Origin of the sequence: Bacillus sp. NPDC094106, from assembly GCF_044764345.1 — a bacterium.
Classification (GTDB): Bacteria; Bacillota; Bacilli; order Bacillales; family Bacillaceae_G; genus Bacillus_A.
In genome coordinates, this window is the sequence record NZ_JBIWHY010000006.1 from 1 (window position 1) to 209,910 (window position 209,910).

Sequence of the window (209,910 nt, forward strand, 5' to 3'; positions counted from 1 at the left end):
TAACACAAAATAACCTTTTTATGTAAAAAATTATTTACCCAAAAATGTTAATGAAAAGGATGTTGTGCATCGCACAACCGAAATTCATCCCCCCCCTTACCATTGGGCTACGCCCTTCACATGCTCGAAGAGGGAGAATTCTTTCGGAAATCTGTTAAAATAATCACCTTTTGAAAGTTCATGTAGTTTTGTTATGCGAGTAGGATATACAAGGTCATCATCTCCTGCTAATTCATAATAATAAGCGTTGGATATATCCTCATATGTTAAAAAGGGAGTATTTTTGGCTATACAATATCTCCATTTATACAAAAATAGAACATAGACATTCATATTAATTCGCATAGATTTAAATCTCCTTCTTCGTAGAATGATGTAATCATATTATAAATAGATATTTTTGTAAAAAAGAGGTTTTGCAGGAACACCCTCTCAAAATTCGATTCTTAAACCAACTAAATTTCTGTAAACAATATTTTCTGATAAGCAACTTAGTATTATATCAAAAAGGATTGAACAGGAGGTATTGAAAATGACTAAGACGGAATTAATTGAAATGCTACAGCATGATAATAGACCTATGGATGCAGAGGTTGAAGTATACCTTGAGTGTATTAATAATGACACAGATATATGGGGGAAAATTACTGGATTGAAGTATGATAAAAGGCTAAAATCTTTGCATCTCACAGGTGAATATGAAGAATAAATGATTAAAACACAAAGTTACTTTACTTAATAACTTTGTGTTTTTTTGTATGAATTTTATTTATTTCTTAACTGAGACAGTAACAATTGTATCGTTATGTGCCCCACCATGAGGTATCAAACGAATACGATTAATATGGAATAAATCTTTATTATTCATACCTCCACTGTTCCATCCAAACGAAATCGCTTTTCCTCCTACTCTTAGAATGCGAGCAATCTCTTTTTTCATATTGGACCAATAAGAGGCCCTTGTTAATGTACCTCCTTGTGTATCTAATCCAACTGATTCATAAGCTTCTTTAATTTGTCTTGCGGAGTAAGGTGGGTCGAACAATACCACATCTACTGATTCATCAGGAAATATTTTTAAAAATTCTAATGCATCCATATGATAATTGGTATCAAATTTTTCGTTCAAATCGTTTGTAATATGTCCCCATCTATTTTTATTTGCAAATGGGTCTATAACAAATCCACCTTGAATCTCTTCTTTTAATAATTCATAGACAGGCTTCATTTCGAAAGTGTTTTTATTTGGCATTGCCCATTTCCTATCTATTGTCTCTCCTTCTATTTGATATGGATAAGGCTCTATCCCTTCCCAAACAGCAAGTAAAGAGCTGAAGTCTGTAGATGTTGCAAGGAAAGAATTATTGGATTCCTCATGATAAAAATTCATGTCAATAAAATGTACATCACGAACAAAAGATTCTCCTGGAACTTGTATTTCAGTTCCATCCTCATCTATATCCCAATCAGATAGATATTCAGTTCCATTCTTTTCAACCTCTGACAAAGGGGTTTTTGTCATAAGACTTCCCCAATAATGGAATCCATATGACTTTCCTTCTTTCATTATCATTGTTGGAAAATACTCATCTTCTTCAAAAGCTAAATCATAATAGAAATATCCATTTAATTTTTCTTGAATTGTAAAAGGTAAACGTTTTGCAATACAATGTTGACCTTCATATTCAAACAATACATATCTTGTATTCAACATTCCTATAAGTCCTCCTAAATTCGTTATTATCATAACTCCTGTGTTATAAAGTCCTATTATTATATGAAGACATGCCTTTGTTCATAGCTCGAACATATTAAACACAAAAAAGATAAATAATTAATTATATTTTTAGTTATCTATGTATAGAATATAGCATCTAAAAAAGATAAATAAAACATTGAATAAATTAAATGAAAAAGAGGAGCGATTTAAAAATGAAATTACGAAACTTTGACGACTATACAAAATATGAGGGAGAAAGTATGAAAGAGAAAATTAGAAGAACAAAGCCTCATAAATCAGAAACAGAACAAGTAAAGGGTCGCAAATTGAATAAACGCAGAAAAGTCGCTAAGACTGAATGAAGCTTGATGACATATGTCCAAGCTTTTTTATTTTGGAAAGGAGATAAAGATTAATAGGATAATATCCCGTAGTGTCTTATTCATATAATATAACGATAAAAATGATAGAAAGAGGTGTTTTTTTATATGGATGAAATATTGACGAATGAAGATTTCATATTGAAACTTGCAGAAAACGCAAGTATTTCAGGAACAAACCGTTTAGGGAATACATTAGTTGTTGGTTCTAAAAATACAGGAAAAACAACAAAACTATTGCCTATAATGGCACAAAACGATATTAATAATAAAGAATGCGGTGCTACTTTCATTGTAGGTAGAAAAGACATTTCTTGTATGCTATATGGTATGGCAAAAAAAGCAAAAAGAAAAGTGGTATTTTTAAAACCAAGTATTGATGAAAATGCACACAAATTACTTTATTTTAAAAGTTATGAACATAACCGAATGAAAGAAATAATAGATTATGAAGAAGCGATTAGTAAGAAAATGATAGTGATTATTGATATGGAGTATGCTCAAAACGGAAATGATGGAATTCGTGCTACAGCAATGTTGTTATCGCAGTTGCAATTAAGTATGCAGGTGAATGAGGATTCGAAAGTTTCTCCTCACTTTATCTATATTGATGATGCACAATATTATTTACCGTATATCGAACTATTGTTAACCTGTGGGGACGATTATGGTATAGGTACTACTTTATTTATACAAAGTAAAAGCCAAATGATAGATGAAACAAGTGATTATACGAATATTTTACAACCAAACATAAATAACTTTATTTTTATGAATTCACTTGTGTATGAAGATTGTATATACTACCAGAAACAACAAGTGTACTTTACTCTTAAAGAGTTTGTAGGAAGGAAATACAATCAAATTATATGTGAAACAAAAACAGAAGAAGGTGAACGTTCTGTTACGATGGATGAGTTGAGTTTAATAAGTGAAACGGAAATAGAGGATTGTCTAAAAAACGGATTGAGTTATAAAAAGAAAATGGCAAAGAAAATGTTAGGACTAATAAAAGAACAAGAAATTAAAAACGCAATCAATACCCCTTCTATTCAAAAACCAATTGAGAAATCTATCACGAAAATTTATAAAGAACGAAATAAAAAGAAACACTTTGTAACTGAAGTGAGTTTTGAGGAAGAGGAGGAGCTATAGTCATTGACTATAATCAAGCTTGTTTTCTAAGTGGAACTCAGATACTATATACATAGTAGATAATCAACAAGGGAGAGAGATACATGAATTTGAAAAGTAAAAATGAATCCTTACATGATTTAAAATCTATTATTATGTTGTTCGTAAAAGGTGTAAAGACAGAATTATTTATAACAACAAAGGATAAATCATTATATCGTATTCACTCTTATAAATGGCAAGAGGACGGTATGTTGTGTCGAATAGGGGCTATGGAAGATGCTGAGGATGTATTAATAAAATATAGTGAAATACAAAGAATAGAAAATAAATTTGAGAAAAAAGTGTTTTATGAAGTAGCTGAATAAATAATCAATAAAAAACGACAGCGGTTAAATAACCTCATGTCGTTTTTTAAATTACTTTTTAAAGTCACTTTGCAATTTTTTAATTTGATTTGTTAAATCAATTATTTGAGAAAAATCAGATGTGTCAATATTTAACATGAATGAAGTGATAGATTCTATTCTTTCTAAAGGGATACTTGTATATTTAACACAAATAGTAGAATCTCCTCTTGTAGAAAGACCAGCCATTTCTAAAACCTTTTGGGGGTCAAGTGTAAAAAATGCACACAGTTTTTCTAAGATAGTAATAGATGGGTTTTTTCTACTACCATTTTCTAAACGATGTAAATAGGATGCACTTACTTCTATAGCTTTTCCTACTTTTTCTAAAGACAACCCTTTTTTTTCTCGTTCCATTTTTAAGAATTTTCCCAAATCATTACCTAAACTTTGTTTTTTATCTGTTAATTCGATAGACATGATTATTCCTCCCTATTAAATAATCTCTAAACCTATAGTATGTAAAAAGACCATTGAAAGTAATTCTTCTGAAATTTATACCTATGTAGCATACCTTTTTTTTATAAAGTTCTTATATTATATATTTTGAATGTGTGTAAGATAACACAATATGACCATAAAATAAAATCATGTGACCATATCATTTTATTTTTTTGAATAAAAAATAACCCTTAAACAAAAGGGTTATGTTAGTTCTATAATTTCTTCGAATAATACAGTTTCGTTTCTCATTACATGTTTCAAATCTTTGTGGTAGTGACCAAAATACCAATGAGAAAAATGTAAAGTTTCATAAAGAGACTCCAAGTATTTATTTAAGCAATCTGGCTTTGGACGGAATCCATATAGCCTGCATAGAATTTCTAATGTTACCGTTCTGCATGTATGTGTCAAAACATAATCTACTTTATAATTATATTTTTCTAAGTTAGTTATACCTTCATCCATTTCTGCATGAGAAGGAAGCTCTTCTTCCCACCAGTCAATACCATTCATTCTTCTGTATTTATCCGTTGATGATGCACCACCGAAAGTGAAAATTTTCTTGTTATTTATTGTAAATATCTGTCCACGCATTAGGTGAATAATGTTGTTGCTTAAAAAATGAACTTTTCCACCATTCCATGTCTTCACTTCATATTTATTTAGTAGTGTGTAGTTTTCATGGTTTCCATCTATAAATAAAGTTGTAAATGGTTTATTAATCAATTGTTGAAATAAGTCCTGTTCCTTTTCTGAGTTATTCCATGGAAAACCAAAATCCCCTACAACAATAACATAATCACTTTTTGTTAAGTAATCTATATCTAACAGTCGTTTTACATCTAAAATCCCGTGTATATCTCCAGTTATGAGAATTCTTGACATTTAAATCTCCTCCATGATATTATCATAAAGCTATCATTAACTATAGTCAATATGAAATGAAAGGAATGATGGTCGTGACTTCTTTAATTGGTTGGTTAACACCTGATGCTACATTGATTCCATGCGAGTATGGAGGTCATAAGTATTTTGCAGGAGAAGTTTTAGAGGAGCAACAGTGGAAAAAAGAGAAATATAAAAAGATGGGCGAATTAAGAGAATCTTATATGCCAGATGATGAATACTTGAATCGCTTCAAAAATTACATTCCGATTTCCAGGGGTTTTGTTGGTTTTGTTATTGATGAAAATCATACTTATCAAATTACAAAATCTCAAATTAAGTGGTTTGAAGATAATTACAACAATCTTGATAAAAGACAAAAAGAAGATGTTGATTTACTTTTTGAAGATAAGGAGCTATGGCCATCATGGAGCTGAAAAAGATAAAAAAGATAAAAAGTGTGATATATACATTATTTGCAGTTATTGCAATTTTTTCATTCTATAAAATCCATTCCATGAACAAGTCCATCGAAAAAGTAAACCATCCTGAAGGCAGTGAGTATACTGTTGTAAATAAAGAAATAGAGAAAAATGAAGAGCATTACAAGGTATTGGTTGATGAGTTTTTAACACCAGAAAATTTAAAAGCAGTTGCTGAAAATATTGTAAAAGATGAAAAGGAAGATAAAACAATTTTTATCAAAATGTTTTCTGATAAGGAATCCGTAAAGAAAGATAAAGTGATAGCAAAAGTAAAATATACAAAAAAAGATGGGTATCAAATCACAGACTATAAGGGGGAAGAATCAGATGAAGTGTAGGATTTGTGAAGTAGATGGGGCTTCTTCTTTATCAAATAACTGTGATAGGTGTAATTACGAATTAAATATTGGATATTCGGAAGAAGATATCAAAAATGTCAGAAGTGGGAAGCATAAATTAACTGATTATGATTATTTTGTGTCGTACTCGTATGTAAAAGGGAAGAGTCAGGGATTTGATAATGACCACATTAATTTGTTTGAACATCCGTCTGAAAAAGGAATACTTTGGATAAAAGAAATTCAAACAAGAATAAAAAACAAGTATAAGTATGATGATGTAAAAATCATTAGTTTTCAAAGATTTATAGATTATAGATAAGGAGTAAATAGATTATGGACGCTGTTGCTCATAAAAAAAAATAATAAACATACTAACGTTTATTGAATATCAAGTAGAATTACAAGGGAAGTACAACAATAAAGAAATTAGTGCTGAAGATGCTATGGAATTGACTGGAGAAATGTTTACACGTTTACACTTGAATTTTGGAGGAATAAACGCATCTAAACAAGAGAGGAGATAATGAAATGAATATTTACATAGGGAAAGGTAGATGTAATTTGTGTTTAAATAATAAGAAGGTAGTGAAGTTGGAGAACCCTACAGAAGTCAGGGGATTGTGCAGAAAGTGTTTAAAAGAACTTTCTGAGGATAAACGATTGAAATAACTATTAAGTAATACGTATCCATTTAAACCAGAAATGTTCGATTCAAGATAGCTAAATATAAAGATTTCGAGACACAGAGTAATTGTGAAATTGAATAGTAGAGGAGGAAATGCACATGAACGAAAAATATGAATTGCCTTTGATGGAAGCACTTGAAAGGTGTCTTAATGGAGAGGGTTTTATGCGTGGTGATGGATTCAAGAGGGGAATATATGTAAAGTTGCATGAAGGTATGCTTATTACCGTAGATGCAAATCAAATGCATAGTTATGTAGATACTTTTATTTTATCAACAACACTGCAAAGCCAAAAGTTTAAAATCTTTTCTGTAGCAAATGCAAAACAATTAGAAATGTAAATGAAATCTTTATTTAAAAGATTTAAATTTTATTAAGAAGGGCATTAAATTCTGAAAGGTGGTTGTTTTATGAGAAGACCTTTAGAACATCTAACTAACATGGAAATAGATAAAATGTACTGGGACACGGATGGCAGGATTAAAACTAAACCAGAGCGTTATTTGGTCTCGAATTTGCATTTTATAGGAGAGGACAGGAAATAATATGATGGTAGATGGTAGTTTAGCAATCGGTTTATATCTATTAGTTGGAGTTGCAATGCTTATATGGATAATTAAAACAGGTAGTTATAGTTGGGGTTCATTATTCTTATTTCCTGTTTTTGCGTTACTTATTGTTTTAGGGTGGTTTCCATTAATAATTAGAACTATTGTACAAGAGGAATTTAAAACGATTCAGAAGAGGAAAAGAAGGAAAAAAGCTGAATAAAAGAGTTATTTGATAGATTGGAAGATGCTAAAATTTGAAATTTGTACAGGTTACTCTAATAAGAAGTGTGCTTGTTGAGACATGTAAGGAACAGACGATTAGAATTGTACATTTATAAAGGTAATAATAAGGATTGTAAATAATTGAAAATGGAGATGATTATATGAGTAAAAACATCCAATGTCCAACATGTAAACAAGATTCAAATATGGATATGTGGGACAAAAAAACAAGGCAATTTTATGGTAAGGATGCTATGTCTATTAGATTAGTGAGTGAAGTAAGTTGGAGTGAACATGTATGTCCGAAATGCACATCACTTGCGTATAATAAAGAGTTACAATAAAGATAGGTTCCTGAATAAATCAGGTAACCTTTTTTAATGGTCTTATAGAATAAATAGTTTTTATTATATTATTTATTACGATTAATAATTTCACGTACCGTATTTTTAATATTTAATAAAAACAAAAGAGAAATAGGATAAAATAATAGAGGGAAGATTGTCAAAAAATAAAAGACCTAAAAAGGTCTTTTATAACAATATTTTTTCAAGAATTTCTTCTTTAGATAAACCATATTCAATTTGCAAATCAAATGCTTTTTTTAGCAAAATACTAAACTCTTTACCAGGTTTTAAACCTGCAAGAATCAAATCTTTTCCTGTAACAAGGGGAGAGATAGTTGATTTATTTTCATCTGTTTTTAGTTTTTCGATTTTTTCTTTAAACCATTTTTTTATTGTTGCATAGTCTTTTTCTTCCTCTGAAATCCCTCTACCTTTATGGTCAGCCTCTCCAAACAATACAATGTCTGTAATATCTGTAGCAACCATTAATCTACGCACAGCCTTGTCTGTTCCAAATGAAATTTGATTAGGTCTCATATGATGCTCTACCATGTTTAGAATCTTCTTAATCAATCGCTTATCATTTGTTAGTCGTTTTAAAAACTGTTTTGCAATAGACACACCTTCTTCAGCATGTCCACGAGTAGTAATGCTACCATCTTCGTGAATGACAGTCGTTATCGGTTTCCCCATATCGTGAGTAGGACCTAACAACATAAATGCAAGGGGATTAGTAGAAAGATGTTTTAACTTTGCTAATTCATCCGTCACCATTAATGTGTGTGCCCATACATCACCTTCAGGATGAAAAATTGGACTTTGAGGGCAATCAATTAAAGCGTGTAATTCAGGGAATAATTTTTTAATAATAAGCATTTCCCTCATGTATGAAAAGAAAATAGAAGGTTTTTCACTTTTTAATAATGCCTTTGAAAATTCTTCAAAAATTCTTTCTCGTGGCAGAGAAAAGCGAAATGTCTTACATAAATCAATTGTTTCTTCTGCAATCGTAAAATTAAATCTTGAAGCGAATTGACAAGCCCGAAATGCTCTTAATTCATCTTCAACAAATGTTTCCAGATTGATATGTTGAATAATACCTAATTCAATATCAATAATTCCATTAAAGTGGTCAATTATTTCGCCAGTCAAAACATCTTCCATGATAGCATTTACCGTAAAATCCCTTCGTTTTGAGGCTGTTAATGTATCCATAAATGGGTCAACGACAACAGAGAATCCTGTATGTCCATCAGCAGTCTTTTTTTCTGTACGAGGCATTGAAAAGTCTATATCAACACCATGGATTTTTAAAATACCGAAAGAGGCACCAATCTCATCTACATAACCAAATTTAGAGAGTATCTGTTGTAAAGTATCTGGTGTGATACCATAGATTTCTACGTCAATGTCTTTACTTATTTTATTCATAAACTTATCTCGAACATAGCCACCAACATAAAATGTTCTTCCACCATGATTTTTAATTTCTTTAGCAACTTTCAATAAAATCTGTTTTGAATCATTCGTTTTCATTATAAGAAACACTCCTTGTAATAATAAATTTCTTTTGAAATCCCTAATACTTTAAATCTACTTATTATAGGCAATAGAACTTAATTTATTTTTTGAGCTAAAAAAGAATTGCATATAATTCAGATAAAAAGGAGGTGATGCAATTGGATATTGATGTAACAGTAAAAAAGAACTTAATTAAAGGACTATATGTAGAGATTTTGACTTCTAATGAAGACACTGAACGAGGATATATCAAAGAAATCCTGTCCCAATCCAATAATAAGAAAGGCATTAGAGTGAAATTAACAAACGGAATAGAGGGAAGAGTACAATATGTATTTTCCAAGCATGAGATAAAAGCGGAAAACTTCAAATTTTACAACCTATTCTTTTTTCAACCTAATATCTATTCGTTATGGAATAAAAAGATGAGAACGTATGTAACCATTAATCGACTAAACCAAATCTATAAAAATTACGAACAAACAGCTTTTCTATTTACAACAAAAGAAAAAGCAAAAGGTCTGATAGCAGGAACAGAGTTAGATAATCCAGACATTCAAATCAAATCTATTAGTCGAAAAAAGCCCATTGTAGAAAGTTTTAATCATATTCAGGTAGATAAATTTTCTATTGATGGTGAACGAAAACTATCTTTTGAAAAAATGAAAGAATGGGAGAAGTACATCCGACAACAATGAAGCATATGCCACACTCTCAGAAATAGGGAGTGTTTTTTTACTCCTTAAAATTGATTGGTTTTTTAGAAATATTACATAAATATTACAAATTGTTAAGAGTTATTTACATAGGATTCTTTTCGTTGTTTTTAGTCAATAAAATTTATATCATAAACTATAGTAAATGGCAAATATTTAATTTTATATAAAAATTTTAAAGGAGATGATTATTGATGAGTAAGAGGAATAAAAAGGCGATTGCGGTAGCAACGTTGGTTACTGCATTGTCGTTCAATACATTACATGTATTTGCGAGTCCTGAAATCCAAGAAGCAGAAACAAAAGTTCAGAAACTGGATAATGATATCACTGAATCTATGACAAAACTCGAAGCGTTAAATAAAGATATAGAAAAATCTGAGGAGAACGTAGAAAAAGCAAAAGAAGATGTGAAACAAACGCAAGAGAAATTTGACCGCACAAAAGGAATTTCTAAAAATAGATTGAGTGCAATTCAACAAACAAATGCACATAAATTCAAGTATGTTAATGCACTTGTATCTTCAGAAGGAATTACTGATTTTATCAGCAAAGTATCTGCGATTCATACAATCGTAGAAGCGGATGTAGATATGATAGGTTCATTAAAGGAGAAAGAAACAGAACTAAATAAAAAGACATCAAATTTAGAAAAAGAAACAAACAAGCTGAAAGAAGATAAGAAAACAGCGGAAGAAGAAAAACAAAAAATCGAAGAATCTAAAGCAAAAGTAGAAGAAGAACTTCAAAAATTAAAAGTTGAAGAAGCTGAACGAGCACGTCAAGCAGAAATTGAAAGACAAAAAGCTGAAGAAGCGGTACGTCAAGCACAATTAGAAGCTCAAGCGAACTTACAAGAGCAAGGGCAATTTCGTATTAATGTTCAGTCTCCAACGATAGCAGGTATTCAAAATCATAGCAACAATTCACCTGCTATAACTCAAAAAGAAGGTACTGGAACATCTTCATCTTCTATTACAGTTCCTGCGTCTCCAGTATCAACAGATAAAGCACAAAACGTTATATCTGAAGCAAAAAAATTCCTTGGACTACCATATGTATGGGGAGGAACAACTCCAAGTGGTTTTGATTGCTCTGGATACATGCAATATATCTTTAAAAATGTTGCAGGAGTTCAATTACCAAGGGTTGCAAGAGACCAACAAAACGCAGGTGTAAGAATCCCTGTAAGTGAAGTGCAACCAGGAGATTTAATTTTTTGGGGGCAACCTGCTCATCACGTAGCGATGTATATTGGTAACAATGAATATATTCATGCTCCTCAAACAGGAGATGTAATTAAGATTTCTAAATTAAATCCAAGTGGTGTTACAAGTGCGACCAGAGTATTAAATTAATAGAAACATAAACTCTTTCATTACTTTACTATGTTTTACACATAGTCAGGTTGGGTAAAGATTTTCTAACAGAATTCTGAATTAGTAAAATCTCCAATCAGTATTTCAGTTTAGGAGCTTTAGCGATTGCTAAGGCTCTTTACCATTTATTAATCAACTATTAGACTGCAAAACACTTTGAATAGCAGTCTTTTTATTTGGATAAAACCAAATGTAATTATAAAACCTGCTACTAAAATCTAATATAAGGTATACCAAAAAAGGGGGTAATTAAATTGAAAAATCCAATGTTGAAAGATAAAGAAAGATTTCAGCAAACATCAAACAGTAATGAAGGAACCATGACGGTAGGAGGAACAGTAGTAAAAACTTTTATTTACTTAATTATGCTATTAGGAGCAAGTTTGTATTCCTTCTTACAAATAAAGAATGGAACGATGGGAGCGAAAACATCTATTGGTTTGCTTATAGGTATTTTGATTGCGAGTTTTATCGTTTCCCTGATAACGGCATCTGTTCCTAAAATAGCGTGGTTAACAGCACCTATTTACGCCACTTTAGAAGGGGTGTTAATTGGGTTTATATCTACAGTGATTGAACATAAGTATCCAGGGATTGTTTTACAAGCTGTATTAGCTACGGTAGCGGTTGTCATGGCGATGCTATTTTTATATGCAACTCGCATTGTAAAAGTAAACGAAAAGTTTTTAAATGTAGTAAAAGTGGCCACATTGTCTATATTAATTATTTACTTAATTGATATTATTCTTATGTTATGTGGTGTTATGATTCCGTTCTTACATGACAGCAGTCCATTAAGCATTGGTATCAGTTTAGTGATTATAGGTATTGCATCATTAAATATTCTTGCTGATTTTCATTTTATTGAAGATGGTGTAAATGCAAAAGCACCAAAATATATGGAAGCATACTTTGGATTCGCTTTATTAGTTTCTATCGTATGGTTATATCTTGAAATCCTTAAATGGTTAGAAAAGATTAGAAAATAAGCTATCGTTTATGATAGCTTATTTTTTTATTGAGGAGGACTGAAATATATGGAATGAAACGTAATGTATTTATTGACTATTGTCAAAATGTATTTTATGATTAATAGCAATAAATGAAGGGGTGGTGTTTATATGTATAATATGCAAATGCACAAAGAGTTAGCTTATCTAAGAGGTTATTTAAAAGGAAGAGGTTATCATTATGCTATTATCGCATTGAATTTAGCTGAAGAAATGCATAGTGGACAAAAGAGAAAAAGTGGGGAACCATATATTAGCCATCCTGTTCGTATAGCGAATGCAATCATCTCTTTAGGAATTGATGATGAAGAAATTATTGCAGGAGCATTGCTACATGATATTTTGGAGGATACCAAAGTTACAGCGAAAATGTTGTTAGAAAAATATCATCTTCCAGAAAGTATTGTTACTATTATTATTCGATTAACAAAGACAACTATTATTGAACAATCTGAAGTCCCTGCTAATTTAACCTCAGATGAGTATTATGCACAAATGAGAGTGTGTTTTAAAACGTGCTTAATCAAAATTGCAGATAGATGTCATAATGTTAGTACGATGTACTTTTTTGATAAAGAAAAAATCCAACACTATATCAAAGAAACAGAGGAATATGCATTACCACTTTGCAGTTATGTGAGTGATATGTGTCCGAAGTATTCAGACTATATTTATACAATGAAATACCAAATGGAAAGTATTTTAGAAACAATTAAAGCACTTGTTCTTGGATGTAGCGTAGATAATCTCGTTCATTCATAAATGAATTAAAAAAAGAAGAGTTCTTGTTATACACAAGGACTTTTTTATTGACTATAGTAGATGAAAAGTGTATGATAAGAATATATCTAATAGGTTAGATAAAACAAGAAGAAAAAACAACAGGTAATGGAAATGCGTTCAATTTGGTTGAACTATATCCTACACCTATACATGAAACCAAAAAACGAGGTGTTACTTTGCAACTTGACTTATTCAAAAACGAAATGGAGCCTGATAAGTTCCGTTATACAAATTCTATCTGGAATGAGTTAAGATTGAATACTTCTTGGAGTATTGGCTCAGTAGCATCTCTTATTGAAAAGGGAACCTTTCGAACGAAAGAAGAGTGGAAAGAATTTTATTTTCAGTCTGGTATTCAACGATTAGAGAAATTAAAGAGCATGAATTTAAGCGATACTCTAAAAAGAAAGGTTATCTTAATTCGACCTGATGGTGAGATTCCATATTCTGTAAAGCAACTAAATTACGAGTATGGAAGAACCAGAGAAAGTTTAGCTTTCAAGGGTGAAGTTCTCTATAACGAAATCGTAAATAGAGGAAATCCTTACGGGTTAACAAAAAGAGAATGCCAATATGCGGTGTTTTATCGAGTGATTGCTGAGAGTTGGAATGGCGTTGTTGTTAGAGAACGTCATACAATGGATGCACTGCAAGTAGAGCTAAAGAAACGAGGAGTTATTGTATCTTGTAAAAAAACATCAGGTCGTATTGATTATAAATACGAAGTAGATTATGAACTATTTGAAAATGATAGATTGATTTGTGGTATACAAGTAAAACCACCAAGTTATTTGAAAGATACTCCGTATTTAAAAGAGACAAAGGATGTAAATGAATACAAGAATAAGAAATACAAACAAGATTTCAAAGTAGATGTTTTTTATGTGTATTCAAAAACAAATGGTGAAATTGTAAATGATGAAATCATAGAGGAAATCATTTCGTATATTTCAGAAACGGCATCTACATGATTAAGAGAATGATAAGATTTGTTTTATTGATTTTGTTTGGTTTTGTTTGGTTTTGGATGTGTCACTGTTCCCTGTATCTCTTTATAACTAATAGTGGTTTTTGAGTTGCATGAAATATATCATACTTAATACAATGTGGCTACCGTATTAGGCATAGTAGTTATCATTCTACAATTATATGCTTTGACTTTATACAAAGGGGCTACAAGTCTTATTGTACTCCTTCAATTCTTAATTTTAATAGTGGTTGCAGAATGTATAACGGACTTTTGTCTACGCATGACAATTAGTGCATATACAGAATAGTGGAATATCATCATTCTTTCAGTTTTTGAAATAATATGCTTTAGCATTTCAATTATTGTTTGGAAGAAAATACTTCATTCTGCAAAAGGAATTAAATAATTTTTACATTTATATAATGAGAAATATTGAATCGTATAAAAGCGATTCTTTCATACAAATAAATTATGAGGTGATTCGAAATGGAAAATAAAATTGTTTTATCAAAAGAAATTGCTATGGAGATTGAAGATGTGAAAGAGTCTATGAAAGGGAAATCAACAGGTATTCATCAGATGGATGTATTAGCTGTAATGGCCGCTTTATTAACTCAGAATAAACCACATACAAAAGCGTGGTTAAATGAATCAAGCTATAATTATAAAGTTCTAACTGAAGCGTTAGTGAATGGGTTTGAAGTAGATGACAAAAAAGACGTAAAAGAAGAAGCATCCGAAATGGAAGCGGAGAAGGTAGCTATTGAGCTTATCTTTACTGGCAATAGTATTCAGGTTCAATTTAAGGGCAATCCAAATGACTATCAAAAAGCAATTCAAACGGTAGCTAAAAATGAGCAAATTTTACAGTTAATTGCATATGAAACTTTATCTAAACTTGGAAAAACAGAAGTAGAGCCAGATATTGAAACGACTGATGAAAAAGTATGTTGCATGGGTGCAGGTGCTTGTCCATTCGGTGGTGAGCAATTCTTAGCAAAAATGTTAGGATTACATCAATTACCTGAAGAACTGAAAGAAATGGAAGAATTTAAGGAACTTATTGAGGAAATCAAAGAGTTCCATGAATTCCTCAAAATGTTTGGTCACCCTTCTGGGGAACTTGGTTGTAAAGATGAGATTCCGAAAGGTGCATTCGAGGGAATGATTCCGTTTCTGCATATGATTCCTGATTCGTTTACTGCACCTGCGAATCCAGAAGGTATCTTTGCTACTATGGAGCGTATTAGTCAAGTCTTTATGGAATCTCAAATGGCTCAAACTGAAGAATGTATTGAATTAGAACATGGCGATGTATTGGCAGTTGCTATCAGAGGATATTTTGAAGATGTTCGATTTATCGTAGTAAAGGATGAAGTAACGGGTGGTATTCGATTAATCCCAACAAACTTAAACATTCCATTTCGTATTACAAAATTTTTCGAAAGCGAAAAAGATGTAATTGCATTACTTGAGGAACACCCTCAGGTTGTAGAGTGGGGTATCCTTGGTAATACAGATGATGCAAAGCCAGAAGTAGCTTAAATACAAAAAATAATGATAGAAAAAGCCTCTTTGTAGAAAGGGGCTTTTTTACAATTCAGGAGAGGTGTTGTGGATGAAGAAAAAAATATTAAAAGCAATAGGATATTTATTTGTCTTGATTTTGGTGTCTGTTTTAGTAGCAGGTGCATATATCAGGCATATAGGAAAAATAGAAAATGACAAAATGGTTGAAACTGTTGAAACTACAATTGATAATAATCAATTGTCAGAAGAAAACAAAGAGTTAGTGTCATGTGTACTGGACTCTTTTAATAAGGAAGAGTATCTATTAACTGACAATTCATTAGGGGTTATAGAAATTCCTAAGATGAAATTAAAAGTCACGATTGGAGAAGGCACAAATTTTGAAAAAGTAAAGCAAGTGATAGGTCATGTGAAAAACACAGCATTGCCTGGTCAAAAGGGAAATGTAGTGTTAGAAGGGGCTTCTGATTATGAATATAAACAGTTTTTTAAGGAACTTGAAAAATTAGATATAAAGGATGCGTTGAAAATTAATACCCTAAACGGGATATTCTTATACAAAATAACTGATAAACAAGCGATAGAATCTAAAAAACTCAATGAGTATACATCGAGTACGGATACATCAATTATTACATTAATCTCAAGCATTTCTCCTAATCAATATTTAGTTATCAGAGGAACGTTAATATAAGCCTTGCTTGTTTGTAGTAACTGTTATGATTGTAAAAATAGATAATTATAATAATATATTACGTTATTAATAAGGAGAGGAAGAGGTGAAATCATGGTATTTAAAACAAAACGTGGAATTCTATTAACTTCATTCATGATTTTTATTACGGTCTCAATAGGATTGGCTACAATAGCGATTCCCTTGAGTGATATTGCATCTCAACAAAATGAATTCATTGGTGGTAGTCTTTGGTTTCTAACAATTGGTCTGATGATTACATACCTATTAGCTAAAACATTTATTGAGATTAGATATATATTTGCAAAGAAGTATTTACTTGTAAAAAGTGGTTATTTTCGTTCCTATATTGCATATGAAGATATTGAGAAAGTGACAAAAACAAAAAATATCCTGGTAGGTTATCGGATTGCAGGTTCTTCTGATGCTATTGAGATTTTTTATAAATTGGCTCCATTTGGTAGTATAAAGATTTCTCCAAAAGAACAAGAGAAATTTGTAACAGAACTTAGAAAACGATGTCCAAATATGGTTGTAGATATTGATATTAAATAAAAGTGTTCCAAGCATCAAAATATGGTGCGTAACGCTTTTTATTTTGGTGTTAATTTATTTTTTTATGCAAAAAAGAATATAATAGACAGATTTATATAAAGAAGGTATTTAAAAAATACAGTCAAGAAGGATTAGCTATTTATTGAAAAGGAGAGGTTAAATCATGTATATTGATTCAGATGGAACAGGTTGGATGAATTTTAGCTATGTAGACCTTAATGGTATCCCTGTAAAGAAAACAAAAGAGGATTACCCTTATAGTTATGACCCGTATGTAGTATGGGAAAAGGATTATGTAGAAGGTAAAAGTAATACAGTCTATTCAGATAGACTATTACAGTGGGATTACAAGAAATTTGAAGAATGTTGCATGGATGTTTGGGGAAATCAAGGTCAAAGTTTCCATAATAGAACACCAGAAGATATAGAAAGCTTTCTAAGTAAATACTTTTGTAAGGAAGTGAAGTTAACTGCAATTATGGAATGTTGCAATGTTTCAAATGGATACCCAATTTGGATGTTTTACTATGAGACATTAGATAACGGCCTATAAATAAGTAAAAGGAGTATGACAATTCATGCTCCTTTTTATTATGCATTCCCTTTATATAATCCCATAAATAATCGAAGGCTTCTAAACTCAATGGTCTATTTTTGAAGTCAGGATTTGTTTCAACAAAATGTCTATTTATAAAACGGTCAAAGGACTTAGGGAATGTCCATTTATGATAATAAACATTTAAATGAAATTCTAAATCTGATTTTTCATAAATAAAATCATGTCGAAAAGTAATGGCAAAACTGTAAAATGTTTTCCTTTCCAATCATTTCATCTCCATTCATAAGTAAAAAGGAGAGAATTCATCTCTCCTTTAACTTGCAATCAATACATCAGAATGTTCATTGATAATAGTATCCAATTCTTCTTCTGATAGCGTTTCTTTTTCAATTAACGCTTTTGCAATTGCATCTAATAAATGACGATTCTGTTTAAGTAACTGAACAGTCTCTTCATAAAGTTGACTTGATAACTTAGTTGCACGTTCTAAAATATATTTTTCATCAACATGTAACACATCAAGGTTTAACATACCAATTTCTTCATCCATACCATAAGTAGAAATCATCTCTTTAATGTTTTTTGAAGCTTGTAAAATGTCATTATGTGCACCTGTCGTTACTTTCTGTTTATCATTAAATAATAAGTATTCTGCAACTCGACCACCATAAGCACGTTTAATATTATTCTTCATTTCTTCAATTGTAAATAATCCCATCTTAGAAGGAGTAAAGAATGTTACACCACCTGCTCCTGAAGTAGAAGATATAATGGTTACTTTAGGAACTGAGATGTCAGTTAATAATTTCGCTACAAGGGCATGACCCGCTTCGTGGTAAGCAACTAAACGAATTTCATCTTCTTTTCGTGTTACATCTTCATTTGCATGTCCTTTCATAATCACCTTAAATAAGGCTTTATCAATACACGCTATATCAATTGCTTCTTTATTATCCTGAATAGAAACGAGTACTGCTTCATTTAATAGTGATTTAATATCTGCACCACTAAATCCAATCGTTTGTTTTGCTAAACTACTAAAGGAAACATCATCTGCAAAAGTTTTTCCCTTTGCATGAATGTTAATAATAGCTTCTCTTTCTTGAGGATTTTGCGGTAATGGAATCATAACATGTTTATCAAAGCGTCCTGCTCGAATAAGAGCTCCATCCAATGATTCAATTCGGTTAGTAGTTGCAATTACTAAAACCCCACTTGAAGAAGAATAGCCATCCATTTCAGAAAGCAAAGCATTAACGGTTTGAATTCTTTCGGAATTTCGCTCTCCTTCACGATGACCGCCAATCGCATCCAATTCATCAATGAATACAACGCAAGGTGCATGTTCTTTTGCATTTTTGAATAAATCACGTACACGAGATGCACCAACCCCTACAAATTTTTCGAGAAAATCAGAACCTGAAATACTAAAGAATGGAACTTGTGCTTCATTTGCTATGGATTTTGCAATTAAAGTTTTCCCTGTTCCAGGTGGTCCATATAAAAGAACACCTTTTGGCATAATTGCCCCACGTTTAGAAAATTCATCAGGTTTTTGAAGCAACTTAATCAGTAACTCCAAATCTTTTTTAGCACCTGCATTCCCTGCAATATCCGCAAAAGAGACTTGTTGTTTTTCAGAAGAGGGATTAGATGCTTTTTCAGATTTCCCTATATTTGTTGTGATTTTTATTTGTTTAGAAATCAGATAAATGAAGAATCCAGAAACAATCAATGTAACTAATGAAGAGAAAATACTCTTTACATCAATAGGAGTATATTCTTCCACATCTACTCCTAACTCCAATAGGTCTTTTTTAAAGGTTTGATGTCGAGGATTTTGTGTTTGATATGTGTTCTTTGACTTATCTTCAAACCAAATAGTTCCAGTATCTTTTACAATGGTTACTTTTTTCACTTTATGTTCTTGCGACATTTTCGTGAAGGAAGTATATGAAATTTCTTTTGGTTTTTCTGTAAAAAATGGGTAAACCAAAGGGATTACAACTGCAAAGAAAAAGATTGAGAAGAAAATGATAGGTTTCTTCTTTATTTTTTTAAACTTAAATTTCTTCATGAAAAACCTCCTGTGTAACGTATTCAATTATGTATTTTCATTAATTAATATCATAACAAAATCATTAACTATAGTCAATATTATTGATGTGAAATAGGTAGTTTGTACAAATAAAAAAGCTCTGGAATTATCCAGAGCTAAAAGAAAGTTTTTTAAGTTCAATTTCTTTTTGTTTATCATCAATGACATGTGCATAAACATCCATTGTAATAGATTTTTTTGAATGTCCAAGGATAGACGAGAGAACAGGAATAGAAATATTATTTAAAACGCTATAGGATGCAAATGTATGTCTTAAATTATGTGGAGATATATGTTTTTCTAAAATCATAGATTCCTCAATAATCGTTCGAATAATGAGTCGAATCGTTTTTGTTGTGAGAGGAATATTTGGATTTCGTTCGTTTCGTGGTAGGAGATATCCTGAAAATATAGGATGATTCTCTCCCCAAATAGATAGCAGTGTAGTTTTATATAATTCATATTCATGAAACAAGTCTTCATGGATAGGAATTGTTCGATTTTTGTTTCCTTTTCCTTCTTCGACAGTGATAACACTTTCGGTAATGTTGATATGCTTCCATTTAAGATTTGTTAATTCTGACACCCGCATTCCAGAATAAAGAAGTGAGTAAAAAACAAAACGATTTCGAACTTGTTTTAGTTGTTTTTTTTGTGATGAAAAGCGAGAGTGTGTAATGGAACTTAAGTAGTTTTTCACTTTAGATAATTCTTCGGGATTTAATATATCTTTATTAGGATTCTTTTTATTTTTCATAGATTCTATTTTGTGTGAAAAATCTAAAGGGATGTGTTCCCATTTGTATAAAAATTTAATGTATTTCCGAAAGCAAGCTCTTTTTCGATTCATTGTAGAAATTTCATATTCTTTATCATCATCATACACTCGTAGGCTATTTATATAGGAAAGTAAAAAGCGTTCAAATTTTTTAAATTCAATGATAGGTGATTCATTTCTTTTCATAATAAAAAGTGAAAAACCTTGTAAATCAAATTGATATCCTTTTATTGTATTTGAAGAATATCGTAACCCATCTAAATAGAGAAGAAAATCTTCTATAGACTCTCCTATATGCAAAGAATTTACCATAATTTCACCTTCTTTAAAAATATGTTATCATAATCCATTCTTTTGCGTAAACATTTTAGTACTTCATTTTTAATTTTTAGATGCAGTTTTATATATACATATAGGTTTATGTTTCGGAGGGGTTTTAGATGAAACTTTATAGGTATTCTTTTGTATAGTAGGAATATTGTTTTTTACATATAATGGGGAGAAAATAATTAGGAGGTGCAGAAATGATTCGAGCAGATAACTTTAAGCGAAGTCTAAAAGATGAAGAGGGAATAGGTACAGATGCACAGGGAACAATGCCCTTTAATACAAGATTTAAAGAAATAGAAAAATTAGAAAAGAAAGAGGCCGAAAAAAATAAACAAAAGAAACCACCAATAGGACTAAAACGAAGGAAACTATCGTTTTTAAAAGAAGAAGTGCCTTTTTTACTTTTATGCATATTAAATGTTTTTGTATTATTCAAATCAATGGCAACAGGTAGGTTTTCGGAAATGTTTACAGCGATTTACCTGGTATTTATTACGTTGTTCTTCTATAATATATATCCGTTTAAATATACAAAAAATATAAATTTATTAACATGGAATGTAACTACAACTTTTTCTGCATTATGTAAGCATATATGTTATGGATTATATATAAGAGGGAGGAAGATTGTTATTTATTTTGGTATCTTTTTATTAATTTCAGAACTCATGATTCCTTTTATGACAAGCTTTTTATTTCTTATCATGTTGATTGGAAGTTTATTTCTTTTTGCACAAAGAGAAACACATGATTTATTTGTTTTATTAAGAGTTTTTGCCTTGTGTTCTATTGGAATACAAATTTTGAGAGTGATAATGATAGGTCATTTAGACCCTTTAGGCATTTTGATATGTATTGTTACGTATACTTTATCAGGTTGGTTCAAAGAAATGATGATTACAGAACCGCAGGTTACAAAGGAAAAAATGTAAGAAAAAAGAGGTAGTATACATATCTACCTCTTTTTCTATAAGGTTTGTCGGTTTTATGTGTTTTATGTGTGTTCTATGTGTATTTTGCATGTTTTTTATGTGTTTATTTGAAAAACGTCTTTTTAAAAGTAATAAATTTATATATAATAGACGTTGACCGTGATAAGATATTAGTCACAAGTCTTTTTGAAAGATGTAGAGATTTATCTTTTGTAAATTTTATGTAAAGATTTCATGTTTTTTGTGCATATCTGTCGATTCGTGTCGAAATATGAAGATTAAACCATTGACGATATTAAAGCTATTATATATAATATTGATGTTGTATTAATTGAAAAAATAGGATAGATTGTATAGCATATTGAGCAATAAAAAAAACACATAAGATTCATCGCCAAATAAAATCTCATGTGCAATATAACAATATACGAATTGATAAATAAAAATGTTATGCTATTTCAAAAAATAATGCATCAATTGAATTCTTGAATCCATCAAATTCCATTGGTGTATATTTTCCAGTAAGACTTGTGCTATACATCTGTTCTAAAATCTTTTTAAATTCTACAAATTTAATACTGATTCCAACTTCACCATCTACCTCTTCTTCTACAAAAGGAACGTCTTCTGCAAAGTGTTTATTCAGTGTTGATTCGGAACGAAATCTTTCTGGAAGTACAGGAATGAAAAGTTTGTCTACGATTTCTCCTTCTTCCAATACGTTGCGAACGGAAATCCCATCTACAATTAATTTATTCTCTACTGCGTTAACAAATTCACCCTCTGTAAGAATTAATGCTTTCATATGTTTTTGATTATTAGCTACCATAACGTAATTTCCACTCCCTGTATCTATTATATATGTATATTCAGATTACCCAGATGAAAGATAAGCTGTAACTTTCCGTTATTAATTATAACAAAATCTCGAATATAGTCAATGAATTTTTTGAAGCTTATTACATCTAAAAGTACCGTATTATGGTAAAAATAAGTAGAAAATATTGTTATATTAACTTCTTTGGATAAAGGGATGAATCTCTTTATCTTTTTCTGTATTTTCTAAAAAAACCATATCATATACTATAGACAACAAATATGTAAATATCACAGACACATTACAATTAACAAAGATTTTATTACTTACCAACAAGAACGTTCGTTCTTATTATACCAAACAAGTGTTCTTTTTTCAACATTTCATGGTCATTCGAACTCGCTTTTCTCTCCTGAAGATAAAATAAATATATTATCGAACATTTCGATTTAAATAGTTTTTTATGATAAATCTACTCATAATCAATTGAAATAATTGAAATTCGCAATTTCCCTTTTGAGATGTTATTAACATAACATCATTATTGTTAACTAACTTGCATTAGAAAAAGTTTACAAAAAACTCTTTCGTGCAGTTCTTCCATTCATACATGAAATACTGCCCACTCAGTTAAGAGTACGTATGTTTTATCAATACATTAATAGGAGAGAAGGTGCCTTTTCTCCTTTGTTTATTGTTTGAATATGCCACTTAGTTAAGAGCATCATGTTTTTTTCCTAACTGTATCTCCTGGTTTATCAAGGGTTAAAAGTTGCCACAGCGCATATGCTCCTTTGCAGTTAATTTGTAATCAAATACCTTTTTCATTTGTAATAATACTAAATTATATCTGCGACACGATGTATTTATTCACTAAAAAAGAAAAAATGTTCGATAATATATCATTATCGAACATTTTTGAATCCTATATATCCCATATACGAAAGAATATGTTGTATAATAAGTCCACCTACTCATTAAAGAGAAATGAAATAACAAAATCTATTTTAAAAAGATAAAAGTGAATGCTATTTATTTAGCTGAAGTATAATAGTAGGAATTTAAAAAAGTAGGTATTTTAGATAAATTGTTTTTTTAGTAAGAATATATAATGGAGGTAATATAAAATGAAAAGGATAATGTTAGATATTCAAGTTGGTGGAACAGTAGATTTAAATAGATATAATATAGAAGGGAAAAATATAAAAAGAATATGGAGTGTGTTTGATGAACAGATGATGTGGGATTCGTGTAAATTCAATCCTCTCACAGGAAAACCAGTTAAAAAATTAGAAGATTTACACTTAAAACATCATGAAGGTGTGTTTCTTGAAGATTATGTACATGATTATAAAATTTTAAAAGGAAATATTCTTCATTATTACACAAGAATTGCACAAAATGGGGAACAAATGAAGATTCTTATTGAGCTTAATGATAAGTAAATGAACAGTGGAGTCTTTTAGTAAAATTAATTCTATTTTAGTGTGTGCTGAATTTTTATTTACTGTATATAAGGAGAACTGATAAAAAATATTTATATTTAATAAAAAGTAAAAAAATAAAATTTATTTACTATAATGGAGGTATTTATTATGAAGGAAACATTTGTTATTGAAGTTGAAGTTGGTGCAGGTTTACCTTACATTGGAGATGAATTTCATATAAGTTCATTGGAGGACGGTGTGAAATATATAATGGAAGTACATGCGATAAAAAAATTGAGTTGGAATGAAAAGAAGGAATTGGTTGTAGAAGTAGAAGATATAAAAAGAGTAGAGGGTCCTCTATTTGAATGAAGGGGAAAATAATGAAGCATAACTGTTGTACATTTCTTATTCATAAAAAAGGAGAGAAACTATGAAACGTTATATCATTCAATTAGACAATCAATATGTAAAATGGATTAGTTGGATAGGGGGAATTACTCCTAATAACCCTTTTCTTACTGATTTTGATAGTGCAATGATAGTAAGTGAAGAATACCTGAACTGTAAAATTGAAAGAGCAGGGCTTTCAAGAAAAGAACTGATTAAACAAAAATATCCAGAGGTTAAGTTTGTTGAAGTGAAAGTAGTAATTGTAGGAGAAGAATAATAATTACATGTTAAACAAAATATATCTGATAGTCTTTGAAAAGCACCTGTATTAGGTGTTTTTTCTATGCTTATTTATGAATCTTCATTGATACATAACAATATAATGAATGGATTATATATGTAGGTATTTAAAAAAATAAAGTGTAAACAGGATAAAGGAGACGATTAATAATGACAAATTATAAAGGGATGACAAAGGCAGAAGAATTACGACATGAATATGAGAGTCATATGAAGTTTATTGAGGCGTTATGTAAAGATAAAGAGCTTATTAACGCTATTAGAATGACAGATGATAAACAGTACTTAGTCACTTTACAGAATGCGTATGAAGATGTTCAAGAAGGTAGAGGGATTTTTTGTGACACAGGAGATATTAACCGTTGTGTAAAAGCTTTAAAAGAGAGTAAATATGGTTGGATTGGAATGATGTGTGCTGAGGCCATCGGGCAAGCTAAATTTCAAAAGCAACCATATAGATATTTATTTACAGATAAAACAATAAATAATATTACGATTAAACAAGTGCAAAGGTTGAAGGAAAAATACATGGGAAGTAATAGTGTGTTTCCTATAGTTTGTGCTAATGGTATTCGTATTCTTGTTTTTAGTACGAAAGGAAATCATGAAAATTATAGAATGACAGTAGAAGGAAGAAAAAATCAGTATGGTGATATTTGGTATCAAATAGGTGAAGAAAAAATTTTCTCTTGGTCTGATAAATACGACAATATATAATATGGTTGTTGCAGAATTTAGAACGGATGAAAAAATAGCACAAGAGCAAACAGATTATTTTGATGGTTTATGTGATTATTGTTGCGGAAGAAAAGAAGATACAGGCAGATATACTCATCCGACAGATGTGTATAGAGAAAATGAATTGTTATAGAAGAAAATGATAGAGAAAAAAATAAAAAGCGAAGATTAATAATTAGACTAAAAGCACCTATTTTAGGTGTTTTTTTACTATGTAAAATAATTATGAGGTAAAAATATTTTATTTTTATAAAATATATTGACTATATAAAATAGGTAATTTACGATTAAATTTTACTTAGGAGGATGAAGTAATTGGAATTTCAAGATATTTGTAATAATACGAAATTAGTATTTAAAAAAGAAAGAAATCAGAAACGATTTCAATTAATGATTAAAGGGAATACTACAGATAATCAACCTGTATTCTTATTTGTTACAGAGGTTAAGTTAGTAAAAATTCGAAATGCAATACATAATTATTTCCGAAAAATGGATGGAGATAGTGTACACGTATATAGTGAATGTTGGAGGCTTCCCTATCAACAAGCCGAGATTTTTATGGAATTACATAGGAATGACCAGGTAATACAAATTAAAATAAGTAATCAGAGTGATGAAAATTATGGATTTGGAGTCGTGCGTTTGAATCGTACTGTTTCCAAAAAATTATTAGAAGAGATAGAATATATTGTAGGAAAGATAAAAGGACATCTTATATGATGTTCTTTTTTTGTTGACTATAGTTTTTATAAATGATAATTTGATATTAGTTAGATTTCAGTTGAAAGAGAAGAATGTTATGTACATAACTTAGGATGGACGATTTTATATACTAAAAATAAAAATGGAAATAATACGTTATTTCATGGATTAGAGGATAATTCAGAATAAATATCTCAAGAAAGATTATTAGGAGCCATTTATTTTGCTCTGCAATCAGGGCTTATTAAGGATATGAAACTTGAATTCGAATAAGCATTCATCAAATATCACATGATTAAACATTGAATTAGCTATCTAAAGTGTGTATTGTATGATTTAGAGATAATTTGGGAGGGAGTCAGGTGAGGTTTCAAGACGATTTAAATCACACAGCATTAATGATTGAAGAGCAGAAACAAAAAGGTAGTATAAAATTAAGTATGAAGAACTTGAATATGAATGAACGACCTATCTCTCTGTTAATCACGGAATTTAAAGTAAAAAAAATGAAAAAGATATTCTATAATTATTTACGGAAATTAAACGGAGCAAATATATCTGTTTTTAGTGAATATTGGAGTTTTCCTTCTAAGAAAACAGAGTTGCAATTATCTTTAAATGAGGAAAGCAAATGGATAGAAATTAAATTGTTAAAGAGGAACGAGGATACTCAGAGAAAAGCTAAATTCTTTCTAAATGAACAACAGTCCAAACAATTATTAGACGAATTTCATCAGAGTATTGAGGACCAGCAAGAAGAGGTGAAAGATGAATTAAGGAGAGAAACGAAAAAAGAAGTCGAAAAAGTAGTGAAGACAGTAGAGGCAGAACCAATAAGAAAAGAAAAGATAAAGACAGAATTCCGAACTGTCGAAAGAGTATTCCAGGATTCTTATAAGAAAACACTGTTAGAGGTCAACAAAGAAAAGGATAGGAATCGTATTGAATTTAAAATAACAGGTCAAACCTTTGATGAGCCCCCTATATCTTTGTGTATAACATTTACTAAGTTTTCTGCAATTCAGGAGATTTTAGTCAGCTACTTAAAGAAAATGAACGGTGAAGATATAAAAACGCATGGTCAATCATGGGAATTTGCAGGCCAACATAGTGTTTTTCTTGTAAACTTAGAAAGAGATAAGCCATTAGTAAGATTAGAAATTGAGTTTGATAATGTGAAAAAAGATAAATATAATCGAGGCCATATCTACTTATCTAAAAGGGATATTGAAGAAATTATTAATAAAACAGCACGTATTTTATCAGAATGAAGTATAAATTAGTTATCTATAATGTTTAGAACACTTAAAAACAGGTATTTATTAAAATTTATTAACGGAGGATGAAATAATGAAAATAGGCGATAAAGTATGGATATTTGATAACAGCATAAGAGTATATGAAGACGAAAATGGGAATAGGTCACATGGAACGAATTTTAGAGCGAAATTTGTGGAGCGATATATTGTGGGGGAGACGAGAGTTAGTTGGATTATTGGATATAGTCCTGGTACTTCACCAGATATAGGTATGAAGCTTAAAAAGAAAGACCGTACATTTTTTATTTCAGAGGAAGAAGTAAAACAGGCTTGTTGGGTTCATGAACATAGATATAAAATTAGAAACAAATTAGATTTCTGTAAAGATTATGAAAAGATAAAGCAGATTGCAGATATTTTAGATTATCAGGAATAGTAACAAAAGGACATCTTTATGGGATGTCCTTTTTATTTTGTGTTTTATTGAAAAAAGATAGGTACAATATAATTTGTTGACTATAGTTTATATAATATGTATGATTTGAATGTAATGACTAAAAATTAGGAGGTGTTAGTATGAATGCTTTTGGTTTTAGTGGGTGGCAATTGTTTTTAGGTGGGATTTCAGCAGGAATTCATAACGCTACTATATATATGAAAGCACCATTTAGAAAAATATTATGTAATAAGTACAAAAAGAAATATAATGATGAGTCAATTTTTGTGGATTTTTCGAAAGACATGAAAGATATCCATGTATGGAATAGGTTTTATAACCATGCAAGTTGTGGTCAAGGACTATTCTTATATCATTTACTACAGTCTTATCAAATGCAGGATATACCCGTTAAGTTAATTACAACAACAGAACAAATATCAGAGTATCTTTCATTTCATTATGATTATTCAGTCGTGAATATTAATGCTGAAACAACAAATGATTTGAATGGGAAAATGAATTACTTTATTGAGAGTGATGCTAATATTTTAAGTTTAAATACATCTTCATTAGCAAGGAAAAGCTTGCATAAAAAAACACTATTTCTTAGAACTATGTTTGAGAAAATAGCAAATATATCAGTAGAAGAAAATGTGATTTATTTAGTATGTTTATTGCATGTAGATAAAGAAGATAAAGCCTTGTTAGAAGATAGAAAAAATATTCGTTTAATTCATTTTCGACCAGAGACACAAATAAATAAAATAGATACTTTAAAACTCAACATCCATATTCCTCATATGGAGAGGGCTTATAAAAAATCTTATCTGGAACAGGTAAAAAGTACTTTCCCTAATGTTGCTGATTGGGTATATACAAAAGACTATTTTTCCTATCATCACTTTGTATTTAATAATGAGGGGAAAACAGGTTTTTATTTTATGGATTCAAAGAAAAGGAGAGATGAAAAATGACAAAAGATAATTCAGGATTATTAGCAAAAGGTTTATTGAATATACAAGCAGACCACATTATTCGTACTGCGAAGGAAGAATTAAATGCTCATGGAATAGGGAAATATTGTTCTTTTAATAGTGAAGGGTTACGAATCGTAGATTTAAATAAATCTCTTAAAGAAAACTTTATCTATAATGATTTAGTTATTTATACAGACGATAAAAGTTATTACATTGTTAAAAATAAGTATCTCTTATATCAGGGGTATCTCTTTTATCAAGGAATGATTGATAAAGAAGGTACTGAAAAAGAAATTATAAATGATATTTCTGAAACACAAGATTTTATGAACTATATGATACTTGTTGCCAATGAAGATAAAGAAGCCTTGGTAGAATTGATGAGTGATGTAGATTTTATGATGAAGTTAAATGAACAAATCCAATCCTGGGGATAAAGGATATAAAAAAGGACGGATAATGGTCACTATTGATTTGCTTACTTGAGGAGGTAAGGAATATGAATATCGGAGATAAAGTGTGGGTGTTAGAACCAATGTCATGGACGAATATGGATTATCCCATTAGAAAACGTTTTTCAGAAGCGTATATTATCGGTGAAACAAGAGTTAGTTGGATTGTGGGAAAAAGCATGAATGAAAATGCTAAAGAAATTATGAAATGTAAAAAGAAAAAGCCTACATTTTATACGAATGAAGAAATGGAAGGAAAATGTTGGCTGTATAAAAATAGGAAAAGAATTGGTCATAAAGTGGGTTTATGTGAGAATCATGATATTTTGAAAAGAATTGCAGAACTTATTAACTACAGCAATTAACTAAAGTTATGAAGATAACTTTTCAAAAGAATTATATTAGGGTTCCCCGCTCTAATTAACTCTTTCTTATTCTACTTCTATAGCATTTACTTAAATTAGTTTTAAAGAAAGAACAATGATTTTTTAAGTGGTATTGATTATAAATGCCACTTTTTATTTTATTGACTATAGTTAATAAAAATGATATATTTTATGGGAGTTATAGAGGTTGTTGTTTTATAAGGACATAGTGGGAGCTATTGCTTATCCACCTACTAAAACGTTGGTTTTCGTTATTAAGAAAAAATGAAAGGATGATTTAGATGACGTTCTTTATAGGAGGGATGGTATTTTGTACAATTTTTCTGATTGGATTAATTATTTTCACTATCCTTCGATGGGATGATTTTTATGGTGTAGAACTCATGCCATTTTTGATGTTTTTGTGTGTAATTTGTATAGGGCTTTGTTATCGAGGATATAAGATTTGCGAATTAGAGGATAACAGGGAAAATGTAATTGCAGGAAAGTTGGATATGAATAAATGGGACATTGATTTTAATCATTTAGCACCAACTGTTTATGCAACAACAAAAGGTGGCGAATATAAGTATGTGTTTAAAGAGGGCACAGCTCATCTAATCAATTGGGAAAAACAAGATGAATCAAAAGAACATAAGAATCCATCTGAAAAAGAACCAGTAAAAGATGATAAAAATAGTGATGAGAAAGTTAGAGAATTAATTGCGGGTAAATTACAAATAAAAACAGATGAGGTAGTAGTAACAAAAGATAAAAATAATCTATATACTGCAATCACTCCGTCAGGTAAATATATTGTGGAAACGGAAGAAAACACTGTAGCAATTAAGGCGATGGTGAAACAAGAGTAGAAAATATTTTAGAGGAGTGTGAAGTAAATAATGTTTATTCTTTTTGTTGTTTTATCAATCGTATGGTGCATTGGTGGGATTGTGTGGTATATCCAAGAAGAAGAAGCAATGATTTTAGTGATTGGAATATTGCTTGCCGTGATATTTGGTCTATTAGGTTTTGATAATTTTCAGGAGGATAGTCGTGAAACTGCAATCGCCAATAAGTTGGATATTCCAAAGTCGCAAATTGAATTCAAGAATATACTGGGAGAAACTACTGCAATTACAAAAGATAATACATATAAATTTACCTTCAAATCTTTTTCATCAGAAATTATTAAATACGAACCTGAGCAAGAAAATAAAGATAAAGATTCTGACAAAGGTAGAAAAAATAAAGACAATAAAGGCAATAAAGGCAATGAATCTAAAAAAAATGATGCAGAAACAGTAAGAAAATTAGTCTCAGAAAAGTTGCAATTAAATTTAGATGAAGTCGTAGTAACAAAAGACAAAAACAATCTATATACCGCAATTACTTCGTCAGGAAAATATGTGGTAGAGACAGAAGAAAATACTGTAGGAATTAAGGCTATGGTGAAGCAATCTTGATTTATAAAATAGTAGTTGTATGAGGAGACACATGTAAATGATGTGTCTTTTTTTATTTACTTCATTGACAATAGTCGATGAAAAGATATATGATTATGAAGTGTTCACATAAAAAAGGAGGTGAGTGTAATTGACTCTATTTACAAGATTATTTCGGAAAAATTATTCAAAAGAGAATTGTGAAAAAGATATACAGTTGCATAATCTTGTTTTTGGTCCCACGAGTGCAGGGAAGACAAGTTATAAAGTGCAGACTGATGCTGTAGCTTTTGCAAGAAAAAAAGAATCCAATGATACTAATTCAATGGATATAACAAATTCATTAAACCCATTAAATCCAATTCATACAACTGTTAATGATGATGATTTGATAAAAACAGGTGGTTCTTCTGACGTAGATACTTCCTGCATAAATGATTTTGGTGGAAGTGACTGTGGTAGTTGTACTGACTGATAGGGAGGAGAAGAAGTATGAGTAAAAATGTAAAACTGCTAACAAATTTTCATGATTATTATGACCATCATTTTGATGGAACAGGAGTGCCTTTTGTACGAAGAAATGATATGGGAATGAATCGTGTTGAAATGCTCAATTATTTATCTTCTAAAGGTATTAAAACGGTTCCTTATGGATATATCCATAAACTTGCAAAACAATATCCTCTGCATACAGAAGTGGTTGTGTATACAGATATTCATAAGCACCAAGGGAATGGAAAAGTCCGAATGACATTACAAGAGGCTTTAGATACATATCCAATAGATACTTTCTGTAGTTTGCTCTGCGGGAAATTGGGTGAAAGTTGGAGAGTTTTAACTGTTGGTCGTAAGAAGACTATCCTGGATTATCGTAGCCATAATGATTGGCGAAGCAACGTAGGAGATGTTCAGGTTGATATAGTGGATTGTTGGTCAAAAATGTATTCGTTTAATGGGATTTTAGACCCATATGAGTTTCCATTGGTGGCAATTGATTACGTAAAAGATGGTAATGAGTTATTAGCAGTGGATTTAAATGTTGCCCCTCAATTAAAAGGCACAGGGATAGAAGATATCGTAACTCCTAAAGAGATAGTTAAAGAGATGAAAAAATATATTGGAAGAGGAGTTGTGTAGTATGGAATTAGATAATCTATTTGTAGTAACAAAGAAATGGGCAGAGGATAATGACTGTTTAATAGATGACTACAATATAGATTTTGAAAGTGTAGCTAACATCCTAAACACGAATGAGTTCATTGTAGATTTGGATAGTTTTAAAAGAGAGTTAACAGTTGAAGAAATGAAAAAAACAATTCAAAAAGCAATTGATTATCTTTCTACAGCGAATGATGAGCCAAAAGTTGAGAAACCATGCCGATATAAGGTTCACTACCTATTAAATGGTGAGATTATTTAACGACGAAAGGGGTTATATCAATGGGATTAGGGATGATTATTTTTTTAAGCTTTAGTATTGCATTCATATCTGGTGCGTTGATGTTTTACTTTCTGTATAAGATTGTCTCGGATTCTTCTCCGTGTTGTTCAATGTATGTATATGCAGGTTTATATATATCTTTGGCTATTGCTTTTATAGCAGGAACATTTCCTCTTTTTGCTCTTGATATGGATGGAAAGAAAAATGTTCAAGATACCATTAAGAAAGAGCTGTCTCTTAATTCATCAGAATATGAAATTATAAATAAATCAAAAAATGCTTATGAAGTGGTGACAAAAGATAATAAATATGGATTGTACTTTAAAAGTGATGGAAAACTCTTGCGTATTGAAAGAAAGACTGATGGGGAATCCTTACGCAGTGAGAAAGATAAAAAGGATGCAACAGAAAACAATGTTACAAGAATCAATTAAAAATAAAATGAGTTTATATATATATATTCTTATAAGGAACGCAGGTGTTTAATGTGAGTGGAATAATTACATTTTTTTGTATTCTTGCTGGATTATTCTTGGCAGTAGTAGGAGTTGCCATATTTACTTCAGCAATGCAATTGGATGAAGGCTTTTATATGTTTGGAGGAATAATGGGGATGATTATCGGGGGGATTATGATGTCTTATCCGTTTATAAAGCATGATATAGAGTGGAATAAAAAAATCGATAAAGCGATTGTAGAAGAATTACATGTGGATGATTCTGAATATAAAATTGTAAATAGGGATAATGATATATATGAAGTAGCAACAAAAAATAATAGATACAAATTCTATTTTAAAACGAATGGAAAACTATTTAAGGTTGAAAAAATAAAGGATAGTGAATCATTACATAATAGCAAAGAAAATAAAGAAAAAACAAGTGTAGAGAAAACAGATGTTGTACCTGAAGTTCAAGAAGCAGTTGCTAACAAATTAGGTATTAAAAAAGATGAGGTCATTATTGATAAAGAGAAAGATAACCGTTATACAGCAACTACTCCGTTAGGTGTTTATTATGTGCAAACATCTGAAGGTGCAGTGAATGTGGAAGCTATGGTGAAGAAATTATAATTATTAATCATTATAATTTAATATTTAGTTTTAAAAGTTACTCAATGAGTAGAGGAGATGAGTCCTCTGATATTCATTGAGTATGTCGTAAAATGGTGAACTCGATATTTGTAGAAAGGGGAGATTTTAATGATGTCAAAAGTGTTTTTTTTGTTTAGCTTTTGCCACATTAGGTTTAGGTTTTTTATTAATAGCAATTAATGAGAATTCAAAAAGTGTAAAAGGATTTGTAGGAGTGTTATTTGGAATGGTACTTATGACAGGTTCTGCTCTTTATATTATATATGAAAAATTCGAAGCAGAAGTTAAACACTATGCATCAATTGAAAGTGTAATATCAAATGAAATACATATAAAGCCATCTGAATTTAAGTTAAGTAATATGAAAAACAATATTTATGAAGTAGCAACAAAAACGGCAACATATAAGGCATATTTCAATGAGAATGAAAAACTATTTAAACTGGATAAATTAAATTACGTTGAATCAATTTCTACTTCAGGATTAGATAGATATGTAAACAAGAAAGGTTCAAGTGAAAAGGAACAAGTAAAGTATTTAATTGCTCAAAAATTAGATATAAACCCTACTGAATTGGAAATGAATGAATTGGATTATAGTACATATGAAGTAGTAACAAAAACAGAAACCTATAAAGCCTATGTAAAAGAAGGTATGCTATTTAAACTCGATAAGGTTAACAATGTAGAAGCTGTAAAATAATTAATTAGGGGGGATAATGATGGATATTTTAATGAATTTAAGTAAAGAAACATTTTTATTATAGAATTGGTAGGAACAATTTTACTTGTTCTTTTAGGCATTATGTATTCAATTAAAGAGCAAAAGCCTGTTTTTATTTTATTAGTGGTTGTAATGATTGTTTTATCTTTTACATTAGTTACAGATTCAAACAAAACAATAAAAGAAAAACATAAGGCCATTCAAAGTTCGATTCAAAACGAATTAAATTTAGATAAATTTGATATTTCTCAAGATAATGAAGATAGAAATGTATATCATGTATACGCAAAAGAAGGTACATATGATGTTCGTTTTAAAAAAGGAACTTCGGAGATTTTGCGAGTAGATACTGTTGCGAATGAATCTTATAACAGACATAAATAGATAGGTCTGAATATTTTGTATAAAAGGGTTAATGAAAATGATACATGCAATTCAACACATGGATGAAAGAGATTTATACTTATTGAATGTTTCTAAAAAGGAAATTGATATAGCTTATAAAACCGATAGTGAAGGATACAAGAGGAGACTATTTTGTACAATTCAAACCAGGAATTTCTTCTATTCTTAAATTACAGTTAGTAAAAAATTGTAACTGTACATTAGATAAATAGAGTATTTACAAGGAGGGTAAAATAATGTGTACGATGACGATGGATGAATATCTGAACCTTATAACCATTCATATTTTTGATTATTATGATTTTCCGTTATTTTTTATTACTAAGACAAACAAAAATCAATACTATTTAAACTATTACGTAGAGGGAGTGAATGAATATACTGATAAATGGTTCTTTAGCGAAATTTCAAATGATGAGAGACTTCAATTGATTGAACAAAGAATCTCGTCATTAGAGTTGTTAAAAAGATTATTGAAAAATCAACGTTTATATTATCTTTTTGTCACTCATGCTGAAGGGTCTCAATTGAAATTTGAGCAGATAAATCAAGATAATCTTGACCCTGATGGTTTTCCAGAAAAAGAATATTTTGTGGAATATGATTTTGTGAGTCAACAAAAGTTGAATAGCCCATTTATAAACGGAATTTAAATGATAAATTCATCGTTTGCCTAATAAGATATCAAATAATACAAAAGAAAGAGGCGATATATATGGTTGTAAAACTATTAATTAATCAAGAAGAAACGATGGAACAAATTTATAAATTTAGTGATACTTATGGAATTGATGTTGAATTTGCAAGAAAGGGGCTTTTACTTTTCTATAAAACGGCATTATATATGATAGATAATGGAGATAGAAAAGGGAAAGATTATATTGTTGTAAGAGCTACTGACATTGCATTCGATGAGAGAGAAAGAGAAATCTTATTCAAGGTTAGATTTGGTAGTGGATTGTTCCCTTGGTATTACGGGGATGTTTCGGTAAATTATCGAAGTGAAAAAATGTTTACTCAAGTAGGAGATGAAGAAAAAAGAGTAGTTGATGTAGAGACATTAAATATTAGTGAATTAAAGAATTTCGAAAAGAATTTAAATTTATTAGAAGAATAATCAAAGTTTACAATAATTTTATTCTAAAACTAAAACAGATTAGATAAACAATACGTTGTAATTTTTGATGATGATGTAAGGACAACAAAAATTATACGAATTAGTGAATGCAAGAAGTTCACATAATAAAGATTATAGTAAATTAAGGAGGTTACGGAACGTTGTTAAGTTTATATTTTATGTTAAAAATTTCAGCGTGTATATTTTCTGTATTAACATTTATATTTATGTTTGGGGTACTTTTTTCTAAAAGCACAGGACCACTCTTATTCTTAGGTATTAGCATATTATGTTTTATGATATCTGCGATTGCTTTGATTGTTGAAAATGCAAAGTGTGAGAAGAACGCAATCGTAGAAATTTTACATTTAAAAAATGAAGATGAAATAGAGTCTATGGATTCTATTGGTCGTAGTAAAACATTTTATGAAGTAAAGACAAAAGAAGGCTCTTATCATGTAGTCTTCAAAGAAGGAGAACCTAAACCTATAATTAGCAAGGTAGAGAAGTTAGAAATTAAAAATTTAGAGAAAAATTGATAGTTCTAATACGGAAATAAAAAGAGGATGTACATCACATGCATCCTCTTTTTGGTGATTCGATAAGTCTAACAGCTCATAACAGTTTCTCATATTTAGAAGCCGAAAGTCAATCTTCTATAAAAAGTTTATTTGGTAAGGTTGATACTAATTGAACAATATCTTATCTGAAAAACTATTCAGTTTACATGAACCATACACTATTAATACAGCTAATATAAATCCGATTATTTTTACTGTCTAATAACACTTTTTATTTTGCACGATTATCCCCCAAAATACATTATAGAGTCAATATCTTTATAAATGCACTAATTAATATAGACAATCCTGCTCCACTTAGCACACCTGTTATAAATCGTAGAAAATGATTACTCATTCTCCATTTTTTCAGTTGAGTATATCCATCAATAAGCATAGGTATTTGTAATATAACACCAACATAAAAAGGTACTGAATAAACGAAAAATAGAGGGATGAATAAATGCCCTAAGAGTATAGCAAAACATCGTGTGCAAATAGGCATTTGTTTTCCTCTTATATGTAAACATCTTTCTTTTCTTCGATGACACGGTATTAATAAACAAGCCTTATATAAAAATATTGTAGGTTTCATCATGTTATACACCTTTCTTTTTGTTATAAACTACAGCAATCTGCATTCATGCATTCTACACCATCGCAATCTATTTCTAAAATCTGCATCTTACCACATTCAATATCAATACAGTCAAACCCATTTTTTTTATTCATATCACAATCTAAACAATCTCCAGGTATATTGTTAGCACAAATATCTCGTATTTCTTGAGTCATGTGTCGCTTATAGTAATATAGCGTACTGAAAAGAATAGACATAGCACCAATAACACCATAAATAATTCCAAATTTTACGTCATGCTTGTAAAACGAAATGCCTGATGCAATAACTAAACCTATATTGAAGGCATTCCAAAGAAAGAACATATAATCATCTCCTTTCGTAATTTCTTTTTATTATATGTATTGATTTAATTATAAAGCAAAATAATTGTATTGACTATAGTTTATGAATATGGTTTTATAATAGTATACAATTTAAATATAAGAATACATTGGAGGAATGAATCATGGCAATTCAATTACAAAAAGGACAAAAAGTAGACCTTACGAAAGGTAGAGCGAATCTAAAAAATGTAATGATTGGTTTAGGTTGGGATGTTAAGGAATATGATGGTGGTCATGATTTCGATTTAGACGCTTCTGCATTTTTATTAGCTGCAAACGGAAAATGTGCAAAAGACTTGGATTTCATTTTCTATAACAACTTACAATCAACGTGTGGTTCTGTTGTTCATTCAGGGGACAACCTAACAGGCGGTGGAGACGGTGATGATGAGCAATTAACCGTGCATTTAGATAAAGTACCTTCTAATGTAGATAAAATCGCATTTACTGTAACAATCTATGATGCAGTAAAACGTATGCAAAACTTTGGACAAGTAAAAAATGCTTTTGTCCGATTAGTGAATCAAGATACAGATGAAGAAATTTTTCGCTATGATTTAGGAGAGGACTTCTCAATTGAAACGGCTGTTGTGTTCTGTGAATTATACCGTCATAACGGTGAGTGGAAATTCAATGCTGTTGGAGCAGGTTTCCAAGGTGGCTTGGCCGCACTTGTGAAAGCATATGGTTTAGATGCTTAATAAATGAAATTAAAAAAGAGGGGGAGTTTGCTTCCTCTTTTTTTTATAGAATAAAATTCCACTTTTGGTAGAAAGGTTGATAGAAATGGGAGCGTTTTGTGGAGGAACAGTTATTGTAAATCAAACTGATAGAGTTGTTGTTTCAGGGAGTTCAGTTATTCCTTTTCATGAAGAAATGAATGGGCAAAATATAACAACGATAAACGGTAAATGTTATATAGATGGATTTGAATTAGTGAATGGGAAATGGAAGAAAACATTTAAAGCTTGGTGGCATAAAACATTTTAACGAAAGAAGGGAACAGGATGAAGTATCAAGCGAATTACATAAGAGAGTCTGTTGTGAAAGGTAAAGTTGTTAGGCGTTCGTTCTGGACGTTCTTAGAGGGAGATACACCAGAAGAAGCAGTAAACAAAATACCAAAAGAATATAAAGCAAAAGAGATTTATATGACACCTGTGAAAGAATAAACAATTTATAGATGTATATAGAAGAGAGGTTAACGATGCATAAGTATGTAGTAGTGTTTTATAACCGATTTGCAAATGAAATTCAAACTTACAAAGTAACCGCAGATAATGAGAGTGATGCAAAAGAAAAATTCCACGAAAGGTATCCCTCAAAAGCTTATGGTGATGAGTGTATTGAAACGATAGAAATAATTAGTAATGAGGATAAAAGATTAGAGCTGAATAATGAGGAGTTACAGTTAATTTTAGAAAAATGGTATTATGCATGGAATATGGAAGGAAACGTAAGGAAAGAGGATATTGAATTGTCCAATAAAATTAGGAATCATTTGAAAAACGAAGGAGTTTTACAATCCACACAAAAAACAATAAAACGGTGGTGAAGACATGCTAACAATCTTAACTGTTTTGACATTTTGTATTCTGCTTGGCATTGCTTTTTATGCAGATTGTGAATTAGGAAGATTAAGGGATGACATCAATCAATTAACAGGAAATACAAGTTCGGTTTCAGAGCATCTGATACGATTTGAAAAGTCGAAAAGGATATGATGCAGTTGGAGTTAAATAAATTGAAAAGCGTACTGAATGTAGATATGCAAATAATTGAAGTAAATCTAAAGAAGAATCCTTTTTATAAACAGCCTAATCAGGAATTGGTAACTGAAGTGCAAATTCACAAACATATTTCCAGTAAAATTCCTTATATTCCATTAACATCACTTAAATTAAGAAATACTGATTTGATAGCCAAAAGATAGACTTGTTTTTCTTGTTATAGAGCTCTTTAGAAAATTCTATGATAAGTAGATATTAGAAAGCAGGTATTTAATTTGAATTTATAAAAAGGGGCGGTATGTATTATGACAAAAGTAACAATCGAAATCACAAAGATACAAGAACAATTATTGAAAGAGTTTGTGAATAATCATTTTCCTGGTGCAGAAGCAAATCATGCAACAGGTAATCCGTATTTTGTAGTACAAAGAAAAGTGTATGAGACAATTCCATATGATAGTGAAATTGAATTTTTGTTTGAAGACACACCACTTGTATTTAAACTTAATGTGTATGGAAGCCAGTGGATAAAATCAGAAGTAGAGGCTGTGAAATCATGGTTTTCACTTATAGGTGAAATCGCACATATTGAAATTGAATCGTATGAAGAAATGCTTAACAATGAATATAAAAATCCATACGATGAGTTAATTACTGTAGAGAATTATCATGATTATTTCCGTGTGTTTGACGTTAAAATGCCAGAAATCGAATGGAGAAAAGAATCGTATGTCGATGTAGCAACATTCTTTATTGAACAAAAAGCAAAGGACTATATGAAGTATCAGGCACATAACTTGAATGAACCTCGTGTATTTACGAAAGGACCAGGTTATGCGAATGATGGTGATTTTATTCCATTTAGAAATTTACTGTTTTCTGTAGGGACTGAACTTGTAAAAGGAGAGAAAGAAAATGAGGATACAAGAGAAACCGAATAAGGTAGAAGACGATAAGTTAATTGTTGAAGTGCTAAAGGAAGTAAAAGAATTATATACAAAAGTATTAAATAGGAAGATTTCCGATGTTGAAGTCTTCATATTGAAATACATATCGTTACTTTGCAAGTCTAAGCCTGAACTGTTAGAAATTAAAGAAGTCTGCGATAGTTTAGTAAAGCAGTATCCAGAAGGATATGTGTATATAGATGAGTCATTATTTGATAAAGCAAGAGAATCTGTGAAGCCTGAGTTTAGAAGCTATTTTCCTTCAGGATGTTTTGAAGCTGAAATGGTTGTGTTTTATATATACAATGCATACATTAAACAGGCGTTTGATGAAATTAGAAGTTTAGATATAAAAAGGGTAGATAGATTTATACTTGATAAATTAGAAAGGCATATCCAGAATACATTAGTGGATGACCCAAATTTTAAGGGGGATAATCCTTACTACAAAAGACATTATCGTGAATTAGATAGGTCTAAGAAAATATCTTTAAAATGTTTAGACTCAGATTTTGATGCGTATATTGAATATTTCTCTGAAGAAGAACAGTAAGACTACTTTTTAGTAGTCTTTTTTTATTGACCATAAACAGAAGTTGTGAAGATAACTTAGTTAAATATATTTTCTCAAATAGAGACGTAGTTGTGTAATTAATGGATAGACTAATTTTGATACTTTTTATTACATTGACTATAGTTAATGAGTTTAGTATTATTTTATTAAAGATGAAGGAGGTGTTATTTTATGGACGATATGAGCAAGGCTTTTATAAAGATTGCAATTGGTATGGTTTTACTTATGCTGATGATTACATTTTTGGTGTATTTCTTTAAAAACAATGAACAGAAACACAATGAGTATATTTCGAAAATCCGAGCAGAAGTATCAGATAGTATTCATGTTCCTGAGTCAAAAATCATTCTGAAGAATAAAGGAACAAATGTATATCAAGCAGAAACTGAAAAAGGTATGTATTCTATTGAACTAAAAGACAACAATAGAGAACAACCAAAAATAGAGAGAATTGTAGAATTAAAAATCACCACGAAAGAAGCTTCTTAAAAATAGGAGAGATTCAGAATGAATACACTTACATTACTGTTGAGACAAAAATAATTATGGAAAGTAAAGAAGCCTATATAAATAAATGTATATAATCCTATATTGAGCATCTAATTAAAAAGGGTATGAGTGACAAAGGGAAATTAGTGTTTGGATTCAAAGATGTAAAGATAAAAGAAAAATAATTTTACTTTGAAAGGAAAATCATGAATGAGAGATAAAGATACTTGGATGGTCATTTTGGGACTGACTGTTTTAGTTTTAGGGATTTATACAATATTTTTTGTGTTCGCTTCTTTAGATGAAAAAAGAGAGATTTTTTTTAAAAATCAAGATTCCGCTATAATGACAATTCTTTCTAAAGAGTTAAGCATACCGCCAAAAGAAATCGTGCTAAAAAAAGATAATAATGAAAATGAAGAAAATGAATTCTATACAGCTACAACCTCAAAAGGTGTATACCAATTCAAAATTACTGATAAAAGCGAATGGGACGAAAGAATGAAAGGGATATCCAAGCCAGTTATAGAACATATGGCTCAAGTAAAAATGGGGTTCACAGATAAATAAAATCTATACATTAATATAAAATGATGAAGTAACATGAAGAGGTTTATTACCTTGAGTTTAGATATCTTTCTAATTTTCCTTATTTTTGATGGAGGTATTGTATTTTGCATTTATATGTCATACGAGCATAATACATACATTGATAAATATAACAAAGATAAAATTAAAGCAGTATCTAACAAGCTACATATTTCTGAAAATGAAGTAATCCTATTAGATGAAAAGAGTAGTTATTCGGTTTTTTTGCAAGCACATCAAAAGGTCAATTTCAATTCAAAATAGATATAAAAGGCGACAATCCTGTTATTACAGAAATGAATCGTGTAGAGAAAGTAGAAAGGAGTGATGATGTTGAGTAGTATTAATAAAGAAAATGATGAACAAGTAAATAACAAGGAATCCAATAATGATGATTTAACTAAAAAAGCATCTCAAGTATTTTTAGCATTGGTTCTTGTTTTTGGATTTATGGCTTCACTTTTCTGGGCGATTCACAGTCAACAACAACATTTAGTTAAAAGGTTGGATGACTCTGAGACAAAAAAAATACAAGTTGTTGCAAAAGAGCTTGGTGTAAAAGAAAAAGATGTTGTATTGGAAACAGGAGATTCAGAGCTTGTTTATACAGCTACTACTCCTAAGGGGGTGTACAAATTGAAAATCATACATGAAGAAGAACCAGTAATCAAGAATATGTCAGAAGTGAAATTATATCTAAAAGATGAAAAGAATGAGTAATAAAAAGAAGAGAGGTGAAAAAACTCTCTTTTTTTGTTTATTGCGAATTAAATTTTTAATTAGTTATGAATGGGAATGGTTACTCCTACAATATGAAGATGATATAAAACAGGTAATTTAAAAAATTTATTAAAAAGGTGGAAAAAACATGAATTATTTAAAACTTGCTTCTTTATTAAACGCTAAAGAAAAGAAGGATGTCGTGATACCAAGAGATTACGATAAAATCATCTTATCTGCTAACCAAATGGAGAAAGTCGAAAAGTGGTTTGAAAAGAATTATGATGCTGAAAAAGGTGGATTTCCTTTAGAAAAAGGTGTGATTGAACTTGAAGTAAAGATGGGAATCATAACGCAACAGACTTACATTATGTTTGACTTACATACAGATAAAGTACATTTCACTATCTATGATATGTATGGAGAAATAATGATAGAATTTAATTCTTTTATAAAAGGTGATGTGATGAAAAATGAAATTATTGACACTTATGATATAAGGGAGAGAATGTTAAAGGCTGAATTTCGTTCGAAACAAGATGGATTAATGTGGTATACACTTAATATATTTATGCAAGTTAGTTATTTCATGATGAACTTTATTGACGATACGGAAGTGGTTCGAGTGAGGAGCATTAACGGAGTTCATGAAAAGAACACTTCAAAAGGACGGGTTGTTAAAAATAGTAGAAAAATAGGGAGAAAGATTTATAGATTTCGTATTGATAATGACCTGCCTAAAAGAGAATATCATGCAAAGACAATGGCTTGGACAAGAAGGGCTCATTGGAGATATCTAAAAGATGGAAGAAAGGTATTTGTAAAGCAAACGACTGTAAAGAGAAGTCAAGATGCACAGGTAGAAGCAGGAGAATATAGATTATAATAAAATAAGGTATGAATATTGTAGACCTCTTTTTAAATAAAGGGGTCTTTTTTATGGATAATAAAGCATTTATTTATATTTATCTTATAGCGAAAGTATAATACTTAGAATATAACAAAGTAGGTATTTTTTATTAAATTTATTTATAAGGAGCGATTCAAATGGATTTTGAATTCAAAGCATTTCGTAAAGTAGTGGAAAATATTATTGAGCAACATAAAGGTTCTATATCAGATTTCTTCAGTAAAGAGAATGATATGATTCGAATTGAAAAAGAGAATTTCTTACCATTTGTGATTGAAAAGGTTCAAGATACGTTACTCGTTGGTTTTTATAGAAAACAAGGTGGCGACTGGATTTCCGACCCTGTATTTGTCTTTCATTTAATGAATGGATGTTGGCTTCCTATTCGATTAGAGCAATGGATAGGAGATACAATGTTAGGGCTTATGGAAGATGGCCAATACAAATGGAACAAGCGAGCGATGAAAAGTGCAAAATCTTTTGCTACAGATTGTTCAAAAGAATGGAAAGCGTATTTCTTAGAAAAAGAGTGTTAATGGCAAACTTCAATTAAACAGGTGTTTAAAAGTGAGAAAAAAGGAGCGGATAATCATGAAAAAGTTTGATAATTTAGCAACAACTTTAGTTTCAAAATGGCATGGCAAAGAGGTCGAAGAAATCGTTGTTAATAATGAGAACATGGATGAAATGAACCTTATTGCTTTAGTAAGCGAAGCTATTGAGGATAAAATAAAAGAAACATTAATAGGTGTAGATGAGGGGTATGTTTCCGAATTAATTGGTGAGAGTTTTGAAAACATAGACTATAGAGCTCTTATTGCGTATTACAAAGAATCATCATTATAAAAATCAGGTGGATAAACCAAGCAGATAAACATGCTTGGTTTTTTATATTTTTGCCATAAAAAATCTATAATAAATGGATTATAACAAAACAGGTATTTAAAGAAATTCATTATTGAGGAGTGTTTTATATGTGTAAAAAAGTAATTCGAGTAAATGGTGGATTATACGTTAAAAAAATGAGAAAGGGTTCATCATTTAGAAAAGCTATTTTATTCACATTGGATTTACAGGAAGCAAAAAATGTAGAAGAAAGAGATATTGAAGATTTGATTCCCTATCTAAATAAACATATAGGGGAAAATAAGTTTACATTTGAGTCAATACAAGTACAATTAGCGAATCAATCGATGTTCAAACCATCTGTCGTATATATTGAATTAAAATCAGGAGTAATCTTAGAAAATAAAGATTCTGAAGGGTTTAATTTAGGAACGGTTGTGGAGATAAAAAGACAATTGCAATCTACACAAACTTATCATTGTTATGTAGATGAGGTTACTACAGTAACTGTTCAATCAGTCGATGTAAAAAGAATATGGAGTGAAAAAGAGTGTGCTTAAGTACACTCTTTTTGTTGACTATAGTTTACGAAGTGTTAAAATACATAATTATGAGGAAGTGAGGGAATATAGATGGATTTTATCTGTATAGCAGGTGTTACCTTGCCTATTTGTATGCTTATTTCTTTTCTTTATACAAAAATTGTTCTTCACAAAGACATTCGTGATACTGCTCGATATCAATGGATTGCAATTGTACTAAGTGTAATCATATCTGTATTTATTATCGTGGGATACACGTTGTTTATAGAAATAAATCTTAATAAAGACAGGGAAAAAGTAACTCAACAAGCGATAAAGAAAATAACTATTGATGAAGTAAATAGTTTTGATATTAAGATAAAGAAAGATGCGAGAAACAAAGATAGATTTTCTGTTCCGTATGAAAATGAAATTTATAATATTTATTTTTATCCTGATACTGCTTCTATAAAAGAAATTATTAAGGAATCCGATAACGAGAATGTAGAAATGTAAAGGAGTTTTGTAATGAAAAGTATAATAAAAGGGAAAAAGAAGTTAGAAATGTGCGATGGGGAAATGAATTTCTCTATTTATGCTCATGTATTAGAAAAGTTCAGATGGGATTGGACGAATATATCCGTGGAATTAAATGATAATGTTATTGCTATTGGATATTTCGAAAATCGAAAGGTCGTCATTGAGAAGAAGATAAATTTTGTTGCCTCTCACTATGTAAAAGAAAAAGATTGGATGCAGGTAGATGAAGTATCTTTAAGGTTTCATCCTACTGATATTGTTCAATTATTAAGGTTATTGAAAGAAGAAATGGAAGAACCTATGAATCAAGTAGAAACTGCTAATGTTATTGAGTAATAATTATTTTTCGTTGTAAACACTATAATTCTATATAACAAGTGGATAGAGGAAGAGATACCTGGCTAAAAAATCTCATAGAGGTGTGGGAGACCTGGCAAAATAATTCCTGTGAGGTGTGAAGAACCTGGCGAAATAAACTTCTCCACTTGTATATCTCTAAATATTAGTACCCATTATTCATGTAGAGCTATAATTGTTATATATGAAGAGTTAACCCAAAAGACCTATTGAGGTCTTTTTTTGTTTTTGTTGACTATAGTTTATGAAAATAGTAATATTAAATTATCGGATTGACAATAGTAAATAAAAAGGCGGTGAATCATCATGAAATACATTATTAAAACAAGAGCGGAGCGGTTAAAATTCAAACAAACAGAGCTCTATTCTAAAATGAATAAACTAAGCCTATCCATAGGGTTGAACTCTATTTGGTCATTAGGAAATCTTATGAAACTTTGTAAAAAAAGCAAAGCGAACAATTTTTATGAATGGGAATCGTATTATTTCGCAAGTGGAAAGAAAAGAAATGGTTTAATCAAGCGTATGACACCAGAAAAACAAGAGTTCGTGAAGAAATATACGTTAGATGAAAAGGAATCAGAAGAACTCAAAAATGTTCTCTCCTACAAAGAACGAACTGTGAATTTTGAACACGGTCGAAAATTAGAAGAGATTTTTGAGATGGGTGAACTTCTGTATGAAGAAGCAACAAGACGAGGAAAAAAACATGTATCCATTAATGATTATGTAAACTTCATTTACATTTCTGTCATTGATGTCCCGTGGATGGGCTATTCTCGTGAAATAAATGCAATTTCAACATTGCATGAACGATTTAATTGGTTAAGATTTCAAAGGGCTCATGATAGTGAAGATGTTGAATTTGCGATTGATTATAAAATTTTTAGAGCGGATAAATTACTTGGAGCCATTCAAATTAAATCAGAAAAAGAACTCCTGCGTAGTCGAAAAGGAAAGAAATTCTATTCAGAAAACGTAAGAAGGGCAAAAGAAAAAAGCAAGGTATATTCTGATAAAAAGAATGTTCCAGTTCTATTTGTATATGCAGGAGAACATGGGAAAATTGCAAATAAAAATGTGATACGACAAATCTATAAATTAAGTGCCTAAAAAGCGGAGTGCAAATAGTGCTCTGCTTTTTATTGGGAACGAATACTTTGATACACAAGTGCTTATAGTATTCATTGGGGTTAAATAAAAAAAGGTGTTAATTGGTATTAACTGAAAGTGAGTGAGGCAACATGATTAGAATATATAGCAACGATATACCAAAAGAGTCAGTACATTTTTTCTTAACAAAAGCAAAAAAAGTATTAGGATTATCTGCATTTCACTTAATTTTTCTACCTTGTAATTATACAAGTTTTCATGTGGAGGAGATTGTAGGTATTGCAAACGCAAGAAAACAGCACATCCAGTATATGCTTAAAGAAGAGAAAACGGGTTTTGTATATAAAAATGTGATTGTATATGTAAAATCTAAATGGAATAAAGAAACACAATTAAGGCTATTAAAAGATTTGTATCTTACAAAAATGTGGAATAGTAAACGTTTCTTATCTGATAAAGATGTAAATGCGGTAGTAAATTACGTATATAAACATTATTTTAACGAAAAGCAGAATATGAAATTTTCAGCATGAAGGACTGTATTTCAATTTATTTTGGATTCAGTTCTTTTGTTTTGGAATAAATCAGGGATGATTTTCCTATGATAAAGCATGGTGTAAAAAGCCTACAAAATAGTTTTTCTTTTGAAAAGCATAGATATAGGATTCTATGATTAATGTTAATAGAAGAACAGCTCGACTACCTATGACATTAATTCTGTAAAACATGGCATACCAAAACAAATGTGTAGTGAGCAGATGAAGTCGATAATACGGGTGGTGACCCGTGAGACCCTTTAGTAAAAGGGTAACTCAAGAGAAGGTAGATGGATAAATTTATATTCATCTACCTTTTGTGTTTTATCCAGGGAAGTAAATCCCCTTTTTAGTGATAGAAGAAGCTATCAGGTCAATATCATCATCTGTTAGGCTATCAAGTTCTCCATATTGTGTTGCATCATTTCCTTTATAATATTTTGAAATGACTAATACTCCTGCGATACCAAGAGTATTGATAGGGAATCCTTTCATTCGGCCGTCTTCATCGCATAAACCAACAAAGCCATTTCCTAATGAAAATTGCTCTAAATAGCCACCTCCAATCAATGCTTTTATAGATTCTAAGTCATTCGAAACTTTCTTGATATGAGCTCTATCGCCATCTATTTGTATTAAACGTATTGTCTTGCTCATTGTATGTAAAAACTCCTCTCAGTCAGATTTAACTACAGTTAATATTATTATACATGAAAAAAGACATCCATATATGGATGTCTAATATTTAAACAATAGTTTTGTACGAATTCATATAGATTAATAATCATTAGTATAAGGGATTTTTTGTATTAACTAAGATTATTAGATGCTATCTCGAATGCTTTTCTTGCTTCTTCATTGTGAAGATTAGCCGTTTCACCTGCTCCAACTCGCAACAATTCTTCCGCAAAACGAACATCTTTGTCTTGCCACTTTGCACCAGTTATATGCAGATACCAGTGACATAATTCATGCAAAAGAACTTTTTCAAAATATGACTCTTCAATTAAAATCAAAAATTCGGACCTAAAAATAATAGATTCTGTTCCTGCATGATATGCGCCCAAATATACTGTTTCCAAAGATTCATCTGGGTTAAACACAATATTTGGTCGATTTCTTATACCCCAGTGTTTTGAAATAAGATAATCCATTTTATTTCTTACTGTTGAAGGGGGAATTGAACAGTGACTTCTTAATTCATTAACTTCTTCTTGTGTAGCAAGCCTGATATTTTCGTCTTGGAAAAACTCTACATCAAATATACGTTCATGCACTCCTAAAGAACCGAATAATGAGATGGTTTCATAATACTCTGCATCATCATCTTCGTATTTCCCTTTACGAATTACAAACATAATTGTTTTCGTAAATTCATCATCATAAGTATAGTAGTCCCCAATAATTATTGTCTTCATTATTAATTCTCTTCAACTTGTAATAGGATAGTCCTTTTCTGGAATGTTTCCATTTATTTAACAATATTTTTCGATAAATTTTCCTGGTGTGTTTTCATCATACAAGATTCAAATCTGTTTGAATTATATTTCTTATGTACATATTGAACATACTTTTTGTTATCAGAAACTTGGCGCTCCCCAATCTTATTACATTTGGGACAACGCAATAGTGACTTATTAGATAAAGTTCGTTTCCTTTTTGTATGGTCCACAATTAATGTTTCTTTTAACATAAATAATCCCACCTTTTTTATTCTTCAATGCTTGCTTACATTCCCTAATTTGTATAAGTCTTTTTATTATACTTCATTTGACATCTGATTATAAATCATTCGAAAACTCAATAAAATACAGTGGATATTTTATAAATTAGGTATATTTCATATTTATTAAAAAGGAGCGGTTTTACATGGCTGTATTTTATGGAGTTGAATTAGTAGCGGAATCAGGAGAAACTTATAAACTATTGCAGTTCAAAGATACATTTCCTGCGATTTTTACTGAAGAAGCAGTAGAGGAAGGCACGGCAAAAATGGATGTAAAAGATGCAAAAGAATTATTGGTTTTTGTTGGTGGTCGAGAAAAAATAGAAAAGAAATTATTGAACGAGATTTTGGATTTTGGTATATTGAACGGATTGGATGACTCGCCAAATTGTATTCAAATTCGAAAACTAAATATTTTAGAGTGTTCTACAAAAGGTGATAAACGTTTTACAGCTTTATGTGCAAAAGTTTCAGTACACGATACATTTGATACAATTGAAAACCACTATCAAAAGTCTAAGGTTTTTCAGGGTGAAGATGGCATATATTACACTTGTAAAAAATGGGAAGATGCAAAAGGGAAAAAACCTGTTGCTTGCAAAATTGGTAATGTTGTACTGCCGATAGGATATTTATCTATGTTTTATGAATTACTTTGGTATAAATATCTAAAAAGTAATGAGTATTTAATAGATGTATTAGCAAAATATGATGATTATCATGATATGTTCAAAAGTAAAAAATCTATGGTATGCCAAGCAGATACCATTCGAGAATATATGAAGGATGAAAATGATGAATGGTATCAGGAAGAAGAGCGTGGGAAAGCCTTACTTAAGAAGTGTAAGCCACTTGTTCGTGCGTTACATACAGGAGAAGGAATGAGTGAATTGGATGGTATTCATATTGAAATAAGATAATAGATTACTTGCTATGGTATACAAAATACATGATACTCTGTTAAAGTAAAAAGGTGGGGGGCTTCCTGCCTTTTACTATTTTTATAGAATAATCGTTTTTCTTATTTGTTATAATAAGTGAGTATATATAAATAGGTATTCAATTTTGAATGAGTTAAAAAGGAGATTGATGAATGATGAAAAAGCAATTTACAATGGATGAGAATATGGATAGATTACTGGATGCACTACATAAAACAAAGGAAGAACATGGATTAGATTTTCAGGGTGTTGGTGAAACCATTGCTGTGTCTAACAATTTAACAGGAAAAAGTTTTCTTGTTGATGTCTGGGGACATGATGAGTTATCAGATGTTAAAGATGGTGCTCGATGCAAAGCGATTTATGAAGTATTTAGAGATGCTGTTGAAAATCCATATGGTGTGGTAATTCAGCCAGAAAAGTTATTGTATAAAGCGAGTCAACCAAAACGTATGGTGGATTGGGTAGTTAGTCAATTAAAAGATAATCAAAACAGGGATTTAATCGTAAAGAAATTAGAAACGATTGATGAGGATTTAGAATTAAACTGTTACAACTCTTTAATTGAAAAATTATCAGTTGATGAGTTAAATAAGGTTCTTGAGCGTTTAGAAGAGGAATGGACAGATGTTGCAGTTGTTATGGAAAACAAAGCCTATATTGTTGAAATTAAAACTGTAGATAATGAAAAAGATTTGGATATTTTATTAGCAGATGTATATAAAAATAGATATGGAGTATCAGACGAAGACTTTGAAAATAAGTTTGGTATTTAATATTACCCATCATGAAAAGACTACATAATAATGTAGTCTTTTTGCGTTTGTGCAGGAATTATTCATGTTTTGTTATTTCCTTTGCTTTTCCTATTCCATTTATATAATATAAATATATAAATGGAAAGGAGTCATTTTCTGTGGATAATACAATACTTGAACAAATAAAGAAAGAACTGATTCAAACACTTGAACATTTAACTTTAGAATCTTTGGATGAACATAAAAAATTAACGAATAAGTATTTTGATTTATTGGAAGGATTAAAAGTAGTAGAGGAGACGAAAAAGAATTTACTTGCCTTGTATCCTGTTAATTATGAAAAAGAAAAAATAGATATTCTAACAGAAAATAATCAGATTGCATCAAAAACAGAAGAATTTGTAAAAAAAGACAAAAATGTTTTTGAGATGGGAAAAGAATCTTCAAAGCATAAACTTCAAACTCAAGTAGAAGTCACTCAAACTAAAATGTATTTGTTTGAAAGGAAAATTAGGGGCGGTTATGTTCCTGAAATAAATGGTTTTGTTCCTGAGAAAGTAATCAGAGACTTAGGTTTAAAGCATCATGATTATGTATATGCAATTGAAGATGGTTTTGCTAATGGAGAGATGAAGAAATATCACTATTCTTTAGCAAAACGAGCAGAAAGGTTTTTAGATAATAATCGTGTACAAGTCAACTTCTGTCCCGTAGAAAAAGATGGAAACATGTTAGTCGTTCGGAAAAGCTTACAAGATGGAAGAAATATAAAATTCAATGAAGTTCCCTATACAATACTGCTTAGTGAAGATGATGTTATAGATTTTCATTTAAAAGAAGATATGATAATAGATATTGCGTATCCTGCTGATAGACCAGAAATAGCAAAAGTAGTTTGGTCATATGATACAAGGGACAATGAACCTGAGGTCGAATTAGTATTCAAAAATAAAAAATCTACATATAAAAAAGACGAAAAAATAGCTGATGAAAATTCAATTATTATAGATGAAGAATCTTTAAAAGGAAAAAGGATTCTAATTGTGGGAAATGAACCTAAGAAATCAATTTATAAAGAAAGTATTGAGGAAAGGGGAGGAGAATTCCTTTGGGCTGATGCCAGAAGTCATATTACGATATTAGAACCACTCGTAAACAAATCTGATATGGTGATATACTTGTTGAAAGTAAGTAAACATGTAGCGATGAAGCAGATAAAGGCATTATGCAAAGAAAGAGACATCCCGTTCCTTACAACATTTAGTACAGGTAAAACAACAATTGTGAAAATGGCAGAAGAAACAGATGTTTAATAAATGGATATAAGATAAAGCCATCTGTCATGAGATGGCTTTTTATGTATACATGGTCTAAATTACTTGCCATTTGTAAATATAATTTCTCCATTCCCTCCTTGGATAACTTCAAATCCTGCATCTTTTAGTAATTTATCAAACTCTGCATCACTCATCTTAGAAAACATACTTTCAATTCTTTTCTCCATATCTTTTATACTCTCCATCTATATCATCTCCTTTGGAATTATTATGTAGATTTTCATCTTGTAATTCTATATAATATATTATATATAGTCAACAAAAAAGGAAAAGGAGAGATATATGATGAATCTTACTGCAATAGATTGGGAAGAGGAATTGAGAGATAAGCTTCTTTTTCAGCTACATATTCACTATAAATTTGAGAAAATAGAATTAAGAAGAAAAGGTACAAGAGATTTGTTTTGTTTATTCTATGAAGAATGGGAGAAAGAAAACAAATCTGTCAAAATAACAGAAGGTATTAAGATGTTTATTATAGCGATTAGCCAAAAAATAGGATGGATAGAAGAGATAGATAATGAATTGGTCTTGAAAATAAAAAGGGATGAAAAATATGAAAAAAATAAGTAAAACTGTTCAAAGAAAACTGTATAAGATGTATGCAGAAGCAGTTGAGCATTTAAAGAAATAAAGTATATAGGGTACATATAAAATATAACACCATATTTTTAAAATAATATAATTTTATGTTATATTTTATATGCGGAATTTAAAAAATTATATATATAATGAAACAAAATAAAAAATGATAGGATGCTATATCATAGCGTCTTTTTTCATAATAATTGGTGGATTTCTAAATAAAACAGGTATGAAAGATTAATTGTTAAAAGGGAGATAGTAGAAATGTTCACAAAAGCACAGCAAAAAATGATTGAAAATGGCGTGAGAAACTTAGAGATTTTTGGATATGTAGGAAAAGTAACGAAAGAAAATATTTTAACGAATCATGTTTTCTCTATGTATTTTGAGAAAGAATTAAATAAGTGTTTCGGTGAAGGGTTCGATGAAGATATTCGTGGGTTACTTGAGATTATCAACAATAATAGGCAAGTTGCCATATAGAGAATACAAAGATAGATTAAAAGAGGTATAAAGAATAATAACAATATCAGGGGTTTCTATACTGAATCAAGAAGAATACAAAGTTTAGAAAAGATGATAAAGTATTTAGGGATGATTAAAGCTACTATCAAATTTGACCATAGGTTTGTAGATAGCCAGTATGAAAAAATGTCAGAAGCGTTGATAAATATTTCTTCTGTCCATAGTTATGATTTTCGAAGAGATAATAACATGCTTTGGATTGAAAATGCAAAAGATGATTGTTATGAAGTAATTAGTTACTTCACAGAGAAAGAATTGTCATATTTAAAGAAGTATTTTAATTGTGAAGAAATTAAATGAAATAAAAAAGACTTCTCATTTACGAGAAGTCTTTTTTATTTTTTATTTACTATAGTCAATATTAAATTTGGTTGTTATACTAAAAGTAGGTATTTAGTAAGGGGAGGATGAATAAAAATGTTTAAAATTTTCGATGAAAATAATAATAAATTATATGAGGTCGAAGATTTTCTTAATAAGAATATGCCTTATCAAATTGGTTTAGATGGAAAAATCTATAAAACAACGGATTATTTCGAATTGACAGAAGTCCCATACGCAAAATTATTACATGTTTCTGAACGAAAAGATGAGACAGGTACTTTAATAACGGAAGGAGATGTTTTGCAGTTTCCGTTTGCACGAGGTCTTGTAATCTACAAGGACTCAAGTTTTTGGATTAAGTGGTTAGATTGGAATCAAAGATGCTGTTTCCCTGCTTATGATTCGTTAGGAATGGAACCTATATTACATACAACGGAATTAAATTCTCTCATTATTGATAGTGTTTACTTGAAAGAAGAGCGTTCTGGTGAAAAATCTTTAAAACAGGCAAAAATTCATGTAAAAACACCTCATGAGTATGAATTATTAACTCTCTTACTAATCCGTATGTCCAGTCTAAAAGATTTTGAAACACGAACAGAAGACTCGCAATTATGGAGAGAAGAATCAAGTGATATCAGTATTACAGTTTATGCAAAACTAACAGAAAAAGAATTCTTTAGGATTTCACAGAATTATGATTGTGAATGGATTTAACACCTTAAGTTATCTTCATAACTTTCAAAAGGGAGGGGCATATATGCGTTCACGATTGAATTATTTAAACCACATATTTTATATAGGGTGTCACAATACAAAAGAGCAATTAACACTTTCAATTGCAAGTACACGTCCTGCATGTCCTGATAATGTTCGCTCTTTATTTCCCAAAGACGGTTCGATTACATTTTCAAAAGAGGAAGTAAATATTAAAGAAGAAGTGGATTTATTTATCACGAAATTAGAGCCATTCGTTAATCTTTCGTTTCAAGAATTTTGTGAGATAGAAAAAGTGGTGAAATTATATAGAAACCATCATATTCGAATCTATTTTCATATAGCTGAAGTAGCAGACAAGTATATATATTTTATGTTCGACAAAATGAACAAACAACATAAGCTAAAGGATATTTTCTTTCATTTTCGGGATGATGATAAGAACAAATTTGGTGGAAGAGGTGGCGTGGATAGATACTCTTTTGCGGTTTGGTTGAAAAAACAAGATGTGAATCTTGCTGAGTATTTTACGGAGAAATTGAAACATATAAAGGATGAATGAGATATGTATGCTTATTTTTTAGGAGTCGATGACCATTTTTGTTTGCAATCGTTTGAAAACAGGAAGAAAGCAGAAAGGTGGGTGAGTAAACAACTACAGTTATATGAGATTTGCTATAAAGGTATGGTATTTGAATACAAGATTCTAACGAATAAAGAATTTATAAAAGAAATGGATAGATTAAAAGAATTTGAAAAAAGTATTAATATAAATACTTTTTCTTGTAGAAGGTTAGGGAATCAATTAAGAAAAACTGTAGAAGAAGAAAGGATGAAAAGACAATGAGCTCAGTACAAACACATTATATTATGATTGGGGCTAATATCGGATATGACAAATATGATGAGGTTGAATGGGAGAAATATGAGAAATACCAAGATAAACATCCTTCAAAAATAAAATATATAAGTGATGGGTGTTCGGGCAAATATTTTGTTATAGGTAAAGTTTTAGATTATGACCCAGAAGGATTTGAGGGTTTTTCATTATTTGAATATAATGAGACGTTATACATTGAAGATAAAAGGCAAATCAAAGAGCATGTAAAAGAAAATTTTGGAATGGATGTAGAGCCAACATTACTTATTTTCACACATTGGCACTAAAAAGGAGTAGAGATTATGAAATTTATTCCAAAATATTTAGCAGTAGCCTTAGGGTGTTCCTTTCTTTTATTCGGATGTAGTTCATCGGATAATAAAGTAGAAAAAGAAGTAAAACACCAAGAAAAAGAATCTGTTACTAAGCAAGGAATAAAGCCAGTTGAGGAATTAATATATAAACAAGTGGACAGTAGAGATGATGGTTATAAAGATTACTATTATAGAGTCTACTATAATCATGCAAATAAATGTGTAACCGAACAGCATATGGTACAAGGAGCATATGGCCCGATAATGACATCTAACTACTTATTAGATGGTGAGACAAAGCAACCTATGTGTGGGAAATCCCTTGAAGAAGCAAAGGCACTATTTCAAGCAAAAGAAAAATAAATGATTTGAATGAAGGATGAGTAGGTATGAATAAATATGTTGTGGTTGTTTACCCGAAAGATGATGACTGGCAAATTATAGATGTAGAAGCTAATTCAAAATTACATGCATCAATTAAAGCAGTAAATGAAGTTATTGGGTACGAAGTGTATAAAGAAAACAATGTTATCTTTAAGTCAATTGAAGAATTAAATGATGTTGTAGGAAGTTTAGGAATTATGCGTGTAGGAGAGGTTCTCTTAAGAGGTTAATCTTTAAGTTTTTAGATTGCCATGATTTTGAAATTTTACAGTAGGGTGAAAGTTAAAGACCTATAAAAAGAGCCGTTAATTACTTTTTCATGTAAAAAAAGCCCATAAAATAAAGGTTTGTGCATGAAAAATATGGTATAATAGAAGGGTAACTAAATCGAATTGTAGGGTGGTATTGGTTCACTCTTTTCTACTTTTTGTAGGAAGGAGGTGAGCGAATATGGATGAAATCTTCTTAGCGATTATTAAGGGTGTGTCCAGTGGTGTATCAAGAGCTGTCACGGAACATATCCTAAAAAAGCCTTCAGATAAAGAAGAAACCACCCTGCACAAATCGGAGAGTCAGGATGGTTCGAAAAAAGAAACAAATAATTAAATTATGAACCAAGCCACTTTGCAAGTAATTTGGTTACAAGAGCGGGAGTGTTGGAGCACTCTCGCTTTATTAGTATACGTTGTTTGTTCGAAATTATGAGGCTCATAAAAAGAAGCCTCAAATACATTATAACATAAGAAATATAATTTCAAACATTTATTTAGATGTCTACGGCACAAAAAAAGAACCGTACTCTATAATATTAAATAATAGTGAATTACGAAACCATTTTCTAACCTTTCATATTTTCAGCCATCACCTAAAATCTTTTCTTAAGTATTATTATTTTTCTAAAATGCCATACAAACGATTTACTGAAACTTTTTCTGTACTCCATCTACCTTTTATTTCTTCTCTTATTGCTTCAACTATCTCTGCTTGTTTAATAAGCCATTCAACTTGTTCTTCGGTCAAATTAATGTAAGGAGGATATGAAACAGAACCCAATTCAAAATCTTTTTTAACTTCTTCCAACATAATAACCGCACCTTCCTTTAATTCTCAATATTTATCTTTTATACATAATTAATTTTAGCATCAAATAATTAATTTAGTTAAAAATAGTCTATTTAAATTGCTAAAGCCATTGTTAATTGCTTGACTAATATTTACTTTTTTATATTCGTTCTTTTATATTTGATAAACCACACTTCAATGAAAAAGGAATAAGAAAGCCTTCTTCCAGTTCATCTTCATCCATAAAACGTGTAAACTCTGTTTTGTCAAATGTAACATTCATTTTATGCCAAAATGGAACAGCATCTGGAATAGATTCACCCCAAATTTCGGTAATTCCTTCTTGTTTTTTTAAATGGCTAATAATTTCTGTGCCATGTCCAACTCTCTCTTTCAAACATTTAATGTATTGAATATATACAGAACCATCTGTTTCAAACTCTGCTTCTCCATATGCAATCGGCACATCATTCTTAAAATATAAAATTCTATTTTCCATATAAGTCAATGATTTCAAAATGTCCCCAGACGTTTTTTCCTGCATGACGTTTAAATCCTGTGTATAAGTTATCATGTTCTACATCTCCTCATAATTCATTGATTTTCAATACCTGTTTTATAAATATCTACTTATCATATGGGAGAGAAGATGCATTTATAATAAAATAAAAAGCCCTAAATATTTTTTTAGGACTTCTTGTCTAAATTTATTAATTGCAGAACGTCTTCGAGGATTCTTCTTATCTTCTTCTGTTGCTCTGAAGGCAATGATTTTACTTTGTTAAATGTATTTAATAGTTCTTTTTCTAATTCGGAGGTGTCATCTTTGCTTGTATATTTACTATCTGAAATACCCATTATATAGTCTGCTGAAATACCTGATAACTTCGATATTTTCTCTACTGTTTCCCTGGAAGGTTTTCTTTGCCCATTTTCATATAAAGAAATCATAGATTTATTTATATGAATAATTTCCGACAAACCTCTTTGACTTAAGTCTAATATATCAACTCTAATTTCCCTAATTCTATTTCCAATTTTATTAGTATTCATTAGGTACATACTCCTTTTACTGTTAATATTTAGCAACTAATATGTATAACGATTCTTTTTATATCCCTTTATAAGAAATAAACTTCAATATTCTTTACTAAGAATACCATAATAAAAAGGCCTGGATAGTATCCAAGCCTAAAAATAACTTCGTATTGTCTTTAATACTTTTTCTAAATCATGCTCTTGTAGTTTACCGATTTTAAACAATAGTTCTTTGTAATGCACCGTATTTATTTTTGAGCATCTGACTACAGATGGTTTATCTAAACCTGCTTCTTCCCATTCTTCAAGAACTACATCAAATTCATTTCTGGGTTCTTGACTTGTAACAGTAGCAACTAATCGGTCCAATTCAACGACTATATTATCATTGCTAATAATTACAACAGGTCTTTTCTTTCCATTTAACTCCAAAAACCAAACTTCGCCACGTTTATTCTTCATCATTTTCTCCCCAAAGCATTTTTTCTTTTTCTTTTTCTAATTCTTCTTTGGGTGGTCTATTATCAAAATATTTATCAAATAGACTACCTAATAACTTTATCCGCTCGCTATTATTCATTTCTTCAATAGATTTCATAATTTCATCAGCAGTCTTTTTCATAATTTCACCTTCTCAAGGAATTGTTTTATAAATTATATCACATCCTTTTGTTTTAGAAGTGTAAAAAGATAAGATATAGACTTAACTAATTCCTTTTATATAATTCTTCAACGTGTCTGTTTATTTGTACCGTAACGTTCAAGTAATACACGTTCTGCATAAGCAGTAATATAATCTTCCTTTTCATACGATTTGAAGTCAACGGTTTGATTCGCCCATTCATTGTAAATAGGCTCAATAATGTTAACGAAACAGTCATAAAGGTCATCTGCTTCATATTTAATATTTCCTGCATCTCGTAAAGAAGTGGCAATTGCAGATACCTCACAAATTCTTGCTACTGCTTCTACTTCATACATTTTTTTAGTCATAATAAATCTCTCCTATTTATATCTCTTAATATAAGAACCAGTTTTTTAATACCAATATATTATAGTGAGTCTGTATCACTTGTATTCAGCACATTGAAAGGAATGAGTATATAAATAAAAGCCTAAGATAAATGAATAGAAGATAAAGTATAAAAAGTTCAAGGAGTGATGAAATGAATAATAAGTTATATACAGTGAAACAATCTATTTTTAAAAGATTATTCAAAATGGACAGGAATAAAAACCAAGAAAACCCAGTTTTATCAGGATTATTAGGGTTCTGTGTAGGAGATGCTTTGGGTGTTCCTGTTGAATTTCAATTAAGAGATGAAATAAACAAGATAACAACCATGACAGGCTATGGTACACACAATCAACCACCTGGCACCTGGTCAGATGATAGCTCTCTTACATTTTGTTTAGCAGAAAGCTTGATTCGTGGTTATGACTTGAATGATATCAAACAAAAAATGTGTGATTGGTATTATTATGGATATTGGAATGTAAATGATAAGTTGCCTTTTGATATTGGCCGAACAACCTTCAAGGCTCTTTCAAAGATAAAAGCAGGAATTAATTTATCTGAAGCAGGAGAGCAAAACGAAAAAGATAATGGGAATGGTTCTTTGATGAGAGTGTTACCGTTAGCTTATTACTTGAAGGAGAAAAAAACAAAAGATAAAATTCCGCTCATAGAAGAAGTATCTGGAATTACTCATGCCCATATACGTTCAAAGATTGCTTGCAGTATATATGTGGAGTTTGCTATACAACTATTAAATTATCATTCACCAATAATAGCATATGAAAAGATGAAAGAAGTCATTATCCCTTATTACAAAAACAAAGGGCATCAAGAAGAATTAAATCATTTTAAACGAATTTTAGAACATGATATTTCTACTTATCAGGAGCATGAGATAAAAAGCACAGGATATGTAGTAGATTCTTTAGAGGCTTGTTTATGGTCTTTTTTAACAACAACAACTTTTTCTGATGCTGTATTAAAGGCTGTAAATTTAGGAGAAGATACAGATACAATAGGAGCTTTAACAGGTGGCTTGGCAGGGATATATTACGGTGTAAATAGTATCCCTAAAAGGTGGGTTCGGACTATTAGCAGAAAATCGGATATATATGATTTATCTAATAGATTTTGTCAATCTTTGTTAAAAAATAAATGAGTTTTCAAAAGTGTAAAGAGCATAATGCTCTTTTTTAATTTATCTTAATTAATTTTTTAATGCAAAGTCCCAGAGAGTTGAATAACTCGACCAATTGAAATCTAAAATAAATGGAATATAGAAAATAGGTATTTTAAAAATTTATTTAACAGGGAGAGAATTAAAAATGGCTAAATATGAAGTTGTAGTAGAATTACAGGTAAAAGGATTAAGAAAAGAGAATGATGCTTATGGCTTAGTATCTTCTATGAATAATTGTGAGTTTTGCAATAAAAATGATGCATTTGATGGATTTTTACGTAACTTTTCTTATGATAAAAAAGAAAAAATAGGAACTTGTTTAGTTGAGTTTACAATCAATTCAAAAGAAGGTGGAGTTGATTCTGTTTTAGAAGAAATGACAAATTGTGAATATTGTCACAGCAATCATGAAATTACATTCGTCAAAAATAGTGTCAAAGAAATTCCTTACAGTTGTATTGATGAAATTTCAGAAGCATATCGAAAAGATTTCTATCAACCGCTTCAAGAACATCCAGGATATAAAACTATCTCAAAAGACCATGTGTTTGATGAAAATCAATCTGTTAAATGGAATCGAGAGGAAGTTGAGAGACAAAATGAGTTGTTAAAACAACGTAAAGAAGAATGGAAAGAAGAAAAAAGCAGATTAAATGCTAAGATGCAAAAGGATTGCATTCGAGTATTGAAAGAGGACTATAATCTAAATGACGCACAGGCTGATAAGCTATACTGGTATATATACCAAAGAGAACATTCATGTATGCATGACTTCTTTATTTATTTAGATGAGTTTGCTGAGGCTGTAAAAGAGATTATTGAATTAAGTTAAAAGGGGCGAAATTTCGCCTCTTTTTTCTTTTAAAGAATAAGCATCTGAATCGGATTCTATAATAGCAGTGAATATAAAAAACAGGTATTTCAATGAATCTAATCAAAAGGGAGAGAGTGTAATGAACGTAAACTCAAATGGATATTTAAACAAGGGTGTAGCATTTCAAGATGTTTTAAAGGCTATTAAAGAAAAATATGCTGAAGTTGTGAATGTTAGACGTTTTTCTTTTAAGCGAACAGGTGGTTTAATTAGCGTTAAGTATCAAGTGGAAGACCGAACATTTACTGGAGAAATGTACTTTAATGAAACCCATAATACGGATTTTGAACATACTAAAATAGATGGTCCACATTTATTTATTAGTATGAGAGGTTATGGAGCTCCAGATATCATTCATAGTATTGTGAAAGAATTTGGTGGTTGTTTCGCAGTACATGAACATAGGTTGCAAGATATCGTCAAGTATTAAGGTGAAAGATATAATAAATATTAATTAACATGAATCAATAAAAATAATATTTAACAGGATGGTGTAATAAATGAGTAAGTTATATTGGTATGCATACAGATTAAGGGGATGTGCCCCTGGTTGTCAGCCAAAAGGATTTGTGGATAGAAATGATGCCTATGGAAAATTTGGTTCCATTGCTTATGATAGACCATTAACAGAACAGGAAATAAGTGATTATGAACTGGATGAAATCACGGAAGGCAAACAAATGGGGATTCAATTAAATTGTTTGTTAAATAATGGCGATAAATCTATTTCAGAAGATGAAAAGGACGAATTTCTGAGTAAGCTTGGAGATTTGTTAGGTGCTTATGGATGGGATGTTAATGAAGACTTTATATGTGAGTTAGTGGAGTTAGAAGATTAAAGGTATTTAAATAAAAGGCTCCGTTATAAGAGATTGTTGGTTTTTCTATAAATCTCAAATTTGATATTAAATTTATATGTAGTAGACAAAATTTGCGAATTAGGAAAGGTGAAAAAATGAAAGTAAGTATAGGCTGTTCTGTTAAAGAATACTTTGTGGGCAAAGGAGATACGGTTATTGCTTCTTGGGCTGTTGAACAATTTGGTTTTAAAGAGGGGAATAAGTATGTAGTAAAGGACATTAGTCCGACGAAGAATTTAATAATAGAAAATGAAAATGGAGAAACGAACGAGTATGACACTGTATATTTCTCGCCGTGTTTTTAATACCGTTGACGAATAAATAGTGTGATAACCCAACATAAATAGAGTTGGGTTATTTTTTTATCAAATATCAACATTTTACTTTAACCGAGCCAAATAAAAAAGCTCGCTATCAATTATTGAGCTTTTTTTACATAGCCATATTTGATTCGCTATCTGTACTTAGATGAAAAGAAATTTCTCCTTTTGCTACTTTATCTAAGTGCCACCACCATTCCGATGAAGGTTCAGTAGATAAAGAAAAATCATAAACCTCCCTGATATGTTCTGACATTTTCTTTGCATTTTGAATTAAAAGCATATCGTAACTATACAATTGAATTCTTTCTTCATTTGTAAGTTCATGAATGATTTTTTTCAATGCACTTCTTGTGTGTAGCATGTTTAAGGATTCAAAAGGACTTACTTCAAAATCACTTACATCTAATCCGTAATTCTTAATTAATATGCTATTACTCACTTTTTAATACCTCCTTTGCTTTCCCTAAACATTCGTAGCCTTTTTCTTTTAATAGATAGTCATTATTTTCTCCACTTTATCATGATTCCCTCCTTTTTTATGATTCTTTTTATTCTATGGCAAAAGACGTTTATAGATGATTGAGAAGAATGCTTTATTGAATAGGTTTCTTGTTTTTTTCCTATGTTTTGTAACTCTTAATAATCAATTTATAGAGTGCATATAATAATTGAATTTATAAAACAGGTATTGAAATCAATTCAATTATTGGAGGGTCTAAAATGACATATAAACAAATAGAACTATTGAATCAATTAAACAATATATTATTGGCTTTAAATGAAGAGTGTCTGAATGATAATGAATTTAACAATCTACTTGCTGAAATGAATGGATTTAATTATTCAATAGACGAGTTAGTTTTGATAATTAAGCACTGCATTGAATCAAAAGGAAACCTTGCTAAATAGTAGCGGGGTTTTTTATTTTGTTGAAGATTGAAATAAATAGACATTTAGATACATATAATAAGCGAAACTATAAAACAGGTATTTAAAACAAATTCATTAATAGGAGGCTCATAAACATGGGTGTAACTACAACAGGTTTATTAAAAGAAAAAGAAAGTACAGCAAATGAATATGTGATTTACATGAATCAAGGGGTTTCTATAAAGGCAAATTCAGAAAAAGAGGCAATAGAAAAAGCGAAAACGGAATTTTTGAGAATGCTTCAAGGAACTGATACGGATTTTATGGAAATTGATGAAGTTAATTAAAAAATCAAAGTAAAGATTTGTTATAAACTCATTTTATTTTAAATAAATATAACAATATATTGGAGGAAAAGAAAATGACAACAGTTAAAAATACAATGGCAATCAATACAACAAAAGGTGAAATCTCAGCAATTGCAGTGAATGACGATGCGTATCCATCTATTAAAATCATGATTAATGGAGAGCTTGTTACCGTAGTTGAATTAGATTCAGATAACGATAATTTTAGAGTCCACAACTATCAAGGGAATGAAGACGAACCTATTGCAAGTTATGACTATAACCTAAAAAGTATCTTTGATTATCAAATTGTACAAGAGGAAATTGAGCGTATTCGTAGCTTAGAAGATGATGGTCGAGATATTGAAATGGATATTTATATTCTAAATCAAGGTCTATCTAAAGTTAATGAAATTATAAATGGTCAAAAGGAATCGGTTGTTATCAGTACAGATATGTGGGATGAATGTCATACTTCATTAGATAAAATTTTAGAATTTTTTAATCTAAGAGTTGTAGACGACTCAACATATTTTGATAATAAGCAGTTTTTAGTTGTGAAAAAATAAGGGTTTTAAAAGAGCGTATGGTTTATCCTTACGTTCTTTTTATTGAATATAGTTAAAAATATATTTATTATATATAAGTATAAGAAAATGAAGAGACTCACAGAAAAGGAACTGGTGATATTTATGGAAATCAATATGGAAAAACTCATGGCTGATGAATTTAAAAATGGAAACAAACTGTTATCCCTGCATCATTACGCTAAAGATGGGGATGAGGTAAAGTTAGAAATTAAAAAGGAGTGGTTACCTTACTTACATGACGAAGTAGACCTATTATCTCCTGAAAGCTTCCATGAACGACATCTTGTATATATGTATGTTCAAGAATTAATAGAGATGCTACCGAAGTTAAAAGAAGAAGGAGCGATGGAAAAACAATTGTTAATCGTTATAGAAACGCTTCTGTTAGCTTTAGACTATCTTACTCACGAACGTTTTGCTTATGCACCATTTACAAACGAGCATAGGGAAGAAATAAATAGCATTATAAAAGAATGTTTTGAACAAGAAAAGACAGCTACTTTTTCTAACGATGCAAATCGCCCTTCTTTATTGAAATCTAAAATAATTGAAGGAAAAGAGAAAGTTTACTGTTTAGATGAAAGAGAAGAAAAGAGAAGGTTGTATATGGCTGTGGTTTATACAAAACCTAAGGATTTACAAGACCGATTCAAACAAATTGCATTTTGGTTGGGTAATGTTAACCTTAAGCCAAATTCGGATAGGGTTACTTATCAAGAATCTATAGAAGGTAAAACCAATCATGATTTACATGTTGATTTATTGTTCTACCTCAATATGGTAAAACAAACGTTATCCTGGTTCATACACTCTTATTCATGGAGAAATAATGAATTAGCAGGATTTGATGAGATTGACATTATATCTAAATTAGGATTGAGATTTAGTTAATTGTATTTAAATACTATCAATATAGCGGAATAAGATAAATTGAATGGGAGAAGGTGTATAGTTTTTATACGCCTCTTTTTATTGACTGTAGTTAATAAAAAAGATATGATTTAATAAAAGATTAAATTTGAACTTCAGAGGTTTTAACACGTTTATATAGAAAGAAAGATTAAATACTTTATAGGGAGATATATTACATGGCCAAAAATAAATTTTACGCAGTTAAAAAGGGATTTGATAAACAAAAGAATGAAGTTGTTACAGATGTGATTTTAACTTCATGGGATGAAACAGCATCGTTGGTTCAAGGTGTTAATAAAAAATTACATGGTATTGCTTCTGAGTACAAAGGATTTCCTACAAGAGAAGAAGCAGAAGCCTTTCTTCAAGAAGATGAACCATACATACGAAAAAGTGATGATTCTTATCCGAAAGATGCTCTTCATTGTTATGTTGATGGTAGTTACAGTAAAGAAATCGAGAATTACTCATATGGATTGATTTGTGTAGAAGGTGAAAAAACAGTCGTTCATGTTGACAATGGCGTGGGAAGTAATAAAGATGAAATTGCTATGCAACAAATAGGTGGAGAATTACTTGGTACAATGAAGGCTCTTTTAGTAGCGAAAAAGAAAAAGGCTAAAAAGTTGGTCATCTTCTTTGATTATGAAGGTGTTGCTCTTCATGCTACTGGATATTGGAAAAGGGATAATAAATTTTCGGAGACCTATTATCAATGGATGCAAAAATTCTTTGCTGAAAATCCTGATATAGAGGTGACATTCTGTAAAGTAGATGCACATACTGGTGATGATTTTAATGAATTAGCAGATGGATTTGCTAAATTGGCGTTAAATATTAAACCTGATAGTAACTTCTATAAGTTAGTTAAAAAATATGGAATTTCGAAAGTTCTATAAATACATGTGAATCACTTAATAAAGGAGCGGTTTTCTAATGACTAAAGAAATTATGCAAATATGGAAAGATGAAATCAAAAAAGCTGAAGGGTATCCTCTATTAAAAAAAGCCATTCAAATTGCATATGAGGCTCATAAAGAACAAATGGATAAAGGAGGAAACCCATACATTTTACACCCTCTGCATGTGATGAATCAATTAGAAACGATTGATGAGAAGATTGTAGGTGTTTTACATGATACAAAAGAGGATGCAGGACTAACAGATGAATTTTTCCGTTCAGAAGGGTTCCCAGAAAGAATTATTCAAGGAATTGATTCTGTTACTCGTAGACCTGGTGAAACATATATGGAATTCATTAAACGCTCTTCAGAAGATGAACTTGGGCGTAAGGTGAAGAAAGAAGATATTTTGCACAATATGGATTTGTCTCGTATCTCTGTTATCACTGAAAAGCATATAAGCCTACAGAAGCGATACAAAAAGGGATTAGATTTCCTGAATCAAGCAGAGGGGGTGAAGTAGGGATGAAAAGACAAGAGGTTCTAATGGAAATGGTAAATCGTTATGATTCGTTATCGGATATTGAAAGGAAGTATTTAAATCATGCAGTAAATATTTACAGACCTCTTTTAAAAATCGAAAACGCTCAAAATACAAATGAATTGTTAGAGGATGAGTATTACAATTTACGTTCCTTAAATATTAAATTAGTAGAGAGCTATTTATTAAAAGAACTTCTTTGGAAATTTCTCAAACGAAAAGGGCTTTCAAAATCTATGTTATCTATGGAAGAACTATATTCGATGCTATATCAAGAATATGATGATGTGAAAGACTTGAAAAATGACAAGATTGAAGCTATTGAAGGAATTAAAAACTTGCTACAAGAGTTAGAAGAGCAAAAGAATAGAAATAATGAATCTAACGAAGAAAGCTGTGAAGAGAAATGTTAGTAGATTTAAAGGTATTAAAAAAGCGTCGGAATAAAATGAGAATTGGTAAGGGTATGTATTTAGCGAAATCAGGATTTGAATTTAATTTTCACTTTTTATTAGAAATTTGTGGTGTTCAAGTTATTGATAAGTATGAACCGATTGTAGATACAGAAGAACGGTATGTTAGTTGTAATGGTGTTTGCGATAACCCTCAACAAATTTTAGATTATATTCCTGAATTAGAAACGTCAAAAGAAAAATATGTAGTTGCTTTGACAAGGGTAAGAAAAGTGGACCAGTCTAAATGGGGTGGTTGGAGATGGTGTAAATGGGGAAAATACATCGGTACACAAACATCGACTGCCAATTATTTATATGATGAGGAACATATTGACGAAATATATTGCTATAGGATTTTTAAGGTGAAATAATCCTGGCGGAATAAGATAATTTAGAAAATAGCTTATCTAATGTAATTGTTACCATAATAGTGGCGGTTTCTATAAAATATTTTCTTTTACGAGGTTCATACTTATGCTTCCTACGTAGGTGCAGTGTGGGCTATTTATTTAAGATTCTCTTCTTGGATGTAGAAGACTATTCATGCTTACCGTGACATAGATAGGTATCTGATGGCACTCCTATAATAAGAATACACTAAAAAGGAGATAAATTATTTTTATCCCCTTTTTGTGTTTTGAATATGGCCTTACCAAACATCAGCGTGAGAATAATAAGTAACAGGCAATAAATCAGTTCCTTTTGTACCTGCAACAGCAAAGGTATTTTCTTGATTATGATTCATGAATGATTCTTGCTTGGGAGCAGGGAAGTCAGCGTGGGATGCTTGTTGTTTTCCTGGTAAAGAATTCATGCCAAACGACAAAACACCTACAGATACAATACCTAATAACACAATTTTAATTTTCTTCATTATTTTAACGCTCCTTTTTTATCCAATTCTTTTTTCGCCTCATGTGCTTTGTAAAAATAATGAGAAGCTTTTAGATGGTTATCAACGCTATAATACTTTACGGCTAACATTTCACTATATTCTTGTACATACTCCCACAGACTTTCTTTTTCAAAATAAGCTAATCCTGACTTTATTACTTCTTCTGTTTCTTCAATAGATGTTCCTGTATTTAATTCTCTTAATACAGCAAAATGCCATTTATATTCTTCATTCCCTAATCCATTGCAAATTAAGGTACCTTTTTCAATTAGTTCTTCAGCTATATTTCCTTCTTTTAGTTTGTAATATTCTCTTGCTTGTAAAAAAATAGCTTTAAAATGATTCGGTATCTTCTCCGACACTTCTGATAAATGACGAATAGCTAACTCTGATAAGTTTTGACTGGCATATAGCCAACCTAAATTATTACGAATCCGAAGAACCAACATGTCCTTATTTGCTTTTTGTAAAATATTTATGGCTGTATTATAGCTTTCTTCTGCTTGTTCAAATTGCTTTAAATGAACGCAAGAGGAGGCAAATGCATTTTCGCAAGATGCAATATTTAATTCATTCCCACTATGTTCTTCATAAATCTCTTTAGCTTTCCACGCGTTTTGTATGGCTAAAATGGACTGATTATTATGATGATAGAGTACAGAGATTCGATAATGGAATTCAGCTTTTTCTAATTTATCTGGTATATCTTTCAATCGTTTGTATGCCTCATCAAAATGTTTTTGAGCTTCTGGTACATTGAACAAGAATGTAGAATGAATCGCTTTAAATAAATGATAATAATAAGACAATAAATTATCTGAAGGAATTTCAAATTCATCAATTTTACTGAATGAATCCTTTGAAATATTGATACCATTTGTCAAAACCGCATGTCTAAATTCAAGTAAATGATAATAGAAAAGCAAATCAGCATTTGAATCAATATTTTTCATGCTGTTTTCTACTTCATTTTTTAATTTCGTAGCTAAATCCATATTTTGTTTCCTTATTTCTCTATACCATTCATCTAAGAGTTTTATTAGACTCTCATTGCTTAAAACCCCTGTATGCATAGAATCCCCTCTTCCTAAATATTGTAATTCAATCATAGCAACAAATAAAAGAGTGGTAAACTGAATGTTCTGGAAAATAATTTTCTCAACAAATATCTGACAATTAACACATACTAAAAAGGAGCAGATAATTATCTGTTCCTAATCTCAAGTTAGCTATTTAACAAGAAAAATCCAAAACTTAAAGTCAAACAACGTAAATTTTGGTAATAAATCTTTGAAATATAGAGATAATACAAGTGAAATAGTCAATATCACAAAAATCAAAATATGCCATTTGAATAAACTAAAACTATATCTCCATGAGGCTGTTATGTCTTCTTGTATAAAATCTATAAAGGTTTTTTTTGCAACAATTTGCAAAACTAAGCAACCCAATAAGAACGTAAGAAAAGTGACTTCTGTAAATAAGCACAAAAACACTTCATTTCCATTGATTAAAAATAGATTTAATATGATTATAGGTGGAACAAATGCTTTTGTAATTCTATTCATTACCTTTAACTCATTATTTAAAGAATGATGCCCCCATCTAACCTGTCTATCCATTTGAAAAATTTGATAGCTCATATTAATACTTATGAATAGACCGATTGAAAGTAAAATATATACATTCATTTGTATCCCTCCTTTACATCAAAATAAATTGAATTACCTGCCCCTCTAATGCCAACCATCCAAGCACTGCCCCTAAAACTATCGAAACACTTCCTTTTATGAGATAAGTTTTTTCCGAGGGATGCTGTATATCTTCCAGATTTCTTGTTAGTGCATAAAAAGTATATAGACCACAAAGCAATGAGACTGTAGTAAAAATAATCTTTACCATATAAAAACACTCCTTTTTCTTTCTTTTTTATCAATATAGTTCTTTCTTTTTATATGTATTCAATCATCTATGTCTATTTGTTTTTAGATATATTCAATCTACAATTCTTAAAAAAGCATCTTTATAACTATTACTATTCATTAAAACCAACGATTTATAAAAAATAAAAAGAAGCAGATAAATATCTGCTTCTAAATTAGCTGAGTAGGAATGCCCAAAATTTATCAAGTTGTTTGAAAAAACATAATGCGTCTGGCTTATGCTGAATTGAAAAAAGTATAAATAACATACCGCCATAGAGAGAATGCAATATAAATTTAAAGCTATCAAAAAATTCTTGTTCGCTGTCTTGAATATAAGGGAATTTCATCACCAGTTTTTGACTAAGTATTCCAAAAAGAATCATCAATACAAAAATTATAGGAATTGCAGTGATTGGATAAAACATCATGATTATAAATAAAGGAATTAAGCATATATATGTTATTTGTTTTTTTATAATAAAGATTGCAACTCCAGGGATTAAAAATGCAGGTATCATCTCAAATAGAACATTGAAAAAAATAAGCAAGACAAGTATAAAACAAATCTGTTTAAAATTTAATGTGCAAAAAGCCGACAAAACACTAAGCGAAGTAAAGAAAAGCATTTTTCGTTGTTTTGAACATTCCAAGTTTGTAATCAGCTCCATTTTATTTGTGATTGGATTTGGTTGAAAATCAATATTCTCTACCATATCTGCTTTAATTACGAATGAACAAATTAGAAAAATAGTTGATAATATCAATAAAATAGTAAAACTATTCATTACTTAAAACACCTCCTGTTAATAATGGAATTAAATAAAAATCTCATTTAAAAACACTCCTTTTTCTTTCTTTTTATCAATATAGTTCTCTCTTTTCATATCTATTCAATTATTTATATCTACTTGTTTTTAGATGTTCTGTTGATTGCATATAATGTCTGGAAGATAAAAAACAGGTATTTAATTGAATTAATTTTAGGAGGATATATAAATGAGTGTATTAATTAATATGTTGAGAAGAATGGTAGATAAGCATGATGAAAAGCATGGGCTAAGAAAAAGAGAAGTATTTGAATGTACGGGATTGGAAAGACGGAATGAAAGAAGAAGAGAGGCATTTCGCATTCCTTTAGAGGAAAGCCAATGTCCAGTCTTTCAAGATAATCGTTGCTGTGGCTCTTGTGATTTATCGCCTACTTGTGACTTCGCTACACATTGTCAATGTTTTGGGTATGAAAAGGGTGCTTTAGGTGGTACTGCGGAAGGATATTATATGAGAGATAATGATTTCTCTAAGTTTGGTCGAATTAAGAATGGAGAATTTGATTGGGACTTCTTTAAAATGAATAAAGCTAAATTCTCTTTAAAAGAGAAACCATTCGTTATTAGGGAAGTGGATGGAGAAAAGAAAGTATGTAAATATGTAAATTGGAATGAGGAAGAAAGAGCTTTTGTTTTACAGGTTTTAGGTAAGGATGAGATAATAGAGAAAGAATTAATTGTAGATGTGAAAGAACTCGAATATCCAATTAGCTATGAGACATTCGAATTTGCTAAGTATAAAATGGAGAACTTACATTATTAATAACAAAATAGAGAGTATACAGGATTATTCTGTATACTCTTTATATTTTTGAAAGGATGAAATAAAATGAAGCAAATTCCGAAAGAAGATGAGTTATTTACTGATTATGCATCAGCAATTTCTTTTCGATTAAACTTGATTGAAGCAAGAATTAAAACTGACAATCGTTTGAATTTTACAAATAACAATATAAAATCTGAAAAGTTTTTTGCAGGTTTGTTTAATTTGATTTACGGCTACAAGCTAAAGAATTTAAATAAGAAAATAAGAAATGCCCCTGGGATTGATTTGGGGGATAAAGAAAACAAAGTGTGCTATCAAGTAACTTCAACAAATGACAGGAAGAAAATTATTGAATCAGTAAAAAAATTCATATCATATGAATGGGAAAAAGACTATGATACACTAAATGTTTTTATCATTGGTACAAAGAAAAAATATCATGAATTTCAGGAATTCAATTTTGAATTTAATATAATTGATATACCAGAGATTAGAGAAGAAATAGATGAATTATCAATTGAAAGACAAGCGGAGATTTATAATTATGTAAAACTATATATTCCATTGCCAGATATAGATGATTTGTATCAAACGGTGAAATTAAAAAAGGGGAAATATTCAAAATTTTTAAAGGCATATTCCAGACCAGAATATAAGAAAACGGATAAGAAAACAATTAATCAGTTAGCTGAAGAATTAAGTGAATTTGATATTAGCACAAGAAGACTTATTTGTTCTATAATGAAGAAAACTATTAAAGTCGATGATGGTCTTTTCTTTAGATTATATGATGTGTCCAAAAATTTAAAGTGGACTTATGATGAATTAGTGAATGAACTAAATGGATTGAGAGATGAAAAATGGATTGAATCAGCATACGTGGAGGGTGAGATGGAAAAACTATTTGAAGTGTCGGATTCCGTATATTATGAAAGAGGTCTTATTTGCCTTTCTTACTATCGAAATGACGCTGAATGGTTAAGTTGTATACATACTTTTCTTAGGGATGAAAGTAAAAAGAAAAAACAGGAAAGTTTTGACGAACTTTTAAAAAGATTGATTTTGATGTTAGATTTTAGTGTGCTGAAATAAATGCAGGTGTAAAGGAGACTTATGAGTTTCCTTTTTTGTTTTTCTGGATAAAAATATAAGTATGGTAAAATGAAGATATATTAGTGAACGGAGTGATTAAAAAATGCCTATATTCAAGAGAACAGAAATTGCAGATGAAATCAAAAAGAAACTATCTATAATTCCGATAGAAATCAAATTCGATACAAAGAAAAATACTGTCACAGAAAATGTTAGAGCGGAAACATTTTTTTGTGGTTTACTTAATTTAATTTATGATTTGGAACTGATGAATTTAAATCATATAACTTTAAATACACCTGCAATTGATTTAGGAGACAGGAAAGTAGGGATTAGCTATCAAATCACTTCAACAAATACAAGAACGAAAATATTGGATTGTGTGGAGAAATTTAAAAGGCACAATTTAGATAAAGAGTACAATGTATTAAATGTACTCATCATTGGTGAAAAAAAGAAATACGAGCCTTTTCCCAATTATGATTCTTTTCGTTTACAAACAATAGATATTTATGATATTCAATCCATTATTGAATCATTATCTATAGAGAAACAAGAAGAAATTCTTCAGTTTATAAATAAAGAATTGATAATAGAAGATTATTCTCGTGAAGTTATGTTTAAAAAAGGACAGGATTATCAAGGATTTACAAATAGTTTACCGATGAATTCATTAGGGGATTATACAGAGAAATTAATTTCATGTATAGATGAATTTGGAGAAATGCTAAACCAATTCAATCCGAGAACAAGGGAGCTCATATATGCCATTTTATTGAATGCTACAATGGTTTCAAATAGGATTCATAAGTGGGACATTACTTTTTATTACAATGAAATACAGAACATTTTAGGATGGGATGACGAGCTTTTACTTACAAAATTAGACGTTTTACGAAGATATGATTTAATAAAGTTTCATATCATTGATAGTTCGTCTGAAATTTTAAGAAATAAATATGAAATGTACAAGTCAGGGATAAGGAACAATAAATATACAAAAGAATTATATGGTGAATTTATGGTTATTATGAGGGTTGACCATTTTGAACTTTTGGGAGAGGGCTTCTTACCTTCCATCGTAAGCTATCTAAAAAAGAAATCTAATAGAAAAGAAGACTATAAGCGACTGATTAGGAAATTGATTTTGGATTTAGACTTTACTGTTTTGAATTAAATAGTTGATAAAAGCATGTTATAAAACATGCTTTTTTTATTTGAACATGTTAACATTAACTATAGTCAATAAAAGAAGGTGTTAAAGTGATAAAGATTTTTTTTGATAAGAAAGAATACGAAGGAGCAGGGCGTATAGAACCTGTTTTATCAAGAACAATGGTGTTTAGATTTATTGAACCTAAGATAAATGATATAATACTGAAATTTTTTACATACGTCTCCGAAGAGTGGGGATTTCTTGAGAGCAGAGAAAAAAGGCATCCCGAATATACTATTAAATTCATTCAAGAATGTTATCTAAGGATGATGCCCTGGTTTTTAGATGAAGAGAGATTAGAATCCTTCATCGTAAAATATGAGGATGATTTTTATGTTTTATTGGCACAGTACATGATTTACCATTACAACCATCGTGAATTGGATTTTTTAACAGAAGAACAGCAAGTTTTTTTCATAGATATCGTACATAAGTTGAAGATGCATGAAGGTTTAAAGTTATCTTCATAACCTTGTTTATAAAGAAGATATAGGCAATATAAAAAGGGGGAAGTATACAATGAAGATGCTATATCTACTAATGAAAGAAATTATGATTGGAATAGAAGACTTTATTACTGAACGCTATTTAGTTTCATTCTATATTATGGGTTTTCTTTTATCTTATTCATGTGCATTCGTATTATTATCCATCGGATGGTGTGTATATGAATGGGTTATATTCGGACATTTAAACTAAAATCAAGAAGATACAGTTATCGCATTAAAATGGTCCTTCTTATTGATGTTACCGATTGCTGATTTATATTTAAGGAACTTGAACAAGAAATTGAAGAATATGTAAAAAATATTTTGTATAAATGGATATCCATTGAGATTAATAAATCATTGATTCAATTGATAATGCACACTTAACAAAGTATAATAAATATATGGTAGATAGCCACAGATTTTCCCAGGTGGTTCGTGGGTAAACTCCTTTGTTTGACATTACTCGTCTAATGTGCGAGCTTGCTATCATTGATTTTTTAAGCTAAAGTCTTGTTTCTCAAGAAGTATAATAGAACTCTTATATAAAAAGAAGCTATTGTAAATAACAGCTTCTTTTTTTGTTATAAATTTTTATAAAAACGTTCCATGTTCAAATCGCCTAAGATGAAACTGTTGAAAACAATCTCCAATGCTTTATCATTTGTACCTAATCTTTCAACCTCGAATCTAATCAAAGCGTCTTTTTTGACCAACTTCTTCATTTTTTCTGCATCAAATAATACCCCATCAAATCCACTTAATGTTTCATCGACATAATTAGCATCATAAAGTTCATCTCGTTTTGCAAAGCGATGAGCGTATTCTAATTTCTTATGAAATAGCTCAATATCTGCAATCAATCCTTCAATTACTACATTCCCTTGACTTTCTTTTCTTAATTTTTGTAATTGTTCCAATGTAAACATATAATTCTCTCCTTTAGATTCAATTTGTTAAAAATCCCATTTCTCTTAAAAACCTTATATTATAGTTCCTTTTAAAGAGGTTCATAATTATTTTATTTAGACATTTTATAAACATAATGATAATATTAAAATTAACTATAGTCAACAAAATAGAGAGGTGTTTTTGTGCTTTCAGAACAATTAAATAAATGCTATGAAGAAAATGAAGTGCTTCGAGATGAGTATCCACCGAACTTACTTATACCAATGTTAGAAGTGTATATTCAAAAAGAAATATATAGAGGATATAACAAGATTTGTCCAATTCGGTTTTCTAAATCAACGGGATTACCAGAAAAAGAATGTATTCGATTATTTTTAGGTTTATCAGATAATGAGGGATTGATTGACTTAAGGTTTCACGCACTTTGTCCCAATTGCAATAAAAAACAGCCTATAAATTTAGATTCAGATGAAGAGTTTAAAGAATCCCTACTTTGCAGGGATTGTATGAGAAAAATGAAGTTTAGTGAAGAAGATATTAAATGTATTTTTAACTTAAATGAAGAGTTATTTTTACATGAATCCAGTCAATTAAAGAATAAAGGGGAGATAAATTAATATGGTGATGTTAAAACAAGGAGAAAAGAAAATTATTACAGATTTTAAATATGTTAAATTTGGATATCAAGGGAGTATTGAGTGTGATGTAATTGAGGTTTATTCGGGAGTGGGTGCAAGATTCTTAAAAGAGATTAATGGTAATCTACAGGAAATCATGTTTATAGCTGGGAATGCAGATAAAGTTGAATTAGTGTCTATGCATAGAGGGGAAGAAATCGAATACGAACATTATTACATTCGAGTAGACTCTGTAAACATCTATGCGAAACTAATAGATGATACGGTAAGAGAAAGCTCCTTAAATGTTGGAGATAGAGTATTTCTTACAGATAAAAGTGATTTAGCATTTAACCTTATGATAGGTTTTGCTGAAAATCATCCGGATTTACCTAAGGTACTTCCTGATATTCAAAGAGACTTCGAATATGAAGTTACTGAGATTGTTAATGAGGATATTGTACTGGTTCAAAAAGGTGAAGAGAAAAAATATATGACTCGTAATAAAGTCACAACATTAGATGAAATAAAAGCAAATGCAAAGTTATTTAAAGAAAGACATAAATGATAGGAGAGAAGAAGAATATGTTTAATAAAAGAAATAAGAATGATATATCTTATGCTATGAAATATATAGAGGAAAGAGAAGCAAGAAAACGATTAGAAAGAGAAAAAGAAGAGCTTCAAAAAGAATTAGAACTACATAAAAATGATGCACTTGTTCAAAATGGATTTTATAAGATAAGTGAAGGGTGGACGCTGTTAGAAGGGTATATATGTGATGATGAAATCAAGGAAATAGAAATAATAGCAAGAATGAGGAGTTTTGATGCAGAAGAATGTTTTGCAGGGATTATATATGAAGTATCCGTATGGACTATCAATAATTCAAATGAAAAACATGAAGTATTTAGATTACCTGTTCATAAAATATATGATGGTTGCATTATTAGTCAATATGCTGTTAAAAAGAGATTAGCTTTTGTTGAGATGACATATGCTGTTGCAGAATTTATAAAGAAAAGGATAGAGGTAGAATATATGAGACGAAGGAAGTCAATTATCATTTCGATATCAGAAGAAAAAATTGATGACTTATTAAAAAGTAAATCAGATATTACAGTTAATAGATGAAGTGAATATGCTATTATCTCATACTTATAATCAACTCACTCCTATCGTTAGTAAAAAATAGATATGTAAAAGTATGATAGACCTCTGACGAAACTAAGTAGTTCAGTTTTGAGGTAGAAAAATAAAAATAACACTGCAATTTTTAGTCCAATTCGCATTAGAAATAACATAATAGAAATTTATGATAAAATTTCATTAAATATTGAAAAAAGAGAGTTTCACAAATAATATATTATGTTCACAAAGGATAAAAAGGAGAATTCAAATGAAGGCAACGAATTTATTTAAAGAATTAGGATATATACAAAATAGAAATGATGATGATTACATTATTTATTCTAAAACATTAAAAAATGATATTAAAAAAGAAGTTTTGTTTAGCTACCAATTACAAAATTTCAAAGTTTATTATGAAGATGTCATACATTCAGAACAGTATCCAAGTGTTGATATGAGATTATTCAATGCTATACAACACCAATTATTAGAACTTAGGTGGATAATGTAAAGAAATTCAAAATATTATTCTCCATCTTAATAGAAGGAAAAAAGGAAATGAAAAAGACTGTAGAAGTAGATAAACAACATTGGATTAAGTTTGAACAGTTTCTAAAAGATGAGCAGATAATGGTAATGGATTGCTTAGAACTAAATAATATGTATCAAAGTAAAATGTGGGAAGTAGTTGTTAACGAGAGGCAATTAAAAGAATTAGAACAACTTAATTATATTTATAGTATCGAGGATACCCCCAGGATATCAATTACATAATAGAATATAAATAAATGCTATAAAGTACATGCAATATTCAGGTCTGAACACTTTAGTTATGATAATATAAAATTATATTAAGGGAGTGTTTTGCATGAACATGAAGAATATAAATATTGAAAGAGAAAAAGATGATTCATATTCAGTCACTTGGGAAACAGAAACAGAAAGATTTTCAATGAGTTTGGATAAAGATTTAAATCCCAAAGTTATGTGTCAAAAAATAATAGGAAAAATGCACTTAGCATCTTTTTCGCATAGCTTAATTGAGCATTATCATCCTGGATTAGCTAAAGTAGTAGCAAATATAGTAAAAGAGCATAATAAGTTGAAAGAAAAAGAAGCAAGGAAAAATGCCATAAAAAAGAAAAAAGTAACAGAAATACGAGCATTATTAAAAGAAAGCAAAAAAGCAGAAATTAAAGAAATAAAGAATATAGAAAACACAAGCAAATCAGAAGATAAACCAAAAGTGGAACAGGTAACAAAACCTACTACACCTATAATAGTTCCCGAACTTCCAAAAAAGAAAAACATCACCTATATTCGATTAAATTTTCTTAAAGAAACGAATAATAACTCGATTGAAACACAGCGAAATTGCGATAATTGTGGTGCTTTATGTAGCGCAGATAAAAATGAAAATAATGAAAATGATACAAGTTATCTTTGTCCTCTATGCTTCAAGAAAAAAGAAAGGCAGAAAAAGGGTTGATTCATTCAATCCTTTTTTTCTTTTTGGTAAAAAATTATTGACCGCAGTAAAATACAATGATAATATAAATTCCAGATAGGTAAATATAATAATTAATAAACTTAGGAGTGAATTTCGATTATGGGAAATTACAAATTACAAGCAAATCGAGCACAGAAAGTATTTCATGTAAGTGTAGAAGGTATGATGTCTAATCAAGACGGAGCTAATTTCATTACAGATTACAAACGAAATATTGCAGGATTCAACCCTAAAGAATACACAATTGAATTAGATTGCACAAAACTTAATGTAACATCAGCAGATGTATTACCTATGTTAGAAGAGTGCTACAAATTATATATTGCTGACGGTTTCCAAAAGGTGATTTTTGTTGTTTCAAACAATACTATTTTAAAAATGCAATTAAATAGGGTTGCCAGAAATACAGGCCTTGCAAATTATGAAATCAAAGAAGTTTAATACAAGCAGAAGGAGAGGGCATTCAGGCTCTCTTTTTTGTATCTTCTAAAGATGAATTTTTGTAATAAAATTTTCTTTAAGCAGATAAAATATAAAATCTTTATATAAAAATGAACGAGGAGGAGATGGATTTGCCAAATATTCGAATTAAGGCTGTAGATATTTATCATCCTGATACAGCAAGAAACAATGATTTTTACTTAAAACACTTTGCAGAAAAAGGAAAAGATATTTCTCGATTTTTAAAAGTGATGGGAAGGGATAGTCGATACATAATTAAAAATAACAATGAAAATGGTCTAACAATGGCTATTGAAGCGACAAAACGAGTGTTACAACAAGCAAATATGACAGGAGAAGACATGGATATGATTGTCTTTTCTACTCAAACACCAGAGTATACATTCCCTACAAATGCAATTTTAGTGCATAAAGAGATTCAAGGTAAGGCTGAAACGATTTGTATGGATTCTAATTCTAATTGTGCAGGAATGCTCGTAGCAGTGGAACAAACATGCAGATACATGCTGTCTAATCCAAGTGTGAAATATGCATTAGTTGTGGGTTCTGACCATAACTCGATTCATTGTAATCCAGATGATGAAATCACTTATCCAAACTATGGAGATGCTTCCTCTGCAATTATTTTAGAGAAAATAGAAGAGGATACAGGATTCATTGATTCCATGTATTATACAGATAGCACAGATGCTCATAATATTTTATTCCCTGCATGTGGCCTATCAAATATATATGACCCAGAAAATAAGCCGAAAGATATGCAAATTAGTTGGATTCCATTTGATGGAACGGTTTGTGTACCACCTGCTGTATCGTCTATCAACTCTTTACTAACAAAACACGGATTAGAAAAAGAGGATATTGGAGCATATTGTTTTTCTCAATTTTCACTTAAGAATATCGAAGTCGTCCAAGAAAAGTTAGGAGAGGACAAAAAGAAATTTATATATGTAGGTGATGAATTTGGATACACAGGTACAAGTAGTCCGCTTATTGCGTTATACAAAGGAATTCAAAGAGGACAAATCAAAAGAGGAGACCATGTAGTATTTTGGTCTGTAGGTACTGGTTGGCAAATCATCACAATGTTATTCAAATACTAAGAAAAACCCCTGTCTTTAAAAGATAGGGGTTTTATCATGATTACAAGCTTACAAGAACTGCATGAGGAGGATATACTAATACATAGCCTTCATGAACATCACCATCACATGTATGTGCGTTCTTTAGTAATTCAGGCAGAATATCTTTCACTTCTTTCGCAGTTTTAAATTCATATCCCTGATGCTCACAATTGTCATGGATATGAGAAACAAACCATATTCCTGTTACATCATCAGGTACACTTTTTAACTCATCATGAGAAATATTTGTTCCTTTGGCATAAATGCGAAGAATATCTGCAATATCACACTCTTCAGCAATCTCTCTTAAGTTTTCTGCTTCATAGAAGGAAAAACCAGTAGAGTGTTTTAAAACCACTGTATGTAGTAAAAATTTACTCAATTCTTCTTTTATCTCTTTCCCTTTTTTAATCATTGAATGAACTGTTGTTACAAACATGTGTAACGCAATTTCTTCCGCATTATCTTGTCCCAAAGAAATATATTTTTCAGAAGTAATCTTTCCGTTTATTTCAGTAAAAACACGATAAGCAGATTGAACATAAATGTTATGATTCTTCGGTACGAACTCATAAAAAACATCTAATGTAACAGATGCACCATCTTCAAAACCATGTTTTTCACCTAATTCAACTGAAATTAAAGAACAATCACCACAGTTTGGAATAGGAACTGGACAGAAACCTTGCGTTGTATTTTTAATAAAAGCAATTGCATCATTTCGCATTCCTTCTACTGTCGAACTCTTTACACGAATACCTACATCATGTTTAGCCACTTGTCCTAAAAATTCTTTCATCATCAGAAATCTCTCCTTTTTTAATCTTCTTTTGAAGAACCTGTTTTATATAAATTCATGTATTATATGTAGTTTTTAGCGAAAAAATAAGTAGGAGTAAGGAGAATAATAGATATTTGTTGTTATAAAAAGAAAAAACATGTCACTTATATTATCGACATGTCATTTCTATGAGTTATAATTCTTCTGCTCTTAAGTTCTTATTACACAAAATAAAGACATCTGCTTTATCTTTCGTAAATGTAGTTGCTTTCTTTTTGTTTGCTGTTGTTTTTATACCTTTTGTAGTCAATTGAATATATCTATTATACTTTGCTACTTCAGAAGCATTTATATCAATTAATACCATCTCTTTCATATTTAAAACCACCTTTTAAAATTGTAAATGTAACATTTCCTTCATTAATGGCATCATTTCTTCCTTACCGTATAATTTTATTAGTTTATTTAATGCATCTCTTGGAGTTTCTACTTCAAAATATTTCATGTCAGTAGAATCAATTGCTACATCATTCCCATGTGCATTAGGAGAGTATTTTTGGATATTATCTAATACTCGTTTTTGTTCTGGAACAAAACTACTAAAAGCAGGGTATTTTTTCGAAAGTTCATGTACCTTTTTTAAATGTGATTTTGTTGTTAATGTAATGCTCATAACACAAACATCTCCTTTTATATTCATCTTTTGAAAGAACCTGTTCTGTAATATCTTTACATTTTAGACTTTAGAAGGGGAGATGATAACAAAAAGAGCCCTAAAATTTAGGACTCTTTCATATCCGAAACCATTATAATGTTTTTGAAAGGTCATCATTCGTTTTACACTCAGGTAAATAATGTTGAATTGTATAATCAATCATGTTTTCCAATTCTTGAACAGTTCGTTGCTCTGAACTTAAATATTCCATTGAAATCTTTTTACTTTCAATAATGGAATCTGAAATTTCAATATAAATATGATAAAAAGGCTTATAGATGATATCGAGATGGAATTTCTCATTGGGTTCTTTAATCATGTTATCGGTCCATAATTCTAATACGATTTTACCTTTTATTTTTTCAGATGTCTCTTCTTCATTAAGGAATATAGTCATAAGTGGAGTTTCACTAAAATCAAGAGATTCTCCAACTTTTGTTTGTTCCCATGTTTTTATAATTAACTCGTTTGTCACCTTTTCTAACTCTGCATAAGTATATGCACGAGACTTTATAGTTAGTGAATTATCTGCTACCTTTTTTAAGAATTTCTCCATCTAAAACCCCACCTTTTTCTTTCATATATATAAGTATACAAGGGAATTTTTTACCAGTCTACTATTTTAACCATTTTCAATTGTCAATGTTTTTTAGTAATATTGCTCCTATAATAAAAAGAAAAGCGTTTGTTTTGGAAATTATTATAATTTCTGCTATTATAAAAAAACGTAATAATTAAATTATTACATGAGGATATTCATATTTTACAAGAAAGGAGGTAAACAGATTATGAATGTAGTAACATTTGGAATTATTTTAGGGGTTTCTACAATTTTTATGATAATCCTTTATCTATTTAATCGTACAAAGGGTGTAGAAACTTTTGGTGGACATACATTTATAGCCTTTGGTATGGGATTAATTACAGGTTCATTCGGTACTCTTGTGGATAAGGTACATTCAATTGTTATTGCGATTATTAAGGTCACAAATGACAAAACACAAGCGAAGACATTAACAGATGTTACTGATGTAAATTATGTCCAATTGGGAACAGGGATAGCTTTTGTTGCTCTTGGTATTTGGTTTATATGGAAGCTGAAAAATCGCATCTATATATTAAACATTAATGGTTATGCTGACCATCGAATTGAAAACAATCAAAAGTCCTTGGGCTTAAATGAATTTGATTTTAAAGAAAGAGAAATTGAATTTATTCAACGATTCAAGAAAGCACAAAGGAACGCAACAGAGCAAGATGTAGTTCCTGCAATTACTGAAGAAATGGTTTTTAAACTTGAAGCTTTCAAAAATGAGAGTAGAAAGGTTAAGAGGGGTTATACGGGAATTGCTCCTATTCCGCTCATTTTATATGCAGGTAAAATATTAAATGGGCATGAAATCCATCATTTCTATGAACGAAACAAGTTTACGGAGAAGTATTACAAGTTAGAAAAGAAAAAGAAGAATTACGAAGAACTAAAATTGCGAACAAATCTTCAAACTTTATCTGGTCTACCAGTAACAGAAGCTGTATTAAAAGTTAGTATTACTTTTGATATTTCAACGCAAGATACATCTCAGTTTGGAAATATCCCAGTAGTAGAACTAAAGGTAGACGCACCTAATGAAAACTTGGTTCAAGGAAAAGACCAATTAGATAGTTACGTCAAGAAAATTTACGATACGATAAGGGATATAAAGACATCAAATCATAATATTCAAAGGGTTCATCTATTAATATCTTCTCAAAGTTGTGTACCTTTTAAATTAGGAAGATTGTTAGATGACACAAGTATGCCTGAAATTGTTTCCTATCAGTATGAAAACCCAACTTATAGATGGGGACTTATCGTAAATAAAAACAACAAAGGAACATTTGTAACAGCTCCATAAAATAGAGAGGAGGACGTAGTTATGTACAATTTGAATTCCAAATTCAAAAATTTTTATGATAATCATGTTGTATTGTCTCGTGATGAACAAACTGAGTTGAGAAATAAAAAAGATTTGAATATTACTCGTTTAAAAGAAGGACTTGCAGAATATAATGCTGATTTTGAAAAAGATTATAAATTAGTAGATTCCGTAGTCCAAGGAAGCGTTGCGATGAGCACAGTTACGCAGAATGATGAAAATGAGTATGACATTGACGTGGCCATTATTTTTGACAAGGATAATATTCCTGATTCAACAAAAAGCGTAAAGAACATCATTGTAAATGCTTTAAAACGTAAATGTACAAGATTCCGTACAGAACCAGAAGCAAAAACGAATTGTGTTCGTATTGAGTATGCCAGTGGTTATCATATTGATTTTGCTATTTATCGTAGATTCCTGAATGATGATGGAGAATATGAGTACGAGCATTGTGGCAGTCAATGGAGAAGTAGAGACCCTTGGGCTATTACGGATTGGTTTAATATTGAAAATAAAACATCGGATGATAATTTACGAAGAGTTGTAAGGCTCTTAAAAATGTTTTGCAAATCGAGAGATGGTTGGTCTATGCCTGGAGGATTAATACAGTCTGTATTAGCTTCTGAAGTTGTCTCTTCTAATGAAAGGTTAGACATAACATTCTATGAAACAATTTGTGGGATAAGAGATAGATTGTTGAATGACAAAAGTGTATACAATCCTACCGATACATCATTATCTTTATTGTTTACTAAAAAAGACGAACAAAAGATAAACAACTTATACAACAGATTAACAAGCTACATTAATAAACTGGATGTTTTGTTTACTGATAAATGTACAGAGCCTGACGCTATTAATGCATGGAATGAGTTTTTTAAGCATTCATTCTGGGGTGAAAAGATTCAAGAGAATGCAAGTATTGAAAAAAGTGCTCGATTTGAAAATAGTAGGGAGCAGGTAGATGTGGAAATGAGAATCTTATTTGCTCCAGGTGTTGAAATAAACTTCACTGAGTATAAAGGAAAAATTCCAAAGGGTAGAGAATTAAAGTTTATCGCATATCCAAACTTCAATGATTATACTCAAATTCAATGGACTGTAATGAATGAAGGTGATGAGTGCGGAAGTGATATTACTCATCAAAGAATAGGGAAAACAGTTACAGAAAGAACAATGTACAGAGGAAAACATACAATGCTATGTAGAGTGTATCGTAATGACCGTTTAATGTGCGAAAAAACTTTAAAAGTACCGATTAGATAAAATAACAACACAAACAGATGGTGTAAAGCTGTCTGTTTTGCTTTTTTGTTTTATGTTGACTATAGTTAACGCAAGTGTTAATATAAGAATGTGCTTAAGAGTTAATTTTATAATAAAAAAACAAGTATTCTACATTGTTTTAAGCACAAAAACTCGAATTTTGATAGGTACAGCGTATTTGTCTTCCCAAATATTTGTACCGATATTATGTGTGATTGAGAGTCTTGAAGCTATGCCGTATGCAAACAAAGATTCTCTATACTATCTCATTTTAGATTCATGTTTTCTGTTTTCGATTTTCTGTTTTTTTAATACAAACTATGAGATATGTATTTTACATGCAATAAGGACTGTCTCTTTATTGCACATCGTTAAAAGACCAGACACAACATCTGGTCTTTTTTATTTGTATATAAAAATAAATAGATAATAAAAAAGAAGGGAATCCTTCTTTTTTATCGTTTTGCTTTGAATTCAATAATATATCGAATTTTAACTTGGCTTTCTTTATAAACAATGTACTCATTATGAAATAAATGTCTACCTTTAACACCTTTTACAGAATTGTATCCCCATGGGGCAGAACGTAGATGGCTTTGAGCAGAATCATATTCTTTAATTTTTCCAGTAGCTACATCGCATAAGAATAAATAATGTGATTCGTCATCTGAACGACTTCCAAATCCCCAACAATAATTTGCACTCTTTGAAGAACAATCAGCAGTATAGATACCTCCACCAAACATCGAACCTGTATGAACAGCAGAAGATGGTTTTACTTTTAAGCCACTCTGAAGAATACTTAAAATATTTTCATTTCGGGAACCGTGGAATAATTCCATAGTTGAAACATTATAAGGGTTAAATGAATTATAACCTGCCATATCTTCAACTTCAAATACTTCTTGCACTTCGAAATCAAAGTGGTGATTATGTCCTTTTGTAGACATAACTTTTTCTACAATTCGTTTATATTCCTTTGTTCGCTTTGATAAAACTTTTAAACTCAGACCAAGAGCCTTATATTTATCATCTAATGTTTTCTCTAAGCTATTTTGCACTTTTACAACAGACTCAATAACACCTAATAAGTCTTTACGGTCATTTAATCGTTGGAATGAATTAATTATCATACTCGAATAATCAACTCTTGCTCCAAATACAAAAGGAATAATAGAGTAGAATTCATCGGATAGTCTTTCAAATTCCGTAGATGATTTATTAGAAGAATTTAGTAAGGATTCAATTCTGTCTAATACTTCATGTCCTTTTGCTACTTGATTCCCACTTAACGCACCTAAAGGTGTTTGGATAGATTTAACTAAGTAACTTGTAGAAGATTTATAAAGATTTCCTATGAAACGCAATAATTTATCTTGTACTTTATCCAAATCTTCTTTAGTAGTAGATTTTGATACTTCCACTGTGCTTTGAGAGTTCCCACTGACATCTAATTCCACTTCTTTATAACCTTTTCGGATTTTTTGACTCAATGTCGTATTAAACTTCGACTTTGCTACTGGTAGCGTAGGGCAATCTTTTGTTATTTTTTGAGATGTCTTTCCTACACGACCATATTCAGAATACACACGATAGGTACCATCTGCCAGTTCTTGTAGTTCCAGGATGTAAAATTTATTACTATTTGCTCCTAATGAAGCGTAGTTCAAAACCTTCTTTTCTAAAATTTTACGATTTGTCAATTCAATCATCTCCTTAATTATATTTGTTTTTTATTGACTATAGTTAATACATATTATACATTAACTATAGTTAAAGACAAATATAAAAGATTATGAATAGGGAGAAACTGATTATGTGGATAGAAATAATTTTATGTTATGTAGTATTAGTTCTAATATTCGCTCTACTTACTTATCTCACACAGGCTGAGTTTTTTGGCATGATGATGTGTATCATGATAATAACGGGTCCTATTATGATACCTTTTAGTAAAACACTCTTTGAATATGCTGATATGGAAAAACAAGTAGTTAAAATTTTTGGAGAAGACATAGAAAGAGAATATGTGAGGGATGAGAACAAGTTAATTGTAAAAAGCAAAGAAGGTACCTATGAAGTTTATTATGATAAAGATAAAAAAATAGATTTGATTAAAAACATAACAAAAAACATGCAAGATGAAGAAAAACAAAGAGAAAAAACAAAAGAAATTTTGAAAAATTTATAGTTTTAACTTTAGAGGAAAAAAGATATTGAATGGTTGTAAGGGGATGGTGTAATAGATGAGTTTTTTAGTAAAAGTTATAATTTGCTATGCTATCGTAGTCGTTTTAAGTTTTATTATAATGATAATTGAAGTCGCAATAACAAAAAGTGAATTTCCTGGAACAATGTTGATATTTATAGGTCTTGTAGTAAGTGGTCCCTTTTTCATTCCTACGATGAACAATGCTTATAAAATAGATGTAATGGAAGAAAAAGTGGTTAGTATCTTTGGTAAAGATATAAAAAAAGAATATGTTTCTGGTAATAAATTGATTGTCAGTAATAAAGAAGGGACATATGAAATTACTTATAATGATGATAAGAACATCGAATTGATTAAAAGTATTACGAAAGATAAGGAGAAAGAGGAAGAGCAGAGAGCGAAAACAAAAGAAATTCTAAAAAATATTTGAATTATCTATGATAGGGAGAGGAAATATTATGAATGTTTTTTTGCAATATTTATTATGTGGTACTTTTCTTTTCGGGGTGGGGGGAATAATCAAACGATTTCACAAGGAGACGGCAAAGGTATTTTGGAGTATTTCTTTGTTAGCGATGATAATAGCTCCTATTTTATATCCTGTTTTTAAAAGCAATATCGAAGAGGCTGAAAAAGATACAGCGTTAAAGAATGAGATAATAAAAACTTTTGGAGAGAATATAACCTTGGAGGAAGACAAAGAAAAAAATATCATTACGGTTGAGAAAGATGGAAATAAATATGAAGTAAAATATGATAAAGATAATAAAATCAAACAAATAAAAGATATAGAAAAAGAAGATAATACAAAGAAACAAAAGATAAAAGAACTACTTAAAGAAATATAGTATTTTATCAGTCATCTTATATAGATGGCTTTTTTGTTATATATAAACGAATTATTAGTTTTTAAAACTAAGGTTCCATCATACTGTAATTTGAGTAAATGTGTTTTTATGCTTTTATATAGGATTATGTTTCGGAGGGTTTTAATATTCTGATAATTTAAAGTATGATTATTTTTATTGACTATAGTTGATTTAAAGATGTATAATGTTAACTATAGTCAACGAGAGAAGGTGAAGGGTTGATTTCCATACAAATTATATGGGCGGTTGTTTTTCTCACTTTTATTGCAATTGATTTGTGTGCAGGTACTTTTCTTATTTTTGGATATGGAATAGGGGCACTTGTATCTTATTTCTTATCAGGAAATTTTTCAGTTCCTGTTCAAATCACAGTATTTCTTGTAATTGGCACACTTATCTTGGGAATTATGTATCCATTACGAGGACGAATTTTTTCTAAAGATAAAGGAGATGAACTTCCTACCAATTCATTAGAAGGAAAAGTTTTTACATCTCCAGTTGCAATTGAAGAGGAAGAAGAAAAACAATTATCGCTTGGGGATACACATTGGTTTGTGATTAACCAAGGGAGCTCAATTCAAAAAGGTGAGGATTTTGTTGTTCTTGGATATAAGGGAAATAAATTACTCATTAAGAAGAAAGGAGAATGAGACTTGTTTCAATCTATTGTTGAATTTTCTAAAAGTATGTGTATTATCTTTGCAGGAATGTTGTCTACATTAGCAATATGTACATTTATTTTCTTCTTAGGAAGTTGGTTTATAACAACTATTTTGAACTTTCGATATGAAAGAAAAAGAAAGCGACAATTGAATATGATTCAAACCACTCGTCCTCCGAACCTCATTAATTTCAATGAGTATAAAAAGAAGAAAACGTTAAAAAAGATGGCGTAATGGAAGGGGTTTTTAATAGTCATGGGTATGATTATTAGTGGAATTATTGGAGTGATTGTGTTAGGGATTGTATTATCCTCAATTAAAGTTGTTACAACTGGTCAAGTTTACATTGTTGAGAGGTTTGGTAAATTCCATCGCCAATTAGAACCAGGATGGCATTTTATTTATCCGTTCGTTGATTTTGTTCGTGCAAAAGTTTCCACGAAACAACAAATTATTGATATTGAACCGCAGAAAGTTATCACTTCCGATAACGTATCTATTCAGATGGATAACGTGGTATTCTTTACAATCAGAGACCCGAAAGCGGCCGTTTACAACATTGAGAATTTTAGAGCAGGTATTGTGTATTCAACAATTGCAAATGTTCGTAATATCGTTGGTGACATGGACTTAGATGACGTATCTAAAAAGCGTGATGAACTAAATAGCAGATTATTAGATGCTGTTGATAAAATCACGGATGCTTATGGAATTAAGATACTTTCTGTGGAAATCAACAATATCATTCCTCCACGAGAAATTCAAGAGGCGATGGAACGTCAAATGCAAGCTGAACGTTTACGAAGAGAAGAAATCTTAAGAGCTGAAGGGGAAAAGAAATCTTCTATTTTACGAGCAGAAGGACAAAAAGATAGTCAAATTGCTCAGGCTGAAGGTGCGAAACAAGCCCGTATTCTAAATGCAGAAGCAGAAAAAGAAGAATGTATTCAAATTGCAGAAGGTAATAAGATTGCAAAGCGTTTAAATGCAGAAGCAGAAGCAGATGCTAAAAAATTAGTTGCAGAAGCAGAAGCGAAATCAATTGAACTAATTAATAATGCAATTAAAGAATCAGGTACAGATGAAAAAGTAATTGCTTTAAAACAAATTGAGGCACTTAAAGAAATGGCTAATGGTCCTGCTAATAAAATGTTTGTTCCAGTTGAAATGATGGCTACATTAGGCGGTATTTCTGCTATTACAGAAGCGATTCAAATGAATAAAAAAGCAAGTTAATAAAAAGGAGGCTATTTAATTTAATAGTCTCCTTTTTTATGTTGCAAAGAGTATGTGTTAGAATGAAGAAGACGAGATACCCTATATCTTATCGAAGGAGTGGATGCTATTTTATAGCATCTATTCTTTTATGGATTAAAAATGTTATTGATATGATAAATCTTTAGCAAAAAGAAAAAGACACTCTAAATAGAGTGTCTTTTATTGTATTAGGCAAAACATTTATTATAATGCTCTAATCCAATTGAATTTTTTCGTTTTACAGATTCTAACTTAGTTGTGCCACTTGTTGTAGCATAACCAGTATGGTTATAATCTTTGACGAATAATTGATGAATCCAAGAAGCAAAATCTTCATGTGAACGATTATCTTTCATTGCTTGCTTTGCAACGTAGATAAGTGTTACAGATTTTGAAGCCCCAAATGATTTTTTTACAGATTTTTCATCTGCGAATTTAAATGATTCATTTAAATATGTTGCAAGCTCTTTTAATTCCTCGATATCTTCTGTTGTGAAGGCATCTTGATTAAGGAACCCGTCAATAGTCTTGCTATCTAAAGCAGTGTTGTTTTGGGTTTTTAAAACACATAACGCTTTTAATAACATATCTGAATGATTTTCATTTTTAAGCCCGTTTGGACTAAATCCTGCTTGAATAGCCTCTAATCCCTTCATTTCAGCAATAGCGTGTAGTAATTCATAAGACATCATTGCTTTACGAATTTGTGAAGGTTTGAGTGCCTGTCCATTATTCCAACGCTTGAATAAATCTGCTTTTTTAGAGTCATCTAAGTCTTCATAACTCTTAATATCCAAAATTAAAGCCAGAATACGATTTTGATATTGTTTTGGTAAATTTTTAAAATACATACCACTAACATCAATACGTACTTCTTCGCCAACTTCATCAAAACTTTGTACAAGTGAATCTTTAAGAGCAAAACGATTTCTAACATAGTCACGAATTGTTGTTAGACGTTGCTTGCCATCTAATACATTTCTGTATTTCTTTCTATGTTTACGAATTGCTTGCGTCTTAATTTCACCAATTGATACCTCTTCTAAGATTGAAACAATTAGTAAAGATTTCTTTTCAATAGACCAAACAGCATTACGTTGAATAGGGTCATTAAATAGAAAAATTGTTTGACGCTCCATAAACTGAGAAACGGACATTTCATCTTTTGTTGCATCGTAACAAACAAAATCAATTTCCATATCAGATGTACATTTGATTACTTTAATTTCCTTTTTGATTTCTGCACCTTGTTCAATAATTGTTGTTGTCATTATAATTCTCTCCCTGTTAAATAAATTATTTAAATACCTGTTTTATAAATTATCCCCATATTATATGCAGAAAAAGAAGATTTAATAATTAATTTATCTTCAATTATTTATGTAAGAGAATTTTCATGATTTAAAAATCAGAATCAACACTTCTCATGGTAGATATAAATACATACACAGCTATCTATAATAGGTTAGTTATTTATAAATTAGGTATTTTGATTTCTGAAATCTATTATTAGAGGGGTGTTTATGAATGAAGATATATCATATTTCTTTAGAAGATAAGAGAGTGGAAGTGTTTACACCGAGAGTTCCTGCTGAAGAAATGCGGTTAGCAGAAGAAGATAGTACGACTGCCCGTTTTTGTGTATCTACAACAATTGAAGGGTGCTTGTCTGCTGTTCCTTGGGGAGGCAGTTCGTTAGGTTTGCATGATAAGAAAGTGATTACGGTTTATGAATTTGATACAGATGATTTACAGAATAAAAAGAATCTAATTACACCATTAGAGTTGTATCAAAAAGGCTTTGTTCCAGATGCAATGTATACGAATGAACATTGGATTATGAATGAATCCATACAGCCAAGAAATGTCTTTGAAATTGTAATAGATTCATATGAAGAAAAAATGGTTCCAGATATTTCATATGAGGATAGCCTTCTTTTAAAAGAAAGGAAAGTAACACTCGATGAAGTTTGGAATGGTGATTTTGTCATGATTAAAAATATAAAATATCAATTCATTACGAAAAAGAATGTAGCTTAAACATTCTTTTTTATTTTGAGTGAAGAGAAAAAAGATTATCCCATTGACAATAGTCAATGGAATAAATTATAATAAACACATGGAAAATCAAAAAATACATATTAGGAGCGTGATTTAAATGGGTTTATCACTTCGATTTAAAAATGTTTGCAAAGGATACTTCGGTAAAATGCTTTCAAAAGCAGAAGACCCTGAAGTAATGTTAGAACAGTTAATTACAGATAGCAAAGCAAAGTTTGAAAAAGTACAAATTGAAACTGCAAAAGCTATTTCTGCACGAACAATGGTTAAAAAAGAGTATGAAGCTCAAGTGAAAAAATGTGATGAATTTCTTGTGAAAGCAAAAACGGCTCTTAAAGCAGGTAAAGAAGGCATTGCTACTGAGTTTTTAGAGCAGAAGAAAGATGAAGAAGAAATCATGTCTGAAATTAAAGTGAATTTAGATATGGCCATGAAGCAAGAAGAAGCATTACGAGACGAGTTAGTTCGTTTAACCAAAGTAATGCGAAAAGCAGAAGCGAGAAAACAATTAGTTGTTGCTCGAAATAACCGTGTGAAAGCTCAAGAAGCGATTCAAGAGGTTCGTCATGATTTAGATACAGGAAGCACTCTTTCTGAGATTGGTAAAATTGAAAAGAAAATTGATGAAAAAGAAGCATTTATTTCTGGAAAAGAAGAAGTTCATTCTTTGATTACTAAATCTGATGTTGAACGTGAATTAGAACAAATTCAGGCAAATGAAGTAAATGAAGAAGTACAGGCTGATTTAGCAAAATTAAAAGCAGAAATCGAAGCGGAACAGAAAGAGGTTCCACTAACAAAAGAAGCATAAGAAGAAAACCCTCTCTCTTACATGGTATGAGGGAGGTCTTTTATAAGGAGAAGATTTCAGTGCCGAATGAAAACGTGGTGGTCGTTCTTTTTATTGTTGGAATTCCATTGTTTTCCCTATTTTTTTCTTGAGTCCACTTATAGCTACAGTAGTAACGTTGGGAATTTGCTTGCTATTTTATGTATGGTACATGACTACAGATTCTTATGTGTCTGTTAGCGATGTAAAAGAATCAATATCTACCAGATTGAAACTATCAACGGAAGAAATTTTCTTTGATTTTTACGAAGAATAAAGTTTCCTATTTAAAATCTGGAAAATATAGAATTTTCACTTCGAAAGAGGAGTTTCTTTTGGAGCTACACAATAAATCAGCTAAATACTATTCGATTGAATTAACTCAGGTATCGGATGTTAATTTTATAGATGAATTAAATATATGGGTTAGGAGGGATAGTTGATGGATGGAGAAGGATGTGGATGTCTTGCATTTTTAGCGATTGTTGGGGTGTTATTTTACTGTTTCCCGCTTGTTATGACAATTGTTACATGCACGATTATATTCATTGCTATTTTACTCGCATATTTTGACTCTAAAGATAAAACACAAAAATTTATTAATAAAATAAAAAGCGAATTACCTCAGAGGCTTCGAATTACAAAAGATGAAGTAATTTATGATTTCGGAGAAAAAGGTGTATTTACCTGGTACGTAAATGATTTTCGAGTATTTACATCCAGAGGAGAATACTTAGTAAAGATTAAAAATGAAGGTACGTTAGAACAAACATTTGAGTTAGTTCAAGTATCTGATGTTGATTTTATTAAGGAGTCAAAGCAATGATTGCTACAGAAATTATTATCGTATTTGCACTCATACTTGGGTTGTTTGCTATTGTGTGTAACTTATCTCCTGTAGTTGGAGTCATTATTTTAACTATGATACCAATTGGAGGTACGTTTTGAAAAAGTGTTGTAACAAAATATGTTTTGCATTTCTTCTTTGTTTTTTTATATCCATAAAAGATAGGGGGTAGGGTTATATGAATTCAAACAACTATGAAACACTGTTTATGATAGGTCTTACAAGTATGTCTCTTATGGCTTTGGTGAAGGGTAATCTCTTTACATATTTTATTATTTTGTTGCTATATACAGTCATAATCACAATCATTCACTTTTATCTTAATTATAAAAAATCTAAAACGAAAAAGACTTTATTGATTGAAGAGTGTGTGAGAGAAAATTTTACAAAGTTAATAAATGATTCTTTTTATAAGGTTTACGAAAATCAGCATCCTAAAGAAATTGAAGAGAAATTTTTAGAGACAGTTAGAGAAATGAACATTATCATTCATCGACACGGGGCAGGGAATAAAAGCTCTTTCAAAGATAGATGTTTAAAAGGTTTTTACAAAGAAGACATTCGATTTTTTACAATGTTTGGAGAGTATGCTTGTACTGTTAATCTATTAAAAGATGGAACAGGTAAAATGGAAAACCTTGACCAGATTTCGGATATAGATTTTGATAAGGCTCTGAAAGGAATTTAAGAAGGTGACTAAGTATGTTTGAAACTAACTACAAAGATTTTTTAGCGGGAATAGCTTTCTTATCTACCCCTTTATTATTGAAAAACTACGCTTATTTTTGGGAGCATAGAGTGATTACAGGCTTCGTAATTGTATTGGTTTTGTTTGTTCTACTCATTTCTCTAACTATTGCTTATTTCATCGAATATAAACTGATAAAGAATCATGATATTGATAGGATAAAAGATTATCTATTAAAATTCCTGTCTACTTCGAATACATACAACCCTGAAAGAAAATTGGTTTTGATAAGTGAAGAAAAGCATGTTACATCAATAAAGCTCTTAACTCGTTGCTTTAATGACTATTTAGCAAAGGTAAAAGTATACATTGCTGATGGTGAATTTCTTTGCACTGTATATGTGTCTAAATCAGATGTTGTATTAATGGAAATGAAACAGCTTGTAACATTTGATTTACATAAAGAATTAGATTTTAGCTATTAAATACATATAGATTGAAGAAAAAGAAGTTTGGAGGGGGTGATATAAGTTATTTGATGATGATTTTAGCTTAGATGCATTGGATTGGATAATGATTATAATTACTGGTTCATTTTTAATACTGTTATTCTTTGAAGAATTATATGTTTTATACGAAAAAAGTATCCTTTTGTTTATTATCACAATTATTACTATAGCAGTTATCACTTTTTCTATTTGCAAGAAAGAATATAACCGTATTAAAAACACGGATATTGATAGGATAAAGAAATATCTTATGAATCATATTACAAATAACCATCGTATTGATTCGAAAAATATATTCTTATTGGTGGATGAAGAAAAGTCCGTAACAAAAAACGAACTTTTGAAAAGATGCTTTTGTACATACGAAACGAATGTAAGTATGTTTGTGTCACACGGAGAGTTTTTATGTGAGATGAAGGTAAGCCCAAAAGATGTGAGGATACAAACTGTTAAAAGAATTTCTACTATTGATTTTCAAGAAGAATTACAGAAGAAGTAAAAGAAATATAGGAATGGATTAAACATCCATTCCTATATAAATCCAAAAATATTCAAAATAAGAAAAAAGGAGTGATATATATATGTTTGATTCAGATGACCCACTTGATTCGCTCTTGATAATGACACTATGGTTGGTAGGTTTAGCACATGTATTTCTTGCTCTATCTATATTTTCGAGATTTTTTCCAAGGAATTTAATACCAATAATGTGTGGGCTTGCAGGAATAACTGTAGTGTTTTTCGCAAGTCTTGCAATTTATTTTTGGAAAAAAGAGTATGACCGTATTAAAAACACTGATTTTGAAAGGGTAAAAAGATATCTTACTACATATATTCAGAAACAATATGCACCTGACCAAAACGATGTTTTTGTATTAGTGGAGGAAGAAAAAGGTCTAACAAGAAAAGAGATTTTGAAGCGATGTTTTCATACATATCAATTAAACATCAGTGTGTTTGTTCCAAATGGAGAGCTTTTATGTAAGGTAAAAGTAAGTAAAAAAGAAATATGGATTAAAGACATAAAACAAATCTCAAACGTGAATTTTGCAAAAGAATTTTATAAGAGATAAAAAAATATAGGAATAGATACTTTATCAATTCCTATATAAGCCCAAGAATGTGTAGAAGTAAGGAGTTGTAGAAATGTTTGATAAAAATGACCCTGCATTCGCTTTGATAAAATATGTTGTCTTTTTAGTGATGGTACTCATTGGTCTTAACATTATAATAGTGTTTGCTTCATTTATTAAAAATGTGTTTAAGGATAATCTATCTGTAATCATATATGGAATTACAGGAATTGTCTTATGCGGATTATGTTTTGGGATACATTATTTCAAAAAAGAATATGACCGTATTGCAAAACATGATTTCGACAGGGTTAAACGCTTATTAAGTCAGTATCTTAATGAAAATCATTTTACAGGTCAGGATGATGGTTTTGTTTTGGTAGAAGAAGAAAAAGGATTAACAAGGAAGGATTTTTTGAAGAGATGCTTTGACTCCTACCATGTAGATTTAAAGGTGTTTGTTCCTGATGGAAAACTCTTATGCACTGTGAAGGTATATAAAGAAGGAATAAGAGTTAAAAATGTTGAGCGTCTTTCTCATATGAATTATAGAAAAGAACTTGCAGAATAAATACATACATTAAAAATATTTTTGGGTTTATATAAGAATTGATAATAAATAAAAAGGAGAGATTTTAAATGTTAAAAAATTGGTTTAAAAAAGTAGGTTCTATGGAGAATGTAATTTCAGGTTCTTGTATCGGAGGAGGAGCAATTTTATTCAATTGGTTATTCCCTAAAATCACTTTATTTATCATTATTGGATTATTGATTTTTAAGTACAACGAGCCAGTAAAAAAACGACTTTTTAAAGATAAATAAGGAAGGGAATTCAAATGAAAAAGAATAAAATGCAAATTACAGCAGTAGGCATTCCATATCTTATTTTGTTAACAAATTTCATGATGAATCGCAATATAGAAGGTTCTATCATTCTAACCATTTATGCTGTTTTTACCTACAATTTCATCTCTATATTTAGATTAATTGATACAAAAGAAGTTAATTTTAGAAGAATTCATAGGAAGTTAAAAAGTGTAATGGCATTAAAGAATGATGATTGTATTGTAAAGTGTGAACAAAGTATTTGTTTTAAACACTTATTACTTGGAAAAGAGCAATCTTACCTTTCAACATGCAATGTATTGACAGCAAATGGTGAGTTTACAGTTTTACTTGAGGTGACACCTAAAGAAGTTGCATTGAAGCATAAAGAGTGTATCGCAAATTTTCCATGTTAAAAATGAAAAAGGAGAATGAGGTAGATGAATATTTTTAATCATATATCCGATTTAATATATCAAGTTGCTTTCCCTATATTAAGTATAGCAGGATGCATGTTGTTATTTGCTCTTGTTTTTCGACCTTTGTTATATATTTTCCCTCTATTTAAACGATATCTCAAAAATAGAGAAGAAGATGAAAGGAAAGAAGTTTTGTCTGTAAAAGAATTTGTATCAAAACGTTTCGGGGTAAAAAAAGAAGATGTTATTGTGGAGTCTTTAGAGGAACAATCAGATTCTCTGATTCGTGGATTTTTTCAATATATGACGAAGACAGAGAAGCGATATCGTGTGTTCTGTGAGTATGGTGAGTTTGTTTTTTCTATGGACATGTACGATGGAGTAGGGAAACTAACACATGCTGAAATGGTATCAGATACAGACTTCAAAAATGAATTACCCCTTAACAAACAAGAGGTGAAAGTAAAATGAGAAAAAAGGAATTTTTCGGGTGTTTAATTGGGTTTTCATTAACTGTAATTGGTTTTGTTTTGAGTATGAGTATCTTAAATGGAATTGCGGTTTTAATTACTTTTTCTATAATGGTTTCTATTTATCAATTAGGAAAAAGAGAAGGAAATGCGGTAGTAGAAAATGTAGTACAAGCTCGTATTTATGAAAGGTTTTATTCTCCTATTTATGCCCCTGAAGGAAAAACAGTTCTGTTTGAAAGAGCTTCAGAAAACACATACCGCATTTTTACCAGAAAAGGAGAGTATCTGCTGTCTATATATTCTTCTACACAAGGAATCGGATATGAATATCAACAAATATCTAAAGTCAATTTTTTTGAAGAATTAGCTTGAAAGGTAATGAAAATATGTTGAAAAATCAAAAGGGTGATATATATGAAATACCTTATATTAGGTGGGAGTTTTGTTCTCTATCTTTATGCATCTTCTCCATTACTTGAATTAGGTGTGTTTTTATTTATAATGACTTTCTTGGTTTTTATCGCTTATGACATAGGGGATTTGAACGAGAAAAAAGAGGAAGTAAAAGAGGACGAGCGCTTGAGGAGATTAATTCGTGAACAATTTTCTGCTCCTGAATTTGCTCCAAAAGGACAACAAGTAATAATTGAAAAAGTAAGAAGAGATGAGTACCAAGTGTATACGAAAAAAGGAGCTTATTCCTTTGTTGCTGTAAGGGGACCATTTGAATTGATATTTGAGCTAAAGAAAGAAAGGTTATCCGATATTAATTTCTTTAAAGAGATGGGAGTGTAATAAACAGAAGTTTGTCTTTTATTTGTATATACAATCATGAAAGGGAGGAGTAATAACATGAGTCAGGATGTTAAGTATTTTATCGAGTGTGTAACGAATATCTTAAAAGAAGAATCTAAGGAAAAAATAGTAGATATTCAAGAGATTGTTCAGCAATCTACGTTTTATGAACTGATACAGGAAGAGCCTTTATTTGTTACGCATTATCCACCTGAATATTGGGCTGAAGATATTTATAAAGAACAAATCGAAAGGAAGTAGTAACATGAATAGGTATGATGTACTTAGATTTTGCATTCCCGTTATTGGAGGTCTTATGTTTCCATTAGTAATGCTATTTCGTTCGAATCCGTTTATGGCTTTAGGAATCTTAGGATGTAGTCTTTTACTTGTTTTTATTTGTTATGTAACATTAACGATTCGTAGAATTAGACATGAAGATTTAGAAGAAGCAAAAAAGGAAATTCACTGTAATTTGAGTTTTATAGTAGATGAGTGGAAGGGATTTTCTATATCACTTATAAATAGAGAATCTAAACTTCATGTAATGAATTTAATAAAAAGATGCTTTGGGCGTTATTATGAGAAATATAACGTATATACATCTACTGGAGAATATACAGTTGTCATGAAGATTTGTAGTGACTTGGTGTATATCGACCATGTGGAAAGGGTATCGACTCTCAACTACAAAGAACTTATTGAACAAAGTTAGGAAGATAACTTAAAACTTCTTGTTATCAAAATCACGTATTCATAATTGTCATGAACAACTGATTATATAAAGAACTTTCGTGTTATCAAAACATATTATCTACTTGCTCTATTGTATTGATTTTCATACGAAAACTATTTGTTATTAATTAAAATCTTATACCCTAAACGCTTCTTGCATAAAATACTGTGTTATTAAAAAATCAGGTATTTTATTAATTTTATTGAAAAGGGAGCGTTTTTATTATGGTTATTTTTTATCATATTTCAACGGACTTAAATCATTCAGGAGTTTTCATTCCAAGAGTTCCATCTTGCCGTCATCAAGATAAAGAGGATATTTCGCTTAAAAAGCTCTTCATTAAATATTTTGATTTTATAAAAGAGAATCTTGAGGGGTGTTACGAATAAAACGCTTATAATACTTATATGAAGTTTTTTCTATGGAGGATTGTAATATGTATTATGTTTACTTGGCTTTCGCATTTTGTACAGTTCCATTCTTGACGATAATTATTCATGAATCGGGTCATTTCTTTTTCATGAAGTTATTTGGACTAACTTTAAAAGAGTTTAGTGTAGGAAAAGGGCAGTTGCTATTTCGTTTTGGGCGACTTTCATTTCGAAAAGAGGTTGGTAAAGGGTATTGCGAAGCAGTAGAATCATTGCAGAATAATTTGAATAAGATTCAATTGTTTTTTGTATATGCAGGAGGAGTTATAGCAACAGGAATAACTGGTTGCTTTGTTATCGCAGGTTTCACCCTTCTTTATATAAGAAATGGAGAATTTCTATCTTTCCATGGTTATTTATTGTTTATGATGACATATCTCATTTCTGATGTATTTGTAAACCTAAGACGAATTGAGGGAAGAGATGGATATTTTCTATATAACATAGTGAGAGGGAAGAAAGGGTGAGCAGAAGGCTTGCTCTTTTTTATTTGACCAAAAAATTCTATATATAATGAATAGAGAAGGAGATTATTATAAAAATCATGTTTTTAAAAGAAAATCAACAGGATTTAATAACAGAATTCTCGAATATAACAAGTTCGATAGAAAAGGAGATTATAATTATATTATCGTTTATAAAAGGGAAGTATCGTGTATAATTCTTGCAAATTTAAAGATTGAACATGCTCAAGATATTAAGAATCGAGTACAAGAAAAGATTAATAATGGTGAGATAACTGAAATTAAGTTTGTGGCAGGGGGAATAGAATATATATAAATAATTTGATGTTATTGAAGTTTGGCGTTAAATCAGAAGTAGTAATTGATTATTTTTATATAAACTACATGTTATTAGAATTATAAAGATACATTTATATAACAGGAATTTATAAAACAACTACATGTTATTTATTATTCATTACGAACAATGGCTCTTTTAGTCATTGTTTTTATTTTGGCTTAATTTATCTTATGTATCAAACATGACCTGCTTATAATATATAGATTTAATGAAAAAGGAGTGATAATTTCACAATGTAAAAAAGTTAGGTTTTAAAAAAGGATTTTTATTTTTCTATATCAATTACATATATGTAGTTGATTTGCTTTTCATTTTAAAGAGGTGATATTGTATGGTTACAGGAATTGGTATTTTAACATGGTTATTCAAGGTTGGTAGTTTCATTGCAAAGTTTAAATGGATTGTGCCGATATGTTTTTTGGTATATTCATTGTATTTGAGTTGGTTTAAGACATCGGTTTATGAAGAATTAACTCATAATTTGCGAAAAACCTGGTATTTTTTATTGATTTTTGCAATGGGGATTCACCTTAATGCGGTAGGTTTTAATGCAAAAGATTGGAAGGACTATCTATTGTATGTTTCCATCTTTGTATTTGTGGATTTAGCGATTTTTCAAACGCCACGAATATCAAAAATATGGGGAGCTGAATTAACGGCCATTGAGAAAAACAATAAAGATTTAACGAAGACGATTGAAATGGGTAAAGCGAGAGACGCAAACTTCTCAGCAGTAATTAGAAGTATGAATCCTAATTATTTTAATCAGGTGGATATGAATACTTCAGCAAAATACTTGAACTCTTTAGGTAGTATTATGAATTTGTATGCTAACTTATGCGATTATAAGATTGATATTTATCAAAACAACAACCCACAAGTATGGATGCAACAATTAACGACTCAATATGGAATAAAGATTTCACAAGAGCAGTATGATGAGTTAAATGTTGAAAAAGGAGTATTGCAACCAGAAACAAATATGGTACTGGTTGCAACATCCATTGTGGAGAACATTGTAATCGTAGTAACGAGTCAAAAAAGTATAATGCTTGATAATGACATATCGAATGTATATGACCTTGCTATTATTCATAGTTGGTTAAAAAAATAACTATATGATAAAATAATGGTAAAGGAAGTGGAGGAGATATTATGAACAAAATGATGGTTATTGAAAATGAAAAACAAATAAGAGATTTAAAAACAGAAAATATTCCCTTCTTTTTAAACAAGGACCCAAACGGTGAGGTTGTTCAAATCCCCACAGCTTTACATACTCAACAATTATTAACTGAAAATAAACGTTTGTTTAGCAAACTTAGAAGACGATAAAAGCATGGTTATTCCATGCTTTTTTTCTTTAAGATGTTTTCAATTATTTAAACGGATAAAGGGAGATGATTAAATATGGACTCAAGGAAAGATTATCAATGCACAGAGAATGAATACTTTTTCTTATCTAAAATAAAAAATCATCCAGTTTTGTCATTTTTGTTGAAAGAAAAACCACAAGTATTAATTCAAATACTTGAAAAATCTATTCAGGAAGAAATATTAGATGAAGTGGCTGAGTTTAATTATCCTGAGTATATTCAAAAAGAGAAATTGAAAACAATAAAAGTACCTATGGCTAAGTACACGAGAGAATTAATAGAAAAACAAGAAAATGCTATTAGTAAGTTAAAAGATGAGCTCTAAAAGATTATATAAAATCAATTTATAGAAGATATCCAAAAATTAAAGGAAAAGAGCAAATAAACATATGAATGAGGAAACTAAATTGATAGAGCATGATAAAGAAATACACCATTTTTCCTAAATAAGAACCAAAAAGAAGCAGTTATTTCGTTTCCAATGGCAAAATATACACAAGAACTTATGATATATCAAGAACACTTGTAGGAAAGACAAAAAGGCAAGATGAGTTAGTACGATATGGCATTTATTCATTTCAATGAAAAACGTTCGATGCAATTACTAAACATAATGTGACCTGCCTATATATGCAGGTCTTTTTTATATGTAAATATTCTTATTATGAATAGAAGAACGTTAATAGTAGTTCTAAAAAGGTTGGAGCTCGAACCGTTTTGTTATATACAGGGGTTTGCAGTAAAGGTAAAATAAGAGGAAAAGTGGATGAAGTCAGATATAACAAGGCATTTATTCAGTTTTAAGAAAAACTTCAAAACGCAACTGGTGGTTTACTGCAAGTTGGGTGTGAAGATGATTACTATGACAGAGTTTTTCATAGGGGGTTTATACAGAACTTAGTGTTATTTAAATGTTGAACGTTTTAACTCGAAATCAAACACCATCCACGTTTATACAGAACTTAGTGTTATTTAAATAAAACGAGTAAGTCGCTTGCTCTTTGTTTTATAACTGGTTATAAAGAACTTCATGTTATTAAAACGCTCAACCTAAAAGGAAAGTGATATGCATAGTCTATGAAGAACTTTATGTTATAAAAACTTTTTTTCTTGTTTTTCAATGCTAATATGGTTTATAAAAAACTTCTTGTTATTAAAAAGGTAAAGAATTAAAAAATGCATTATTTACGAAGTCTAAGTATTTTATAGAATTAAAACTTTATGTTATTACAATCATGCATTTAGTCGTGGATTCGCAGTTTAAAAAGAACTTCTTGTTATTGAAATTGTTCGGTCCATACAAATCTCTTTACTTATAAAGAACTGTATGTTATTAGAATATGAATGAAATCTACTCGGTGTATCATTAATAAAAACTTTTTGTTATTAGAATGTTTGAGGATTACGTCCAGTACCACTATTTTAAATACCAAAACTAAATGTTATGAACACAACTTCTTGTTAAAGTGCAAGGAGTTTTTCTTTTTTATAAGATTTAGGGCTAAAGTCTATAATAAATAAATTTATAAATTAGGTATTCAATTTGAATTTATTTAGGAGGACTTAATTGTGGAAATCATGTCATATATCGGTCTTATTCTTGTTTTAGTTAGTAACGTATTCTTTGCAAGCAAATGTCGAGTATTCATTCATGAAATAGGTCATGCGTTTTTCGTATTCATTACAGGTAATCAAATAACCGCTATCAAAATAGGTGGAAATAAGGCGTTCTTTGCAATCGGTAAATTGCAATTCCTTACAGGAACAGGAGGACGATGTGAGTTTAAAATAGTGGATTCAAAAAAGAGAAACTATATGATGAGAAATCTTATTTCAATAGGTGGCGTTTTATTTACTTTAACAATGGCAATTGTTTTAATTGGAACAGGCTACTTTAATTTTATTCACTTTGGAAATGGAATTATTGAGGGGAAACTTTCTTTTGTTGAGTGTTTGGTTTTATTTTGTTTCTTGGATTTGAAAAATCTCATACCGAATACATTTATTCAAAACAATGTTGTATATCAAACGGATGGATATAAAATCATACAAGACACAAAATCTCACTTCAAACAGAGAAGAATTATAAGACTACAAAAAAATATTATGAAGTTAGTAAAATAAAGAAGAACACGAAAAATCCCACTGTGTTCTTCTTTTTTATTGCTCAAACAGAGATGTAAATGAAAAGTAGGGCTTTCGTAGTCCTATAAACAGCGGGAAATGATGTGAGACGTGGGAAATAAAGTGTGTTTTCCTTAAAAAAAGCAACAACATTCTTGGCTAAGTTAGTCGTAAATATATAAGCGAAGACAAAAATTTTAGGTGTATAAACGATGTATTTTAAAATCGTCTATCATCTATTTGAACAGGAGGTGGATAGTATGTTGAAAGCAATTGTGGGTGTAATTTTAATCGGTCTTTGTTGGTGGGAAATGTCGGATCGCTTCTAAACTAATTCTGTTTTTAGTAGAAGAACCAGTATCTATATAGATACTGGTTCTTTCTGTGAGGATATTTATGTTATTAAGCATCATTTAGAAGGGTGAATTTATATAATTATGTTCATAATAAGAAGAAATGTTAATTGTATGAATGAGGTGCTTAGTATGGATGTAGAAGAAGTGAAAGAAAATTTACAGCCTTTTGTAATTGAAAACATGAGGAGGATTTTAGCTCTAAAGAAACAATTAAAGGTCAATAAAGAAAATAAGTTTGAATCAAAAAGGATAAAAAAGATGATAGAAGCAGAGATTGAGCAATTAGAGTATAAGGATTTTTTAATACGTTTGAGTTATGCAATGGAAGAAGCAACTAAGGAAATGGAAAGATAATTTTTGGGGGCTCGAACCGTTTAGATATATACAAGGTTTTGCAGTAAAAGTAAAATAAAAGAGAAAGTGAAAAAAGTCTTTTAGAATAAGGCTTGTAGCGATTTTTTACAAAAGGAAAAAACGTTACTGGCGGTTTACTGCAAATATCTTTTCAAAAGGCTTGCTATGACAATGTTTTATGCAGGGATTTATGAAGAACTATATGTTATTAAAATGCGACATGCCACCTACCCCCATCAAGTTTGTAAAGAACTGAGTGTTATTAGAATGAAGAATATTCAACCATTTTTTCACCTTACTTTTCGTTTGTAAAGAACTATGTGTTATTAAAATAACGTTTTTCGTATCGTATGAGTATCTTTTAGAATTAAAACTACTTGTTATTAGAACATTTCAGTATAGTGCCAAAAATCAATATTGAATAAAACTTATTGTTATTAAATTATTAAAGCGTAAATGATTGAATGAGCGATTTAATTGATAGAAAAAACTATATGCTATAAGAATATTCTTTTAGAAAGATATTTTTTAGGGGCTCGAACCGTTTGGCTATGTACATGATTCTGAAGTAAGGATAAAATGAAAGAGAAATTGAGTGAATCCTTTTATAACGAGTATTTGTAGTGATTGTTTGAATAAAAGAAAAAAACACTATTGGATGTTTACTGAAAAAGTCTTTTGAAGAAGATTGCTATGGTAATGGTTAATATAGTTAATATAGGGTTTATGAAGAACTTAGTGTTATTACAAGGGTCATTTTCGACCATTTTTTGCTGTTGTTACAAGGTTATCAAGAACTTTTTGTTATTAGAATCAAAAACGAGAGCGTATATTTATTGTTGCTATTTTATATATAAAAACTAAATTTTGTTATTTAAATTCTTGTGTTCGCTCCACAATTAATTAAGTTAATTAAAAAAACTTCGTGTTATTGAAATACGTGAACCAATTCATTGTTTTTATCACACTTGTTAATATTGAACTATTTGTTATCAAAAAGAAAAAGCAGAGGGGAATCTCTGCTTATTTTAATTCGGCCATTAATTCATCTATATCCATCCCTAATTTATTCGCAAGCTGTTCCAGTTTGGATAATTGAATCGGCTCATCTGTTTTTTTCTTCTTATCATATTCATAATCAAACTGTTTCATGGACTCAGAGACACGTTCTTGAGAAGGGTCAGCATAAAACCTTCTTGTGGTTTCGGCAGAACCATGACCGAGCACCTGAGCGGTTAGATACATATCCTGATAAGTATTATAATGATTTGTTCCAAAGGTTCTTCTAAAAACATGAGGTGTTATTTTAATGTCTAATCCACTTCGTACTCTATATTTTTCCAACATTAAACGAACGGTTCGTTCATTCATTCGTTTTTTATGGAGAGAAATAAATAGAGCATTTGCATCTTCTTTTTTTACATCCGTTAACTTTTTCCTTTTCACAAGATAATCTTTTAAATCATCAAGAATTCTTCCAGGCATCGGAATCGCTTGTTCATCGCCACCCTTTCTAATAACAACAAGCATCTGCTTATCTATATAAACATCATCTATATCTAACTGAACCAGTTCAGACACTCGAATACCTGTATAAGCCATGGTCAACACCATAATATAATCTCTAAACTTTACCTTTTTATGAAAACTCTCTTTTCGTGTATTTTCAATATGTACATCTTCCAAAATTGTTTGAAAGAATCGTTCGATATCTTCAGGACTCAATCTATTTTTAATTTTCGCTTTCGTTGGTACTTTCATTTCAATACCTGCTGTTACATCCTTGGACAATCGCTTTTGTTTAAATAAATAGCCAAAGAATTTATGTAAGGTTGCAAGCTTTCTCGATTTCCCACTGGCTGTGTTTGTGAATTCTTGTGTAATTTCTTTTCCTTTTGTAGTGAGATATGTTTTTGAGTAGTGTGTCAAATAGTCCATAAAATCAATAATATCTCTATCTCTTAATGAATCTAATTCTGCTGTTGTGATATTTCTGGTATCACTTGATGAAACTTTACTGTCAAGCAGAAGAAATTCCACAAACAAAGTAAGGTCTTTTGCATACTCAATGCGAGTCTTCAACTCTTTTGATGTTTCTAAAGAATAAATAAAATCAACTGCACAATCAGGAAGAGAGAGGAGCTTTTTCCGTAATTTTTCATGAAGTTTTATTTCTATATCCTTTTTCATTTCTAAACCTCCTCGGATTTATATGTTTTATCTTTTACATTTAAAATATAATAGGGGAGAATCGTTTGTTTTTTAATATTGAATGAATAAAGATACGAATAAATCGCATCTTCTTACAATATATACGGGGTTTATATTTTTTAAAATGCATAATAATAAAAGTATTACCGAATATAAAGAAGGGAGGAAGACCCCGAAATCCACTCTATATTAAAATGCGATTCATAGTATATTTGATTTAAAAAAGTTATTACAATTTCTAAAAACATTAATTCTTAGTCATTTGTAGTTATAGAAAGAGAGGACTTTTCTTTATTTGACATCCAATCTTCTAATGTTTCAATTCTAAAAAGTATTCTTCTTCCAACTCGAAAATGAGGGATGTTTCTTTTCCTAACTTGTTCATATACAACATCAATAGAAACTCCTAAAAAAGCTGACAATTCTTTCACTGTTATAGTTTTTCTTTGCACAAATTAACACTCCTTCAATTTGTTGCCTTTACAATTCTATATAGCTGAAAAAATTCTTTCCCAACACTAATATACAATAAAAGATGTAAAAAAACAAGAACTAACGTTCGCATTTATTCCGAAAAATATAATTTTCGACATAATTTGACAACTATTGATAGTAAAAATAGAGATTCATTTAGAATCTCCGTGAATTTCTTTATGTAGATGGTTATATAGAGAAACGATAGTTTTAAATTGATTATTAAGATTGAGAGAAGTCGCTAATAAAGAATCGTGCCATTCTCGAATTCTTGAGCTACACTGAAGATTTTCATTCCTACGATACAACTCATAGTATTCGATTTCTTTTTGATAGGAGAGGTAGGCAGGAATCTTTTGCTTAGGTGAATTCATTTCTTTATACGTCATACTTCTTAAATATTGAATCAACATATCAGATTCTTTATAGGGAGCAACCATTTCTTTATCATACATCTTTAATAACTGTTTGATTTGTTTGTAGGAAGAGGCTGAATCATCATAGATTCTTTTATCTCGAATCTCGTCGAATCGTTCCATATCTTTTGCATGTTTTGCCATACTACGAGGTGTTCCGTATAAATCATCTGCACAAAGTCCAGTTAGAGCGAATGTCTCTTTAATAGCAGGTGTAACGTATAAGAAAGGATAAATGCATTGTATGGCCGTTTTCTTTTTGACATCAAATGTCTTAATAATGAGTCGGACATCTGCTTCTAATTGAGTAACCGATGTATCTTCAATCGGAATTTCGATTAATTGTAAATCAAAAATATCAGCTATCTTTCTGCTACATTCTATATCTGAAGAAGTATAACTTTTTAGGTAGAATGTATAAAGAGTAGGGCGAATACCGCTTTCTAAGCATGATAGCAAGAGGGATAAACTGTCCATTCCACCGCTAAATAACAATGCTACACTATTTTTATCATAAATTCTTTCTTCTAAACATTGATTAATGTATTGTTTTAACATATAAAAAGCCTCCTAATGCTTGATATATAAAGTCTATATCAAGTAAGAAGCTGATGCGATATTATGTAAGTTCAATGCTGTTTTAGTTAAAAAAGAGGGGGTGTTTGTTGTATTTGAATGTCATCAATAGGTGTGAATTCATTTAGAAATTCCGTTTGTATCAGGTTCGGAAATAAGTTTTGCATATAATTCTTTCCAAAGTGATAGCAATTTAGTATCGTCCATATCTGACGGAAATTGAATTCGATAACCTTTCTGTAAATAACACTCGACATCATCATGAAGAGTTAGTTGTAATGCCTTTGCTACCGATTGAATATGTTTTTTCTTATCTGTATCTCCAGTGTCTTTAAATACAAGGACAGGAGCAAAACTGTACTTAGAATGAGTATGTTCTGATTTGATTCCTGAACAAGAAGATAATGTTATAAATCCTTTTTGATTTAAAGATTGAATAATTGGGGCAATGCTCGTATCTATAAGACCAATGCCTTCCACAGAAACTGCATCTCCACCTTGATAAAGCCCTAAAACGTAATCAATTATGTCGTCATCCATATTAGTAGGATTCTGTTGTTTTAGTGTCTTAGCGTATTCTTTTACTTCTCCCATGGATTGAAAGATGTCTTGATAAGCCATAAGTAAAATCCTTTCTGTATAGATGATAAAAAAAGAAAAAGCAAGACAAAAATCTTGCTCTTACTACTTTTAGAATGAAGCTGAATTAAGGAAATAAGAAGTTTCTTTATCTTCCATCTCCTCAATTACTTTTTGAGCTTCTTCTGCAAAATCATGTAATTCAATATCTACGATTTCAATTGATTCTTTATCTTTGATTGTACCAACTAATTCATTGATTGTATCATCCATTTCAATAAATGATACAACTGTTAAAAGATTCGTACCTTCATGTGTTTCTACGTCTACAATCGTCCCTGGGCGAGAAGACTTTTCATTTGTTAAAGCTAAAACACCAAATGCGAAATCTTTAGGAATTGAAAATCCCTCAATTGTATACTTGTAACCTTGAGCTTTTTTCATTTTTCATATCTCCTTTTGAATTCATTTTTTTAAATACCTAATTTGTTGTAATCCTTATATTATAGACTTGGACAACCTATGTATCACAGTTTCTCATAAAATCATATCATAACTTTTAAATTAAGTGGTAATGATATTTTATATACTGTTTACTTAGAGATACTTGGTTTATCTGTTAAATGCATATAGCCATGCTTAAGGTTAGGAATAACCTCATACAAATCTTTTGCATCGTTTAGTAGCTCTTCAATTTCAGGGATTTGTAATGATCTCATTTTGTTATAGAAAGCTTCGTCTATTTGAACGAGCGAACAATAACCTCTTCCATCTTTAATTCTAAATAACTCATTATAAACTTGAAATGCGTTTTTAATATCTTCAGCATCAGAAGAAGGGACAATATCTTTAACCACTTCCTCAATTTCTTCAATATGAGCTTTCATTTCTTGTAAGCGATTAGGTTCCCAATGACTTAAGTTATATTGATTTGGGTCTAAAAGGCTATTTGTATCCATATGGAAAGGGTTGTTTTTATCGTTTTCTTCACAGGTTCCACAATGAAAGATTACGATATGAACATCTTTAATGGCATAGTCTTTCCAAATTCTTCGGTAAATCTCTTGGATAACGGATTTGGGAATGATTGTATGTGTACTGCATTCCACAGAATAACCATGATTTTCACCGATTCTTTTTGCTGTTTTTTCAATAAATAGTTCCCAATTATCAAGTTCATTTTTAAATTTCTTTTCGTTACATTCCATAGAAAATGTCACCTCATTTTTCTTATTTGATTTTTTGTATGAATCATTATTTTCGTCCAAATTCAATCTTTTCGATATCTTTGGATGGGATATTCTTTCTTTTGATTCTTACTGCATCCTGACTTCCGAATTGGTTTACTATCTGTGCTGTTTCCACATCTGTTAAATTGTAAAATGTAATTTGTTCATAGTTATATAAATGGATTGTCATTTTCATTTCCTAAACTCCTTACTTTGGAAGCTTTGAATTATTTCGTTTTGCTTTACAGGCTTTACAAAATTTACATAAACGAGTTTTTGATTCGTTTTCAGTATAAGTACCTTTGCAAATTGCACAAATTTTCATATCTGCACCTCATTAGATAAAGAAAGAGACATTTGTATTGTGAGTTATCATAATATCAATGCCTCTTTATCTAATCTATTATTATTCTTTAGTGTACTTTAGTAGCTAATTTCAATTGGAAAATTATGATTTTCAGTATTATTACCTATAATCTCAAATCGTTCTGATAAATCATTTAAATAAAAGTAACTCTTATATCCTTTTACTTTAACAGCCATAAAAGCACCTTTATCCTCACGATAAATAATTTTCCTTAGTGTTCCACGCCAATAAAAGAAATCACCATTATATGATTCTTTACTATTTTTATCATTGATTCCTGTATATTGCCCCATAGAACTTAATTCACATTCAATAGGAGTTGAATCAGTATAAAGAAGAGCTTTATCATCACTAACTTTCCAGCCATGCCCATAATGCCAACTGTTTGTTTCTACAGAGAATCCTCTAAATTTAGGTTGATTCAAAATATTTCCTCCTATTCAATTTGTTATTTGTTATTGAGCTTATCATATAGCATTTCTTGTGTTTTTGATGCTCCATGGGGATTCTGTCCCACTTGGTTATAAGAAGGATGGTTTGGATATGTATCAATTAGCTCATTATAAATACCTCGTCCATCATTTGGTACGCATACAGTACCAACATATTCATAGGTTGGTAGAGCTCGTCCAAACGCTCTTGTTTCTGAATTAGGTTGTTTCATGCTTTCTATCATAAGTTCTGTTAGTAACTCTCGTTGTTTTTGCATATCTGTAATCTTTTGTTCATGAATCATTTCTCTTGCTTGTAAGTCTGCAATAAAGGTACTGCCATCTAAAAGATATTCATCTTTATAGACTAACCAACAATGATGAACAGGACGACTCCTTGACAAGAGCCAACCTACATATGTTTTTAAATCTTCTTGAGGAATACCCGATTCTAAAAGTCCTGCATATACTTGCTCCGTATTTCGATAGCAATATCCAGACATTAGCTCTTGTGCATCAAAGACCTTCTTAATCATCTCAAAATGCTCGACTTCAGGTGTTAATGATTTTGTATTCATGAAGCAGAAAAAGGCGATTGTACGCTTGTTTGTGAGGGGATATAGCTTAGATGGAACAGTTACACTCCCTTCACGAGATTTAATAAGCACTTTATCTTTACGAACCTTTAAATACGTTGCATATTTGTCTAAGAATTCTTGGGTATGTTCATTTATTTGAATCATCTTTATGCTCCTTTTCGGCCTAAAATAGGGGATTAGTATTAAATCACATTCCATCCAGGTATGGTTTTTCCAACAAAATGTTTTTTTGTTACTTCATCATGATATAAACCATATGCAAAGATATTAGCATTTTTGTCAACTAAAACAATTGGTTCTGTATCATTTGTATTTTTGGGGTCAGTCGTTGTATCAATAAAAATCCCATGTTTTTTTGATAATGCGTCAAGTTCTGTTAAAAAATCCTTAACTCTTGTTTCGGCACTAATTTTTGTTTGTTTATGGTCATAATAAAGCTCCTCTATCTACGATTAATCTTTATATAAATATCAAATTCGTCACTAACCTGATGTTTTTGTTCATTCATTTGTTGCAGTAATTCATCCATCATTCACATATCAAGTAAATGATACGTTGTTTTGATACTTTGGTCAAAGGCTCTACCATCTTTTAATTTAGTCATTTTTTTCTCATTTGATTCCTAAGGGTAGAAGCATCAGGGTAAAAAAAGCACATCCTATCATTAATAAAATCCGCATTTTATTGGTTGATGTAATACCTTTTAAATTAATGTCTGTTATAAATAGAAAGAGTAATATGTTCTGTATTCCATAAATTAACCACACAAAGAAAGGATATTGGACACTAATGAAATGTTTGTAAGCATAAATCATTTGAATCATTTTTTAATACTCCATTTCTCGTTGACAAACAATACTCTCGAAACCATCATGACTTTTAATTCTCCAATTACAGCCAGTAGGAACTGCCACAATTTTAAACGGATTAATTTTTCTCTCTAACACATGGTCATAGTCATTACTGGCATCGGCTCCAAGGGTTTTGATGACATCGATTAAATCTATATGACTGTTGATGAAATAAAAAGAGGATTAGAAAGAATGAAACAAAACTTTGAACAATATGCATACTTTATTGTCCAGTTAAATGATATTAATGAATTAAAAGAATATCACATAGAAGAAAATGACTTTGTGCAACAGGTTCGTATAAAGTCTACATGCTTTGTAGAGGCATTTGATACAGACAGAAGTGAATATCATCAACACAACGGAAAGTCATTTACAGCGTTAAAAATGTTGAAAAATGCTGTAGAGTGTGAGGATAGACTGTATAAAATCAAATTTTCTACTGGTGAAGAAATTCAGGCATTTGGGTATGAAGTTTTAGCCTATTAATACATTCTTGAATATTTGTTTTTATGCCTATCTATAATAAATAGATTTATAAAAGATAGGTGAATTTCTAATTGTTAAATTCGTATAAACAAGGAGATATAAATATGATTATTTTAAAAGAGTTGCAGTTTGTTACAACAAACGGAACAGACATTGGAGTTATTTTTGATTTTGATGGTGATACACATGTAAATGTAATGCATGAAGATATTGATAATGATTTTGGGTGTTTATCTTTTAAAGATAAAGATGTTCGTCCGATGACTGCTAATGAAATTAAAAAAGCGTTAGAAAGAATCGAAGCAAACTTCAAAAAACATGCGTATTTTATTATTGAGTTGAATAATATTGATGAATTAGAGGAATATCACATTAAAGAAAACGAATTTGTACAGCAAGCCAGAATTGATTCTACATATTTTGCAGAGGACTTTGAAACACATCGAAGTGATTTACTACAACATAATGGAAAGTCATTTACAGTGTTAAAAGTGCTAACAAAGCAAGAGGATGAGGATAGAATGTATAAAATCAAACTATCTACTGGAGAGGAAATAGATGTATTTGAAGAAGAAATTTTACTATTTTAATATATGGTTTCTATAAAAAAGAATGTGTGTTTTTAGGAGGAATTTATAATGATTGATTTCAAGGTGAAATTAGATAAAGATGCAGATGTTTCAGTAGAAGCATTTAAAAATTTCCATACTTTTTTAGCAGACAACCTATTTACAGAACTGCCAGAAGGTACAACTGTAGATTTGGATTGTGCTTACACAACGTTTAGCTATCTGCAAGTAAAATATATCATTCGCATTCCAAGTCAAGCAGTCTTAAGTATATATGTATTAGGATTTAAATCTTTTAATGGTGAAGAAAGATTTATTCACACTGATTTTTTAAGAGGCGATTGTGCAATTGTAAATAATGCTATAAATAAAACATTATGGGGCGTTAATGTTTTTGAAGGAGAATTTCAGGACTATAAAGCGATTTTATACAATCAAATAATTCCTTTGTGCGAGAAGTATAAACATCAAGCGTAGCAAAATTAAGGCATTGATTCATTTCAGTGTCTTTTTTATGTTCAGCAGAATGAAAATCTTTTGTTTTGCTGATAATGATGAATATACTGTTTAAGGAGCTATATATATGTGGTCAAAGGAAGAAGTTATCATTAGTTTAGAAAATCATGAAGTTGTTAAGTGGAAAATTGCTACATTCCTGACTCTTAATAAACCATGGAATAAGTACAAACGTGAAGAATTTGCTTCATTGGTATCTAAAGAAGCTGTAATAAACGAATCACTGGCAAATATATTAACAGAAGCCAGAAAACAACGATTGGCTCGTGATGAATTAGAAAAATTATATTTTAAAGACCATAATACAAATCCACCAATCGGCAGAAACATGGATTGGGTAGCTAAATTACAGAAATACAAAGAAGAAACACATCGAAATTAAACCTGTTTCTTCTTTTTTATCATCTCAAAATAATAAGTATTCTTAATTTAATGAGATTCACCTCTATTTATTCCGAAAAGTTACGTTTTCACCATAAATAAAATGGACTCAACAAATAAAGAAAGAACCTCTCAGTTGTTGCTCCTCTCTTTTCTCGTAATGCGATTTATGCTCAATGCTATAAAAAACACCTCTGATAATAATTAGAGATGTTTTATCCAGTTTTTAATATTTATAATAAAAACAATGAAGACCCATCTTATTTTGTATCTATATATAATCTTAGTAAAGCATCAGCTTCTCCAAACTTCATTGTTACCTTTTTATTCGATTCTGCTGAAATAACGCCAATTTTGCCAAGATAAGTACAAGATGGTTTTTGTTTTGTTGGTACATGAAAAGAATAGTGTTTATATGTATACAATAGTAAATACGTTGGTTCATTTGACCATTCTTGTTCTTGTATATGATAGCCCTCTAACCTCAAAATATATTCTCGATTCATTTTATGAATTACTTCATCTTTTATCTCATATAATTCAAGTTCTCTTTTTTTCGCTCTACTTACTTGACCATGAGTATCATTATGATAATTTCGTTTTTTTGTATCTCTTGATTTTTTAGCAGACTTATTCATGATATATAGAGCTTCACATAAATTTTCGTTTGTCACATCTGGAATTACAATGGGTGAGAATATTCTTTTTTTGATAGGAACAGTGTCTTTTTTATCATATAAATCATATTTAATAGAACGATAATGAGAATTCATAAGCAATGCAACGGGCTCTCCTATAGGTTTTAACCCTATTTCTTTCAATTTGCTCTTTGTATATAATCCTTCAGGAACAGAGTTATATGTATATACTTGTAACAACTTATATGCCTCCTTTTTTCAAAAAACACTTTTTGCCATACCAAATCACACTTTTTCTATTAACTGTATATAACTATGATATAACAAGAACATACATTCGGTAAGGAAAAAAGCACCATTCATCCCTATCTATAGAGGACGGGGAATTCTGGTGTACTCCGTTAAAAAATTCAATAATTCAATTTCTTCATATAAAATAAAGATAACCACATCCTTACAAATCATAAACCTGAAGTTCGTTAACCTTATCTCCGTCACTCAATCCTTTGCTTGCTAATTGGTCTTGATAACCAGGACATCATTTTACACTTGAAATCCTTCTCATTTTTGTAAAGGTTATTTTTAGGCTCAAATATCAATTCATTACTATCATTCACAAAATTATAAATTTAGATACATAAGAAAAATAAAAAAGATAGAGGAAAAACCTCTATCTACTTTGAAGAATTTCTGTATGAGCTATTTCTCTTCTTATTTATGATTCTATCTTTTTCATGACCTAACATGATTTGTTACGGAATTTGTTCAATCCTCGTGCATGTTTGTAACTTGTCTGCAACAACCCCGATATTCAATCTTTTTCCCTACAAAATATTGATATTTAAAGACTTATAAATTTATAAATTGTAATAGTAATTCTCCTGATATGTTAAAGCATAGATAAGCAGTTCGTTAATCGTAAGTTCTTCTTTATTACAATTGTCAAAAATGATTTGTATATAGTTTAATGCCCTACTATCAAATCTAATTTTGGGAGTTCGTTCGTTGTCGAATTCGCTCTCAAATTTCTTATATTTGTTAGACAAATGAGCATTATCTTGTATTAATTCAAAAAGGTTTTCTTGATTATATCGTAGTAGTTTATCGTTATGACTCTCATTCAGATTCATAAGGACATCAACAAAAATACTTCCATATGAAAGGTCAATTTGAGGTTTCTTAGCTGTTGGCTTATCCTTAGTTTCGACTAAATGGTTCATTTTAATATATTCATACAGTTCCTCTTTAGGATGTGTCACTTCTTTTGAATCTTTCTGTAAAAGAATTTTGTACTTTGAAGGAATGGAAAAGTCAATTTGTACTAAAGTGTATGTATTAATCCCATCTTTATAGTTAGAAAGAATGAAAATATCATTCTCTATACAAGGAATATCTGTTTTTTCTCTATTGTTGTAATACACAACATCACCATAGAATACATCTTCATAAACACATAAAACTTTTTTGACATAACCATTATTGCGAAAATCTTTTAGAAAATTAATTCGCTCATAATGATTTATTGTTTTCTCTTCATTTTTATACATATTTGGTGTTTTTTCTTCTTTTTTAAACATGTTACCCCTCTTTTCTCTTTAATTTCTTTTTATGTTTAGGATAGTATTTTTATTGAATATAGTCAATTTCGATAGCGTTTGAATCTGCTCTATACATATAAAAAAGACCTCTTTTTAGAGGTCTAACTGTATTTTTGTTTTTATAGATTTATCTATTGGATAAAATATCTTCAATTTGTTCTTTTAGTTGAATAAGTTCCTCTTCGTTAAAATCCATTTGAGCCATTTTGAATTCATGATTGTTTTGATTGTTTCCATCTAATCTCATGGATATAACAAATTTCCTTAATGGTTCTTTAGACAGGTTGTTTTTTTGTTTTTCTATAATAAACATATTTGTCTTTCGACAATGAAAACCACCAATTATTTGAATAGCTTCTTTGCTTAAGTGTTTTTTTAATTTACCATTCTTATCTCTTGTAGATTTTATTTTCAATTTATTTACTCCCCTTTAAATTGATAAGTTATTATATTATGTATATACATTGTTAAACAAGCCCCAATAAGAGCTTGTTTAAAATCTATAACTCTTGTCTAACATAAACCTTTTTCATTTCTGCTACTATTTTAATGTTGTCCTCATTTATGGCTCCTGTAAAAGAACCCGCCGTTGTGAAAGAGATTTTTTGATTGTGCTCATTTTATGTACCATCGTCATTTAATTCAATTGCAAGAATTCGATTTTCATAGGAAATCATTCGATTCGCAATGCTCAAATGAGGGTGTTCTTCTTTTATTTTAAATATGAGATATTCCCTTTCTCCACGATTATTATCCATAGATGGTTTACCATGAGTATATTCATCTTTACTTAAGAACTTCTCGTATATCCAATCATCACGGTAATCACCGACATGAATAACTCCTTTCTTATTATTACCTTTAGTAAACTTAACGCATGTTACAACGTGTCCCTCTTTTAACTTTGTACTCATGTTATTACTCTCCCGTTCTATTTTTAAGTAAATACAGATGGTTCATGAGCATCTGTTACATATTCTTTCATAGATTGCAATTCACCGACAAACTGAAATGTATTCATAATAAATCCATCTAAATAATCTCGTGTAATGCCATTAAATTCTTCTAACCCTTTATGTAAGTGCATCAGCTCTATGAACGGTTCATATAAATGCTTGTATTTTTCGTCTAATATTTTTGAAAGTGTACGCCAGTGTTCTCCCATACCACATGGATAGAATGAGCCATCAGACATATCAATCACTCCACGTCTATTATCTGTTTCAATTTGCTTCTGCTCTTTATAGTAATCTGTAACTAAAGCAGTATTGCTCATTAATTCCATTCCATGTGTCATTGCTTTACTGATAAATACTTTTAAGAAATCCTTTGTTTTTTCATCTGTAAATTCAACATTATATTCCTTTGCAACTTCATCAAAAATTTCTTTTGCAACCTTTTCTTCATACATAACAAAAGCTTTCTTTAGTTGTTCTTCGTCAAGACCATGAATAGGCTTTTGTTCTCGTTTAAAGAATTTTGTTGTAGCCATAATGAATCCCCTTTTTACTTCAGTTTTGTAACCTTTATTTCATTCCCTTGATTATCTTCTACAAAGAAATATCCACCAGGATTTAATATCATCATGGCAACATCAAGACCTGTTTCCTTTACTTCACAGGATTGTATGACGTGTAGGTCTTTTAGCTTTGCAATACACTCATCTACTGAATTCGCTTCTTCTTTTGATAGATTTGTAGCAATTTCAAAAGTCATATTACTGCTCCCTCTTTTCTTCTGTGTTATTATTCATTTTAGAAATGTCTGTTTCAACACGTTCAAAGCAATCTTTAGACTCTCCTAATAATTTTTTAAAACTCCTTTTTATTTGTTTTTATATCAGTAGATTTCTTCTTCTGTTTTTTCTTGTTTTGTTTTTTTCTCTTGTTAGATTCGTTCCTTTTTTGGTTTTTCTGCCGTAATTCTTTATTACTTACCTCTTGGACAGAATAAGTTTTAATTTCATTTACTTCTACTTTTTTCCCTGTTTTTAAAAAACATTTTCCACAGAAGAGTATTCCTTGCTCTGTTTTTGAAGGTGAATCATCTTTTGTCCAACAAACAGGACATCTATAACTTGTATGATATTTTCTTGGGAAGCGTTCCTTCATATATCCTTTATAAGCTTTTGTTTGTTTCTTATTTCGATTTACCAATGTTGTAGAAACACCTAAACTTCCTTTTGGTTTATTCACTATATACCCCTTCTTTCTTTTATAGATTCTCGATAATCTTGTTATATTGATGTAAATTAATCATATCTATTGAATTCACTCCTTTATACCTTCTCTCAAGAATCAGAATTTCCCATGGTAATTTTCATGAATATGTCAGTGCTTATCCTGAATCTTACTGGACAATTCCTTCCTCAATAAAACGAAATCGCCCTTCACAATTATTATGAATATACTTTTTTTCAAAATGTTTGATTCTATGAAAAAATGAATACCCACATTTTTGACATTGATAATAATACACTTTTCCTTTGTATGGATATTTTTTCGACTCTAAAACTCCTAACCTCTTTAGCTCATCTTTAAAGTAACTACTTCCATCTGTATAAGGATTTCCAGTAACAAAGCAAGCGTAATGAATGAGCTCGTGCTTTAGTATGTCAAGAATCGTCTTTTTATCGTGATATAAAAGTAAATTTTTAGACAACCGAATTACTTTAGGTGTTCTTTCTCCATTATTTTCATCCACCTCACCATAAAAAATCGCAAATCTTCGAGTCATTTTCTTCGACATTTCGATATCTACAACTAACGGAATGCCATATTCTTTTTTTAGAAATTCTTTTGCAAATGTTGTTAGTTCTTCTATTGAAAATTTTATCAAGTCAGCACTCCTTTGTTCACGTATTGCAACTTTATTGTAAAAAATTATTTACTTAAAGTCAATAAAAGGGCTTGTCCCATATCTATCTTATTGATAAAATAACGTATAGAATTTGACAAACAAAGGAGTTTTTCGAATGTTTCATTTTGGAATTTCAGAAAAAGAAGGATGGTTTTATACCCCAACTTTCAATGTGTATCAAAAAGTAAATCAAGATGTATATTGCTATGTAAGTAGGTATTTCGGCTTTTATACTGTCCAATTATATGAACGAGGTACTACAAGTCTATGTACATTAGAAGCACGTTCTAAAGACGATATTGATGTTTTATTTTCATTAGGTGAGCAATGGTTGTCTGAACATAAAGATTGGGATGAAGAAAAACTAAAAAAAAGCCCCTACTCGATTACACAAGTAGAATGGCGTAAAAAATGTTGGGTTTAAATATATAACAAAAAGTTTCTCGTAATATCAACGTCAAGCACAGAACGTTAAAAAAATATTAATTAAAATAACACGAAGTTTTAAGTAAACAATCCTTCTATACATATCAAAACGTGTAAATGCTTTTAATAACACGAAGTTCAGCTTCTAAATCTGTTAAAGTGGTTCAGGGTTGAAATTTGAATGTTTTATTCTAATAACAACTATGCTACACATATAAGTTTTTTCTTATCAAATTTCACTAAGCAATAGATTTCCTCTTTTTGATTCCTTAATCTCTCCATCCCATCGCTTTAGCACCCTCATTATAATAACTCCAAGAACCTTTTCGTAGGCTTTCTAAAAACTCTTCGTATTCTTTTACCGTATGTTCCTTCTTTTTACTTTGAAAAGGTTTTCCCTCCCACATAAATCTTTGAATTTCCACCGCTGTATCAGCGTGATAGTCAATCATGTCTCTGTTTATACTACTCATTTTTCTATATCCTTTCTATACTGAATACCTACATGATATCACATTTATTGACTATAGTTAACAAAAAAATAAAAGGTTGCAATTTTTAAAATAAAAAAGAGAATCTATATAAAGATTCTCTCATTTATCTTCTTATCGAACTTCTCTTTCTAATTGTTCAATTTGTTCAATTGGTAAATCTGTCATCTCGGCGACATCACTAATTGACATAGATGTATATTTTTTTAAGAGTTTTTTTGCAATTTCTCTCTTTTCTCCATTGATTTGAGTTTTTGTGTCAGAAAGAAATTTTTCACGCAGGTCATACATCCGTTTTGTTTCTTCATCCGCACTTAGTCGTCTCAACTTGCTTTCAGCTTTAGCAATCGTTTTATCCATTTCAATTACCTCCTCTAAAGTTTCCTCAGGAATATCTTCTTGTAAAAAGAGTAACCATCTATGAAGGTTATTATTTTTCTCTATTTCTATATTTCGCATCTGTATATGCTATGTATTCTTCACTCGTTAAATTAGAATCAGCATCTGGAGCACTTAGATGTTGGGTGAAATGTAATTTGTACTCTCCTGAAGTTCTCATTTTTATATACGTCTTAATAGTAATGGTATTACTGAAATGCTCGTCTCCTTTTGTATCAACTACTACCTTAATCTGCACTCCGTTTGGTAACGTAATATCTTCTCCTGTTGCTTTTATCTGATTGTTCATTGAATGATATTCCGAATACGGCATAAATACTGCAATCGGTTCATTATTTTTTATGATTACTTTTGTTTCTTTTTTATTAATAATATCTGTTATTTTTTTCTTGAAATCCGTTAAACTGATAATCAATTGGCTTAGATTTGGTATTTTCATGATTTCATCTCCGTTCAATATTATGGCTTTATCATATCACAATAGCATATCGCAAACAACACTAAATTTAGCTCTATATTTATCGTTAAATTTAGTGCCAAATAAAACATGATTTTTGCTCGCAAATAAAAACCCCAAATCTGTAATAGATACGAGGCTTAATATTATTTTTATTCTTCTATGCAAATGAAAGCTTTCTTTAAAGGATAGACTCAATAACTTCTTCTGATATCTCAATGCCAAAGCATGGATTCCAGTCTTCGTTTCCTTGTTCTCTTTCATTTAGAAATGGCTCATCATGGTCGATAATTACTTTATATTCATTTCTTCCACTTACTCCATCAAAGTAACATGCGTGAGTATCTTCCATTTGAAAAATGACTTGCTCATCAACTAATTGGCTTACTACTCTTTCCATACCTTTTTCTGTTAGATTAGTGAATTCCATAATTAAACCGCTCCTTTTTAATAAGTTAATATATTAACTACCTGTTATATATAAGTCCTTATATTATACATAAAAGAAATATGACTTATTACTAACGATTAATAAGGAATTAGGATATAAAAAATAAGAAATATAAAAAGTAAACACGATTACATTTAAAGCAAGTCAATATAACCATATAGAAAATTTCATAAAAAGAAAAAACTCCATCAACGATAGAGTTAAATTGGTCATTATCTCATACAGCGAAATTCATTTGCTTTTTGTAAATTAATCTTTCTTTTTTATATATCAGCTTTAGTAAGCTCAACTTTTGTTTCTGATGGATTTAATTGTTTTTCGCTTAAAAATACATAGAATTCATCAAAATAATTTTTGTGTACTGACACAAAAGACACATGAATCTTTTCTTCTTTTGATTTTACATCTAATTCTGTAGCCATCGCCTTATCTGTGATATCAATATTTTCCATTTTGTCATAAGGGATTGATTTAAAATCTTTTTTCGTTAAACGAATTCCATAATAGATGTATCGTTTACTTGTCAGTATATATACATTGATATCCTTGTTTTGATACCTTGGTCTTGCAAATGAATATCGAATTTCCTCTCCAGGTAATAATCTTTCTTCAACCGTATCAATGGCCATCTTCACCATAGAAAAATCTCCAGGTTGCGAATCAAACGCTCCTTTATATTTTTGATACACATCTGGATTCTTCTCTTTAAATGTTACTAACTTGTTCATGTCCCGATTACTCATCATCAAGAATAAAACAAGACACGCAATGAATAAAACAATAGCAATCCACATTAAAAATCCCCCTCTTGTTAAAGAATAACGCATATAAATTATATTATATCATTTGCATTCATCATAAAGAGTTGAGATAATTCATTTTACTTATAAAAAATTTAAACATGTATGCAAAGGCTATGTGTTTTCATAGCCTTCATTTAGCTTAATTTCGCTATATAAAAAAGCACCTGGCTTTAAAAAAAGCGGGTGCATAAAATCCCTTAGATATCCTTTTTGTTCCTTATTTACGCTGATAATACGTATTGTACTCTACACTTTACGTCTTGATATGCTTTTACAATAGCAGGGACAAAATATGCCTCTTTCAACTCCTCTACTGTTAGTACAGTTCTGTCATTATCTTCATGGAACATAATTCTATTTGAAACAATGCTCATAATGGATAGTAAAACTATAGCTAACGGTTTGTGAAGATACATTGCTAAAATAATGACTGACTTCAACACCCATAAAAGGACATTCCATCTCATTCTTCGCTTACTTTTCAGCAATTGTTTGCGGAAAATATAATCACAGAAAAAAAGACAGATAAATTGACCTGTGAATGCAAATACCAAACTATTGAATACCTTTAATAATACATTGACAGTGATTGAACCTATCAAAACCTCACTTATTACTTTTTTATACTGATTTAATTTTTCTTTCAAAAACTTTCCTCCTTTTTATTTTAGTTTTAATAAATGAGAATATATAAATGCCATCCCACTCAGGAATGTTCATTTTCTTTTATATGGGAAACTGCCTGTATAAAAGTTTATCTTCGGGACTTTTTTACAAAAGAATTTCTGGGAAATTCTTGCCTGTTTATACCTCAACAACATAATGTGTTTCCTAACTTCTCCTCATTAATATTATTATATTGAGAATAGACAAAAACATAACAAAGACAAACAAGCCCATTCCTTTTAAATTAGGAACAGGCTTATTTCAATGCGGTAATTTAATTTTTAAAATCTCTTGCTACTTCCTATACTTCTTCAATAGAAGCATTTAATCTTTTTGCAATTTCTTCTGAATTAACACCCTTGTTCATTTATTTAAATGGATAGTGAATTACTTACCTTAATTTTGAACTTTAATATTTAAAAACAATTATCCTTTGTTTCAACATAGAAAAATCACCCAATATACAAAAAAGCCGATTAAATATCGGCTCTTTGTTCTCATTTTTTAATTATCTTATCTGGTACAATAATAATACTTGAATGAACTGGCTTTTCTTTATCTATATTTTGAATGTCAATCGAACTTATGCGTTTATTCCCTGCATTATCTTCAGCCGTCACTGTATATTCCCCATTTTCCTTAACTTCAAATTGAGGGTCTGATAATAAATTTTCCTTATTTGGAAGTAAAAATATTGATTTCACACCACTTAATTTATCAGTAGCATGAATTTTTACTTGGACATTTTGATTCGTCCATTTTAGCGTACTTGGCTCAAATGTAATGTCAGGTGGTTCTTTGTCGATATTGGTAACTTCAACAGGAATGGTTGCTTCATTACCGAATTCATTAGCTATCTGGAATTTATAAGTACCATTTTCAGATACAACAAAAGATACCGTATCAGCATGTATTTTGGAACCATCTGGCAAGACAATGTAGCTGATTTTATGAGGTTCATTCTTTCCTTTTAATGTAATCACCACTTCACCGTTTGTCCAACTACTTGGATTTAAAGTGACTTCAGCCTCTGGAGGAATCGTATCCATATGAATATAAATTTCCCCAATACATGTTTCTTCTGTACTTACATTATCATGATTCAAAGCTTTCACATATAGTTTGTAAGATTCATCAACAGGAAGATTTTTGATTGTACCTTCAAGCTCCGTTGTTTTTCCAGAAAAGATAGTCTTCCCTGTTTTATTGGAACGAGCTTCATAAACATATTCCGTACCATCAGGGTTTTTATTGCCATCCCATTTTGGGGTAACGCTATCTTTTGTGAAGTCTGCATATCCTTTCGAAATCGGTTGGTTTGTTAATGTAGATATGGAATACACATCTGAATACGCAGTATAAGCACCTGAAGGATTTTTTGCTCTTACTTTGTACTTATATACTTTATTTACATCTAAATCTTTATGGGTCAGTTGGTTGTCTGTTCCCAAATTGAATGTTTCACCTGTTGTAATGCAATATACTTCATAAGTAACATCCTCTGCATTTCCTTTTGTGTCAAAAGATAAACTTAATTCATTGGTCTTCACATTAGAAAATGTAATAGGAGCAGGTGCTTTGAAGTTATTCACATAAAAACGAATGCTTTTTAGGGAAGAAACGCCTCCCTTATCATCTTGAACCCATACCTTTAATGTATGCCATCCTTCTGTTAAATCAGATGGTAATGTGTAGTCCATAGAAAAGTTTTGATTGGAAGTATCCGAAACAAAGCTTTTTAATGTACTATCTTTTCCATTATCAATAGCCCATTTTACTTCTACATTATCACCTTTATCTAAATCTTGAACATGTCCTTCTAATTTAAAGGTTTCTCCACTATAATACGTATTGCCATCATTTGGCCTTGTAAGTTCTAATTGAGGAGATTCGTTTAAAGCTCCTGCCCCCACAATAACTGAAAACTCTTTCGTTTCATTTGGGGCTAATGGGATATCCTTCCACATGTAATAACAGGCAGAATCTCCTGTAGTGAATGTACTACCAGGTTCCCCCATTTGAGCTACTCCTGTTGGTGACCTTGCAATATTAGTGTTATCATTACTATACTGACCTGCCCAATAACTGGTAACATTTGTCACATTGTACACATCTTTAAAATAAGCGGTTAATTGTGTATTTTTATAATACATTCTAATCCCATTTCCTTCAGGTAAATATTGAATAGGAGACCTATCATCCCCTTCTATTGCCGTATCCCAATAGTCTTTAATAGTAATTGTTTTTGTATCATTTGTTGTATTTTTAACAGTGTATAAGATTTTAATGTAAGTTCCATTATTCACAGGGCTTAATTGAACATTTAAGTCCACTCCTTTATTTTCTGGATCTGTATACGTCTTCTCTATAATTCCTTCACTTATTTTTGAAATGTCTACAACAGGAAACTTTAAAATGTTACTTGCTGAATCAACAGTCATGGTTAATGTCGTATTTGATTCACTATAAAAAACTTTTCTATTCTCGCCCGTCCGAATCCAAAATCTGTAAGCAACATTGTTATCAAACGCATATTTTATCTTTCCATTATCGTATATATATTTGGGAGAAGGCATTGCATTTGCATTTACTACAAATAAATGAATGGTAAAAATAAGTGTTGCTAAAATTGTGATTAGAGATAAAATTTTTTGCTTCAATTTAAATTTCATAAGTATCACTCCTTTTTCCTTTTTAAGTAAAATAATTTGTCATTAACTAATCCTCCTTTCTATTTTTTATTTATAAATTTATAGGATTGTATTACCGATAATTTCGTTAAATAGTATGTGGCATTGCTCCTTCATTTACAAAATTATTCTATTCACATCTAACATTTCTTAATCAACTGTAGTTTGGTTATGTACGATTTATCCATGAACAAATTTAATCGACTTGCAAGGAGTAGATGCAAAAAAAAGCCGATATTTAATCGACTTTTTCGTTCTTATTTTTTAATTATCCTATCTGGCACAATTGTAATACTTGAATGAACAGGCTTTTCTTTATCTATATTTTTAATCTCAATTGAGCTTTTCTGTTTGTTCCCTGCATTATCTTCAACTATTACGGTGTATTCGCCGTTTTCTTCCACTTCGAATTGAGGGTTTGATAATAAATTATCTTCATTAGGAAGTAAGAATATTGATTTTACACCACTTAATTTGTCAATCGCATGAATGTTTACGTGAACGTTTTGATTCGTCCATTTCAGTGTACTTGGCTCAAAGGTAATGTCAGGTGGCTCTTTATCAATGTTTGATACTTTCACAGGAATTATTACCTCGTTACCAAATTCATTACACACTTGAAATCCATAAGTGCCATTTTCAGATACAACAAAAGATACCGTATCACCATGTATTTTTGAGCCATCTGGTAGGACAATGTAGCTGATTTTATGAGGCTTATCCTTTCCTTTTACCGTAATAATAACTTCACCATTTGTCCAGTCACTTGGAGTTAATGTAACATCAACTTCAGGTGGAATCGTATCAATAAAGATTTCACCAAGAAATGTTTCTTCTGTACTTACATTATCGTGATTCACAGCTTTTACATATAGCTTATATGATTCATTAACAGGTAGATTCTTAATTACACCCGTATATTCTTTTGCTTTGGCAGAAAAAATAGTTTCACCCGTTTTACTGGAACGAGCTTCATAAACATAGTCTGTTCCATCAGGATTATTGTTAGCATCCCATTTTAGGGTAACACTTTCTTTCGTAAAATCTGAGTATCCTTTTGAAATGGGTTGGTTCGCTAACGTGGATTTTGAATAAATATCTGAATATGCAGTATAAGCTCCTAACGGATTTTTTGCTCTTACTTTATATTGGTACACTTTATTCACATCTAAAGTCTCATGAATAAGTTGATAGTTTGTTCCAAGATTAAATGTTTCACCCGTTGTAATGCAATATACTTCATAAGTAACATCTTTTGCATTCCCTTTCTTATCAATAGATAAACTTAATGCATCTGTCTTAATATTGAAAAAGGTTACAGGACCAGGTGTTCGTAAGTTATTTACATAAAAACGAATACTTTTTGGAGCAGAAACTGCACCTTTATCATCTTGTGCCCATACATTTAAAGTATGCCACCCTTCTTTTAAATCGGATGGTAATGTATAATCCATTGAGAATTTTTGGTTTGAGCCATCGGAAACAAAGTTTTTTAGCGTACTATCCTTTCCATTATCAATCGCCCATTTTACTTCAACTTTATCGTCTTTATCTAAATCCTGAACATTTCCTTCTAATTTGAAAGTTTCTCCACTATAATAGGTGTTCCCATCATTAGAGCTTGTAAGTTCTAATTTGGGAGATTGATTTAATGGACCTGCACCCACAACAACCGAAAACTCTTTTGTTTCACCTGGAGCTAATGAGATACCTTTCCACATGTAATAACAGGCAGAATCTCCTGTCGTGAAGATTGAACCAGGTTCCCCCATTGGAAGTACACCTGTAGGAGATTTTGCTTCGGATACTAAGTATGAACCCGCCCAAAAATGAGTAACATCTGTCACGTTATACGCATCTTTAAAATAAGCAGTTAACTGTGTATTCCCAGAATACATTCTAATCCCATTTCCTTCAGGTAGATATTGAATAGGAGACTTATCATTTCCTTCTATCGCAGTATCCCAATAATCCTTGATAGTAATCGTTTTTGTATCCTTTGTTGTATTTTTAGCAGTATACAAGATTTTAATATAAGTACCATTATTCACAGGACTTAATTGTACATTTAGGTCTACTCCTATATATCCTGGACTTTTAAAATTCTTCTCTATGATTCCCTCCTTTATCTTTGAAACGTCTATAGTAGGAGAGGCCAAAACGTTACCTGACGAATTAACAGCCATAGTCAAGACTGTAGCTGATTCACCATAAAAAATCTGTTTATTTTCACTTGTGCGAATCCAGAATTGGGAACCATTATTATTATCAAACCCATATTGTATTTTTCCATTATTATACTTATATTGTTCAGATGGATATGCATTTGCATCTACTACAAATAAATGAATCGTGAACAGCAATGTCATTAAAGATGTTAAAGCAAGCAATATTCTTTGTTTCAATATATATTTCATGTGTATCACTCCCTATTTCTTTTTAAATAAATATTTTTTCATTAGTTAATCCTCCTTTCTATTTTTACTTATAAATCTTATAAATTGCATTACCAATAATTCTATTAAATATTAGTTGATATTATTTAATTATTATAAAAAATACGTATACGATATATTTTAAAATTGGAATAAGAAGAAAGAAATCAACAAAAAGCTAAAATACTTATTCTTTTTCTATAACTAAATTCTAACATTATACATACTATAGTCAATAAAATTTGTGCTCTACTACTAAAAATTAAAAAAGACTCCTTTTTATAAAGAAGTCTTTTGCAACAATTTATTCTGTTTTATATTAAAACTCCCTCATCTTTTTCAATTCTTCAATCCGTAAAGATTTACCTTTTTCAAACCCATCTGCATATCCTTTGTCATAATCATCTTTTCGAGACAATTTCATTGGAGACGTGATAACTGTTCCTCCTTTTTCAGAAATGCCTCGTTCATACCCTTGTTGATAAGCTTTTTGAGCTTTTTGAGATTTTTGATATCCATATTCTACTCCTTTATTATAAATTTCTTGAATTTCACTACGATAAATACCTTTTTTTATTTCATTTAATATTATTTCCTCACCTTGTTTATATCCTCTCTCAAATTCTTCTTGAAGTAATTCCGTTTTTAATTCTTTCATCACTTTTTTCTTTTCATGTTTAGGCCGTTTATCAAATCTATTGGATTCTCTCGCCTTTGTGGATTCATAGTCCTTTTTCAATTGGATTCCTACTGTGTATAAGCTAATCAGATTTGTATATGTAAGTGAATCAACCATATCTATAAATTCTTGTATGAGATATTCTCTTGCTTTTTCAATATCATCGATACCATCCTGTACAAAGACACCAGTTAAACTATGCATTAATAGGGAGGCTCTTACTTCGTCTGAGAAAGGAGCTATAATTTCATTCATTTCTTTTTTAAAATTACTATTTTGATTACTCATTATAACCAATACCTCCAACATATATATTGTCTGCACTTTATGTATACTATGTATCATAGAGTTATTTATTGTAAGCTTATTGCTGTTATTTATATTTGTTTTTTTATTTAAATTACGGTATGTGAAATTTTGGTATTTTCATCTTCCATCAAAAAAGACAAAGAATATATCTAATCTTCGCCATTTGTTTGCATAACTATTTTATTATTAATGCTATTATCAATCATGGACCCAATTCATAGGATTCCTTTTTTGGAATGCGACTTGGTAAAATCCAAAGATTTATTTCTTTTATGTATTCGATACCTAATTCTAATAATCTTTTTTGTTCCTTATCTACATTCTCCGCCAAGGAAATACCTTGATTAACACAATATCTCTTCATTTGATAATTATCTAATGAATATTGCTTTAAACACATAACAAATGATTGCAATTCCTTTTCTGCATCTCGTTTATCTCTAAAACGATAGTCTAACAACCAGGAATCAATGATGTTCATTATCATTGGATATTTAGACAACGGAACATTTCCTTTTAGTCGATATTCATATATATTTTCTTTTTTTACAATCTCAATCATACTTTTCTTAAAATAGTCTGACACACATAATTCCCCCATTCATCCTTTTTATATAGACTATTTTACTCATTCATTCAGAAAAAATTTCCTGTTTATAATAGAAAAAGCTCTCTTTTTTGAGAGCTTTTTCTTCTGGTATGATTTTTCTATACATTCAGCCCTGAAACATCTACTAAATCTGAAATCAAAATCGGACCATCTTCAAAAGTAATAGATTCGTACATACCAAATTTTGCGAATTCCCCATTAGGATTCAAGTCACCTTTACATCGCCAAACATCATAGGAATGTTCTTTATCTGGGTATGGTTTTATTCTCCATGCAGATGTGTAGTTTATTCCACCTTTTGCGATATAACGACATCCACACATATAAAATACTTTAATTCTACTATTTCTACTTCTGTCAAAACCTTATTCATTTTATTCATCAATTCTTTCTCCTTTAAAAAACCTAATTTCTTATACCTGTTTTATATTATCTGTGTATTATATTTATAATTTGTTTATAATATAAAAAAACAGACAACTTTTGCTATCTGTTTTTACATTTTGTGTTTCTTTTATGCAATTAATTAATATTAGCCACACCTACGATATCTTGAATAAGAATTTGTAAATCCTCCCTCTTTATAAACTGGTATTCTCCATATGTAGGATAACACCAATCCATTTACATGATGTGCTATTTATCCTTACTTCTCATTCTTCTTCTGATAAACATGAATCCTGCTAAAGAAAGGAACATACAGGAGGCAGGTACACAAGCATACCATTTTATATCCACAATAAAAGGAATGCCCATCATAATAATTGCTAAAAGAATTCCTATAATCATTGCTCTCTTTTTTCTTATAAATCATTCACCTTTAAGTTCTTCCCTTTTAGGAGCAAATTCTAATTTCATTGCCCCCACATCAAAATATTCGACAGGATATATTTTTTCTTCCACTTCTTCCCTATAAATACGTATAACTGTAATTTCAGTTGGAGTAACAGTTTTTACTAAACAATTATATACTCGTGGGGAATCCCCAATATTATGAGGTGGTTCAATGAGATAAATAGGAATACCTGTGTAAAGTTTTGCTGTGTCAAAAACTGTCGCTTGTTTTAAGAATTCATTTTTCATTTCATAATTTCCCCTTCTATGTTTTTGACTGGTGTATATTTATAAAAAGGATTATCTCTATATGCTTTATAGTTTTTGATTCTATCAATCAATTCATTAATATTTATTTTCTTATATCTGCCATATCCATATGACCTATCTAATTCATAAAGTGACCAAAATCCAGTATTATACCTCCTGTATTTGAGACCACGAATTTTTGGAAACATTCTTTTTCTTAATGTTCTCATAGGTTAACTTCCTCTTTTAATAAATCCTCAAGTTGTTTTTTTAGATTTTTGTAATTTTGAATCAAATCATAATTCTCATCGTCTAATAATTGATTTGTATACATTACAATTTTTCTTCTTAAATGTTCCAATTCTATAGAAAGCTTATAAATGTCAAAACTAATGACTCCTTCATATAGAAGGTCTTTATCTTCAGTATCTTCCCAATTTGGAAAATAAGTTCTTTTCCCTTTATAGAATCTATATTCTTTTCCACATTTTAAAATCGTATATTCTTCTTCATCATTTAAGACATAGTGCCCTGTATAATAGTTAGGGTCATCTTCTATTCGTTTACTACTTGAACCTACTAATGAACCACTTTGTAATGAAGGTTGTGCGAGATATAATACCTTTTTCAAGGTGTTAATTATTTTTTCATTTGATAATTCTTCTTTTGGATATGCATATATTCGATAGAGAGACTTATCAAAAGCAAAGCTTTTATATAGAAAATTAGCATGCAATCTTAAAGACAAATATTGTCTTACATCTTCTGACAAGTGTAATAAGCATAGTACAGGGTTTCGTCTATCATCACTATTATCAACGATTGTTACAGGGTAATTCGCATAGATGGAATTTGTTATAATACATCCATATCTTCCGTCCAATGGGTGGTTCTTATGTTTATCTTCTCTTAAGTTAAACGGTATCATTACGATAATCCTCCTCAAATTATATTTTTATCAGATGGTTTTTCTGAATTTTTTCTTCCTATCATTTTCTACTTTCGACATTTCAGTAAAAATAGCAATAAGCTCTTTAAAATCCATGGTGTTCTTTTCTTCTTCATATGACTTCCAAGTTGAATCACTATGATTCATTCCATATGTCAGCCAAATTTCTTCTGCTTGCTTAAGTGAAATAAATATACCTTGTTCTCTAAAATCTTTTTGCATCGCTCGTTTTTCTTTATCTTGGAGGAAAATGATTGCATTCATCATTTCTCTAAAATAAATTTGTTTTTTAACAAATCCCATTAAGATTCATTTCCTCTCTCATGTATTTTTTGTAGAAAATGCATTAGTAAGTAATGTAATAAGTTGAATTCCAAATCATCTCTTATTCTTCTATTCCAGGGCTTTCAGCTTGTTTAGATTCTTCTACTAACTTCCTCACAGCATCCACATGTTCCATTTGTAATTGAATTCTATTATTCAACTCTGATTCTTTTTCCTTAACAAGACATAATAATTCAGAGCTCTTTAGTAAAGAATCTTTTAAACTCTTTTCTCCTAAAAATTCTCTCAGTAATTGAAATAATAATTTATTCTGATAATAACTCTGTTTATCCACAGCTATATCGTAAATTGCATCACCTATAGAATCTACTTCCTCTGCATCTGCTTGGTTCCTTAATTCATATAACTTACTCATCGAAAATAACTGTTGTCGTTCCACGACAGAAAGGTGTTTGTAACTATCAGGATTATCTATAAGATTCTTTGCAAATCCTAAAGTTTTCGCTTGCATTGACGACATTCGCTTACCCATATTAATACCTCCTAAAAGAAAGAGTCCCTAAAAGGAACTCTTTGTAATTATTCAATTAATAGTATGTAGGCTTAAAGAAATCTGCCCTCATTTCTGGAACATTAAACATTGTTCCTGCTTCTGCATTTTGTAAATGTTTATTTACTTGATACATCTTCGCATCAATAGAATCAATAAAATGCAGTAAAAGTGCTTCTTTTAATTTTGGTGTAACAGGTGAGCCCCACTCTAACTGACCATGGTGACTTAGAACCATATGTGATAGTAACATTGGAGCTTCACTATCTTTATCTAATTTTTTATCTTGGATAAGTTTCGCAACTGTTTTATGAATCGCTGTATCCATAATGGCAATGTGACCTCGTAAAGAACCTTCTACGCTATAGGTTGGATTTAAGATATTTTCAATTTCGACCAATTTTCCTAAATCATGCAAAATTACACCTGCACAAAGTAAATCTTCATTTGCTCCATAGATTTTTGCTAACTGCTTGGCTGATAGCAACATCGTGTAAACATGGTACCCTAATCCACCAACAACTTCATGATGAAATTTCTTGGCCGCAACATGCTCATAGAATTTTTCTTTACATGGTTCAAAGATTGCTTTTGTAATTAGTTTAATATCTTTGTCTTTTATATTCTCAATGGTGGATTCAATTTCTGCACGAATGATATCTGCATCCATCCCAATTGTTTCGACCAATTCAGCTTTGTTAAATTCAGTTGCTTCTTTAATTGTCGCAAGCTTAATCTGTAACTTCCCTTCATATTCCGTAATCGCTCCCGTTATATGGGCAACAGGAAAGTCTTGAGCAAAGAGAGTACGATGTTCTTCTGTAATCGACCAAAGAATAGTTTCTAATGAACCTGTTTTGTTTGCTACATTAAGTTTAAAAAATGGATTGCTATTTGAAGCAATAGATTCATTAATATTTTTTAATAAAAAAACGCCATTGATTCTGTCACCTTTTTTTACTTTTTTAAGATTTACCACCATTTACATACAACCCTTTCCATTTTCTATATTTATTCTTATTAACTATAGTATATATTATGTTTATTGTTTAGTAAATTATTTTTTATAAAAATAAAAAATAAGAAAACTTATCCCTTCTTTTTATAAGATGCATTTATTTTGTTAATCACATCAAAATATTTTTTACTTAATGCTATTTATTCCGAGTCCATATTCTTTTCTAATCTTATAATTTCTCTTCTATCCAATCCAGTTGCGTCTTCAATAAAATATAATGGTTTTCCTTCTTTTAGTAGTTCTTCAGCTATATTAATTTTACATATGTGTTCAAATTTCTTTACACTTTCTTTTATACCTTCTCTTATTTCCTCTGCTCTTGCACCTTCTATCCGTGTTCTTTCATCTGATAAATATTTATCCCTTAATTCGATGAACCTTTTTAATTCATTAACAAAATTCACCATTGTTGATACGGGCAAAAAATAAAACCCACTCAATAATTGAGTAGGTCCGTATAAAAATTCCTTAAACTTGTTTCTTTATCGCCTCAATAGCTTCATTTGATAATCCTGTATGCTTTGAAATTTCTGATACAGGTAATACGTCTAAAAAACTTTTTGCTATTTCAATTGCTTTTTCTTCCTTACCTTCTTCCTTCGATTCTGCTCTTGCACCTTCAATACGAGTTTTTTCATCTGATAGATGCTTTTCTCTCAACTCATATTCTCTCTTTACTTCATCGTCTGCACTTAGAAAATTCAATTTGTTATCTGCTTTATTAATTAATCCATCCATTCCTCGTAACACCTCCAACTCTTCGGTAGGTACATCCTCTTTCAAGAATAGCAACCATCTGTGAAGTGGGTTTGAATAATCTTTATTATCTATTTTATCAAACTTAGGTAATTCTATGAAATGAATTTCCAGTAAATCCGTTAACATGCATTTCTGCGTATCCTCATATAGATGGAACGTTGAACGAAATGATTCTAACTCCAACATTTCAAATCCTAACAAATTGATGGTAATTGTTTTGGATAATTCCTTGAAGTTTTGTCCTGACTTAAAGTTTTCTGTATATAGCTTGGACCAATAAAATAAAGTTCTATGAACCATATTATACTGATTAAGCAATTGCACCTCTATATTAATCTTTTCTTTTTTGCTTGTAATAGCCTTAATATCTAAAATCCCTTGTTTTTCTACTAAAGATTCCTTCGTAAGTTTTTCTTCTCGTATTTCGATATCATCTATCTGAAACGATAAGATAGAATTCAAGAATCCAATTAATAGGTCTTTATCTGTGTTTTCACCAAAAATCTTTTTAAAAATAAAATCGTTTAGTGGTTTCAATCTCTTTGCTCCAACGAACTGTTCCATTATACATTTTCTCCCTTTTAAAAGTTATCTTCATAACTTTGTAGTATTTGTAAGAAAAGCCAAATCAAAAGATTCGGCTTAGTTTTCATATTTAATTCCTCTTATATAATCGACCGCTTTTTGTGCTTGAGCACTTGCTTGTACAATCAAACGAGAATCCCCTTTTAATGCTCCTAACCATCCTTTTAGGTATGACGCACTGTTTTCAAACGTACTATTATCAATACCTGCAATCGCACTCATCATAGACGCTCCAAGTTCAGCAACAAGTTCTTCTTTTGAATACACTTCATCACCGAATTTAGCAACTTCTACAATACCTGAACGATTTAAACGACTTTTATGACCTGTTGAATGGACCAATTCATGAAAACATGTAGAGTAGAATTCATCTACATTCGGAAAATGTTTCATTGGTGGTACATTTACGACATCCATTGATGGGCGATAGTATGCCGAACCAGGGTTGTAAGTCATATCTGGTTTATTCATAAAATCCTTTATTAGTTTTTCAGCTTCTTCTACAGGGTCATGCTCGAAAGATGTGCTTACTCGTTTACTCTCTAACCCCTCGCATTGCGTATTGATTTCATACACTCTGTAGTAACGTAATAATGGATATGTGTCTTCTTCCTTCTCTTCATCTTTTTTCCCTTTTTTCTTAATCCATTTCCATAATACAGCGATACTATATTTCTTACTTTCTCCTTCTTTAATTCTGCCACCTGCTTCTGTAATTTGTTTATACGTTGCATATTCCCCACTTGATAATAAAAATTGATTAATACCACGATAAGGAGTTTGCGTTTTCCAATTGACCGCAACATCTGTACCTACCCATGGTTTTCTCCAAGGAATTGTGCCTTCTTCTAACTTCTTAATAATATTTTCTGTTACAATTTCGTATACTGCTTCACTCATAGTAAGAATCCACCTTTTTAATAAATTTTTAAAATTACCTGTTTTATATATTCCATTTATTTTAGATTCTAAGAATCATCCTTATTCGTCATCTTCAAAAATACATAAAAAAACCGCTTATATTAAGCGGTTTTAGCTAATTCTACTTGCTCTGATTCATCTAACGAAATTAAATCCCATGCCTCTTCGTATAAACTAAACTTACTTCGTCTTCCTGTTGCCAAAGAGACTCCTTGTGCATCTTCTCGAATATCTTCAATAGGAATAATCCATGTATTATATTCATCTCCCTTCGATACAAGAAACAACACATAGTCACAACTATGCTCATTGATGTCTTTTATCTTCCCATTTTTTAATATCGTTTCATTTTCATAGATTTCTTTATTCCTTCTTTGTCTTTGTACATATGTAAAACTTGCTCTTCCTTTGTCATTTGCATTTGCATATTTAATTAGGATTCTTTTACCACAAACCTCTAAGTCATGTCTTCTGTATTTGACCTCTTCAACATCAGGATAAATACTTTTAAATTTATTCAAAATATAATTCATTTCTTTTTTTTGTATTTTTTTAAAAGAACTACGCTTGTTTAACTTCTTATAATATAAATCTTCGTATGTGTAACCTTTCTTGAGATACATTCGTAGTGTCGATTGGCAAATTCCAAAATAAGCAGACCACTCATTTATCGACTTGCTCTCTCCATTTAGCTTCAAAAATTTTCGAGGACGCTTTTTTATGCAACCACAGCTCTGTTTCAGCTTCCTAAACAATTGACTTTTATTTGCAAAAGTTGTTTTTCCACAATCACACTGACATTTAAATAAGGTTTTACCATCTTTATAGACTGAGTGAAATCCTAACACTTGTAAGCAAGAGTATTTTTTCCCAACAAGTTCTTTTTCCTTCTCATTTAAATTTACTTTCGTATGCTTCTTACTTTTTTCTTTTCTATGTTGTTTACGACATTCGGGACATCCAATCTCTACACGTCTAAAATTCATCCATTTCACTTCTTTTATTCCATGTAACTTACATTTAAATTTTATGTATTGTCTACTATTGATAGATGTTTTTGTTAACAATTCGAACCCTGATTCTTCAACCTTTGTTTTTACTTCTTCCATATCTACATGCTTTTCATTACATTTAGAACATCCTGGACTTCTATTGAAATTTGCCCATGTTTTTGTTAATTCTCCATGTTTTTTACATTTATAGACTAACGGCTTCATTCTTCCTTCATACGTAGTAGAGACCAATTCAATACCTGCTTTTTTAAATTCTTCTTTTACAAACTCTATTGTAATAACTCTATGCAAATTAACTCACCCTTTATAATACAGTATGGAGTATATTCTATATTCAATATCAACTATAGTCAATAAAATATTTACGTAGAATAATAAGAACAATCATTTAGATAATAAAATAAAAAGACCATTTAGATTAACTAAATCGTCTCAGTATTCATATCCATAAATATACTTCATTCTTTGATTTACTCCATAATGCTGTTCATTTAACAGCGTTTTTCAAGTTATATGTTCAATCCCTTTGAAAACATGCAAAATATATTACGTATTCTTCCATATGTTAATACTGCTTCATTATAATATGCCTTACTATTCCTTCCTGAAGTTTGGGCAAGTAAACATTAATTCTTGCTATATTTTATTTCAATAAATCTCGCACCATATTTTCCATTGAAAAAATTTCAAGGATTGAATAATTTTTCTTAGAAATATTTAGACCATATTCTGGTTTAGATGTTTGCCCTGGCTTCTCATATCCTCTATCTACAAAAACACCGTTTGATGCACTCCATGCTTCTGAAGGTATCAGGAATACATCTGGAAATCTGCCATGTTCAAAAATTAACAATGCGAGATATAGATTCTTATTTGTTATATCAAATTTGGTTTTCTCCATGTATACATATCCCATACCCCTTTTAGATTTTACTTGAATCTCTTTATAATTTCCCTTTTTATCTTTTATAATAAAATCTATTCCATGGTCATCTATTTCTGGAGAATACACTTCTAACCCATATGATGCAAATTCCATTTTTGCAAAATATTCACCATATTTCCCTATTTGTAGTTTCGTTAATTCTTCCCAATGTAAGTTGGGCATATTCATTTCTCCCTTGTTTTATCCTTTATCTATCATAATAGCATTTTGAATAATACGGAAGAAAGTAGCTATAATATACAGATTTTACACATAGGTATTTTATAAGAAATGAACTTTAGGAGTAATTATAGATGATACTTTTTTAGACGCTTTAGCATTATCAGGAAGTCGTGCATCTGATATTGAAAAGCAAGAAGATAACCTGCTTTAATATTTAAAAGGACATCCTCAATTCATTCATAAAATTGAAGATAACTATAAGATTTAAGTATTATTTATGAAGTAAAAAGACAAGCATAAAAAGAAGCAGTGGAAAACCTACTGCTTCTTTTACTTATTGCATCAATTTACTTAGTTCAAATCCTAAGGCATTAATATTACGTTGGCCAATGAACCTCCCCCACTTAGCATAGCTTGAAGTGGGGGTTTCTGACGATTACAGAAGACCTCTCTTAGAAAGTAGACAAGGGTTTTCCTTTTCTACACTATCTATATAGATAGCAAGACAAGTAGACTGTCTCTATCAGCAACACATCCTTACGGATGAGGGTGGGAACACACCTTCTACTACTTCTTGCTTATGCAATCCGTAGATACGTTTGTTTTGTTTCCACAGGAATATGTTGCATTTGTTTATACAAACTCTTAGATAAAATATTCCTTGCACCATGAATATCTCGATGTTCTTGATAACCACAAGTACAAATATAATTACGAGACGTTACTTTTCGTCTGTTTTGACAACATGGACACGTTTGGGAAGTATAAGATTCTTCTACAAACACACAATTCATACCATGTTGTGCTGTTTTATACTGAATATATTGTTTCAGCTTGCCAAATGACCAATTTGACAATTTTTGATTTGTCTTTTTACGATTCTTTTTCTTTGTGTGACGTTGCACACCCTCTGGATTGCCTACATAAATATGTTTCGCTTCTTGAAGAAGACACCAATCTACAAATTGTTTCGTTGTTTTATGTAAAGCATCTTGCATTTGTTTTTCGGATTTAGATAAAATAAATCGCTTTGCTCGTTGATATTTTCTCCATTGCCGAGAACCTTTTTTACATTTACTGGTGAGTTTTTGCAATTCCGCTATTTTTTTATTGCGAAGACGTTGGATAGAACGAATTTTTCTTCCTGTAACAATAAGTGCTTCACCGTTTTCGCAAAAAGAGGCAATCGAATGGATTTCACCTAAATCGACTCCTACGGAGCGAGTACCTATGTTCTCTACAGAAGATATACCATCTTCGAAAGAAATAGCGAAGTAGAGACTATTGTCATAACAACATTCGATTTCCTTGATATCTCCTTTCGGTAAAGTAGAAAGGTTTGCATGTACTACGATAGGATTTCTTCCTCGTCCCATAGAAAGTTCGATTCTTCCATTTGCGTGAATACGAAATCCTTTATCTACCCATTTCGTATTGAAGTGATGTTTCTTCTTATAGGGATAACAAGCGGTTCTGATGCCTTTTTTGATTGCTTGATGCGTAGCATCTCTGGCAAATAAGTATGTATGAGCCACCGCTTGTATAGATTGGGAATGTAATGCATATTTTCCTTTCAATTCTCTTTGTAATTGTGTTTTCCCAATCCATTTTCCATCTTGAGAAAGAGAATACTGTTTCGCAAGCTGTAAACATTCATTCCAGATAGAAGCGGAAATACGATTACATTCAAATAATCGTTGTATCATTTCTTTCGTAGCTGAAAAACAGACCTTTTTTGCACGTATCATAAAATTATCCACCTCCTCTATGTATTTAACTATAACAAGTTAACACTAATAAGTAAATAATATTTTACACTACAGTATTAATTTAAGTATGATAAAACATGTTGTAGGATGTACAACCGAAATTCATCTCCCCCTTACCGTAGGGCTACGCCCTTCACACGCTTGAAGAGCCCCCTGAACCAGATGCTTTTGTATATGTATATACATATTTGCAGAAGGTTTTCTTGTCTTGCAAAATGGTTACCTCTGATAAATTACTTTTCTCCTCGAATGGCACATCATTTTGCTCTAAAATCTGCATTCTTGAATCTTTTTTAAAATCTGGTTTCTTATTTAACTCAGCAAAAATATCTTTATGTTCTACTTTCTTTGGCGGTTGTGAAGTCATACATCCTGCCAACATCATTATCAACATTAATAAAGCGAAGATTTTTTTCATACCATCACACCCTTATCTAACTAATTATACTTTTATTTTAAATAAGATTCTGCTCCCAAAGAATAGTAGAAGTGTTTAATCTTGTTCGACTATTTTTTTATGAAAAAAGCTCTCTTATTGAGAACTTTATAAAGACCCTATATTATTTGGCTTGCAAATACTTAGCCTCTCGTATTGTTAATGGATGAATATCAATTAATTCTGGAACATCTTCTAATTTTTCTTGTTTAAAATCAGCAAAATATATATTGTCCTTTGTTTTTACTAAGTAACCTGTTTGTTGACTTGATTGATTCAACATAAACTCATCTACCGAAATTCCAAGTTCCTTTGAAACCAATTCGTGCCTAATTGTTGAATTTGTTTGAACAACATGAATTTCGTTTTTTGTTACTCTATAAACACATAATATGGACAAACACAATACAAGGAACAATAAAACAGGAACCCCATACACAATCACTTTTTCCTTTTTATTATTCATGATTCATACATCCTCTCTACTCTTACATCTAATTCGTTATTTTAGTTTCTAATTATAATTCACAGACTATCACGCCAATTCTAATGTATTGGGATATTTTGTAATCATTTCTTGCATTTCTCCTTCAGTCAAGCCCTCTTCTTTTAACCATTTGCTCATGTATTGAATAAGCTCCCCACGAATTTTCTTATCTGTTGCTTTATCTACAGATAATTGCATCAGTCTATACACAGACACTTGTTTATATTCTTTTGACACTTTATGAAAAACACTCATACGCTCCACAATGCTATAATCATTTACCTGAAGGAACTCTTGAAAACTCTCCTTGTTTTTTGTTTTAAAAAACTCCTGCATTTTGCTTTCCAATACTACTTGTCGCTCATTTGTTTTTCCCATTTTTTGCTCCATCCTTTACTCAATGTATTTATTTTATTCCGAGTCTACTCATCTACAATCCTCGAATAACTTTCATCAAATGTAGTATACATTAATTTTTAAATATTGACTATAGTTAATAAAAGATATAAGATATGTTCATACGAAAACTTAATAGGAGTGACTTTTGATGTTACAAAATATCTTATCGACTTATGCGTCTTTCTTTGATTTACATATGTGGAAAGTAGTATTAAGTGACCCTGTAGCATGGGGATTAATTGGTAGTTTAGTTCTTTTGGAAGGGTTGCTTTCTGCCGATAACGCTTTAGTATTAGCAGTTATGGTAAGACATTTACCTGAAGAACAGCGTAAAAAAGCCTTGATGTATGGATTATGGGGAGCATATCTATTCCGATTCATTGCGATTGGATTAGGTACTTACTTAGTCAAATTTACAATTGTAAAAGTATTTGGAGCTCTTTATCTACTCTGGCTATCATTTAAATTCTTCAAAGAACGTTATATTGATAAACAAGGTGCAGAAAATCCTGAAGATGAAGCTGTAGATGTAAAAGATGGATTCTTAGCCCGTTATATTGGAGTGTTCTGGGCAACAGTAGCAACAGTAGAGTTAATGGATATTTCTTTCTCTGTAGATAGTATCTTAGCTTCATTTGCTGTTAGTAATGAGGTATGGGTATTGTTTTTAGGTGGCGTACTTGGAATTTTAATGATGCGAGGTATTGCAGGAGTATTCATCACAATTATTGATAAAATTCCTGAATTAGAAACAACTGCTTATGTATTGATTGCTTTCATTGGTGTGAAAATGCTACTAAGCATTGACCAAATCGGTATTGAAATCAATCATACAGTATTCTTCTCTGTTATCATCTTAGCGTTTGTAGGAACATTTATTATTCACTACTTACGAAAAGGAAAGTCTGGTTCAAATGAAGAAAAGAAAACAGCTTTATAAAGTAAAAAAGGATGCTAATTTAGCACCCTTTTTTTATTTACGCTTTATATACAAAAGAGCCCCAATGTGGTCGATGGACTCTTTTCTTTTGGTAGGTTTTTATAATGATGAAAGAATTTATCAAAGTGATTAATCTCTACACTCTATATTTTATCATGTGAGCATTTTAATTCAATTCAAATAACGTTCGAGGTAGTGTCTATATGTCCTTGGTTATAATGATTTACGATTAATTCCCCCAAACCACCATTCATTTCTCCTATCCAAATCATAATCTCTTGCAGTTCCTTTGTGTCACCAACGATATACTTCAATCCATATACCGCTAATTTCCCAATGTTTCTTCTATGTTCAAATCCTATAAGCTTTAATTCACTTATTAATTTTATGGATAACCCTTTTCTTTTTTCGTTAAATTTTTGACCCTTAATAAAGGGAGTATACACCTTTATTATTTCATCCACTAATACATACAAACCTTGTACTTCATCAGTAGTAGAAACTTGCAACATACATTTATCCCCTCCACAGTCTTATATGTATATTATAAACAAATTCACGCCAAAATCAAACGTATGTTCTTTTTTGAGGATATAAAAAACACAAAGAATGATTCTCTGTGCATACAAATTTTTTAGCTTAATACCAATTCAACATCTTCAAAAAGTAGTTTCAATTCTTCAAGGGTTGTCCCATGCTTCTCATATTTTTTGAAGAGATTGATTAACTCAACTGATGTATCATCATTAATTTCACCATTTTTAATTTTATTTTCTAATATCCCAACTTTTACAGCTAAATTGTTTTTCAATTGTTCAATTTCAATAGTATTCATCATTATTCTCCTTTATTAGCTCTTATAATTATATATAATCTCAATTCCTTGTACTTTTATTTCGTAAAAAATCCTGGTAAGAAATCTGTTAATCCATTAGAAATCGGATTCGGACCATAAAAACCAAATCGACTTTCAATTACTTCTCCTAAAGGATTAAATACTTGATATCCATATACTTGACCTTTTAAATAGTAATCATATTGCTTTACTTCATTCATTAATTCCTGAACAATTTCTTGTTTTAACACTTTAGATACTCGATTTACTTGATATCTGGCACGAATCATTTCTCTATTAATATAAATATAACCTATATGTCTTGCGAATTCTGTATATTGCACAACACTTATTTCAAGTGTACGACCTTCATGCAGATAGATGGGTAGGATAACCGCATTTTTATCATTTATTTCATTTTTAAAATCTACCTCTGTTTCAAAAGAATGTTCATCGCCTAATCTATGGTTTTTATCGAAGCATACCATTTTTCCTAAGTTCCCAACTTTTTCTCGTGGGTTTGTTGCTTCTGCATCACCATAAATAGCTAATTTTTCTCCGTTTAACTCCATTTGCATACCTTCATATAAATAATAACCTGTCATCACTCAAACACTCCTCTTTAATCATTTCAATGTAAAATACCTGTTTTATATATTCGTACTATCATATGTGATTAAAAAAGAGGAAATTCAATAAAAAGAAAAGCTGAGACAAATTATCTCAGCCTTTACATGAACAATACTATTAGAGTATTCTTATTTTATGTTAATAACATTACTTTCCTTTTTTCTTTTTGCTCTATGCAGTATAGAATCAATTCTTGTAATGTATTATGAGTAAAATAAAAAGAGAGTCCCACGCATGGAACTCCCTTAAGTGTATTCCGCAGAAATTACACCGCAATTACTTTCATTATATGCAGTAGCAAAAGATATATAATAACGACAGAGTATTATTGGAAATAATCCGCTCCTCGTTCTATGTCCCTAATAATATATAATGTTTCAAAATCTATCATTTTAATTACATATAAAGCCTTACCAAAAACATATGTAAGTAATTTCTCGAAATCCATTTGATGCTCTTGATTCCTTTCGTGACGAAAATACTTGCAATACACTTGGAATTTTTCATAATCCATTTCTGTTTCATCAATTTCAAAATCCAAGTAGCGAATGTTTCTTTTTACGTGAACTACAGGTGTAAAACTTAACATTTTCTCTAAATGCTTAGTGGACCATTCCTTAACAAAATCTATGTTAGTTTTAATAATCTGTAAATGCTCTTCCCCTTGATTAAAAGATACCTTTTCAACCTTTTCCTTTTTCATTATTAACACCCTTTCATAACCTATTTTTGCAATTCCTTTTTTCTGTGAAATCCATGTATTATACATTTAAAACCCTGAAATATTCCCTATAGATAGGAAAAAGAAAGGAACCATTCGGCTCCTTTCCCATAACTAATGGTAATCCAACCATACAACATATTTGTAATATGTATATCATTCTATATACTCCCATTGCGTTCTATATACTTTTCTTCTACATCTTGTAATGATAAATTCTCCATTGTTATCTTTTCTTTTGGTGTATCTACAAAAGGGATTATTCCTCTTTGTTTCCCCTTCGGTTCTTGCAATAATCGTATATAAATTTTCACTTTTTACAAATAATTTTAGATTTAAAAACCGCTTCATAAAAGCAGACTTCCATTTTAACAATGTGACATATCTGCTTTGAATTTATCATCTTTATTAATTGAATCCACAAGAGATAAATAATCCTCATATATTCTACCATTATTACGATTTATAACTCTTTCTAAAGGAATTGTACTTTCGTTTGGACATTCTGTGCATTTTATAGTTATCTCAATTTTTATTTTAATCACATCATTTCTATATATTCAAAGTTATCTTCACAACTTTGAAAAATGCTCTTCAAAAAATGTATTTAAAGAGTCATCATAATAATTTAGAATAATACTTCTTTCATTCAAATCATTAACAGCTTGTAATACTGGAACCATCACCAACGGTTTATCTGTAACAACATCTATTTTACGTGCAATATATGTATTACCCTTTGCAAACATGACTTTGTTCTTGCTACCTTCTTGTAGAACATCTTTTGTACAAAGTAATCTCAATCTTAACAGCTCCTTCTATTTCTTATCTATTTTTACAAATCGCTTTACTAATTCGCCTGAAGGTAATTCTTGCATTCCAAAAAACTCATCGACCTCTCTTGCCCAAACCTTATTAGTTTCATAATCGACTTCTGCTTGATAAATCACATGTGGCTTTTCTCTGTCAATAAGAGTTACTCCCTTATGGTAGTATAATTGGGCTTCTTTGATTTCCTCTCCATTAGGTGTATGAGCATCTTGAGCAATCCCATTTGCTTCCAACTCAATAGTACGACCTGTAAATTCATTTAATGGTAATGCAATGCTACAAAAATAGTATTCTTTCTGTTTATAATGTTTGTAAAAATCACCGTTTTTCATGATTCATTCTCCTTTTATTCATTTTCTTATTTAAAATTATCTTGAATCCAATTTAATTCATCACATTTGTTACAATATTGACCATACGCATCACAACTAACGATTTCTTTTTCTTGTTGGCAACCACTACATTTCGCCATGTTATCGACTCCTCTTCAGTTTATTCACCTGACACGGTAATTAAGTAATAATCATCTTTTAACTCCGTATCTATAATTTCTCTCAAGGGTAGAAGCAAATTGATTTTGTTCTCTTTTGTCATAATAGAAGTACCTGTTATTTCTGCACCATACGTGTATTTTTCCATCGCAATAGGACAAACCCAAATAGATATCACTATACTTATCCCTCCTTTTTTGCTAATCGTTCCTTAGTAAGTTGTTTTTTTAATTCCAGATTCTCAACTTTCAACTGATAATTCTCTTCTTTTACACGAGCTAACTCTTTATTTAGTAACTCGTTGTTGTATTGTATGTCCCTTAATGTACCAAAGATATTCACAAACTATCATCCTTTCGATAGAATCTACATCTACTAATATGGCATATGCCCAACATAATCTTTTGCAACAGCCCATTGTTTCATCCATTCTGGTGCGAATTCTTGAAACACCTTACTATGTTCTTCTGGTGTATGAACTGTCCATGTATGAGTCTTCACACTAAACTTATCAATATTATCAGGAAAAGGATACGACCATTTCATCGCAAAAGGGTGTGTCCAACATCTCTCACCAATTTTCCAGTTATGAATTTCAGCGTTCAACAATAATACACTTGCATGTATATCATGAGGATAAGTATCAATCCAACTTTTCATCGTTTTCACCTCCTGTTAAAAAATAAACACATTATTCAAACTAACAATTTTATTCAGAAACTAACTCATAGTTTTTTTCAAAAATTTCTTTTGCTACTACATGAATTACTCCCATTTCTTCTCTAATGAGATAATCACCATCATTAACTGTCTCATACTCACAACCTCCGATATTAGTCGAAGGTTGCTTAACAATATAATATCGACCATCTTTAGCTGTTTTATTGCTCCAATTCTCGCTAAACATCGCCCTATCCCATACTTCTGGGTATGAAGAATCATGATTATGAAACTTAACTGATTTGAATTGAATGGCATTAACTAAGTTTTTTCTTTGAAACAATGGCACTGTTATCATTTCCTTTCTTAGGTAAATAAAAACTTATCCAAGTGGTTTTACCTTTTCTTCCAATTTTCCCATTATAAGTTTTTCTGTAAATGATACTTCCTTACCATCAAATTTAAATTCTCTTTTTCTATCCATGTCACTCGCACCTCTTTATTATTGTTTACTATTCATGACCATTAGAGCTTTTAAAGAAGCTACACAAATAGCCACGCACTCACTTGGGTCAATGTATTCTACAGTCTCGTTACCAAAACGAAGTTCACATTTAAAACAATTAGAATCTATACTGCTTAATGAGAATAAATAATTATGATGCTCTTTCATTCTTTCGAGAACCATCCATGCATGTTTAATGTTTTCTGATGGTTTAAAAGTATTAGATTCATCTCTTGTAAAGCCTTTTTGAATGTCCTGCACCCAAAATCCACCACAAACACTTCCATCATCGTAAAATTCTGTTTCTCCATCCATTGCAATCTTAATGCTCCATCCCATTACCTTTGTACCTATTTCAGAATTCAATGCTTGCAACAATTGTTTTCTCTCTACAATTTTTTGACTTAATTTTTCAATATCCATTTTGATATTTCCTCTCTTTCCTTTTTCCTTTGTACTCATTTCAAAACATCTTTATCTTTTAAATACCCTCGTATTTTGAATTGTGTATTTATCAGGAAAATCTAACTTGTCCCATTCTCCTTTCTTAAACCATTCTCCAATACTTAACCCACAATTACGGCATTCATAATTCACATACTCATATCCTTCTTTGTTATTGATTCCTTTTGAACAAGAACTCCACCCTACATATTTATGCTTACAAAAAAATTGATGAATTCTTCTCTTTAATGGAATATTTAATTTCATTATTCTCCCTGCTTTCATTTAGAACTACTTTCTTCCTACTACTCTTTCAAGAGTTTTCCTGCTCTTCCCATCATTTCTTGAAGTTTATTTTCTACACTCATTTGTTTTTCAGCCTTATCAATATTAGCCTTTAGCAGGAAATAAGCCACAGCAACGATATCAAAAGACATATATCCCATTTCACGCATTTCACCTTGGATTTTTTTCGCATCATTCTTATAAGCTTTTTCTTGATATTCATTCATATGGCACATCACCCTTCTCGATTTTTCATTTCAAATATTCATTCATTAAATCTTCCTGACAGGCATTGCGATAATCGGGAGCTAATATTACACTTCCATCCTTTTGACACAACGGTACCATCCCAATACTTTTATCTTTATTACATCCTGGACACCTCATGTTTAATGCCTCCGTTTTCACTTCTGTGTATCAAGATATTCTTTAAATAGGTCTTCAAACATCTCTAACCGTAAATATGTTCTTAAACTAAAAGCTAACTTTTTCCAATCAGGATTAGATTCCATAAAGCAAAAGAAAAAATGGCACATTTCAAAATGTTCTTTAAAATAATCCGTTGTTGGTACCATTCTTTCTGCAAAAATTTGAAGATAGTCTGGATTATTTAATTTATCTGTATGTGATAATACAAAATCATCAAATTCTTTTTCTTCTTTACTTCCAGATGATATCTTATTATTCAAATTAATAAATTCAATAAAGAATTGTCTATCCACTTTCTCCCACTGCTCTACAAAATTCATTGTTAACGTCCTCCCTATAAAACACCTACTGTTTCTTGCAATTGTATTTCGATAATATTTTTATTAAGCGTTAACTTCTCGTTTGAATACGCAGTCACCACTATCAATCATGACTAATTCCCACCCTTCAGCTCCTAATTCATTCAGTTTGTTCACATCAAGCTCTTGATGATGTGGCTTTGTCAACTTTTGATAATCAACTTTTTTATACTCATACTTCTTCATTCATAATCATCCTTTTCATATTTTTATTAACAAATTAAACTGCTACTAAATCAGCATTTTCATACACATTACCTATCACTTCACCATCTTCTATATATATCAAATGTAATCCATGCAAACACATGCCACCTCTGAAAAGCTGAAACATTCCGTTATAAAACCTAATAATTAGATTTTCTGGTAATGGTCCCGAACTATCAAAAGTCAATCTATTTACTCTTATGATGTCACCATCGAAAATCTTAATTCCATTCTTATCTTGAAATCCTGTATATTGCAAGAGTTTAGCATTTTTGAAATATACCCAATGTCCACCCTTGTATCTTTCTTTAATCCATGCACATTTTGAATCAAAATCAAGAGTTGCAACATTTTCTGGTTGCCACATTTTTTTCTTTAACTCATCCCATATACGAAATTCGATATCTACCATTTTTACTCCTCATCTCTTTTAAATAGCTGATTTTATAAATACCAGTGTCGATTTCCACATTGTACATTGTAAGGAATATACTCTTCGTTCTCTTCATCGTATCCATCGACCCAGGGGTTGCGGTTAATAGATGTTTGATTCCAACATACTCCCATCATTTCTTGGTCATTCAAAATATCTCCCTCAATAATATTAGCTTGCTCTAATAAACTACTATTCGGATACTTCTTATCATATTGTCTAAATGCATCCACTAACTTTGGAATATCTTCTTTTTTTACAATCACATTATCGAAAGTTGATTTCATCACAATGTTCTCAAAATCCGTTAGAATTCCTTTATCAGTCATTCGCCATAAATTTCTAAATCTTTCAAGCTCAAGACCTTCTTCAACAGCATAGGCTTTTGCGAGGTTTGTCCATACATGCATTGCACCTTTCCATGCGTTCCTTGTTTCTCCTACAAACTCCACTTCACCATTTAATTTCACACCATAAATAACTGTTTCACTCATCTTAGACACATCCTTTAAAATTGTATTCGAGTCGTACACTCTCTCTAAATCCATACTTTTTTCCCTTAAAACTCCAGTATTATTCACTACTTTTTGACAATTCTTCAGCAATCTTAAGCGCAACTACACAATTTTCTTTTTCTAAATGCACAATTTCCTTTTCAAGACACTCTTTTGTTTTTTCGCTACCATCTTCTAACGATTGGAAATAATCCGATGATTTTGCAGAAATAGATGTCTTTTTACCTCTAAAAAGATTAAGTAGTTTGAAAAATGTTTTGTCTTTTACTTCTTATGTACGTTCTCCATGTCCCAACCTGTTAACCCTAATGTCATTTTGATACCCTCCCAAAATTATTTCTTATTTTCTTTTATATATGCATACTTTTTGAAAGTTTCATCTTTATACGCCCTTCCTTTCCTTCTTCCCAATCAGAGCAATCATTTTTCTTGTTAATTCATAGTTAACACCTAAGTAAAAACCATCTCTAAGCCTTGATGATACCAATCTAACATCGTCATCAGACTCAAATGGGAAGTCCTTCATTTTGTTAAACATCTGGTTTACCACTTCTTGTTGTAGTTTTTGAAATTCATCTGAACCTATTACATTATTAATGAAATCATTTACCCGCTTTGTCTCCATGACTATAACCTCCACACAATATAATGAACGTTTTAATTTTAAATTCTAATACACTCTTGATAACCACACTTAATCTTTATGGTAAGATTATAATATTTATATCAACTATAGTCAATTGATGAAAAAAATAAAAAGAACCTTTTGGAGGTTCCTCATTCTATAAAATAAACTATTATTCTATTGTTAAACTGGCTTTACTGATACTGTTATAGGGTCAGCATGTACAACCTTATATTTACCTTGTAGTTCCTCACGCTCTATGACATCCCCCACTTTAAAACACTCCTGTTTAATATTAAAATTAAAGAAATTACTACCATCTTCATGTAGCACAAACATCACCATTTCTCATTCCTCTTTTCTAAATAAGATTCAGCTTTTCTTTCTATACATCATTGTGTTTTTCTATATTAGCTAATAATTTTTCTGTGTCTTGTTTGATTACATCTGTCAAATTTTTAATCCCAAGTTCTGCTTTTTTCTCTTCAATATGACCTACATCAGATAAGTAAAACAGCATATCTACCTTAGCAACCATTTCTGAAATTCTTTGTGCATATTCTTTTGCGAGGTTAATTCTCTCTTGGCTTAACCCATGTTTTTCATCCATCATTTACAATCCCTTTCTACTCAAATTTCTTGGAATTTTGTTACTTCATTGACTTTTTTATATTCATTACTTGTCAATTCTTTAACTTCAAATCCACTTTTCTTAAACCTTTCAACCATTTTTGAAGAATCAGAATCACTTACAATTCGTCTATCAATCGTTACCACTGGGTTTTTATTCTTATTAAAAACTACATAGAAAGGTTTTTCTTCTTTTTTCATTTTACTTCCCTCCTTTAAAGACTTTTATTTTATTTCAATCCACTTATAATATTTTCCTAACATACAATCAAAACGCCATCCATCTTCAGTAATTTTCGAATGGTTATTCATATACTTTGAATAATTCAATAAAACTTTAGGCGAAAACATTATTCGTTCCCAATTAAATAGTTCTTTCATTTTGCATTCTCCTTTTCTCTCAAATAACTATTCAATTCCTCTTTTCTATAAATCTTCGTCCATACCAAACACAACTTCATTCATTGGTGAATATCCAAAATGTTCTTCAAACAATTTACACATTACATTGTATTCATCTTCCATTCCATCATCAAATAATCTTTTTAATACAATAATACAATCTCTTTTTAAGACCATCGTTTCTTTTCCTCTCTACGAAATAATTATTTAATTAAAGTTTAATTGGTTCTTTTAACTTCACTGGCTCAGTACGATAAATTTCTTGCAAGCATTCTCCTGAAGTGTTTGCTTCTGTATCTATTACATACTTAATTTTAGAATGACAATATACACATTCCTTATGACCTTTATGTTCTTTCAATAAATACGCTTCATCATCAACATATTCACAATATGGACACTTCAAACCTTCTTCGCAAATTACATGGTTTTCTTGACTCCTATTCAATTTCATTTCTGTAACTCCAAGAACACCACCATATCCTACACAAGGATGATAGATTTTTTCATTGATGAGCAAATTTTGTTTAAATAAATCTCTTGATTGCAGTTTTATTTCTTTTATTAATTTACTTCCAGTCAAATCGCCAAAAGGTTGTTTCAAATCCAATTCTACGATTTTAAAATACATGAACCATTCCACCTTTATTCCGTAATCTCATCCTTTTCATGGAGAATTTTACTACTATTTGATAATCATATATATACCATCTCGCATGTCATCACTATGAGAAATTTCAAACTCTAAACTCTTTAATCTTTAATTTTCATAACCATATCCTCCCTTGTGTATTGCCTTATCTCCATAAATCAAATGTTCACAAACATATCTGACGACTTTATTTATCTACATTTATTTTCTCTAACAATTCCCTATCGGCTTCTCCCAAGTCTAACCCTTTGCTCAAAACAGGAATATTTTGAATTTCAGCTAAGAGTTCCTGTAAAATATCATACCCATCAATCTTATTCGATTCACTTTTGAAAGCAGATTTCTTTAAAAGAGTAGCAATAAATGTTTTTAAATTGAAGTTGATATATCCATTTTTACATAGCGTTTCGTACACATCTAATACCATATGCAAAACATTTTGCATACCTACATCCTCTAAACCCAAACCATACAATTTAGCCGTAAACAATTTTATGTCCTTTTTGTAATCAATGCGTTTAAAATGTCCTTTCGTATATAAAATAAGTTGTTTTTCCCAATAATGCAGTTCCATTTCCACACCTGCTTTTCTACAAAGTTTAAAATCTATTACATTAACATTTTTGTTAAAACTTAAAATATAGCTTTCTTAACGGCAGACCATAATACATCACACAGCTCTTCCCCTTCAAAGTGGAATGTATCCATCTCCACATCATGATTTATACTGACGAACCATTTTGTTCCATATTCTGAATGTGAATTTTCAATCATTACCTTACCATACTCGTTTAAGATTGCTATCATATTCGATGTATTACAATGTTTTGCTGTTTCAATTAGCGTATCATGTTTCCATCCTTTATTTTCAAATATGTCCAATGCACTTTGTACTTTACCTACATTATCCCAATCCATCCAAACAGTGTCTATAAATTTCGAATTACTCAAAGTCAAAATTTGTTCTGCACTTAATAATACTAATTGTTCTACATCAATATGACCTTTCATTCTCATTCCTCTTTTCTATAAGAAATACAATATATAATTTTGCTTAGACTACTTCTTCAAAAATTTACTTAACATAATATGACCGAAAAACTTATCTATCAATTTATTATTTTCGTCATACACGTTAATGTGAGCATCTTTTTCTTCTATGCTCCATCCTCTTTCACTACAGATATCAAAATTTTTATCTCTCACACCTACTAATATATTTCTTTGCAAATTAGCTAATGACATAAATTCTCCTACTTTCTTAAAGTTAGGTTCATAACTTATAGTTTTTCTATTTAATATCCACCTATTGTTCAATTATTTCCCCTAAATCAAAATCAGGTTTAAATTCATACCTTTTTAATTCATAATAAATCACTTCATCATTTTCTTCGTTTGGATTTTGAGAATCATATAATGCGGAAATAATATAATAAATACCATTAATACTAATTGTACTACCAAAACGACATGATGTAGGCACTTTATGTAATCGACCTATCTTTTCTTCCTTATTGTTGTAAAGTTCATATCTATAGCCATCTTTTCCACCTGCACCATGATACGATTGCCTAATTTTTAAGTCATACTCCATATTAATATTCTCCCTTCTAACTACTTTGTTTCGTTTCCTTCTGTAACTCATCCATATATGTAACAGCATTCAACAAACAACGATATGCAGAAGGAAGACCTGCTCTGTCGTCTAACAAAATGTTGTAATATAGTTTTTTTCCCTCTGTAAATGGTATAAAACCAGGAGTCTCATTGATTGAATCAAATGGAATATCATTCTCTTCTAAATATCCCTTAACAAAAGATAGTTCACTATCTTGTCTTGCTGTATAAACCATAAGGTACGCATTAAGTTTTTTTGATTCTCTTAATAATCGAATAACATCATCATATGAGTGTCCTTCTTTATGATAATCGTATACTGTATTATCAAAATCATATGCAACTACAAGTGAACCATACTTCTTCCATTCCGTAATTAAACGTGCTGTTACATTCTCTTCATGTAAATACAAATCCATTTCAACATCTCCATATCTGTTATATATAATCATCTATATCTGTACCACAATATTCAATTCTTATCATTCCATCAATTAATCTATTTAATAAAATAATAAGATTTTTTCGTTTTGTGACCATCTTATATATTCTCCTTATTCATTCACTTACAGCTCAATAGGCTCATTTAATTTTACTGGCTCCGTATGATAAATTTCTCTTAAACATTTCCCAGACGAGTTTACCTCTCTATCTATTACAAACTTAATTTCAGAATAACAATATACGCATTCCTTATGACCTTTGTTTATTTTTAATAAATACGCTTCATCATCAACATATTCACAATATGGACACTTCAAACCTTCTTCGCAAATTACAAGGATTTCAGGATTTCTGTTCAACTTCATTTCCTTAACTCCCAGAATACAAGAGTAAGCAACACAAGGATGATAGATTTTCCCATTAATAAGTAGAATTTGTTTAAATAATTCTCCTGATTGTGCTCTTACTTCTTTAATAAATTTAGAACCTTTTAAATCCCCGAAAGGTTGTGTCAAATCCAACTCTACGATTTCGCAAAACATGACTCATTCCACCTTTTATCTACTATCAAAACACACCTACTTTAATTACCACTTGATAATCATATATGTCCCATCTCGCATATCATCACTATGAGAAACTTCAAATCCTAAACCTGTTAATTTTGAAATAACTGCATTATATAAATGCGGTTTCGTTAACCAATTATCCCCATTTAAACCAGAATTGGAATGAATCTTTAATTCATAGTTCCCTTCATTTGCTTTTTCTATCATCTCTACTTCGAGTTCTTTAATCATAGAAGATGCAAAAACATCTCCTTCAATTTTCTTTTTATTATCTGCTAATCAATATATCCCGTTGATAAGCACTTTGTAATTCCAATCCATAATTCTCAATCCTTCCATATAAATATTTCTTCATTTAGTTCTGTTTTTCACCACAATTACAACAGTAAATAGATTTATAGTCTTGTGCTAATTTATAGCCTCGTTCACATTTTGATTTACAACATAAAGACAATGGTAATTCCTCATGTGTCCCCTTTTTGATTGACATACTCGTTCACCTAATTTCTACATAAAGTTCAATTTAATATTGTTTAAATAATAATTTAGTTTATTCCACTCTTACTATTCTTCCTTTATGGTCTTTACCAACTGCATAACTTTTCCTACAATTAAAACAGAATAAATATTTACCTTTTTCCTGACCTTTGATAAGTAACGGACTACTCATACTCGGATGACCCTTTACCGTAATTCCTGTAACAGCATATACGTAGCCTCTAAAACTTAGTGATTGACCACAATTACATTTTGGTTTTTCATATTTATCCATTCTAACACCTCAGTTATTTGAGATTGCATTGCAATAATGCCTATGAAATAAATCAACTGTACTTAGCAACTTTTCATCCAGTCTTCTTCAAGCAAATAATCTAAATCATTGGATTGGTCAACTGAGTATGTTTCCTCAAAAAGGTTAAATTTACAATACAAGTAATCACCTTTTGTTCCTTGATTCATTCCATTAAAATCTGCATCTACAAACAAATGAATAATAATGTAACCACCTACACATTTTCCATCTAAGTTGTAGTAATATCCTTTTTGAACAACATCAGCTAAGTCACCAAACACCGTAGATATGATAAACGCTATCTCTTTTAAATTCCGTTTGCCTTTGTAGTAACGTACCTTTTTCCTCGCTGAATCGCCATCTATATTCATCACGAAAATACTTATTTACTACATTCTTTAAATATGTGAACATGCTTGAATTAATTTTCAAAGACACTTATATCACCTCATTTCTTCAGTATCAATTACATTAATGCTTTTGTTTGAGCTTAATAAAAGTACGGCCTACCATCTAACGTAATATGTTTTGCATATTTTCGTATAACTGTCTTTTCCGTTACAACTTCAATTTCGTTCAACCACGCATCCACGTAACAAAGTTCTTCCGACACATTAGGAATAGCCTCAAATCCAAGCACTCCATTTTTATCAACTTTTACTTCTCGAATCATCCCACTATCTCATTCCCAAATTTGTCTTGCATTTGTATCCCTCACGTTCTTAGTAAAGTCTCCTATTTTAAAATGATATTTCCTTGCCGTCCACATTCCGTATAATTGTACAACCCATATCTTTGTAAGCCTTTATTCCTATACCTTCTAAGTATTCTTCTGCATTTCCGAACGCACTCTTTGAGTCTTTGGCAATTGTATGAAAAGGAATAACCTCACTGGTTTTATCTGATACAGAAATAAGTACACAAAATAATTTCTCCACTGCTGTCACCCCACTTTATATTTCTCGCATGTTCTTTCGAAAACTTCTAATGCGAACCAATTAATCTCTTTCATTGCGTTGGCTTTACCGATTTGTGAAACTGCTCCTACTTCAAAATCAATAAATTTTATCCCCTTTTCATCAACCTTGTTAATTAGGTTGTTAGCCATTTGTTTTAATCTTTTCAGTTCTTTATCGACTTTTACTTCACCCTTCATTAACTCACCTCATCTTTAATAAAACCTAAACTGTATAACAATAACATTACTATTTAACTGCGTTCTTACTTATCAACACGATGGCAAAGACTATACCTATTGCATTCTCTTTTTAGGTGCGGTACCATCGTTCTATCTTCAGTTCATACTAAACTACCAAATTCAATAATTTTAGTATTCTTGTATCATTCAAAGTCTCTATACCACTTGAAAGTTACATCCAAATACATATCTTCATAAGCGTATTTTCGTATAAAGTCGATAGGTAAATTACCTATGCAATAGATTATATAGTTGTTGTTGTATTTTTTTAATTGACGATTACGTGTATGCCTTATTTTAGTCAACCTAATCTCTTATGAATTTTTAATTGTATAGTAGAAACACTCTACCTATCTTCTTCCGCTGTTTCACACTTTTTACACGATGTTTTTAAATCTGATTCTTCAACAGAAGCTAAATCACCGTATATCGTTATGCATTGGTCACATTCTGAACACATAATACATGTAGTACGCATCTATATCCTACTCCTTGTAGAAATATTTTCTTTTTATATGATGATATCTAACAGTTCACTATTGATACAATTATGTAATAAAAATGAATTAAATTAAACAAGTAAAATATATTTTACTTGTTAGTATTTAGAAACCCAGGACCAATCCCATACGCTTGAGGAGGGAGATTTCTTGCCTGGGAATACACTCAACTTTTACGATGATTATATCATAACACTCTACAAAATCTTATCTGCCATTATTTTCTCTAATAATTCACTATCAGCCTCTCCTAAGTCTAACCCTTTGCTCAAAACAGGAATGTTTTGAATTTCTGCTAATAGCTTATGTAAAATGTCATAATCATCAATCTTATGCGGTTCATTTTTAAAAGAAGATTCCCTTAAAAGAGTAAAAATAAACGTTTTAAAATTGAAGTTAATATATCCGTTCTCACACAACGTTTCGTATACATCTAATACCATATGCAAAACATTTTTTGACCCTACATCCTCTAATCCTAAAGCATACAATTTAGCAGTAAATAACTTGATATCTTTCTTATAATCAATACGTTTAAAATGTCCTTTTGTATATAAAATGAGTTGTTTTTCCCAATAATGAAGTTCCATTTTCATCCCTACGTTTCTATGAATTTGAGGTTCAGTATTTAAGAATTACCTTGTTGTTCGTTCTAACTGTTCAATCGCTTTTTTCAAACTTTTTAATTCCTCTTCATGCATGAGTATTGCTAATTTCCTTCTCTTTTCAGAAGAGTAAATGAATCCATCTTTAATTTCTTCTATTTTATTTTCTAACGATTGTTTTTCTCTATTTAGTACAAATAGAGCGTAATGATATTTCGTTATTTTCATTTAAATTCATCACCTTTTTTGTACAGGTCATTTTGTTTTCCAGTATCACTATGAATTTTATTCCAACCTCTTCTTACCATCAATTATGACTCTTTCAAGATACAATTTTTCAATCTTTCTTTTTGCTAATACTTGAAATAACGACTTTGCTATAAATCACTCATCAAACTCTTTTCCCCAAGATTCATTAAACTTTCTCTTCCATTCATCTTCTATGAAAGATAATTTTTCCGCAATTTCCTTGGCTGTGAACTCTTTATCCTCTCTCAAGGATACATGACCTTTATATAAGCCAATTACATGCTCGTTCATTAATTGATTTGCTTCTGACTGACTAAAAACTTCAGTTCCCATTAAACCCATATTCGACAAGTATTTTTTAACTAAATCATCCATCTTTCAATCCACTCTCTTTCCTAAAGACTTCAAAGCTATAATACTAATCCAACATTTCCATGACCGCATTCAAATACTCTTTGAAATCAACTGGAACAACTTCAGTTCCTTTTACATATTCCTCATGATTAACTTCAAAGAACCATCTATCTCCTACCCACTGATTGCCAGAAAAGTTATTCGTACCAAAAACATCATGAGGCTTAAATGGATAAATATCTTCAATTTGTTCAATAAGTGCTTTGATTTCTTTATAATACTTTGAACGTTTCTTAAATGGATAAAAATCTTTTTCTTTTGGATTTTTCAAAATTTCATCTTTAAACAATTCATAAGCTTCAGTCCCCATTCGAACCCCAAAGAAATCTGGATGATAAAACACAAATCCTTTATTTGTTCCATATTTTTCTTTAAAAGACTTAAAAAAATGATTTATATCATATTTTCTTTTTATCGCTGACTTATACCAGTCACTCTCTTTACTCACCTCATAAATTGGTGCATTTAATGTTTCCACGATTCATTCCCCTTTTCAATTAAATGGAACTTTTGTTCGAAGACAAACATTGTTCAATCGGTTTTTCTGATTTTATCATTGACATGCCCGCATATTATACATTTCTTTTCATGCGTAAACCAATTATCACTATTTATTTTAACCAATTCATAATCATGTTTATGGTCGCTTTTCTTTTTAGACAATGTATTTCACCTCTTTTCAATATAAAATGATAAATTTATATCTTAATTCATATAAAATTCAAATTGTATTAAACTTAATCTCTACGGTTAAAAGCCAATTAACAACTTCTCATCCAATCTTTCTCAATTAAATCTTCCAAACTACTGATATGATTCATATACTTTTATTAATTTACAATCCGACCACTCAGCGATTTCTCCATTTAAACGTTCAATCAGATAGCATTCATTATTGTTTTTATCGTGAAACATTTTTCTTAAATACCCCACTCGATTAATAGCAGAAACATGACTGGATGAAGTTACAGTAACTAAGTCATCAATCTCTACTTGCTCCATTTTCGTTCTTTGTTCTTCAGACTTATGAGTTCCACCACTATAGGCATGTTTATATGCCATTCTTGCATTTGCATCTATAATTTCAGCTATTTGTTCGAGTTTCATCTCACCCTTAATCTTTTTTGCTGAATTAACTCGTTCTTCAGCCTCCATATCGACTTTTTCAAATCTCGAATAAGATTTCTTTATACGAATATACTCCCCCTCTAAATCGTCATAATCAGAGAGTGTATCTTCTACACATTCTATAGTTTCACCATTCTCATCCATTAACGTCAATTTCCATGTATAATCAAACATAGACCCATGATAATGATATGCCTTTACAAATGTTGCTGATAAGACTTTATAAATAATGCCTTTTTTCAAGTTACTCATCCTCTCTTATTCTTCAAAACTTTAGCGATTTCACCTTCAAGTTCTGAATATACAAGTCCATCTCCAAAACCTGAAGCTTTATGTATATTGGCAATCAACTTCATATAATCCTCTGTAGTACGGGATGAATTTTCGAAATCCTCAATGTCTTTTCTAAATGCTTCTTTTTTTCGCTCTCTGTAACGCATACGCTCACCTCAAAAGTAGTTTTATTTAGGCAACTGCTATACCACAATCTGTCCCACTGCAATATTTTCCGCAAGTATCAAAAATTTGTTCTTTTAACTCACTATATAATTGTAACCAAGCTGTTGTTTTATTGATGGACTGTACTGGATGTTCCTTACCATCTTGATTGATAAATAGAAATACATTAAATCGAACATCTGATAATTCCCATCCTTGTTGAATCAATGCCTCTTTTGGATTCAGGTCCCGATGTAATTCTTTTAAAATCTCTATTGTAACGTCACCTTTGAAAATCAACATTCCTTCGTTTAATCGTAAACAAAACGTATCTACATCTTTTTTTGTATTCGCAAATGAAACTGCATGTTCAAAAGTATCATCTTTCATTACTGAAACAGGTTCTAACAAAACAACCTTTTCACCATTTTCAATCCATCTGTCTGTTACTACTACCATAATTACTCCTCCTCATGAATAATCAATTTATCTACACAAAAGTCTTCTCCAACTTGCTCTGTTAGCCTATCATGTATTAACACCCAAGCCTTTTGAATATCACCACAATCCGTTCGGTCTGGATTTTCGGATTCCAAACTATCTATTAGACTATCTAATTCTTTAAATGCTTTTGCCATATATGATAATTGCTCGTTTGTAAGACGTTTCATAACTTCCTCCTAAAATTAACGCATTTTTATTACTGCACTTTCTCCTTTTGCTACCTCAAAAAGAAAACTATCTAACCGACTAAAACTTTGTAACAACGGACTTCCACCATCATCTGAAACATTCACGACAGAACAAATTCTTGATTGATATTTAAAATCTCCTGGTAGTGCATTTTTAGGAAGCTCAAAATAATATTGAGATTGCTGTTTCATTAACGTTTCTACTTCTTCACAATTTTTTGCATACGCAAGAAATTGGTCACCTGAAATTCTTTTAGATTCTTGAAATAACCGAAACTCTGTGCCATCATACATAAATTCATCATGTTTTACTTCAATTAAAAACAAATCTCTCATCGTTCAAAACTCCCCCTCGCATTTTTTAACTACTCAATCCGTTCGCAAGTAGCTCGAAATCGCATACTATTCACTTTGTCACCTTATTCATACAAATATACACCAACAATTTATTAACTATAGTATATATTATCAATTGATTTTTGTAAATTTTATTTTACTTAAAACACCAATAAAAAATACATCTTCATTCAGAAGATGTATCCTTCATTCTTTCAGTTCATATTCTTCCATGATATTCAGCATATCTTCATCTGCTAATCCAATGGAATTTTCCGTAGCATAATGACGCATCCCCTTTTGAATACAATCCTTATCTAATATAATTTCCTTACAAATTGTTTCGAAGCCTTTCACTACATCATAATTTACCATAGCGTTATCAATGGCGGCCATAATGAATCCTACTTGAAAGCTTAACCGTTCTCTTTCCGATGCATTTAATTTTTCAGTTTCCATTTAAAAAACACTCCATCCATTATTTTTTTATTACTAACATCCTCCCGTAACACCAAATCCATATAATTCAATCCCCATACTTTTACCAGACTCATAACCTTCTGCATATGTATCAGCCAACAACTTAGCGATTTTACAAGCACTTCTAAAACTCTCTCTATGTGTAATCGGAATTTTCATTCCTCTATCACACTTATATATTTGAAAATATTTATCCTTCTTTTTCTCTACTCTATATGAGACATCAGTAGAATGAAAAGTCATTTCATTTGTATCTTTCATTCTTGTCACCCCCTCACTGAAGTTGTGTTCATAACCTTATAACTCTCAATCAGTTAATGGCATTTCTTCTAAAATCGACTCGTTTAATTCAAAATAAAAATTATTAACTTCTTTATCATTTGAAACTTTCATAACAACTTTATTTTCATATTCAATAATGACCCTTATATCATGCATCAAATTTATAACTTCATTTTCATCTACAATGTCTTTGATTTCATGTTCATACCAAGTAACAGACCATCTATCAAAAGTTTTTAGATAGTCGATTCTTATGAGATATTTCCAATCTGTTCCTTTATGAGGCTCAATATACATAAGACAAATGCTTTCATTAGATAATGCATATACACAATCAACTTCCCAATCTACCTTCATTTTGAATGTATCTTTTAATTTATTTATTAAATCCATATTGTTTCCTTCTCTCTATATATACTATCTATGCCAAAGGTATTCGCCTACAATTCGTATCTCAACTTGATTATCATTTGTATATGTAACACTTAATATTTCTCTTACAATCCATCTTTACCATCTGGTGCATCTATTACACACCCTAAATCAATCCCAAATTCAAGTTCATTTAGAAGTAAACTAAATTTAGTAAATTTATCATCCATATATAAGCCCTCCCTTTCATAAATTTCAAATTACATACCCAGAAGTTATTAAGATAGTACTGTTATTAACCTCGAAAATTTTATTTAAATATAGCTCCATCTATAATGCAGACATTCTTCGTCAAAACAATTGGCTATATTTCCTTTATAATCTTTCAATGCTGTTTTATAGCTACCATAGTATACTCTGCTGTAAATGGATGCCCAAACTGCTACCCTTTTACTACACCCTTGTGACATAGCTAATTTTATAAATCTTTTTCTTGTCATCTAATCTCTCTCCTTAACAAAGTTCAAATTGTATTACAATCCTGTTTTCTAAACTTCATTCTCTCTTCGTTCAACTCTTCTATTACACATTCCAATAAATATATTTGTCTATTTAATGGGGATGCTTTTATACGCAGTTCGCTTAATTCTTTTCTTTTTTCTTTTAACTCTTTATCAAGTTCCTCTTTATTCGTATAAACGCTTTTTATGTTAATATCCAACTTATAATCAGGACATTTAGAGAGATTTATCATATTATCCTCAGAAATAAATACATACTTTGTTCCATTTCTTTCAACAATTTCTCCATCCCAATGACCATTACATACATGAAATTTTGTTCCAATAGGTAATGAATCCATCAATGTAGGTGTTCCACCATATGGACCTTCCTCTTTCTTTGCCTCTTCGGATGGCTTTCCTGTCTTTAAAGATTCTTCAATGACCTTAATTGACTCTTGGATACCTTGCATTTTTCCTTCAAAAAAACTCTTCACCCAAACAGTCTTACAGGAATCAATGGATTCTTTTATTTCAGCTTCTTTCTTCTTTAATGATTCTAACACTTGTTTCATACTTATCCTTCTCCTAATACAATCAATGTACTTCCATTATCTAATTTCGTAATCACGTTCATTCCCCCATACTTATTTTTTATAAAACATATAATCTGCTTGTTTAATATCTTTTAATTCATCGTAGCATCCATATAAATCAAATTGATGTTCATGTGTTTTTCTTTCTTTTGAATAAACAGAATCCGTAACAAACTTATCCAGTTTATCATAGAATGCATCAAATTCTTCATCAGTCATGTTAGGCTTTACAACAACTCCAATGTCATATCTCGGATAACAACTTATTCCTTCTTCGTTTCTATCAACAACGCCAATTGCAACAATTTCTTCAAACTGATATGGCAATTTCTTAAAGAAATCAAATGTATTCTTTCTATCAGCTTCAACATTATCTTTATGAATTTCCTCATCTTTCATGAACTCTTCATACTTCTGCTTTACATATTCTTCTTGTGTCAATTTGATATTTCTTGAGATTTTATCCCAACAACCACTTTCTTCGTTAAATTCCTTTAGCACCTGGTAACCTGAATAAAAACCGTTTTCATCTTTTTTAAAATCCGTTAATGCATCTCCACGGGTTAAAGAATCTACAAAGTACAGTTTAGGATTCTCTTTAATTTTTTTAACTTGATTTAAGAAATCATCCACATTATTATCAAAACTTACATACGTTCTACTTGGCTTAAATTTGCCAATCAATTTCTTATGTTCACCAAACACAACAAAAGCATTATTAGGGTATAACCAAATCGCATATTCCCAATCTGGCGTTTCTTTTAATGTGAAATGACATACTGAACGAAACCCCATATCAAAAATAAAATAGCCATTTAAAAACAACTTTTTATCCAAAGTGAATTTTTGCTGAATGATAGATAATAATCTCTCATGACGTTGCGTGTTTACTCGTTTTGCTGTTTTACGCTTCATTCGCTTGTTCATACGTTATCCCCTTTCTTTTTGTTTTAGAAATATGGTAGGTATCTTTTTCAATAATGGATTTCCGAACATAGTATCCTTTATTCATTAAATAATTAAACGGAATTTCATCTACTGAACTTGGCTCTTCCTTGAATTCCACTATGTAATCATTAGTACATTCATTAATGTTTATTTTTTACCGAACAATAGACGCAAAGCTCTTTCCCTAATTAAATTATCTGATTCTAATAGTTCTACATGTTTATCAAACTGCTCTACAGTTAACAATTCAGACAACTCTGTGTATCCGTCGAAATCATAGACAATTTCTACATAATTTTCTACAACGTTCATTTCAAACACTTGAGCAATCAAATATGTATCCATAGGTTTTTCATTTTCCACATATCCTAAGGGAAGAAGCACAAGTTTCCCCTCATATTTATCTTTAGCCATTTTTAGTAGATTTGTTATCTTCTTCCTCATATCTGATAAATACATTTTCCTCATCCCCTCTGTAATGATTTAGAACAAGATAGATTTGCTATAACCACAGTCCACACATTCCTTAAAGAATAATCCCTTCATTTTCTTATGTGGACAAAGCAATTGCATTTGTCTAAGAGCAATTCTTACATCATCTTCTGCTGAACGATATGCATGTAGCTTTTTAGCTCGATTCTTCTCTGCATCTTCATACTTTTGTTTTACTACTTGAAATGCAGTATCTAATGAATCATCTTCCTCATTTAATTGAAAAGGAATCACATTATCCTCTTCATGAAGAACCTTTTTTCTTCCTTGTTGGTCTATCACATCTTTTTTCAACAAATTGTAAGTATCTTCGCTAATAAATTTGATATGCATTTCATCGTCTGCTGTTAAACCAATGCTATATGAATTCGTAGACTTATGATGAACTAACCTTACAACATCACAACTTGTATTTAAAATTTCTTCTATTTTTGTGTCTTTCAATTTTCTCGCTCCTTTTGTTTTTCTTCCTCATTTTGATTATCAAACAATTTATATATACAGTTATCGCTATAGATACCCTCCACAAGACAACACTCATCACAAGGATTGGAATGATATGAGTCAAACGATAACCCATATAGCAAATCAAAGATGCTAATCCATTCACAACCCAAATCTTCCATATATCTTTCATTTAGCAATATCATCATTCACATCAGAATAATATTTATTTTTCATCAACTATAGTAAATTAATAAATCCATTCTACTATATCCACCTGCTCACTTCAATGTTTTTGTAAATTGTATTTTACAAATAAAAAGAAGCAAATGATGTTATATCACTCGCTTCTTCTTCATGTTTATTTAAAACTTCTTATCAATAAAAGTTATAATTTCTTCTTTCATCAATTCTTTTATAAATTGATACATTGGTTTATTTGCTTTCAAGTTGTTACACCTTTTACAGGCACATACAACTGTTTCTTCTGTTGTGTGTATCTTATATTCTGATTGCGGAATAAGATGGTCAATCGTATCCCCGTATTTTCCACAATACTGACAGATATATTTATCCCGTTCCAAGACTCGTTCTTTCAAAGGTTTTAATCTTTTTATTAACTTAATAGCATTTGAACCTATAATAATTGCATTTCCTTTTTTTACATCATACAACGCCTTTTCATAATAAGTTTTTCCTGGATACCCTTTCTTATGCCAATCTGCATAAACTTCAATATACGGTGCTTTTTGGTCTAATTTTATTTTATTCAAAATATATCACTTCCATTATTTTAATAAGAAAGAAAAGCTCCAATACTTTCTTTATCCTATCAAATCCCATTGATATATATCAATAAATGTTTACAAAAATATACATATAAACATTTGAATGAATAGATGTGATTTAAATAAAGAAAGAGCCTTCTTTTAATTTGAAAGCTCTTTACTGCTTTATAAATCTTCTTTACATATGTTTTTTAGTTATTTAACTTTTGAAATGCTATATGAAAGAACTAATCCATTTTACGACTATCAGAACTTTCTTCTTCATCCTCATCTTCATGCAAAAATATTTTATCAAACATAGCAATTAACCACATGATTATATTTGCTCCTACAAAGAAGATACATAGAGGGAATCCTATTAATCCACCGACTGCATATATCATACTAAAAAATCGCTCACCTGCTAATGATTGTGTTTTAGAAAACATCCTTGCAAAACCTATATATAGGTTTTCTTCTTCTTTAACCGAATCTTCTATCTCTTGTGCATGAAACGCTTTTTTTAATAAAAAATGCATAAATATAATCCCCACGCCTAAATAAATAGAAACAAAGAAGGATGCATATACTGGATTCATAATCATTACCTACTTTCACATAGAATTCTTCAAAATGATTCTATATTTGTTTATATTATAACAAACATGCTACAATATAAAAGAATAGAATTTCCATAGGTTCACTTTTGTCTCTCTAAGCAAAAGAGAAAGGAATTCTAAGGTAGTTGCGGATACCTTAGAAAAATAACCGCTTAGTAAATGGGCGGTTATTTTATTTTATTTCAATATATTTCCTTTATTTTCAGGAACAAAAAATAAAAAGAATAGACACTTGTCTATTCTTTTTGATTCGTTCGGTCTGTTTGACGAATCAAATAGTCAATACCATCAATTAACCCTTCTATTGCTCGTTTATTCAATAATTCACCTTTAAACAAAGGTTCTTCATTAACATTAAGAATCATTCCTCTTATTTCGTTAAACAAAACGTATACATCATTTTTTTTAAGTGTTAATTCTTCAAAAAAATAACTCATTGGCACGTTTATCGCCTTTGATAAGTTTAATAAACTTTCTTTAGAGGGCTCTTTCACACCTGATTCCATTTTCGACACAAAAGATTCAGTTACATTCATTAATTTGCCAAAATCTTTCTGCGTCATTTTCTGTTCTCTTCTTAAAGTTTTTATTTTCTCTGCTAAAGATGACATCGTTTATCCTCCCTGTTTTTTATCTCATTCATTTATCTATCCAATGATTTTAGTAATGAACATAAATTAAATTTCATCTTCTTATCAATCAAAAACTCATTTTTATATTAACAAAAGAATAACATTCATACACAATAGAAACAAGTTCTTCCAAAGGTTAAGAAAATATCTACTCTTTTTATATATTCTCATCTCTAAATCTTTTATTTAATTCATCTAAAACGTTTACAAAACCTTCCCTGCATGTAATTTCAGATGCCTTTTCACTATATTCATCCAATATACAACTTGGAATGTTTTGAATTTCACTTAATTTATTATTAATATTTTTCTGATAATAATTAATAAACTCCTCACAATCTTCTTTCTTTTTATTTCCTTTTTCTATATCCTTCTGCAATATGTTTATTCTATATTGCAAGTCAATTATATGTTTCAAAGGTATCAACCATTGAGGTTCCATATGCAACACCCTTTCTTTTAATAAATTTGATAAAACACCTTGTAATATTTTATTAGGGAGAAAAATCCCTTATAACTATAGTGGAGTCGTACAAATACCAAAACCCCTCCGAAACATAAACCTATATACAGCAAATAAATACAAAATAAAAAAGGAAGAAGGATAACCTTCTCCCTAAGTTAATCAATCTATATAGATTGAAACTTTACAAGTTTAGATAATAAGCGTACCTATCACTCCAATAATAAGAAATGGTCCAAATGCAAACCTATCACCTTTTTTGCTTTTCTTTACAACCATTAATCCCACAGCAAATAAAGAAGCTGTAAAAAAGGAATACATTAATAATTGTGGAATTTGATGATAGTGAAAGAACAATCCAATTGCTCCTACAAATTTAATATCCCCTCCACCTAAAGCACCTGTTAACAAGGCTAATAATAAAAATCCAATAAAAAGAGAAATTGCAGTAATGATGTAAGGAATTGGACTATGAAGTCTCCATACAACAATAAAAATGATACTTAATAAAAAGATAACTAAGTTTAAGCCATCAGGTAAATCTTGATACTTAAAATCTATTAAGAATAATGCTGTAAGAATAATAGACAATGCCATTAACAACCATGCATATTCGATAAAACCAAATTTATTAAAAATGACTCCCAAAAACAACCCATTGAGTAAAGCTCCCATAATATACTCTCTTTTATTAAAATCATACTCTTTATAGATTTTACTTACTACAAACAATATAATCCCACCAAATATCATACCTAATAAACTTATCAACAATATAAGCCCCATATATCTCAACCTCCTTATCTTATAAAAAAGGTACCGAATTGATACGGTACCATTAAAACAATCTTTTTTGTACTTACCATAATCAATGAACATTAGAACCGAGCCTGACTGACTGCTACTTTCTTCATTTTTACTTCATTGAACTTGAAAAACAATCCATTCACTGGAATCTCTGCATATATAACTACACTCGTATGATTTACTTTCACATTATCAATCGGTGTACTTACTTCCGTAATTTCATCTGGGTTATTAACAAAATGCGTCTCTATCTTTGGCTTTCCAGAAACAATACTTCCCTTTTTAGGATTGAACTCTTCATCTAAAAACAAATCATGTTGTATGATTTTATCAATAATCTCTTTCGCCTCTTCAGGATTTAATTCAATGATACCCTTTGGTAATTTATCATCTTGAATCCTGGTAATAGCTGATGAACTTGCATTATCTAATACGTTTTTTATTTTTCTACTCGAATCTAAATAATGAGGAACATCTATGCAGAGAAATAGTAGCAATGGAAGCAACGCTGAAACGAATAATATAACATATACAGATGTTACACCCTTTTTATTTTTGAGTAACTGCTTTATCCACTTCATGTTTACCACCTCTCTGATAAAACAGTTTCCTTGAAGATGTATTGATTACCTGTTTTATCTTTATAACTAAAGAAAGCGAATGGACCTAATAATCCACTTTTGTTTGCAGGTAAACTTACTGTTACTTCAATAGGGTCTTTACTATCTCGTTTCATATAACTTGTTCCTTCTCCATTGACAGGTGTTACTCCGATACAATTTATACCATATGTAACTGTTTTTGCAGTCACCTGTATATTTTCTCTCTTGTATCCTCTTTCCTCCATCTTTTTATAAAAAACTTCTAAATCACTATTAATTGGCTCTGACTGTTCATTCGTTAAACCCCCTTGCACTTTAGCTTTTTGAGCAAGTATATGCACCTCTTTTTCAATCATTAGTTTTGGATACATATAACTAATAAATCCTATACCTAAAAATACAACCGCTAAAATGGCAGACATACTTACAACAGCTTCTATGGAAACAAATCCACTTTTTCTTCTTAGTAATCTATTCATGTAAAAACCCTCCCCTTATTTAATTATATTTATCTAATATGTTATTATTTTTTGTATTATTTTATTTTATAAACGAACCTTATCCTTTTTTATTATTTATCAACAAAATAAAAAAACTGTAGGTATAATATACCCACAGCTCTTATGTAATTTGAATTCTATTTAATTAATTATTTACCAGCACTTGGGTCTACTACTTGGTATTGGTTTGTCGCAGTGTCAATGTTTGTCATCGCTTTATCAGTAACTGTATTTGCTTTGTTTTGGAATAAGATTACTGTTGCAACTCCTAACCCAATAATTAAACCTGCTACGATAATTGTTTCGATTGACACATATCCTTTAGAATTTTTGATTTTATTTAACATTTTTTTCATTTTACATTCCCCCTATTTTGGTTGTTTTTATTTTTTATTGTTTATTGTTTTTATATTAGTATCTCAATACTTATTTGCCAGAACCTGGTTCTACAACCTTGTATTGTTCTGTCGCAGTTTCAATATTTTTCAAAGCCTTATCAGTAACTGTATTTCCTTTGTTCTGGAATAAGATTACTGTTGCAACTCCTAATCCAATGACTAAACCTGCTACGATAATTGTTTCAATTGATACATACCCTTTAGAATTCTTGACTTTATTTAACACTTTTTTCATTCTGTATTCCCCCTATTCTTGTTTTATCTTTTATTTATTCCTTTAATCATGTGTAAGCTGTTACCCCGACACAAGACGACCTTTCGGAAGGGTCTTTCATCTACACTCTCTCATGGTTGAACCATCATAGCTCAATAACTATTGTTCGGGTCATCACACCATAACTCTTCTATTGATAATATATTTAGAATTTAAATATTCATTGAACTACAGAATCTTAGCACATATATCATCATCCCCTATTTTTGTATTTTTCTTATTATAGATAAAGTTATCTACATTATTCCTTTAATCAGTGTTCTACTTGTTTGACCCTGATTAACCTTGACGGCTTCTTATTTTTGTGAATCATACTATCTTATATGTGAATTCTATTTGATATATTCAGATTAAATGTTCTACTATTGTTCTAATGCCTGTCTTATAAAATGAATAACGACTGGATTTGGCATATAAAAACTATCTAATGTAATATCCTCTTGTAACTGAACATCCTTTAATAACAGCGAAATTCCGTACATAATTCCTGCACTTCTGCTTTGACCTGCATTACAATGAACAACGATTTCATCAAAATCACCCTCATCTATAAACTGAATTACTTCTTTTGCCATTTCTTCATTGAACAATACGAATCTTTCATTATTAGGCATTATTTCTCTAATATCATGAAAATAAAGCTCTATTACGGAACTAAAACTTTCTAAATACTTGACTTCGTAAGGCACTCCATATTTTTTATATTCAGGTTCCAATACACGGATTAACGCTGACTTTTCCCTTTTGGGTTTATATCTTCTAATTTCATAATCATTTAAAATTTCATATATCATTTGGGTTTCCTCTTGTTTGCTTCTATTAAAAATTAAATTGTCATCTCTCTTAATAACATTCTTCTCATTTTTATTAAGAACTCCCTCAAAATGAGATTCTTTATGATTTTCAACATATTTAATCATTTTTTTGAATTCCATACATAGATACCCCCTTTCTTATCGGGTTTATTCATTCTATACAAAAAAGACAAGCTACATAATGTAACTTGTCCCTTATCCTGTTTAAGGCCCCATAGGTGAATCCAGTAAAGAACTACCATACATAGCAAGCGGAATAAGACCTAATAAGATTACAGCTAAGAATGGAATGAACAGAGATGCTTGTGAGTAAACAAGATTTGATAAATCCTTTGTTCTCTTTAGCATGTTTGTATATTCAATAATTTCTTGCATATTGTTCTCTAATGATTGAATCCCATCTTCTCGTGAATACTCATTGAATTCAGATAAAATGTGAATAGTATCTGTAAATTTCGTTCCTGCAAATGAATTTGCTAAATACTGAAGCCCCTCTTTGTTATCACGAAGATAAATTCGGTACCCTACTTCAAATATGTTCTTATATCTTGTTTTTGTTTTTGACAAAACGTAAAACACTTCATTAATCGGTCTTTTTGAACGAAGCATTAAAATAATAAACAATTGCAGAATTGGTAAATCTTTTAAGAAGAAAAACTTGTTTTTCTTTGCTCTTCTTTTTAACCAAAACTTAGGGATTAAGCATAGTAAAAGTAAGATTGCCCCAACAATGAATTTAAATTTAATAATTCCCGTTGGACTTTGCATACTTTCTGCTAAATCAATATTGAATAACATACCTACTAAAAATGTGATATTATTCATCATGATATTTACTATGCAGAATATAATAAATGATGCGATAAGAATCGTAATTTGAAGTGCTGTAAAAACTCTATAACTCAGCTTATCTGAAATATTTGCTTCAAAAATTAACTTATTGATGTCTTTGACTTTTTTATCTTCTGGATTAGAGTTAATAAACCATTTAAATGGGGCAACAAAAGACAAACTATGTAATATATTTGACCATTCATTTAAAAATGGCTTTTCCATTACTCGCTTTTGTGATGTTAAAAGATGTATACCTATCATCAAGAAAGCAATTAGTAATGGTACAATATACAAATTGTACATAAAACAAACAACTCCTTTCAAACAAGTAAAAAAGAAATAATTTCTTTTTTACTTGTTATTTACTTTTTTTCACTCTTGTCATTTTAATATTGATAATGATTGTACCTAAAACAGCACCATATCCTGCTAAGAAGCAAACAAGTCCTAAGAATGAGCTAAAAAAGAATTCTTTTCCCTTAGGATTAAAAAGGATATTAAGAACTCCTGCTCCAGATGCCAGGATAGCAATAAAATAGTTAATAGATACAGCGTACTTTTTATCTGTTATACGAGATTTTTTCAATCTGTTCTCTCTTTCTAAGATATTACGCAAGTGACGCAGATTGCTAATTGTTGTAGCCTTACTTGCATCCTCCAAGTAACTAATCAAAGTAAACACTAAACTATTAATCCAAATGTTATCATATTCCTCTCTGAATTGAAGCAACACCGTTTGAGGGTCACCCGAAATCATTTTACGAGCGATATTTTCTAATACCTCACGTAAAGGATGCTCAGAGGAACGAGCTGTTTCATAGATAATACTTTTGATATCACCATATTTAGAGGATACACGGATAATATTATCAATCGCAGATGGTAATTGTTCTTCAATTTGTTCCATCTTATCTACAGCCAACATCTTACTCATTTTGTTGGCAATGCTTAAAAGGACAAAAGGAATTATAATGCCAAGGAAGTATTGTTTTACAATAAGAAATCCCACAAAAACAACCACATTAATACCTAAAAATCCATAATAATAAATATCTATTAATCGTTCTTTCCCTTTCTCGATTAAAAGAAACTCTAAGTTTTGATAGAATCTTTTTAATAATCCTACTCGATTCAAGAAAAAATCATCCGCATGTTTTTTCTTTGCCTTTCCATGTAGTTTATCTCGAATTCGTTTTTCATTTATTATATTTAATATAATCATGGCACACATCACTACAGAGAGAATCAAAAAAGAATTAATTAAAAACGGAATCATTTTGTCCATACTCAAAAAATCTTTTATCTGTGTTAAGATTGAATCCATATTTAAATTTGATAATCGAAACAAGTTACATGCCCCCTTTCATATTCAAGTAAGCCGTTTTATACGGCTTACAAGTCTTCCATTTCTGACATTGGAATTTCAAATTCATTCAATCTACTTTTTAATTTGTCAGACATGCGATTTTCTGTTCTTATATATTGACCTTTTAAAGGATTTTCAGGGTTGAATGTCCATTTATATAAGCAATTCATTCCGATAAACTCATTTTTCTCATTTGTTAAAATTTCGGAAACTGACTTGATACGAATTTTATTACCTACTTTACGCATAATAACGATAATGTCCATTGCTTGGCATAACTTATTTCGTATTTGAATCGTACTTTCGTTCCCTACTTCAGGAGACGACATATACATGTCCACACACATATCTAAAAATGCATAGTCATCCAAAGCATGAGCTGTAAACAAATTACCTTTTGTCTTTAAATTCGCTTCATACACCTGCCTGAATTCACTACCACGACTTTCAGGAATAATGATTCTATCAGCAGTAGAACGCAGAGCATGACGCATTGCTCTCTCAAATGTAAAACCTTTTTCGTCATCTACGTTGTAAATGACGACATGATGCCCTTTTAAAACTCTCTCAACATCTGTTTCTGATACAGATGCAATTACCGCTTTTAATTCGATTGGTTTCGTGTAAGTAAGCAGGTAGTTGATGAATGTTGTTTTACCAGTTCCCATCGGTCCACCAATACCAATATTGGCTTTTCCTCTTACTAACACATCCATTAATCTGTCAATAAAATCATCAACTGTACCACTTTTCTTCATCATATTTAGATTCGGAATAAAGTTAGTAAACTTACGGATATTCATCACGTAATTCTCTGTTGCCTCAGGTATACTAATATTTACCCTATCTTTATTTGGTCGAGTAGCTTCTACCATTGCATTTTCAACTGAATTTAGTGTTTTCTTATTAAACTCGATTACTCGATTAAATACATTCATTAGGTCTTCTAATGTTTCGAATTCTTTATGGTATTCGTATTTTATCCCTTTTTTAATAAAGTAAATACGAGACTTAAACGTTGGCAATTTAGTTGCATTCACCATGATTTCTCCCATATCAGGGTCATCATCTAATTCCTGCAAAACACCCATTCCATATAATTCAGCAAAGAGGCGATATGAAATTCCATTCACATCTTCCTCCGCAATCATTTCAGAAGAAATCAGGCTCTTTCTAATTTTACTCATAATATATTTTCTTGCATTTTCATCTATGGTTGCTTGCTTTAATAGTTCCGTATGCTTTTCCAATTCTTTTGTTGTACCATCAGGACTATCCATTTCTCTTTGAATTTTCTGTTTTAATGTTTGGTACAACACCTCTTCTTCTGGAAGTGAGTTATTCTGCACATCAGATACATATAAATCAACCATTTCTTCATCCATAAAACTATCTTTTTTATCTTTATAGATGAATTTTACAGTTCCGTATCGTCTGTCAAGCGATAATAAAGAAGTCTCGTATAAATCAAATCGAGTGATACTATTTTGATACATATCTTGCACTTCTAAATAGCGAAAATGATTCCCTACGCTATGTTTTAATTCAATAATTTTAAATGTTTCTTCTTTGTCATAGATAACAACTGGCAACTTCACCTTATTCATTTCTTTCACCTCTTTCTTATTCAAACTCTTCTATAATAGATGCATATTCGTTTTGCTTTTTACTTTGGAAAAATTTATTTGTTACACCTGCTCCAAATCGCATTAAATTCCCGTTATCAATTGTTGATTCATTATAAGGAATCATTCCAACTACTTTAACATCATAACCATTAAAACATTCACTAAAATCAATGTTTGATTGTTCATTAAACATGTTGAATATCATTTTGATAGAAGCATCTTTTTGTTTAAAATGGTCTACTGTTTTTATTGCAGAAGGAATCATTTGTAAATTACTAAAATTATTTCGACCTATTAATACAATGTCATCTGCATGAAATAAAGCATTCACTGTTCCCGCATTATCAACCTGTGGTGAAACAGTAACAACAATAAAATCGTATAAAGACTTTAATATTTCAATCATTCTATCAACATGTCTTTTCTCTATTAAACCGAAATTTTTTAATAGTTTTGTTCCTTTTAATAAATCCACTTTGTTTTTCAACTGAGTCATGTTTTCTTTGAACAATTCTTCATTTAAAAAACCACCATCAATCTTTTCTATTAAATTATCAATTCCATGAACTTTATCCTCTAATGAAAAACTCGCACCTAAATAAGGAATTTTAAAATCAAAATCTACTAATGCTACTTTACATTCACTGTGTTGCTGTTTGTAATAATGAGCAATATTTGTAGCTGTATACTTCATGCCATTCCCATATAAAACTGGATAACATACTACCATTTTTCCTTTATTTACTTTATTCAATTCGAGTCAACTCCTCTCTTATTTTGCAGGGACTGTAATCTTATCCCCAGGATTCAAAACTTTCTTATTTCCATTTAATTTTGAAATAGTCTCTGTGTCTGTCTTGAATTTAATGGCCAACTTATCAAGCGTATCTCCATCTTGAACCTGATAACTGATGACTGATGCTTTATCCTTTTCAGATTCTTCATTCGAAGCTCCCTTTGCAACTTCGCTATTTGGATTATATCCACTATCTGAATTGATGTTTGATACGTCTACATTCATCATTTTTGTAATAATGATTTTTCCTTTCGATTGAGCATCATAATATTGCTTCACTTCTTCTTCTGTTAATTGAAGATAAAATTCTTTTTTAGGAGATTGTGTAGCGTCTGTCGATACTGTAGCAACCTCTACTTTTCTGTTCGTAAACAAGGTTTGTACTTCAGATTTCTCAGAATGCTTGTTTGTTAACAAGACAAATACTTTTACGTTGTCGTTATCTTTAATATCTGGCATGTATTCTGATTGAATTTTTACTTTTAATTTATCTTCTTTACCTTTTTCTTTTGGTTCTAAACGCTGTGTAGAAATCGGTTCTCCCTTCAAGAGTCCACCTTTTAACTGCGTTCCCTTCACTTGATTGATATCTGTAACATATCCTTTCAAAAGTCCACCTTTTGACACATGTACAGGAGTAAACATGTTTGCATTCACTTCCGTTTTAGCCTGAATGTCTTCTTTTGCAAGATATATAACCGTATTATTTTTGTCTTGTTGATTTGCGATATAAAAATTTTGATATCCAAACATCAAAATAGACAAGGATGTTAAACCCCCTACTGCATACAATAATTTTTTATTTTTTCGGCTATCCAATATGCCACACCTCCTATGTTTTTTTCATATATTTAGCATATATTAAATTGCAATATCGGTAACTATGATTTGTGCTCTACATGGTTCTACCCTATTTGTTATATTGACTATAGTTACCAAATAGGAATATATAAGGGGTAAAACGAAATAAAATAAATATTATCTTTCACTTTATTCAAATTTGCCTTATCTTATAATTCGAAAGGAGTTGACCTATATGAAAAAATCAAAATGTAAAATTACAACTTCTCTTTGTTTATTCATATCTTGTTTTTCATTCTCCTACATGCCAGTTCATGCAGAAGACATATCGAAAACAAAAGAGAACATAAATGTTCAGTATGCAAAACAAACGGAAGAACAGGCTCTTATACAGGTTGATGCAAAAAATACAGAAAAAATCGGACTTCCAAGCGGTAATATTGTGCATAGTAGAAAAATTAATTATGTAACCTCGCAAAATGGAACATATATTTTTTCTGAAGCAGATAATAGTAAGAACCACGTAGAAAAAAGTGTAAATGTGTTAGATTTGAGGAGAGAATTATTGGTAACAGATAAACCAGAAGTAAAATTAAAACTCTACTCAGAAGACCATCTTTCAGGAAATGATGAAATGCGGTTTAAAAACGATGATGGGAATTGGTCTACATTCGAAAAATACAAGACAGAAAAAGATTGGAAGCTAAAAGATGAAGAAGGATTACGAATAGTTTCAGTACAGTATAAAGATATGGCGGGAAATATTTCAGACGAAGTGTTTGATAGAATCTTTCTTGACAAAACTGGTCCAGAGGTTTCCTTTAATATAAATAGTGGAAACGAATATACAAATAAGGAACAAGTTATATTGAATATTACAGCTACAGATAATTATTCTTATCCAGAAAAAGTACTTGTCAGCACGGATAATAAAACGTGGATTGAAGAACCATTTAGTGAAAAAATACCTGTTACACTTCCTTTAGGTGATGGCGAAAAGAAAATATATGTAAAGGTATTGGATGCTCTGGGAAATGCAAGTGACGTGATTACACAGTCTATTATTTTAGATAAAACAAATCCATATGGTACTGTTTCTATTAATAATGGAGCTATCATCGTTCCTTCTAAACAGGTTGATTTATCTATTACGTTAGGAGATAAGTTATCTGGTATTAATAAAGTAAAAGTTATAGAGGGTGACAAAGAATATATATTCCCTGTTGTACCAAAAGAAAACATCACAATTCCTTGGGAGTTAAGTGGAGATTCAAATGGTCAGGTTACTTTATTATTAATTGATAATGCAGGAAATGTCGCAAAAATCGAAAGTAATAAAGTCTTAATAGCAAATCTAAACATTACTGAATTCGAATTAACAAATGTTGTAAATCCTATGGAGCCTGCATTTAAACCTATGACTTGGGCATTTGAACCACAAAAAATGATAGCAGGTGGAAATATTGAATTCGCAATCTATTATGACCTATTTAGCGATGAACAAGTTAAATCTTCTTCTATTGAAGGAAATTATACGGTTGAAATCGTAGGAGATGATGGCTATTACTATACATCTTCAACAAATTATACAAGCGAATTACCACTTCCTGATAAAGGATTTAATGCGGTTACGTTAATTCCAAATGATGCACCTAAGAATGCGAAAGTCTTCCTTTCTTCTCATTTGAAAGCAAAACTTCAAACAGCTAAAGAGGAAGTTATCTTAGAAGATGCTTTCCCTGATAAAAACGGAAAAGCGTTAATTGGAACCGTAAATGGATTTATTAAAGATAGAATTAAATTTAATGAAATCAGATAATAAATAAAAAAGGCTACAGTCTGGAAAAAGATTGTAGCCTTTAAAACTATTTAGAAAAAAATATTTGACGAATTTATGTTAATGAATTATAATATAATTAGATAATTGAATATCAAAAAACAGGAAGGGTTTGTGATAACTCTAAAAAAAAAGGAGATGATAGTATGTTACAAGAATTACTTGATGGTTACCTAATCTTTTTGATTCTTTTTGCTATTGCTCAATTTATCATTGGTGGTATTATTTGGGCAAAAGAAAACGTTGAGAACAAAAAGAGAAGAGCTGAATTCAGAAGACAACAAGAAGAAGAAAGACGTGCAGGATTAATTTAACTTTTTTCTTTTTTACATATACACAGGCAAAGAGACATTTTCTTGTCTCTTTTTTTTGCCTATTTTATTTGTTTTCCTATAACTTTCCCTTTCTCCGCTTCGATACGAAGAATCAAATGAGGATAGTTTTCTTTTTTCTCAACATTTTTATTTTTGTCAGGCTTAATTACATTATATCCAATTACAATATCTTCATTTGCTTTTCTTACGTCAAACAACTCAATTCCGTATCCAGAAGTTGCTTTCTTCCCGTCAGACACAACAATATATGTATGCTCTTTATCTGATTTAAAGTGAACCCCTTTTTCTTTATATGATTTCTCATACCATGATTTCATATCAGCTTCTGTTAATACACTCTTATCTAAAATTTCATACTTGATTTCTTTTTGAGCCTTTAATTCTTTTTCTGTCCATGTATCCTTTTTCATTAATGTACTTTCATTTGCACTTTCATTTGTACATCCAACAATCAAACTTGTTGCTAAAGAAAACAGTAACATGATTCCTAATCTCTTTTTATTTACCATCTTTATAGCACCTCCACTTTTCATATTATATATTTTGTATTTACTATATTCAATGATAAAACAGTGGAACTAAAAGCAACTCTTATATTTCGTTACCTGTATCTCTATTTGATAATTATTTAGTTCTACCTACCTCAATGAAGTTAACTAATAAAGAAACGCCCTTTTCGTTAAAAGGACGTTCTTGGCTAAATTACTAATCGTTCATCGAAATAAGTTTGTGATTTACTTACCACTCTTGAAATGTCTTCTAAAAGTACTTCCGTATTCTCTTCGTCTTCTGCAATATCAATAGGAATAGATAAGCACAAGTCTATGCAATAGTTACTTGTATCTTCTTCTCTATAGACTAAGAAAGTGGTAATTGAAGTATAATCAAAATACTCTGATTGCACTTCGTCCATTTGAACAAAATCCATTAAAATCTTTTTTAAACGTAACACTGCAAATTTCTCAACAAAACCTTTTGGTTTCATTAATTTCTCTTTAACATCTTTTTCCTCCACACCAAAATATTCTTGAGCAAACTTTGCATCTATTACAAATTTCTTGATGATAGAAATATTTTCTTTTTCCACAAAACTCTCTGTCTCTAATTCTTGTGTGTGAATGAGTTCTGTAATATGAGATTCTAATCGTTCTCGAATCATTTCATACTCTACTAACAATTCTTCATTTGATTTAATACATTTTATATTTGTTAATATGTAACTCTTAAATGCATTCGTGTCCATCCCACCATCTTTCAATGCGTAATGAATGTCCTTATCTATCGCATTATGTTCTAATAATCTATCAAATGTATCATGTAATGAACGCTTTACAATATCAGGATAATCTTTTAATATCTCTGTCTTGTAACTAATTAACTCCATTCCAAATATGTTATATTTATTCATATAAGCATTCCCTCCTTTTATTTTGATGACTTATCATATTCAAATAAAAGGGAAATCATAATTTTATAGGGTTTAGAGTGTTTTTATACTATCGAATGGATATAATCGAACAAATACTTTCCCAACTACATCATCCATAGGAACGCACCCTACATACGGACTTCGAGAATCCATACTATTATTACGATTATCTCCCATTACGAATAAACAATCTTTTTCAACCTTGATTTTCATATCTTTATTATTCTTCATTTTTTCTTTCGTATAGTTCTCATCTAATTGCTTACCATTTCGATAAACTACATTATCTTTAATCTCAATTTCATCTCCAGGAAGACCAATTACTCGTTTGATTAAGATTCGTTCATTTAACATCTTTGCTTTTAAAACTATAATGTCCTTATAGTTTGGTTCCCCCATTTTATAAGAGAATTTATTCACAAATAGATAATCACCATCCGCAAGTGTAGTATCCATCGAATGACCGATGACTTTTGCAGGAGCAATAAAACTGGTAAAAATAATGGCCACAATAACTGCAACAGCCATATATTTAAAATACTCCAAAAATACTGCACCATAATTTGTTTTATTCGTACTTTCAACAACTACTTCTTTTTCTTTTGAATCTCCCATAAAAATCTCTCCTTTTTCATTGACTATAGTAGATATTTTATCATTCATAGTTCATACTCGCAATAGAAACAAAACCCCTCCGAAACATAAACCTATATACCTAAATATTTTTTCAAACATCATTTACAAAAAAAAACAGAAGATATATGTTTTGTTCTTCTGTTTTGAAAGTATATATTTATTTTCATGAACGAAATTCCTTATACAATTATTTATTTTTTACAATTTGATAACTAAACTTATTTTTTAATTTTCTTTCTATACGCTCAAGAAAATACTCATGCTCTATAAATTTCTCTTGAATTGCTTGTAATTGATTCTCTAATGACTGTATTTCTCTTCTTATCTCAAATGCTTCATTATCTAAATTTAATGTATCTTGTTGTAATTGTTTTATATATTTTTTCTTACGTAAAGCAATACTCGCTAATTTGATAGGATTTGCCCCACCAATTGCCAACGGATTTTGTTTATGCAATTCTAATTCTTCTTGCCTATGTTTTAATTGCTCTAATTTATCATATTGCTCATGAATCTTTGCTTTAATAAATTCCTCTTGCTCATTTTCCAGGTAGTATAACTTTCTTTCTTGAATACTAATGTATCCCATTTGTACACCTTCTACTGAAATAATAATAGGTGATGGATACATACCTATATCATAAGATAACTCCACTTGTTCTAATGCGATGAACTTTTCTAACTCTGGAACTAAGTATTGATACAGCATATCTTGAAAAGATAGTAAAGCATCCTCACCATGAGGTAGTAATACATACGGTAATAAAATGTCATTCCCATTGAATAAATCAGTCATTATACAAAAAGGTGTTTCCTCTATCTTTTTTAATATTTTTTTATATTCTTCAATTTGAATTATACTTTCATCTAATAACTCATATACTTCATCTAACAAATCTCTCATCCCCTATCCAATAACTTCTCTTATATATATCTTAGAAGAATATCTCTTTTTATATAATAGATGATAGGTTCGACACATTTTTTTGATTTTTATAATTGACTATAGTTGATGAAAATGTTATTATGGATTTAAGGTACTTAATACCTTTTAAGACAATTTTCTATTATAAGTTGTATTTCTCTTGTTTATAAAGGAGCGAGAATATCTCTCCTTTTTCATATTACGGAGCCTTAGCTCAGTTGGTAGAGCATTCGGCTCATAACCGAACGGTCGCAGGTTCGAACCCTGTAGGCTCCATTGAAAAATAAAAGACGCATTCAGCTTTTTGGGCTACGAACAAGGTGAAGATTGTTGTTACTTCTGGTTTGAGTTATTGGCTGTTTTGACTGATTCAACAGTTTGGGGCTGTTGAATCATAGTTTGTTTTTGTTGATGTTCAAGATATTTCTATATAAATAATACTTGTTTCAAAGGAAAGTGCTATGTATAAAGACTCCTATTCTTTGTATGTGCGGGAATATTGTTGTAAGGATTCTTGATACCTGTCGTTTGAAGACAGGTATCGAGTTGGGTAATAACGGTAGGAGCCGTTACCCTGGACTAATTAACAAGAATTTGATTGGTGGGGATTAAATTCAATAATGTGATGATTTTGACATAATTGTTACTCTCCTAAGTGTTTATCTATGAGGTGTTTTTAACTAATTCGCCTCATAGAACAATATTTTGATAGGTTCGACACATTTTTTTATAAATTTAGTTATAAAAAATATCAAACTATCTATCATATATATTAGTCTGTGAATATTATGTGGGTATCGTCCAATTTGGTAGGACACTGGTCTCCAAAACCAGGAATATAGGTTCGAGTCCTATTGCCCATGCCAAAATCATGGAGGTAGCATGGAGCTATACTTAACAAAATACAGATTTAGGTTTAATTCCTAATTGTACTGATTTTGTGTATGTAAGACCGAAGTGGTTCGAGTCCACTTTACCTCCACTTTTATTACTTTGGGCTTTACGCCCCCGCACGACATAGTGCAGTTTTACATGCGTTCATTGTGAACGGCAGTTAACATTCGAAGTTAATTGCATAGAGATTAGGGTTGTGATGACCCGAACCATAAGTAGAAAAATTAGGCAAGTCTGTATGGAGATACATGGGAAGAGGAGCAGACATAGTTCGGTGAGTGGGAGTATTCCGAATACAATATTATAATTATTATTCGCTCGTAGCTCAGTTGGTAGAGCAATCGACTTTTAATCGAGATGTCATAGGTTCAAATCCTATCGGGCGAACCAAATTATCTTGTGGATATGATGGAATTGGCAGACATATCGGACTTAAAATCCGATGTCCTATGTGACGTGCAGGTTCAAGTCCTGCTATCCACACTTCATTGTTTTTCAATGTACAATTTAAACATTGATTAGGACAATAGCGTTTCTCGATGTACGGATAAAACATCGGGTTAAAACATGCGGGTATGGTGGAATGGGTAGACACGATTGCCTTAGGAGCAGTTGTCATACGTGGCGTGTAGGTTCGAATCCTACTATCTGTATCATAGGAAATAAAAGAAACAACACTAAAGCCATCTCTTAACAATGACGGACTTGTTTGAGAAAAGTGAAATAGTGGAATTGTAATTGAGAAGACCGTCTATAAAACAATTTTTACTATGGACATTTATGAGGTAGGGGGTTGTCCTGAGGTTTCTTTCATTTTCTATTTCTTAATAACTAAAATATTCATAAAAAAATGTATTGACATAAGCTCTGCATAATGTTCGTTCGAGTCGAAAAGAATTCTGACATCTAATATCGGTTCGAGTCCGATATGGCCCTTTTATGATTCCTCCTATACGTATTTAAATATGATATAGGTTATGAAAAAACTTGGTGTAGTACAGTTCTACGGGTTCCCTACATCACTTTAACTAATTGACAATTATTTTTTAGTCATTCTACTGCTACGTCCATAGTTTGAATGAATCCTATATAAATAGTCTAAGAGCTATTTATATCATGACGCTTGTAACTTCAGTGGTAGAAGCCACGCCCAATTGCGTGGAGAAGTCGGTGGTTCGATTCCATCCAAGCGTCCTTAAAAATATAAGTGTATTGACACAGGCTAATGCGTGAGTACTCGTTCGATTCGAGAGAGAAGGTTTTACCTAAAAGAGTTGGCTCTACTTGCAATAATTTAGTCCACGGATGTGGGGTTCGAATTCTAAAATTAGAAGAATCATATTTTTCTATATCGCGGGGCAGTCTGTGTGAGTACATTCATTATAGGGTGTTGGTGATGTGAAAACTTTCTGTTATTAAAATAACTGTGGATTAGGTTGGGGAAATCCCTTACAAGTTCAAGTTCTGTCATTCACCCTTTTTGTAGAAGTAGCTCAATTGGCAGAGCGGTCAACCGTTTGGTGGTCGGGTTATAGGTCCGAGTCCTATCTTCTGCAAAATAGTCTCCAACTAATTTGGTCTGTGGTCGCTATCGCCATAAGTCGTGTCTCATGGTGTCACACGATGAACGAAGGCTAAGGGAAAACCTCGAAACCCGATAGCAAAAGACGTAAACAGTGACGAGTATATGTTTCTACATTATGGGTCTGTAGTTCAATTGGGAGAACACCATCCTTGCAAGATGACAGTTGTAGGTTCAAATCCTATCAGGTCCACTTTCTAACAATAATAATTAGTAGAACAAACTTCTTAATATTTTTCATTGACTATAGTTGATAAAAATGTTAATATACTAATATAAGTTGTTAAAGATTCAGAACGATATCTACACGCTATTTACCTGCGATTAGTAGTGTGTAAACTAAACTTGTTCTGTCTCTCCTTTGTTTAATAGAGAAAATTCACACTTTCTCTATTATGGTTCAGTAGCTCAGTCGGTAGAGAGAACGTTTCATAGGCGTTAGGTCGGTGGTTCGAGTCCACCCTGAACCATTTTATTATTCACCTGTAGCTCAGTTGGTTAGAGCAGTCGCCTGTTAAGCGAAAGGTCGTAGGTTCAAGTCCTACCTGGTGAGCCATACATGGTAATTGTGGCGGAAAAGGCATACGCAGTTGGATTAGGGAAATTTAGTTGAAACCCAAGGCTGACGAGTGGACGTTAACTAAAACTAAACACTATATGGGTTCAAGTCCCATCGTTACCACCTTTGACAATTAGACCATTAACAAAGAACGGAGAGATACGTTTGTTAACAGAGTCGAAAAAATGGGATTAGAGTTGATAGCCCGTTAAAACTCAACTCACTCTCCTTATTATTGAACTATAGCCAAGTTGGTAAGGCACAGGACTTTGAATCCTGTTAGCCCTGGTTCGAGTCCAGGTAGTTCAACCAAATGGTGCATTGGAGCAGTTGGAGTGCTCGCTTGCCTGTCACGCAAGAGGTCACGGGTTCAAGTCCCGTATGCACCGCCATATTTTTTCTGGATGGACAAATTGGTAAAGTCACCTGTCTTTGACACAGGCGTCAGTATTGACATTGGAGGTTCGAAGCCTTCTCCAGAAGCTATTATTTATCTGAGTAGACGTGGGCTTGGTTCACCACTCCCTTTGGAAGGGAGAATTCGTAGGTTCAAATCCTACTGCTCAGACCATTATGGAAGGATACTCTAATTGGTAAGAGACCTGTCTTGAAAACAGGCGTGGACGTGAGGAGCGTTATGGGGGTTCAAGTCCCTCTCCTTCCACTTTATATTGTGTCGCATTGGTGAAATTGGCTAACACACTCGACTTTCTATCGAGCATTCGCAGGTTCGAATCCTGTATGCGATATTCTCCTTGGGCGTGGCTCCTCATCGAAGGAAAAAGTCTACGTTATTTATACGTGTTAAGGTGAAACATCTTAACGAAATAAATCTGGTATATACCCGTGAATCCCAACACGTCAAATAGGGAGCTTACATGGGGATATAGTGTAGCGGTTAACATGCCTGACTGTCTATCAAGTGGCACGGGTTCGAATCCCGTTATTCCCGCTTAGATTTAAGAACCATAGTATATGGCATAAGATGACTCCAAATCGTTTTTATGATGATTTAGTAGGTTGTCTTTTTAGTGGGAGAAGTTCTCTCACTACTTATGGGGTATTGGTGAAGATGGCTAACACATCCGACTTTCTATCGGAGATTCAGGGGTTCGAGTCCCCTATACCCTATCGTGCGTGATGGCGGTCTGTCCAACAACCAAGGTCAGGCGTATAGTCAAATTTAAGGTGAAATGAAAAAATACTGTGGGGTCAATTCCCTACCACCTTGTATAATGCCGAGTTAGCTTAGTGGTAAAGCGATTAGGGGTACCCAATAACATGACTATTGGACGCAGGTTCGATTCCTGCATTCGGCTTTTCGGACTTAATACGTTTCTTTCTACTTGAATACACCTCAAGGGTAATGCCTTGAAACGTCAATGTTTGTGGAAAGTTTTTTGTTCTTGGGTGTCCAACCTAAAAAACGCAACGAACCCTTATTTTGAAGCTTTACTGAGCGTATGAGTCCTTAAAAGTTATCAACTTTGACGGAAGTGAGTTCGATACTCACCTCAGTAACCACATGCGGTCATGGTGTAGTGGTAACATAACAGACTTCCAATCTGTTGTCACGGGTTCGAATCCCGTTGGTCGCTTAGGGATAATATCCCGATTAATATCATACAAGTTATATTTCCTTGTGGGATTATAACTGAGATGGTTTAACACCACTCCCTGCCTCTTAAATTGACGAATGTGCCTATCTTGGGGTGTTAGTAAAATGGGGAGAAACTGAGGATAGGTTGTCAGAGAAAATTACTTTGTTTACGGCACATGACAATGTATACCACGCAGTCCTCAAGAGCCGAAGTTAGCGACCAATAAGCGTCCAAGTGGTTTGTAGGTTCTAATTAAAACAAATTAAAACTTTCCTCTAAGGATAATTGTGAGTGAGTCCTTCTGCTGTTAAAAACTTGAATTGTTCTCACAAGCAACTCTACCCTCCAGGTCAAGTTTAGAGGTTTAGAGACCAGGAATTTTTTTAGGCCTTTTGAGCCAGTGCGAGATGCACATTTTGGAGTTTTGAATGATTTTATCATTCTTGCTCCCTATTATGGGCGGTAATCTTGATGGTACAGGAATGCGGTCTGCAAAACCGTAATGGACGGTTCGAATCCGTCACCGTTCTTTAGTTTTAGCCGATGAATGTAGTGTGACACATTTTGCCGAATAGGGCGGTTGATAAATACTATTACCTTTCCAGATTAGAGAATCCTTTCTAATCCGTCACAGAATCTCATAGAGGTAGACAACGTGGGCTTTAGTCCCTATTCTCTCCTTAATATTATTGAAACATTATAAATTGATATTTAATTTTATGGCAGGATAGCAAAGTGGTTAAACGCAACGGACTGTAAATCCGTTCTCTTCGGAGTTCGGGGGTTCAAATCCCTCTCCTGCCACCATATGTGCCTTTAGCTTAATTGGTAGAGCCACGTAATTCTGAATATGACTCTTCTGAGCATAAAACAGTCGTGAGGTCGGAGTTCGAATCTTCGATGGCACTCCATTCGCCAACTTAGCTCAGTAGGTAGAGCGATTGACTTGTAATCAATAGGTCGTAGGTTCGATTCCTACAGTTGGCATTAGAACTTAATGAGTTTCTTTCTAATGGAAGGCATGGGTAATGCCCTAATCCAAATATTCCATGTGAAAGTTTTATCTTCGAAAGGCGTTCGATTAAAAAACCAAATGAACCTTTTTGCAATATGACGCATTGGTGAAACTGGCTAACACACTCGACTTTCTATCGAGCATTCAGGGGTTCGAATCCCCTATGCGTTACCAATTTCATTATCGGTTTGTGTACGTATGGAGTACAAGAAGGAATTATAAATAAGACAAACGCTTGCGTGTCTATTTATCCTTTTTGAGAAGTTCAAGACTTCTACTTACCGTTTTTCTTCGAGACTACTGATGTAAGTGCCAACCTACTGGATTCAGTGGAAAAAACTTGACGTTATATTGGCATACTGAAAGAAGCAATGCTTAGTGGGTGGAACTTCTTCATATAACGGAAGATTTCTAAGTTGGGAGTTTATAAGAAATCTAAGACTGTTGAGGTAGAACAGGTAGCTACACGCTTGAATACGTTATTAATCAAATTGTAGGATAACGGTTCGAGTCTTAAAAAGAGCTTTATTGCTAAGAGATGTGGGATGACCACCCCACCAACAGTCAAGAATTGCTGACGATTGGATTACATTCTTGTATATGTGATGTAAACAATACAAGTTTGTAGGAGGCTCGATTCCTCCCTTCAGCATTTTATATGGTTTGGTAGCTGAGATGGATTAGCATCAGTTTGAAGCACTGAGGAGATTGGTTCGATTCCAATTCAAACCACTTTGAGGTTTTGGGCGATTCCCACTATATTTTGTAGAAATAATCGCTCTTGTTTATTCATGGAATGTTACTTTTGGGTTAAGTTATTGACTGGTTTTACTGTTTCGACAGTTTGGGGCTGTTGATTCACAAGTTTAAAAGTATTACGTTTTTGATTTTTATTAACAATAAGGTGGTGTTTACCATGGGAGCTACGTATCCAACTACAAAGGGTCAATGCATTAAAGCCTTAAAAGCAAAAGGCATTAATCGACATCCACAAGACCTTCGTAAATTAGAGTTACACAAGCATTCCGAAGTATTAAATGTATACTTCAAATATGCTCACGCTGAATAATTCGCTTTATCTATATAGATAAAGCCTCTACATGCGGAATAGTATAAGGCAGAACAGCTATTGGATGAGTGTACATATATGCCGATAGAAGGGACGGTTCGATTCCGTTAATCCGCTCCAATTAATATACAGTTGGTGATTATCTATGAATTTAAAGAAAAGTAATAATGGGCATTATTGGGCAAAAGCAATAACCGCTTGTATAGGATTCGTTTCTATTTCAACTTTAACTTATCTTTTACATGACCCTTTTATTTTATTGGCTCTTCTGTTAGTATTAGCCATTGTTGATGCAATTTAATTTAATTTAATTTATTTTATCGTAGCTCAATGGTAGAGCGGTTGGCTGTTAATCTATAATTTTTTCTTTATTGTAAAGAGGGGGGTATTCTTTCTGTGGTGTTCTTAACAACAATATTAAAAATATTATGTATTTCATTTCCTTTGTGGATAGCAATTGGTTTTGCGATTAAGAAGTTTTTTTTATCACCTAAAAACAAATGATAATGTATTATTCATAGAATGATTCAATAAAATACCTCACAAATAAAAGATATTTATCTTGGGGCGGTACTCAAGTTGGTGAAGAGGTCTGACTGCTAATCAGATAGATGGTGTTTACATCATGCGAGGGTTCGAATCCCTTCCGCTCCTTATTTTATATCTTGCCTCGTTAGCTCAATAGGATAGAGCAACGCACTTCTAATGCGTAGGCTACAGGTTCGAATCCTGTACGGGGCGTACTCCTTTTTATATTAGTTATGTTAATTGATTAGACTTACCCAATTACATGATAAAAGTAAAATTAAAAAACTTCAGAAGGAAAATATAAGAGAAGCAATGTTTGGTAAGTACAACTTCCTCCTTTTGCGATATTTAAGTTTCGTTCAGACACGTTACAGGAACCCAATTAGATTCCCACTCGGAATAAGGGACTGTGTAAAACACAGACTGAATTATAGGTTTATAAAATATCAATTCTATATGTACGCTTCATTAACTCAGCAGGATAGAGTACCCGTTTCCTAAACGGAAGGTCGAAGGTTCGAATCCTTCATGGAGCATTTTTAAACAGGTATTTGCCTGTTTTTTATTTTGAAGTGAAAAGTGATGCAACTATAGAATAACGGAGGTGATGATATGCATCATACAAAGGATATGAAAAAGAAATCTAAAAATGTAATCCTTAAAAAATATCAAAAACAAATTACATTAGATTTTTTGAAAGACTTTAAGAAAAATGTAGATACTATTTTTGAATTAGACAATGCTGATACTCTACTTACCTACGAGAACACATATATTCATTTAGAATGTACGATTGGTTGGTGGGAGGCTGTGAAAACTACTTGTAAAGAACATGACTTGCACGATTTATCCGATTATTATAATAATCTAAACTGGATGAAAAGCGATGTCTTTGATTTAGAACTATCTAACTTATTATTAACGCACGATATTATTAAACAAAAATAAATAGTAGATTGCAAAAGGAGATTTCCCATGAAAAGCAGATATAAAAACACCTAAAAAGAATTAGCAAAAGAAGTCCTATCATTTCATTTTCCAAAACAGATATTCATCATAAAGGTACTGTATTAACAGAAAATGAATTATCTACATTCTCTCAACATATGAAATTAGACCCCGAAGAAACATACTCTGCTACCTATACATCTAAAAAAGAAGAAATGATTTCAAACCTATACTTCTTTGTTGATAATTATTTGATGTGTGGAGGGCATACACATATCTTCTTACTCATTCCATTATCCAATGGTACTTATCAAGTCATTGAGAAGGAGAACATCTCTGAATGGGCTAATGCCTACTGAAAAAAAGAAGACCCTAAGAATCAACGAGATTGGTGTTATATGGACGAAGACATAAATGATTTGTTCGACTATATGATAAATCAATTCAATAAGCATACTTTTCAGCTCTAACTCATAACGAAAAACGCAGAGATTTATTTCCCTGCGTTTTTTATTTGTATCAAATTTCATGTTCTATTATTTTCGACTATCTAAGAAATCTTGTATTTTTTTTGCATCCCTTAAATATACGCCTGTAACATCTGGTGGCTGAATTTCAGCTTCACACTCTAACCACGTTTTTAGTTGCACTAACCATAATTCAACCATAAAAATATCCTTTTGGTTCGTAATAGGCTTTAACACTTTACTCCTCCCTGCTCGTCTTTTAATAATGACAAATCATAATTTGATTGGATAAACTGTATAGTTAATTCTCTGTTTGTATCGTTGCCTAAATAAATATAAATCACTCTCATTTCATCCTTCGAGAAATGGGTCCCCAATAATCCATTTACTCCTCTTAGGATTTTTCTTTGCCAGTATGCTGTCGTCCCTTTACAACTCGGTCTCGATAACCAAGCTAATAATTTGCATTTAAAATCCAGTTCATCCTGAATATTTTCTAATCTAAAGTAAATGTTGTTTGTAGGCTCAAAAATCAATTCATTTCTATCGTTAATAAATGATTTCGGAAACCAGGCTCTTGTATTTGCAAGTAATTCTTTCATTGCAGATACTTCAGTCTTACTCACTAACTCAGCCTCTTCATTAAATAGTTCAATTTGAGTAATCCCTTTCATTTCATCTACTACATCTCGTTCCATTGTGAATCTCTCCTTTTTATAATTCTTCATATAAGAACCTGTTTTTTATCACTACATCATAATATTGAATCTGTATCATTTGTATTCAATGCATGAAAGGGAAAGACTTTGCAGAACCCTTTATTCCCTTCAGTTATCTGACCTCTTTTTTATCACCAATATCCCTGCATCTATTAACTCATTAATTTTTGATAATAATTTCTCCTGAATTTCTAAATCATCTTTATTTTGAATGCCCTTCTCGTCAAAAAATCGAGAAAATGTATAGTTGCACATCCCACCGTAAGCATGACAAGTTACATCTAATTTCTTTTTTCGTTTTGATTCTTCATCATATATTCCTATCCAAAACGAATTATATGCTCCATATTCATAATCTTTTTGATTTTTCACAGTTGTATCAGAAATACACCATGCTCCTACCACTTGGTTTCTCCAAAATAATGGCTCTCCAACTTTTTCCCTGTCTACAATCTCTAATTTCTTTACATCTGCAAATGTTAAATTATATTTGTTGATTACTTTCGGTTTTCTCATATTTATCCCCCCTACCTTCCTGCTTATTTATCTTCAAACTGATACATCTTATCTGACTCAATCATGTGTTGATAAGCCACGTTTACTCCATCTAATTTTGATTGCAGTCTTTTTTGTTCTTTACCACTTGTTTTCGCTATTCTCCCTTTTAAATAATTCATACTATTTACAAGCCATTCTTTTTGTTCATCCCAAACTTCTTTATATGTCATTTCAACTCATCCTCTCATAACATTCTTTTTAAATTATAATATATTTTATTGACTATAGTAAATAAGATGTTAAGATATATGTAGAAAATACGATGAAGGACGTGAAAAAAATGACAGAGCAAGAGTTTCGTGAATTTAGAATCTGGGACACAAAATTAAAGGTAAATGAACAGATTAAAAAAGAGTTAGAAATAGCAGATGAGTTAAGTTTTTCAGAGAACAAATTATTTTTATGCTCTAATCGCAATTGGGTTTCTACTTCTATGCCGCTTCTATACGCCAATGATGAAATTCATTTTTTAGTAGCACCACTATTATCTAATGGTATAGATGAAGGCGTGAGTGGTTTAGAGGCTATTATCTTTACAAAAGAGCAACTAATGAAGACATTTGATATTGTGATAATCAATTAATAAATATATAAAGAAAGGTTTGATTATGATGACAGAATCAGAATTTAATACTGTACAAGCTTGCTATACACCATTATATTTATCGAAAACATTTGTAGAGACTTTAAAGAAGAAAAAACTTTTAGAGTTGGCAGAAGATTTTATGTTAAGACGAAAACAAAATACATGGTATCTTACAGCAATGCCTATCCCCTATCCTGATGATACACCTAATTATTTAGTACAAGCTGTTTCAGAAGATGGTAGAGTAATTCCTGTTTCCTCTATGACACTATCAAAAGAATATTTCATGAAGATGTTTTCTTTAACAAAGGAGTGTTAGTATATGAAAAACAATCCTATCAAAAATAGATTCCATGTAAAAATTCCAGCAATTCATCCTTTTTATAAGAATACAAAAGCAAAAAATAAAGAAGCTATAGAAGCTTTTAAGTATCATGATTGGATTTGGGTAGAGGATTGGGTAGAGCAAGGGGTTACAGATGTGTATTATGCGATGGGTGCGATTGAACCAAGAACAAGAAAATCTATTCTCCTTGATTCCATCATCATTGTATCTGAAGCGGAATTTACAAATTTATTTTATAAAGTCGAAAAATTTACTATCTCCCCTTCTGCATATATTAAATCATTAGAGAATTGGTTGATTTTTATAGGTGATTGTTATCAACATAACTTTGATAAATTTTTAGAAATGCAAAAATCTGAAAAATATGGGGCTTTCGCAGAATACAAACAAATCGAATATTTACCACTCTCAACACTTATACAATCTATTGCTCAACTTGAATATATTTTTGCCTATATGAAAGACCCTATGCCTTTTGAATTTATGGCAAGAAGAACAAAGTATGATTGTTATCAGTTCGAAAACATAGAAGCAGAAAAATATATTTCTAAATTAGAAGAATTACTTATTTTCGTTTGTCATATTTATCAGACAAATCATGACCGCTTCTTTAAAATGTATGTAGAAAAAGAAAACAAATATTATTACCGACTTGCTACAGTTCAAGGTACTCGTTATCGTTTTGAAGTCCAACATATTAGTGAGTTATGCAATGAAATATTTACTTTCACTTTGAGAACTGATGAATATGATGAATTATTTAAACAACTAAAAGATAACCAAACAAAGAAAAATAAGGAAAAGAATGTATAGAGGGGGAATCCCCTCTTTTTTAATTGAAAAGAAATTAGTTTCATTGACTATAGTTAATGAAATAAGTTAAAATGTATTTATACACATATAAAGAAACATGTACGAATCAGTTAGAAAAGGAGAGGTGAAACACTTGTCTGTATTTAATTTGGAAAATTACCTTAGTGAACCTAAGTCAGCTTTAGAAGATTTTGAAATAGATGATGAGATTACAATTGTCACCCTTCCACTTGAAGAAATTTATGGTGATTCAGAATCGGGTTATCGTGTTTATTCTTGTCAAAGTGAAGAAGGTCTATATTTTAAAATGAATGGTAATTTTATCATGCCACTTAATCCAAACATTCATTATCAGGTGAATGGAAATATTATTTTTTACAAAGGTGAAAAACAAGTAAAAATGAAACGAGTATCACCGATTAAACCAATTGGAAAAAGAGGCATCATTCGGTATCTTAGGACTCTAAAAGGGTTAAAAAATCGAGCTGAAGAGATTTATACTGTTTTTGGAGATAAATCTATTGATGTTTTAATGGAAACTCCTGAAGAAGTTGTGAGTCGAATCAAAGGCATTGGTAAAAAAAGTGTTGAAGCTTGGAAAAAACAACTTGAAAGTCTAACAAATTCTCAATATACTTTGTCGTACTTATTAGATATTGGTTTGTCATTTGAGCAATCAAAAACACTATATAGTCAATACAATGATGATATTATCCGTTTGATTTCAGAAAATCCGTATCTTTTAGCAAAAGAGATTCCAGGTTATGGATTCAAAAAATGTGATAAAATCGCCAAAGAGATTCACTTTGATATGCTAAGTGATGAGCGTGTTCAAGAAGGTATTATTCATGGACTTGATGAAGCTACCAAAGATGGTCACTGTTTTTTACATAAAGAAGACCTAATTGAGAAAACAAGAGAAGTTTTAAAAGTTACACTTCCTATTAAAGAAAGTGAACGCTTATTAAATGAAACAAGCGATGAAACTATTTCTTATTATTTCGGTACGATTCATGTTCTAATTCCACGAAACGAATTAAGGGTTTGTTATGAACGTTGGAAATCTGCTCGTTATAAGAATGAAAAAGACAAATTCTTATATCCATTATTCGAAATTTCATCTGATAGAATTGTTGAAGAAATTAATAGCTTGCTTTCGCTTGAACGAATTATAATTGAACAAGAGCGTGTTTATTTAGATTATATTCATAGAGCTGAAGTACGTGTTGCAGAAGAGATTTATCGTCTTTCAGATTCACAAGAATGGAAAAAACAAATAGACATTAAAGCTGAATTGGATAAATATCTCTATACAGAAGGAATTGAATTGGAAGATAAACAAGAAGAAGCTATATTATCTTTCACTGCAAGACGTGGTGGTTTTTACATATTAGATGGTTCCGCAGGTTGCGGAAAAACGTTTGTTTTGAAAATCATGTTGAAAATTCTCAACATTGTATGTAAAGCAAACGGCATCGTTCCCTATCTGCAATTATTGGCTCCAACTGGAAAGGCCGCTAAAGTTGCTAAAAAATCAACAAACGAAAAATGCCTTACAGTTCATAGAGGGTTAGAATTTTGTTCAGGAAATGGTTTCTATTACAACGCATCTAATCCTTTACCTGGAAACATTATCGTATTAGATGAAAGTTCTTTTTTAGATGTTATTCTATCAAAAGATTTACTGCAAGCAATCAAACGAGGTGCTACAATAATCTGGATGGGTGATATTAAACAGTTACCGAGTATTGGTCCAGGTAGTGTTTTGAAGGATTTAATTGAAAGCGGTGTTGTTCCTGTTGTCACATTAGATGTAGTAAAGCGACAAGGAAAGCAGTCGGGAATTGCAAAAAACGCCAAAAAGATTATTGACGGAGAAATGATTGAAACTTGCGAAGACACGAAAGATTCTTATGTAGTATTTCGTGATTCACCAAAGGTTATTTTGAAAAACATCCTCGAATCTGTGAAGCGTATTCTCACTTTTCCTGATTATACATTGGATGACATCCAGATACTATCTCCTCAAAAGTCAGGTGTTTTAGGGACCTATATGATTAACCTATTAATGCAACAAGCATTTAATCAATCAGCATCCCCTATCACCTCTTTAAATAAGGAATTCTCAATAGATAAAGAACGTTATTCTCTTTACTTTAAAGAAGGAGATAAAGTGATTAATCTAAAAAATAATGATTTAAAGATATGGTATAAAAAGGGTTATATTACCACAGAGGATAATGAAATTCTTACAAAATACGAGCCAAATAAAGATGCTGTAGGTGGTATTACGAATGGTGAAACAGGTGTTATTGAAGCAATTCGTAAAGTAAAAGTTAAAATAGGTGACACTGAAAAAACAAAGGAAATTATTCGTATTATCGTGAAATATGATGATGGTTATATCTTTTATGATGATAAGGAAAAAGAAGAGTTAGACCATGCTTATGCCTTTTCGATTCATAAGGCTCAAGGCTCACAATGGAAAGCTTGTATCATGCCTATATCTATGCTTCATTACAGAATGCTTGATAATAGTCTATTCTATACAGGCTATACACGAGCCCAAGAATTTAATGTGGTGATTGGTGAAGAACGAGCAATTAAACATGCTATCAAGACATACAAATCAAGAGAACGTAACACCACTCTGAAAGAACGTTTAGAAAGTTTATATTTGATTTAATAAAAAAGTCGCAAAGAATAAATTTATTTCTCTGCGACTTTCCCTATATCATGTTCATAACTTTATATTCGAGACAACTTCTCCCAATTTATTTCTGACACTTCTACCCCCCACTGTTTTGCCAGTTGTTTCTCATGCTCAATTGCTTCTAATGGGAAAATCGTTTGATTATCCTTAATGTGGAATAAACAGAATTCCTCTTCATCTTGTACAATAATTTCTTTCATTTTTTGCCTATTTCGATAGCAAAAACGAAGAATTTCATCTTCATTTCGTAAAATAACTGGAGGTAACTGAACTTCCTCCCCTTCTATTTCAGTTGTCAAAAAACCCTTATATGTATTTGTTGTCATTTTTTCATCCCCAATCAATGCTCATACAATGTTTATCTCAATTTTATCATAAAACCAATTTCATAGTTAGCCATTCTTTTTTGTTAAAGATTGAACAAAATAAGATTTTATACAAGTTTCTTTACATATGAAGAAGAGTTCATACTGCTTTTATCCTTCAACCTCAATACTTTTCGTAAAATATTTTTTATTAAATTTAACTTTTGTACACACTATAGTTAATGTTATAATGAATTATAAACAAAATAATGATAAGCGGTGATAATATGGAAATGTATATCATATTAAAGAACGGCAAGCCTTGGTCTGGTGTTTCTCAAGACGCATTCGCTAAGATATATTATGATAAGAAAAAAGCTTTGCAAATCGCAAAAAGTGCTTGTACTGCTGAAGCGAATCGCTATTATGAATATGGAGAAGGTTATTATCAAAATGAAGAGTTATCTTCAACTGAACGCAGGAAATTAGCTAAAGATTTAGCAAATAAAGAGTGGATTAAGCGATGGGAAGTAAAACCAATGATATTAAAAGAGGAGCAAAACTAATGATTGAACAAAAAATTAAACAGTTACGTGAAGAAATTATTAAACATGATTTGCTATATGATGCAGGTACTCCTATCATTACTGATAGCGAATATGACCAAATGTATTATGAATTGGTTTCATTGGAAGAGAAACATCCTGAATTTTCCGATGTAAACTCTCCTACCCAACGGATTTATTCAGTTGTAGTTGATAGTTTGAAGAAGGTAAGTCACTCTACACCTATGTTGTCACAAGATAAAGTTCATACAGAAGAAGATATTGTGAAGTTTGCAAATAAATCGGATGATGAAATTGTTGTGGGTGATAAAGAAGACGGATTAACGATTGTATTAAAGTACAATCATGGTATCTACTATGAAGCTTCAACAAGAGGCGATGGATATGTTGGTGAAGACGTAACACATACTGTAAGAACAATTACGAACCTTCCTAAGAAAATTGCATTTAAAGGTTATCTTGAGGTTCGTGCAGAATCCGTTATCCCTTTCTCTGAGTTTGAACGGATTAATATAGACGGTCAATATAAATCTCCTCGAAACTTAGTTTCTGGTTCTGTTCGCACATTGAATGCGAGCGTTGCAAAAGAAAGAGGATTAAGTATTATTGCTTTTGACTTAGTTAAAGCAGAAGGTCTTTCATTTAAAAAAGATACGGAGCAATTAGAATTCTTAAAAGAACAAGGTTTTAATGTTGTTCCATATAAAGTGTTCAAAAACACACATGAAGGACGAGAAGAACTCATTCAATATTGCTCAACTTATAATAAAGAGGTACGACCAACTATTCCTCATATGATTGATGGTCTTGTGCTTAAATTTAATAGTTTAGATATTCGAGAGTCTTTAGGTTATACATCAAAATTTCCTCGTTGGGGTTGTGCTTTTAAATTCGAAAGTCTTGATGCGACTACAAAACTAATTGATGTTGTAGAGACAGTTGGTAAATCTGGACAAATCACACCAAATGGTATTTTTGAGCCTGTTGAAATTGGTGGTGCGTTGATTCAAAAAGCTTCCCTTGCAAATTACGACAATGTAAAAGCACGAGATATCCGTATTGGCGATACGATTGTCGTTGCTCGTGCAAATGATGTAATTCCACAAATTGTATCTGCTGTTACGGAATTACGTGATGGAACAGAGAAAGAAATTTTACCACCTACTTGTTGTCCTGTATGCAAAGGAGAAGTTGTGAAGGAAGAAGATAACGTTCATTACTTCTGTATTAATAGTACATGTAGTGCTCAACAAGAACGTATTTTAAAACACTTCGTATCCAGAGGTGCTATGAATATAGATGGTCTTGGCGAAAAAACAGTTGAAACCTTTTATGAAAAAGGCATTCTCTCTTCTGTTTCTGATATCTATACACTTAAAGATAACTTAGATAAATTATCTATTTTAAAAGGATTTGGAGACAAAAAAATACAGAAAATGTTATCAGGTATTGAAGAAAGTAAAAACGCTCCTCTTTCTAAACTTTTATATGCTTTAGCTATTCAAAATGTGGGCTCCAGTACTGGACGAGATATCGCAAAACAATTCCGTACAATGGAACATTTGATGGAGCTTGCAAAAGACATTGAGTTGTTAAAAGTAGAATTAATGAAAATAGATGGTATCGGTGAAACAGTAGCTAATAGTGTAGCAAAATTCTTTAAAGAGCAACATAACATTGAACTGCTACAATTCTTGTATTCTATTGGATTTACAATGATGGAAGAAGTTGAAGAAATCATTCCTTCTGGAGAAATCGAGGGCAAAACATTTGTTATTACAGGCTCTTTATCTAAACCTCGTAATGATATCAAAAAAGAAATTGAATCTCGTGGTGGAAAACTATCGGGTTCAGTATCTAAGAAGACAGATTTCTTAGTTCTCGGTGGCTATGACCATCTAACAGGTGAATTACCTGAAAAAGAAACAAATAGCTCTAAATATAAGAATGCTATTGAGTTTAAATGTCCTATTATTTCAGAAGAAGAGCTTTTTGAGAAGATGAAATAGTCAATACGGATAAAGACTCTGATTTAGAAAGGATGAACATAATGAAACAAGAATTTGAAGGTAAAGTAACCTATGAAAGAACAAGTGATACTGGAGACCCAAGATTCGATTTTGACTATACTATCGGTTATAATTCTGCCCCATCAATAGAAGAGCTATTGAGTAGATATGAAGGAAAACAAATAAAAATGACTATTTCCATAGAAGAAATTGATGAAAATGAAGGTTACGATGAAGATTAATATTAAGTAGATACTACAGTATAAAGTTTTAAAGCAGAGAGAATACTCTCTGTTTTTTTTAATGTTAATGATTATTTTCATCTCCCCTTCTGCTTATAATACGTAGATATTATAAAACAGGTATTTTCAATAAATTAATTTTAGGAGAGTGTTTATGATGAGTAAAATGCAAATAGGTTGGTATGTATTAACAGAAGATAAGGTATTTAAAAACAATAGTTATGAATGTGCGGCCTGGTATCAAGAAATAAAAGTGCCAAAAGGAAAATATCCAATATATTCATCTGGCTTTGTTTATAATCATGCTCAAGGTTTTCTTACAAATAAAATAGAAGACAATAGTATTGGTTGTAAACTGATAGGAACAGTTATTTCTTCCGACTTTAGTAGTCATTTTGCAGGAAACCAAGTTAGCAGTAAAATAAATGAAGATGTTGGACAAGAAGGTTCGATTTATTTTTCTCCTTATGCTCATTCGCTTGCAGAATCAATTTTAAAAGGAAATTCAACTTGCGAATTACTACCTGACTTTGAAGCCAAAGAAATTCATTTTATGTCAAACGGGAAAGAATATACTACACATGGGATATTCAAAAAAGACTAATAAATAAAGAATCCTTTTCAGGATTCTTTTTCTACGTATGACTCTTTTCATTTTCATTAAATAAAACAAAATATTATCTCTGTAACATTTTGAATAAATTAATTAAAAAATTGTGTTTGTAAAATAAAAAGAAATATCATAAAAAACTATATTCTGAGCAAATCATAAAAAAGACCTCAAATTAATTGAGGTCAAAATCTTTAATTATTTGTTAAAAAATAATTATGAATTATTGAATCTGACGCATAAAAATTAAGTCTTGATACTCACCGCATTCAGGACAACTATATCCATGTTCTTCAGCCTTTTGTTGTTCAATTGCTGTTTTGATAGGAACGATTTTACCCTTAGATTCTTTTTGTGTAGCTTCATTCCATTCAACTTCATCATACACCTTGTCACAATATCCACATTCATACTTTGCCATTTCATAAGCCTCCATATTGATTAATATTGTCTTGTTCTGCTAAAACAACGTTTTATTTTAATGCAACAGGTTGTAATAATTACGACCAGACTTTGTTAATTTCAAAGGTTTGAAATCATTATAAATCTGTTCAAAATGATTTGCACCAAAGTCAAGCCAACATGCGTCCCAATCTCTATCCAATTTGTTTAATTTGTTCTCAGACAAGAAGTAAATCTGCATAGCGTGTGAACCGTCATGATGATGACCTGAAACAATAAGTGAACCATCTTTGTCTACACTCACATCAATATCATCTACTCGCCCCATATATTCTAACGGATTGTCATCATGTGATAACATTCTGCCTCCTACAGGACTTCCATTCCAACGTCCTACGTGACCTACAAGAGCAATACGTTCAACGTTCGTTTTATAACGTTTTTCATATCTTTCAATTTCCGCCTGTAAGTAATCCATAAAATTCTGTTTCATTTCTTTCCAAGCGAATTCTGACCATTCAATTGTATTCATATCAAATCCATCTTCTTCTTTAAAGTCTTTACCTATAAGCCAAGCATCTTCAATCTTGTTATATGCTTCTTGGCAGTCTACTGTTGATAAAATTGTTGTCATGATTATTTCCTCCTAAAATTAATTCGTATTTTGAATACACCTGTTTATATAATCCTTATATTATAGATAGTTGGACTTCATCCCATAACACGATAAGTAAATTATATTTTACTTTGATAATAATATTTTATTGACTTTAGTAAAAGTAACGTTTTATACTTAGTAATAGATACATAACGATTAGATAACTAAGGAGATGTTTTAATTGGCTATTACATTAGAGAAAAAAACTGAAATTGCAAAAATCGTATTAGAAAAGAAAAACCTTTCGGGAGTCATCGCTCAAGTTGTTTTTGTGCTCGATGGTTCTACTTCCATGAGACATTTATATAGTAACAATACTGTACAAGATGTTACTGAATCTATCTTAGCTGTCGCTTTAAACATTGATGATAACAATTCTATTGATGTTTATGGATTTGGTAAAAGCCACAGACATATTGGTGATGCAAGTCGAGCAAACTACCGCAATTACATCCAAGATGTATTCTTGAAGAAGTTCAATTTGGAGCCTTACACTGCTTATGCAGGAGTTATGAATAAAATTGTAAAAGAGTATGGAACAAAAACTATAACAAAAGCTGTCGAACAACCTAAAAGTGGCTTCTTCTCAAAGCTGTTAGGGAAAACAGAAACTGTAAAAGTTGATAAACCCCAAGGGCCTGTAAAATATCCAACTTTTGTAGTCTTTATTACAGATGGTGATAATTTCGATAAACCCGAAGCAGAACGTATTATCCGTGAGTCTTCTGACCAACCTATCTTCTGGCAATTTGTAGGGATTGGGAAAAAAGGAAACTTTGCATTCCTTGAGAAACTTGATAATATGGATGGACGTGTAATTGATAATGCTAATTTTGTTCGATTTACAAAAGAAGAAATCAACAGCATGTCTCAAGAAAAACTATATGAAACGCTTATGAATGAGTTCCCTCTTTGGATTAAAGAAGCAAAAGCCCATGGTTTCATTCAATAATAGATGACAAATAGAAAAGCTCAATGACTTGTAATCATTGAGCTTTTTCTTGTTCATTCAAGTGCTGTTTTAAGCCTTCCAGTAATTTTTCTTTATCTTCAACTGCTACGCCATCTATTTCTTTATAGCGAATCACATCTTCTCCCTCTTTTTTGAACTCTATATAAGTATAAAAATAGTATCTAAACTCTAATCGTCCTTCTTTTATCTCATTGGGTTTTACTAATATTTTTCCATTAAATTTAAAATGTGTATCATTTGCCGTTCTCTGTCCTTTGTACGTAAATAAAATCCAATCGTTATGTTCATAACCTTCAAGTAAAGCTAAAAATTCAGATGACTCAACGCTGGTCTCTTTCCATTTGTCATAAATCCCCTTCCACATTTCTTCTATTCTCTCCACTCTTTGATTCCATAGTGATGTTGTGATAATTTGAATGTTCTTACCTTCAAACAAGAGCTCGTCTAAATCAAAACATTCTCCATATATTCTTCTTTGATTTCCAACCAAGGCAGGTTCCCCTTTTAAATCGCTAACCTTTTGTTGTTCTTCTAAGAATAAATGTTCAAATAACGCTACCTCACTTTTTTTACGCTTCAAAATACTCTTTGTTCTCTTCACTGTGAATTGCTCGATTTCTAACATCTTCAATAAATCGGGAATGCCCTTTTCAACAAGAACCATTGCAGTCGTTTGAGCAACTTCTCTATCTCCTTTCTGTATCGCTTCATCATATGCTTCTTTTAATTTTAAAATATCTTGTATTTCCATCGTCACACCTCGTAAATTATTTTTTACTTTTTACAATTATATCATTGACTTTAGTTTATAACAAATGTAATATTGATTATAGATTTCAAAGACAAAAATTAATATTAAATACATATAAATTTAAATTTTTAGGAGATGTAATTATGAGTTCAAATAAATTAGGTGCTCGAATGAAAGAGTACGAAAATAAAACAAAATTAACAAAAAGAAGTCCCGTAATTATTCGTATTGATGGTACACACTTTCACACGTATACAAAGAAGATGGGAAAGCCATTTGACGAGATGCTTGCAAAAGCTTTCTGGGAGACTGCCAAATACCTTGCTGAAAACATTATGGGTTGTAAAATGGCTTATCACCAAAGCGATGAAATTTCATTATTATTAACAAACTACGATAAAGTAACAACTCAATCATGGTTCGGTAATGATTTACAGAAGATGGTGTCTGTATCTGCTTCTATGGCTACAGCAAAATTCAATGAAATCATGTTCCCTATCACAAAAACACTTGCAACGTTCGATAGTAGAGCATTTGTATTACCAAAGGAAGAAGTTACAAACTACTTCTTATGGAGACAACAAGACGCTACCAAAAACAGTATTGCGATGGTTGCTCAAGCAAACTTTAAACACAAAGAGTTACAAGGATACAATGGTTCTCAACTACAAGAGAAACTATTTGCTGAAAGAAATATTAACTGGAACAACCTTCCTGTCTGGCAGAAGCGAGGCGTATGTATTACAAAACAATCCTACTTAAAAGGAACTGCAACAAGAACAAAGTGGGATGTTGACTTTAACACTCCTCAGTTCTCTAAAGATAGAGATTACATTGACCAATATGTATTCAGTGAATTTGAAATGAATTCAAGAAAAATTGAACTAAATCTTCCAAAAGAACAACTTCAATCTTTATTAAGCGAATACTATGAGTCTAAAATCTTGACCCCTTCTTGCCGTTATAGAAGTGAAAAATCAAAAATTGAAAATAGTCATTATCACGAATTATGGTCAAAAACTGAAGAAATTTTCGATGCTTTTAAAGAGCGTTCCATTCAAACCCTATTAGACTTTGCTGTTGTTCTTCGATATGTGTTTATCCAAACTTTCGGAGATACAGTCGAGATTAATTTAGATGTTTATATGGATGTTGCGAAAAATTTAATTAAAAAATCAAAGCAATACGATTCGATTGTAGCGTAGGCTAACTACTATATAAGGAGTTGCATATAACATGCTTACACTCATCCATAAAATGATTGGAAATCCCCACCTATTTGTGGTGGGGGCTTTATCTATAGCCCTTCTTTTATCACTACTTCCTACTTCTAAGGGTAACTATAGAGGAACAATTCGTTTCCCTCCTCCCACAAAAGAAATGCAAGATGAATTTGATATGTTTTTAGGGATTAATAAAGAAGTTTCTCCATCTAAAGATGATTAAATTGCGACTATTGAAAGGGATGTACACTATGCAACTAACAATGGAACAAAAGTGTAAGGATTGCCAAGAACCTTTTTCATTATCAGAACATGACAAGCGTTTTTATTCAGATAGGGATTTAGCACTACCAAAAAGATGTTATTACTGTCGTCAAAAAAGACGAGATAACAATAAGATTGATTTACATACATGCATTGGTCAATATATCTATCGAACGAAAGCCAGTTTCACTGGAGACCGCTCCTTTGTTGGTGAAATTAGTAAGATAAAACTATTAAATATATTAGAAGATGGAACAATTGTATTTGAAGATAAATGGAAATGGCTTTCAGAATCAGAAGAAAGAACACTACCTCCACATTACAATGATGGCTATTGGAGAGTTTCCAAGGTTAAAAATACATAAAATCTGAAATGAGTGAGTAATTAATGGAAATGAAATACTTAGTTGAAATTAAGCGAAACAACTATTTACTCTTCCATCCTGGAGAAGATACAGAAATAATTCCATTTGTTTCGAAAGATGACGAACAAGAGGTTTTAGATTCACTTTTAAAGGATTCTTATTTATTTAGGGGTTACATCGTCAAAGCGTCTCTTATTTATGGAAATGATTATGCTGTCGTTGACAAAGAGAAAAACACTACATTTGGTGAGCTACAAATTACTCCTATATTCGAACACTTAGGAAGATATTTTAAATTAGAAGAAATTGAAGTTTGACATAAGGATGAATCATATTATGACTGAAAAAGAACGTTTATTAGCAAAGAGCGATGGTGTCAAAGATTGTGTAAAACACTTAGAAAAGAAGATTAAAGCAGAACAAAGATTTTTAAAACAGGAAGAAGAAAAAGATTTTTTTGTTAATGAATTCCAGATTACAAGACACAGAGAAACAATTCGAGTTTTGACTGAGGAAAAAATCAGCTTAGAAAAGTACGCCAAAAAATTAAAGCATTTAGCAAATGAATGCTGAAAGGATACGATACAACATGGATTTAAAAGAAGAGTTACTATTTATGGGATTCTTAGGTGCAACTGTCAATGATGAAGTAGATAATGAAATTCATGTAATGGTACGTTTTAAATATCATTATCCTACCAAAGGAAATAAAATCTTCCATGATGGAAAGAAAGAATTTTCAAAAGCTACAACACCTGAACAAATGTTTAAAGAAATTATTCAATGGGCAAAGAATTGTCCTGCAAATCATGGATTTGAAATTATCTTTTGGTAGAAGGTCGTGATGAAAATGTTTATCGGAACTCTACTAAAACAGCGCATGTCTTCTCTTGGGTACGACATGAATCTTTTATCTGAAGAATCTACGGTGGATGTTCATGTTATAAATGGGTTATTAAATAATGCACTATCAATGAAACAAGTACATGAAGTAGATATGGACTATATTTGTCAGGTTCTCATGTGTGAGCCAGTTTATTTTACAGATACAAACGTTAGAAAGCAGGATATGGTTTGTAACTCCCCTACACAGGAAGTTAAATCAAACAGAGCAAAAGCTAATTTGATGTCCTTTGCAAATGACTTTGCATTTATCATGGAGCTTTCAAAAGAATCCAATAACAAAAAATATTTATAATAGGTGATACATATGAATCTTATTTTCTTAGATATTGATGGTGTTATGAATCATTCTAATTACTTTGTTAGAAGTAAACAACATAAGCTACAAGCATTTTGTCCAAAGGCATTAGAGAATCTTAAGACCATACTTGAAAAATGCGATGCGAAAATAGTAGTCATTTCTACTTGGAGAAAGCTTGGTTCTGTAAAGATGCTGAAGAAGTCCATTTTCTCTCACTACGGTTTACAAAAATATATTATAGGTAGAACACCTGTATTGAATAATGAACCAAGAGGAGCAGAAATACAAGCATTTATGGATGGGTTTAATAAACATATTAATAAGTTTGTTATTATTGATGATGACGATGACATGATACACTTCTCAGATAGACTCGTATTAACAAGTCCCTATAAAGATGGTCTAAATGAAAATAAACGAGATGAAGTTATTCAACTGTTTAATGATTAATAGACATAGGAAAAGCAAGGGGTTCCTCCCTTGCTTTTTATTACATCTATATTAAATACACTGTTTATATTGCTTTGAATCAAATGATACAAAATTTTGGATTCCACCCTCATATATAATCATTCCATCATAGCCCAGTCTCTCTATTTGACTCATATAAGATTCAAACATTGACCATGTATCTGCATAAAGCAGACCAGTTTTTTCAATATCATCATAATTTCTATATTCTAAATCATCATAACTGTCAACAATTACACCTACCATATTTAGTAAAAATTCAATATCTTTCTTAGAGCACGAATCAAATGGATTTTTAAGTGCAAGATTATATCTTTTCACTTCTCCATAATCTCTTGAAAAATCTTTATTAGAGGAAAAGAACACAACATTATCATTAATTTCTCCATGATTTTCTCTACCATGATATACCATTTCATTTATCACTAAAATTCCCTCCTATTTATAGCTTACTTAAATTTAGAACATGATTCTCATCTATCTGTAATCATTATATTCAACAATAACTACATTTGTATCAACATCATGTAGACGTGTAGTAAAGTTTATATCCATATTTGATAACATCTGTGTGAAGTAATCAACTTCTTCCCTGTCATTGATATTAAATCCAAGTTCCCCATCTTCTATAAAATGTTTAATATTATCAGACATATTTTTTAATATTTGCGTATGATTATTACTTAACCTTGTTTTCATCTCAAACATCCTCTCTGCTAAATAAATTTTCTACTTATAATTTTTCAGCCCAATAAATATCCCATTTCTTAGATTTTGTAAAATCATCACATTCTTTTTCTGTATCACAATTTGTATAATACTTGATTCCATTTATATATGTATAAACTTGATACATAGTACCAACCTCCATATAAAATACACTTTTATCAAGATAAGTATTCTTCTCTTGTTATTCTTAAAATTCCATTTTTAAATCGTCTATAAATATAATATTGGTCATTCTCTGTTTTTAAATCATGTAGATATTTCCCTGGTTCACATTCAGATGGTTTAAAAAAGTCATCTGTTTTATGCATCACTCCTACATTTTTTTCATAGTACCGAAAAACCCACTTATGAGAACCAAAAGCATCTGTTTCATCAACTGAATCTGGCTTTCCATGCCAAAAATTACTTTTAATATCTAAATGTTCTTTATAGTTACAACCATACATTACTACTCGATATTCTTGTACACTCAACATTTTAAACAATCCTTTCCTTTTTAATGGATTTTATAAAAATACCTATTTATAGTTATCCTTGTATTATACTGACAAGACTTTTCATATATTAATTACAAAAGAAAAAACGCTACCTTATAGGTAACGTTCTTTTAATGCATCTTCAATTTTTAAATCAAAACTACCCACACATCCTAAGATGGTTTCAATATCAGAAGGCGTATACATGGATAATATACAATCAGTTAACTGGAATGTTAAAACATCTTTACCAATTTCCGATAACTTTTTAAATACGTCTGCTTGTAAATAATGTGCTAAACCACATCCGTGACTGTATTCAACTAATCCATTCACATATTCATAAGGGATTAGCATAGAATACTCTCCAGTTTCTCTAATTTTTCAGCCTCTTCATTGAATTTATCAATTGCATAAGATAATTCACGAGTTACCCCTACATCCATTTATTCTATGAATATAAAAAAGAACTGCATTTAAGCAGTTCTTCTCTTTTTCCAATCTCTAAACGGAGTTACAACATTTGTAATCGTTTCATTTGAGATATGTTCATTTTGGGATTTGACAATTAATGAACCATCCACATGGATTTCAACTTTATCATACAAACCAATTTTACCCATCAAATGTGGATTCTTATGAATTTCCTTCATTACTTCTTGCTTCCATTTATTAATCATACCTTTAAAACTCATTTCAAAATACCTACCTTTATTCATTCTATATTTTATTTAACATTATATGGTTGTCTTTATATTGATAAAGCATTGTATACAACCTGCGTCTCATACCGTATTACAGGAACACCATTTTTCACTCCGTTATACATTGGTCCTAATAAACCAAAGAATCGTGGTTGCCCTTGTAATTCTTGTTTCATAGCATGTTCCTTAAAGCCATTCAGTGTGTACTTTGATGTTATTTCATCAACACTGTGAAACTCTTCTCTTTTCATACCTGATTTTGTATCGCTGATTACCTCATAGATAAACTTCATGTTAACTCCACCTTTTTAATGAATTTAATCAAATACCTGTTTATAGTTATCTATAACATTATAGATATTTAAGTCTATTTCATTCTGTATTCAACAAAAAAGAATCGTCAGAAACGATTCTCGAAATGAATTAATTTCCATCAACTTCAACTTTGAAATAAGGTTTGTTTTCCTTTAACGCTTGCAGGTCTTCCTCTAACACTTGAACAATCTGTAAGAGCATTTCTTTTGTCGCATCTTTACACATATCACTGCCTATGAACTCTTTAAAATATGTAAGAATTACCTTAACTTCATCGGGCTCAAGGAAACAATCTCTACTGTTTAATACACCAAAAAAGATGGAGATTTTGTCATCATATAAAAGAGCATCATCTTTACAAGTGAAAACCTTTAAGTTTCGTGATGAATACTCTTCTTCATCCTTCATATAGCTTTCTTGTTCGAATTCATCAAACATACTAAGAGCTACCTCTGCATTCTCATCCTCTCTGTCATCAGCCAATTCAGAAAGATGTTCTAACACATCAGCCATGGTACGTAATTCATCGCCAGTTTCAAACATAATTACTTTTGGTACTCGTGCCATAATCATAACAGTGTTTCTTTTTGCCTCTAATAGAACTTCATTCTCTTTATTCGTAAAATCATATACTAACATCTATATCACTCCTAAAGTTTTAGTTTCGCAGTAAATGGTTTGTTGCCAAAGTCTTTCATATTCCCTCTACTACGCTTCCCACATTTCTCACAGGTAAAAGGATATAGCGGACCCAGAATGCCCATTAATCCATTACCATGACAAACCCATTCATGACCATGCTTTCTACATGTAAATCGTCTTGGAAATTTTATAATCCACAAAATGGTTGTTGAGAAAAACTCCCACACGTATCCCAGGACAATTCCGAATATCAGATATAAAAGGATACCAATCCCCTTTATTATATTTGTAATAACCCGCATACTATTAGCACCCTCTTCATTATTAATAAATCCTTATATACAAAATCTACTATTTATCATACACAACAAAGAAATCTTCTGTTTTAGCCTCGTCATAATCCGTGAATTTATCTCTAACAAAACCTAAAAACTTCTCATCAACTGCTCCAAATCGTTTAATCGTTACTTATACATCTAATCCTTCAATGTCCAGACGTTCGAAATCTACACCATCTTTTTTCATTCTTTCATAAAATTCTTGTTCCTTGTATCTTTTCGCAAAGTACATGGCCGCATATACAAGAAGCATAGTCACTTACTTCCTTTTACTAATAACAAAATCGTTTTACTCATCCTTTATCATCTCCTATTAGGATTTAGCATGAAACAATTGTACCTTTAGCATTGACTATTGTCAATAAAATTGTTAGGATTTACTATATGTCCGATACATTTGATTCAAAGGAGAGATAAACATGGTTTCATCACAAGAAGGAAACATAGAGTTGATTGTAGGTCCTATGTTTGCGGGAAAAACACAGTTTTTAGGAAGAGAAGTAAAAACACATCAGTATGCAAAAAAACGTATCATTGGCTTTAAACCTCTGATTGATAATCGTTTTAGTAAAAACACGATTACCGACAGAGATAGAACGTTTGAATTACCATGTCATAATCTCCCCAGACAGCTTACAGAAAAAGAGGCAACAATAATTTATGACCTATCTGCTCCCTGCGAGATTATTATTTTTGATGAAGTACAATTCTTTGCTGAAGAAATTGTGCGTATCGCCTTAACCCTTCGACTACGAGGAAAAATCATTTATATGAGTGGATTAGATATGTCTTATGAAGGTAAACCATTTGGCTTTACACCTCAACTTATGGCAATTGCTAACGTTGTTCATAAATTATCTGCTGTATGTATTTCGTGTGGCAGTTATCAGGCCATCCATACCCAACGACTTGTAAACAATAAACCTGCCCCTCCTGGAGATGAAGTTTTAATTGGTGACACAGCAGATTACGAAGCAAGATGTTCTGCTTGTTTTGTATATCCTGAATGGGTAGGAAATAAAAAACTCTTAGGAGTATTACCGCAGAATAAGTAAATGATTTTGCTATTCAAAAAGAGAGAAGCGTGGATTCAATGAAAAGATTTATAGAATACGTATTATTAACAATTGGTGCAATGATTTCAGCAGTTGCAATTGATTTAATTCTATCCCCTAATAATTTAGTAGATGGTGGTGTAACTGCCTTATCTATTATGGGTAATAAATTATTTGGATTACCTGTTTATGTTTTATTTATTAGCTTGAACCTACCTATCCTTTTGTTCACTTCCAGAACAATGGGTAAGAAGTTTGCTATTCGTACACTATATGCGAATTTAGTTACTACTGGTTCTATGATGTTCTTAAAGCAATTCCCACCTATTACATCATCTGAATTACTAATTGTATTATATGGTGGTTTATTATTTGGTCTTGGTGTAGGAATTGTCGTTCGTCTTGGAGGAGCCATTGATGGTCTTGAAATGTTGGCTGTATGGGTAAATAGAAATTACGGAATTGGAGTTAGTACCATCTTATTAAGTGCAAATGCTGTTATCTTAATTGCAGTAGCTTTTGTATTCTCTTTAGAACAGGCAATGTTTTCATTGGCCATCTTTTATATTGTAACCAAGATGATTGACCTAATTTTAGATGGATTCAATCAAGGGAAATCCGTTATGATTATTTCTGATAAGGCTGATGAAATTGGACAAGCATTAATGAGAGAATTAAACCTTTCGATTACTTATTTACATGGTGAAGGTGGATATATGGGGGATGCTAAAAA

At 30.8% G+C, this 209,910-nt stretch carries 326 protein-coding genes, 29 tRNA genes and 1 pseudogene (1 of these 356 only partly in view); 189 read left to right on the plus strand and 167 right to left on the minus strand.

The features are described 5' to 3' along the window. Positions 1–532 precede the first annotated feature (532 nt). Positions 533–709, plus strand: a complete 177-nt coding sequence (locus ACIQ7L_RS09850) for a hypothetical protein (RefSeq protein WP_400568631.1) — start codon at positions 533–535, stop codon at positions 707–709. Positions 710–769: 60 nt separating this feature from the next. Here ACIQ7L_RS09850 and ACIQ7L_RS09855 read toward each other — a convergent pair whose 3' ends face one another. Next, the gene (locus ACIQ7L_RS09855; protein WP_400568633.1) at positions 770–1,714 is read right to left on the minus strand and encodes a hypothetical protein; all 945 of its coding nucleotides are present in this window, start codon (positions 1,712–1,714) and stop codon (positions 770–772) included. Positions 1,715–1,932: 218 nt separating this feature from the next. On the opposite strand from ACIQ7L_RS09855, the gene ACIQ7L_RS09860 reads away from it, so the two are divergent. From ACIQ7L_RS09860 to ACIQ7L_RS09870, 3 genes are all read left to right on the plus strand, one after another. Further along, positions 1,933–2,082 carry a hypothetical protein gene (locus tag ACIQ7L_RS09860; RefSeq protein ID WP_400568635.1) on the plus strand — a complete coding sequence of 50 codons (150 nt, stop codon included), beginning with the start codon at positions 1,933–1,935 and terminating at the stop codon, positions 2,080–2,082. A gap of 126 nt (positions 2,083–2,208) precedes the next feature. After that, positions 2,209–3,255 carry a type IV secretory system conjugative DNA transfer family protein gene (locus ACIQ7L_RS09865; protein WP_400568637.1) on the plus strand — a complete coding sequence of 349 codons (1,047 nt, stop codon included), beginning with the start codon at positions 2,209–2,211 and terminating at the stop codon, positions 3,253–3,255. Between the two features lie 83 nt (positions 3,256–3,338). Then, complete coding sequence (locus ACIQ7L_RS09870; RefSeq protein WP_400568640.1) at positions 3,339–3,602, plus strand: hypothetical protein; 264 nt, start codon at positions 3,339–3,341, stop codon at positions 3,600–3,602. Between the two features lie 51 nt (positions 3,603–3,653). Here ACIQ7L_RS09870 and ACIQ7L_RS09875 read toward each other — a convergent pair whose 3' ends face one another. Both ACIQ7L_RS09875 and ACIQ7L_RS09880 read right to left on the minus strand, forming a co-directional pair. Beyond that, on the minus strand, positions 3,654–4,061 hold the full coding sequence (locus ACIQ7L_RS09875) for a helix-turn-helix domain-containing protein (RefSeq protein ID WP_400568641.1): 408 nt from the start codon (positions 4,059–4,061) through the stop codon (positions 3,654–3,656). 225 nt (positions 4,062–4,286) lie between these two features. Beyond that, the gene (locus ACIQ7L_RS09880) at positions 4,287–4,970 is read right to left on the minus strand and encodes a metallophosphoesterase family protein (protein WP_400568643.1); all 684 of its coding nucleotides are present in this window, start codon (positions 4,968–4,970) and stop codon (positions 4,287–4,289) included. A 68-nt stretch (positions 4,971–5,038) separates the two neighbouring features. On the opposite strand from ACIQ7L_RS09880, the gene ACIQ7L_RS09885 reads away from it, so the two are divergent. From ACIQ7L_RS09885 to ACIQ7L_RS09910, 6 genes are all read left to right on the plus strand, one after another. Continuing rightward, on the plus strand, positions 5,039–5,407 hold the full coding sequence (locus ACIQ7L_RS09885; RefSeq protein ID WP_400569389.1) for a hypothetical protein: 369 nt from the start codon (positions 5,039–5,041) through the stop codon (positions 5,405–5,407). Continuing rightward, positions 5,398–5,793 carry a hypothetical protein gene (locus tag ACIQ7L_RS09890; RefSeq protein WP_400568645.1) on the plus strand — a complete coding sequence of 132 codons (396 nt, stop codon included), beginning with the start codon at positions 5,398–5,400 and terminating at the stop codon, positions 5,791–5,793. The genes ACIQ7L_RS09885 and ACIQ7L_RS09890 overlap by 10 nt, the downstream gene beginning before the upstream one ends. Continuing rightward, positions 5,783–6,115, plus strand: a complete 333-nt coding sequence (locus tag ACIQ7L_RS09895) for a hypothetical protein (RefSeq protein ID WP_400568647.1) — start codon at positions 5,783–5,785, stop codon at positions 6,113–6,115. The genes ACIQ7L_RS09890 and ACIQ7L_RS09895 overlap by 11 nt, the downstream gene beginning before the upstream one ends. A 465-nt stretch (positions 6,116–6,580) precedes the next feature. After that, on the plus strand, positions 6,581–6,823 hold the full coding sequence (locus ACIQ7L_RS09900; RefSeq protein WP_400568650.1) for a hypothetical protein: 243 nt from the start codon (positions 6,581–6,583) through the stop codon (positions 6,821–6,823). Between the two features lie 208 nt (positions 6,824–7,031). Further along, a complete protein-coding gene (locus ACIQ7L_RS09905) occupies positions 7,032–7,253 on the plus strand; it encodes a hypothetical protein (RefSeq protein WP_400568651.1) in 222 nt (73 codons plus the stop codon). A gap of 163 nt (positions 7,254–7,416) precedes the next feature. After that, complete coding sequence (locus ACIQ7L_RS09910; protein WP_400568653.1) at positions 7,417–7,599, plus strand: hypothetical protein; 183 nt, start codon at positions 7,417–7,419, stop codon at positions 7,597–7,599. A 189-nt stretch (positions 7,600–7,788) separates the two neighbouring features. Here the strand turns inward: ACIQ7L_RS09910 and ACIQ7L_RS09915 are convergent, their stop codons facing one another. Next, positions 7,789–9,138, minus strand: coding sequence for a CCA tRNA nucleotidyltransferase (locus ACIQ7L_RS09915; protein ID WP_400568654.1), 1,350 nt, complete (start codon positions 9,136–9,138; stop codon positions 7,789–7,791). A 137-nt stretch (positions 9,139–9,275) separates the two neighbouring features. Between ACIQ7L_RS09915 and ACIQ7L_RS09920 the strand changes: the two genes are divergently transcribed. The 9 genes from ACIQ7L_RS09920 (at position 9,276) to ACIQ7L_RS09960 (ending at position 17,313) form a co-directional block, all read left to right on the plus strand. Beyond that, complete coding sequence (locus ACIQ7L_RS09920) at positions 9,276–9,821, plus strand: DUF2196 domain-containing protein (protein ID WP_400568656.1); 546 nt, start codon at positions 9,276–9,278, stop codon at positions 9,819–9,821. A gap of 212 nt (positions 9,822–10,033) precedes the next feature. Continuing rightward, the gene (locus tag ACIQ7L_RS09925) at positions 10,034–11,197 is read left to right on the plus strand and encodes a C40 family peptidase (RefSeq protein ID WP_400568658.1); all 1,164 of its coding nucleotides are present in this window, start codon (positions 10,034–10,036) and stop codon (positions 11,195–11,197) included. 275 nt (positions 11,198–11,472) lie between these two features. After that, positions 11,473–12,207 carry a Bax inhibitor-1/YccA family protein gene (locus ACIQ7L_RS09930; protein WP_400568661.1) on the plus strand — a complete coding sequence of 245 codons (735 nt, stop codon included), beginning with the start codon at positions 11,473–11,475 and terminating at the stop codon, positions 12,205–12,207. A gap of 132 nt (positions 12,208–12,339) precedes the next feature. After that, the gene (locus ACIQ7L_RS09935; RefSeq protein WP_400568664.1) at positions 12,340–12,990 is read left to right on the plus strand and encodes an HD domain-containing protein; all 651 of its coding nucleotides are present in this window, start codon (positions 12,340–12,342) and stop codon (positions 12,988–12,990) included. Positions 12,991–13,187: 197 nt separating this feature from the next. Continuing rightward, positions 13,188–13,982, plus strand: coding sequence for a hypothetical protein (locus ACIQ7L_RS09940; protein WP_400568666.1), 795 nt, complete (start codon positions 13,188–13,190; stop codon positions 13,980–13,982). A gap of 485 nt (positions 13,983–14,467) precedes the next feature. Further along, on the plus strand, positions 14,468–15,526 hold the full coding sequence (locus ACIQ7L_RS09945) for a hypothetical protein (protein ID WP_400568668.1): 1,059 nt from the start codon (positions 14,468–14,470) through the stop codon (positions 15,524–15,526). Positions 15,527–15,599: 73 nt separating this feature from the next. Beyond that, positions 15,600–16,205, plus strand: coding sequence for a sortase (locus tag ACIQ7L_RS09950; RefSeq protein WP_400568670.1), 606 nt, complete (start codon positions 15,600–15,602; stop codon positions 16,203–16,205). Positions 16,206–16,298: 93 nt separating this feature from the next. Further along, a complete protein-coding gene (locus ACIQ7L_RS09955; protein WP_400568672.1) occupies positions 16,299–16,760 on the plus strand; it encodes a PH domain-containing protein in 462 nt (153 codons plus the stop codon). A gap of 163 nt (positions 16,761–16,923) precedes the next feature. Next, positions 16,924–17,313: a hypothetical protein gene (locus ACIQ7L_RS09960; protein ID WP_400568673.1), complete on the plus strand. Its 390-nt coding sequence runs from the start codon at positions 16,924–16,926 to the stop codon at positions 17,311–17,313. 319 nt (positions 17,314–17,632) lie between these two features. On the opposite strand, the gene ACIQ7L_RS09965 is transcribed toward ACIQ7L_RS09960, so the two are convergent. Together ACIQ7L_RS09965 and ACIQ7L_RS09970 are read right to left on the minus strand one after the other, a co-directional pair. Further along, on the minus strand, positions 17,633–19,396 hold the full coding sequence (locus ACIQ7L_RS09965; protein ID WP_400568675.1) for an ATP-dependent metallopeptidase FtsH/Yme1/Tma family protein: 1,764 nt from the start codon (positions 19,394–19,396) through the stop codon (positions 17,633–17,635). A 127-nt stretch (positions 19,397–19,523) separates the two neighbouring features. Further along, positions 19,524–20,507: a tyrosine-type recombinase/integrase gene (locus ACIQ7L_RS09970; RefSeq protein ID WP_400568676.1), complete on the minus strand. Its 984-nt coding sequence runs from the start codon at positions 20,505–20,507 to the stop codon at positions 19,524–19,526. A 212-nt stretch (positions 20,508–20,719) separates the two neighbouring features. On the opposite strand from ACIQ7L_RS09970, the gene ACIQ7L_RS09975 reads away from it, so the two are divergent. After that, positions 20,720–21,457, plus strand: a complete 738-nt coding sequence (locus ACIQ7L_RS09975; protein ID WP_400568678.1) for a hypothetical protein — start codon at positions 20,720–20,722, stop codon at positions 21,455–21,457. A gap of 448 nt (positions 21,458–21,905) precedes the next feature. Here ACIQ7L_RS09975 and ACIQ7L_RS09980 read toward each other — a convergent pair whose 3' ends face one another. Next, entirely contained in the window at positions 21,906–22,286 is a 381-nt protein-coding gene (locus tag ACIQ7L_RS09980) for a hypothetical protein (protein WP_400568680.1), read from the minus strand. A 1,115-nt stretch (positions 22,287–23,401) separates the two neighbouring features. On the opposite strand from ACIQ7L_RS09980, the gene ACIQ7L_RS09985 reads away from it, so the two are divergent. From ACIQ7L_RS09985 to ACIQ7L_RS10095, 23 genes are all read left to right on the plus strand, one after another. After that, positions 23,402–23,719, plus strand: coding sequence for a hypothetical protein (locus ACIQ7L_RS09985; RefSeq protein WP_400568682.1), 318 nt, complete (start codon positions 23,402–23,404; stop codon positions 23,717–23,719). 150 nt (positions 23,720–23,869) lie between these two features. Beyond that, positions 23,870–24,073, plus strand: coding sequence for a hypothetical protein (locus ACIQ7L_RS09990; RefSeq protein WP_400568684.1), 204 nt, complete (start codon positions 23,870–23,872; stop codon positions 24,071–24,073). 61 nt (positions 24,074–24,134) lie between these two features. Next, a complete protein-coding gene (locus ACIQ7L_RS09995; RefSeq protein WP_400568686.1) occupies positions 24,135–24,371 on the plus strand; it encodes a hypothetical protein in 237 nt (78 codons plus the stop codon). A 173-nt stretch (positions 24,372–24,544) separates the two neighbouring features. Next, on the plus strand, positions 24,545–25,111 hold the full coding sequence (locus ACIQ7L_RS10000) for a hypothetical protein (RefSeq protein ID WP_400568688.1): 567 nt from the start codon (positions 24,545–24,547) through the stop codon (positions 25,109–25,111). Position 25,112: 1 nt separating this feature from the next. After that, positions 25,113–25,265: a hypothetical protein gene (locus ACIQ7L_RS10005; RefSeq protein WP_400568690.1), complete on the plus strand. Its 153-nt coding sequence runs from the start codon at positions 25,113–25,115 to the stop codon at positions 25,263–25,265. A gap of 182 nt (positions 25,266–25,447) precedes the next feature. Further along, positions 25,448–25,855 (plus strand): hypothetical protein, encoded by a 408-nt coding sequence (locus tag ACIQ7L_RS10010; RefSeq protein WP_400568692.1) that lies wholly within the window; start codon positions 25,448–25,450, stop codon positions 25,853–25,855. A gap of 344 nt (positions 25,856–26,199) precedes the next feature. Continuing rightward, the gene (locus tag ACIQ7L_RS10015; RefSeq protein WP_400568694.1) at positions 26,200–27,108 is read left to right on the plus strand and encodes a hypothetical protein; all 909 of its coding nucleotides are present in this window, start codon (positions 26,200–26,202) and stop codon (positions 27,106–27,108) included. A 79-nt stretch (positions 27,109–27,187) separates the two neighbouring features. Further along, the gene (locus ACIQ7L_RS10020) at positions 27,188–27,532 is read left to right on the plus strand and encodes a hypothetical protein (protein WP_400568696.1); all 345 of its coding nucleotides are present in this window, start codon (positions 27,188–27,190) and stop codon (positions 27,530–27,532) included. A gap of 140 nt (positions 27,533–27,672) precedes the next feature. Further along, positions 27,673–28,509, plus strand: coding sequence for a hypothetical protein (locus tag ACIQ7L_RS10025; protein WP_400568698.1), 837 nt, complete (start codon positions 27,673–27,675; stop codon positions 28,507–28,509). Beyond that, entirely contained in the window at positions 28,506–28,949 is a 444-nt protein-coding gene (locus ACIQ7L_RS10030) for a hypothetical protein (protein ID WP_400568700.1), read from the plus strand. Before ACIQ7L_RS10025 ends, ACIQ7L_RS10030 begins: the two co-directional genes overlap by 4 nt. Positions 28,950–29,011: 62 nt before the next feature. Further along, positions 29,012–29,329 (plus strand): hypothetical protein, encoded by a 318-nt coding sequence (locus ACIQ7L_RS10035; protein WP_400568701.1) that lies wholly within the window; start codon positions 29,012–29,014, stop codon positions 29,327–29,329. A gap of 323 nt (positions 29,330–29,652) precedes the next feature. After that, positions 29,653–30,201 carry a hypothetical protein gene (locus ACIQ7L_RS10040; RefSeq protein WP_400568703.1) on the plus strand — a complete coding sequence of 183 codons (549 nt, stop codon included), beginning with the start codon at positions 29,653–29,655 and terminating at the stop codon, positions 30,199–30,201. Between the two features lie 30 nt (positions 30,202–30,231). After that, positions 30,232–30,795, plus strand: a complete 564-nt coding sequence (locus ACIQ7L_RS10045; RefSeq protein WP_400568704.1) for a hypothetical protein — start codon at positions 30,232–30,234, stop codon at positions 30,793–30,795. Positions 30,796–30,925: 130 nt separating this feature from the next. Beyond that, on the plus strand, positions 30,926–31,249 hold the full coding sequence (locus ACIQ7L_RS10050) for a hypothetical protein (protein WP_400568706.1): 324 nt from the start codon (positions 30,926–30,928) through the stop codon (positions 31,247–31,249). A gap of 17 nt (positions 31,250–31,266) precedes the next feature. After that, positions 31,267–31,911 (plus strand): hypothetical protein, encoded by a 645-nt coding sequence (locus ACIQ7L_RS10055; protein ID WP_400568707.1) that lies wholly within the window; start codon positions 31,267–31,269, stop codon positions 31,909–31,911. A 1-nt stretch (position 31,912) separates the two neighbouring features. Continuing rightward, positions 31,913–32,194 carry a hypothetical protein gene (locus ACIQ7L_RS10060; protein WP_400568709.1) on the plus strand — a complete coding sequence of 94 codons (282 nt, stop codon included), beginning with the start codon at positions 31,913–31,915 and terminating at the stop codon, positions 32,192–32,194. A gap of 20 nt (positions 32,195–32,214) precedes the next feature. Next, positions 32,215–32,649: a hypothetical protein gene (locus ACIQ7L_RS10065; RefSeq protein WP_400568710.1), complete on the plus strand. Its 435-nt coding sequence runs from the start codon at positions 32,215–32,217 to the stop codon at positions 32,647–32,649. Positions 32,650–32,702: 53 nt separating this feature from the next. Next, positions 32,703–33,287 (plus strand): hypothetical protein, encoded by a 585-nt coding sequence (locus ACIQ7L_RS10070; RefSeq protein ID WP_400568712.1) that lies wholly within the window; start codon positions 32,703–32,705, stop codon positions 33,285–33,287. A 247-nt stretch (positions 33,288–33,534) separates the two neighbouring features. Then, positions 33,535–34,011 (plus strand): hypothetical protein, encoded by a 477-nt coding sequence (locus ACIQ7L_RS10075; RefSeq protein ID WP_400568714.1) that lies wholly within the window; start codon positions 33,535–33,537, stop codon positions 34,009–34,011. A gap of 102 nt (positions 34,012–34,113) precedes the next feature. Then, positions 34,114–34,416 carry a hypothetical protein gene (locus tag ACIQ7L_RS10080; RefSeq protein WP_400568716.1) on the plus strand — a complete coding sequence of 101 codons (303 nt, stop codon included), beginning with the start codon at positions 34,114–34,116 and terminating at the stop codon, positions 34,414–34,416. 257 nt (positions 34,417–34,673) lie between these two features. Then, on the plus strand, positions 34,674–35,090 hold the full coding sequence (locus tag ACIQ7L_RS10085) for a DUF6575 domain-containing protein (protein WP_400568718.1): 417 nt from the start codon (positions 34,674–34,676) through the stop codon (positions 35,088–35,090). 62 nt (positions 35,091–35,152) lie between these two features. Next, complete coding sequence (locus ACIQ7L_RS10090) at positions 35,153–35,554, plus strand: hypothetical protein (protein ID WP_400568720.1); 402 nt, start codon at positions 35,153–35,155, stop codon at positions 35,552–35,554. Between the two features lie 161 nt (positions 35,555–35,715). Continuing rightward, positions 35,716–36,093, plus strand: a complete 378-nt coding sequence (locus ACIQ7L_RS10095; protein WP_400568722.1) for a hypothetical protein — start codon at positions 35,716–35,718, stop codon at positions 36,091–36,093. A gap of 283 nt (positions 36,094–36,376) precedes the next feature. Here the strand turns inward: ACIQ7L_RS10095 and ACIQ7L_RS10100 are convergent, their stop codons facing one another. After that, the gene (locus ACIQ7L_RS10100; RefSeq protein ID WP_400568724.1) at positions 36,377–36,712 is read right to left on the minus strand and encodes a DUF2085 domain-containing protein; all 336 of its coding nucleotides are present in this window, start codon (positions 36,710–36,712) and stop codon (positions 36,377–36,379) included. 20 nt (positions 36,713–36,732) lie between these two features. Next, complete coding sequence (locus ACIQ7L_RS10105; protein ID WP_400568725.1) at positions 36,733–37,059, minus strand: hypothetical protein; 327 nt, start codon at positions 37,057–37,059, stop codon at positions 36,733–36,735. 143 nt (positions 37,060–37,202) lie between these two features. Here ACIQ7L_RS10105 and ACIQ7L_RS10110 point away from each other — a divergent pair, with 143 nt between their 5' ends. From ACIQ7L_RS10110 to ACIQ7L_RS10195, 18 genes are all read left to right on the plus strand, one after another. Beyond that, positions 37,203–37,781 (plus strand): TerD family protein, encoded by a 579-nt coding sequence (locus ACIQ7L_RS10110; RefSeq protein ID WP_400568727.1) that lies wholly within the window; start codon positions 37,203–37,205, stop codon positions 37,779–37,781. Positions 37,782–37,866: 85 nt separating this feature from the next. Then, the gene (locus ACIQ7L_RS10115) at positions 37,867–38,070 is read left to right on the plus strand and encodes a hypothetical protein (RefSeq protein ID WP_400568729.1); all 204 of its coding nucleotides are present in this window, start codon (positions 37,867–37,869) and stop codon (positions 38,068–38,070) included. Positions 38,071–38,087: 17 nt separating this feature from the next. Then, entirely contained in the window at positions 38,088–38,252 is a 165-nt protein-coding gene (locus ACIQ7L_RS10120) for a hypothetical protein (RefSeq protein ID WP_400568731.1), read from the plus strand. 35 nt (positions 38,253–38,287) lie between these two features. Next, positions 38,288–38,635, plus strand: a complete 348-nt coding sequence (locus ACIQ7L_RS10125; RefSeq protein ID WP_400568733.1) for a hypothetical protein — start codon at positions 38,288–38,290, stop codon at positions 38,633–38,635. A gap of 4 nt (positions 38,636–38,639) precedes the next feature. Next, positions 38,640–38,804, plus strand: coding sequence for a hypothetical protein (locus ACIQ7L_RS10130; RefSeq protein ID WP_400568735.1), 165 nt, complete (start codon positions 38,640–38,642; stop codon positions 38,802–38,804). 311 nt (positions 38,805–39,115) lie between these two features. Next, entirely contained in the window at positions 39,116–39,751 is a 636-nt protein-coding gene (locus ACIQ7L_RS10135; RefSeq protein WP_400568737.1) for a hypothetical protein, read from the plus strand. Further along, on the plus strand, positions 39,726–40,310 hold the full coding sequence (locus ACIQ7L_RS10140) for a hypothetical protein (protein ID WP_400568738.1): 585 nt from the start codon (positions 39,726–39,728) through the stop codon (positions 40,308–40,310). The genes ACIQ7L_RS10135 and ACIQ7L_RS10140 overlap by 26 nt, the downstream gene beginning before the upstream one ends. A 192-nt stretch (positions 40,311–40,502) precedes the next feature. Continuing rightward, entirely contained in the window at positions 40,503–40,820 is a 318-nt protein-coding gene (locus ACIQ7L_RS10145; protein ID WP_400568740.1) for a hypothetical protein, read from the plus strand. A 210-nt stretch (positions 40,821–41,030) separates the two neighbouring features. After that, entirely contained in the window at positions 41,031–41,390 is a 360-nt protein-coding gene (locus ACIQ7L_RS10150) for a hypothetical protein (protein WP_400568742.1), read from the plus strand. Between the two features lie 351 nt (positions 41,391–41,741). Then, on the plus strand, positions 41,742–42,128 hold the full coding sequence (locus ACIQ7L_RS10155) for a hypothetical protein (protein ID WP_400568744.1): 387 nt from the start codon (positions 41,742–41,744) through the stop codon (positions 42,126–42,128). 148 nt (positions 42,129–42,276) lie between these two features. After that, positions 42,277–43,014 (plus strand): hypothetical protein, encoded by a 738-nt coding sequence (locus ACIQ7L_RS10160; protein WP_400568746.1) that lies wholly within the window; start codon positions 42,277–42,279, stop codon positions 43,012–43,014. A 161-nt stretch (positions 43,015–43,175) separates the two neighbouring features. Continuing rightward, complete coding sequence (locus tag ACIQ7L_RS10165) at positions 43,176–43,574, plus strand: DUF6908 domain-containing protein (protein WP_400568747.1); 399 nt, start codon at positions 43,176–43,178, stop codon at positions 43,572–43,574. A gap of 55 nt (positions 43,575–43,629) precedes the next feature. After that, the gene (locus tag ACIQ7L_RS10170) at positions 43,630–43,884 is read left to right on the plus strand and encodes a hypothetical protein (RefSeq protein WP_400568749.1); all 255 of its coding nucleotides are present in this window, start codon (positions 43,630–43,632) and stop codon (positions 43,882–43,884) included. Positions 43,885–44,012: 128 nt separating this feature from the next. Beyond that, positions 44,013–44,444, plus strand: coding sequence for a hypothetical protein (locus tag ACIQ7L_RS10175; RefSeq protein ID WP_400568751.1), 432 nt, complete (start codon positions 44,013–44,015; stop codon positions 44,442–44,444). Between the two features lie 72 nt (positions 44,445–44,516). After that, entirely contained in the window at positions 44,517–44,921 is a 405-nt protein-coding gene (locus ACIQ7L_RS10180) for a hypothetical protein (protein WP_400568753.1), read from the plus strand. Positions 44,922–44,933: 12 nt separating this feature from the next. Beyond that, complete coding sequence (locus tag ACIQ7L_RS10185) at positions 44,934–45,281, plus strand: hypothetical protein (protein ID WP_400568755.1); 348 nt, start codon at positions 44,934–44,936, stop codon at positions 45,279–45,281. Between the two features lie 327 nt (positions 45,282–45,608). Continuing rightward, positions 45,609–46,415, plus strand: a complete 807-nt coding sequence (locus ACIQ7L_RS10190) for a hypothetical protein (RefSeq protein ID WP_400568757.1) — start codon at positions 45,609–45,611, stop codon at positions 46,413–46,415. Between the two features lie 131 nt (positions 46,416–46,546). After that, the gene (locus ACIQ7L_RS10195; protein WP_400568758.1) at positions 46,547–46,948 is read left to right on the plus strand and encodes a hypothetical protein; all 402 of its coding nucleotides are present in this window, start codon (positions 46,547–46,549) and stop codon (positions 46,946–46,948) included. Positions 46,949–47,275: 327 nt separating this feature from the next. On the opposite strand, the gene ACIQ7L_RS10200 is transcribed toward ACIQ7L_RS10195, so the two are convergent. Both ACIQ7L_RS10200 and ACIQ7L_RS10205 read right to left on the minus strand, forming a co-directional pair. Continuing rightward, positions 47,276–47,608 (minus strand): DUF3846 domain-containing protein, encoded by a 333-nt coding sequence (locus tag ACIQ7L_RS10200; RefSeq protein ID WP_400568760.1) that lies wholly within the window; start codon positions 47,606–47,608, stop codon positions 47,276–47,278. Positions 47,609–47,760: 152 nt separating this feature from the next. Further along, positions 47,761–48,369, minus strand: coding sequence for a SprT family zinc-dependent metalloprotease (locus ACIQ7L_RS10205; RefSeq protein ID WP_400568762.1), 609 nt, complete (start codon positions 48,367–48,369; stop codon positions 47,761–47,763). Between the two features lie 451 nt (positions 48,370–48,820). Between ACIQ7L_RS10205 and ACIQ7L_RS10210 the strand changes: the two genes are divergently transcribed. The 3 genes from ACIQ7L_RS10210 (at position 48,821) to ACIQ7L_RS10220 (ending at position 51,689) form a co-directional block, all read left to right on the plus strand. After that, positions 48,821–49,597 (plus strand): DarT1-associated NADAR antitoxin family protein, encoded by a 777-nt coding sequence (locus ACIQ7L_RS10210; RefSeq protein WP_400568764.1) that lies wholly within the window; start codon positions 48,821–48,823, stop codon positions 49,595–49,597. 173 nt (positions 49,598–49,770) lie between these two features. Then, positions 49,771–50,394, plus strand: a complete 624-nt coding sequence (locus tag ACIQ7L_RS10215) for a hypothetical protein (RefSeq protein ID WP_400568765.1) — start codon at positions 49,771–49,773, stop codon at positions 50,392–50,394. Positions 50,395–50,534: 140 nt separating this feature from the next. After that, positions 50,535–51,689: a DUF2325 domain-containing protein gene (locus ACIQ7L_RS10220; protein WP_400568767.1), complete on the plus strand. Its 1,155-nt coding sequence runs from the start codon at positions 50,535–50,537 to the stop codon at positions 51,687–51,689. 62 nt (positions 51,690–51,751) lie between these two features. Here the strand turns inward: ACIQ7L_RS10220 and ACIQ7L_RS10225 are convergent, their stop codons facing one another. Further along, positions 51,752–51,898 (minus strand): hypothetical protein, encoded by a 147-nt coding sequence (locus ACIQ7L_RS10225; RefSeq protein WP_400568768.1) that lies wholly within the window; start codon positions 51,896–51,898, stop codon positions 51,752–51,754. Between the two features lie 100 nt (positions 51,899–51,998). Here ACIQ7L_RS10225 and ACIQ7L_RS10230 point away from each other — a divergent pair, with 100 nt between their 5' ends. The 10 genes from ACIQ7L_RS10230 to ACIQ7L_RS10275 all read left to right on the plus strand — a co-directional run bounded on the left by ACIQ7L_RS10230 (position 51,999) and on the right by ACIQ7L_RS10275 (position 56,048). Next, a complete protein-coding gene (locus ACIQ7L_RS10230) occupies positions 51,999–52,286 on the plus strand; it encodes a hypothetical protein (RefSeq protein ID WP_400568770.1) in 288 nt (95 codons plus the stop codon). A gap of 276 nt (positions 52,287–52,562) precedes the next feature. Beyond that, positions 52,563–52,781: a hypothetical protein gene (locus ACIQ7L_RS10235; protein ID WP_400568771.1), complete on the plus strand. Its 219-nt coding sequence runs from the start codon at positions 52,563–52,565 to the stop codon at positions 52,779–52,781. 111 nt (positions 52,782–52,892) lie between these two features. Beyond that, positions 52,893–53,123 carry a hypothetical protein gene (locus ACIQ7L_RS10240; protein ID WP_400568773.1) on the plus strand — a complete coding sequence of 77 codons (231 nt, stop codon included), beginning with the start codon at positions 52,893–52,895 and terminating at the stop codon, positions 53,121–53,123. Positions 53,124–53,240: 117 nt separating this feature from the next. Continuing rightward, positions 53,241–53,864, plus strand: coding sequence for a hypothetical protein (locus ACIQ7L_RS10245; RefSeq protein WP_400568775.1), 624 nt, complete (start codon positions 53,241–53,243; stop codon positions 53,862–53,864). 43 nt (positions 53,865–53,907) lie between these two features. Further along, the gene (locus ACIQ7L_RS10250; protein WP_400568777.1) at positions 53,908–54,426 is read left to right on the plus strand and encodes a hypothetical protein; all 519 of its coding nucleotides are present in this window, start codon (positions 53,908–53,910) and stop codon (positions 54,424–54,426) included. A 3-nt stretch (positions 54,427–54,429) separates the two neighbouring features. Further along, the gene (locus ACIQ7L_RS10255) at positions 54,430–54,711 is read left to right on the plus strand and encodes a hypothetical protein (protein WP_400568779.1); all 282 of its coding nucleotides are present in this window, start codon (positions 54,430–54,432) and stop codon (positions 54,709–54,711) included. Continuing rightward, a complete protein-coding gene (locus ACIQ7L_RS10260; protein WP_400568780.1) occupies positions 54,708–55,031 on the plus strand; it encodes a hypothetical protein in 324 nt (107 codons plus the stop codon). The genes ACIQ7L_RS10255 and ACIQ7L_RS10260 overlap by 4 nt, the downstream gene beginning before the upstream one ends. A gap of 15 nt (positions 55,032–55,046) precedes the next feature. Beyond that, a complete protein-coding gene (locus tag ACIQ7L_RS10265) occupies positions 55,047–55,421 on the plus strand; it encodes a hypothetical protein (RefSeq protein WP_400568783.1) in 375 nt (124 codons plus the stop codon). Positions 55,422–55,447: 26 nt separating this feature from the next. After that, positions 55,448–55,672, plus strand: a complete 225-nt coding sequence (locus ACIQ7L_RS10270) for a hypothetical protein (protein WP_400568784.1) — start codon at positions 55,448–55,450, stop codon at positions 55,670–55,672. Between the two features lie 220 nt (positions 55,673–55,892). Further along, positions 55,893–56,048, plus strand: a complete 156-nt coding sequence (locus tag ACIQ7L_RS10275; protein WP_400568786.1) for a hypothetical protein — start codon at positions 55,893–55,895, stop codon at positions 56,046–56,048. 282 nt (positions 56,049–56,330) lie between these two features. Here ACIQ7L_RS10275 and ACIQ7L_RS10280 read toward each other — a convergent pair whose 3' ends face one another. The 6 genes from ACIQ7L_RS10280 to ACIQ7L_RS10305 form a co-directional block, all read right to left on the minus strand. Beyond that, positions 56,331–56,525: a hypothetical protein gene (locus ACIQ7L_RS10280; protein ID WP_400568788.1), complete on the minus strand. Its 195-nt coding sequence runs from the start codon at positions 56,523–56,525 to the stop codon at positions 56,331–56,333. A 139-nt stretch (positions 56,526–56,664) separates the two neighbouring features. Continuing rightward, entirely contained in the window at positions 56,665–57,078 is a 414-nt protein-coding gene (locus ACIQ7L_RS10285; protein ID WP_400568790.1) for a hypothetical protein, read from the minus strand. Positions 57,079–57,191: 113 nt separating this feature from the next. Then, on the minus strand, positions 57,192–57,557 hold the full coding sequence (locus ACIQ7L_RS10290) for a helix-turn-helix domain-containing protein (RefSeq protein ID WP_400568793.1): 366 nt from the start codon (positions 57,555–57,557) through the stop codon (positions 57,192–57,194). A 138-nt stretch (positions 57,558–57,695) separates the two neighbouring features. Further along, on the minus strand, positions 57,696–58,004 hold the full coding sequence (locus ACIQ7L_RS10295) for a type II toxin-antitoxin system PemK/MazF family toxin (protein ID WP_400568794.1): 309 nt from the start codon (positions 58,002–58,004) through the stop codon (positions 57,696–57,698). Beyond that, on the minus strand, positions 57,994–58,164 hold the full coding sequence (locus tag ACIQ7L_RS10300; RefSeq protein WP_400568796.1) for a hypothetical protein: 171 nt from the start codon (positions 58,162–58,164) through the stop codon (positions 57,994–57,996). Before ACIQ7L_RS10300 ends, ACIQ7L_RS10295 begins: the two co-directional genes overlap by 11 nt. Positions 58,165–58,271: 107 nt before the next feature. Beyond that, positions 58,272–58,535: a hypothetical protein gene (locus ACIQ7L_RS10305; RefSeq protein WP_400568799.1), complete on the minus strand. Its 264-nt coding sequence runs from the start codon at positions 58,533–58,535 to the stop codon at positions 58,272–58,274. Positions 58,536–58,708: 173 nt separating this feature from the next. On the opposite strand from ACIQ7L_RS10305, the gene ACIQ7L_RS10310 reads away from it, so the two are divergent. The 5 genes from ACIQ7L_RS10310 to ACIQ7L_RS10330 all read left to right on the plus strand — a co-directional run bounded on the left by ACIQ7L_RS10310 (position 58,709) and on the right by ACIQ7L_RS10330 (position 61,779). Next, positions 58,709–59,719 carry an ADP-ribosylglycohydrolase family protein gene (locus ACIQ7L_RS10310; protein ID WP_400568801.1) on the plus strand — a complete coding sequence of 337 codons (1,011 nt, stop codon included), beginning with the start codon at positions 58,709–58,711 and terminating at the stop codon, positions 59,717–59,719. Between the two features lie 166 nt (positions 59,720–59,885). Then, entirely contained in the window at positions 59,886–60,572 is a 687-nt protein-coding gene (locus tag ACIQ7L_RS10315; RefSeq protein WP_400568804.1) for a hypothetical protein, read from the plus strand. 121 nt (positions 60,573–60,693) lie between these two features. Beyond that, positions 60,694–61,044, plus strand: coding sequence for a hypothetical protein (locus ACIQ7L_RS10320; protein ID WP_400568806.1), 351 nt, complete (start codon positions 60,694–60,696; stop codon positions 61,042–61,044). A 70-nt stretch (positions 61,045–61,114) separates the two neighbouring features. Continuing rightward, positions 61,115–61,453, plus strand: coding sequence for a defense against restriction DarA-related protein (locus ACIQ7L_RS10325; protein WP_400568808.1), 339 nt, complete (start codon positions 61,115–61,117; stop codon positions 61,451–61,453). 116 nt (positions 61,454–61,569) lie between these two features. Continuing rightward, the gene (locus tag ACIQ7L_RS10330; protein WP_400568809.1) at positions 61,570–61,779 is read left to right on the plus strand and encodes a hypothetical protein; all 210 of its coding nucleotides are present in this window, start codon (positions 61,570–61,572) and stop codon (positions 61,777–61,779) included. A 127-nt stretch (positions 61,780–61,906) separates the two neighbouring features. Here ACIQ7L_RS10330 and ACIQ7L_RS10335 read toward each other — a convergent pair whose 3' ends face one another. After that, a complete protein-coding gene (locus tag ACIQ7L_RS10335; RefSeq protein ID WP_400568811.1) occupies positions 61,907–62,236 on the minus strand; it encodes a hypothetical protein in 330 nt (109 codons plus the stop codon). 281 nt (positions 62,237–62,517) lie between these two features. On the opposite strand from ACIQ7L_RS10335, the gene ACIQ7L_RS10340 reads away from it, so the two are divergent. The 8 genes from ACIQ7L_RS10340 to ACIQ7L_RS10375 all read left to right on the plus strand — a co-directional run bounded on the left by ACIQ7L_RS10340 (position 62,518) and on the right by ACIQ7L_RS10375 (position 66,785). Further along, a complete protein-coding gene (locus ACIQ7L_RS10340) occupies positions 62,518–62,706 on the plus strand; it encodes a hypothetical protein (protein WP_400568813.1) in 189 nt (62 codons plus the stop codon). 116 nt (positions 62,707–62,822) lie between these two features. Continuing rightward, positions 62,823–63,014, plus strand: coding sequence for a hypothetical protein (locus ACIQ7L_RS10345; protein ID WP_400568815.1), 192 nt, complete (start codon positions 62,823–62,825; stop codon positions 63,012–63,014). Positions 63,015–63,088: 74 nt separating this feature from the next. After that, complete coding sequence (locus ACIQ7L_RS10350) at positions 63,089–63,583, plus strand: hypothetical protein (protein ID WP_400568817.1); 495 nt, start codon at positions 63,089–63,091, stop codon at positions 63,581–63,583. A gap of 123 nt (positions 63,584–63,706) precedes the next feature. Further along, the gene (locus ACIQ7L_RS10355; RefSeq protein WP_400568818.1) at positions 63,707–64,495 is read left to right on the plus strand and encodes a hypothetical protein; all 789 of its coding nucleotides are present in this window, start codon (positions 63,707–63,709) and stop codon (positions 64,493–64,495) included. Positions 64,496–64,692: 197 nt separating this feature from the next. Beyond that, positions 64,693–65,415 (plus strand): ribonuclease H family protein, encoded by a 723-nt coding sequence (locus tag ACIQ7L_RS10360; protein WP_400568820.1) that lies wholly within the window; start codon positions 64,693–64,695, stop codon positions 65,413–65,415. 37 nt (positions 65,416–65,452) lie between these two features. Then, on the plus strand, positions 65,453–65,941 hold the full coding sequence (locus tag ACIQ7L_RS10365) for a hypothetical protein (RefSeq protein ID WP_400568821.1): 489 nt from the start codon (positions 65,453–65,455) through the stop codon (positions 65,939–65,941). A 2-nt stretch (positions 65,942–65,943) separates the two neighbouring features. Next, positions 65,944–66,372, plus strand: coding sequence for a hypothetical protein (locus ACIQ7L_RS10370; RefSeq protein WP_400568823.1), 429 nt, complete (start codon positions 65,944–65,946; stop codon positions 66,370–66,372). Further along, on the plus strand, positions 66,366–66,785 hold the full coding sequence (locus ACIQ7L_RS10375) for a hypothetical protein (protein ID WP_400568825.1): 420 nt from the start codon (positions 66,366–66,368) through the stop codon (positions 66,783–66,785). Before ACIQ7L_RS10370 ends, ACIQ7L_RS10375 begins: the two co-directional genes overlap by 7 nt. Positions 66,786–67,063: 278 nt before the next feature. On the opposite strand, the gene ACIQ7L_RS10380 is transcribed toward ACIQ7L_RS10375, so the two are convergent. From ACIQ7L_RS10380 to ACIQ7L_RS10400, 5 genes are all read right to left on the minus strand, one after another. Next, positions 67,064–67,288, minus strand: a complete 225-nt coding sequence (locus ACIQ7L_RS10380; RefSeq protein ID WP_400568826.1) for a Phr family secreted Rap phosphatase inhibitor — start codon at positions 67,286–67,288, stop codon at positions 67,064–67,066. Then, a complete protein-coding gene (locus tag ACIQ7L_RS10385; protein WP_400568828.1) occupies positions 67,288–68,382 on the minus strand; it encodes a response regulator aspartate phosphatase in 1,095 nt (364 codons plus the stop codon). The genes ACIQ7L_RS10380 and ACIQ7L_RS10385 overlap by 1 nt, the downstream gene beginning before the upstream one ends. Before the next feature lie 156 nt (positions 68,383–68,538). Next, entirely contained in the window at positions 68,539–69,000 is a 462-nt protein-coding gene (locus ACIQ7L_RS10390; RefSeq protein WP_400568830.1) for a hypothetical protein, read from the minus strand. A gap of 13 nt (positions 69,001–69,013) precedes the next feature. Next, a complete protein-coding gene (locus tag ACIQ7L_RS10395) occupies positions 69,014–69,211 on the minus strand; it encodes a hypothetical protein (protein WP_400568832.1) in 198 nt (65 codons plus the stop codon). A gap of 196 nt (positions 69,212–69,407) precedes the next feature. Continuing rightward, entirely contained in the window at positions 69,408–70,019 is a 612-nt protein-coding gene (locus ACIQ7L_RS10400) for a hypothetical protein (protein ID WP_400568834.1), read from the minus strand. A gap of 211 nt (positions 70,020–70,230) precedes the next feature. Between ACIQ7L_RS10400 and ACIQ7L_RS10405 the strand changes: the two genes are divergently transcribed. From ACIQ7L_RS10405 to ACIQ7L_RS10425, 5 genes are all read left to right on the plus strand, one after another. Beyond that, a complete protein-coding gene (locus ACIQ7L_RS10405; protein WP_400568835.1) occupies positions 70,231–70,824 on the plus strand; it encodes a hypothetical protein in 594 nt (197 codons plus the stop codon). Positions 70,825–70,890: 66 nt separating this feature from the next. Next, positions 70,891–71,919: an SMEK domain-containing protein gene (locus tag ACIQ7L_RS10410; RefSeq protein WP_400568837.1), complete on the plus strand. Its 1,029-nt coding sequence runs from the start codon at positions 70,891–70,893 to the stop codon at positions 71,917–71,919. Positions 71,920–72,022: 103 nt separating this feature from the next. After that, positions 72,023–73,096: an SMEK domain-containing protein gene (locus ACIQ7L_RS10415; RefSeq protein WP_400568838.1), complete on the plus strand. Its 1,074-nt coding sequence runs from the start codon at positions 72,023–72,025 to the stop codon at positions 73,094–73,096. 86 nt (positions 73,097–73,182) lie between these two features. Then, positions 73,183–73,605: a hypothetical protein gene (locus ACIQ7L_RS10420; RefSeq protein ID WP_400568840.1), complete on the plus strand. Its 423-nt coding sequence runs from the start codon at positions 73,183–73,185 to the stop codon at positions 73,603–73,605. A 49-nt stretch (positions 73,606–73,654) separates the two neighbouring features. Further along, positions 73,655–73,834 carry a hypothetical protein gene (locus tag ACIQ7L_RS10425; RefSeq protein ID WP_400568842.1) on the plus strand — a complete coding sequence of 60 codons (180 nt, stop codon included), beginning with the start codon at positions 73,655–73,657 and terminating at the stop codon, positions 73,832–73,834. Positions 73,835–74,207: 373 nt separating this feature from the next. Here the strand turns inward: ACIQ7L_RS10425 and ACIQ7L_RS10430 are convergent, their stop codons facing one another. Further along, positions 74,208–74,552: a hypothetical protein gene (locus ACIQ7L_RS10430; RefSeq protein ID WP_400568844.1), complete on the minus strand. Its 345-nt coding sequence runs from the start codon at positions 74,550–74,552 to the stop codon at positions 74,208–74,210. 165 nt (positions 74,553–74,717) lie between these two features. Here ACIQ7L_RS10430 and ACIQ7L_RS10435 point away from each other — a divergent pair, with 165 nt between their 5' ends. The 8 genes from ACIQ7L_RS10435 (at position 74,718) to ACIQ7L_RS10470 (ending at position 79,358) form a co-directional block, all read left to right on the plus strand. Continuing rightward, a complete protein-coding gene (locus ACIQ7L_RS10435; RefSeq protein WP_400568845.1) occupies positions 74,718–75,152 on the plus strand; it encodes a hypothetical protein in 435 nt (144 codons plus the stop codon). Position 75,153: 1 nt separating this feature from the next. Beyond that, positions 75,154–75,720: a hypothetical protein gene (locus ACIQ7L_RS10440; RefSeq protein ID WP_400568847.1), complete on the plus strand. Its 567-nt coding sequence runs from the start codon at positions 75,154–75,156 to the stop codon at positions 75,718–75,720. Between the two features lie 17 nt (positions 75,721–75,737). Next, positions 75,738–76,286, plus strand: coding sequence for a hypothetical protein (locus ACIQ7L_RS10445; protein ID WP_400568849.1), 549 nt, complete (start codon positions 75,738–75,740; stop codon positions 76,284–76,286). 265 nt (positions 76,287–76,551) lie between these two features. Then, positions 76,552–76,794, plus strand: coding sequence for a hypothetical protein (locus ACIQ7L_RS10450; RefSeq protein ID WP_400568850.1), 243 nt, complete (start codon positions 76,552–76,554; stop codon positions 76,792–76,794). A gap of 47 nt (positions 76,795–76,841) precedes the next feature. Next, complete coding sequence (locus ACIQ7L_RS10455) at positions 76,842–77,057, plus strand: hypothetical protein (protein WP_400568852.1); 216 nt, start codon at positions 76,842–76,844, stop codon at positions 77,055–77,057. Between the two features lie 94 nt (positions 77,058–77,151). Continuing rightward, the gene (locus ACIQ7L_RS10460; RefSeq protein WP_400568853.1) at positions 77,152–77,772 is read left to right on the plus strand and encodes a hypothetical protein; all 621 of its coding nucleotides are present in this window, start codon (positions 77,152–77,154) and stop codon (positions 77,770–77,772) included. A 120-nt stretch (positions 77,773–77,892) separates the two neighbouring features. Next, positions 77,893–78,234 (plus strand): hypothetical protein, encoded by a 342-nt coding sequence (locus ACIQ7L_RS10465; protein WP_400568855.1) that lies wholly within the window; start codon positions 77,893–77,895, stop codon positions 78,232–78,234. Between the two features lie 131 nt (positions 78,235–78,365). Further along, positions 78,366–79,358: a 3-oxoacyl-[acyl-carrier-protein] synthase III C-terminal domain-containing protein gene (locus tag ACIQ7L_RS10470; protein ID WP_400568856.1), complete on the plus strand. Its 993-nt coding sequence runs from the start codon at positions 78,366–78,368 to the stop codon at positions 79,356–79,358. Between the two features lie 40 nt (positions 79,359–79,398). On the opposite strand, the gene ACIQ7L_RS10475 is transcribed toward ACIQ7L_RS10470, so the two are convergent. The 4 genes from ACIQ7L_RS10475 to ACIQ7L_RS10490 all read right to left on the minus strand — a co-directional run bounded on the left by ACIQ7L_RS10475 (position 79,399) and on the right by ACIQ7L_RS10490 (position 81,431). Beyond that, entirely contained in the window at positions 79,399–80,181 is a 783-nt protein-coding gene (locus ACIQ7L_RS10475; protein ID WP_400568858.1) for a hypothetical protein, read from the minus strand. 172 nt (positions 80,182–80,353) lie between these two features. Continuing rightward, positions 80,354–80,536 (minus strand): hypothetical protein, encoded by a 183-nt coding sequence (locus tag ACIQ7L_RS10480; protein WP_400568859.1) that lies wholly within the window; start codon positions 80,534–80,536, stop codon positions 80,354–80,356. A 15-nt stretch (positions 80,537–80,551) separates the two neighbouring features. Next, complete coding sequence (locus tag ACIQ7L_RS10485) at positions 80,552–80,833, minus strand: hypothetical protein (RefSeq protein WP_400568861.1); 282 nt, start codon at positions 80,831–80,833, stop codon at positions 80,552–80,554. Between the two features lie 133 nt (positions 80,834–80,966). Next, entirely contained in the window at positions 80,967–81,431 is a 465-nt protein-coding gene (locus ACIQ7L_RS10490; RefSeq protein ID WP_400568863.1) for a hypothetical protein, read from the minus strand. A 232-nt stretch (positions 81,432–81,663) separates the two neighbouring features. On the opposite strand from ACIQ7L_RS10490, the gene ACIQ7L_RS10495 reads away from it, so the two are divergent. After that, positions 81,664–82,770, plus strand: coding sequence for an SAVED domain-containing protein (locus tag ACIQ7L_RS10495; RefSeq protein WP_400568864.1), 1,107 nt, complete (start codon positions 81,664–81,666; stop codon positions 82,768–82,770). Positions 82,771–82,791: 21 nt separating this feature from the next. Beyond that, on the plus strand, positions 82,792–84,060 hold the full coding sequence (locus tag ACIQ7L_RS10500) for a cyclic GMP-AMP synthase DncV-like nucleotidyltransferase (RefSeq protein ID WP_400568866.1): 1,269 nt from the start codon (positions 82,792–82,794) through the stop codon (positions 84,058–84,060). A 455-nt stretch (positions 84,061–84,515) separates the two neighbouring features. Here ACIQ7L_RS10500 and ACIQ7L_RS10505 read toward each other — a convergent pair whose 3' ends face one another. Next, positions 84,516–85,763 (minus strand): WGR domain-containing protein, encoded by a 1,248-nt coding sequence (locus tag ACIQ7L_RS10505; RefSeq protein ID WP_400568868.1) that lies wholly within the window; start codon positions 85,761–85,763, stop codon positions 84,516–84,518. Positions 85,764–85,876: 113 nt separating this feature from the next. Between ACIQ7L_RS10505 and ACIQ7L_RS10510 the strand changes: the two genes are divergently transcribed. From ACIQ7L_RS10510 to ACIQ7L_RS10535, 6 genes are all read left to right on the plus strand, one after another. Then, positions 85,877–86,251: a hypothetical protein gene (locus ACIQ7L_RS10510; RefSeq protein ID WP_400568870.1), complete on the plus strand. Its 375-nt coding sequence runs from the start codon at positions 85,877–85,879 to the stop codon at positions 86,249–86,251. Positions 86,252–86,306: 55 nt separating this feature from the next. Continuing rightward, positions 86,307–86,702, plus strand: coding sequence for a hypothetical protein (locus ACIQ7L_RS10515; RefSeq protein WP_400568872.1), 396 nt, complete (start codon positions 86,307–86,309; stop codon positions 86,700–86,702). A 28-nt stretch (positions 86,703–86,730) separates the two neighbouring features. Beyond that, positions 86,731–87,120 (plus strand): hypothetical protein, encoded by a 390-nt coding sequence (locus tag ACIQ7L_RS10520; protein ID WP_400568873.1) that lies wholly within the window; start codon positions 86,731–86,733, stop codon positions 87,118–87,120. 239 nt (positions 87,121–87,359) lie between these two features. Then, positions 87,360–87,791 (plus strand): NfeD family protein, encoded by a 432-nt coding sequence (locus ACIQ7L_RS10525; protein ID WP_400568875.1) that lies wholly within the window; start codon positions 87,360–87,362, stop codon positions 87,789–87,791. Positions 87,792–87,794: 3 nt separating this feature from the next. Continuing rightward, positions 87,795–88,037, plus strand: a complete 243-nt coding sequence (locus ACIQ7L_RS10530) for a hypothetical protein (RefSeq protein WP_400568877.1) — start codon at positions 87,795–87,797, stop codon at positions 88,035–88,037. A gap of 21 nt (positions 88,038–88,058) precedes the next feature. After that, on the plus strand, positions 88,059–89,039 hold the full coding sequence (locus ACIQ7L_RS10535; protein WP_400568879.1) for an SPFH domain-containing protein: 981 nt from the start codon (positions 88,059–88,061) through the stop codon (positions 89,037–89,039). A 209-nt stretch (positions 89,040–89,248) separates the two neighbouring features. Here ACIQ7L_RS10535 and ACIQ7L_RS10540 read toward each other — a convergent pair whose 3' ends face one another. After that, on the minus strand, positions 89,249–90,331 hold the full coding sequence (locus tag ACIQ7L_RS10540; RefSeq protein WP_400568881.1) for a DUF262 domain-containing protein: 1,083 nt from the start codon (positions 90,329–90,331) through the stop codon (positions 89,249–89,251). Between the two features lie 256 nt (positions 90,332–90,587). On the opposite strand from ACIQ7L_RS10540, the gene ACIQ7L_RS10545 reads away from it, so the two are divergent. The 22 genes from ACIQ7L_RS10545 (at position 90,588) to ACIQ7L_RS10650 (ending at position 103,760) form a co-directional block, all read left to right on the plus strand. Next, complete coding sequence (locus ACIQ7L_RS10545) at positions 90,588–91,100, plus strand: hypothetical protein (RefSeq protein ID WP_400568883.1); 513 nt, start codon at positions 90,588–90,590, stop codon at positions 91,098–91,100. Between the two features lie 118 nt (positions 91,101–91,218). Continuing rightward, complete coding sequence (locus ACIQ7L_RS10550) at positions 91,219–91,932, plus strand: PspA/IM30 family protein (RefSeq protein ID WP_400568885.1); 714 nt, start codon at positions 91,219–91,221, stop codon at positions 91,930–91,932. A 460-nt stretch (positions 91,933–92,392) separates the two neighbouring features. Next, positions 92,393–92,776 (plus strand): hypothetical protein, encoded by a 384-nt coding sequence (locus ACIQ7L_RS10555; protein WP_400568887.1) that lies wholly within the window; start codon positions 92,393–92,395, stop codon positions 92,774–92,776. Continuing rightward, positions 92,773–92,898, plus strand: coding sequence for a hypothetical protein (locus ACIQ7L_RS10560; RefSeq protein ID WP_400568889.1), 126 nt, complete (start codon positions 92,773–92,775; stop codon positions 92,896–92,898). Before ACIQ7L_RS10555 ends, ACIQ7L_RS10560 begins: the two co-directional genes overlap by 4 nt. 77 nt (positions 92,899–92,975) lie before the next feature. After that, complete coding sequence (locus tag ACIQ7L_RS10565; protein WP_400568891.1) at positions 92,976–93,485, plus strand: hypothetical protein; 510 nt, start codon at positions 92,976–92,978, stop codon at positions 93,483–93,485. A gap of 14 nt (positions 93,486–93,499) precedes the next feature. Further along, the gene (locus ACIQ7L_RS10570) at positions 93,500–93,970 is read left to right on the plus strand and encodes a hypothetical protein (RefSeq protein WP_400568892.1); all 471 of its coding nucleotides are present in this window, start codon (positions 93,500–93,502) and stop codon (positions 93,968–93,970) included. An 88-nt stretch (positions 93,971–94,058) separates the two neighbouring features. Continuing rightward, on the plus strand, positions 94,059–94,493 hold the full coding sequence (locus ACIQ7L_RS10575) for a hypothetical protein (protein ID WP_400568894.1): 435 nt from the start codon (positions 94,059–94,061) through the stop codon (positions 94,491–94,493). 82 nt (positions 94,494–94,575) lie between these two features. Beyond that, on the plus strand, positions 94,576–95,067 hold the full coding sequence (locus ACIQ7L_RS10580) for a hypothetical protein (RefSeq protein ID WP_400568896.1): 492 nt from the start codon (positions 94,576–94,578) through the stop codon (positions 95,065–95,067). Positions 95,068–95,140: 73 nt separating this feature from the next. Continuing rightward, positions 95,141–95,638: a hypothetical protein gene (locus ACIQ7L_RS10585; protein ID WP_400568898.1), complete on the plus strand. Its 498-nt coding sequence runs from the start codon at positions 95,141–95,143 to the stop codon at positions 95,636–95,638. A 68-nt stretch (positions 95,639–95,706) separates the two neighbouring features. Continuing rightward, on the plus strand, positions 95,707–95,889 hold the full coding sequence (locus tag ACIQ7L_RS10590) for a hypothetical protein (RefSeq protein WP_400568900.1): 183 nt from the start codon (positions 95,707–95,709) through the stop codon (positions 95,887–95,889). 14 nt (positions 95,890–95,903) lie between these two features. Beyond that, positions 95,904–96,308 carry a hypothetical protein gene (locus tag ACIQ7L_RS10595; RefSeq protein WP_400568902.1) on the plus strand — a complete coding sequence of 135 codons (405 nt, stop codon included), beginning with the start codon at positions 95,904–95,906 and terminating at the stop codon, positions 96,306–96,308. 24 nt (positions 96,309–96,332) lie between these two features. Beyond that, positions 96,333–96,782, plus strand: coding sequence for a hypothetical protein (locus ACIQ7L_RS10600; protein WP_400568904.1), 450 nt, complete (start codon positions 96,333–96,335; stop codon positions 96,780–96,782). Continuing rightward, the gene (locus ACIQ7L_RS10605) at positions 96,779–97,156 is read left to right on the plus strand and encodes a hypothetical protein (RefSeq protein ID WP_400568905.1); all 378 of its coding nucleotides are present in this window, start codon (positions 96,779–96,781) and stop codon (positions 97,154–97,156) included. The genes ACIQ7L_RS10600 and ACIQ7L_RS10605 overlap by 4 nt, the downstream gene beginning before the upstream one ends. Positions 97,157–97,198: 42 nt before the next feature. Then, complete coding sequence (locus ACIQ7L_RS10610) at positions 97,199–97,579, plus strand: hypothetical protein (RefSeq protein ID WP_400568907.1); 381 nt, start codon at positions 97,199–97,201, stop codon at positions 97,577–97,579. Positions 97,580–97,636: 57 nt separating this feature from the next. Further along, positions 97,637–97,840, plus strand: coding sequence for a hypothetical protein (locus ACIQ7L_RS10615; RefSeq protein ID WP_400568909.1), 204 nt, complete (start codon positions 97,637–97,639; stop codon positions 97,838–97,840). Positions 97,841–97,844: 4 nt separating this feature from the next. Beyond that, a complete protein-coding gene (locus ACIQ7L_RS10620) occupies positions 97,845–98,294 on the plus strand; it encodes a hypothetical protein (protein WP_400568911.1) in 450 nt (149 codons plus the stop codon). Between the two features lie 457 nt (positions 98,295–98,751). Beyond that, entirely contained in the window at positions 98,752–99,213 is a 462-nt protein-coding gene (locus ACIQ7L_RS10625) for a site-2 protease family protein (RefSeq protein WP_400568913.1), read from the plus strand. 668 nt (positions 99,214–99,881) lie between these two features. After that, positions 99,882–100,664: a type II toxin-antitoxin system SpoIISA family toxin gene (locus ACIQ7L_RS10630; RefSeq protein WP_400568915.1), complete on the plus strand. Its 783-nt coding sequence runs from the start codon at positions 99,882–99,884 to the stop codon at positions 100,662–100,664. 41 nt (positions 100,665–100,705) lie between these two features. Further along, a complete protein-coding gene (locus tag ACIQ7L_RS10635; RefSeq protein WP_400568916.1) occupies positions 100,706–100,885 on the plus strand; it encodes a hypothetical protein in 180 nt (59 codons plus the stop codon). A 75-nt stretch (positions 100,886–100,960) separates the two neighbouring features. Further along, complete coding sequence (locus tag ACIQ7L_RS10640; protein ID WP_400568918.1) at positions 100,961–101,251, plus strand: hypothetical protein; 291 nt, start codon at positions 100,961–100,963, stop codon at positions 101,249–101,251. Between the two features lie 1,253 nt (positions 101,252–102,504). Then, positions 102,505–103,050 carry a hypothetical protein gene (locus ACIQ7L_RS10645; RefSeq protein WP_400569390.1) on the plus strand — a complete coding sequence of 182 codons (546 nt, stop codon included), beginning with the start codon at positions 102,505–102,507 and terminating at the stop codon, positions 103,048–103,050. Between the two features lie 485 nt (positions 103,051–103,535). After that, positions 103,536–103,760: a hypothetical protein gene (locus tag ACIQ7L_RS10650; RefSeq protein WP_400568920.1), complete on the plus strand. Its 225-nt coding sequence runs from the start codon at positions 103,536–103,538 to the stop codon at positions 103,758–103,760. A gap of 1,023 nt (positions 103,761–104,783) precedes the next feature. Here ACIQ7L_RS10650 and ACIQ7L_RS10655 read toward each other — a convergent pair. The 9 genes from ACIQ7L_RS10655 to ACIQ7L_RS10695 form a co-directional block, all read right to left on the minus strand. Next, the gene (locus ACIQ7L_RS10655) at positions 104,784–105,950 is read right to left on the minus strand and encodes a tyrosine-type recombinase/integrase (RefSeq protein WP_400568922.1); all 1,167 of its coding nucleotides are present in this window, start codon (positions 105,948–105,950) and stop codon (positions 104,784–104,786) included. Between the two features lie 275 nt (positions 105,951–106,225). Next, on the minus strand, positions 106,226–106,423 hold the full coding sequence (locus tag ACIQ7L_RS10660; protein WP_400568923.1) for a helix-turn-helix domain-containing protein: 198 nt from the start codon (positions 106,421–106,423) through the stop codon (positions 106,226–106,228). 174 nt (positions 106,424–106,597) lie between these two features. Continuing rightward, positions 106,598–107,419 (minus strand): asparagine synthase-related protein, encoded by an 822-nt coding sequence (locus tag ACIQ7L_RS10665; protein WP_400568925.1) that lies wholly within the window; start codon positions 107,417–107,419, stop codon positions 106,598–106,600. Between the two features lie 138 nt (positions 107,420–107,557). After that, positions 107,558–108,058, minus strand: a complete 501-nt coding sequence (locus ACIQ7L_RS10670) for a hypothetical protein (protein ID WP_400568927.1) — start codon at positions 108,056–108,058, stop codon at positions 107,558–107,560. A gap of 69 nt (positions 108,059–108,127) precedes the next feature. After that, positions 108,128–108,460 (minus strand): hypothetical protein, encoded by a 333-nt coding sequence (locus tag ACIQ7L_RS10675; protein WP_400568929.1) that lies wholly within the window; start codon positions 108,458–108,460, stop codon positions 108,128–108,130. Between the two features lie 149 nt (positions 108,461–108,609). Further along, positions 108,610–109,224: a hypothetical protein gene (locus tag ACIQ7L_RS10680; protein ID WP_400568930.1), complete on the minus strand. Its 615-nt coding sequence runs from the start codon at positions 109,222–109,224 to the stop codon at positions 108,610–108,612. A 46-nt stretch (positions 109,225–109,270) separates the two neighbouring features. Beyond that, positions 109,271–109,441 carry a hypothetical protein gene (locus tag ACIQ7L_RS10685; RefSeq protein ID WP_400568932.1) on the minus strand — a complete coding sequence of 57 codons (171 nt, stop codon included), beginning with the start codon at positions 109,439–109,441 and terminating at the stop codon, positions 109,271–109,273. A 227-nt stretch (positions 109,442–109,668) separates the two neighbouring features. After that, positions 109,669–110,037, minus strand: coding sequence for a YopX family protein (locus tag ACIQ7L_RS10690; protein ID WP_400568933.1), 369 nt, complete (start codon positions 110,035–110,037; stop codon positions 109,669–109,671). Positions 110,038–110,060: 23 nt separating this feature from the next. Further along, positions 110,061–110,786: a hypothetical protein gene (locus tag ACIQ7L_RS10695; protein ID WP_400568935.1), complete on the minus strand. Its 726-nt coding sequence runs from the start codon at positions 110,784–110,786 to the stop codon at positions 110,061–110,063. Between the two features lie 899 nt (positions 110,787–111,685). Here ACIQ7L_RS10695 and ACIQ7L_RS10700 point away from each other — a divergent pair. The 4 genes from ACIQ7L_RS10700 (at position 111,686) to ACIQ7L_RS10715 (ending at position 113,449) form a co-directional block, all read left to right on the plus strand. After that, a complete protein-coding gene (locus ACIQ7L_RS10700) occupies positions 111,686–111,982 on the plus strand; it encodes a hypothetical protein (protein WP_400568937.1) in 297 nt (98 codons plus the stop codon). A gap of 104 nt (positions 111,983–112,086) precedes the next feature. Continuing rightward, positions 112,087–112,572: a hypothetical protein gene (locus ACIQ7L_RS10705; protein ID WP_400568939.1), complete on the plus strand. Its 486-nt coding sequence runs from the start codon at positions 112,087–112,089 to the stop codon at positions 112,570–112,572. Positions 112,573–112,620: 48 nt separating this feature from the next. After that, positions 112,621–113,028, plus strand: a complete 408-nt coding sequence (locus ACIQ7L_RS10710; protein ID WP_400568941.1) for a hypothetical protein — start codon at positions 112,621–112,623, stop codon at positions 113,026–113,028. A gap of 106 nt (positions 113,029–113,134) precedes the next feature. Beyond that, complete coding sequence (locus ACIQ7L_RS10715) at positions 113,135–113,449, plus strand: hypothetical protein (RefSeq protein ID WP_400568943.1); 315 nt, start codon at positions 113,135–113,137, stop codon at positions 113,447–113,449. Positions 113,450–113,708: 259 nt separating this feature from the next. Here the strand turns inward: ACIQ7L_RS10715 and ACIQ7L_RS10720 are convergent, their stop codons facing one another. The 8 genes from ACIQ7L_RS10720 to ACIQ7L_RS10755 all read right to left on the minus strand — a co-directional run bounded on the left by ACIQ7L_RS10720 (position 113,709) and on the right by ACIQ7L_RS10755 (position 118,522). Then, the gene (locus ACIQ7L_RS10720; protein ID WP_400568945.1) at positions 113,709–114,326 is read right to left on the minus strand and encodes a YkyB family protein; all 618 of its coding nucleotides are present in this window, start codon (positions 114,324–114,326) and stop codon (positions 113,709–113,711) included. A gap of 617 nt (positions 114,327–114,943) precedes the next feature. Beyond that, positions 114,944–115,663: a hypothetical protein gene (locus ACIQ7L_RS10725; protein WP_400568947.1), complete on the minus strand. Its 720-nt coding sequence runs from the start codon at positions 115,661–115,663 to the stop codon at positions 114,944–114,946. 148 nt (positions 115,664–115,811) lie between these two features. Then, positions 115,812–116,099 (minus strand): hypothetical protein, encoded by a 288-nt coding sequence (locus ACIQ7L_RS10730; RefSeq protein WP_400568949.1) that lies wholly within the window; start codon positions 116,097–116,099, stop codon positions 115,812–115,814. A gap of 205 nt (positions 116,100–116,304) precedes the next feature. After that, positions 116,305–116,598 carry a hypothetical protein gene (locus ACIQ7L_RS10735; RefSeq protein WP_400568950.1) on the minus strand — a complete coding sequence of 98 codons (294 nt, stop codon included), beginning with the start codon at positions 116,596–116,598 and terminating at the stop codon, positions 116,305–116,307. Between the two features lie 23 nt (positions 116,599–116,621). Next, positions 116,622–117,176, minus strand: a complete 555-nt coding sequence (locus ACIQ7L_RS10740; protein ID WP_400568952.1) for a hypothetical protein — start codon at positions 117,174–117,176, stop codon at positions 116,622–116,624. Positions 117,177–117,190: 14 nt separating this feature from the next. Continuing rightward, positions 117,191–117,400 (minus strand): hypothetical protein, encoded by a 210-nt coding sequence (locus ACIQ7L_RS10745; RefSeq protein WP_400568954.1) that lies wholly within the window; start codon positions 117,398–117,400, stop codon positions 117,191–117,193. Positions 117,401–117,495: 95 nt separating this feature from the next. Then, the gene (locus tag ACIQ7L_RS10750; protein ID WP_400568956.1) at positions 117,496–117,879 is read right to left on the minus strand and encodes a hypothetical protein; all 384 of its coding nucleotides are present in this window, start codon (positions 117,877–117,879) and stop codon (positions 117,496–117,498) included. A 154-nt stretch (positions 117,880–118,033) separates the two neighbouring features. Next, positions 118,034–118,522, minus strand: coding sequence for a SprT-like domain-containing protein (locus tag ACIQ7L_RS10755; RefSeq protein WP_400568958.1), 489 nt, complete (start codon positions 118,520–118,522; stop codon positions 118,034–118,036). 136 nt (positions 118,523–118,658) lie between these two features. Between ACIQ7L_RS10755 and ACIQ7L_RS10760 the strand changes: the two genes are divergently transcribed. Next, positions 118,659–118,967: a hypothetical protein gene (locus ACIQ7L_RS10760; RefSeq protein WP_400568960.1), complete on the plus strand. Its 309-nt coding sequence runs from the start codon at positions 118,659–118,661 to the stop codon at positions 118,965–118,967. 271 nt (positions 118,968–119,238) lie between these two features. Here ACIQ7L_RS10760 and ACIQ7L_RS10765 read toward each other — a convergent pair whose 3' ends face one another. The 26 genes from ACIQ7L_RS10765 to ACIQ7L_RS10890 all read right to left on the minus strand — a co-directional run bounded on the left by ACIQ7L_RS10765 (position 119,239) and on the right by ACIQ7L_RS10890 (position 140,300). Beyond that, positions 119,239–119,442: a hypothetical protein gene (locus tag ACIQ7L_RS10765; protein ID WP_400568962.1), complete on the minus strand. Its 204-nt coding sequence runs from the start codon at positions 119,440–119,442 to the stop codon at positions 119,239–119,241. A gap of 132 nt (positions 119,443–119,574) precedes the next feature. After that, positions 119,575–119,919 (minus strand): PD-(D/E)XK nuclease family transposase, encoded by a 345-nt coding sequence (locus ACIQ7L_RS10770; RefSeq protein WP_400568964.1) that lies wholly within the window; start codon positions 119,917–119,919, stop codon positions 119,575–119,577. Beyond that, positions 119,891–120,298, minus strand: coding sequence for a type II toxin-antitoxin system Phd/YefM family antitoxin (locus tag ACIQ7L_RS10775; protein WP_400568966.1), 408 nt, complete (start codon positions 120,296–120,298; stop codon positions 119,891–119,893). Before ACIQ7L_RS10775 ends, ACIQ7L_RS10770 begins: the two co-directional genes overlap by 29 nt. Before the next feature lie 199 nt (positions 120,299–120,497). Next, positions 120,498–120,746 carry a hypothetical protein gene (locus tag ACIQ7L_RS10780; protein WP_400568968.1) on the minus strand — a complete coding sequence of 83 codons (249 nt, stop codon included), beginning with the start codon at positions 120,744–120,746 and terminating at the stop codon, positions 120,498–120,500. A 284-nt stretch (positions 120,747–121,030) separates the two neighbouring features. Then, positions 121,031–121,561, minus strand: coding sequence for a PH domain-containing protein (locus ACIQ7L_RS10785; protein WP_400568970.1), 531 nt, complete (start codon positions 121,559–121,561; stop codon positions 121,031–121,033). 230 nt (positions 121,562–121,791) lie between these two features. Continuing rightward, the gene (locus ACIQ7L_RS10790; RefSeq protein WP_400568972.1) at positions 121,792–122,217 is read right to left on the minus strand and encodes a hypothetical protein; all 426 of its coding nucleotides are present in this window, start codon (positions 122,215–122,217) and stop codon (positions 121,792–121,794) included. 516 nt (positions 122,218–122,733) lie between these two features. Beyond that, positions 122,734–124,908, minus strand: a complete 2,175-nt coding sequence (locus tag ACIQ7L_RS10795) for an Ig-like domain-containing protein (protein WP_400568974.1) — start codon at positions 124,906–124,908, stop codon at positions 122,734–122,736. Positions 124,909–125,183: 275 nt separating this feature from the next. After that, complete coding sequence (locus ACIQ7L_RS10800) at positions 125,184–127,343, minus strand: fibronectin type III domain-containing protein (protein WP_400568975.1); 2,160 nt, start codon at positions 127,341–127,343, stop codon at positions 125,184–125,186. A 337-nt stretch (positions 127,344–127,680) separates the two neighbouring features. Continuing rightward, positions 127,681–128,328, minus strand: coding sequence for a hypothetical protein (locus ACIQ7L_RS10805; protein WP_400568977.1), 648 nt, complete (start codon positions 128,326–128,328; stop codon positions 127,681–127,683). Positions 128,329–128,551: 223 nt separating this feature from the next. Then, on the minus strand, positions 128,552–128,935 hold the full coding sequence (locus ACIQ7L_RS10810; protein WP_400568979.1) for a hypothetical protein: 384 nt from the start codon (positions 128,933–128,935) through the stop codon (positions 128,552–128,554). A 122-nt stretch (positions 128,936–129,057) separates the two neighbouring features. Beyond that, a complete protein-coding gene (locus ACIQ7L_RS10815; RefSeq protein WP_400568982.1) occupies positions 129,058–129,282 on the minus strand; it encodes a hypothetical protein in 225 nt (74 codons plus the stop codon). Between the two features lie 487 nt (positions 129,283–129,769). Next, complete coding sequence (locus tag ACIQ7L_RS10820; RefSeq protein WP_400568984.1) at positions 129,770–130,042, minus strand: hypothetical protein; 273 nt, start codon at positions 130,040–130,042, stop codon at positions 129,770–129,772. Next, entirely contained in the window at positions 130,039–130,272 is a 234-nt protein-coding gene (locus ACIQ7L_RS10825) for a hypothetical protein (protein ID WP_400568986.1), read from the minus strand. Before ACIQ7L_RS10825 ends, ACIQ7L_RS10820 begins: the two co-directional genes overlap by 4 nt. Beyond that, positions 130,269–130,970: a hypothetical protein gene (locus ACIQ7L_RS10830; protein WP_400568988.1), complete on the minus strand. Its 702-nt coding sequence runs from the start codon at positions 130,968–130,970 to the stop codon at positions 130,269–130,271. The genes ACIQ7L_RS10825 and ACIQ7L_RS10830 overlap by 4 nt, the downstream gene beginning before the upstream one ends. Before the next feature lie 30 nt (positions 130,971–131,000). Beyond that, positions 131,001–131,294 carry a hypothetical protein gene (locus ACIQ7L_RS10835; protein ID WP_400568989.1) on the minus strand — a complete coding sequence of 98 codons (294 nt, stop codon included), beginning with the start codon at positions 131,292–131,294 and terminating at the stop codon, positions 131,001–131,003. An 82-nt stretch (positions 131,295–131,376) separates the two neighbouring features. Further along, a complete protein-coding gene (locus ACIQ7L_RS10840; protein ID WP_400568991.1) occupies positions 131,377–131,808 on the minus strand; it encodes a hypothetical protein in 432 nt (143 codons plus the stop codon). A 55-nt stretch (positions 131,809–131,863) separates the two neighbouring features. Beyond that, complete coding sequence (locus tag ACIQ7L_RS10845; protein WP_400568993.1) at positions 131,864–132,808, minus strand: 3'-5' exoribonuclease YhaM family protein; 945 nt, start codon at positions 132,806–132,808, stop codon at positions 131,864–131,866. Positions 132,809–132,984: 176 nt separating this feature from the next. Next, positions 132,985–133,266, minus strand: a complete 282-nt coding sequence (locus tag ACIQ7L_RS10850; RefSeq protein ID WP_400568995.1) for a hypothetical protein — start codon at positions 133,264–133,266, stop codon at positions 132,985–132,987. Positions 133,267–133,312: 46 nt separating this feature from the next. Continuing rightward, positions 133,313–134,167: an Rpn family recombination-promoting nuclease/putative transposase gene (locus tag ACIQ7L_RS10855; protein WP_400568996.1), complete on the minus strand. Its 855-nt coding sequence runs from the start codon at positions 134,165–134,167 to the stop codon at positions 133,313–133,315. A gap of 78 nt (positions 134,168–134,245) precedes the next feature. After that, positions 134,246–135,088 carry an ArdC family protein gene (locus ACIQ7L_RS10860; protein ID WP_400568998.1) on the minus strand — a complete coding sequence of 281 codons (843 nt, stop codon included), beginning with the start codon at positions 135,086–135,088 and terminating at the stop codon, positions 134,246–134,248. A 122-nt stretch (positions 135,089–135,210) separates the two neighbouring features. Further along, the gene (locus tag ACIQ7L_RS10865; protein ID WP_400569000.1) at positions 135,211–136,413 is read right to left on the minus strand and encodes a hypothetical protein; all 1,203 of its coding nucleotides are present in this window, start codon (positions 136,411–136,413) and stop codon (positions 135,211–135,213) included. Between the two features lie 352 nt (positions 136,414–136,765). Then, a complete protein-coding gene (locus ACIQ7L_RS10870) occupies positions 136,766–137,161 on the minus strand; it encodes a DUF4365 domain-containing protein (protein ID WP_400569002.1) in 396 nt (131 codons plus the stop codon). 647 nt (positions 137,162–137,808) lie between these two features. Beyond that, complete coding sequence (locus ACIQ7L_RS10875; RefSeq protein WP_400569003.1) at positions 137,809–138,978, minus strand: RNA-guided endonuclease InsQ/TnpB family protein; 1,170 nt, start codon at positions 138,976–138,978, stop codon at positions 137,809–137,811. Between the two features lie 154 nt (positions 138,979–139,132). Continuing rightward, entirely contained in the window at positions 139,133–139,417 is a 285-nt protein-coding gene (locus tag ACIQ7L_RS10880) for a hypothetical protein (protein WP_400569004.1), read from the minus strand. Positions 139,418–139,559: 142 nt separating this feature from the next. Continuing rightward, positions 139,560–139,901, minus strand: coding sequence for a hypothetical protein (locus tag ACIQ7L_RS10885; protein ID WP_400569006.1), 342 nt, complete (start codon positions 139,899–139,901; stop codon positions 139,560–139,562). A 69-nt stretch (positions 139,902–139,970) separates the two neighbouring features. Continuing rightward, positions 139,971–140,300: a hypothetical protein gene (locus ACIQ7L_RS10890; RefSeq protein WP_400569007.1), complete on the minus strand. Its 330-nt coding sequence runs from the start codon at positions 140,298–140,300 to the stop codon at positions 139,971–139,973. A 169-nt stretch (positions 140,301–140,469) separates the two neighbouring features. Between ACIQ7L_RS10890 and ACIQ7L_RS10895 the strand changes: the two genes are divergently transcribed. Continuing rightward, complete coding sequence (locus ACIQ7L_RS10895; RefSeq protein WP_400569009.1) at positions 140,470–141,261, plus strand: TerC family protein; 792 nt, start codon at positions 140,470–140,472, stop codon at positions 141,259–141,261. Positions 141,262–141,437: 176 nt separating this feature from the next. Here ACIQ7L_RS10895 and ACIQ7L_RS10900 read toward each other — a convergent pair whose 3' ends face one another. The 72 genes from ACIQ7L_RS10900 to ACIQ7L_RS11255 form a co-directional block, all read right to left on the minus strand. Continuing rightward, positions 141,438–141,773 carry a hypothetical protein gene (locus ACIQ7L_RS10900; RefSeq protein WP_400569010.1) on the minus strand — a complete coding sequence of 112 codons (336 nt, stop codon included), beginning with the start codon at positions 141,771–141,773 and terminating at the stop codon, positions 141,438–141,440. A gap of 122 nt (positions 141,774–141,895) precedes the next feature. Further along, entirely contained in the window at positions 141,896–142,096 is a 201-nt protein-coding gene (locus ACIQ7L_RS10905; RefSeq protein ID WP_400569012.1) for a hypothetical protein, read from the minus strand. Between the two features lie 56 nt (positions 142,097–142,152). Continuing rightward, the gene (locus tag ACIQ7L_RS10910; protein WP_400569014.1) at positions 142,153–142,701 is read right to left on the minus strand and encodes a hypothetical protein; all 549 of its coding nucleotides are present in this window, start codon (positions 142,699–142,701) and stop codon (positions 142,153–142,155) included. 350 nt (positions 142,702–143,051) lie between these two features. Next, positions 143,052–143,429 carry a hypothetical protein gene (locus tag ACIQ7L_RS10915; protein ID WP_400569016.1) on the minus strand — a complete coding sequence of 126 codons (378 nt, stop codon included), beginning with the start codon at positions 143,427–143,429 and terminating at the stop codon, positions 143,052–143,054. Positions 143,430–144,019: 590 nt separating this feature from the next. Beyond that, positions 144,020–144,250, minus strand: coding sequence for a hypothetical protein (locus tag ACIQ7L_RS10920; protein ID WP_400569017.1), 231 nt, complete (start codon positions 144,248–144,250; stop codon positions 144,020–144,022). A gap of 15 nt (positions 144,251–144,265) precedes the next feature. Further along, positions 144,266–144,610: a hypothetical protein gene (locus ACIQ7L_RS10925; RefSeq protein ID WP_400569018.1), complete on the minus strand. Its 345-nt coding sequence runs from the start codon at positions 144,608–144,610 to the stop codon at positions 144,266–144,268. A gap of 160 nt (positions 144,611–144,770) precedes the next feature. Then, complete coding sequence (locus ACIQ7L_RS10930; RefSeq protein ID WP_400569020.1) at positions 144,771–144,947, minus strand: hypothetical protein; 177 nt, start codon at positions 144,945–144,947, stop codon at positions 144,771–144,773. 5 nt (positions 144,948–144,952) lie between these two features. After that, entirely contained in the window at positions 144,953–145,111 is a 159-nt protein-coding gene (locus ACIQ7L_RS10935; RefSeq protein WP_400569022.1) for a hypothetical protein, read from the minus strand. A gap of 33 nt (positions 145,112–145,144) precedes the next feature. Further along, positions 145,145–145,429, minus strand: a complete 285-nt coding sequence (locus ACIQ7L_RS10940) for a hypothetical protein (protein WP_400569024.1) — start codon at positions 145,427–145,429, stop codon at positions 145,145–145,147. 49 nt (positions 145,430–145,478) lie between these two features. After that, a complete protein-coding gene (locus ACIQ7L_RS10945) occupies positions 145,479–145,778 on the minus strand; it encodes a hypothetical protein (protein WP_400569026.1) in 300 nt (99 codons plus the stop codon). Positions 145,779–145,931: 153 nt separating this feature from the next. Beyond that, positions 145,932–146,396 carry a BC1872 family protein gene (locus ACIQ7L_RS10950; RefSeq protein ID WP_400569027.1) on the minus strand — a complete coding sequence of 155 codons (465 nt, stop codon included), beginning with the start codon at positions 146,394–146,396 and terminating at the stop codon, positions 145,932–145,934. Between the two features lie 12 nt (positions 146,397–146,408). Then, positions 146,409–146,645, minus strand: coding sequence for a hypothetical protein (locus ACIQ7L_RS10955; RefSeq protein WP_400569029.1), 237 nt, complete (start codon positions 146,643–146,645; stop codon positions 146,409–146,411). 38 nt (positions 146,646–146,683) lie between these two features. After that, entirely contained in the window at positions 146,684–146,890 is a 207-nt protein-coding gene (locus tag ACIQ7L_RS10960; protein ID WP_400569030.1) for a hypothetical protein, read from the minus strand. Between the two features lie 25 nt (positions 146,891–146,915). Further along, entirely contained in the window at positions 146,916–147,050 is a 135-nt protein-coding gene (locus ACIQ7L_RS10965) for a hypothetical protein (RefSeq protein ID WP_400569032.1), read from the minus strand. A 17-nt stretch (positions 147,051–147,067) separates the two neighbouring features. Further along, complete coding sequence (locus tag ACIQ7L_RS10970; RefSeq protein WP_400569034.1) at positions 147,068–147,412, minus strand: hypothetical protein; 345 nt, start codon at positions 147,410–147,412, stop codon at positions 147,068–147,070. Between the two features lie 63 nt (positions 147,413–147,475). Next, positions 147,476–147,637: a DUF4177 domain-containing protein gene (locus ACIQ7L_RS10975; protein ID WP_400569036.1), complete on the minus strand. Its 162-nt coding sequence runs from the start codon at positions 147,635–147,637 to the stop codon at positions 147,476–147,478. A 34-nt stretch (positions 147,638–147,671) separates the two neighbouring features. Beyond that, on the minus strand, positions 147,672–148,070 hold the full coding sequence (locus ACIQ7L_RS10980) for a YopX family protein (protein ID WP_400569037.1): 399 nt from the start codon (positions 148,068–148,070) through the stop codon (positions 147,672–147,674). 32 nt (positions 148,071–148,102) lie between these two features. Continuing rightward, positions 148,103–148,639, minus strand: coding sequence for a hypothetical protein (locus ACIQ7L_RS10985; RefSeq protein WP_400569038.1), 537 nt, complete (start codon positions 148,637–148,639; stop codon positions 148,103–148,105). Between the two features lie 349 nt (positions 148,640–148,988). Further along, positions 148,989–149,231: a hypothetical protein gene (locus ACIQ7L_RS10990; protein WP_400569039.1), complete on the minus strand. Its 243-nt coding sequence runs from the start codon at positions 149,229–149,231 to the stop codon at positions 148,989–148,991. Between the two features lie 183 nt (positions 149,232–149,414). Beyond that, entirely contained in the window at positions 149,415–149,576 is a 162-nt protein-coding gene (locus ACIQ7L_RS10995; protein ID WP_400569041.1) for a hypothetical protein, read from the minus strand. Positions 149,577–149,616: 40 nt separating this feature from the next. Further along, a complete protein-coding gene (locus tag ACIQ7L_RS11000; RefSeq protein WP_400569043.1) occupies positions 149,617–149,841 on the minus strand; it encodes a hypothetical protein in 225 nt (74 codons plus the stop codon). 20 nt (positions 149,842–149,861) lie between these two features. Further along, entirely contained in the window at positions 149,862–150,062 is a 201-nt protein-coding gene (locus ACIQ7L_RS11005) for a hypothetical protein (RefSeq protein ID WP_400569045.1), read from the minus strand. 24 nt (positions 150,063–150,086) lie between these two features. Next, entirely contained in the window at positions 150,087–150,242 is a 156-nt protein-coding gene (locus tag ACIQ7L_RS11010; protein WP_400569047.1) for a hypothetical protein, read from the minus strand. Positions 150,243–150,287: 45 nt separating this feature from the next. After that, entirely contained in the window at positions 150,288–150,440 is a 153-nt protein-coding gene (locus ACIQ7L_RS11015; RefSeq protein ID WP_400569050.1) for a hypothetical protein, read from the minus strand. A 34-nt stretch (positions 150,441–150,474) separates the two neighbouring features. Then, entirely contained in the window at positions 150,475–150,894 is a 420-nt protein-coding gene (locus ACIQ7L_RS11020) for a hypothetical protein (protein ID WP_400569052.1), read from the minus strand. Positions 150,895–151,102: 208 nt separating this feature from the next. Next, entirely contained in the window at positions 151,103–151,489 is a 387-nt protein-coding gene (locus ACIQ7L_RS11025) for a hypothetical protein (protein ID WP_400569054.1), read from the minus strand. 59 nt (positions 151,490–151,548) lie between these two features. Continuing rightward, entirely contained in the window at positions 151,549–151,926 is a 378-nt protein-coding gene (locus tag ACIQ7L_RS11030; protein WP_400569055.1) for a hypothetical protein, read from the minus strand. Positions 151,927–151,974: 48 nt separating this feature from the next. Next, positions 151,975–152,232 carry a hypothetical protein gene (locus ACIQ7L_RS11035; RefSeq protein WP_400569057.1) on the minus strand — a complete coding sequence of 86 codons (258 nt, stop codon included), beginning with the start codon at positions 152,230–152,232 and terminating at the stop codon, positions 151,975–151,977. Continuing rightward, a complete protein-coding gene (locus ACIQ7L_RS11040; protein ID WP_400569059.1) occupies positions 152,222–152,509 on the minus strand; it encodes a hypothetical protein in 288 nt (95 codons plus the stop codon). The genes ACIQ7L_RS11035 and ACIQ7L_RS11040 overlap by 11 nt, the downstream gene beginning before the upstream one ends. A 16-nt stretch (positions 152,510–152,525) precedes the next feature. Next, a complete protein-coding gene (locus tag ACIQ7L_RS11045; protein WP_400569061.1) occupies positions 152,526–152,951 on the minus strand; it encodes a hypothetical protein in 426 nt (141 codons plus the stop codon). Positions 152,952–153,098: 147 nt separating this feature from the next. After that, positions 153,099–153,518, minus strand: coding sequence for a hypothetical protein (locus ACIQ7L_RS11050; protein ID WP_400569063.1), 420 nt, complete (start codon positions 153,516–153,518; stop codon positions 153,099–153,101). A 45-nt stretch (positions 153,519–153,563) separates the two neighbouring features. Next, entirely contained in the window at positions 153,564–153,776 is a 213-nt protein-coding gene (locus ACIQ7L_RS11055) for a hypothetical protein (RefSeq protein ID WP_400569064.1), read from the minus strand. Positions 153,777–153,900: 124 nt separating this feature from the next. Beyond that, on the minus strand, positions 153,901–154,035 hold the full coding sequence (locus ACIQ7L_RS11060) for a hypothetical protein (RefSeq protein WP_400569066.1): 135 nt from the start codon (positions 154,033–154,035) through the stop codon (positions 153,901–153,903). A 60-nt stretch (positions 154,036–154,095) separates the two neighbouring features. Next, positions 154,096–154,317, minus strand: coding sequence for a hypothetical protein (locus tag ACIQ7L_RS11065; RefSeq protein ID WP_400569068.1), 222 nt, complete (start codon positions 154,315–154,317; stop codon positions 154,096–154,098). A 62-nt stretch (positions 154,318–154,379) separates the two neighbouring features. After that, complete coding sequence (locus ACIQ7L_RS11070; RefSeq protein WP_400569070.1) at positions 154,380–154,712, minus strand: hypothetical protein; 333 nt, start codon at positions 154,710–154,712, stop codon at positions 154,380–154,382. A 116-nt stretch (positions 154,713–154,828) separates the two neighbouring features. Continuing rightward, entirely contained in the window at positions 154,829–155,011 is a 183-nt protein-coding gene (locus ACIQ7L_RS11075; RefSeq protein WP_400569071.1) for a hypothetical protein, read from the minus strand. Between the two features lie 67 nt (positions 155,012–155,078). After that, complete coding sequence (locus ACIQ7L_RS11080; RefSeq protein WP_400569074.1) at positions 155,079–155,276, minus strand: hypothetical protein; 198 nt, start codon at positions 155,274–155,276, stop codon at positions 155,079–155,081. 5 nt (positions 155,277–155,281) lie between these two features. Next, entirely contained in the window at positions 155,282–155,494 is a 213-nt protein-coding gene (locus tag ACIQ7L_RS11085) for a hypothetical protein (protein ID WP_400569076.1), read from the minus strand. A gap of 388 nt (positions 155,495–155,882) precedes the next feature. Beyond that, positions 155,883–156,014 (minus strand): hypothetical protein, encoded by a 132-nt coding sequence (locus ACIQ7L_RS11090; protein ID WP_400569078.1) that lies wholly within the window; start codon positions 156,012–156,014, stop codon positions 155,883–155,885. 219 nt (positions 156,015–156,233) lie between these two features. Further along, on the minus strand, positions 156,234–156,626 hold the full coding sequence (locus ACIQ7L_RS11095) for a hypothetical protein (RefSeq protein ID WP_400569080.1): 393 nt from the start codon (positions 156,624–156,626) through the stop codon (positions 156,234–156,236). A gap of 45 nt (positions 156,627–156,671) precedes the next feature. Further along, positions 156,672–156,869, minus strand: a complete 198-nt coding sequence (locus ACIQ7L_RS11100; protein WP_400569082.1) for a hypothetical protein — start codon at positions 156,867–156,869, stop codon at positions 156,672–156,674. Positions 156,870–157,025: 156 nt separating this feature from the next. Further along, positions 157,026–157,265, minus strand: coding sequence for a hypothetical protein (locus tag ACIQ7L_RS11105; RefSeq protein WP_400569084.1), 240 nt, complete (start codon positions 157,263–157,265; stop codon positions 157,026–157,028). Between the two features lie 43 nt (positions 157,266–157,308). Then, a complete protein-coding gene (locus ACIQ7L_RS11110; RefSeq protein WP_400569085.1) occupies positions 157,309–157,782 on the minus strand; it encodes a hypothetical protein in 474 nt (157 codons plus the stop codon). A 326-nt stretch (positions 157,783–158,108) separates the two neighbouring features. Then, positions 158,109–158,675 (minus strand): hypothetical protein, encoded by a 567-nt coding sequence (locus ACIQ7L_RS11115; protein ID WP_400569086.1) that lies wholly within the window; start codon positions 158,673–158,675, stop codon positions 158,109–158,111. A 5-nt stretch (positions 158,676–158,680) separates the two neighbouring features. Continuing rightward, positions 158,681–158,872: a hypothetical protein gene (locus ACIQ7L_RS11120; RefSeq protein WP_400569088.1), complete on the minus strand. Its 192-nt coding sequence runs from the start codon at positions 158,870–158,872 to the stop codon at positions 158,681–158,683. Between the two features lie 25 nt (positions 158,873–158,897). Continuing rightward, entirely contained in the window at positions 158,898–159,329 is a 432-nt protein-coding gene (locus tag ACIQ7L_RS11125; RefSeq protein WP_400569090.1) for a hypothetical protein, read from the minus strand. Positions 159,330–159,331: 2 nt separating this feature from the next. Next, positions 159,332–159,541: a hypothetical protein gene (locus ACIQ7L_RS11130; RefSeq protein ID WP_400569092.1), complete on the minus strand. Its 210-nt coding sequence runs from the start codon at positions 159,539–159,541 to the stop codon at positions 159,332–159,334. Between the two features lie 15 nt (positions 159,542–159,556). Continuing rightward, entirely contained in the window at positions 159,557–159,898 is a 342-nt protein-coding gene (locus ACIQ7L_RS11135; RefSeq protein WP_400569093.1) for a hypothetical protein, read from the minus strand. Between the two features lie 207 nt (positions 159,899–160,105). Continuing rightward, entirely contained in the window at positions 160,106–160,357 is a 252-nt protein-coding gene (locus tag ACIQ7L_RS11140; RefSeq protein WP_400569095.1) for a hypothetical protein, read from the minus strand. Positions 160,358–160,390: 33 nt separating this feature from the next. Continuing rightward, positions 160,391–160,639, minus strand: coding sequence for a hypothetical protein (locus ACIQ7L_RS11145; protein ID WP_400569097.1), 249 nt, complete (start codon positions 160,637–160,639; stop codon positions 160,391–160,393). A 45-nt stretch (positions 160,640–160,684) separates the two neighbouring features. Then, positions 160,685–161,053, minus strand: coding sequence for a hypothetical protein (locus ACIQ7L_RS11150; protein ID WP_400569098.1), 369 nt, complete (start codon positions 161,051–161,053; stop codon positions 160,685–160,687). A gap of 293 nt (positions 161,054–161,346) precedes the next feature. After that, entirely contained in the window at positions 161,347–161,532 is a 186-nt protein-coding gene (locus tag ACIQ7L_RS11155) for a hypothetical protein (protein ID WP_400569100.1), read from the minus strand. Positions 161,533–161,555: 23 nt separating this feature from the next. Continuing rightward, positions 161,556–162,107 (minus strand): prefoldin domain-containing protein, encoded by a 552-nt coding sequence (locus ACIQ7L_RS11160; RefSeq protein ID WP_400569101.1) that lies wholly within the window; start codon positions 162,105–162,107, stop codon positions 161,556–161,558. Between the two features lie 72 nt (positions 162,108–162,179). Then, positions 162,180–163,055: a hypothetical protein gene (locus ACIQ7L_RS11165; protein WP_400569103.1), complete on the minus strand. Its 876-nt coding sequence runs from the start codon at positions 163,053–163,055 to the stop codon at positions 162,180–162,182. Then, the gene (locus ACIQ7L_RS11170) at positions 163,033–163,194 is read right to left on the minus strand and encodes a hypothetical protein (protein WP_400569105.1); all 162 of its coding nucleotides are present in this window, start codon (positions 163,192–163,194) and stop codon (positions 163,033–163,035) included. Before ACIQ7L_RS11170 ends, ACIQ7L_RS11165 begins: the two co-directional genes overlap by 23 nt. 29 nt (positions 163,195–163,223) lie before the next feature. Next, entirely contained in the window at positions 163,224–163,535 is a 312-nt protein-coding gene (locus tag ACIQ7L_RS11175) for a hypothetical protein (protein WP_400569106.1), read from the minus strand. Positions 163,536–163,559: 24 nt separating this feature from the next. Beyond that, positions 163,560–164,012: a hypothetical protein gene (locus tag ACIQ7L_RS11180; RefSeq protein WP_400569108.1), complete on the minus strand. Its 453-nt coding sequence runs from the start codon at positions 164,010–164,012 to the stop codon at positions 163,560–163,562. 365 nt (positions 164,013–164,377) lie between these two features. Beyond that, positions 164,378–164,785: an HNH endonuclease gene (locus ACIQ7L_RS11185; protein ID WP_400569110.1), complete on the minus strand. Its 408-nt coding sequence runs from the start codon at positions 164,783–164,785 to the stop codon at positions 164,378–164,380. 242 nt (positions 164,786–165,027) lie between these two features. Beyond that, positions 165,028–165,378, minus strand: coding sequence for a hypothetical protein (locus ACIQ7L_RS11190; protein ID WP_400569111.1), 351 nt, complete (start codon positions 165,376–165,378; stop codon positions 165,028–165,030). 257 nt (positions 165,379–165,635) lie between these two features. After that, positions 165,636–166,010, minus strand: coding sequence for a helix-turn-helix domain-containing protein (locus ACIQ7L_RS11195; protein ID WP_400569113.1), 375 nt, complete (start codon positions 166,008–166,010; stop codon positions 165,636–165,638). Positions 166,011–166,188: 178 nt separating this feature from the next. Further along, positions 166,189–166,473: a hypothetical protein gene (locus ACIQ7L_RS11200; RefSeq protein WP_400569115.1), complete on the minus strand. Its 285-nt coding sequence runs from the start codon at positions 166,471–166,473 to the stop codon at positions 166,189–166,191. Between the two features lie 213 nt (positions 166,474–166,686). Then, positions 166,687–167,280, minus strand: a complete 594-nt coding sequence (locus ACIQ7L_RS11205; protein ID WP_400569118.1) for a prepilin peptidase — start codon at positions 167,278–167,280, stop codon at positions 166,687–166,689. Positions 167,281–167,372: 92 nt separating this feature from the next. Next, positions 167,373–167,882 (minus strand): cobalt ABC transporter permease, encoded by a 510-nt coding sequence (locus ACIQ7L_RS11210; protein ID WP_400569120.1) that lies wholly within the window; start codon positions 167,880–167,882, stop codon positions 167,373–167,375. A gap of 2 nt (positions 167,883–167,884) precedes the next feature. Next, positions 167,885–168,382, minus strand: coding sequence for a hypothetical protein (locus ACIQ7L_RS11215; RefSeq protein ID WP_400569122.1), 498 nt, complete (start codon positions 168,380–168,382; stop codon positions 167,885–167,887). Positions 168,383–168,552: 170 nt separating this feature from the next. After that, positions 168,553–168,759 carry a hypothetical protein gene (locus ACIQ7L_RS11220; protein ID WP_400569124.1) on the minus strand — a complete coding sequence of 69 codons (207 nt, stop codon included), beginning with the start codon at positions 168,757–168,759 and terminating at the stop codon, positions 168,553–168,555. A gap of 70 nt (positions 168,760–168,829) precedes the next feature. Next, the gene (locus ACIQ7L_RS11225; RefSeq protein WP_400569126.1) at positions 168,830–169,036 is read right to left on the minus strand and encodes a hypothetical protein; all 207 of its coding nucleotides are present in this window, start codon (positions 169,034–169,036) and stop codon (positions 168,830–168,832) included. Between the two features lie 401 nt (positions 169,037–169,437). Next, the gene (locus tag ACIQ7L_RS11230) at positions 169,438–170,010 is read right to left on the minus strand and encodes a hypothetical protein (protein WP_400569127.1); all 573 of its coding nucleotides are present in this window, start codon (positions 170,008–170,010) and stop codon (positions 169,438–169,440) included. Between the two features lie 84 nt (positions 170,011–170,094). Further along, positions 170,095–171,027, minus strand: a complete 933-nt coding sequence (locus tag ACIQ7L_RS11235) for a hypothetical protein (protein WP_400569129.1) — start codon at positions 171,025–171,027, stop codon at positions 170,095–170,097. A gap of 55 nt (positions 171,028–171,082) precedes the next feature. Further along, positions 171,083–172,072, minus strand: a complete 990-nt coding sequence (locus tag ACIQ7L_RS11240) for a type II secretion system F family protein (RefSeq protein WP_400569131.1) — start codon at positions 172,070–172,072, stop codon at positions 171,083–171,085. 44 nt (positions 172,073–172,116) lie between these two features. Then, complete coding sequence (locus ACIQ7L_RS11245) at positions 172,117–173,697, minus strand: ATPase, T2SS/T4P/T4SS family (protein ID WP_400569133.1); 1,581 nt, start codon at positions 173,695–173,697, stop codon at positions 172,117–172,119. A gap of 16 nt (positions 173,698–173,713) precedes the next feature. Continuing rightward, on the minus strand, positions 173,714–174,472 hold the full coding sequence (locus ACIQ7L_RS11250; RefSeq protein WP_400569135.1) for a CpaE/TadZ family protein: 759 nt from the start codon (positions 174,470–174,472) through the stop codon (positions 173,714–173,716). Between the two features lie 18 nt (positions 174,473–174,490). Then, positions 174,491–175,333: a LysM peptidoglycan-binding domain-containing protein gene (locus tag ACIQ7L_RS11255; RefSeq protein ID WP_400569137.1), complete on the minus strand. Its 843-nt coding sequence runs from the start codon at positions 175,331–175,333 to the stop codon at positions 174,491–174,493. Between the two features lie 217 nt (positions 175,334–175,550). On the opposite strand from ACIQ7L_RS11255, the gene ACIQ7L_RS11260 reads away from it, so the two are divergent. After that, positions 175,551–177,134, plus strand: coding sequence for a hypothetical protein (locus ACIQ7L_RS11260; protein ID WP_400569139.1), 1,584 nt, complete (start codon positions 175,551–175,553; stop codon positions 177,132–177,134). 164 nt (positions 177,135–177,298) lie between these two features. After that, a complete protein-coding gene (locus ACIQ7L_RS11265) occupies positions 177,299–177,466 on the plus strand; it encodes a hypothetical protein (RefSeq protein WP_400569141.1) in 168 nt (55 codons plus the stop codon). 59 nt (positions 177,467–177,525) lie between these two features. Here ACIQ7L_RS11265 and ACIQ7L_RS11270 read toward each other — a convergent pair whose 3' ends face one another. The 4 genes from ACIQ7L_RS11270 to ACIQ7L_RS11285 all read right to left on the minus strand — a co-directional run bounded on the left by ACIQ7L_RS11270 (position 177,526) and on the right by ACIQ7L_RS11285 (position 180,456). After that, positions 177,526–177,996: a protease complex subunit PrcB family protein gene (locus tag ACIQ7L_RS11270; protein WP_400569143.1), complete on the minus strand. Its 471-nt coding sequence runs from the start codon at positions 177,994–177,996 to the stop codon at positions 177,526–177,528. 188 nt (positions 177,997–178,184) lie between these two features. Next, positions 178,185–178,895 carry a hypothetical protein gene (locus ACIQ7L_RS11275; protein ID WP_400569145.1) on the minus strand — a complete coding sequence of 237 codons (711 nt, stop codon included), beginning with the start codon at positions 178,893–178,895 and terminating at the stop codon, positions 178,185–178,187. A 72-nt stretch (positions 178,896–178,967) separates the two neighbouring features. Next, entirely contained in the window at positions 178,968–179,531 is a 564-nt protein-coding gene (lepB, locus tag ACIQ7L_RS11280) for a signal peptidase I (protein WP_400569147.1), read from the minus strand. Between the two features lie 208 nt (positions 179,532–179,739). Next, positions 179,740–180,456 carry a hypothetical protein gene (locus ACIQ7L_RS11285; RefSeq protein WP_400569149.1) on the minus strand — a complete coding sequence of 239 codons (717 nt, stop codon included), beginning with the start codon at positions 180,454–180,456 and terminating at the stop codon, positions 179,740–179,742. Positions 180,457–180,680: 224 nt separating this feature from the next. Here ACIQ7L_RS11285 and ACIQ7L_RS11290 point away from each other — a divergent pair. The 32 genes from ACIQ7L_RS11290 (at position 180,681) to ACIQ7L_RS11445 (ending at position 188,673) form a co-directional block, all read left to right on the plus strand. After that, positions 180,681–180,753 (plus strand) — tRNA-Ile (locus ACIQ7L_RS11290). Between the two features lie 514 nt (positions 180,754–181,267). Then, a tRNA-Trp gene (locus ACIQ7L_RS11295) sits at positions 181,268–181,343 on the plus strand. Positions 181,344–181,685: 342 nt separating this feature from the next. Next, positions 181,686–181,761 (plus strand) — tRNA-Lys (locus ACIQ7L_RS11300). A 9-nt stretch (positions 181,762–181,770) separates the two neighbouring features. After that, positions 181,771–181,854: transfer RNA gene (locus ACIQ7L_RS11305), tRNA-Leu, on the plus strand. 86 nt (positions 181,855–181,940) lie between these two features. Beyond that, positions 181,941–182,024 (plus strand) — tRNA-Leu (locus ACIQ7L_RS11310). 466 nt (positions 182,025–182,490) lie between these two features. Continuing rightward, positions 182,491–182,565, plus strand: a tRNA-Leu gene (locus tag ACIQ7L_RS11315). A 288-nt stretch (positions 182,566–182,853) separates the two neighbouring features. Next, a tRNA-OTHER gene (locus tag ACIQ7L_RS11320) sits at positions 182,854–182,927 on the plus strand. 146 nt (positions 182,928–183,073) lie between these two features. After that, positions 183,074–183,146, plus strand: a tRNA-Ala gene (locus ACIQ7L_RS11325). A gap of 204 nt (positions 183,147–183,350) precedes the next feature. Beyond that, a tRNA-Met gene (locus tag ACIQ7L_RS11330) sits at positions 183,351–183,423 on the plus strand. 9 nt (positions 183,424–183,432) lie between these two features. Then, a tRNA-Asn gene (locus ACIQ7L_RS11335) sits at positions 183,433–183,509 on the plus strand. Positions 183,510–183,748: 239 nt separating this feature from the next. Continuing rightward, positions 183,749–183,824 (plus strand) — tRNA-Gln (locus ACIQ7L_RS11340). A 3-nt stretch (positions 183,825–183,827) separates the two neighbouring features. After that, a tRNA-Asp gene (locus ACIQ7L_RS11345) sits at positions 183,828–183,904 on the plus strand. Positions 183,905–183,910: 6 nt separating this feature from the next. Beyond that, positions 183,911–183,995, plus strand: a tRNA-Gln gene (locus ACIQ7L_RS11350). An 11-nt stretch (positions 183,996–184,006) separates the two neighbouring features. Continuing rightward, positions 184,007–184,083, plus strand: a tRNA-Pro gene (locus ACIQ7L_RS11355). Positions 184,084–184,087: 4 nt separating this feature from the next. After that, a tRNA-Ser gene (locus ACIQ7L_RS11360) sits at positions 184,088–184,176 on the plus strand. Between the two features lie 11 nt (positions 184,177–184,187). Next, positions 184,188–184,261, plus strand: a tRNA-Glu gene (locus ACIQ7L_RS11365). 131 nt (positions 184,262–184,392) lie between these two features. Beyond that, positions 184,393–184,464, plus strand: a tRNA-Asp gene (locus ACIQ7L_RS11370). A gap of 105 nt (positions 184,465–184,569) precedes the next feature. After that, positions 184,570–184,643: transfer RNA gene (locus ACIQ7L_RS11375), tRNA-Glu, on the plus strand. Between the two features lie 106 nt (positions 184,644–184,749). After that, positions 184,750–184,831, plus strand: a tRNA-OTHER gene (locus ACIQ7L_RS11380). Positions 184,832–185,039: 208 nt separating this feature from the next. Further along, positions 185,040–185,110: transfer RNA gene (locus ACIQ7L_RS11385), tRNA-Gly, on the plus strand. A gap of 460 nt (positions 185,111–185,570) precedes the next feature. Continuing rightward, positions 185,571–185,643: transfer RNA gene (locus tag ACIQ7L_RS11390), tRNA-Cys, on the plus strand. Positions 185,644–185,834: 191 nt separating this feature from the next. Continuing rightward, a tRNA-Tyr gene (locus tag ACIQ7L_RS11395) sits at positions 185,835–185,920 on the plus strand. Between the two features lie 3 nt (positions 185,921–185,923). Further along, positions 185,924–186,024 (plus strand) — tRNA-OTHER (locus ACIQ7L_RS11400). A 3-nt stretch (positions 186,025–186,027) separates the two neighbouring features. Then, positions 186,028–186,100: transfer RNA gene (locus ACIQ7L_RS11405), tRNA-Thr, on the plus strand. 125 nt (positions 186,101–186,225) lie between these two features. Continuing rightward, positions 186,226–186,302, plus strand: a tRNA-Glu gene (locus tag ACIQ7L_RS11410). A 486-nt stretch (positions 186,303–186,788) separates the two neighbouring features. Beyond that, positions 186,789–186,860 (plus strand) — tRNA-Phe (locus tag ACIQ7L_RS11415). A gap of 184 nt (positions 186,861–187,044) precedes the next feature. After that, positions 187,045–187,197, plus strand: a complete 153-nt coding sequence (locus ACIQ7L_RS11420; RefSeq protein ID WP_400569151.1) for a DUF2639 domain-containing protein — start codon at positions 187,045–187,047, stop codon at positions 187,195–187,197. Between the two features lie 145 nt (positions 187,198–187,342). Beyond that, positions 187,343–187,498, plus strand: a complete 156-nt coding sequence (locus tag ACIQ7L_RS11425; RefSeq protein ID WP_400569153.1) for a hypothetical protein — start codon at positions 187,343–187,345, stop codon at positions 187,496–187,498. Positions 187,499–187,761: 263 nt separating this feature from the next. Beyond that, positions 187,762–187,851: transfer RNA gene (locus tag ACIQ7L_RS11430), tRNA-Ser, on the plus strand. 13 nt (positions 187,852–187,864) lie between these two features. After that, positions 187,865–187,938 (plus strand) — tRNA-Arg (locus ACIQ7L_RS11435). A gap of 249 nt (positions 187,939–188,187) precedes the next feature. Beyond that, positions 188,188–188,261, plus strand: a tRNA-Arg gene (locus tag ACIQ7L_RS11440). Between the two features lie 76 nt (positions 188,262–188,337). Continuing rightward, on the plus strand, positions 188,338–188,673 hold the full coding sequence (locus ACIQ7L_RS11445) for a hypothetical protein (protein ID WP_400569154.1): 336 nt from the start codon (positions 188,338–188,340) through the stop codon (positions 188,671–188,673). A gap of 536 nt (positions 188,674–189,209) precedes the next feature. Here the strand turns inward: ACIQ7L_RS11445 and ACIQ7L_RS11450 are convergent. From ACIQ7L_RS11450 to ACIQ7L_RS11465, 4 genes are all read right to left on the minus strand, one after another. Further along, on the minus strand, positions 189,210–189,377 hold the full coding sequence (locus ACIQ7L_RS11450; RefSeq protein ID WP_400569156.1) for a hypothetical protein: 168 nt from the start codon (positions 189,375–189,377) through the stop codon (positions 189,210–189,212). After that, positions 189,371–189,838 carry a hypothetical protein gene (locus ACIQ7L_RS11455; RefSeq protein WP_400569158.1) on the minus strand — a complete coding sequence of 156 codons (468 nt, stop codon included), beginning with the start codon at positions 189,836–189,838 and terminating at the stop codon, positions 189,371–189,373. The genes ACIQ7L_RS11450 and ACIQ7L_RS11455 overlap by 7 nt, the downstream gene beginning before the upstream one ends. 129 nt (positions 189,839–189,967) lie before the next feature. Then, on the minus strand, positions 189,968–190,375 hold the full coding sequence (locus tag ACIQ7L_RS11460; protein WP_400569159.1) for a hypothetical protein: 408 nt from the start codon (positions 190,373–190,375) through the stop codon (positions 189,968–189,970). A 23-nt stretch (positions 190,376–190,398) separates the two neighbouring features. Next, on the minus strand, positions 190,399–190,587 hold the full coding sequence (locus ACIQ7L_RS11465; protein ID WP_400569161.1) for a hypothetical protein: 189 nt from the start codon (positions 190,585–190,587) through the stop codon (positions 190,399–190,401). Between the two features lie 110 nt (positions 190,588–190,697). On the opposite strand from ACIQ7L_RS11465, the gene ACIQ7L_RS11470 reads away from it, so the two are divergent. The 4 genes from ACIQ7L_RS11470 (at position 190,698) to recD2 (ending at position 194,848) form a co-directional block, all read left to right on the plus strand. After that, a complete protein-coding gene (locus ACIQ7L_RS11470) occupies positions 190,698–191,000 on the plus strand; it encodes a hypothetical protein (RefSeq protein WP_400569163.1) in 303 nt (100 codons plus the stop codon). 28 nt (positions 191,001–191,028) lie between these two features. Next, positions 191,029–191,322: a hypothetical protein gene (locus tag ACIQ7L_RS11475; protein WP_400569165.1), complete on the plus strand. Its 294-nt coding sequence runs from the start codon at positions 191,029–191,031 to the stop codon at positions 191,320–191,322. Positions 191,323–191,325: 3 nt separating this feature from the next. Next, complete coding sequence (locus tag ACIQ7L_RS11480) at positions 191,326–192,162, plus strand: hypothetical protein (RefSeq protein ID WP_400569167.1); 837 nt, start codon at positions 191,326–191,328, stop codon at positions 192,160–192,162. A 124-nt stretch (positions 192,163–192,286) separates the two neighbouring features. Next, positions 192,287–194,848: an SF1B family DNA helicase RecD2 gene (gene recD2 / locus ACIQ7L_RS11485; RefSeq protein ID WP_400569168.1), complete on the plus strand. Its 2,562-nt coding sequence runs from the start codon at positions 192,287–192,289 to the stop codon at positions 194,846–194,848. Between the two features lie 62 nt (positions 194,849–194,910). On the opposite strand, the gene ACIQ7L_RS11490 is transcribed toward recD2, so the two are convergent. Beyond that, entirely contained in the window at positions 194,911–195,201 is a 291-nt protein-coding gene (locus ACIQ7L_RS11490; protein ID WP_400569170.1) for a hypothetical protein, read from the minus strand. A gap of 266 nt (positions 195,202–195,467) precedes the next feature. Here ACIQ7L_RS11490 and ACIQ7L_RS11495 point away from each other — a divergent pair, with 266 nt between their 5' ends. The 4 genes from ACIQ7L_RS11495 (at position 195,468) to ACIQ7L_RS11510 (ending at position 198,601) form a co-directional block, all read left to right on the plus strand. Beyond that, on the plus strand, positions 195,468–195,746 hold the full coding sequence (locus ACIQ7L_RS11495) for a hypothetical protein (RefSeq protein ID WP_400569173.1): 279 nt from the start codon (positions 195,468–195,470) through the stop codon (positions 195,744–195,746). After that, positions 195,746–197,755, plus strand: coding sequence for an NAD-dependent DNA ligase LigA (ligA, locus tag ACIQ7L_RS11500; RefSeq protein WP_400569176.1), 2,010 nt, complete (start codon positions 195,746–195,748; stop codon positions 197,753–197,755). The genes ACIQ7L_RS11495 and ligA overlap by 1 nt, the downstream gene beginning before the upstream one ends. Positions 197,756–197,796: 41 nt before the next feature. Then, positions 197,797–197,997 carry a hypothetical protein gene (locus ACIQ7L_RS11505; protein WP_400569178.1) on the plus strand — a complete coding sequence of 67 codons (201 nt, stop codon included), beginning with the start codon at positions 197,797–197,799 and terminating at the stop codon, positions 197,995–197,997. 157 nt (positions 197,998–198,154) lie between these two features. Then, on the plus strand, positions 198,155–198,601 hold the full coding sequence (locus ACIQ7L_RS11510) for a hypothetical protein (protein WP_400569181.1): 447 nt from the start codon (positions 198,155–198,157) through the stop codon (positions 198,599–198,601). Between the two features lie 229 nt (positions 198,602–198,830). On the opposite strand, the gene ACIQ7L_RS11515 is transcribed toward ACIQ7L_RS11510, so the two are convergent. Together ACIQ7L_RS11515 and ACIQ7L_RS11520 are read right to left on the minus strand one after the other, a co-directional pair. Further along, entirely contained in the window at positions 198,831–199,028 is a 198-nt protein-coding gene (locus tag ACIQ7L_RS11515; RefSeq protein ID WP_400569183.1) for a hypothetical protein, read from the minus strand. 57 nt (positions 199,029–199,085) lie between these two features. Beyond that, the gene (locus ACIQ7L_RS11520) at positions 199,086–199,643 is read right to left on the minus strand and encodes a hypothetical protein (protein WP_400569185.1); all 558 of its coding nucleotides are present in this window, start codon (positions 199,641–199,643) and stop codon (positions 199,086–199,088) included. A 205-nt stretch (positions 199,644–199,848) separates the two neighbouring features. On the opposite strand from ACIQ7L_RS11520, the gene ACIQ7L_RS11525 reads away from it, so the two are divergent. Then, a complete protein-coding gene (locus ACIQ7L_RS11525) occupies positions 199,849–200,619 on the plus strand; it encodes a VWA domain-containing protein (protein ID WP_400569187.1) in 771 nt (256 codons plus the stop codon). A gap of 34 nt (positions 200,620–200,653) precedes the next feature. Here ACIQ7L_RS11525 and ACIQ7L_RS11530 read toward each other — a convergent pair whose 3' ends face one another. Then, the gene (locus tag ACIQ7L_RS11530) at positions 200,654–201,391 is read right to left on the minus strand and encodes a hypothetical protein (protein WP_400569188.1); all 738 of its coding nucleotides are present in this window, start codon (positions 201,389–201,391) and stop codon (positions 200,654–200,656) included. 143 nt (positions 201,392–201,534) lie between these two features. On the opposite strand from ACIQ7L_RS11530, the pseudogene ACIQ7L_RS11535 reads away from it, so the two are divergent. The 8 genes and pseudogenes from ACIQ7L_RS11535 to ACIQ7L_RS11570 form a co-directional block, all read left to right on the plus strand. Then, positions 201,535–202,257: pseudogene (locus tag ACIQ7L_RS11535) on the plus strand (tRNA(His) guanylyltransferase Thg1 family protein); the annotation flags it as partial. Positions 202,258–202,627: 370 nt separating this feature from the next. Beyond that, a complete protein-coding gene (locus ACIQ7L_RS11540; RefSeq protein WP_400569190.1) occupies positions 202,628–202,837 on the plus strand; it encodes a hypothetical protein in 210 nt (69 codons plus the stop codon). Between the two features lie 28 nt (positions 202,838–202,865). Beyond that, the gene (locus ACIQ7L_RS11545; RefSeq protein WP_400569192.1) at positions 202,866–203,243 is read left to right on the plus strand and encodes a zinc-ribbon domain containing protein; all 378 of its coding nucleotides are present in this window, start codon (positions 202,866–202,868) and stop codon (positions 203,241–203,243) included. A gap of 23 nt (positions 203,244–203,266) precedes the next feature. Further along, the gene (locus ACIQ7L_RS11550) at positions 203,267–203,560 is read left to right on the plus strand and encodes a hypothetical protein (protein ID WP_400569193.1); all 294 of its coding nucleotides are present in this window, start codon (positions 203,267–203,269) and stop codon (positions 203,558–203,560) included. Positions 203,561–203,579: 19 nt separating this feature from the next. Continuing rightward, complete coding sequence (locus ACIQ7L_RS11555; RefSeq protein WP_400569195.1) at positions 203,580–203,816, plus strand: hypothetical protein; 237 nt, start codon at positions 203,580–203,582, stop codon at positions 203,814–203,816. A gap of 16 nt (positions 203,817–203,832) precedes the next feature. Beyond that, entirely contained in the window at positions 203,833–204,078 is a 246-nt protein-coding gene (locus ACIQ7L_RS11560; RefSeq protein ID WP_400569196.1) for a hypothetical protein, read from the plus strand. Between the two features lie 9 nt (positions 204,079–204,087). After that, complete coding sequence (locus tag ACIQ7L_RS11565; protein WP_400569198.1) at positions 204,088–204,441, plus strand: hypothetical protein; 354 nt, start codon at positions 204,088–204,090, stop codon at positions 204,439–204,441. Between the two features lie 12 nt (positions 204,442–204,453). Continuing rightward, complete coding sequence (locus tag ACIQ7L_RS11570; RefSeq protein WP_400569200.1) at positions 204,454–204,897, plus strand: HAD domain-containing protein; 444 nt, start codon at positions 204,454–204,456, stop codon at positions 204,895–204,897. Positions 204,898–204,948: 51 nt separating this feature from the next. On the opposite strand, the gene ACIQ7L_RS11575 is transcribed toward ACIQ7L_RS11570, so the two are convergent. From ACIQ7L_RS11575 to ACIQ7L_RS11615, 9 genes are all read right to left on the minus strand, one after another. Then, a complete protein-coding gene (locus ACIQ7L_RS11575; RefSeq protein ID WP_400569201.1) occupies positions 204,949–205,344 on the minus strand; it encodes an ADP-ribosyltransferase-containing protein in 396 nt (131 codons plus the stop codon). A gap of 51 nt (positions 205,345–205,395) precedes the next feature. Then, entirely contained in the window at positions 205,396–205,617 is a 222-nt protein-coding gene (locus tag ACIQ7L_RS11580) for a hypothetical protein (protein WP_400569202.1), read from the minus strand. Positions 205,618–205,651: 34 nt separating this feature from the next. After that, positions 205,652–205,774 carry a hypothetical protein gene (locus tag ACIQ7L_RS11585; protein WP_400569204.1) on the minus strand — a complete coding sequence of 41 codons (123 nt, stop codon included), beginning with the start codon at positions 205,772–205,774 and terminating at the stop codon, positions 205,652–205,654. A gap of 31 nt (positions 205,775–205,805) precedes the next feature. Next, a complete protein-coding gene (locus ACIQ7L_RS11590; protein WP_400569206.1) occupies positions 205,806–206,123 on the minus strand; it encodes a hypothetical protein in 318 nt (105 codons plus the stop codon). 114 nt (positions 206,124–206,237) lie between these two features. Next, complete coding sequence (locus ACIQ7L_RS11595; RefSeq protein ID WP_400569208.1) at positions 206,238–206,480, minus strand: hypothetical protein; 243 nt, start codon at positions 206,478–206,480, stop codon at positions 206,238–206,240. A gap of 119 nt (positions 206,481–206,599) precedes the next feature. After that, positions 206,600–206,818, minus strand: a complete 219-nt coding sequence (locus tag ACIQ7L_RS11600) for a hypothetical protein (RefSeq protein WP_400569210.1) — start codon at positions 206,816–206,818, stop codon at positions 206,600–206,602. Positions 206,819–206,874: 56 nt separating this feature from the next. After that, complete coding sequence (locus ACIQ7L_RS11605; protein ID WP_400569212.1) at positions 206,875–207,120, minus strand: hypothetical protein; 246 nt, start codon at positions 207,118–207,120, stop codon at positions 206,875–206,877. Between the two features lie 130 nt (positions 207,121–207,250). Continuing rightward, complete coding sequence (locus ACIQ7L_RS11610) at positions 207,251–207,781, minus strand: hypothetical protein (RefSeq protein ID WP_400569214.1); 531 nt, start codon at positions 207,779–207,781, stop codon at positions 207,251–207,253. A gap of 471 nt (positions 207,782–208,252) precedes the next feature. Next, positions 208,253–208,375: a hypothetical protein gene (locus ACIQ7L_RS11615; protein ID WP_400569215.1), complete on the minus strand. Its 123-nt coding sequence runs from the start codon at positions 208,373–208,375 to the stop codon at positions 208,253–208,255. 166 nt (positions 208,376–208,541) lie between these two features. Here ACIQ7L_RS11615 and ACIQ7L_RS11620 point away from each other — a divergent pair, with 166 nt between their 5' ends. Then, positions 208,542–209,177: a thymidine kinase gene (locus tag ACIQ7L_RS11620; RefSeq protein WP_400569217.1), complete on the plus strand. Its 636-nt coding sequence runs from the start codon at positions 208,542–208,544 to the stop codon at positions 209,175–209,177. Between the two features lie 38 nt (positions 209,178–209,215). Further along, positions 209,216–209,910, plus strand: partial view of a YitT family protein gene (locus ACIQ7L_RS11625; protein WP_400569218.1) — the 5' portion only. The gene runs 148 nt beyond the window's last position; only the first 695 of its 843 coding nucleotides appear in the window; its start codon is at positions 209,216–209,218; its stop codon lies beyond the right edge, outside the window.

Excerpts from the sequence above, each read along its gene's own strand:
- ACIQ7L_RS11145 (WP_400569097.1), bottom strand. The coding sequence starts at position 160,639 with ATGAAAGATACAAATGAAATGACTTTTCATTCTACTGATGTCTCATAT.
- ACIQ7L_RS10725 (WP_400568947.1), bottom strand. The coding sequence starts at position 115,663 with ATGTTTAAAAAAGAAGAAAAAACACCAAATATGTATAAAAATGAAGAG.
- ACIQ7L_RS11515 (WP_400569183.1), bottom strand. The coding sequence starts at position 199,028 with ATGGCAAAGTATGAATGTGGATATTGTGACAAGGTGTATGATGAAGTT.
- ACIQ7L_RS10520 (WP_400568873.1), top strand. The coding sequence starts at position 86,731 with ATGAATGTTTTTTTGCAATATTTATTATGTGGTACTTTTCTTTTCGGG.
- ACIQ7L_RS10475 (WP_400568858.1), bottom strand. The coding sequence starts at position 80,181 with ATGATGAAAGAATTTTTAGGACAAGTGGCTAAACATGATGTAGGTATT.
- ACIQ7L_RS10210 (WP_400568764.1), top strand. The coding sequence starts at position 48,821 with ATGGCTGTATTTTATGGAGTTGAATTAGTAGCGGAATCAGGAGAAACT.
- ACIQ7L_RS11085 (WP_400569076.1), bottom strand. The coding sequence starts at position 155,494 with ATGAAGGGTGAAGTAAAAGTCGATAAAGAACTGAAAAGATTAAAACAA.
- ACIQ7L_RS11475 (WP_400569165.1), top strand. The coding sequence starts at position 191,029 with ATGACAGAATCAGAATTTAATACTGTACAAGCTTGCTATACACCATTA.
- ACIQ7L_RS10260 (WP_400568780.1), top strand. The coding sequence starts at position 54,708 with ATGAGCTCAGTACAAACACATTATATTATGATTGGGGCTAATATCGGA.
- ACIQ7L_RS11075 (WP_400569071.1), bottom strand. The coding sequence starts at position 155,011 with ATGATTCGAGAAGTAAAAGTTGATAAAAATGGAGTGCTTGGATTTGAG.
- ACIQ7L_RS09905 (WP_400568651.1), top strand. The coding sequence starts at position 7,032 with ATGGTAGATGGTAGTTTAGCAATCGGTTTATATCTATTAGTTGGAGTT.
- ACIQ7L_RS11260 (WP_400569139.1), top strand. The coding sequence starts at position 175,551 with ATGAAAAAATCAAAATGTAAAATTACAACTTCTCTTTGTTTATTCATA.
- ACIQ7L_RS10665 (WP_400568925.1), bottom strand. The coding sequence starts at position 107,419 with ATGTTAAAACAATACATTAATCAATGTTTAGAAGAAAGAATTTATGAT.
- ACIQ7L_RS10595 (WP_400568902.1), top strand. The coding sequence starts at position 95,904 with ATGAAAAAGAATAAAATGCAAATTACAGCAGTAGGCATTCCATATCTT.
- ACIQ7L_RS10555 (WP_400568887.1), top strand. The coding sequence starts at position 92,393 with ATGGATGGAGAAGGATGTGGATGTCTTGCATTTTTAGCGATTGTTGGG.
- ACIQ7L_RS10480 (WP_400568859.1), bottom strand. The coding sequence starts at position 80,536 with ATGAAAGAGATGGTATTAATTGATATAAATGCTTCTGAAGTAGCAAAG.
- ACIQ7L_RS10170 (WP_400568749.1), top strand. The coding sequence starts at position 43,630 with ATGAAAAAGTTTGATAATTTAGCAACAACTTTAGTTTCAAAATGGCAT.
- ACIQ7L_RS10370 (WP_400568823.1), top strand. The coding sequence starts at position 65,944 with ATGAAAAGACAAGAGGTTCTAATGGAAATGGTAAATCGTTATGATTCG.
- ACIQ7L_RS10825 (WP_400568986.1), bottom strand. The coding sequence starts at position 130,272 with ATGAGAACATTAAGAAAAAGAATGTTTCCAAAAATTCGTGGTCTCAAA.
- ACIQ7L_RS10240 (WP_400568773.1), top strand. The coding sequence starts at position 52,893 with ATGATTAAAGCTACTATCAAATTTGACCATAGGTTTGTAGATAGCCAG.
- ACIQ7L_RS10190 (WP_400568757.1), top strand. The coding sequence starts at position 45,609 with ATGAAATACATTATTAAAACAAGAGCGGAGCGGTTAAAATTCAAACAA.
- ACIQ7L_RS10955 (WP_400569029.1), bottom strand. The coding sequence starts at position 146,645 with ATGAAATTAAATATTCCATTAAAGAGAAGAATTCATCAATTTTTTTGT.
- ACIQ7L_RS11595 (WP_400569208.1), bottom strand. The coding sequence starts at position 206,480 with ATGCTAATCCCTTATGAATATGTGAATGGATTAGTTGAATACAGTCAC.
- ACIQ7L_RS10130 (WP_400568735.1), top strand. The coding sequence starts at position 38,640 with ATGCTAACAATCTTAACTGTTTTGACATTTTGTATTCTGCTTGGCATT.
- ACIQ7L_RS11285 (WP_400569149.1), bottom strand. The coding sequence starts at position 180,456 with ATGAGAGATTTGTTAGATGAAGTATATGAGTTATTAGATGAAAGTATA.
- ACIQ7L_RS10970 (WP_400569034.1), bottom strand. The coding sequence starts at position 147,412 with ATGAATTTTGTAGAGCAGTGGGAGAAAGTGGATAGACAATTCTTTATT.
- ACIQ7L_RS10400 (WP_400568834.1), bottom strand. The coding sequence starts at position 70,019 with ATGAATAGTTTTACTATTTTATTGATATTATCAACTATTTTTCTAATT.
- ACIQ7L_RS11200 (WP_400569115.1), bottom strand. The coding sequence starts at position 166,473 with ATGGAACCTCAATGGTTGATACCTTTGAAACATATAATTGACTTGCAA.
- ACIQ7L_RS10770 (WP_400568964.1), bottom strand. The coding sequence starts at position 119,919 with ATGCGAAATATAGAAATAGAGAAAAATAATAACCTTCATAGATGGTTA.
- ACIQ7L_RS10265 (WP_400568783.1), top strand. The coding sequence starts at position 55,047 with ATGAAATTTATTCCAAAATATTTAGCAGTAGCCTTAGGGTGTTCCTTT.
- ACIQ7L_RS11455 (WP_400569158.1), bottom strand. The coding sequence starts at position 189,838 with ATGGAACGAGATGTAGTAGATGAAATGAAAGGGATTACTCAAATTGAA.
- ACIQ7L_RS11560 (WP_400569196.1), top strand. The coding sequence starts at position 203,833 with ATGGATTTAAAAGAAGAGTTACTATTTATGGGATTCTTAGGTGCAACT.
- ACIQ7L_RS10080 (WP_400568716.1), top strand. The coding sequence starts at position 34,114 with ATGTATTCAATTAAAGAGCAAAAGCCTGTTTTTATTTTATTAGTGGTT.
- ACIQ7L_RS10415 (WP_400568838.1), top strand. The coding sequence starts at position 72,023 with ATGCCTATATTCAAGAGAACAGAAATTGCAGATGAAATCAAAAAGAAA.
- ACIQ7L_RS10995 (WP_400569041.1), bottom strand. The coding sequence starts at position 149,576 with ATGGTGATGTTTGTGCTACATGAAGATGGTAGTAATTTCTTTAATTTT.
- ACIQ7L_RS11505 (WP_400569178.1), top strand. The coding sequence starts at position 197,797 with ATGAAACAAGAATTTGAAGGTAAAGTAACCTATGAAAGAACAAGTGAT.
- ACIQ7L_RS11175 (WP_400569106.1), bottom strand. The coding sequence starts at position 163,535 with ATGTATTTATCAGATATGAGGAAGAAGATAACAAATCTACTAAAAATG.
- ACIQ7L_RS10760 (WP_400568960.1), top strand. The coding sequence starts at position 118,659 with ATGTTTCATTTTGGAATTTCAGAAAAAGAAGGATGGTTTTATACCCCA.
- ACIQ7L_RS11015 (WP_400569050.1), bottom strand. The coding sequence starts at position 150,440 with ATGGTCTTAAAAAGAGATTGTATTATTGTATTAAAAAGATTATTTGAT.
- ACIQ7L_RS10180 (WP_400568753.1), top strand. The coding sequence starts at position 44,517 with ATGGATTTTATCTGTATAGCAGGTGTTACCTTGCCTATTTGTATGCTT.
- ACIQ7L_RS11425 (WP_400569153.1), top strand. The coding sequence starts at position 187,343 with ATGAATTTAAAGAAAAGTAATAATGGGCATTATTGGGCAAAAGCAATA.
- ACIQ7L_RS11445 (WP_400569154.1), top strand. The coding sequence starts at position 188,338 with ATGCATCATACAAAGGATATGAAAAAGAAATCTAAAAATGTAATCCTT.
- ACIQ7L_RS09950 (WP_400568670.1), top strand. The coding sequence starts at position 15,600 with ATGAAGAAAAAAATATTAAAAGCAATAGGATATTTATTTGTCTTGATT.
- ACIQ7L_RS09975 (WP_400568678.1), top strand. The coding sequence starts at position 20,720 with ATGATTCGAGCAGATAACTTTAAGCGAAGTCTAAAAGATGAAGAGGGA.
- ACIQ7L_RS10160 (WP_400568746.1), top strand. The coding sequence starts at position 42,277 with ATGAATTATTTAAAACTTGCTTCTTTATTAAACGCTAAAGAAAAGAAG.
- ACIQ7L_RS10645 (WP_400569390.1), top strand. The coding sequence starts at position 102,505 with ATGTCATATATCGGTCTTATTCTTGTTTTAGTTAGTAACGTATTCTTT.
- ACIQ7L_RS10950 (WP_400569027.1), bottom strand. The coding sequence starts at position 146,396 with ATGAGTACAAAGGAAAAAGGAAAGAGAGGAAATATCAAAATGGATATT.
- ACIQ7L_RS11590 (WP_400569206.1), bottom strand. The coding sequence starts at position 206,123 with ATGTTGAGTGTACAAGAATATCGAGTAGTAATGTATGGTTGTAACTAT.
- ACIQ7L_RS11065 (WP_400569068.1), bottom strand. The coding sequence starts at position 154,317 with ATGGATAAATATGAAAAACCAAAATGTAATTGTGGTCAATCACTAAGT.
- ACIQ7L_RS10405 (WP_400568835.1), top strand. The coding sequence starts at position 70,231 with ATGAGTGTATTAATTAATATGTTGAGAAGAATGGTAGATAAGCATGAT.
- ACIQ7L_RS10510 (WP_400568870.1), top strand. The coding sequence starts at position 85,877 with ATGTGGATAGAAATAATTTTATGTTATGTAGTATTAGTTCTAATATTC.
- ACIQ7L_RS10410 (WP_400568837.1), top strand. The coding sequence starts at position 70,891 with ATGAAGCAAATTCCGAAAGAAGATGAGTTATTTACTGATTATGCATCA.
- ACIQ7L_RS10060 (WP_400568709.1), top strand. The coding sequence starts at position 31,913 with ATGGAATTAGATAATCTATTTGTAGTAACAAAGAAATGGGCAGAGGAT.
- ACIQ7L_RS09925 (WP_400568658.1), top strand. The coding sequence starts at position 10,034 with ATGAGTAAGAGGAATAAAAAGGCGATTGCGGTAGCAACGTTGGTTACT.
- ACIQ7L_RS10815 (WP_400568982.1), bottom strand. The coding sequence starts at position 129,282 with ATGTGTGGATGTCGTTATATCGCAAAAGGTGGAATAAACTACACATCT.
- ACIQ7L_RS09900 (WP_400568650.1), top strand. The coding sequence starts at position 6,581 with ATGAACGAAAAATATGAATTGCCTTTGATGGAAGCACTTGAAAGGTGT.
- ACIQ7L_RS10135 (WP_400568737.1), top strand. The coding sequence starts at position 39,116 with ATGACAAAAGTAACAATCGAAATCACAAAGATACAAGAACAATTATTG.
- ACIQ7L_RS11460 (WP_400569159.1), bottom strand. The coding sequence starts at position 190,375 with ATGAGAAAACCGAAAGTAATCAACAAATATAATTTAACATTTGCAGAT.
- ACIQ7L_RS11095 (WP_400569080.1), bottom strand. The coding sequence starts at position 156,626 with ATGGAACTTCATTATTGGGAAAAACAACTCATTTTATATACAAAAGGA.
- ACIQ7L_RS10580 (WP_400568896.1), top strand. The coding sequence starts at position 94,576 with ATGTTTGATTCAGATGACCCACTTGATTCGCTCTTGATAATGACACTA.
- ACIQ7L_RS11205 (WP_400569118.1), bottom strand. The coding sequence starts at position 167,280 with ATGGGGCTTATATTGTTGATAAGTTTATTAGGTATGATATTTGGTGGG.
- ACIQ7L_RS11540 (WP_400569190.1), top strand. The coding sequence starts at position 202,628 with ATGCTTACACTCATCCATAAAATGATTGGAAATCCCCACCTATTTGTG.
- ACIQ7L_RS11530 (WP_400569188.1), bottom strand. The coding sequence starts at position 201,391 with ATGGAAATACAAGATATTTTAAAATTAAAAGAAGCATATGATGAAGCG.
- ACIQ7L_RS11275 (WP_400569145.1), bottom strand. The coding sequence starts at position 178,895 with ATGAATAAATATAACATATTTGGAATGGAGTTAATTAGTTACAAGACA.
- ACIQ7L_RS10685 (WP_400568932.1), bottom strand. The coding sequence starts at position 109,441 with ATGAAAATGACAATCCATTTATATAACTATGAACAAATTACATTTTAC.
- ACIQ7L_RS09890 (WP_400568645.1), top strand. The coding sequence starts at position 5,398 with ATGGAGCTGAAAAAGATAAAAAAGATAAAAAGTGTGATATATACATTA.
- ACIQ7L_RS11210 (WP_400569120.1), bottom strand. The coding sequence starts at position 167,882 with ATGAAGTGGATAAAGCAGTTACTCAAAAATAAAAAGGGTGTAACATCT.
- ACIQ7L_RS10835 (WP_400568989.1), bottom strand. The coding sequence starts at position 131,294 with ATGGGATTTGTTAAAAAACAAATTTATTTTAGAGAAATGATGAATGCA.
- ACIQ7L_RS10055 (WP_400568707.1), top strand. The coding sequence starts at position 31,267 with ATGAGTAAAAATGTAAAACTGCTAACAAATTTTCATGATTATTATGAC.
- ACIQ7L_RS10350 (WP_400568817.1), top strand. The coding sequence starts at position 63,089 with ATGACAACAGTTAAAAATACAATGGCAATCAATACAACAAAAGGTGAA.
- ACIQ7L_RS11045 (WP_400569061.1), bottom strand. The coding sequence starts at position 152,951 with ATGGATTTGTATTTACATGAAGAGAATGTAACAGCACGTTTAATTACG.
- ACIQ7L_RS10925 (WP_400569018.1), bottom strand. The coding sequence starts at position 144,610 with ATGAAAAACGGTGATTTTTACAAACATTATAAACAGAAAGAATACTAT.
- ACIQ7L_RS10830 (WP_400568988.1), bottom strand. The coding sequence starts at position 130,970 with ATGATACCGTTTAACTTAAGAGAAGATAAACATAAGAACCACCCATTG.
- ACIQ7L_RS10800 (WP_400568975.1), bottom strand. The coding sequence starts at position 127,343 with ATGAAATATATATTGAAACAAAGAATATTGCTTGCTTTAACATCTTTA.
- ACIQ7L_RS11230 (WP_400569127.1), bottom strand. The coding sequence starts at position 170,010 with ATGGAATTCAAAAAAATGATTAAATATGTTGAAAATCATAAAGAATCT.
- ACIQ7L_RS09850 (WP_400568631.1), top strand. The coding sequence starts at position 533 with ATGACTAAGACGGAATTAATTGAAATGCTACAGCATGATAATAGACCT.
- ACIQ7L_RS11030 (WP_400569055.1), bottom strand. The coding sequence starts at position 151,926 with ATGAAAGGTCATATTGATGTAGAACAATTAGTATTATTAAGTGCAGAA.
- ACIQ7L_RS11220 (WP_400569124.1), bottom strand. The coding sequence starts at position 168,759 with ATGAAAAAAATGTTAAATAAAATCAAAAATTCTAAAGGATATGTGTCA.
- ACIQ7L_RS11120 (WP_400569088.1), bottom strand. The coding sequence starts at position 158,872 with ATGCGTTACAGAGAGCGAAAAAAAGAAGCATTTAGAAAAGACATTGAG.
- ACIQ7L_RS10765 (WP_400568962.1), bottom strand. The coding sequence starts at position 119,442 with ATGAGTAGTATAAACAGAGACATGATTGACTATCACGCTGATACAGCG.
- ACIQ7L_RS10600 (WP_400568904.1), top strand. The coding sequence starts at position 96,333 with ATGAATATTTTTAATCATATATCCGATTTAATATATCAAGTTGCTTTC.
- ACIQ7L_RS10150 (WP_400568742.1), top strand. The coding sequence starts at position 41,031 with ATGAGAGATAAAGATACTTGGATGGTCATTTTGGGACTGACTGTTTTA.
- ACIQ7L_RS10310 (WP_400568801.1), top strand. The coding sequence starts at position 58,709 with ATGAATAATAAGTTATATACAGTGAAACAATCTATTTTTAAAAGATTA.
- ACIQ7L_RS09860 (WP_400568635.1), top strand. The coding sequence starts at position 1,933 with ATGAAATTACGAAACTTTGACGACTATACAAAATATGAGGGAGAAAGT.
- ACIQ7L_RS10990 (WP_400569039.1), bottom strand. The coding sequence starts at position 149,231 with ATGGAGACAAAGCGGGTAAATGATTTCATTAATAATGTAATAGGTTCA.
- ACIQ7L_RS10715 (WP_400568943.1), top strand. The coding sequence starts at position 113,135 with ATGTGGTCAAAGGAAGAAGTTATCATTAGTTTAGAAAATCATGAAGTT.
- ACIQ7L_RS10290 (WP_400568793.1), bottom strand. The coding sequence starts at position 57,557 with ATGAATACTAATAAAATTGGAAATAGAATTAGGGAAATTAGAGTTGAT.
- ACIQ7L_RS10115 (WP_400568729.1), top strand. The coding sequence starts at position 37,867 with ATGGGAGCGTTTTGTGGAGGAACAGTTATTGTAAATCAAACTGATAGA.
- ACIQ7L_RS11140 (WP_400569095.1), bottom strand. The coding sequence starts at position 160,357 with ATGGAAACTGAAAAATTAAATGCATCGGAAAGAGAACGGTTAAGCTTT.
- ACIQ7L_RS10570 (WP_400568892.1), top strand. The coding sequence starts at position 93,500 with ATGTTTGAAACTAACTACAAAGATTTTTTAGCGGGAATAGCTTTCTTA.
- ACIQ7L_RS10440 (WP_400568847.1), top strand. The coding sequence starts at position 75,154 with ATGGTGATGTTAAAACAAGGAGAAAAGAAAATTATTACAGATTTTAAA.
- ACIQ7L_RS10910 (WP_400569014.1), bottom strand. The coding sequence starts at position 142,701 with ATGACAGGTTATTATTTATATGAAGGTATGCAAATGGAGTTAAACGGA.
- ACIQ7L_RS09875 (WP_400568641.1), bottom strand. The coding sequence starts at position 4,061 with ATGTCTATCGAATTAACAGATAAAAAACAAAGTTTAGGTAATGATTTG.
- ACIQ7L_RS09970 (WP_400568676.1), bottom strand. The coding sequence starts at position 20,507 with ATGGTAAATTCTTTGCATATAGGAGAGTCTATAGAAGATTTTCTTCTC.
- ACIQ7L_RS09945 (WP_400568668.1), top strand. The coding sequence starts at position 14,468 with ATGGAAAATAAAATTGTTTTATCAAAAGAAATTGCTATGGAGATTGAA.
- ACIQ7L_RS11550 (WP_400569193.1), top strand. The coding sequence starts at position 203,267 with ATGGAAATGAAATACTTAGTTGAAATTAAGCGAAACAACTATTTACTC.
- ligA (WP_400569176.1), top strand. The coding sequence starts at position 195,746 with ATGATTGAACAAAAAATTAAACAGTTACGTGAAGAAATTATTAAACAT.
- ACIQ7L_RS10355 (WP_400568818.1), top strand. The coding sequence starts at position 63,707 with ATGGAAATCAATATGGAAAAACTCATGGCTGATGAATTTAAAAATGGA.
- ACIQ7L_RS10615 (WP_400568909.1), top strand. The coding sequence starts at position 97,637 with ATGAGTCAGGATGTTAAGTATTTTATCGAGTGTGTAACGAATATCTTA.
- ACIQ7L_RS10030 (WP_400568700.1), top strand. The coding sequence starts at position 28,506 with ATGACAAAAGATAATTCAGGATTATTAGCAAAAGGTTTATTGAATATA.
- ACIQ7L_RS10000 (WP_400568688.1), top strand. The coding sequence starts at position 24,545 with ATGACAAATTATAAAGGGATGACAAAGGCAGAAGAATTACGACATGAA.
- ACIQ7L_RS10780 (WP_400568968.1), bottom strand. The coding sequence starts at position 120,746 with ATGGAATTCACTAATCTAACAGAAAAAGGTATGGAAAGAGTAGTAAGC.
- ACIQ7L_RS11105 (WP_400569084.1), bottom strand. The coding sequence starts at position 157,265 with ATGGATGATTTAGTTAAAAAATACTTGTCGAATATGGGTTTAATGGGA.
- ACIQ7L_RS10535 (WP_400568879.1), top strand. The coding sequence starts at position 88,059 with ATGGGTATGATTATTAGTGGAATTATTGGAGTGATTGTGTTAGGGATT.
- ACIQ7L_RS09895 (WP_400568647.1), top strand. The coding sequence starts at position 5,783 with ATGAAGTGTAGGATTTGTGAAGTAGATGGGGCTTCTTCTTTATCAAAT.
- ACIQ7L_RS11270 (WP_400569143.1), bottom strand. The coding sequence starts at position 177,996 with ATGGTAAATAAAAAGAGATTAGGAATCATGTTACTGTTTTCTTTAGCA.
- ACIQ7L_RS10860 (WP_400568998.1), bottom strand. The coding sequence starts at position 135,088 with ATGAGTGAAGCAGTATACGAAATTGTAACAGAAAATATTATTAAGAAG.
- ACIQ7L_RS10005 (WP_400568690.1), top strand. The coding sequence starts at position 25,113 with ATGGTTGTTGCAGAATTTAGAACGGATGAAAAAATAGCACAAGAGCAA.
- ACIQ7L_RS10870 (WP_400569002.1), bottom strand. The coding sequence starts at position 137,161 with ATGGAATTTGCATCATATGGGTTAGAAGTGTATTCTCCAGAAATAGAT.
- ACIQ7L_RS10980 (WP_400569037.1), bottom strand. The coding sequence starts at position 148,070 with ATGGTAGATATCGAATTTCGTATATGGGATGAGTTAAAGAAAAAAATG.
- ACIQ7L_RS10090 (WP_400568720.1), top strand. The coding sequence starts at position 35,153 with ATGGTTGTAAAACTATTAATTAATCAAGAAGAAACGATGGAACAAATT.
- ACIQ7L_RS10565 (WP_400568891.1), top strand. The coding sequence starts at position 92,976 with ATGAATTCAAACAACTATGAAACACTGTTTATGATAGGTCTTACAAGT.
- ACIQ7L_RS10330 (WP_400568809.1), top strand. The coding sequence starts at position 61,570 with ATGAAAGTAAGTATAGGCTGTTCTGTTAAAGAATACTTTGTGGGCAAA.
- ACIQ7L_RS10680 (WP_400568930.1), bottom strand. The coding sequence starts at position 109,224 with ATGGAATGTAACGAAAAGAAATTTAAAAATGAACTTGATAATTGGGAA.
- ACIQ7L_RS09965 (WP_400568675.1), bottom strand. The coding sequence starts at position 19,396 with ATGAAGAAATTTAAGTTTAAAAAAATAAAGAAGAAACCTATCATTTTC.
- ACIQ7L_RS11060 (WP_400569066.1), bottom strand. The coding sequence starts at position 154,035 with ATGTCAATCAAAAAGGGGACACATGAGGAATTACCATTGTCTTTATGT.
- ACIQ7L_RS11570 (WP_400569200.1), top strand. The coding sequence starts at position 204,454 with ATGAATCTTATTTTCTTAGATATTGATGGTGTTATGAATCATTCTAAT.
- ACIQ7L_RS11020 (WP_400569052.1), bottom strand. The coding sequence starts at position 150,894 with ATGTATTTTAAAATCGTAGAATTGGATTTGAAACAACCTTTTGGCGAT.
- ACIQ7L_RS10320 (WP_400568806.1), top strand. The coding sequence starts at position 60,694 with ATGAACGTAAACTCAAATGGATATTTAAACAAGGGTGTAGCATTTCAA.
- ACIQ7L_RS11420 (WP_400569151.1), top strand. The coding sequence starts at position 187,045 with ATGGGAGCTACGTATCCAACTACAAAGGGTCAATGCATTAAAGCCTTA.
- ACIQ7L_RS10550 (WP_400568885.1), top strand. The coding sequence starts at position 91,219 with ATGGGTTTATCACTTCGATTTAAAAATGTTTGCAAAGGATACTTCGGT.
- ACIQ7L_RS09990 (WP_400568684.1), top strand. The coding sequence starts at position 23,870 with ATGAAGGAAACATTTGTTATTGAAGTTGAAGTTGGTGCAGGTTTACCT.
- ACIQ7L_RS10035 (WP_400568701.1), top strand. The coding sequence starts at position 29,012 with ATGAATATCGGAGATAAAGTGTGGGTGTTAGAACCAATGTCATGGACG.
- ACIQ7L_RS10840 (WP_400568991.1), bottom strand. The coding sequence starts at position 131,808 with ATGGGTAAGCGAATGTCGTCAATGCAAGCGAAAACTTTAGGATTTGCA.
- ACIQ7L_RS10670 (WP_400568927.1), bottom strand. The coding sequence starts at position 108,058 with ATGGCTTATCAAGACATCTTTCAATCCATGGGAGAAGTAAAAGAATAC.
- ACIQ7L_RS09960 (WP_400568673.1), top strand. The coding sequence starts at position 16,924 with ATGTATATTGATTCAGATGGAACAGGTTGGATGAATTTTAGCTATGTA.
- ACIQ7L_RS10710 (WP_400568941.1), top strand. The coding sequence starts at position 112,621 with ATGATTGATTTCAAGGTGAAATTAGATAAAGATGCAGATGTTTCAGTA.
- ACIQ7L_RS10460 (WP_400568853.1), top strand. The coding sequence starts at position 77,152 with ATGAACATGAAGAATATAAATATTGAAAGAGAAAAAGATGATTCATAT.
- ACIQ7L_RS10795 (WP_400568974.1), bottom strand. The coding sequence starts at position 124,908 with ATGAAATTTAAATTGAAGCAAAAAATTTTATCTCTAATCACAATTTTA.
- ACIQ7L_RS10065 (WP_400568710.1), top strand. The coding sequence starts at position 32,215 with ATGGGATTAGGGATGATTATTTTTTTAAGCTTTAGTATTGCATTCATA.
- ACIQ7L_RS10875 (WP_400569003.1), bottom strand. The coding sequence starts at position 138,978 with ATGATACGTGCAAAAAAGGTCTGTTTTTCAGCTACGAAAGAAATGATA.
- ACIQ7L_RS10500 (WP_400568866.1), top strand. The coding sequence starts at position 82,792 with ATGTACAATTTGAATTCCAAATTCAAAAATTTTTATGATAATCATGTT.
- ACIQ7L_RS10820 (WP_400568984.1), bottom strand. The coding sequence starts at position 130,042 with ATGAAAAATGAATTCTTAAAACAAGCGACAGTTTTTGACACAGCAAAA.
- ACIQ7L_RS11545 (WP_400569192.1), top strand. The coding sequence starts at position 202,866 with ATGCAACTAACAATGGAACAAAAGTGTAAGGATTGCCAAGAACCTTTT.
- ACIQ7L_RS11100 (WP_400569082.1), bottom strand. The coding sequence starts at position 156,869 with ATGAAAATAACGAAATATCATTACGCTCTATTTGTACTAAATAGAGAA.
- ACIQ7L_RS10295 (WP_400568794.1), bottom strand. The coding sequence starts at position 58,004 with ATGAAGAATAAACGTGGCGAAGTTTGGTTTTTGGAGTTAAATGGAAAG.
- ACIQ7L_RS09855 (WP_400568633.1), bottom strand. The coding sequence starts at position 1,714 with ATGTTGAATACAAGATATGTATTGTTTGAATATGAAGGTCAACATTGT.
- ACIQ7L_RS10425 (WP_400568842.1), top strand. The coding sequence starts at position 73,655 with ATGAAGATGCTATATCTACTAATGAAAGAAATTATGATTGGAATAGAA.
- ACIQ7L_RS10635 (WP_400568916.1), top strand. The coding sequence starts at position 100,706 with ATGAACAAAATGATGGTTATTGAAAATGAAAAACAAATAAGAGATTTA.
- ACIQ7L_RS09995 (WP_400568686.1), top strand. The coding sequence starts at position 24,135 with ATGAAACGTTATATCATTCAATTAGACAATCAATATGTAAAATGGATT.
- ACIQ7L_RS10985 (WP_400569038.1), bottom strand. The coding sequence starts at position 148,639 with ATGGATTTAGAGAGAGTGTACGACTCGAATACAATTTTAAAGGATGTG.
- ACIQ7L_RS10545 (WP_400568883.1), top strand. The coding sequence starts at position 90,588 with ATGAAGATATATCATATTTCTTTAGAAGATAAGAGAGTGGAAGTGTTT.
- ACIQ7L_RS10375 (WP_400568825.1), top strand. The coding sequence starts at position 66,366 with ATGTTAGTAGATTTAAAGGTATTAAAAAAGCGTCGGAATAAAATGAGA.
- ACIQ7L_RS09910 (WP_400568653.1), top strand. The coding sequence starts at position 7,417 with ATGAGTAAAAACATCCAATGTCCAACATGTAAACAAGATTCAAATATG.
- ACIQ7L_RS10235 (WP_400568771.1), top strand. The coding sequence starts at position 52,563 with ATGTTCACAAAAGCACAGCAAAAAATGATTGAAAATGGCGTGAGAAAC.
- ACIQ7L_RS10245 (WP_400568775.1), top strand. The coding sequence starts at position 53,241 with ATGTTTAAAATTTTCGATGAAAATAATAATAAATTATATGAGGTCGAA.
- ACIQ7L_RS11160 (WP_400569101.1), bottom strand. The coding sequence starts at position 162,107 with ATGAAACAAGTGTTAGAATCATTAAAGAAGAAAGAAGCTGAAATAAAA.
- ACIQ7L_RS10735 (WP_400568950.1), bottom strand. The coding sequence starts at position 116,598 with ATGAGTACAAAGTTAAAAGAGGGACACGTTGTAACATGCGTTAAGTTT.
- ACIQ7L_RS10905 (WP_400569012.1), bottom strand. The coding sequence starts at position 142,096 with ATGAATACTATTGAAATTGAACAATTGAAAAACAATTTAGCTGTAAAA.
- ACIQ7L_RS10575 (WP_400568894.1), top strand. The coding sequence starts at position 94,059 with ATGATTATAATTACTGGTTCATTTTTAATACTGTTATTCTTTGAAGAA.
- ACIQ7L_RS11225 (WP_400569126.1), bottom strand. The coding sequence starts at position 169,036 with ATGAAAAAAGTGTTAAATAAAGTCAAGAATTCTAAAGGGTATGTATCA.
- ACIQ7L_RS10365 (WP_400568821.1), top strand. The coding sequence starts at position 65,453 with ATGACTAAAGAAATTATGCAAATATGGAAAGATGAAATCAAAAAAGCT.
- ACIQ7L_RS10045 (WP_400568704.1), top strand. The coding sequence starts at position 30,232 with ATGTTTATTCTTTTTGTTGTTTTATCAATCGTATGGTGCATTGGTGGG.
- ACIQ7L_RS10940 (WP_400569024.1), bottom strand. The coding sequence starts at position 145,429 with ATGAAAAGTTGGATTGATACTTATCCTCATGATATACATGCAAGTGTA.
- ACIQ7L_RS10805 (WP_400568977.1), bottom strand. The coding sequence starts at position 128,328 with ATGAGTAATCAAAATAGTAATTTTAAAAAAGAAATGAATGAAATTATA.
- ACIQ7L_RS11510 (WP_400569181.1), top strand. The coding sequence starts at position 198,155 with ATGAGTAAAATGCAAATAGGTTGGTATGTATTAACAGAAGATAAGGTA.
- ACIQ7L_RS10280 (WP_400568788.1), bottom strand. The coding sequence starts at position 56,525 with ATGTTGGAAGAAGTTAAAAAAGATTTTGAATTGGGTTCTGTTTCATAT.
- ACIQ7L_RS11215 (WP_400569122.1), bottom strand. The coding sequence starts at position 168,382 with ATGAATAGATTACTAAGAAGAAAAAGTGGATTTGTTTCCATAGAAGCT.
- ACIQ7L_RS10185 (WP_400568755.1), top strand. The coding sequence starts at position 44,934 with ATGAAAAGTATAATAAAAGGGAAAAAGAAGTTAGAAATGTGCGATGGG.
- ACIQ7L_RS10700 (WP_400568937.1), top strand. The coding sequence starts at position 111,686 with ATGAAACAAAACTTTGAACAATATGCATACTTTATTGTCCAGTTAAAT.
- ACIQ7L_RS10785 (WP_400568970.1), bottom strand. The coding sequence starts at position 121,561 with ATGTGGATTGCTATTGTTTTATTCATTGCGTGTCTTGTTTTATTCTTG.
- lepB (WP_400569147.1), bottom strand. The coding sequence starts at position 179,531 with ATGGGAGATTCAAAAGAAAAAGAAGTAGTTGTTGAAAGTACGAATAAA.
- ACIQ7L_RS10560 (WP_400568889.1), top strand. The coding sequence starts at position 92,773 with ATGATTGCTACAGAAATTATTATCGTATTTGCACTCATACTTGGGTTG.
- ACIQ7L_RS10025 (WP_400568698.1), top strand. The coding sequence starts at position 27,673 with ATGAATGCTTTTGGTTTTAGTGGGTGGCAATTGTTTTTAGGTGGGATT.
- ACIQ7L_RS10255 (WP_400568779.1), top strand. The coding sequence starts at position 54,430 with ATGTATGCTTATTTTTTAGGAGTCGATGACCATTTTTGTTTGCAATCG.
- ACIQ7L_RS10705 (WP_400568939.1), top strand. The coding sequence starts at position 112,087 with ATGATTATTTTAAAAGAGTTGCAGTTTGTTACAACAAACGGAACAGAC.
- ACIQ7L_RS11620 (WP_400569217.1), top strand. The coding sequence starts at position 208,542 with ATGGTTTCATCACAAGAAGGAAACATAGAGTTGATTGTAGGTCCTATG.
- ACIQ7L_RS10125 (WP_400568733.1), top strand. The coding sequence starts at position 38,288 with ATGCATAAGTATGTAGTAGTGTTTTATAACCGATTTGCAAATGAAATT.
- ACIQ7L_RS10960 (WP_400569030.1), bottom strand. The coding sequence starts at position 146,890 with ATGAATGAATATCAAGAAAAAGCTTATAAGAATGATGCGAAAAAAATC.
- ACIQ7L_RS11090 (WP_400569078.1), bottom strand. The coding sequence starts at position 156,014 with ATGCGTACTACATGTATTATGTGTTCAGAATGTGACCAATGCATAACG.
- ACIQ7L_RS10695 (WP_400568935.1), bottom strand. The coding sequence starts at position 110,786 with ATGATTCAAATAAATGAACATACCCAAGAATTCTTAGACAAATATGCA.
- ACIQ7L_RS10105 (WP_400568725.1), bottom strand. The coding sequence starts at position 37,059 with ATGTTCTTTCTTTGGAATGCCTTCAATATAGGTTTAGTTATTGCATCA.
- ACIQ7L_RS11125 (WP_400569090.1), bottom strand. The coding sequence starts at position 159,329 with ATGGTAGTAGTAACAGACAGATGGATTGAAAATGGTGAAAAGGTTGTT.
- ACIQ7L_RS10300 (WP_400568796.1), bottom strand. The coding sequence starts at position 58,164 with ATGAAAAAGACTGCTGATGAAATTATGAAATCTATTGAAGAAATGAAT.
- ACIQ7L_RS10895 (WP_400569009.1), top strand. The coding sequence starts at position 140,470 with ATGTTACAAAATATCTTATCGACTTATGCGTCTTTCTTTGATTTACAT.
- ACIQ7L_RS10655 (WP_400568922.1), bottom strand. The coding sequence starts at position 105,950 with ATGAAAAAGGATATAGAAATAAAACTTCATGAAAAATTACGGAAAAAG.
- ACIQ7L_RS10610 (WP_400568907.1), top strand. The coding sequence starts at position 97,199 with ATGAAATACCTTATATTAGGTGGGAGTTTTGTTCTCTATCTTTATGCA.
- ACIQ7L_RS10085 (WP_400568718.1), top strand. The coding sequence starts at position 34,674 with ATGTGTACGATGACGATGGATGAATATCTGAACCTTATAACCATTCAT.
- ACIQ7L_RS11495 (WP_400569173.1), top strand. The coding sequence starts at position 195,468 with ATGGAAATGTATATCATATTAAAGAACGGCAAGCCTTGGTCTGGTGTT.
- ACIQ7L_RS10630 (WP_400568915.1), top strand. The coding sequence starts at position 99,882 with ATGGTTACAGGAATTGGTATTTTAACATGGTTATTCAAGGTTGGTAGT.
- ACIQ7L_RS11165 (WP_400569103.1), bottom strand. The coding sequence starts at position 163,055 with ATGAACAAGCGAATGAAGCGTAAAACAGCAAAACGAGTAAACACGCAA.
- ACIQ7L_RS11130 (WP_400569092.1), bottom strand. The coding sequence starts at position 159,541 with ATGAAACGTCTTACAAACGAGCAATTATCATATATGGCAAAAGCATTT.
- ACIQ7L_RS10540 (WP_400568881.1), bottom strand. The coding sequence starts at position 90,331 with ATGACAACAACAATTATTGAACAAGGTGCAGAAATCAAAAAGGAAATT.
- ACIQ7L_RS11235 (WP_400569129.1), bottom strand. The coding sequence starts at position 171,027 with ATGTACAATTTGTATATTGTACCATTACTAATTGCTTTCTTGATGATA.
- ACIQ7L_RS11565 (WP_400569198.1), top strand. The coding sequence starts at position 204,088 with ATGAAAATGTTTATCGGAACTCTACTAAAACAGCGCATGTCTTCTCTT.
- ACIQ7L_RS10880 (WP_400569004.1), bottom strand. The coding sequence starts at position 139,417 with ATGAAAAAAATCTTCGCTTTATTAATGTTGATAATGATGTTGGCAGGA.
- ACIQ7L_RS10450 (WP_400568850.1), top strand. The coding sequence starts at position 76,552 with ATGAAGGCAACGAATTTATTTAAAGAATTAGGATATATACAAAATAGA.
- ACIQ7L_RS11600 (WP_400569210.1), bottom strand. The coding sequence starts at position 206,818 with ATGAGTTTTAAAGGTATGATTAATAAATGGAAGCAAGAAGTAATGAAG.
- ACIQ7L_RS11480 (WP_400569167.1), top strand. The coding sequence starts at position 191,326 with ATGAAAAACAATCCTATCAAAAATAGATTCCATGTAAAAATTCCAGCA.
- ACIQ7L_RS10345 (WP_400568815.1), top strand. The coding sequence starts at position 62,823 with ATGGGTGTAACTACAACAGGTTTATTAAAAGAAAAAGAAAGTACAGCA.
- ACIQ7L_RS10485 (WP_400568861.1), bottom strand. The coding sequence starts at position 80,833 with ATGAGCATTACATTAACAACAAAATCACATTTAAAAAAGGTACATGAA.
- ACIQ7L_RS11055 (WP_400569064.1), bottom strand. The coding sequence starts at position 153,776 with ATGATTAAAGAACTCGAAGTAGAGATGATAGAAAAAGCAAATGAAGGG.
- ACIQ7L_RS10395 (WP_400568832.1), bottom strand. The coding sequence starts at position 69,211 with ATGGTAAAGATTATTTTTACTACAGTCTCATTGCTTTGTGGTCTATAT.
- ACIQ7L_RS11265 (WP_400569141.1), top strand. The coding sequence starts at position 177,299 with ATGTTACAAGAATTACTTGATGGTTACCTAATCTTTTTGATTCTTTTT.
- ACIQ7L_RS10075 (WP_400568714.1), top strand. The coding sequence starts at position 33,535 with ATGGTACTTATGACAGGTTCTGCTCTTTATATTATATATGAAAAATTC.
- ACIQ7L_RS10380 (WP_400568826.1), bottom strand. The coding sequence starts at position 67,288 with ATGAAGAAAATTAAAATTGTGTTATTAGGTATTGTATCTGTAGGTGTT.
- ACIQ7L_RS09935 (WP_400568664.1), top strand. The coding sequence starts at position 12,340 with ATGTATAATATGCAAATGCACAAAGAGTTAGCTTATCTAAGAGGTTAT.
- ACIQ7L_RS11615 (WP_400569215.1), bottom strand. The coding sequence starts at position 208,375 with ATGCTTCTTGTATATGCGGCCATGTACTTTGCGAAAAGATACAAGGAA.
- ACIQ7L_RS11245 (WP_400569133.1), bottom strand. The coding sequence starts at position 173,697 with ATGAATAAGGTGAAGTTGCCAGTTGTTATCTATGACAAAGAAGAAACA.
- ACIQ7L_RS10590 (WP_400568900.1), top strand. The coding sequence starts at position 95,707 with ATGTTAAAAAATTGGTTTAAAAAAGTAGGTTCTATGGAGAATGTAATT.
- ACIQ7L_RS10625 (WP_400568913.1), top strand. The coding sequence starts at position 98,752 with ATGTATTATGTTTACTTGGCTTTCGCATTTTGTACAGTTCCATTCTTG.
- ACIQ7L_RS10200 (WP_400568760.1), bottom strand. The coding sequence starts at position 47,608 with ATGAGCAAGACAATACGTTTAATACAAATAGATGGCGATAGAGCTCAT.
- ACIQ7L_RS11190 (WP_400569111.1), bottom strand. The coding sequence starts at position 165,378 with ATGAATCCAGTATATGCATCCTTCTTTGTTTCTATTTATTTAGGCGTG.
- ACIQ7L_RS10620 (WP_400568911.1), top strand. The coding sequence starts at position 97,845 with ATGAATAGGTATGATGTACTTAGATTTTGCATTCCCGTTATTGGAGGT.
- ACIQ7L_RS11025 (WP_400569054.1), bottom strand. The coding sequence starts at position 151,489 with ATGGAACTGCATTATTGGGAAAAACAACTTATTTTATATACGAAAGGA.
- ACIQ7L_RS10100 (WP_400568724.1), bottom strand. The coding sequence starts at position 36,712 with ATGATGAAACCTACAATATTTTTATATAAGGCTTGTTTATTAATACCG.
- ACIQ7L_RS10915 (WP_400569016.1), bottom strand. The coding sequence starts at position 143,429 with ATGAAAAAGGAAAAGGTTGAAAAGGTATCTTTTAATCAAGGGGAAGAG.
- ACIQ7L_RS11490 (WP_400569170.1), bottom strand. The coding sequence starts at position 195,201 with ATGACAACAAATACATATAAGGGTTTTTTGACAACTGAAATAGAAGGG.
- ACIQ7L_RS09985 (WP_400568682.1), top strand. The coding sequence starts at position 23,402 with ATGAAAAGGATAATGTTAGATATTCAAGTTGGTGGAACAGTAGATTTA.
- ACIQ7L_RS10965 (WP_400569032.1), bottom strand. The coding sequence starts at position 147,050 with ATGAGGTGTCCAGGATGTAATAAAGATAAAAGTATTGGGATGGTACCG.
- ACIQ7L_RS10745 (WP_400568954.1), bottom strand. The coding sequence starts at position 117,400 with ATGACTTTTGAAATTGCTACAAATCTATCAAAAGAAGAAGCGAATTCA.
- ACIQ7L_RS10975 (WP_400569036.1), bottom strand. The coding sequence starts at position 147,637 with ATGAAGAAGTATGAGTATAAAAAAGTTGATTATCAAAAGTTGACAAAG.
- ACIQ7L_RS10740 (WP_400568952.1), bottom strand. The coding sequence starts at position 117,176 with ATGGCTACAACAAAATTCTTTAAACGAGAACAAAAGCCTATTCATGGT.
- ACIQ7L_RS11135 (WP_400569093.1), bottom strand. The coding sequence starts at position 159,898 with ATGAGAGATTTGTTTTTAATTGAAGTAAAACATGATGAATTTATGTAT.
- ACIQ7L_RS10775 (WP_400568966.1), bottom strand. The coding sequence starts at position 120,298 with ATGAAAATACCAAATCTAAGCCAATTGATTATCAGTTTAACGGATTTC.
- ACIQ7L_RS11610 (WP_400569214.1), bottom strand. The coding sequence starts at position 207,781 with ATGTTAGTATATGATTTTACGAATAAAGAGAATGAAGTTCTATTAGAG.
- ACIQ7L_RS09920 (WP_400568656.1), top strand. The coding sequence starts at position 9,276 with ATGCAATTGGATATTGATGTAACAGTAAAAAAGAACTTAATTAAAGGA.
- ACIQ7L_RS11605 (WP_400569212.1), bottom strand. The coding sequence starts at position 207,120 with ATGAAGTTTATCTATGAGGTAATCAGCGATACAAAATCAGGTATGAAA.
- ACIQ7L_RS10285 (WP_400568790.1), bottom strand. The coding sequence starts at position 57,078 with ATGATAACTTATACACAGGATTTAAACGTCATGCAGGAAAAAACGTCT.
- ACIQ7L_RS10020 (WP_400568696.1), top strand. The coding sequence starts at position 27,188 with ATGAAAATAGGCGATAAAGTATGGATATTTGATAACAGCATAAGAGTA.
- ACIQ7L_RS11555 (WP_400569195.1), top strand. The coding sequence starts at position 203,580 with ATGACTGAAAAAGAACGTTTATTAGCAAAGAGCGATGGTGTCAAAGAT.
- ACIQ7L_RS11520 (WP_400569185.1), bottom strand. The coding sequence starts at position 199,643 with ATGACAACAATTTTATCAACAGTAGACTGCCAAGAAGCATATAACAAG.
- ACIQ7L_RS10195 (WP_400568758.1), top strand. The coding sequence starts at position 46,547 with ATGATTAGAATATATAGCAACGATATACCAAAAGAGTCAGTACATTTT.
- ACIQ7L_RS10215 (WP_400568765.1), top strand. The coding sequence starts at position 49,771 with ATGATGAAAAAGCAATTTACAATGGATGAGAATATGGATAGATTACTG.
- ACIQ7L_RS10270 (WP_400568784.1), top strand. The coding sequence starts at position 55,448 with ATGAATAAATATGTTGTGGTTGTTTACCCGAAAGATGATGACTGGCAA.
- ACIQ7L_RS10490 (WP_400568863.1), bottom strand. The coding sequence starts at position 81,431 with ATGGAGAAATTCTTAAAAAAGGTAGCAGATAATTCACTAACTATAAAG.
- ACIQ7L_RS09870 (WP_400568640.1), top strand. The coding sequence starts at position 3,339 with ATGAATTTGAAAAGTAAAAATGAATCCTTACATGATTTAAAATCTATT.
- ACIQ7L_RS09880 (WP_400568643.1), bottom strand. The coding sequence starts at position 4,970 with ATGTCAAGAATTCTCATAACTGGAGATATACACGGGATTTTAGATGTA.
- ACIQ7L_RS10855 (WP_400568996.1), bottom strand. The coding sequence starts at position 134,167 with ATGGAACAGTTCGTTGGAGCAAAGAGATTGAAACCACTAAACGATTTT.
- ACIQ7L_RS11195 (WP_400569113.1), bottom strand. The coding sequence starts at position 166,010 with ATGTCATCTTTAGCAGAGAAAATAAAAACTTTAAGAAGAGAACAGAAA.
- ACIQ7L_RS10040 (WP_400568703.1), top strand. The coding sequence starts at position 29,653 with ATGGTATTTTGTACAATTTTTCTGATTGGATTAATTATTTTCACTATC.
- ACIQ7L_RS10900 (WP_400569010.1), bottom strand. The coding sequence starts at position 141,773 with ATGTTGCAAGTTTCTACTACTGATGAAGTACAAGGTTTGTATGTATTA.
- ACIQ7L_RS11585 (WP_400569204.1), bottom strand. The coding sequence starts at position 205,774 with ATGTATCAAGTTTATACATATATAAATGGAATCAAGTATTATACAAAT.
- ACIQ7L_RS10890 (WP_400569007.1), bottom strand. The coding sequence starts at position 140,300 with ATGGGAAAAACAAATGAGCGACAAGTAGTATTGGAAAGCAAAATGCAG.
- ACIQ7L_RS11465 (WP_400569161.1), bottom strand. The coding sequence starts at position 190,587 with ATGACATATAAAGAAGTTTGGGATGAACAAAAAGAATGGCTTGTAAAT.
- ACIQ7L_RS10515 (WP_400568872.1), top strand. The coding sequence starts at position 86,307 with ATGAGTTTTTTAGTAAAAGTTATAATTTGCTATGCTATCGTAGTCGTT.
- ACIQ7L_RS10205 (WP_400568762.1), bottom strand. The coding sequence starts at position 48,369 with ATGAAGACAATAATTATTGGGGACTACTATACTTATGATGATGAATTT.
- ACIQ7L_RS10315 (WP_400568804.1), top strand. The coding sequence starts at position 59,886 with ATGGCTAAATATGAAGTTGTAGTAGAATTACAGGTAAAAGGATTAAGA.
- ACIQ7L_RS11150 (WP_400569098.1), bottom strand. The coding sequence starts at position 161,053 with ATGGATTTAATAAATAAATTAAAAGATACATTCAAAATGAAGGTAGAT.
- ACIQ7L_RS10585 (WP_400568898.1), top strand. The coding sequence starts at position 95,141 with ATGTTTGATAAAAATGACCCTGCATTCGCTTTGATAAAATATGTTGTC.
- ACIQ7L_RS09955 (WP_400568672.1), top strand. The coding sequence starts at position 16,299 with ATGGTATTTAAAACAAAACGTGGAATTCTATTAACTTCATTCATGATT.
- ACIQ7L_RS11470 (WP_400569163.1), top strand. The coding sequence starts at position 190,698 with ATGACAGAGCAAGAGTTTCGTGAATTTAGAATCTGGGACACAAAATTA.
- ACIQ7L_RS10110 (WP_400568727.1), top strand. The coding sequence starts at position 37,203 with ATGGCAATTCAATTACAAAAAGGACAAAAAGTAGACCTTACGAAAGGT.
- ACIQ7L_RS10340 (WP_400568813.1), top strand. The coding sequence starts at position 62,518 with ATGACATATAAACAAATAGAACTATTGAATCAATTAAACAATATATTA.
- ACIQ7L_RS10465 (WP_400568855.1), top strand. The coding sequence starts at position 77,893 with ATGGGAAATTACAAATTACAAGCAAATCGAGCACAGAAAGTATTTCAT.
- ACIQ7L_RS10275 (WP_400568786.1), top strand. The coding sequence starts at position 55,893 with ATGGATGAAATCTTCTTAGCGATTATTAAGGGTGTGTCCAGTGGTGTA.
- ACIQ7L_RS10145 (WP_400568740.1), top strand. The coding sequence starts at position 40,503 with ATGGACGATATGAGCAAGGCTTTTATAAAGATTGCAATTGGTATGGTT.
- ACIQ7L_RS09885 (WP_400569389.1), top strand. The coding sequence starts at position 5,039 with ATGGTCGTGACTTCTTTAATTGGTTGGTTAACACCTGATGCTACATTG.
- ACIQ7L_RS11580 (WP_400569202.1), bottom strand. The coding sequence starts at position 205,617 with ATGAAAACAAGGTTAAGTAATAATCATACGCAAATATTAAAAAATATG.
- ACIQ7L_RS10885 (WP_400569006.1), bottom strand. The coding sequence starts at position 139,901 with ATGAATAATAAAAAGGAAAAAGTGATTGTGTATGGGGTTCCTGTTTTA.
- ACIQ7L_RS10495 (WP_400568864.1), top strand. The coding sequence starts at position 81,664 with ATGAATGTAGTAACATTTGGAATTATTTTAGGGGTTTCTACAATTTTT.
- ACIQ7L_RS11050 (WP_400569063.1), bottom strand. The coding sequence starts at position 153,518 with ATGTTTTGCGAAATCGTAGAGTTGGATTTGACACAACCTTTCGGGGAT.
- ACIQ7L_RS10250 (WP_400568777.1), top strand. The coding sequence starts at position 53,908 with ATGCGTTCACGATTGAATTATTTAAACCACATATTTTATATAGGGTGT.
- ACIQ7L_RS10650 (WP_400568920.1), top strand. The coding sequence starts at position 103,536 with ATGGATGTAGAAGAAGTGAAAGAAAATTTACAGCCTTTTGTAATTGAA.
- ACIQ7L_RS11040 (WP_400569059.1), bottom strand. The coding sequence starts at position 152,509 with ATGGAGTATGACTTAAAAATTAGGCAATCGTATCATGGTGCAGGTGGA.
- ACIQ7L_RS10360 (WP_400568820.1), top strand. The coding sequence starts at position 64,693 with ATGGCCAAAAATAAATTTTACGCAGTTAAAAAGGGATTTGATAAACAA.
- ACIQ7L_RS10845 (WP_400568993.1), bottom strand. The coding sequence starts at position 132,808 with ATGGTGGTAAATCTTAAAAAAGTAAAAAAAGGTGACAGAATCAATGGC.
- ACIQ7L_RS10175 (WP_400568751.1), top strand. The coding sequence starts at position 44,013 with ATGTGTAAAAAAGTAATTCGAGTAAATGGTGGATTATACGTTAAAAAA.
- ACIQ7L_RS10445 (WP_400568849.1), top strand. The coding sequence starts at position 75,738 with ATGTTTAATAAAAGAAATAAGAATGATATATCTTATGCTATGAAATAT.
- ACIQ7L_RS10455 (WP_400568852.1), top strand. The coding sequence starts at position 76,842 with ATGAAAAAGACTGTAGAAGTAGATAAACAACATTGGATTAAGTTTGAA.
- ACIQ7L_RS10385 (WP_400568828.1), bottom strand. The coding sequence starts at position 68,382 with ATGCATACAGGGGTTTTAAGCAATGAGAGTCTAATAAAACTCTTAGAT.
- ACIQ7L_RS10140 (WP_400568738.1), top strand. The coding sequence starts at position 39,726 with ATGAGGATACAAGAGAAACCGAATAAGGTAGAAGACGATAAGTTAATT.
- ACIQ7L_RS10120 (WP_400568731.1), top strand. The coding sequence starts at position 38,088 with ATGAAGTATCAAGCGAATTACATAAGAGAGTCTGTTGTGAAAGGTAAA.
- ACIQ7L_RS10605 (WP_400568905.1), top strand. The coding sequence starts at position 96,779 with ATGAGAAAAAAGGAATTTTTCGGGTGTTTAATTGGGTTTTCATTAACT.
- ACIQ7L_RS10675 (WP_400568929.1), bottom strand. The coding sequence starts at position 108,460 with ATGAAAAAAGCTCAAGGTTACAAGTATACAATTGAGGGATTTTCAATT.
- ACIQ7L_RS10165 (WP_400568747.1), top strand. The coding sequence starts at position 43,176 with ATGGATTTTGAATTCAAAGCATTTCGTAAAGTAGTGGAAAATATTATT.
- ACIQ7L_RS09865 (WP_400568637.1), top strand. The coding sequence starts at position 2,209 with ATGGATGAAATATTGACGAATGAAGATTTCATATTGAAACTTGCAGAA.
- ACIQ7L_RS11010 (WP_400569047.1), bottom strand. The coding sequence starts at position 150,242 with ATGAAAGAACTATTTAATTGGGAACGAATAATGTTTTCGCCTAAAGTT.
- ACIQ7L_RS10325 (WP_400568808.1), top strand. The coding sequence starts at position 61,115 with ATGAGTAAGTTATATTGGTATGCATACAGATTAAGGGGATGTGCCCCT.
- ACIQ7L_RS11005 (WP_400569045.1), bottom strand. The coding sequence starts at position 150,062 with ATGAAAAAAGAAGAAAAACCTTTCTATGTAGTTTTTAATAAGAATAAA.
- ACIQ7L_RS10225 (WP_400568768.1), bottom strand. The coding sequence starts at position 51,898 with ATGGAGAGTATAAAAGATATGGAGAAAAGAATTGAAAGTATGTTTTCT.
- ACIQ7L_RS10430 (WP_400568844.1), bottom strand. The coding sequence starts at position 74,552 with ATGTTTACATTGGAACAATTACAAAAATTAAGAAAAGAAAGTCAAGGG.
- ACIQ7L_RS10640 (WP_400568918.1), top strand. The coding sequence starts at position 100,961 with ATGGACTCAAGGAAAGATTATCAATGCACAGAGAATGAATACTTTTTC.
- ACIQ7L_RS10305 (WP_400568799.1), bottom strand. The coding sequence starts at position 58,535 with ATGACTAAAAAAATGTATGAAGTAGAAGCAGTAGCAAGAATTTGTGAG.
- ACIQ7L_RS11155 (WP_400569100.1), bottom strand. The coding sequence starts at position 161,532 with ATGACAAGAAAAAGATTTATAAAATTAGCTATGTCACAAGGGTGTAGT.
- ACIQ7L_RS09980 (WP_400568680.1), bottom strand. The coding sequence starts at position 22,286 with ATGGTAGCTAATAATCAAAAACATATGAAAGCATTAATTCTTACAGAG.
- ACIQ7L_RS10390 (WP_400568830.1), bottom strand. The coding sequence starts at position 69,000 with ATGAATGTATATATTTTACTTTCAATCGGTCTATTCATAAGTATTAAT.
- ACIQ7L_RS11000 (WP_400569043.1), bottom strand. The coding sequence starts at position 149,841 with ATGGATGAAAAACATGGGTTAAGCCAAGAGAGAATTAACCTCGCAAAA.
- ACIQ7L_RS10230 (WP_400568770.1), top strand. The coding sequence starts at position 51,999 with ATGAATCTTACTGCAATAGATTGGGAAGAGGAATTGAGAGATAAGCTT.
- ACIQ7L_RS09915 (WP_400568654.1), bottom strand. The coding sequence starts at position 9,138 with ATGAAAACGAATGATTCAAAACAGATTTTATTGAAAGTTGCTAAAGAA.